The following is a 230,686-nucleotide window of genomic DNA, read 5'->3' as shown; positions in this document are numbered from 1 at the left end:
ACAGCTAAAAGCACCTACATTCACCTACCAATAAAAAAATCCGAACGAGTTTGGTCCTTAATCAAACTCGTTCGGATTGTCCTTCAATTAAACTACTTTTGTAACAGTCTCTTCCGTTACTTTTGCACAGATATGTTCTTTATTTTTTTATGGCCGTTTTTTACTAATAAGCATGAGACAGCAAAGCTTAGTAAAGCAGCTAAAAACGTTCCACTGTAAATAATGTGAACACCTGATGCAAGAATTTCATGCAGCTTTGACAGTTCTTCTGCCGGTACCCCGCCTGTCTCAAACGAAGCATTCAAATTTTCTTGCCCTAATTTCTTTGCCTGTGAAAGCGTCACTAAGTTAAAGATTGTACCAAACACTGCGGAACCTAGTGTTTGACTAAATGTATTTGTAAACGTATTAAGAGCCACCGCTACTCCTCTTTTGCTGGCTGGGACTGCTGATTGAATAACTAACATAAAGATAGGCGTAATAATCCCCATTCCTAACCCAAGAACCCCAACGGCTACATAAATTAAAAATACGGGTGAGTGCGTGGAGACTAAAAACAGCATAAAACATGCCGTACTTACGATTGCCGTTCCTAGCGTAAGGATGGAGTGCGTTTTAAGACGCCCTACTAAATTCCCTGAAAGCAGTGAACCAATTGTCCAGCATACTGGCATGGGCATTAACACAAAACCGGCAGCGGTTGCACTTTTTCCCATCACTCCTTGGCTCCAAATTGGAAGGTAAACCGTAATACTAATAACTACTGACCCGACAAGAAGTGTTAATAAGTTTATAACAGATACACTTCGAATAGAAAACAGCTCAAGCGGAATAAGAGGTTCCGGCGATTTCTTTTCGATATAAATAAAGCCCATGAATGTCAGAACAGCTAGAACAAATAATCCTATAATGATCGGATCTCCCCAGTTTTGATGCTGACTTCCGGTTAAAAGCGCGTATAAAAATGCAATGGTTCCAACTGAAAACGTCACCGCTCCAATGTAATCGATATAGCGTTTTTCTTTTACCACTTCTTCTTTATAGTTTACTAGAAGAACAATAAAAGCCATTAGTCCAAACGGTATATTTAAAAAGAAAATATAGCGCCAAGACAGCGTATCGACTAAAAATCCCCCAAGAAGAGGACCGAGAACTCCAGCAACTCCCCAAACTGCGCTAATCCAACCTTGGGCTTTGGCTCTTTCTTTTGCTTCTTCATACAAGTCGCCAATAATAATCATTGTAAGGGGCATAACGACCCCGGCGCCTAGCCCTTGGATTGCTCTGTAGACAATTAATTGTTGCATCGAAAAGCTAAGCCCGCAAAGTATAGATCCGATTAAGAAAATAATAATTCCAACAAGCATAACTTTTTTGCGGCCGAATAAATCCGCTAACTTTCCGTATATAGGTGTAGATACAGCGGTTGTCAGCATATAAATGGCATATACCCAGCTAACTAGCTCAATACCCGACAAATCACTTGTAATTCTTGGAACAGCCGTACTGACAATGGTTCCTTCCATTGCAGCTAAAACAGTGACAAGCAGCAGCGCTGTCATGATTCGTTTCCTCATCTCTTTCTCTCCTTGCAACTGCGGGCATACCATCGTTTTTTTTACAGAAGATAAAAGCGGTTTCAATATACTTATACCCTTTTAGCCTTTATATGTATGTGATGCTCCGCATATAGTTACTGCCATATGCAGCCAAATAATTATTTTACTATAAAATTTTTCAAAGCGATAGAGAATTTCAAAAATATGACTTTCCTCTCATTTATAAAAACATGCGTACATGATGTTTTATTTCTTTTTCAAACCACAAAAAGCATCCCGTAACAGGTGTTACGGGATGCTTTTTACGTATTTTGTATGATTAACTTAGTCGGGGATCTTTTAATAAACGTTCCATTTCTTCCATATGATTTGTTTCATCTGCAATCATATCCTCAAGTTTGACAACAAGCTCTGTTAATCCTAACTCTTCTGCTTGTTTTTTACGCTCTTCGTAGCGCTGGATCGTTTCTTTTTCAGCTCTGCTTGCTTCTTTAAGCATTTCCGTCACGTTTGAGACGTGCTTCACCTCAGCTGGCTTTGTTGTTGGCTCACCGCCAAGGTTTTTGATTTTTTCTGATAAATAAAGGGCATGCCCTTGCTCGTCAGGAATTTCTCCTTCAAAGAAAGGTTTTAAAATTTGATATTCTAGGCCGGTTACTGTAGACGCATAGTAAGTGTACTGAATAACCGCCGAATATTCACCCGCTAAATCGGTATTAAGTCCCTCTATTAGTTGTCTCATTTTCTCTTCCATTTGAATAAACACCCTTTCATTTACTGTTAGTAGGCATATACCCTTTTTAACGAGTCCTAAACCATAATAAGGTGATATTCTGCTCCCTTTTTTAAAAATAGGGAATTTACTGACTGGAACGAAAATGTTTGATTTCTATGTTCTTAAAGAAAGACGTTCCTCCTTGGGAAAAAAGCGTAATTCCTTGGTCGTTGTGACGAGGAAACACCTCGCTAGAATGTACGGTTTTTCCATCATCAATAAAGACTTCAATACTTGTTTTATCTACCAATATCTTCAAATGAACATTTTTCTTGCCTGCATCAAAGTAATCGCGGCTTTCCACATATTTTTTGCTCTGATCAGGCTGATTACTATAGCTTCTATTCACATATGAGACGTTATCTTTTGCAAAAACCCCGACATCAATGTGCCGCTTTTGATCTGCCGACTCTCGAAGTCGTAAGCCTACATTTTCTGCATCTGACCATGAAATATCTGTATCAAGCTGATAAGCTTCACCTTTTATCTTTAACTTTTTCTCTCCGTTTACTTCTACTTGCTTGAGAGAATTTGTTGAATCAGTTAGCTGATTTAATTCTTCGACAGGCTTTGATAACAGGCTGTACTGATCGTCGTCTTGTTTTGAAAGCGTAATTTCACGGGTTACTGAATCGAATCCGTTAAACCCATCTTTCATCGTTGGTGTCTTATCTGGATAATCCCAGTTGTTCATCCATGCAAAAGCGTAGCGTTTTTCTAAAGAATCCTCATTTTTACCGTCTTTAAACGTGACTGCTCCGTACCAATCAAAACCATGATCTAGCCATTGCGGCTCATCCATATCGGGAGTGAATGTTGTTCCATCGTAATTTCCTGTCCAATAAGCATAGGTGTTTGGCTTTCCGCTTTCTTTTCCATTTGCACTTGTCCCGAGAACCCACTTAACTGTCCCGTCATCCGCCTTCATTTGAAAAAGATCTGGACATTCTGTAATGCCAATATCTTTAGTGACAAATCCTCCCGTATACGTCCAATCCTTTAGATTAGAAGATTCATAAAATCCGATTTTTTCACCTTCTGACATGACGAGAACCCACTTATCATGTTCATTATCCCATATGACTTTGGGATCTCGAAAATCTTTGGTGCCTGGATTAGGCATGATAGGATTTTTGCTATATGATTTAAAGGTTTTTCCTCTATCGGTGCTATACCATAAATACTGTTCTTGCTTTTGTCCATCAGCAGAAGGCTGGGTCATAATCGCTACAATTGCGCCTTTACCAAAACCTGCTGTGTTCTCTTTATCTTCTACAACGGATCCGGACCATATATCGCCATTTTTATTTGTATACTTTGGAATAGCTACTCCTTTATCTTTCCAATGAACCAAATCTTTAGACGTTGCATGTCGCCATTCCGTCCCGTTCCCTTTAGGGTAATCATGATTGTATAAGTAATAGTAATGATACTCTCCGTCAAAATAAATGGGCTTTTGAGGATCATTTTTCCATTTATCAGGCGTGCTAAAATGATACACCGGGCGATAAGTGGATTCACTTTTATTTCCTTTTTCTTTTCCTCGATCTTTTGTATCCTCTTTTTTGGATACGCCCGCTATAATGAGTCCGGCTATTACAACTAAAAGAACGGCAAGCGTTATCCATTTATAAGCACCTTTTTTCTTCAAACAAACCCCGCCTTTCTCTTTTTTGTCTACATCGAATAAAACAAAAGAAAATGGTGATTACAATCACCATTTTCTTTTGTTGCTATTGCAAAGGGCTTAGTCTTCATCCACTGTTAACTGACCTTGTTCAAGAACGCTATCTTTTACAACAGATGTTTTTGAACCGTCAATATTTACTAAGAAGCTTGGTGCAAATGTAGAGTGGTTGTCTTCATAAAAGCCTCTGTTTGTCATGTAGCTTGTAATAACAACATTATTACCTTTTGTTTGCGGTACGGCAAAGTGAGAATACGTAAATGTTTTATCATTAGGATCTAAATCCATATGAAGAACTAATCCCGTATCATTTAAAGGCTTATATTTTCCTGTTAACGTATTTGAAACATAGCCTAGCATATACACATCATCTTGTCCGATTCCATCAATCGTCATTTTAGATCCGCGAGAATCAGTGAACAAGTACCATTTTCCATCTTTTTTGAAAATGTTTGCACGTTCAATTTCGTCTGTAACTGTATTTGATGTGATAAGCGGCTTCATTACTTTTTTGAGCGTATAGTCATCATTTAACTCAATAATGCCCAAAGCCCCGTTTGCTAAAGAAGCTTTTTCTTTATTAGATCCTTCAAGAAGCTTTTTCTTTTCAGATTGGAAGAAAGGATTGTTTCCTCCGTAGTATGCTCTGTTATATAGAGAGTCTTCGCCTTGATAGCCATCTTCTGTTCCAGTGTTAGCTTCGAAAACAAGGTACTTATGTCCATTGTCTTCTATGTAATGAGGATCTCTTAGCGTATGGTTATCCCCTGTGTCATAACCGCCTTCATCAATAAACTGCTGAACCGTTTGATAAATCTTTCCGTCACCATCAAAGATTGACTTGTAATCTTCTACTCCGTCAACTTTTAACGTATTATCGTTTGGCTGAGACATGTTCACTTGAGCTGTCGTTAACGTTTGTTTTCCGTATTGTTTACCTGAATAATCCGTGTAGAATAAACGAACTTTACCATCTTTCGTTAATGTGGCAGAACCAGACCATTCTTGTGTTTGATTTTTAAGGTGCGGGTCATTCGGAACGAATTTATCGCTGTCTTTAAACACTCTTCCAGCGTTTTTCCAGCTGTCAATCGATTTGTCTCCAGCTTTTTTATAGAAAAGATAAACAGACGTGTCATTCGAATCTTTTGGATCACCTGCTAGGGCAAACACAATTTGATATCCATGATAAGTCGCCACTGTTCCGTCAGCATTTTGTAATGGCCAGCTGTCCCATACATCTAAGTCAATTGTATTTCCCGATGCATCTTTTCCCTTAGCAGAAGCAATGTTTTTAATAGTTGATTCGTCAAAAGCAGGAACTTTAAACTGATCACTGTTTTGCTGCTGTGGAATTTTCACCATATTATCGCGAGTAATATGCGAAATTCCGTAGCTGTTATTAAAGTCTTTGCTGTCGTTTCCTTTAGCAAATGTTTGGTATCCCCCGCCTACTAGTAGGGCTGCAGCCAATGTAGCAGCAGTTGTATGCTTAGCAACTCGTTTCATTTTCATATGTTTTCTCCTTTTGGGTTAGTAAAGAATATAAATTTATTAATTCAATTAGCTATTAAAAATCCGAAAACAGAACCGGTTCCGTTCTACCAAAAGATTACTTGGATAAATGACGAAAGTCAAACGTGCCAAATGTAGCTATTTCTCATTTTCATCTTTTTCATTGAGCTGTAACTAGGACCAAAGTTTACGTGCAAGAGACTTTTTATGTAACCGTTTTTCAAAAAAAGGGTACGACTTTTTTTACATTCCAAACTACGTTTTCCAGCCGTTGCGTTTTATACTCTTTACACGATTAAATACTCTATCTTTCTAGCATTGAAAGCGCTATTCCTTTTTTTTATGCTTTCCAATCATTTTGTTTTCATCAATATCTTGAAAAATCAGTACTCTTTTTTATTATTCGGACATGAAAACGTTCTATTTTTTTCCTTTCTGGAGATTAGGATGATGCTAATAAAGGTCTAAAGTATGTTTTCTAAAAAAAATATTCCTTCTTTTTACCTACATATTTTTATCTTTTTTAATGCATCATACGCCATCCCTTCTTATAAAAGAGGGAGCGTATGATGCATCTTTTTAATATTAAGAGTCTAAGCCAGTTGCTTTTCCTTCACGGCTGGAATCAGCTGCTCCAAATAAACGGCCGTTTTCTTTATCAATTTGAATACCTTGAACATTTCCGATTGGGAATGGCTCATCTCCAAAATTAAACCCCATGGCTTCTAGCTCTCCTTTGGCATTCATATCCACTCCGGCTTCCCAACCGATAAGTGATCCTGTACTATTAAAAATTCTTGGTTCTTCAATCGCTTCTTTTATATCCATTCCATAGTCTAAGACATTCATAAGCGTTTGGAACACAGAGCCTACAATGGTTGGTCCGCCCGGAGACCCTAAAGTGAGTACAGGTTCACTGTCTTTAAAAACGATGGTTGGGCTTTTACAGCTAACCGGACGCTTTCCTGCATCCGCTTGGTTTAGCCCTCCAGGAATAGCATCAAAATCAGTAAGCTCGTTGTTGAGTAAAAATCCATGGTCTTTAACCATAATTCCTGTACCAAAAGGATGTTCCACAGTTGATGTACAAGCGACAATATTGCCCCAGCGGTCAACTACCGTGAAGTGAGTTGTTTCACTAAGCTCACGTTCAGGTTCATAAGGCTGACGCACAACGTTCACTTTTTGGCCTTTCTCATAATCCCACGGGTTGCCAAAATCAACTTTCTCATTTTTATGCTTCCAATTAATTAATTTTTGACGTTCCTTTATATATTCGTCATCTAAAAGCCCTTTTAATGGAATGTCACTGTAGGCTGGATCTCCAGAGAATGCAATTTTATCTGAAAATGCAATGCGCATAGCTTCTGCAAACAAATAATACTTTTCCCACGATTTCACGTCGTACTGAGACACATCGAAGTTCTCTAATAGCTTTAAAATTTGCAGCACCGTAGCTCCTCCTGCACTAGGCATGTTGGAAGAAGCAATTCGGTAGCCTTTATAATCTCCCCACACGGGTTCATCAATCTTAATCTGGTATTCTTTCAAATCTGACAGTTCCATAAAACCGCCGTGCTCTTTTATCGTTGAAATAATGGCTTCTGCAATTTCACCTTCATAAAAAGCCTCGATACCTTTTTCTTGAAGAATGCGGAATGTTTTAGCAAGATCTTTTTTATTAATCATATCTCCTTCTTGCATAGGCTTGCCGTTTGGAGAATATAGCTGCTTAGCATGTTCTCCTAGTCGATAGGCATATGTTTTTAAAATATCTCCAAGCACCCAGTTTGTTTCCACACCCGCTTCTGCTGCTTTGGCAGCCGGTTCAATTAGTTCAGCAAGGGGTTTTGTTCCATACTCTTTACGAGCTGCTTCCATCGCCTTTAAAATCCCTGGAATTCCAATTGCCGTTGCATGAGTAGAACGCTTTCTAAACGGAATAACTTCTTTATTTTCATCAAGAAACATTTCAGGATAAGCTGCTTTAGGAGCCTGAGAATGCCCGTCAAAAATTTTAGTTGTTTTGCTTTCATTGTGGTATACCATAAAAAAGCCGCTGCCTCCAATACCGGTCATCATCGGTTCTCCAACGTTGAGCCCAAACTGAACGGCAATTGCTGCATCAATTGCGTTGCCGCCAGCTCTTAGCACCTGTTCTCCGGCGTCTGTTGCAATTGGATGAGCACTGGCTACCATTCCTGTTTTTCCAACCGCTGTTTCTCTTCTATATGAACTCTTTCCTGAACGAGATAAACTTTTTCCATTAATCATCTTTTACGACCTCCTAGTTACTTACTTTATCTGGGATATTGGTAAAATACCCTATTGCTTTTGGGATAAAACTGTTTAAATTTGTATTGATTACTGTACCTAGACCGATATCCCTAGCATATTTTAAGCCTGTGAAAGCCATAAAATAGAAAAAGCGCCAACCCGTTTTATTTAAAGAACAGGGTTGGCGCTTTTTGCGTTTTCTAACGTTTATACACTTTTACACTTGTACCGAAGCTACTTCATTATTTACATTCAGCAGGTTATAAAGCTCTTGAAGCCTTCCAATTTCATAGGTAGAATTCCAATTTGTATCATTCTTTTTTTCCTGAGGATTAAACCAGCACGTATCAATACCGGCTAGCTGCCCGCCTTGAATGTCTGCACTCAAAGAATCTCCAACAATTAATGTTTCATGTACGGACAGCTCTTTTATACGTGAAAAAACATAATCAAAATATTCCCTCATAGGTTTTTGAAAGCCCGTATCTTCTGAAACAAATACTTCTTTAAAATAAGGATATAGACCTGAGTCCTGAAGGCGCTTATATTGAGTAGCCGATACGCCATTTGTAACAACATATAATTCATAGTGACAGCTCAGTTTTTTAATTACCTCAATTGCTCCGTCAATTAGCTGATGGCCATTGTTCAAATACGTTCGGTACTCTGCTTCAAGCAGCTTTCCGTCTTTCTCTATTCCATATTCTTTACATAGAGTAGAAAAGCGAGTATTTACAACTTGCTCACGGCTTATTTTATTTTCTTCAAAAGCTGTCCATAACCCCTGGTTTATCAAACTATAACGTTTTTTGCTTTCATCAGTCAGCGGAATATTGTGGTTAGCAAAAAGAAGCTGTAAAGCCTGCTCTTCGGCTGCGTTAAAATCTAAAAGCGTATTATCAATGTCAAATAGAAGCGTTCTGTATGTTTTCATTCTTCTCTCTCCCCTTCAACTAATCTATTGCTTTTTCTACTCGTATATATTGTCGTTTGCTAGACAGCTCAGTTTTTCTTTATCTTTGAGAATAATAGAGCCTTTCTGTTTTTCAATAACTCCTTGCGCTACAAATTTCTGAAGAACACGATTTAAATGCCGGTAAGTCGTTCCGATTAAATTGGCTATATCTTTTAGGCTTTCTGTTTTTTGATCCATAACCAAATGTGATTCTTCACAAAAAATAGAGAGCAAGTAGCTAGCCAGCCGCACTTCAACTGGGTACATTAAATTAAAGCTGAGCGAGTTCGATTTTGCGCAAAACTTTTTTGTGAGCATTTCCAGTAAAAACGTCAGCAGCTGTGGATCATCGCTCGCATGCTGTTTTAATCGTTTGTATGGTATACCAATTACAACTAAAGGTGAAACGGCTTCAACCGTATTCATAATATCAACATCCTGTACATACTCAATATCGCCTATCACTTCAAGGGGCTGTTTAAAGGAAAGAACAAGCGTCTTGCCTTCGGGCGATATGGTATAAACTTTAACCTTGCCTTTCACCAGTATGTACAAACAATGAGACGCATCTCCTTGAGAACAAAGTCGTTCTCCTGCCTCCACATCATACAGTGACAAATGCGGTAGTAAGTCTTTCTTGAAAACTGACTCTAATTTATAAGTATTTATATACTCCAGCAGTTGTTTCTCACTCGTAATTTCCCTCATGTTTTCCTCTCCATCATAACGGTTTCTTTTTATTAAACAATAACACTTCCCAAAATAAAAAGGACATATGTCCCGAATAAAATTTTAATTTTTACGTTATGTTCATAGATCCCTTTCAAAAGAAATATATACACAAAAAAGACTCTAGCTCGTTGGCTTAGAGTCTTTTTGTTAAACGCTCTTGTTCTTTCTGGCGTATCCAACGTAAATAAAGACGCCAATCAGCATCCAGCCGATTGAGTACATCCACGTTACCATTGATAAGTTAAACATAAGAAAGATACAGCAAAGAATAGCAAGAATCGGAATGAATGGCACAAAAGGTACTTTGAAACCGCGCTTTAAATTAGGCTGAGTTTTTCGCAGAGCCAAAATTGAAAATGAAACGGCAGCAAACGTAACAATCGCTAGCATATTTGCTAAATCCGCCAGCTGTTTTAAATCAACAAAACCAGCTACGATCGCGCCTAATGCGCCGACAAGCCATGTGGATATAACAGGCTCACTGTTCTTTCGGTTTACTTTTGAAAAAAGAGAGGGCAATAATCCATCATGACTCATTGACATCAGTACGCGAGGCACAACAAACAAATAAGCAAACACGACGGCCATTATACCAATAACTGCTCCTATAGATACAATAAGCGCTGCCCATTCTTGTCCAACGCTATTGAGCGCATATGATAACGCATCGCCCACGTTTAGCTCTTTATAAGAAACCATCCCTGTTAATACTAATGCAATGACTACGTAAATGACTGCACAAACACTCAGTGCAATCAAAATACCTAGCGGCAAGTTTCTTTGCGGATTTTTCACTTCTTCTGCCGAAGTAGAAATGGCATCAAATCCGTTATAAGCGAAAAAGACGGAAGCTGCGCCTGCAAAGATTCCTTTCACACCAAAAGGAGTAAATGGGTGCCAGTTATTTGTATGAATAAAAAAGACGCCGACGGCTACAAATAAAAGAACAATACCTATCTTGATTAAAACCATTAAGTTATTTATTTTTTTACTTTCTTTTACCCCTCGTGTTAATAAAAACGACATGCATAGGACAATAAATACTGCCGGAAAGTTAATGATACCTCCGTCGCTCGGTATGGCGGTTAACGATTCAGGAAGTCTAATACCAAACTCAGTAAGCACATTATTTACGTAAGAAGACCATCCGCCTGCTACAGACGCTAAAGACACCGTATAGCATCCTACAATGGACCACCCTATTAAATGCGCTACAAATTTTCCTAATGAAACATATATGTATGTATATGCGCCTCCTGAACTTGGAACAGCTGAACCAAATTCTGCATAGCACAACGCAACAAGAATACAGGCTATTGCAGAAATAATAAATGAAACGGAGACCGAGGGCCCTGCATCCCTGGCGGCAACTAGTCCTGCTATAACCAGAACTCCTGTCCCAATGGTTGCTCCTACTCCCATCAAAATAACATCAAATAACCCTAGTGTCTTAGTTGATTCTTTTGCTGCATTTTCCTCTAACAGCTTATTAACATCTTTTTTTGCAAACAGATTACTCATGATGACTAACCTCTCTTCATCTCATTACGAATGACTACTTTATAGTGGTAGATCTTTCTATATATGTAACAGTGAATTATTTTACTACATTTAATTTTCTGTGTAAAATAATTTAGTCTTTGAACTTTTTAATGATTAAAACAAAATCACTAATAATGTTTTCTATCACACCATTATGATGTACCCGAACAGACTAAAAACATGCGTTAACACCTTTCTCAAAATTAGCTTCATTCATAATTGCTTTTGTACTATACTAAAGAAAAACTTCATAGGAGCAACGTAAAAGATGAACTTATTTTATTTTCTAAAGGGGTTAGTGATCGGTTTTTCCGTTGCTGCTCCCGTCGGTCCCATTGGTATTTTATGCATCAATCGCACGTTATCTAAAGGGCGATTACACGGGTTTGTATCCGGGCTGGGAGCAGCTACAGCAGATGCTCTTTATGGATGCATCGCTGCGTTTGGCCTAACGTTCATTACAACCTTTTTATTAACCCAAAAGATTTGGCTTCAGCTGATTGGGGGATTATTTTTATGCTATTTAGGTGTACAAACTTTTCGTTCTCAACCTGCAGAGCACGCTGCTGCTGCTAAAGGAGAAGGGTTGCTTCGTTCGTATACATCCGTTCTTTTTTTAACGGTTACGAATCCAATGACGATCTTATTTTTTATTGGCGTGTTTTCTGGTGTAGGCATTAGTAAATCAGCATTTGATGTTGCTTCTGCGCTGACAATGGTTGCAGGCGTATTTTTAGGATCGGCCTGCTGGTGGCTTTCGCTCAGTTTTGCTATTAGTCTTGCCCGGTCGAAGTTTACGAATAACAGCTTGATCTGGGTAAATCGCATTTCGGGAGCGGTGGTACTGACTTTCGGGATATTTGCGTTATACAAGTTGCTATAAAAAGTCACTTGTCTCCTTTTCTGGGGACAAGTGACTTTTTTAATAGAAAAGAATAATCTTAAAAAATACCCTAAACGCTGTGTTTTCTGTATAATAGATAAATAGAAAAACAGAAAAAGTATAAAAAATGCTTGAAAACTACATACTCAATCAATAGTCTTCAAACATAATAAGGGGAAATAAAGCATGACCATTCTTCTCGTAGATGACAATCAAGTCAATCTATTTGTGATTGAAAAAATTCTAAAAGGCGCTGGCTACGATAACTGTGTGTCTCTTACGTCTGCCCATGCGCTTTTTGACTATCTTAACCTGGACGATGAGAACTCAAAAACGAATTCGGTCGATTTGATTTTACTTGATATTATGATGCCCGAAATTGATGGAATCGAAGCCTGCAGGCGAATTCAACAGGTAGAACGCTTAAAACATATTCCAATTATCTTTGTCACAGCCCTAGAAGACAGCAGCAAATTAGTAGAAGCTCTAGACGCTGGCGGAACAGATTACGTCACAAAGCCGATTAATAAAGTGGAACTGCTGGCTCGTATGCGGGTAGCCTTACGCCTTAAAGCAGAAATTGACTGGCACACGGAACATGAAAAGAAAATTCAAACTGAGTTAGATTTAGCTACGCACGTACAGCAAAACTTACTCAGCCCCCCTTTACGAGAGAAAGATATTCAAATGGAAGTTTCATATTATCCTTCTTTTAAATTAGCGGGTGATATGTACTATTGGCACAAAATTGACGAGCACCGGTACGGTATTATTCTTTTTGATATGATGGGGCACGGCATCTCTGCCTCGCTTGTTTGTATGTTTATTTCGTCTGTGCTCAGAGAAGCTATCAAGTCCCTCATAGACCCTGAGCAGGTTATTACAGAGTTGAATCGCTACATGGAATTATTGCACAGCGAAAAAGATGAAATTCCTTACTATTTCACTGCTATTTATTTAGTGATTGATACGGAAGCTAAGACAGTAGAATATGTGAATGCCGGGCACCCAGAAGGTTATATGTTAGTGGATGAACATACGCTCGTTCCTCTTCAACGAGGAAGCTGCCCTGTAGGGTTTTTTGAAGAAATGGACGTTCAGAAATCTGTTGTCAGCTTTGAGAACGATGTGCAAATTTTGCTATTTACAGACGGAGCTCTTGAATCGATGGGCCCTTGCGAAAATGAATCTGCTCTTCGTCTTCAACAACTTACTGAACAAAAATGGACAAATCCGCAGGCATTTATGAATGAAATTTTCTCAGAAGAACAAAAGTTAAATCAGCCTGATGACATGTGCGTGCTTATGATTCAAGCACAAGCATAATAAAAAAGACCTCACAAATGAGGTCTTTTTTTATTGCTTTTGATAGATGCGCTCGTTCCCTGCAAACTCAATATAAGAAGCTGCTCCCTCAGCAAAGCGAAGCGTTTCTTTATCGCCAAGCCCAAGAAACCCTTTTACACACAGGCTTTCTGAAAATAAATTATACACTTGATTTTGCAGCTGAGCTGTAAAATAAATAAGGACGTTTCGGCAAATGATGACGTGAAATTCATTAAATGACTGATCCGTGACTAAATTATGCTGAGCAAAGATAATATTTTTTAACAGCGACGGATGAAAATATGCATAGTGATGATCCGTTTGATAATATTCCGAGAAGGCATTCTTTCCCCCGGCTTGAATATAATTTTTTGTATATGACTTCATTTTACGTAAAGAAAAGGCGCCTTGTTTTGCTTTTTCTAATACATCTTCGTTCATATCGGTTGCGTAAATGACCGTTTTATCCATTAACCCTTCTTCTTCTAAAAGAATCGCCATAGAAAATACCTCTTCGCCCGTTGCACAGCCAGCGTGCCAAATGCGAATTTCCGGATAATCCTTTAATACCGGAATCACTTTTGTGCGAAATGCTTTAAAAAAGCTTGGATCGCGAAACATCTCTGTTACATTTATTGAAAAATCATTTAAAAGCTGATTCATAAATTCTTCTTCGTGAATCGCTTTTTCTAACAATCGAGACACGGTTGGAATACGTTCAATTTTCATTCGATTATAGACTCGGCGACAAATAGAAGATTTAGCGTACTGTCTGAAATCGAATCCCGTTAATCGATAAATAGCCGTCAGCAGTAAATCGATCTCTAAATCTGTTTTTTTATTCATAACTAAGTCTTCACTTAAATCTAGGTGCTTCATATCCATTTATGTTTCATACCCCGCTTAATTTACTAGCCATACACGCATAACGGAGAACAGCTGATTTAAATCTAAAGGTTTACTGATATAATCTGAAGCTCCAGCTTCCAAGCATTTTTCACGATCGTTTTTCATCGCTTTAGCGGTTAATGCAATAATAGGCAAATCAACGAGCTTTAGCTCTCCTCTAATTTTCTGCATGGCTTCATATCCATCCATTTGCGGCATCATAATATCCATTAAAATGAGATCAAATGGTTCACTATTTTCCATCATTTCAAGACACTCTATTCCGTTATGAGCTGTCATAATGGTCATACCTTGTTTAGCTAGCGCAGTTTTTAAGGCAAAGATGTTGCGCTGGTCATCATCTACGATGAGCACTCGCTTATCTTGAAACACATTTTCACCATCTTGCAGTGAAGATTCAACTGGTTGTACAGGATGATCAATTTCAGTTATTTCTGCTTCAGGTTCAGCTTCTTCTACAGATACCGCTACTTCTTCATATGCAAAATTCACTTTTTCATAGTCAATAAGACCATTAGAGAGGCTAGGAAGGTATAGCGTAAACGTACTTCCTTTTCCTACTTCACTGCTTAGAGAAATCCAGCCGCCCAATAATTTTGCAAACTCACTGCAAATAGATAAGCCAAGTCCCGTTCCTCCGTACTTGCGGACCGTAGCTCCATCTGCCTGCTGAAACGCTTCAAAGATAAGCTGATGCTTTTCTTTTGGTATACCAATCCCTGTATCAGCTACAGCTATTTCTAGCCAGCAATCCGTATCAACTGTACGCATAGCTGTTGTAAGACGATGGTCAGCTACTCGTTGAATGGATACTGTGACAGATCCCGATTCTGTAAATTTAAATGCATTTGATAAAAGATTTTTCACAATTTGCTGGAATCTCTTTTCATCTGTGTGAATGATGTCCGGTACATCTTGTGCTTTATTAATTTTCAATTGTACGTTTTTCTGTTCAGCAACGTGGCTGAAATTACGTTCGATTTGATCTGGAAGCTCACTCATATTCATCTCAGCTAGTAAAATATCTAGTTTTCCAGACTCTACTTTTGATAAATCCAAGATATCGTTGATTAACGCGAGCAAGTCTTTTCCTGAAGAATGAATAATACGAGCGTATTCTTCTTCATCTTCAGATAGCGTTTTAGCTGCGTTTTCCTCAAGCATTTCAGACAGAATAAGAATGCTGTTAAGTGGTGTTCGAAGCTCATGCGACATATTAGCAAGAAATTCAGATTTATATTGAGAATTCAACTCCAGCTGATGCGCTTTTTCTTCTAAATCTTCTTTTGCAGCCTCTAATTCAAACGATTTTTCTTCTGCGTCTTTTGTTCTTTCTTCTAGCTGTTCATTAATCATACGCAGCTCTTCAGACTGCATTTGCAGTTCTTCTGATTGTGTTTGAAGTTCTTCAGACTGAGCTTGGAGCTCTTCTGTCATCGCCTGAGATTCTTTTAATAGACGAGCAATTTCCATACGTCTAATTACGCCATTGATAGTGAGACCAAACGTTTCAATCACTTGACTAATAAGTTCTTGCTCTAAAACTGTAAACTCGTGCAGCGATGCAAGCTCGATAACAGCAATTACTTCATCTTCAAACAAGACGGGTACAATAAAAATACTCTTAGGTTTTACGTCTCCTAATCCTGAAGTAATGAGCTGGTACGTGTCAGGTACATCGTTTATGACAAAGGTTCTTTTCTCTAAAGCAGCTTGTCCAATGAGCCCTTCGCCTATCAAAAAGCTCTCTCTTCCCGCGTCGCCTTTTCTATCTGCAAAAGCAGCTTGTTTGACGAATAAGTTTCCTTTATCATTTTCCTCTCGAACATAAAATGCTCCGAAAGAAGCTTGTGTCATTTCTGAAACCGTAAAGAGAAATTTTTCCGCAAGCTTGTCTACAGATGCTATGCCTTGGTACATCGTTACAGCATGAGCAATGTTCGTTTGAAGCCAGTTTCGCTCTTCAATATTTTCTAACAACGCGTTCGTGGCTAGCCCTAAATCTTTAATTTCATCATTAGATCGAACTTTAATTCTTCCTTTTAGCTCGCCTTTTGAAGCCGTAATTCGTTTGATCGTTTGCGTAACTTCTTTAATCGTATTCACAATAGAATTAGACAACACAATAGCGATAGCAAGTGAAATAAGCGTAACGAATAACAGCAAACCGTAAAGTCCAATTTTAATTTTTTGATTTTTCTCGTCTAACTCTGTTGCTCTTGTTTCAGTCGATTTTTTCTCTACATTTCTAAAAGAAGTAAACTGGCTGCGTATATCGTCCATATACTGGCGCCCAGGATCTTTCTCAAAAAATTGCTGAAGCTCTTTTGTATTATTTTCTTTTTTTAATGCAATGGTCGGTTCACCAGCAGCTTCAATCCAGTCTTGAATACTTCCTTTAATCTTCTCCAGTTTCTCCTGCTGATTTGGATTATTATTTAGAAGCTGATACAGCGCATTATAATCTTTTTCCCAACTTGTTGCTGCACTGTTATAAGGTTCTAAGTAACTCGCTTCTCCTGTAATAATATAGCCTCTTTGTCCGGTTTCCATATCAAGCAGGTGCTTTTCAATTCGATTGGTCAGATCATGGACTTCAATATCATGATCAATGATAAAATTTCGCTCTTTTTGCAAAGATGAAATTTGACTGTTTAAAACAATAAATGCAATAAATAAACAGACAATAACAATTAAATATCCAATAATAATTTTGGATTTGATGCCAAACCTCATTTTCTTTTCCATAATGTTCCTACTTTCATTCTAGATATTCTTCTAGAAGCATTCGAAAAACATGTTTATTTTTGCCGCTGGACAATTTCACTTTCAGTACACACTCTCCACTCCATCTTCCTTTGCTTGATAAGGCTTCTCTCTTTTTCCTATCAAGTCAACATTCCTATTATACACTCTATTTTTGTACAGAAGAATATTTATTGTGCAAGAGGTGAAGATTAATTCCCCAATTAGAAATTGACGTTTTAAAACGCCATATAAAGATAAGCCCATGCCTGTACAGGCATGGGCTTATCTCATAATATATTTGTACACAATAAGGTAATGAAAAGTAATTTATGCTTTGGGGAATCACATAAATTATGACAACATAGGTATAAATACTTATATGCAAAATGCAAAGCATTCATTAATTGAATTGTACTTGGATAGTAGAAAACATTGCCACTTTTTTTAATTTAAATATATTTTTTAAACTTACATATCTACTTGCTGTACTTTTTATCTCGAGCTCTTTAACATTGCCAAAATCTCTGCGGAGCTCGCAACTCTTTTATTTTGAATCGTTTCAGCAAGATGTGATACTTTATAAAGTGTTTCCATGCTTTCAATCGGATATTTCCCAGCTGCTGTTTCAGCAGAAAGCATCACTGCATTCGTGCCGTCCAGTACTGCCTGAAACACATCCGTCACCTCGGCTCTTGTAGGAATTGCGCTGCTCACCATTGATTGAAGCATTTGTGTCGCGGTGATCACATATTTATCGTGCAAGCTGCATTCATGAATTAATATTTTTTGGAGCAAAGGAATCCATTCATACGGTAGCTCTACCCCTAAATCTCCTCGTGCAATCATAATTCCATCGCCTTCTTCACATATTTGCTTGAAATTTTCTATAGCTTCCATTGTTTCCACTTTCGCAATCAGCTTTGGTGCATTTAGATGTTTTAAATGGATAAAATCTTTAATGTCTTTTAAATGTTCAGGGGTTCTTACGAACGAACAAGCAAGAAAATCTACTTTTTCTTTCAATAAGAATACGATGTCTTTTTTGTCTTTTTCAGTAATGGCCGGCAAACCGACGCGAGCACCTGGCAAATTCACGCCTTTATGAGACGAAATAGATCCGCCCTTTTTTACCTTTGTGACAAGTGTATCTTCTTCTACTCCTTCAACAGCCAGTTCTACTTGACCGTCATTGATTAAGATTTTGCTTCCTGTTTGAACATCCTTCACGATACCCTTATAGTCAACGCTGGCTCCTTTTTCATTTCCTGACATCTGCTCTGTATATAAAATAAAAGATGCGCCTTCTTTTAACACTATTTCTTTTGACTTTATCACTCCAAGTCTAATTTTAGGACCTTGTAAATCTCCTAAAATTTGAATAGAGGAATTTAAAGATCTTAACGTATCTATAATTGTTTTATGACTTTCATGCGACCCATGAGATAAATTCAGCCGAGCAATTGTCATTCCTTTTTCCAACAGTCTCTCTAGTACATCTTTCTTATTACTAACAGGTCCGATTGTACAGATTCTATCGATTGCCACTGCCTTTCACCATCCTTTTAATGTAGGATGCCCATTTCCATAAAAGAGATAAGCTTTATACAAAAATAGGTATATCACCACAAAAAAATGCCTCTTAGTCAATAACTTGCCTAAGAGACAGCCTTTTTATTACTTTACCCAGCTTTCCGTCACTTTCTTATTTTTAGAAATCCAGTTTTTCACGCCTTTTGTTTCGTCTTTTGCACTGTTAATTTCTGATTCTAATGATGCCAATTGATCAGCGCTAATCGAAAAATCTTTAAGCCACTTTGCTGCTTCTGGATAATCTTCCTTAAAAGCTTTTTTACTGATTGACTGTATTTTCTCAGGTCCAGTTGGATTCATCGTATTTTTGGGATCTTTTAAGTATCTGAGATTATACTTTTCAAAAGCCCAGTGCGGGCGCCATAACGTAACAACAATAGGTTCTTTATTAGCAATGGCTTTATCCAATTCCGATAGCATCGCAGCTGTACTGCTCTCTACTAAATTCCAGTCTGTTAACCCATAGCTGGGCATGGCATGGTCTTTCGTAAGACCATTGATTCCAGATCCCGGTTCAATGCTAATAATCTTTCCGTTAAACTCCCCTTTCTTATTTTTTAAATCACCTATCGACTGCGCGTCTACATAGTCGGGAACGGCTAATCCGCTGTCTGCTTGATCGTACCAAGTGCCGAGAACGTCTACTTGTTTTCCGAATCTTTTCATGTAAGAACTATGGGTAGTAGGCATCCATACATCCAAAAATAAATCAATATTTCCTTGAGCAACTCCTGAGAAAAGCGGGGCTACGTCACTTTGAACTGCTTTAACTTTATAGCCTTTTTCCTCTAATAATTCCTTCCATAAAAACGTAACGGCTACGGCTTCGTCCCATGGTATGTACCCAATTGTAATTTCTTTTTTAGTCGTCGTGCCGCTTGCCGTATTGCTATTTCCGCATGCAGAGACAAGCAGCATGACGACGATTGTTAGCATAATAAAAGAAATTTTTTTTGAATGTTTCATCTAATCCCACCTTTATCCATTTTATTTGCTTGATTGAATATCTTGGCTTTTTCGAGTAGAAAGATGCGTTAAACGATCTAAGATAACGGCAATAATAACAACCGCAATCCCACCGATAAACCCTAAGCCTACATCCAGCATACTGATGCTTCGTAATACCTCTGCACCTAGGCCTCCCGCACCGACCATGGAAGAAATAACAACCATCGAAAGTGATAGCATAATAACTTGGTTTACACCCGACATAATCATAGGCAAAGCGAGCGGCAGCTGGACTTTAATTAATTTTTGCCATTCTGTCGCTCCAAAAGCTTCCGCTGCTTCTAAAGTGGTGTGCGGAACTTGCTGAAGCCCAAGCAGCGTCAGACGAACGGCAGGCGGCATTGCGAAAATAAACGTAGCAATAAGAGCTGTAACATTCCCTAATCCAAATAAAAGTACGGAAGGAATTAAGTAAACAAAAGCAGGCATCGTTTGCATAATATCAAGAATAGGCTTTATGACTGCCCCCACTTTGTTAAAGCGGTGTGATAATATGCCTAAAGGAACGCCGAATAAAAGTGAGATAATCGTAGAAGCTAAAACGAGAGATAAGGTCAGCATTGATGCTTCCCATAAATCCAAGCTAATAATAAGAAGTAACCCAAAACACGTAAATGCAGCTATCTTCCAATCTGTCAACCATAGCGCTAATAGAACAAAAACAAGGACAGTTACTAGCGGAGGAGAGGCTGTCAATGCCCATTCAAGGCTGCTGATTAAACTGGTCATTATCTGGTTGATTCCAGTAAATACACCTGAAAAACTATCAATCATGTAATCAACAAATGAATTTGCCCATTTATCTAAAGGAATACGAGGAATCATCGCAGCATTCACCATCATATTTATCGAACCTCCACTTGATATGATTTAACTTCTTGCTGCTCGGTCACTGTAATACGTTCAGTGAGATTTGCAATAAGAGTGCTCGGGGAAATCATACCTTGTAGGCGATGATGATTATCAACAATGACTACAGGCGAATGACTGTCTGTAAATAGAGGAATCATTTCTTGTAAAGACATATCAGGATTGACGCAATGCGGCTGTGTCAATGCTTTTCCTTTTAAATCATGCTTATGAGCTTCAATAAGCTCCATCACTGTATAGATGCTCATCATACCTAATAAGCGGTCAGAACTATCAAGAACAAAAATCGTAGATAAATGATTGGTTCTCATTCTTCTTAATATAACTTGTGGTGATTCATACTCATAGGCAGCCGTTTCTACCGGAATAACAGCGTCTTTAGCAAGGCGGATTTTGCCGTAATTAACGTCTTGAACAAGCAGTTTTACATAATCGGTTGCGGGTTGACTTAAAATATCTTCAGCCGTTCCAAGCTGTACAATCTCTCCGTCTTTCATTACGGCAGCCCGGTGCCCTAAAGTTAATGCTTCATCTAGATCATGCGTTACAAAGATAACTGTTTTTTGTACTTCTCCTTGAATATCAAGAAATAGCTTTTGCATATCTCTTCGAATAAGAGGATCTAACGCCGAAAAAGGCTCATCCATCAGCAAAATCTCTTGTTCAGAAGCAAGGGCTCTCGCTAATCCAACCCGCTGCTGCATACCTCCTGATAATTCATAAATTCTTTTATAAGCTTGTCCATTTAACCCCACCATTTCAAGCGCCTCTTTCCCTCGCTTTTCCCTTTCGCTTGCTGATATGCCTTGAATTTCTAGACCGAACGTAATATTGTCAATTACGGTGCGGTTTGGAAGAAGGCCTACATTTTGGAATACCATTCCAATTTTATTTCTTCGTACTTGCTGAAGCTGTCTTTTTGGCATATGAGAAATATCTGTATTTTCTAGATATACCGTCCCTTCTGTTGGTTCTATAAGTCCGTTCAAACATCGAAGTAAAGTAGATTTACCGCTTCCTGATAATCCAATTAACACAAAGGTTTCTCCCTTTTTCACTTCGAAATGAGCATTGTAAATAGCAACGGTTGTCTTAGTAGCTTGTTCGACTTCATATTTACTTTGTCCAGACTCTCTCAGCTTAAGAGCCTGTTCTTTTTGACGGCCAAACACTTTTGAAACATCGGTAACGCGGATAATGGGTTCTGTTAGTTTAGAGCTTGTACTCAATTTATTTCCCCCTTATTTTTAAAGTAGATTGTTAGAGATGGTCTGGCACACCGAGATAATGTGCCAGACCGCTTCTATTTACTATTCGACCTTCATACCGATTGCTTCTAATACATAATTGTAAAAATGCGAAACGTGCTGTTCGATAGGTACTAAAATCCCTCCTTCTTTATAAGATTTTGAGCTCATATTCTCTTGACACCACTCACACGCTTCAAAATCTTGTAAATTAACGCGGTGAAATAATTCCACGGCATCTTTTGGGTCAAAATCAGGCTTAGCCATTTCTTCCGGGTCGAATAACCATTCGCAAATTACTTTGGACTTTTCTGCACTGATTGGAATAATACGATGAATAATAACGTGATCTGGTGTTAAGTTGATAAATACAAGCGGCAGAACGGTAATGCCAAAATACGTGCGGTCATCTTCAGGAAGCAACCCTTTTAACATAGGACGGCTTCCTTTCCCGCTAATTGAAAAACCTTCTAACTCATTGCCAAACTTAGCTCCACCGCCTACTGAATTTTGAGTGCCGACTCCCGAACGAAATTCAGGGAGCGTTGCCGTAAGCTCAGGGTGAATAGAGGAACAGTGATAACACTCTTGAAAGTTTTCTACAATAAGCTTCCAGTTTGCCTCGACTTCGTACTCTTCACGATGAGCGGATTTTAAATTTTGAATTTCATACCTAGCAAACGTATAAAGCTCTCCAAAACGATCAAAAATTTGTGCGTCTAGCTGATATTCAACAGATATCGGATTGTCTGATAAATTAACCCAAACCATGCCGTGCCACACTTCAATGTGAACGGATGTTAGTCCGTAACTTTCGTTATGCACGAGTTCTTCTCGACAGTGGCTTGTGTTAGGAACACCTACTAAATCACCATCTAAGCTATAGCTCCACGAATGATACGGACAGCGAATGACCCCTGCTTTACCTGATGCTTGGCTGCACAGCTTAGCTCCTCGATGCCGACATACGTTTAAAAATCCTCGCAGTATATGGTCTTTTCCTCTAGTAATTAAAATATTTTCGCCTTCAACTCTCGTTGTAATATATTGTCCTGGTTCTGCTATTTCGTATTCAAATGCAACTAAACTCCATGATTTAGAAAATATATGATCTTTTTCTAACTTAAAAATGTCCGAAGATGTATACAGCTCTCCTTTCAACGTGGGCTCAAGTCTCCCATTATCATTTACTAAACCATGTTCCATAACCATCTGCTATTCCTCCTTCGCTTCTTTAGAAACATTTAAATAGAACCATTCGCAAGAGCTGACGACGATTTATACTATTTTGTTCGCCGCAAATCGCTGCGGAGCAAACAAATCAATTGGGTGATTGGTTTTTCCCTCTGTCACTAAATCTGCTAAAATCTCTCCTACTACGCTTGCAAACTTAAAACCATGTCCGGAAAATCCCGCTGCAATTGCTACTTGAGGATATTCAGGATGCAGCGAAATGACAAAATGTTCATCTGGTGTATTGGTATACATGCACGTTTTCCCTTGTAAAAACCGACCGTTGAGCTGCGGAAGACCTTGAGCTAGATAGTGCCGCATCATGTTCACTTCATCTTCATATATATTTCGATCAATCGTTTCCGGCGTACACGCCGTTCCTTTTCGGAAAAACGCCACTTTTGCTCCTTCAGCCTTTAATCCAAAAGAAGGGAAACCATACAACTGTACATAATCATCTGCTTCCCAAATATAAATCGGCTGTTTTCCCACTGAAAAAACGTCTATTCCTTGTGTTGGTTCAAAAAACATTTGCACATGACGCTCTACTTGTAAGCTAACACCTAATTCCCGTAATAAATCGGGTGCCCAGGCGCCTGCAGAAATAATGATTTTTCCAGCTTCATATATTCTATTAGCTGTTACAACACGCACGCCTTCACCAGAAGGATGGGCTTCCCACGACACCACTTCTTCAAAAAAATGAAGCTCAGCTCCGTATTTTTCTGCTTGAAGAAGGTGAGTATATACGCTTGCTTCCGGCCTAACGAATCCAGCTTTTTCTTCATATAGAGCAACCGTAGCAGGTGAAGGTGTAAATACCGGAAACCGTTTGTAAATATCCTTTGCTTCTAGAATCTCATACGCAAGATTCCACTGTTTAGAGCTTTCGATGCTTCCAGAAACCGTCAAGCTATCTGGAGGTCCCATCATAAGTCCACCGGTAACCGTAAGAATTTCTTGACCGCTTTCTCTTTCAATTTCATTCCACAATTCGTAGGCGCGAAGCAACAATGGAACATAAGCAGGGTCTTCAAAATACGACTGCCGAATAATTCTAGAACCGCCGTGACTCGATCCTAGATCATGAGCAGGACCGTATTGTTCTAACCCCAATACCCGCTGCCCTTTTTTGGCGAGCTGATAAGCAGCCGTACTCCCCATAGCTCCTAATCCGATAATAATGACATCATAATGTGTTGACATCTGCATTCCTCCTGCCTTTCGATTGATCAATTAAACTACCGCTGGGGAGTGTGTCATCATTGCTGCTTTATAACGCTGACCAAAGTATTCAACTTCTAAGACCATTTCTTCATGTACAGCTTGAGATAATAAGGTGTGTACAATTCCTTTGCCTAAGCTGTATGAATAGCCAGCACTTGTCACAAATCCGAGGGCCGTTTCTCCATAAAAGACCGGTTCATATCCCATTACTATCGCTGAAGGATCATCTAATACGAGCGTCGCTAATACTGTTTCAGAATCTTTTCGCTGACGATCAAGCAATGCCTCTTTTCCAATAAAAACTGGTTTTGTTAAATCAACCATTTCATGAAGGTCGACTTCATATGGATGATGTTCGCTCCAAAAGTCTTTCCCGCTTTTTAACGAAAAAGATTCAATTCGAAGGTTTTCAAGAGCTCGGTCTCCCCCAGCAATCAGCTGATAAGGCTGTCCTTCTTCCATTAATAAATCCCATAAATTCAGACCTTGATCGGAAGTCGTAATCAATTCCCAGCTCTCCATTCCCCCGCAGGAATCACGCAGAGCAAGGACTGAAACATTTTCGATAAACAGCGTTTTCGCTTGCCCTTCAATCCAAGTGTTGCCAAGGTCTGAGCGTTGAACCATGGACTTCATTACTCCTGTAGCTTTAGGGCCAATTAATGCTAAACTGCATGTCCCTGACGTTACATCTTGAAAAACAACTTGATCGCTGTGTGGCACGTGTTTTTGAATCCAGCTTGCTTCTACAGCTCCCGTACAAACAATCAAGAAAGTGGATATATTTTTGCGAATAACCGTTATTTGATCTTTTATGCCGCCTCGCTCATGCAACATACACGTGCGTATGCTTTGACCTACTGCAATGTCTATATTTCCTGTCGTTAGCTTCTGTAAAAACTGGAGAGCTCCTTCTCCTTTAATTTCTAACCTTTTCTTTGCTGCCGTTGTATCGTAAAGAGCTGCGTGCTGACGAGTATGCAAATGTTCAGCTTCAATAATTGGTGACCAATATTCAGCAGCCCATCCATTTCTTATTACCATCACCTTTTCATAAGTAGATATAAGCGGATAGTTAGCTTCATACCACTGGGGCTGCTCCCATCCTGCTTTTTCATTAAAATAAGCTTTCAGTTCTTGTTGACGCATATAAAATGGACTCACGCGCATGTTTCGCGATACTTTTCGCTGCATAAATGGATGGTGAATACTATAAACCTCTTCATACTCTTCAATAGACCGCTGTTTGTAATAAGCAGGGCTGCATGCATACGTATCGAAACGATTAATGTCGCATAGCTCTAAATCCACAGTCGGCGCACCATTCATCATCCATTCAGCCATTTGTTTTGCGACACCTGCAGAGTGCGTTACCCATATAGCTTCTGCTACCCAAAATCCCTGTACCGTTTGTGATTCACCAAGCAGCGGCATACCATCGGGCGTGAATGAAAAAATGCCGTTCATTCCTTTTTTTATTCCCGTTTGTTTTAATGCCGGAATTAACTCTATTGAATCTTCCCACGGTTTTTCAAAATCTTTTGGTGTAAAAGGTTTAACAGAAGGCATTTCTTTTGTTTCTCCGTATTTTGTAATATCACTGAGTTCGACTGGAAACGGCTCATGCTGATATGATCCAATCCCAAGCCCTTTTTCTACTTGACGAAAATAAATTGAATTATCTTGATCTCGAATAAGAGGAGTGGCGGCTTCTTCCGTTTCTCCGTTCAACTCAAGTAAATCATTTGTAAACACATATTGATGAGCCATTGGCTGAAGAGGGATCGTTACACCGACCATTTCTCCGATGCGAGGTCCCCAAAATCCAGCACAGCATACGATTACATCTGCTTCGAATTTCCCGACACTTGTGTACACTGCTTTTACTTGACCCTTTGTCACTTCAATATCCGTCACTTCTGTATGACCGTAAAACTCTACTCCGCACTCTTTAGAAAAACGAGTCATTTTATCAACGGCATGCAAAGGTTTAGCAATACCGTCTGACGGAACATAGAGACCTCCGCAAATACGATCAGGACAAAGCAACGAATTTTTTTCCGCGCATTCCTGCGGTGAAAGAAGAAAAGCTTCGATTCCCCATGAGCTGGCAACACCAGCCTTTCTCTTTAGATCTTCTAATCGCTCTGGTGCACGGGCAACTTCTAAACTGCCGACAGGATAAAACGAGCGCTGTTCATCTGTACTCAACTCTTTAAAGGTCTCGACTGTTTGAGAAGCTAGTGTTGTCAGGATTTTTGAAAAGCTAAGCTGAAATACAAGCCCCGGAGCGTGAGAGGTAGATCCTCCTGTTTCTAGCAAAGGGCCTTGCTCAATCACTGTTATGTTTCGTTGCCCCATTTTACTTAAATAGTAGGCAATGCTGCACCCGACAATTCCAGCTCCTATCACTACTATTTTCTTATGTTCCATCACTTCATATCTCCCTCCTTTTTTGGTTTGAAGGTGTTAAATATTGTCGATAGTTAATTATATTTTTAATTTTCTTAATTTTCAAAGTATTTTGTTAAAAAGTGTGACATAGATTTTTTTTGCACTTTCTTCCGCTAATGTTCGGATAACGCTTTCTTAACTTTAAAATCCCAGAAAAATCGCTGTTTTTTTCTCTCGAATAACGAATTTTAAAGAAACTATCTATCTGTCAAAATGACACTTATCAATGAATGGTTATACCAAAAATGACGGAAAGAAGATAGCTAAAATAACTTAGCTATCTTCTTTTTAAACCATTTACCGATTAATTAATTTTGAAGGCTTAAATACTTTTGCTTATTTTTAGACCAAAGTTGCTTGTTTGACTACTTTTTTCATTTCTTCTGCAACGTTTCTTTTGTCTTTTTCACTTGTAATCCCCCCTCCTACAATCACAAGATCCGGCTGTGACTGCACGACTTCAGGAAGTGTATTTAGTTTAATACCTCCTGCCACCGCTGTTTTTGCATTTTTCACAACTCGTTTAATCGTTTGAAGCTGCTCAAACGGAGTCTCTCCTTCAGCTTGAAGATCATACCCTGTGTGTACACAAATATAGTCAACACCGAGTGCATCGACTTCTTTTGCACGTTGTTCAAGGTTTTTTACATTAATCATATCGACAAGAATTTGTGTTCCTTGTTTTTTGGCCTCTTCTACAGCGCCTTTTATAGTCGAATCATCAGTAGCACCAAGAATGGTAATAATACTAGCACCCGCTTCAGAAGCTTTCATGACTTCATAAGCACCTGCATCCATAATTTTCAAATCAGCTAATACCTTTAAAGACGGAAATGCTTCCTTGATTTCTTTGACTGCTTTTAGCCCTTCGTTAATCACAACCGGAGTACCAATTTCTACAATATCGATATACTCTTGAACCTCCTGCACTACTTCTTTTGCCTCTGAAATATTTACAAGATCCAATGCTAATTGAAGTTCCATACCTGCTTCACTCCTTCATTAAATGGGGTTGCCTAGCATGAATTCATTGTAAAACCGTTACTTTCAAAAAAAAAGTAGGCACTTTTAAAACATATAGTCACTAAAAATATACTATGGATGCTTCGGTGTATCTTATCACTTGTATTTATTTTAGAAAATTCTGAATAATAAAGGCGTTTTTGTAACCTTCTCAAGAAAAGATTTTATCCCATATGTGTGGAGTTATTCATTTCAGGTTCTATAAAGGTTTCCATATAATTTTTTCCCCACTCGTCCATGCTTTCAAGAATGGGCATCAAGCTTCTCCCGTGCTCAGTCAAGGAATATTCAACTTTTGGAGGTACAACCGGATAGACTTTTCGGTGAACGATTTGATCTTCTTCTAATTCTCGCAGCTGACTTACTAACATTCGCTGAGTAATTCCCGGCATCATAGATTTTAACTCACCAAATCGCTTTGTTCCTTCTTTTCCTAGATGCCACATAATCAACATTTTCCACTTGCCTCCAATAATCGTCAACGTTAATTCCTTTTCACAGTTAAACGTTTTGCTAAAAAGTCTGCTCAATCCTTTTTCCTCCCTTTTTATGCGTAATAGTATAGTTTTAGACACTATATGAAAATAAAGTGTCTACTTATAAAGGAAAATTGTACCTGCTATACTGTAATCTGTAAAGATGGTAAAAGACTATATTCACTGCAACAGACCGTTAAAATAAAGGAGGAGATCAATTGGACAGCGTAGCTCGTTCACGTGATAATTGTCTCAAGTCTCATTTACCACAAGCGTTAGAAGTGGATTCCATGACCTTTATCTTATTTGGAGCAACAGGAGATTTAGCTAAAAGAAAAATTTTTCCTGCGTTATATAATTTATTTTTAGATAAAAAGCTGCCTTCTTCCTTTTCTATTGTTGGTACGGGTAGAAGCAACTGGTCTAATGATGCCTTTCAAATATATGTAGGAGAATCCGTAAAGACTTTTTCAAGGCGCTTTAGCCAAGGTGAATCCAAGATAAAAGAATTTCTTAAGACAGTTCGCTATCATAAAATGGATGTTACCAACAGTGATGGATATGACCAGTTGCTGCATGCTATTCAAGAAGGTGAAGCAGAATTAAATATTCCTGAAAATCGTCTTTTCTATTTATCAGTGGCTCCTGAATTTGTAGACGTTATTGCTTCAAATATAAATAGCGGCGGATTAGGATCTACAAAAGGCTGGAAACGTCTTATTATCGAAAAGCCTTTCGGACACGATTTACAATCTGCTCAAGTGTTAAATCAAAAGCTTACTGAAACGTTCAATGAAGAAGAGATCTATCGTATCGACCACTATCTGGGAAAACCAATGATTCAAAATTTGGAGGCTCTAGCAGCTGCAAACCCTATTTTACAAGCACTATGGAATCATCACTACGTTGCAAATGTCCAAATTACAGCTAGTGAAACAGTTGGTGTAGAAGAAAGAGCGCCTTACTATGATCAGTCCGGTGCAATTAGGGATATGTTCCAAAACCATATGCTTCAAATGCTTATGATGACTGCCATGCAGCTGCCAAAGACACTTAACATCGCAAAGACTCGCCAACAAAAGATAAAAATTATGAAAAGCCTTCGCCCTCTACAAAAAGAGGTTATCCATTCGAACGTCATAAGAGGTCAATACGAAGCGGGAAAAATCCAAAATCGTTCCGTTATAGGATATAAAGAAGAGCCCGGCATCAATGCTGCTTCCGTCAATGACACATTTATAGCAGTCCGGGTATGGATTGATCATGAGCTTTGGAAAGGAGTGCCTTTCTATCTTCGCACGGGAAAAAGAATGAGTAAAAAATGCACGCGTATCGTCATTGAATTTAAACATCCTTTAAAGGAGGTTTATACAGCCGATGAAATCATTCCTAACCTTTTAGTTGTCGAAATCAGCCCAAATGAAGGTATTTCGCTGCAATTAAACAGCAAAAATCCTTTGAATGGCAATAAAATCGAACCTATTTTTATCAATTTCTCCACAAATCAAAAAGAAGTACCAGAAGCTTATGAACTGCTGTTATTTGATGCTCTACAGGGAGACTCCACATTTTTTGCTCATTGGGAAGAAGTTGAATTATCTTGGAAATGGGTGCAGCCTATTTTAGAAGCTTTTAACAATGAGGGCTTTCCTCTTCATTTTTACTCTGCTGGTACAATGGGACCAACAGCTTCAAAGCATTTGTTAGAAGAAGATGGGTTTAAGTGGTGGTAGTTTTATAATTACCCTAGATTATTTCTAATCTATAAAAAGAGATTGAGACATAACTAAAACAATGGAAAGATCCGAATGATACATTGTTCGGACCTTCCTTTAACTAAAACATTCGTGTTCCATCCTCTTTTTGTACATGTTTCAAATAACTTCACCTGGCTAAATCTATGTCACTTAAAAAATTAAATCTTCGTATCTTCTTTATTTAATATCAGCCATTTGATTTTTCGATCTCGCTCTTTTCTTTCTTGTTCATCAACTAAATCATATTTCTTCAGCAAATGAAACATCTCGTTTAATGTTGTTTGCGAAGGGTTTCGCACGAGAAACTCATGAAATAATGAACGAATATCTTCTGGCAGCCACTGTGACTGCGAATTAAACTTCTGATGTACATCTTCTACCGAGTGGTCTAAATTACATTTACCCATACCTTTTCCTCCCCTTTTATGTAACTGTTTTGCATTTTTTAGTCTTCTTTTCGTTTAAACGTATTTGGCATAACAACTGCCACAATTTCTCCGGTCGCAACAACGATATCATTCGCGTATACTTCTGTTTTAACTTTCCATTTCTTCGGGTGAATTTCTTCAACCGTTCCTATCGCTTTTAGTACTTCACCCTGTGGCGTTGGTTTTTTAAAATCTACGTGGAGAGAACCGGTAACAAACCGCGGCGGCTCTGCTGAATCTCCTATTTCGCAGCCATTTTTACGGTATAGAGCAAGAGATGCAGAGCCTGTTCCATGACAATCAATCAGTGATGCAAGAAGTCCGCCATATACAAATCCTGGTATAGCTGTATGTTCAGGCTTAGGTGTATAAAGGGTAATTGTTTTTTCTCCTAGCCATCCTGTCCGAAAATGATAGCCGTCTTGATTTAATCGGCCGCAGCCGTAACACCATGCAAAATCATCCGGATATTCGTCTTGAATCGCTTTTACTACTTTTTCCATGGTTCACCACTCCTTTTTTCGGAATATTTTAACACATTTTCTCTTACAATCGTTAGAACTAAACGGACTATTTTCAAGCTTACATAACTAAAAATCTTAGAAGAAAAGCCTCACTTAAAAAATAAGTGAGGCCTTATCGTTAAAATTCTTCATAGGCAGCGGGGTCTTGATTATTAAGTCTTCCATCTTCGCGGTTCAATTCTGAAAGCATATTCATCTCCGTTTCATCTAAAGAAAATGAAAAAATCGATATGTTTTCAAGCTGCCGCTTGCGAGATGACGATTTTGGGATTGAAATGGCGCCTAGCTGATAATGCCATCGCAAAATCACTTGTGAAACTGTCTTATTATGACGGTCTGCAATTTGTTTAATTGTTTCATTTTCTAAAACAGCACTCGCTCGTCCTAGTGGACTCCAAGATTCAATTTGAATGTTTTTCTCTTGATACCAATTTCGATATTGATGTTGATTAAAAAAAGGATGCAGTTCTATTTGATTGATGCTTGGTAAAATGCCGGTCTCTTTCTCCAAGCGCTCAATATGCTCGGGAAGAAAATTACAAACACCAATTGAACGAATCAAGCCCCAGCGCTTCGCATCAATCAGTGCTTGCCAAGCTTCTACATAATGATCTTGTTTAGGATTAGGCCAATGAATAAGATACAAATCGTAATAGTCTAAATTCGCCCGATATAAAGATTCTTGAATGGTAGGAATTGCTTTGTCATACGTATGGTATCGCCCTGGGAGTTTAGAGGTAACAAATAGTTCTTGTCTAGAAACCGGTGTTTTTCGGAGAGCTTGCCCCACAGTGCCTTCATTTTCGTAATTATAAGCAGTATCGATTAAACGATACCCTACATCAATCGCACTCGTTATAGCGTTGACTCCTTCATTTCCGTTAAGCTTGTATGTACCAAAACCTATAGCAGGCAAGGTTACCCCATCATTAAGGGTTATTTCAGGAATTACTTTACTCATTATTATCCACTCCTTTCGATCATGCCCTAAGGTTAGCATATATTATCCAATACTTGAATAAATTTGCATAACTCCTTTTCACAAAGGAGTGATGCTTTTAAAACAATCCAAAAAGCGATTACGGAGAAACCTCCGTTTTAAACTCGTTAACTTCGCACTTTTCTGCTTCTTTCTTGTTTTTAGTTAACGTAAAGAAAGCTACAAAACCTAAAAGCGCCGTACTAAATAAGATAGCAGCCATCGGAATCGCTGTTGTTTCGTTAATCCCTACTAAAGGAGAAACAATTGATCCTAAAGTTAATGGAAGCATACCTAACACGGCACTCGCACTCCCTGCTCTATGTCCTTGATTTTTCATTGCCAATGTCACCGAGCCTGTGATCGTCATTCCTATAGAGATCATGTAAATAAAAATGGGAATAACAATCGTAGCAAGCGGTCCTTTAAGCATAGTCATGATAAGAAGTACGCTAGTAGCACTTACAGCCGTAATCACGGCAATGCGAAGCAGGCTTCTTTCATGGATAATTCCGCTAAAGCGCCCAATAATAAAGCTTCCAGTCACAATAGCCAAGCCGTTAATACCAAACAAAATGCTAAAAACTTGCGGAGAAACATGGTATATCCCTTGATAGACAAATGGAGTGCCTGATACATAAGCAAAGCTTCCTCCATGGACCAGTCCGATAATTAGGGCATACCCAATAAAAGAACGGTCTTGTAATAAACTGCCCATTGTGCGAACAGAATGACCAATTGAACTTGGTGTTCTATTTTCAATGGGCAAAGTTTCTTTTAAACGCATTGAGATTGTTAAAACAATTAAAAGACCTATTAAACTTAAAAACAAGAAAATAGTATGCCAGCTTGCAAAAGGAAGAAGTAAAATAGCACCTCCGGCCATTGGTGCTATCATTGGTGCAAAGGCATTGATAACCATTAACAGAGCAAAAAACTTCGTAAGTTCTCTTCCGCTAAAGACGTCTCTGACAATGGCGCGAGAAAGAACAACTCCTGCCGAAGCCGTAAACCCCTGCAAAAAGCGTGCGATAACTAAAGCCGTGATAGTAGGAGCCAGTGCACAGAGCAATGACGATAACATAAATAAAGAGATGGAGATGAGTAAAGGTCCTTTTCGTCCCTTTGCATCACTGATTGGACCAATCACGATTTGACCAACGGCAAGTCCTAGTAAACACGATGTTAAGCTAAGCTGTACAAGTGAAGCTCGCGCATCTAAATGATCAGCAATAGCAGGAAAACTTGGCAAATACATATCGATATTAAGCGGACCTAATATCGCAAGCGTGCTGAGAAGAAACGCTAATCCTAGACGTTTTTTTCCAGTTGGATTATGAAGCATAATAGCAGAGCACCTTCCTTACCTAAATATTGTATTTTCACAGATAACCTCTAGTCTATTGAAAGGCACCCCTTCTGTCTAGGACATTTGTCTAGAGATGCAGATAAAGTTCCACTGGCAAAGAAGGAGGTATGAGTAACTACAACTACATACGGTTAACATAAAAAACAGCGCTTGAAATTCCTCCAAGCGCTGTTTTTTATATACTATCTAATGCCTGCTGTAAATCTCTCATAATATCTTCCCAAGCTTCCAGCCCAACTGATAAACGAAGAAGTTCATTTGAGATGCCCATTTCTTTTCGAGCTTCTTCCGGCACAACTGCATGCGTCATCGAGGCAGGATGCTGAATAAGTGTTTCAGCATCGCCAAGACTCACCGCGATGGAAATGAGCTTAAGCTGATTCACCACTTTTACGGTTTCTTTATAACCACCTTCCACTTCAAAAGAGAGAAGCCCCCCTCCTTTTTTCATTTGCTTTTTCATGAGAGAATAAGCAGTGCTGTTTTTATCCCCTGGATAATAAACGGCTTTTACCTTGGGATGGAGACTTAATTGTTTTGCGATATGTTCAGCATTCTCACAGTGGCGATCCATTCGAACGGCCAGTGTTTTTAAGCCTCGGAGTAACAGCCACGCATCAAATGGTGAAAGAATACCTCCAATATCTTTTTGCGTCGTTTTGCGCAGTACGGAAATAACCTCTTTGTCCCCTACTACAATTCCTGCCACAACATCTCCGTGTCCACCAATAAATTTAGTTGCGCTATGAATAACTAAGTCGCATCCAAGCTTCAGCGGCTGCTGCAAATAAGGAGTTGAAAAGGTATTGTCTACTACCACGGGAATTCCTTTTTGTTTGGCGATACAAGTCACTAACTCTAAATCTACTAAAGTCATAGTCGGGTTAATCGGTGTTTCAATATAAATACATGCTGTATCTTCTTTGATAGCAGCAAGAATTTCTTCCTCAGTTTCCAAGTTGGAAAAAGAATGATGGATTTGATATTTTTCCTCAAGCATTTCCAGTAAACCAAACGTGCATCCATACACTCCTTTAGAACATAAAATATGATCGCCTGCTTTTGTAAGTCCAATTAATACAGCCGATACTGCAGCCATTCCTGATCCAAATGCCAAAGCGGCTTCGCCTTCTTCAAGCTGTGCCATACGCTCTTCTAAAATGGTGACCGTCGGATTAGATAACCGAGAATATACATAACCATTTTCTTCTCCGCTAAATCGGTTTGCACCTTGTTCTAGAGATGAAAATGTAAATGTAGACGTTTGATAAATAGGTGGAGCTAAACTATCAAAATGATGTTTTGATTCGTACCCTGCGTGAATGGCTTTTGTTTCAAACTGATATTTCTTTTTTTCGTTCATACGGCTTCCCCCTTATGCAAACGAGCGCTGTGTCATTTTTAAAAATGTAAGCGTTTTCTTTTATTATATTTCTCTTTTCTTTTTTCGTTCCCTGCCTATCTATGTAGATAATTCCACCGTAGAGAAGGAAGCGACATGCACACTGCACCTCGCTTTACTTCATCATTTGTTTAATTAGTATTGAATTACGCTTTTTAAATACTTCATTATGAGAAGAAACCATAGCTGTCTTAGCAGCAGAGGGCTGAACGAATTGTTTTGCTTTGTTTACGGCATTAGCAGCATCTTGAAAAGCGCCGGTAATCAGATGGACTTTTCCTTCGTGCATGAGAATATCTCCAGCTGCATATACACCTTCTACAGACGTTTCGCTTGCTGCATTACCTGCAACGTAATAGTCATCAATGGTTTTGATATGTAGTTCGCTGTTTTTTAACAGCTCTGTATCTCTTTTATAACCGTGATTAATGATAACTTCGTCAATCGATAAATAAGAAACCTCACCGGTTTGATGATTAGTCAGCTCAACTTTTTCAATAAATTCATGCGTCGCATCAGCCACTAATTTTGTAATAGATGTGTTAAGCAGACACCGAGCCGAACTGTTTATTAATTGTCTTACTTGTGCTTCATGACCGTTTAGTTCACTGTTTCGGTACGTAATATATACCTTTTTAGCAACGGGCTCTAGCTCATTTGCCCAATCAATGGCTGAATTGCCTCCCCCGGAAACAATCACCGTTTTATTTTTAAAATGCTGCAGAGATTTAACCGTATAGTTTAAGTTTGATATTTCAAATCGTTCTGCTCCTTCAATTTTGAGCTTTTGCGGATTTAAAATACCTCCTCCAACAGCAAGGATAATGGTTTTAGAGTAATGATGTTCACCTGAAGAACCCGTCAGCTGGAAAATACCATCTTTCAAGCGAGAAATGGATTCAATCTTCTCATCTAAAACAACAGTCGGATCAAACGTCAGTCCTTGTTCCACAAGCTGTTCAATAAGCTTCGCACCGGAAATAGGCGTTTGGCCCCCTACATCCCAAATCATTTTTTCAGGATAAACGTGAAGTTTTCCGCCTAGTTTTGGCTGATATTCAATCAGCTTTGTTTTCATTTCCCTTAGCCCGCTATAAAAGGCAGAATAAAGGCCAGCCGGTCCCCCGCCTATAATTGTCACATCAAAAAGTTCATTGTGTATCATGCACGTTCACTCCTCGTAATCAATTGTCATTGATTATCATTCTCATTTAAATATACATCTTCTTCAACGTTTTGACAATAAAAATAACTATTGACATCCGGAAACGTTCGAATTATAGTATGTAAAGTAAACGATACTGATAATCATTATCAAGTATTTGTTGTATTAAATGTAAACGGAGGGTCAGATATGGTTCGCCTATATACAGAGAAATTACATATTAGTTATGGTGAACGTCTAATAGTAAAGAATTTAAGCGTTAACATTCCAGACAAAAAGATTACTACAATTATTGGTTCAAACGGATGCGGCAAATCAACGCTTTTGAAAGCCATTACCCGCATTATTTCTCATCAATCCGGTTCCGTTATTTTAGACGGCGAAAACATTTCAACAGAACATACAAAAGCACTCGCTAAAAAAATGGCTATTCTCCCTCAAACCCCTGAAAGTGCTAAAGGCTTAACGGTGGGAGAACTTGTATCTTATGGGCGATTTCCCTATCAAAAGGGGTTTGGGCGTCTATCAAAAGAAGATTATCAAACGATTGACTGGGCGCTTGAAGTAACCGGAACAAAAGATTACAAGTTTCGTCCTGTAGATTCTCTTTCAGGCGGTCAGCGCCAGCGAGTGTGGATTGCGATGGCTTTAGCTCAAGAAACCGATATTATATTTCTTGATGAGCCGACTACCTACTTGGATATGGCTCATCAGTTAGAAGTGCTTGAGCTGCTTCAAAAATTAAACAAAGAGCAGGGACGTACAGTTGTAATGGTGCTTCATGATCTAAATCAAGCCGCTCGCTTTGCGGATTATATTATCGCTTTAAAAAATGGTGAAATTGTCAAAGCCGGAAAATGTGAAGAAGTCATTACGCAGGACGTTCTAAAAAAAGTGTTTCATATCGACGCTGAAATTGGACGAGATCCGAGAACAAATAAACCAATGTGCATCACGTATAACTTATTAAGAGGAGATAACTAAATGAAAAAATTATTGCTTCCATTCATGCTTATATTCGTATTACTTATTAGTGCCTGCAGCAGCGGTTCAACTGAAAGCAAAAATGATTCTAGCAAAAACAGCGAATCCAAGACGATCACATATCAATCTGAAGACGGCCCTGTAAAAGTTCCGGCTAATCCGAAACGTGTTGTTGTGTTAGGTTCCTATGCAGGTAACGTACTTTCTTTAGGTGTTAACATTGTCGGAGTAGACTCATGGTCTAAAATGAATCCCCGCTTTGAAAAGAAATTAAAAGGCGTGGAAGAAGTATCAGACGAAAATTTAGAAAAGATCATTGAATTAAAGCCTGACTTAATTATTGGCTTATCTACTACAAAAAATATTGATAAATTGAAAAAAATTGCCCCTACTGTCACGTATACATACGATAAAGTAGATTACCTTACTCAGCATGTAGAAATTGGAAAGCTATTAAATAAAGAAAAAGAAGCACAATCATGGGTAGACGACTTTAAAAAGCGTGCGGCAAAAGCTGGTTCTGATATCAAAGCTAAAATTGGCGAAGATAGCACGGTTTCAGTTATTGAGAACTTTGACAAGCAGCTTTATGTGTTTGGGGATAACTGGGGACGCGGAACGGAGATTCTTTATCAAGAAATGAAATTAAAAATGCCGGAGAAAGTAAAGAAAATGGCTTTGAAAGATGGATACTATGCGATTTCGCCAGAAGTTCTTCCTGAATATGCCGGAGATTATTTAATCTTTAGCAAAAACCAAGATGGAGATACATCATTTGAGAAAACAGATACGTACAAAAATATTCCTGCTGTAAAGAATAATCACGTATTTGAAGCAAATGCAAAAGAATTTTATTTTAATGATCCAATCACATTAGATTATCAACTAGATTTCTTTACTCAAAAATTTCTTGGCAAGTAATTCATTCAAGAGGAATTCTTTTTAGAATTCCTCTTACTTTGTTTTACTAAATTTATTCTTACATGAAAAGATGGGTGTGTTATGAAAAAAGACAATCAGCGTTTCATTCCTTTTTTATACAAATTAATAGGTATGCTGCTCGTATTCATCATAATGTTTGTTTCTTCAATGGTTTTTGGCGCTGCTGACATATCGATAAAAGATGTATGGCTAGCACTTTCATCAAGCAGTGTAAACGAACAGATTTCGATCATCAGAGATATTCGTTTACCTCGTGAAATCGCCGCTGTTTTTGTGGGGGCTGCTTTATCAGTATCAGGGGCTATTATGCAAGGTATGACAAGAAACCCACTTGCAGATCCAGGACTTTTAGGGTTAACGTCTGGCGCAAATGCGGCTTTAGCTGTAACAATTGCCTTGATCCCTGCTATAACTTATTTGGGTATTACGATTGCTTGCTTTATAGGAGCCGGGGTTGGCGCAATCCTAGTGTTTGGGATTGCTGCTCTAAAAAGAGGAGGATTTTCTCCGCTTCGAATTGTACTAGCGGGAGCTGCCGTTTCAGCATTTCTTTATGCCATTGGAGAAGGCGTTGGTATTTATTTCAAAATTTCAAAAGATATATCGATGTGGACTGCTGGGGGAATGGTAGGCACTTCTTGGGAACAGCTTCAAATCATTGTTCCTTTTATTCTCGGAGGTATATTCATTGCCCTTTTGCTTTCTCGGCAGCTTACTATTCTGAGTTTAAATGAAGAAGTGGCTGTAGGATTGGGCCAGCAAACGACAAAAGTCAAAACCATTTTATTTGTCATCATGATTCTTCTTGCGGGTGCTTCTGTTGCGCTAGTGGGAAACATGGTGTTTATCGGCTTGATGATTCCTCATATTGTACGAGGAATTGTAGGAACTGACTATCGTTTTATTATCCCTATGTCCGCTATCACTGGCGCAGCGTTTATGCTGCTCGCTGATACATTGGCTCGAACGGTCAGTGCTCCTTATGAAACACCGATAGCAGCAGTTGTATCGATGATTGGTTTACCTTTCTTTTTAGTCATTGTTCGTAAAGGAGGAAAAGCATTCTCATGATTCACCCAGCGCTTATTAGAAAACAACGAATAATTATGATGCTGCTCACTGTTTTGATTCTTGGAACGGTTGTGATAGGAATGGGACTCGGTGATGCACCCCTTCCTTACAATAAAGTGTTTCCTACTCTTTTTGGCAAAGGGAATTTTACAGATGAGTTCGTCCTTTTTTCAATTCGACTTCCGCGGATTATCATTACGCTTCTAGCAGGAATGGCTCTAGCTTTATCAGGAGCTATCTTACAAGGTGTTACGCGCAATGATTTAGCGGAACCTGGGATTATAGGAATTAATTCAGGAGCAGGAGCCGCAATTGCTGTGTTCTTTTTATTTTCCCCAATTGAAGCAGGCTCTTTCGTTTATGCCCTTCCGCTGGTAGGCTTTATCGGCGCCTTGTTGACAGCTGGTCTTATCTATCTTTGTGCATATAGTAAAAGCCAAGGACTGCAGCCTGTAAAGTTGATTTTAACAGGCGTAGGTTTTTCAATGGCTCTTTCTGGAATGATGGTGGTGATTATGTCATCAGCTGATCGGGTTAAAGTTGATTTTATTGCTAAATGGATTGCAGGGAGCATCTGGGGGACAGACTGGCCTTTTATATGGGCTCTTCTACCTTGGCTTCTTGTCTTGATTCCTTTTATATTGTACAAAGCAAACTCATTAAACATTTTTAATTTAAATGAAGCTGCAGCTATTGGAGTCGGAATTTCTCTGGAGAAAGAACGTGTAACATTGCTTTTAGCCGCGGTGGCATTAGCGGCAGCCGCGGTTTCAGTGACGGGCGGCGTGGCTTTTATCGGACTTCTTGCTCCTCATATTGCTAAAGGCTTAGTAGGACCGAGAAGTCAGCTTTTTATTCCCGTTGCTATTCTACTTGGCGGTTGGCTTTTGCTGATTGCAGATACGATAGGACATAACATTGCCAATCCTAACGGTATACCGGCAGGAATTATTGCCGCCGTAATCGGTGCTCCTTATTTTGTTTATTTGCTTTTGAAAAAATAATAAGCAGACGCGCTTTTTCAGAAAGCGCGTCTAGTTATTATTTTTTTTGTCTTTCATCTGCAGCGTTCGCTCTAGCCTGTGCTTCTAAATCGTCTTGGTCTGCTAATTCACGCGAAAACTCTTCGTCCACTCCATCTGCTTTAGATGCAGGATAATCTGCTACCTTTTTTAATTGTTTCTTCAACTCTTTTTCATTCATAATGAACACTCCTTTATTCTAGACTGTTATTAGTATGCGTTTGTCGTTTCTGCACTATGTGGAGAAAGAAGGAATTTTACCAATAAGACCGAAAGCATACGTAATAAGAAAAAGAAAGGACGTTTTATATGATCATCATTATTACGCTCTCTATTATCATTGTATTTGTTATTTTACTGCTGTGCGTAGTTACCACCTCAAAAGCTTATGATTATAAACATACCGTAGATCCGCTTACAAAAAAACAACACGAAAAAAAGTAGGTGCGCTCGTTTCACACCTACTTTTTTTATTAGCCCTGCAGTGATTTTAAATCATGATCGTTCAATTGAAATGCTTGCTTAATTTTGTCTTCTAAGTTTTTTGTTACTCTTCTCTTCCCAACTTCAACCAGGGCGATTAAAGAAAAACTGCAGTTCACTGCTTGAGCGAAGTTTCGCTGATTCATATTGTAGTTTTTTCGAATGTTTTTTACCATCTCTTTATCCATTTACACTCACTCCGCATAACTCAATATACTTTTTTTATTCCTCTTCAAGTCACATGTTCATCTAGCTGCCAACAGAGCGTAAGAAATTGCTGCTGCTCTTCTTCTTTATAGCATGCAAACAGTTTTTCAACCCTTTGCTGCATGTCTTTCTCAGCCGCTTGAATCACTTGTTTTCCCTTGCTTGTAAGCTCAACCATAACTTTACGCCGATCTTCTTTTGAATGGTAGCGCTCCACAAGATTCAGTTCATACAAACGTGTAATTGATGCTGTGATAACGCTTGGGCTCGCCTTCATTTCGTCTGCCACTTTGGTCACAGGCATTGTACGTGCACGTTCAACAATCAGTAAAATATGATATTGAAAAGGGGTAATTCTGTAATGCTGTAAAAGGCTTTTTACATTTGTCATTACTTTTTTGTTTAAAGATATTGAAATTCTTTGAATTTCTTCACCAAATATCAATGGATCCATCCACCTCACCGCCCCTTTCTCTCCAACATGTTTTATGATGAACTTTTGATTCTATAGCACTTTATGAATTTATACTTTTTGGAGCTGGAAGCATACGAATATCTTCCTCTTGAGCTTTTGATTTCTTTTCTTCGACTACTTTATCTTTACGTACGTCACGAAGGAAGAAACTTAAAATTAAACCGATAACAGAAATCGCTGTTGCCCAATAAAAAGCATCGTTAATACCTTGAATCGTACCTTGCTGCGTCATTTTTCCAGATAAAATCGTCAGCGCTTGCTGCTGAGCTTGATCTTGTGATAAATGCAAAGTAGCAGCTACTTTTTGTACAAATAAATGAAAGCTATTCATAAAGAATGGATCAGACGTATTCATGGAACTGCTGATTTCATTTACATGATACGTTGTACGGTTTGTAAAAATGGTCGTCATTAAACTAATACCAATTGAACCACTTACTTGACGAAGCGTATTAGACATTGACGTTCCGTGACTGCTTAGTCTCTGCGGAAGCTGATTCAAACCGGCTGTCATAATTGGCATCATTAAAAGTGACATACCAAACGAGCGGATAATATAAATCGCTAAAATATGATTAAACGGTGTATCCATCGTCAGCTTCGTAAATTCAAACGTTGAAATAGATGTAATAAACATACCAACGATTGCTAGCGGACGAGGTCCCACTTTATCAAACAATGTACCTGAAATCGGCGACATAACCAGCATAACAAGTGCGCCAGGAAGCAACAGCAGTCCTGAATCAAAAGCAGAATATCCGCGGATATTTTGCAAGTAAATTGGAAGCAAGAACATACCTGCGTACATACTGATTGTAATCGCAATACTAATAATATTTGATAGTGAAAAAATATTATATTTAAACACGCGCATATCCAATAGCGGCTTTTCAGATTTAATTTGTTGAAGAACAAATATAATTAAAAGAACTGCCCCACCAATGATTGTAGAAAGAACAACTGAATCCGTCCAGCCGTCATTTCCAGCTTCACTAAATCCGTAAAGCAATAATCCCATACCTGCAAGTGATGTCACAACTGAAGGCATGTGAACTTTTACATCCTTTGGAGGCTGAATGTCTTTTAATTGAAAGAAAGCAATAATTAATACAATCGCACCTAATGGCACCATGCCGTTAAAAAGGATGTGCCAATCATAGTTTTGAATAACCCATCCAGATAATGTTGGACCAATAGCCGGTGCGAACATCATGGCTAATCCAAAAATACCCATCCCTTTTCCTCGCATGTGAGGAGGGAAAATAAACACAATAATGGTCATAACAAGAGGCGATAAGACACCTCCGCCAATAGCTTGAATTAAACGGCCGGTAAGCATAATCGAAAATGTAGGTGCAATTCCGCAAATCAATGACCCTACTGTAAAACAAACCATTGCAAATAAGAACAAGCGACGCACACCAAATCGTTCAATTAAAAAAGCTGAAAGCGGAATTAACGCCCCGTTCACAAGCATATATCCAGTTAACAACCACTGAGCTGTATTTGCGGTTACGCCAAACTCAGTAATTAAATGCGGGATGGCTACGTTTAGTAACGTTTGATTTAATATTGCAAGAAACAAACCAAGCATTAAAACAATCAATAGCGGAATATGCTTTTTGATGGATCCATCACTTGTGTTTTCTATACTGGCTGTCATCATATTTCCTCCCTTCTTGAACTGTTGTAGTAAGAATTAGTCTTTTGAAATTTTTACTTCAGCGTTCATTCCTGGTAGCACATGCTCTGAATAATTAGAAATAGAGATTTTTACAGGAACCGTTTGAGATACTTTTGTGTAGTTTCCATCTGAGCTTGAGTTCGATGTTAAAGATGAAAGTGAATTAGTTGCATATCCCACTTCTTCAACTTTACCGTCAATTTTTGTACTACTGTCTCCATCTACTGTTACATCTACATCGTCGCCCTCTTTAATATCCTTAAGCTGATCCTCTTTGATATTCGCTACGATAAATAGATCTTTCATATCTACTTCGGTTGCAATTTGCTGTCCAGCTTGAACCATTTGATTTTCTTTTACATTTGTTTGAATAATTTTTCCATCTGCTGGTACTGTAGCAGCTACAGAGCCTTTTTCAGCTTGAATCTTAGCAATTTCAGCATCTTTTGATACATCATTTCCTTCTTCCACTGTCCAGCTTGCTACCTTACCTGCTGCAGGTGCAACTACGTTGTATACATCTCCAGATACTTTAGCGTTATCCGTTGTAATATAGTTGGATTTTTGAACGTAATAATATCCTCCTCCAATTAATAAAGCTAAAATAACGATGATTCCAATAAAATTTGTTACCATTAAGCGACTTCTAGACATTCATTACTCCTCCTTAATACTTCACTAATAAAATTACTTTTTGATATAGCTTTTTCATAAAGATATTATCTCCATCTATTAGGAGATATGTTTCTTTATAATCATCCATTTGGTTAACTACCTAAATAACTTTATCATAAAGATATTTTTTCGTAAAGATATTAATTTAAAAATAATAATGGGGGTTAAAGATAATCGTTTCCATCCTTTACAATTGTTTCATTTTATTTTAGAGTTAGTTTATATATGTCCGTAGTGTACAAGGAGATGGAAGCTAGCATGGATAACAATGTAGAATCAAAAATTGAACACCTTTATCAAATTAACACATCTTTTTTTCAATATATGCGACATTTAGTCGAAGAAACATTAAAAACGCAGCCTTATCACTTAACACCCACTAAATTTTATATCTTAAACTACATTGCCAGCGGTACAAAGTATATGGTGGCAGATATTTCAAATAAACTTCACTTAACCTCGGGCGCTACAACTAGCTTATTAAATCAATTGGAAGAAGAATCTCTCATTCAGCGCGTGCGAGACGAAAAAGACCGGAGAGTCGTGTGGGTTTCATTGACCGATGAATCCAAACAGCTTGTTTCAATGATTACAGAGAAGCGAAATGTATTTTTAAAAGATATGCTAGCAGCTCTAACTGTAGAAGAACAAGAAGAATATTTTCGCTTGTTAAATAAAATGGATGCCCTTTTGAGCGATAAATATGGATTTTCTTATTAGGATACCTAAAGGAGCTCCGTTTCGAATAGAAACGGAGCTCCTTTTTTATTTTAGAGAGCCGAATTCATTAATGTAGCTGCTTTGTCAGGAAAATCGATAAAAGGATTTCGGTTGCCTTGCAATTCAAAAATTGCTGCATTGCGATGTTTTTCATAAAGTGAAACGGTAAATTCTTCATGCCATTTTAGTAAAAGAGGAAGATCTACTCGTGAAGAGTCAATTTTATTCTGATAGCGAATTAAAAAATAAAGCGTAGCTCGAGCGACAATTCCTTTTCCATATTCGGGTTCAAACTTACCTTTTTCTGATTTGCCGCACCCTTCTTTCACATCTGATTGCTTAACTTCCGGTGTATAATCCGGGAAGTCAATATAAGAGGAATTACCTCTTCGGCTGTTACAAGAAGGTTCACACGCAAACAAATGATGCAAATCGCCTCTCATAGGCTCTTGTTTTCCAAACCAAGATTGCGGGACAACGTGCTCACAGTTTAGCAGTATATCATTGCTTGAAACAGATGAGTGACTAAGCGACTGAAGTGCATCAATATCTTGCTGTATCGCTTCTAACGGATCCATACCTTTCCCTGAATACAGACTCTTCAGCTCTCCATTCTCCTGTAGATCCACCCATGGATATACATATTTATGCGGCGAATAACTCAGCAAATGCTGATGCGTTTCCGTTAACAAAGCTTGCATGGCTTCTCTTTCAAAGAGAGTACCTCGATAATAAAGATTTTTACTCTCTTCATCCGTCTTTTCATCATAATAGCTTCGTTTGTTTACGTATTCGTGATAAAGGGCTTTTGCCTGCTGTTTTTCCACCATTAATATATCTAAACTGCTTTTCATCCCATCACCTCTGAAGTCATTTGACGTTGAATTTCACGCAATAGCTTTTCAACAATGGTCAAGTGCACAAACCCGTTTCCTACTTCTCTTGGTGATTCATTTAATGGAAGTGTTCTTCTGATTAACTGTGCGTAAAGCTCTGGTTCTGTAAGTTCTCTTCCAAACGTTTCATTTGAAAGAACTTTTATCAATGCCAAAGCTCCCGCCACGTGAGGCGTGGCCATAGAAGTTCCGCTCAGTGCGGCATACTTTCCATTCAAGTAGGTTGATATGATCTTCTCCCCCGGAGCCACTACGTCCACTTCATTGTTTGAGTTGGAAAATATCGAAGAACGTTTCTTTAGATCAACCGCTCCTACGCTAATCACTTCATTATATGAGCCTGGGTATGCAAACTCATCTGTGGAGCTTTCTCCATCTCCTTCATTTCCCGCTGCGCAGACAACTAAAATATTCTGATCAACAGCATCCTGAATCGCTTCATGCAGTTCAGGTACATCGGCCGGACCTCCAAGTGACATTGAAATGATATCTACTTTTTGCTGGATGGCGTAGGTAATACCTTGAATAATCCATTCATATTGACCTGAACCATTCCCATCAAGTACTTTCAGAATAAGTAAATTCACCTCAGGAGCCACTCCTACAACGCCCGCTCCATTATGAGCTGCTGCAATTGTGCCTGCTACGTGAGTACCGTGACCATTATAGTCTTGATAAACATCAGGATTTTGCTGATCATCGTGCGTAAAATTTCTTCCTCCAATAATTCGCTCCTGCAAATCTGGGTGTGTAACCTCACAGCCAGTATCCAAAACCGCTACGGTTATTCCCTGTCCTTTTGTTTGCTTCCATACTTCCTCTGCTCCAATTAGAGCCACTCCTTGTGGGACTTCATTAAATTGACTTAATTGTTCAACTACTTGAAATGGGATAATGCGCACTTTGTTCTTCATTTAGATTCCCCCTGCAGGATTAAATGGAAGCTAGTTCATGGTGGGATCACTTTTAATCGCTTATTTTTGGAGTTCACTCATCGAGGTTTGTTGCTTCTAAACTTATTATAACACAAAAACAGAACACACGTTTGTGTTTTTGTGATTTTTTTAAAAAAAATAAACAAAAAGCAGAAGCGAAATTTCCGCCTCTGCTTTCTTTTATTGTTGGTCTTTAGAAGAATCAGGCACGGCACATTGACCATCTGCACAAAAGGCATCATCTGCGCCTTCTGGAGACAAACTCTTCAAAGCGGGAGTCGGATTTTCTTCTTCCCATACTTGTTGGAGAGCTCCTACAAATGTTTCGACTGGCTGTGCACCTGAAATCGCATATTTTTGATTAATAACAAAATACGGAACGCCGCTAATGCCATATTGCTGAGCCGTTGCTTCATCACTGCGCACTTCATTTGCATATGCGTTTTTATCTGCAAGAATTTGACGTGCTTCTTCTCGATCAAGACCTGCATCTTCAGCAAGAGCAATCAGCGTCGCTTCTTCACCTAGATGTTTTGATTCAGTAAAATATGCATATAAGAGTTTTTCTGTAATAGCTGCTTCTTTTCCTTGAGCTTTTGCAAATTTTGCTAAACGATGAGCGTCAAATGTATTAGTTGGCTTCATGTCGTCAAAATTAAAGGATAATCCTACACCAGCTGCCTGCTGTCCGATCCCTTCATTTGCTTGCTTCGCTTGTTCAATGGTCATTCCATATTTAGCAGCAAGAGCTTCATTAATCGTTTTACCAGTATTAACTGAAGCATTTGGATCTAGCTCAAAGCTTTTAAATTCAACCTGCACGTCATCTTTGTGTGCAAACTGCTGAAGCGCTTGCTCTAATCGACGCTTTCCAATATAACAAAAAGGACAGACAAAATCTGACCAAACTTCTATTTTCATCGTGACACCTCTTCAATTCAAGATAATTCTTATCGTAGCATATCTTTGAATAATTTCCATCATAACTTGCTCAAACAAAGCAAAAAACACGGTGTTGATTTACATACTAAGTGTATTGAATCAGCACCGTGTTTTTATCTCACTTATTTTAAATTCATTGCTTTTAAAAGAGCATCATGTAAATACGTATTTTCATATTAGCTAATCAATACTTGGTGGAACTTCAAGCCAGCCTTTTTTAATCATAATTTCCGTCGCTTCGCTTGCATATTGAAACGCATCTTCTCCTATCAGCATCATTTTAGCCACAATATCTCTTCGAAAACTAAATGCTGCTCCAAATGCCTGACTTCCAATACTAAAATTACTTAGTAAAATATCGCATGTCAGCATCAAACGATCAGAAAAAGCAGGCGTTTCAGAAGTCGTGATGCTTCCTGTTGAGGCAACAGAAGGTGAAATATCGTCTTGTATAATTATTTCTTCTAGACGCGTAATAATCTTTTTACTGAGCTCTTTTCCTTTCAAAAAATGCTTTTTGACTTCGGTATCTTTAGCCGTTTGAGAAAAAGCCTTCATTAACTTCATCCCCACAATGTTTGTTTCGACCCCATGATAAAGCTGAGCTAGCTCCATCGTATTTAATACTCTTTTATCCGCAAATACATTTAAGCCGCTCAAATATTTTCTGTCAGAAACAAACTCAACAGTGGTTGGCATCGGAATATAGGGTGGACGTGATAAAATCCCTTTTTTCAGTAAATACTGCGTACAGGAATCATAACAATGTTGCGTAATCTTTGTTAAATCTTGATAAAATTTCACCACATCTTCTCTGTAGGCCTTACCTAAACTTAATGTATACATCCCCATACTAATTTCTTTAATAACACGAAGAAACATAATATCAAATCCATTAGTAAATAGTTTTGGAGCCTGTATGTTTACGTCTTGAGATGAAAGCCCGGTTGGCACTACGGCTCCTTCTTTTTCAAATATTGTTTTTATCTTTCGTATGTATATAATAAGCTGCTCACGCAAATCTGTCATAATTGTTTTAGCATCTTCATCGTCTGCATGTTCAATCATATAATCCAACAAGCAAATGATTAACGTTTTCTGCTGATATGTCATCCACAGCGTTCCAATTTCACTTGAGGTAATACTAGGTTTGTCAGGCACTGTTACTTTCCTCCGCTTCTTGAGCTTTGTTGAGTGCTTTTATCGCTCAAAAGAGAACATACTCATTGTACGTTTACTTACCATTATGCTATCCAACATTCTTTTTTTTATTTAACCCGCTGATCTATAGTTTTTGAGCAACAAAAAAACAGCTCCGCACTTACAGAACTGTTTTTTATCTTAAGCACGAAACGAGTACTCAACACCTGTTAAGTCCTCAGATACGCTCCATAGTTTTTCCGCTACGTCCGGTTTAAATAAAACATCTCCCATCATATCTTTTACAGGATATCCTTTTTTAGCATCTTTTCCGTCTGGCCCAATATATGTACCGCCTTCTATTGATTCAGTGGCTGCATAAAGAGTAGGCAGCGCGCCCATTTCTGCAGATTGACTAAATAGCTTGACTAAAAATTTCAACAAGCCGTTTGGTTCTTTTCCTGAACCGCGTGATAATAGGTTTGTATTTGAAATACCCGGATGTACAGCGGCACTAATTGTCGTTGATCCGGCTGCTTCTAAGCGAATTTGCAATTCTTTGGCAAACAATAGGTTGGCGAGTTTGCTTTGTCTATAGAACTTCATTGGACTGTAGCCTTTTTCTCCGTCGAGATTATCAAAATAGATTTCTCCAGAATTAGCGGCTATACTGCTTACCGTTACGACACGTGAATGTGGAGTGGCCGTTAGTAAAGGAAGCAGCAAGCCCGTAAGTGCAAAATGTCCTAAATGATTACAGCCAAACTGCAGTTCAAATCCGTCTTTCGTTTTGCTGTGAGGCGGCACCATCACGCCTGCATTATTAATGAGAAGATCCAAAGACGAGTATTGTTGAAGAAATTGATTGGCAAAATGCCGAATAGAGCTCAAGTCACTAAGATCTAATGACATAATAGTCACTTTAGCATTTCCGTTATCCGCTTTAATTCTTTTCTTAGCTTCTTTCCCTTTTGCTTCATTACGCACAGCAAGAATGATTTCTGCTCCGCGAGCTGCTAGAGCCTTTGCAGCTTCAAACCCAATACCGCTGTTTCCTCCCGTTATAAGGGCAGTTTTCCCCGTTAGATCAGGCATTCGTTCAGCTGTCCATTTTGTTTTCATATAAAGTTCTCCCTTTCAGCTATAGCTGCTTTTCTAGAATTTACGCGTCTCGGTCACATACGTTTTTAGAAATTAAAGTATGTATAAATTATAATGTTTTCAAAACAAAAGGGACAAGCTTTTTAAAAGCTTGTCCTTTTTATATGTTTATGTGGTTCGCGGCGAATCGTAGCGCCCAAACCAGTCGTACCTGTTTGTGGATATCCATTTGTATAGCGGACTAAACGCTTTTTTCATTAATGGTAAATGCAGAAGCACGCCGATTGGACATGTAAGAGGCAAAACAGCTAAAAGCCGTCTGACCGTTTCAAATCCTGCTAATACTTCCCCTTTTTTGGTGACCATATGAATTTGATCATATAAGTCTCTTCCTTCTTCTTTTAAGTAGCTATACTCCGTTCGTTCAATGTATTGAACTGGAATCCACTGGATTTGGTTCGTCCAGTCCAGCGCTTTAATTATTTTTTTTACGTTGTAACATAAAGGACATTCCGCATCAAAAAATACTTTGTGCTTCATTGTTTCCACCTTTCTTCCCTTATTTCTTTTTCCTTAGTTTATAAATACCCTTTTCTCATTTTTAATAACCATCATTATGAGGTACTTCTTGTGCAGCCTGGCTTTAAAGCGAACATTTTTTGTGGAGTTTCTTTTGTGAAGCCGCGAAAGAAGATAGGATTTTTTTATAAAATATCACTTTTTTGGTTTAAAGCGCTAAAAACATGTTAGAATAGATTTCATATTGATTTGAAGCACTAGATGCACGCATTTAGTCGCATACTAAAAAGAACTGAATAAATCCAATGATAAAAGGTAAAGGTAATGTCTTCATAAACTTATCATGGAAGTAGGTTTATAAATAACGATGAAAAAAGGAGGGCTGGGTGATTGCTTTTATCCATTTCATATAAGCTTTTTTACGTAAGGATGTGTAAACGATGAAAAATAAGTACATGCTGTCAGCTTCAGGTATGTATATTAACTATTTTCTACTTGGCATGGTCAATATCATGCTTGCATCAAATATGTCATTTTTGACAAAACAATTAAATACCGACGGTGCTGGAATCAGCTATATCATTTCTGCTATCGGAATTGGAAAATTGCTTTCATATTCTCTATCAGGCATCTTGTCTGATAAAGTCGGACGAAAACCTTTGATTATTGTTTCGTCTCTGACGATGGCTATTTTCTTAATTGGCATTCCATTATCGCCAAATTATCAAACAGCCTTTATCTTTGCCATTATTGCTGGTATTGCAAACTCTGCTATGGACGCTGGAACATACCCTGCTTTGATTGAAGTTTTTCCTAAATCTTCAGGTTCAGCCAGTGTTCTTGTAAAAGCATTTATATCAGCTGGAGCAGCGCTTCTGCCGTTTATGATTGCCTTTTTTGCGGATCGTGATTTGTTTTATGGGTATGCTTTTTTCCTTCCCGCTCTTATTTATTTACTAAATATGATCTTTATGTTCAAACTGCCTTTTCCCAATCATAAACGCGAACAGAATACAGTTCAACAGCAAAGTACAGAAGAGAATAAATTTATCTCTCCTCCTAACATGAAACAAGAAGGAATCGCTCTTATTGTGATTGGATTTACTTCTACAGCTCTGTTTACAGTGGCTCAAATTTGGCTTCCTACTTATGGTCAACAAGTATTAGGTATGGCTGAAAGCAGCTCGGTTCGCCTTTTAAGCTACTACAGCATCGGAGCTTTAATCTCTGTTTTAGTATTAGCCGTATTATTAAGCAAAGTGCTTCGTCCTGTAACGGTTATTCTCGTTTACCCGATGATTACCCTTATCGCTGTACTTACGCTTCTATTTGTTAAAGTACCTGCTATTGCAATTGCAGCTGCTTTTTTCATGGGATTTTCTACGGCTGGGGTCTTTCAATTAGCGATTACCGTTATGACCGAGCTTTTCTGGAACAAAAAAGGAACGGTTACAGGAATTGTAGCGACCGCTGCTGGATTAGCTGCAATTTTATTGCCTTTAGCAACAGGGCTCATGTCTAAAACGGGACATATTTCAATTATCTTTATCTTTGATGCGATGCTTTCAGTAGTAGGTATGGCGGCGGCGGCTTTTGTTAATTACCGCTACCGCAAAATTTTAAATAAAAAGCCCCGCGAACAAATTCAAGAAACAGCCTCATAAAAAAGAGGCTGGGGCAAAAGTATTTTAGAGAAAGTAAAAAAAACGAACCATTAATGAATGGTTCGTTTTTTGTTATGGTGAACGTATGTGTCATTTCTTTAGGTCCTTCTAGCAGTTGATTGGAGGGCAAGGCGAAGACTTGCACGGAAATCAACTGCGGTGTCACAAGCAGTGCAGCTCATGCATACTATTTGTTTGTCTTTAGATTAGATTAATTTGGTAATATCTCAACCTCTTCTTAACTTTTCAGCTCACTTCCTCAGCTGATTTTTGCTTCATCAATAGAAACATTACACCTGAAATAACCGCAAAAACAGCTAAAATGTAAAAAGTAGAAGGCAACGGAATCACACTAACTAGTGACCCCATAGCTAAGCTGCTGACAACTGCTGAAGTTTGTATAGCTGTCATATATGCCGTCGTGGCTAGTCCAATTTGACGCGGGGCCAGTGACTGAGCATACACCATGCCAACTCCCATTGTAGCGGATAGAATGAAAGCATAAAATACTTGAAGCGCAATCAATCCACTCAGCGGTAAATGAAGGCTTGTTAAAACAAAATAAAGCACTTGGCAAGCTATGCCGATAACAAAGAAGCGTTTGACTCCGATTTTATCAGAAAAATAGCCTCCTAACGGCATAAATATTAGTTCAAAAACAGACGTAACGGTAAAAAGAATTCCTACAATCGAAACGGATTGCTTTAACGTATCCGTTATATACAGCGGCAAATACATAGAACGTCCGGAATCACCCGCAAAAATGAAAAGAGCCGCTACGAATACAGCTATTAATACAGAAGGTATACCAGCTGGCGCTTTTGAAGATGCATGTGCTGAAGGTTGAGGCATACTGTCTTCTTTAAGCGCAAAAAGAACCCACACTAAAGTTGCCAGCGATAACAACCCTGATAGTAAAAATAAAAGAGTATACCCTCCGTGGTCAATGATTAAAGCTCCGAGCATCGGTCCAAAAATATAGCCTTGTGAAAATGCCATTCGCACAGTACCGGTAATCGTACCTGCCTGCGATTTACTTTCTTCCTTTTTAACAATAAAATCATTCAGCAGAGCAAAGAAAAAAGAAAACGCATTAAACCCTCCTATAGCAAGTAAAATGAGTGCTATTGTATAAGAATGCGTAAACGCTAAGGGAACTCTTGAAATGGTTCCAATCAGTAAGGCCCAAATAATAAATGGCTTTCGTTTTCCCCATTTGTCTGATAAAGAAGCCAAATAAAACGAGACGATTAAACCAAGAATGCTCATTGGGACAAATAAAAATCCTGCTTGAAACGAAGTGGCGTGCAATGTATTTGTTGCCCAAACCGTTAAATAAGGCATAAAGCCGCCAACAGACAACCCAATAATAAATAATGAAATAAAAATCGTTCGAAAATCCCGGTCTGTAAATACAATCTTTATGCCTGATACAAACGAATTTTCTGCTTTCGACATAAACTCATTTCAACCCTTTCTATCCAGCTGTCAAACGTTCCATTTTCGCAAAAAAACGCACCTTTCTTCAAGAAACAGTAGAAGAAAGGTGTGTAAATGAAGGTTATTTTCCAATTTGTACAGCAATTTTTTCTTGTTGTTCTTCCTTGTTGATCAGCTCTTTGAATTTAGTTAAAAGAGGTGCTTTTAATTCTTCATCTTTTAACGCAAAAGCAAGGGTCGTAAAAATAAAATCTAATTTTTCCCCTGCATCATAACGTTCGCCTTCGAATTCGTAAGCATAAATAGAACGGTCTATATTCATACGCTGAATAGCATCCGTTAGCTGAATCTCCCCACCTTTTCCAGCTTCCTGCGTTTCAAGATAATCAAAAATGTCAGGTGTAAATACATAGCGTCCAATAATTCCTAAATTAGACGGAGCTTCTTCGACTGATGGTTTTTCTACAAAACCATTCACTTCGTATAATCGGTTTTTATTTGCTTTTGGATCTATAATCCCGTAACGATGAACGGCTTCTTCCTCTACGCGCTGCACGCCGATAACCGACGATCCCGTTTGGGTATACTGGTCAATCAGCTGTTTTAAACAAGGCTGATCTGGGTCTGTTAAGTCATCTCCAAGTAAAACTGCAAACGGTTCGTTTCCAATAAATTGTCGAGCACAGCCAATCGCATGGCCAAGGCCCTTCATTTCTTTTTGACGAACGTAATGAATATTCGCTAGTTCAGAGATATGCTCCATTTCCTCTAATAGTTCGGTCTTTCCTTTTTGATGAAGCAAGTGTTCTAATTGAATATTATGGTCAAAATGATTTTCAATCGCTTGTTTTCCGTTTCCTGTAACAATTAAAATATCTTCGATGCCTGATTTTAAGGCTTCTTCCACAATAAATTGAATGACGGGCTTATTTACAATTGGAAGCATTTCTTTTGGGATAGATTTTGTAACGGGTAAAAAACGAGTACCTAACCCTGCTGCTGGTATAACTGCTTTTTTTATAGTCTGCATATGATTTACTCCTCTCTGTTAGTTATCTAGCTGTCTTACATCTATTACGCTTTAACAGGCACCATCTTGAAAATTTCTTTCACACCTTGCTTGTATCCTCCCGCTGAGCGAAGTGATTCTCCGATTTGTTGTGCATGCTGTTTATATGTGTGAGTAGTTAAAACGTCGTTAACTGTATTTTTGATTAGCTCAGCAGATACATTATTTTTATCTAATTTCACGCCTGCTCCTAACTCCTGCACGCGATCGCCCACCATAAATTGATCCACTGCCATTGGAATAACGACAAGCGGTGTATCGTAGTATAATCCTTCACTGCTGCTGTTCATTCCGCCGTGAGTAATAAATAAATCCGCACGTTTTAAAATTTCTAGCTGCGGTACGTATTGTTTTACAACGAAGTTTTCTGGAATGTGTGCTAATTCTTCAGGTTTTGTATTTTTACCAATAGATAAAATAACTTTACCCTCAAAATCTTTTAATGCTTCTATACATAAGTTATAGATTTCTAGCTGCTGATTAAAAATAGTTCCCATAGAAACAAAAATAATTTTTTCATTTTCATTTTGTAAGTAAGAAGGATCTTCAATATCTAATCGTTTAACAATTGAAGGACCAATAAACTTGTACTCACTCGTAAATTCAGATACGTGCGGCTGAAAGAATTCTGACGTAAATATTAACGTAATATCCCCTGGATTTGACATAATGTCCATGGAGTCTTTTAACTCCGTATTATATTGGCTGTTGAACTTATTTAATGATTTTTCGAATTGAGGATAAAAGGAAGATTGGTCAGGTTCTGTTTGACCACTTGGCATCATACAAGTTGCTAACTCCTTATTTAACGCAAACGTCGTACAAAGAGAAACCTTTGGAAGCTGAAGAAGGTCGGCCACAGCGGAACCTGCTAAAAGGTGATAATCATAAAGTACATAATCATATGTTTCATGTTTCGTTTCACTCATAATTTTAGTAATAATATTTTCAGATTCATTTAAAAACAAATTCATTATTTCATAGCGGTCATAAGACTCTTCTTTGGTCATACGGTTGCTCATATCAAGACTTGGACGAAAATCTTCGTATTCACGAAATTCCGCTCCTGCTTTTCGGATTTTTTCAGCATAGTCTTCAATGCCGTAATAGACGACCTTCTCCCCTTGAGCCATTAATTCTTTTACAATTCCTAAAGAAGGGTTCACATGTCCTTCACCTGGAAAGCCTATTACTAATACATTTCCCATAACATCCATTCCTTTCACTTAGTTAATAATTAAATCACTTAATTATTCATTTGGTAAATTTATTGTATAGAAACTGAATTTACTATAAATTATCTTTATCGTAAAGTCATTAAGCGTTTTCAACTAAAAAAAGGTTAAATAGGCTCATTTTGGAATATAGTTATAAATTAACTCAAGAAAAACAAATATTGTAAAATTTATCTTGTTTGTAAATAGATGTATGCGCTTCAATATGATGAAAATAAAAAACACACCTAGCTACATTAAGCATAAGGTGTGTTTTTTATTTAGAAGTTATATAACTCCCATATATCTGATGTTTCTGAACCAATATACCAAGCTGCCGCCCCGCCTAAATGATAGTCATTAATTAATTTAACCCGGCGCTGCATAGATGCTTTGTCTTCGAGCCATATTTGATGCTTCGTACCATTTTCGGTGTATTCTACATAGTACTGAGAGGCTTGGCTGTCCCATTTTTTAGTTAACTTTTTAGAAGAGATAATTGCTTCGGCTTCTTTCATCGTTAAGTCTTTTGTGACAACTTTTTTGGTAGATAGATCCGTTTTCCATTCTCGCGTATAAAAAGGAACTCCCAGCAGGATTTTGTGTGCAGGTACATCTTTCATAAGAAGTTCTGTTCCTTCTTTCACCCAAGGCAGCGAAGCCACAGACCCTGGAACCTGACTTCCTCCCCAGTGTTCTTCATAACCCATCATAATGACGTAATCTGCCACTTGACCAATCTGTTTTCGATCAAAGCTTCCTGACCAAAACGGATCATTATTCTCTCGTGTTACGTCTACTGAAACGGTCATACCATGAGGCTTTAACGCTGCTTTTAATTCTTTAATAAATAAAACAAAATCTTGTTTGTTTTTGATATTAATATTTTCAAAGTCAACGTTAATACCGTCACTGTTTGTTTTCACAAGCGAACTTTCGACTGACGATACAAGCTTTTGCCGCTTTGCTTTATTGCCTAGGACGTCACTTGTCAGCACATCATCGAAATTGTTACCGATGAGCGGCCAGACTTTTTTGCCGTTTTTGTGAGCCGTTTGAACATACGATGGATTTATAGAAGATGAAACAACTTTGTCACTCCGCGTTAGCGTAAACCAGCGTGGTGAAACAACGTCTAAGTTCTTTTGTTTCATCGATTCTGCATAGCCTGCTGTTTTTTCATTAAAGCTCCAGCCCATAACTACTGGCTGATGCTTCTTTTGTGCTAAATCAGATTTTTTGATCCAGCCCTTTTTCCCTTCCAAAAGCTGTACTTGTACATAGTAATCAGGAATAATAAGCATTTGTCCAGGCTTAATATTTGTTGATGATAGCTGATTTAACTTTGTTAATTCAGTCGCTTTTACACCGTACTTTACAGAGATTTTCCAAAGCGTATCTCCTGATACTACTTTATGTAACAAGCCTTTTGGTGGTATTTTCAGCGTTTGCCCCGGAGTTAGCTCCGTCGTTTTTAGCTGATTTTGTTTTATTAGCTCGCTGACTGTTACACCATATTGTTTAGCTAGTAGCCATAGTGTATTTCCTGGCACTACTTTATGGGTGATAACTTGAGCTGCATCTCCCGCTTCAGATGAAATAGCAGGAAATTCTTCTCCTTTTTTCACTGTCTGAACAACCGAAGAATGCAAAGATGGAGAACGATACACATTTACATTATCACCTTTGACAGTGCCTACTGAAGAAGCAGCGTCTCCTTTACTTATTGGGGCCAATCCTCCACTGAAAAGACAGAGAATAAGTAGGCTCATACATATTTTCTTCATTTGATAATCTCGCCTCCCCACTTTTTGACATCACCTGTCTAGTTTACTACTCCTATAAGATAGAATCCTAGAGGTACATTGTGGTAAAGAAACGTTTGGGTATACGTCAAACTCAAATAAAAAAGCTTACCGTCCGATGACGATAAGCTTTCGTTTCTTATGCATTTCCCACTACATTTTGATCGTTAATATCCATATCAATTGTATTGGCGGTACTGGCACTGCTTGTAATATTCATAAAGTTTCCTGTGTTCCCGCTACCAGAACCGACTGTTGTAAAAGCTGTACTCTTTGGCTTAATAGCCAGACAATCACCAAACTCCACTGAAGATGAAACCAATACATTCGAGATATTTACGGCTCCTACTACCGATGGCATCTGCCTCTCCTCCTGTTCACTATCTATCTGCTATATGATATGAGCAGAAGGCTAAAAAGTAGCTTTTTCATCTTTTAAATTTTATTAAGGATCAATTCGTTTATACCTTGATTCTGCAAACATATATACTCCGTATGCCATAAGCCCGATTGATACGATAGCCAGCAGTACAGACCCAAAAGGACGCTGCGCTACTTCAGCAAGGGCTCCATCTAACCCTTTCGTTTCGTCTGGATCCGCTTGAAGAGCCGTGCGAATAAGAAAGAAGCCAATAATCCCAAAGACGATACTTCGAGCAATAATACCCGCTTTTCCAATATGCCCGCTCCATCGCCACTCTTCTTTTGACATTTCGTTTTTCTTTAGTTTTTTTAGGAAGCGTCCTGAAAGAGCCCAATATACTTGTCCAATCCCAAAGATAATAACGCCGATACCTGTAAGCGCAATGATGGTTTGCCCAAAGGGATAAGATAACAGCTTGGCTGATACCGTTTGATAATGCTTACCTGACGTATGAACGTGAGCATGAAGCAAAATTTTTATCGAACTCACACAAAGACTAATATAAAACGTGGCTACAACTAAATAGCCTAAACGAGTAAAAGCGCCTTTTACACCATGCCCAACGTGGTGAGGGTCAAAAATAGCAGAAATGATTTGCCAAAACGCATATCCACTTAAACCTACTGCCAAAACGATTAAAATTAAAAATCCAAACGGCTGCTTTGCAATTGTGTGTAGGGCCCCTTGAGAAGTAACTAAATCGCCTTTTAATCCGAAAGCTGTCTGAATCGCTAATATACCGATGACAAAATAGACCACACCTTGAGCTACATGACCAAACCGTGAAAAACGCACGACAAACGGCTTAGTGCGTTCTTTTAAGCGATGTAACTTTCGACCAAACGTATCTTTTTTAACAAATGGAGATTCACCCATACGTTTCCTCCTGCTTTTTGAAAACAAACTTTATTTTATAAAACACCTGAAAATAAGCGAGCAAATGACTCTTTCGAACGTTCTACTAAACTTCGCTTGTAAAATGCTACTGGTTTGATCAAATGACTGTCTTCCATATCTTCTTCGTAATTTTTAATGAGCGTTTGAATCGTCTCTCCCTCAATTAAAAATGCATTCACTTCAAAGTTCAGATGAAAACTTCTCATATCCATATTTGCGGTACCGACCGAAGCCATATCTCCGTCGATAATCACAATTTTTTGATGCAAAAATCCTTTTCTATACGAATATACTTCAATTCCACATCGAAGAAGTTCGGCAAAATATGATCTTGTTCCATATTGAGTCAGAAAGCCATCATTAATTTCCGGCACCATAATTCGTACTTCTACACCTTTTCTAGCCGCAATACGAAGAGCAGTTCTTATAGCTTCGTTTGGAACAAAATAGGGGGTAGAAATCCAAATTGACTTCGTCGCGCTTGTAATCATTGTATAATAATAGTCGCTCATATTTTCCTGCGTATCTGGCCCCGTCGCCACTACCTGAACGAACCCTTCTCCTTCAACACGATGAGGTTTTGTATACGCTTCATTATGAATTAAGCATTCTCCAGAAACGTATTCCCAGTCAAACATAAAAATTGAGTGCAGCGTTTGAACAGATTCACCTCTTAACATCAGGTGGGTATCTCGCCAAAAACCGATTTTTTTATTTTTCCCTAAGTACTCATCTCCTACATTTAGTCCTCCTACAAAACCTACTTCCCCGTCAATTACAACTATTTTACGGTGGTTTCGAAAGTTAAATTTTTGATTAAAAAATCCATACTTAATAGGTAAGAAAGGATGCACTTTAACATTCGCTTTCTTCATTCGCTTAATATCTGAACCCGATAATGTAAAGCTTCCCATTGTATCAAACGTAAAGCGCACTTCTACACCTTCGCTTGCTTTTTTAATTAAAATATCAATGATTTCTTTTCCTAACGAATCTGAGTGAAACATGTAGTATTCCATATGAATAAAATGTTTGGCTGACTGCAAATGCTTTTTGATTTCGTTAAACGTTTCTTGCCCGTTCTTAAGGACGTAGGTTTTTGTATGAACATTCATCTTTGTCAAAGATACACATTGAAGATACTGAGCAAAGTAACGCTGATGAGATTGAAGCGTTGATAGATCAGGCGTCGTTTCTTTATCTGCCATCTTTCTAAGCATCTCTCGGTTATGCATACGCTTTTTTTTGAACATATGCCCCTTTAAATAGAGCTGTCCTGAATACAAATAAAAGAAAAAGCCTGCAACAGGGAAGAAAAAGAGGACATACATCCAAACCAACGTACTTTCAGGCGTTCGATTTTCAAGCATAAGTGAATACATACAAATGAAAATGATGACACCATATAATCCAACTAAGGCATACTTCCAATGAATATCAATAGAGGTAAAAAAGAAAGCATAAATTGAAAGTAAAATAATAAATAAAAAAATAAAGTCCAACCGGCGTTTTTTCATAAAAGCTCTCCTAAAAACAAACTGTATTGTATCACTTGCCTACCTTTCATATGAGGTAGTATATGGAATACACAGAATTCTTATCATGCATGCTACATAAAATGTACATATATTTGCACAAAAAGCAGTTTAGCCGCTTAAGCAACTAAACTGAACTACCTCAGACAAGCATCATTCATATACCTATACCCTGGATGGTAAAACAAAAAACCTCCTTACAGGGAGGTTTTTTCACTGGCTTTTCAAGCATCGATGCCTTTTTATGAGTTAGCATAACCAGACTCTTTTTCTTTTTTAGGCCAAACGAAATTAGAAAGAGATAATAAGAAATCAATTCCTACAATAACTGTCCAAACTTCCACTACATTTTGCAGCACGTTAGTTTTTCCATTTGGTACTATATACATCATCGCCGCTAAAAGAGCTGCCCCAATAGCATAAGCAAGAAGATGCTGTATCCATGATTTAAAATAATGCTTTGCATATTCTTTTCCATAGCGCTTACGAGGTTTTTCTGCACTTTTCATCACATAATATTGAAAGCGTTCATCTGCCCATTGAATCATACTTTTTCCAAAAGCGATCGAAATTCCAATATACACGGCTGCAATAGCGTGAGCATAAGTCGCTGTAGCACCTCCGTAAAGGTCTACGCCCGTCACAATCAGAAGAAAAAAATCAACAACAGGTGTTAAAGCTAAAATAAAAAAACTGAGCTTTTGTTTTTTAAACATATACCTTGTTGCTAATCCTAAAATGATGACTATCCAAAAAGCGATTTCACATGCAATAATCATCCAGGCTATTAAATTCAAATAATCCCCTCTCTTCCTCTCGTTCAACGAATAGATAATAGGTTTTAAATAAAAAATTTTATGCATAAGTTTATTTTTATGTATATACATCCTGCTTCATAACCCTACGGCTTATTCCATCCTCAGCTGAGTTCTAAGATTCATTGAAACGTATTTGCTAGGCGGGTCTTTTAAATCGATATCTATAATACTCCCAGCTCATTCCTACCGCGACTCCAATCGAATAGGCTAGTATATCGCTCCATAAGAAGCCATACCCCAAAATGAGCCCTCCTAGCGCAGTCTTTCTTATGTCATCAATCCAAGGAGCGTGATACAGCTGTGTAAATTCAATGAAGTAACAAAACACTATAGCAAACATACCAATCAATTTTGTCTTCCATGTAGGAAACAAAAAACCCGCACTGACAAAAATCATTAAGGCCCATAACGAATCTCCCGCATATATATTTACGATGTGAGGAAGATACGCAGTAAGTTTTCTTGATAATAGGCCTGCTCCCATGACAACAATAGCTAGAAGCAGGTATACCCATCTATTTCTTTTATTCATTTCAAACTCCTTTTTCTTAAATGCTCCGTCACAATAAGCCTTCACTGTATAATTTTATCAGAACCGCAAACTGTTAAATACCGCTTTTTTTCATTTTTTACAGCTTCCCCCTACGTATATATGACAAGTGTCATAGTTTCTATATGACACGTATGTCTTAAATAGTCAGAAAAATCCCTTTATACTGAGGATAATATACGGTGATGAAAGGAATTTCATATGACTATACAAAAACAAAAGAATTTACGAAAACAAGTTGCACCCTTTGAAAAAGCAGTAATGAAAGACAGCATAAGACAATTGATTAATACTTTTTTACCTTTTTTCACACTATGGTTTCTCGCTTATGAGAGCCTTTCAATTTCTTATTTTTTAGCATTTCCGCTAACTGTCATCGCAGCAGGGTTTTTAGTAAGAATATTCATTATTTTTCATGACTGTTGTCACTACTCTTTCTTTAAGAGTAGACAACACAATAAAATTCTCGGAACAATTACCGGTGTGTTAACGATGTTTCCTTACAGTCAATGGGGACATAGCCATGCCATTCACCATGCAACAAGCAGCAACTTAGATAAAAGAGGTACGGGTGACATTTGGGTGTTAACCGTAACGGAATATAAAGAAGCTTCTATTTGGAAAAAAATCGCTTACCGTATCTATCGCAACCCGTTCGTTATGTTCGGCGTGGGACCTATATATGTATTTTTGATTACAAACCGATTCAATCGAAAAAATGCGAAGAAAAAAGAGAGAATGAACACGTATCTTACAAATGTATTGATTGTTGCATTAGCAGCAGCGACCTGCTGGTTGGTAGGTTGGCAGGCGTTTGTATTAATCCAAGGACCGATTTTCTTCATTTCAGGTTCAATTGGAATTTGGCTGTTTTATGTACAGCATCAGTTTGAAGATTCTTATTTTGAAGAAGATGAGCACTGGGATTATGTAAAAGCAGCCGTTGAAGGAAGTTCATTTTACAAGCTTCCAAAACTTTTGCAATGGCTAACAGGCAATATCGGGTTTCACCACGTACATCATTTAAGCCCAAGAGTGCCCAACTATAAGCTTGAAGCTGTTCATCAACACACACAGCCTCTTCAAAATGTACCAACCATTACACTCGCAACAAGCCTTCGCTCTCTTCGATTCCGTTTATGGGATGAAGAAAACAAAATGTTTGTGAGCTTTAAAGAAATAAAAAAACGCTCAGCTGCACCAAAAGCAAGCAGAATTTCTTCTCAAACAAAAGCAGAACTTTAATAAAACAGTCAAGCTTTCAAAAGCTTGACTGTTTTATCTATTCGCCTAAACTTATTTCATTCTACTTTGTGGTAAACTAATAGTGTATTTTAACAAACAAATGAGGTTCTTTATGAAAAAATATACGTTTTTCCAAAAAATCACTGGGCTATCTCCTTACATATGGACGGTATTTGCCATTTTACCATTTTATTTTATCTTACAGTCTTCATCCATGAATCACATTATTCTTGGCTCTTTACTCACCATCTTATTTTTTATTTTCTATCGTTTTGCATTTGTTTCAACAGACAAGTCCGTTTACGTATGGACGGCTTTATTAATCGTCATTTCCTTAGCACTAACAACGATTTTTAATTATATTTACTTTGCCTTTTACTTCGCTTTTTTTATCGCTTATTTTATTGGAAATATCCAAAAACGGCTCGCTTTCTTCACTTTGTATGCTGTTCATTTGATCAGCACCGTTATTTCGGTAAACTTTAACGTAGTTATGCAAGAAGAGATCTTTTTAAAACAGCTGCCTTTCATTTTTGTAATTTCCATTAGTGTAATTGTACTGCCATTTAGCATTTATAACCGGAAGAAGCGAGACCGGCTGGAAGAACAGCTGGAAGATGCAAATAAACGTATTTCTGAGCTTGTAAAACAGGAAGAGCGCCAGCGTATAGCTCGCGACCTGCACGATACGCTAGGACAAAAGCTGTCTCTTATCGGTCTAAAAAGTGATTTAGCAAGAAAACTTATTGCAAAAGATCCTGAAAAAGCAAAATCTGAATTAAAAGATGTCCAGCAAACAGCGCGCACGGCTCTTAATGAAGTGAGAAAAATGGTTTCTCAAATGCGTGGAATTCGCCTTAGCGAAGAACTAAAACGCGTTCAAGAGCTTTTAGAAGCTGCCGAAATTACGTTTGTAGGAGAAAAGGATATTTCATTAGAGAATGTGTCTTTGCTAATTGAAAATATTCTGAGCATGTGCTTAAAAGAAGCCGTAACCAATGTGGTCAAACATAGTCAAGCCACCGTTTGCACGATTACTTTACATCAGTCTGCAAAAGAAGTAGGCATAACGGTAGAAGACAATGGAGTGGGTATTAATACGAAAAAAACCTGCTGGGAAGGAAACGGACTTTTAGGAATGAAAGAGCGGTTGGAGTTTGTAAACGGCCATCTTGATATCTCCAGTCAAGGGGGGACGATTATTCATATTACAGTTCCAAACATCGTCAAACATATTAAGGAGGAACAATTATGATTCGAATTGTCATTGCCGAAGATCAGCAAATGATGTTAGGAGCTTTAGGCTCTTTGTTAAATTTAGAAGATGACATGGAAGTTGTCGGAAAAGCTTCAAATGGGGAACAAGCGGTATCACTTGCTAAGCAGCACCAGCCAGACATATGCGTAATGGACATCGAGATGCCACTTAAAACTGGGCTTGAAGCTGCAGAGGAACTGAAAGATTTAAACTGCAAAGTCATCATTTTAACAACGTTCGCTCGCTCCGGCTATTTTCAAAGAGCTTTGAAAGCAGGCGTAAGTGGCTACTTGCTAAAAGATAGTCCAAGTGAAGAACTCGCAAATTCAATTCGAAGCGTGATGGCAGGCAGACGCCTCTATGCTCCAGAATTAGTGGATGACTTATATAGTGAATCTACCAGTCCTCTTACTGCTAGAGAGAAAGAAGTATTAGCTCTAGTAGCTGATGGAAAAAACACAAAGGAAATTGCTGACGAACTATCTATTAAGACCGGAACAGTGCGCAACTATATTTCTACCATTCTGGACAAACTCGAAGTAAAGAATCGCATTGAAGCCATTACTCGCTTTAAGGAAAAAGGATGGTTCAAATGAAAAAAGCATGCATCAAACCGAGATGCATGCTTTTTAATCATTTGGGAGTTTATCGTACCCTAATTTGTCGATGATCACGACATGCTCGGGGAATTCATCAAGCAGCTGCTGTTTTGTGAATAATTCAAAGTCACGGAAATCAAAGCCTGGTGCGACCATACACCCTACCAGGGAAAACGTATTCTCATTTGCGACAGAGGAACCGAAAATGGTATCTCTTGGAACTAAAAATTGAGGAACTTCTCCATTTTCTAAGTTTGTACCTAGTTTTACTTCTTGATAGGTTCCGTCGCGGTAGATAATATGAATGGTTAAAGAACTTCCCCCATGATAGTACCATAATTCATCTGATTGCAGCCGGTGGAAATGCGATACATCGTGAGACCTTAATAAAAAGTAAATACTCGTATATAGAAATCGTTTGTCATCAAACTGAGATGACACTTCTTTATCAGAAATTTCATCATTAGAACGATAGGTTTGTTTATAAAACCCTCCTTCTGGATGAGGCTGCAGCTCAAGCTTTGAAATCCAATATTCCCAATTATGTAAATCCATTACGTTCCTTCCCTTCCTTTTTTCTTTTATCATTAACTACATCATAGTAAATCATTCTTTCTAACACAACAAACGGCTTCATTATTCCATTAGGAAAATGAAGCCGTTTACCACCGGTATCTTATCATTACATCCTACCCTTTCTGTTAACACGGCTATATCTATACCTGCTAGAATGACAGCGATGAAATAAATACGTCATATACAAATCTAACTGAAATCGATCTCCCTCAATGAAACATTGAAACGGCTGTTCTTTATCTTGATAAATTTCCGCAGATGAACGCTGCTTAAACGGGATAATATTCATCTCTTTTCCCCCTCAGACAGATGTGCTTTTTAGTGTAAATGCTGATGACAAACGTAATATTTTTTGATAAAAGTGAGGGCTGCCTGTGCATCTTGAATGCCAAGCTTTTTACAAACGCCCGCTAACATGAGCAGTTTGTACATAACCAGCTTTTGATTATTGGTTGCCAGTACGTAATAAACAATCGTATTAGCAACTGCCCGCGGTAATCTTATTTTTTTCAACTCATATAACGCAGCAGACGAAGACATACCTGCTTCGTTTAAAATTTGCTCGGTTGTGTACGTCTCCAAATAGCGAGCAAGCTTTCTTTCTTTATTGTTAAATATACCTTTAGAATCGTTCATTTTCTCTCCCTCTGTTATTTTAATAATCCATTAAACGCTGCATTAATTAGCCATAATGCGATAGCTCCCCCTGATAAATAAGTGCTGAGATAGAATATTAGCTCCATATACCTCCCTCCCATTTCTATCTTACCCCTTCATTTCTTTAGCTGCAGTGATATTCATCACAGTAAAAAGTGTATTGTTGAGCTGCCGAATAGCTCCGCAAAAGAGCTCGTGAGAAAGGTCTCACGAGCTGCTTAGTTAGCATTTTTATTTTCGGATAATGCGTTTAAAAATCATAATAATTAATAATACAACCACAATAACAAGCAAAAATTTCAACATGAGTTGTCCATCCCTTCAAATCAGTAAATCGTCTTTCATTAGTAAGTAGTTACCCTGTTTCGTTTTTTATAAACTGCTGACTGCTTATTTCATGCCAAAAATTATATAATAGTAGAAAATGAGCTTAAATTAGCCCTACATATAAAACATAAACGGGAGTATAACCATGACTGACTATCTTCAAACATTTCTGCTTGAACATTTAGAAGCAGCAGAGCTTATTAGTGTTCTCTTGAACATCCTTATTAGCATTACGGGCGTATTTCCAAGCGCGCCCCTTACGTTCGTAAACGTAAAATTATTTGGTTTTTGGAATGGATTTTTACTTTCTTTTATTGGAGAAGTTTTAGGTGTAGCTCTCTCTTTTTGGCTGTACCGAAAAGGTTTCCGTACACTTGTTCATACCAAAACACCTTCTCACTCCAAGTGGCTAAAGCTGCTGCGCGTACAAGGGAAAGAGAGTTTTATATTCATTCTTTCTTTGCGATTACTTCCCTTTGTTCCATCAGGCCTCATTACATTCTTCAGTGCTGTAGGAAAAGGCTCCTTTGCGGTATTCATTTCTGCTAGCGCACTTGGAAAAATTCCAGCGCTTTTTATTGAAGTTTATTCGGTTTATCATATTTCACAAGGATCTATGCAAGGAAAAATCATCTTAGTGGTTTTATCCATTACTTTACTTTTTTATATAAGTAAAAAATGGAAGAAAAAAGCTTAACAGACTATAAAAAGGGAAGACTATCTAAAAATAAGTAAACACATTATCCTATGTAACTGTAATAAGATAACGTATTGGAGATGGTCCATTGATTTTCCTGTTGGTTTCTGCAAGTATTATTGTTCCTATTATCATGCTTTTTTTCTCACTAAAGTGGAAAGGAGCAGAACTAGTTTTTAATACGCTAGCCCTTCTTTCAGCGCTAGTATTTGGAAATATAGCCGCTGCTTCTATCTATCGTATCTTAAAAAATCATACTGTTTTTATGACGAGCATTCATGCAATCTTTTTAAATTCAGCTTTTTTATTAACCGGTGCATACCTTGGAATCTATGTATTGTATAAACTGTTAGCTCTGACCTTAAATGTAAAACAGCGTACTATGTGAAAATAGTACGCTGTTTTTTTAAGTGCAGTTTATTTTATGATTCCAGTTGGTATACATAGAGGTGAACCATCAACTGGATTTTGAATGATAGTTGATGATAAATTAAACACATCCCTTATCATTTCTTCTGTAAATACTTGAGCAGGAGAACCTTCTTTGTAAATCTGACCGTTTGAAATACTGATTAAATGATCTGCATAGCGAGCTGCTTGGTTTAAATCGTGCAAGACCATCACAATTGTACAATTTCTCTTTTGGTTTAAGAAACGAAGAAGTTCAAGCACTTCAATCTGATGAGCTAAATCTAAATATGTGGTAGGCTCGTCCAAAAGCAGAAGCTCCGTACCCTGTGCTAATGCCATTGCAATCCAGGCCCTTTGACGCTGTCCTCCAGAGAGCGCATCCAGTGTGCGATGACTTAAATTAGACAGTTTAGTTGCTTGTAAAGCCTCCTCTACAATTTGATGATCTTCAGCAGAATAGCGAGCAAATAAGCCTTTATGAGGGTGACGACCATAATAGCATAGCTCTTTTACTGTTAAATCTTCAGGAGCTTCAGGAGCTTGAGGCAAAATAGCCAGTTTTTTTGCTACTTCTTTTGATGAATGTTGATGAATATCTTTTCCGTTTAAATAAATATTTCCTTCTGTCGGCTTTAATAAACGCGCCAATGAACGAAGGATTGTTGATTTTCCGCAGCCATTTGATCCAATGATTATGCTTATCTTTCCTTCTGGAATGTGAAGGTCAATATCGCGAATAACTGAAGTTGAATCATATGATAGCGAAAGTTTTTCCGCAGTTAACTTGGTCATTACTCTTCCTCCTTTCTCCTATTTTTTCTGTTCACGCCGCAGTAAATATAGAAAATAAGGGGCACCAATAACGGATGTTACGATTCCAGCTGGAATCTCAATGGGCGGCACAACCCCTCTTCCGAGACTGTCAGCAATTATCAGGAATAAAGCACCTACTGCTGCTGAAACTGGTAACAAGAACTTCGACCGACTCCCTACTAACCTCCTACTAATATGAGGAGCAATTAAACCAATAAATCCAATTGACCCAACTACAGCTACAGATAAACCGGTTAATATCACAGCCATACTCAATAGTGTATAACGAACGTACTTTGTTCGCTCTCCTAGGCCAACTGCAATCTCATCTCCTAAGTTTAAAATATCGAGCTTAGATGCAAATATAATAATAAAAGGAACAAGTACGACGCAAGGAATTAACATCAAAAGCTCACTCCAGCCTCTTCCCCATAAACTTCCTGTAAGCCAAAGAAGAGTTGTATTCACGTCATCTGGAAACTTAATCATAAAATACTGAATTCCAGCCTGGCAAATAGCTCCTAAAGCTACACCCACTAAAGCCAGCGTATGAGTTTTAGCTCCTTGAGAATAAGAAAACACCATGAGTATAACGGCGATGACCGATGCTCCTAAAAAAGCTGAAAGCGGCAGCAGAAGCATAGAAGCAGCTGGAAATACAATTAAGATAAAAACGGCGAATAGCCCTGCTCCTTTTGTTACACCGATAACATCAGGAGAAGCAAGCGGGTTTTTTAATATCCCTTGCAAAATAGCTCCTGCTACCGCTAAAGCCGCACCGACCACAATAGCAATGAGGGTACGTGGAATGCGATAATTTGTTAAAATAAAGGAACTACCTTGGGAACTACCTACTATTTGCTGAAAGATTTCTGCAGGGGAAATATAAACGGCTCCTACTCCTAAGCTAATTACAACCGTGATGATTAAACATAGCAATAAGATACTTAATATTTGATAAGGGTGTTTTCTTTTCATTGCTTAATATTCCTCCCTTTTCTAGCAAGATATAAAAAGAAAGGAGCTCCGATAAGAGCTGTTACAATCCCTACTGGCGACTCAAAAGGATAGGCAATGAAACGAGAAAGTACATCGGCATAGACAAGCAAAATGGCTCCTAATAGAGCTGAAAATGGCAGGATTCGCTGGTAGTCTCCTCCTACTAATTTTCTAGCTATGTGAGGTACAATGAGACCTACGAACCCAATTGGCCCCGCAACGGCAACAGATGCACCTGCAAGCATAATGACTAGTATACCTGCAAAAAAGCGAATCCATTTTACCTTTTCGCCTAAACCCGTTGCCATATTCTCTCCTAACACTAGAATCGATATAGAACGAGATGATACAAAAGCTAGAAGAAGACCTAGAGATGACCAAGGTAACAAAATTTTTACATGAGTCCAGTCTTTCCCGTTAATAGAACCTACAAGCCAATACAAAACGTCCGTAGCTTGTTCATTTAACACAATCACTCCTTGAGTAAGCGACGATAAAAATAAATGCACGGCCATTCCGGCAAGTGCTAGTTTCACATGAGTTGTCTTTCCGCCCGATGCGAACAAATAAACCGTTATTCCTCCTAAAGCTGCTCCTAAAAAGGCAATATAAACAGTTGATTGAGAGGTAAAATCAGGAAATAGAATAAAAGCTATTACAATCGCTAATGAAGCACCTGCATTTACCCCAAACACTTGGGGTGAAGCAAGCGAATTTCGTGTAATAGCTTGCATCAATGCTCCAGCAGCTGCCAAGCTGGCTCCAATAAGAGCTGCCAGCACGGCTCTTGGCAACCTGAGCGTCTGTACGATCGTTGTCTGCTTAGAGTCATCAGGAGCAAAAATTGCTTTAATTACTTCTGTAAAACTAACTGCAGAGGATCCCACAGTGACATGTAAAATCATTCCGATGATTAACAAGCAAACACTAGCTACCAACACAATGTATTTATTTATTTTTTGCTTTTGGACAAGATTTGTCATTTCCAACACACTTTCTACAGTTTTCTTTTCTAAACAAATAGAAGCAAGAATAGAATAACTATTCTCGCCTCTTTGTCAGATTCCGTTATATTACTGCTGCTTATTGTTTAGTAACTTAACCGTATCTTTTCCAATTGCCTCAGCTGAAATTACCCCTCGGAATCTTGTCCATAAATCACGGTCTACTACAAACACTTTATCATTTTTAACAGCTTTTAAATTTTCCCAAAGAGGATTTGTTTTCCATTCATCCGTTACAAGTTTGCCTTCATTATTTGCTAGGATTAAAATATCTGGATTAATGTCTGACAACTGTTCTAAATTCATTTCAGCATATGCTTCTTTGTTCTGCACAGCGTTCTTCAACCCTAGCTTTTCAAGAAACTCTCCGTCATAAGAAGAAGACGTATGCGCTTGGAAAGAAGTATCTCTGACAACTGCTGGTAAGACTGTCTGACCACTTTCTTCTTTTAACTCATTTTTTAATTTCGAAATCGTTTCTTCATGCTCATTTAATCGCTGCTCTGCTTTTTTTTCTTTTCCTACTGCTTTTGCAATTGTTTTAAATGAGTCTATATTTTCTTCATATGTAGATTCACGACTTTTTAATTCGATTGTAGGTGCAATTTTGTTTAATTCTTTATAAATTGCTTTATGACGCTGCACATCGGCGATGATTAAGTCCGGCTGCAGGGAACTAATTACTTCTAAATTCGGCTGTTGACGTGTTCCTACTGAAGTATAGTCAATCTTTCCACCTACAAGTTTTTTAATCATATCTTTTTTGTTGTCGTCTGCAATCCCTATTGGCTTCATTCCTAAACCTTGCAGAGCATCCACAAAGGATAGTTCAAGAACAACTACTTTTTTAGGATTTTTAGGAACTTTCGTTTTTCCAAGATCATGCTGAACAGACACCTTTTGGTTATTATCTGAATTTTCTTTTGAAGAATTTTGATTTGACCCGCATCCTGCTAGAACAAATAAAATAGCAACAATAGTAGCTATACTGAGAAGTCTAATCTTTTTAACTTGCTTCATTTTAATGCTTCCTCCTATGTATATACTCTTGATGACGCTGATAATCATTATCATCAATGTTATCTGTTAATTCAAGATGAGTCAATAGTTTTCTCATAATACGGGACATATTTTGAATAAATAACAAAAAAATCCTTTCACTTCTTTTTGAAAAAGCTTTATTCCCTTCCCTTTTTACGATACACTATGTATAAGTTGACCAAATACAACTTTATTGCACTAATACATTTTAGATAAACTTAATTTTGGAGTGAAAATAATGAATTCGTCTCTATTACAAATGAATACTATATTTATTAGTATTCTTATTGAAGCTCTTCCTTTTGTATTATTAGGCGTGATCATTTCAGGAATTATTCAAATTTTTGTAACGGATGAAATGATGGCTCGAGTTATTCCTCAAAATAAAATAGGTGCTGTCATATTAGCTAGTGTGATTGGAGCTCTTTTTCCAGCCTGTGAATGTGGAATTGTTCCTATTACTAGGCGCTTAATGGCAAAAGGGGTTCCCCTTTATGCTGCCATTCCTTTTATGTTAACAGGCCCTATTATTAATCCTGTTGTTTTATTTTCTACCTTTGTAGCTTTCGGAAATGATTGGAAAATAGTATTTTATCGGGCAGGAGTAGCTTTTATTGTTTCCTTACTTGTAGGTCTTATTTTAAGTGTTCAATTCAAAGCACCTCAGACAAAACGTGAGGTTCATTTGCATACTTCCCCCAAGAAAATGAGTGAGAAAGTTTCACAATCGATTCGTCATACTATTGATGAGTTTTTTTCTGTTGGGAAATTTTTAATTATTGGCGGATTAATTGCCGCCGGCATGCAAACGTTCGTGAAGACCTCTACTTTACTTTCATTGGGACAAGGAAATGTTTCATCAAATGCGGTAATGATGGGACTTGCCTATGTATTATCGCTTTGTTCCTCTGCAGATGCGTTTATCGCTTCCTCGTTTCGCAGTACGTTTACAGATAGTGCTATTGTTTCATTCTTGGTATTCGGTCCAATGTTTGATATCAAGAATACGCTGATGATGCTAAGCCAGTTTAAGACTAAATTTGTCTTTACGCTTTTGGCGTATGTCTTCATTTTAGTACTTATTGTTTCGATTTTAATTGTTCATTAGTAAGGAGGGATTTGGCATGATTCGTATTTTAATTTTAATAGGGTTTACATTCATCTTCATGCACCTTCATGCAACTGGGGATATCTCAAAATATATCAATATGAAATATTCCTGGATTTCATTTTGCACCATCTTTGTCCTTTGGTTCTTGACCATTGCAGAATTAATCTTTTACATGATAGGCCCTAAAAAACATGATGATGATTGTAGCTGTGGATGCGTCCATAATCAGCAAGATGGCAAATGGAAACGAAGAGTATGGTACCCAATTTATATTTTACCTGTACTCACGGTCTTATTTTTACCTGTCGCAACCCTTGATTCTAATATTGTTGAAGCTAAAGGGTTTCATTTTCCTATTTATGACAAAAATGATCCTTATTCTTCTCATCAATTTTTACAGCCTGACACAAGTTCTTTTTACGGAGAAGAAGCCTATGACAAAATGATTCATCGTGATCTTAAAAAGTTTTCTAAAGGAGAAAATATCAACTTAGAAGACGAGGAATTTTTAAATGCAATGGAGACTATTTACCGATATCCTGGTGAATTCACTGACAAAACCATTTCTTTTAAAGGATTTATGTATCAAACGAAAGAATTAAAAAAGAATCAATATTTTCTCTTTCGCTTTGGTATCATTCATTGTATTGCAGATTCAGGGGTGTTTGGAATGCTTATTGAGTTTCCAGATGATGTTACTTTTAAAAATGATGACTGGGCAACGGTTACAGGAAAAATTAGTACAATGTATTACCAGCCGTTCAAAAAAACCATCCCTGTTGTGAAAGTAACAAAAGTAAAGCGTGAGCAGTCTCCAAAAGACCCTTATGTATATCGAAATAACCAATAATAAAAAGCCGTTCTTTTAAAGGGACTGACCCCTGTTTTTGAGACAGGGATCAAAACACCTTTTAAACGACCAGTTGCCGATATTGTACCGGTGACTGGTTGTTTAGTTTTGTTTGAATACGGGCATTGTTATAATAAGTAATATAGTTTTTGACGGTTTGCTCTACGATGGTGGTCGTAGTATATGTCAACTCGTCAAGGTAGAACGTTTCAGACTTTAGCGAGGAATGAAACGATTCGATAGAGGCATTATCTGCGGGAGTCCCTTTGCGGGACATACTCATGGTAATGCCTCTTTCTTTGATTTTTTGTTGATAAGCATACGATGTGTACACGGAACCTTGATCGCTATGCAGCGTGCATCCTTCAGGCAAAGAAGGAAGTTGACTTAACGTATCTAAAACAAACGCTACGTTTTGACAATCACCAATGGAATACGCAATGATTTCTCCGTTAAATAAATCCTGAATACTTGAAAGATACAACTGTTTGGGTCCAAAAGGCAAGTAGGTAATATCCGTCACTAGTTTTTGAAGAGGACGATCAGCTCGAAATTCACGATTTAATACATTCTCTGCAACCTGATAAGGTTGCCCTGTTCGCTGACGTTTCTTCCGTTTTACGCGACATTGCCAACCATACTTCTGCATGGCACGCTGCACAAACTTATGATTAATCTTCATCGTTCGATTGAGTAATGCTGTAATCTTTCGATAGCCATATCGAAACTTGTGTTTATGACATTGTTCACCCACTTGTTGTTCCATCCATTTCTTTAATGTATCCCGTTTTGTATGTTGCTTCCAACGATAGTAAGTGGATCGAGGGATATTAAGATGTAAACAGATTTGATAAATAGGCACCTGACCTTTTAGCTCTTCCACTGTGTTTATTACAATTTCTGGTACCACTTCCTTTCCAATTCCTTGTACTTTTTTAAGATCTCAATCTGTTGCTTTAACTGCCGGTTCTCTGCCTCTAACTTAGACGTCTCGCTCTTAAATTCAGGACCTTTTCCATATGAATACTGCTTGCCTACAGGCTGTCCAAATCGATGCATTTCTCCATTTTTATACCATGTCATCCACGTTTTCAATTGGGTATGATTACGAATATTCAGATGTGACAATACTTCTTTTACAGGTATACCAGCTAATCTCATTTCAATCGCTTTTAATTTTATTTCTACCGGATAACTGACTCTTGTCCCCATAGAAAAAACACCTCCAAGTTATTGTTAGGTACTACATACCCGTTTTTTAACTTAAAGGTGTTTTTTATTTGTCTCACTCTAGGGGGTCAGTCCCTAAATAAGAACGGCTTTTTACATTAATGAACAAATTCCATTTTTTCTTCGATTTTATGAAATTTCTCATAAAATTCCTGCGCTGAAATCGGTTTGGAGAAATAGTATCCCTGCACTTCATCACATTTTTCTTTATGAAGAAGTTCTACTTGTTCAACTTCTTCTACACCTTCTGCTACGACGGATAGCTGCAAACTTTTGGCTAGTGTAATAATGGCTCTGACAATCGATACTTCCGTTGTATTAGGATCTAAATCTTTAATAAAAGACCGGTCAATTTTCAGCGTATGAATAGGCAGCTTCTGAATATAGCTGAATGAGGAATATCCTGAGCCAAAATCATCAATCGAAATAAATACTCCTGCATCTTTTAAAATTTGTAGCTTTTCGATTGTTTGCTCAACATGCTTCATCGTTACACTTTCCGTAATTTCAAGTTCTAAATATCGTGATTCTAACTCTACTTCACGCAAGACATCTAACACATAATCAACAAAATCAGTTGTACCAAAATCCACGCTTGATATGTTCACACTCATTTTTAAGGGAGGAAGTCCTTTCAGCTGCCAATACTTATTTTGATGGCACGCTTTTTTTAATACCCATTTCGTCAATGTAACAATAACGCCTGTTTCTTCAGCAATCGGAATAAATTCTGCGGGAGAAATAACGCCCATCTCGGCGTGAGTCCACCGGATCAAAGCCTCTACTCCAACAATATGGCCACTTTGAATATTGACTTTCGGCTGATAGTGAAGCTCCATTTCGCCCAGCTCAAAAGCCTTTCGTAAACCATCTTCAATTCTCATTCGTCGCGTAGTATGAACCTGCATTTCTTTTTGATAAAACAGATAATGATTACGCCCTTGTTTTTTGACTTCGTACATCGCTAAATCAGCATGGCGAACTAGCACCTCAAGCGTTTTTCCATCTTTAGGAAATAAACTAACTCCGATGCTTACCCCTAAATAAACATCTCTCGATAGCACTACAAAAGGAGTGGATAAGCAGTCATTTAATGATTGACAGATTTTTCTCACTTCTTCATCCGTCCTATCATGCAGTAAAACTAAAAACTCATCTCCTCCAAAACGCGAAAGCACATCTTGGTTTCTTAGGCAGCTCTTCATTCGATCGACCACCTGAAGCATAAGCTGATCTCCAGCATGATGACCAAGCGTGTCATTTACCTGTTTGAAACGATCGAGGTCTAAAAATAAGAAATGAAGCTTTTTTCCTGAAGCAGCTGCTGAATCAATGGATTTCTCTACAATGTTTGAAAACATACTTCGATTTGGTAAATCTGTTAGCATATCGTGAAAAGCCATATATTGAAGCGATTCTTGAGCTTTTTTCTGCTCCGTTACATCTCTAGTTACTGTCTGAAAAAGCGTCTCTCCATTAATTTGAATGAGCGTAGATTTTACTTCTAAAAAGAGTTCCTTACCTAACGCATTAAACATTTTCAACTGAGCTAATGGAGGTCTTGGCTCATCTTTTCTATCTCTTACTGCCTTCAATCCTTTTTTAATATCAGGAACTTGTTCAGATGAAAAGAAATCATATAACGATTTCCCAACGAGCTGGTCTTCCGTTACTCCTAAAAGCTGAATCATAGCATCATTCACGGACACGACCTCTTCTTCTCGATGGACCATAATTGCCAATGGAGAGGAGTAAAACAAGTTTTCATAACGATTTTTTGCTTCAATCAACGTTTTTTCCGCTTCACGCTCTTGCGTCATATTGCGTATATACAGCATATACTCAACCGTCTCTTCAATCGCTACCGCCATCACCGTTATCTCAACCGTAACTTCTCTATTACTTATCAAAAGGGAGTGCTCAGTCCGTCCGTCTTGTAGAGAAGAAAATTTATAGAAGGGCAGCAGCTTAACAACATCACTCCCGATTACATCTGATGCTTTAAGAGAGAAAAGCGTTTCTGCTGCATAATTGAGCGATAAAACATGTCTTTTTTCATCAATCACCAAAATAGCATCCAGGGCAGATTCAAAAAAAGCCCATTTTAAAACTTCTTGTTTTTGTACGCGTCGATCCATAAAAATGGTTAAAAACACAGCCGTAAATAGGCAGACAACAAAAAAAATAATAACGGCGGATAAATATAGTGGATTTAAAGCAAAACCGTTTGATTGTTCAGGCCTTCGCATTCCTGAAAAAGAAGCTGCCTGCATGCCCGTATAGTGCATACCAGCAATAGCAATGCCCATAATAGTAGAACAAATAAGCTTAGCAAAAACGGTAAGCTTCCCTTCATTTAGCTTTGAGTAAAAACCAAGCCACAAAGCTGTATTAGAAGCAGCAACAGCAATGAGAATAGAGAGAAAAACGACAAATGGATCATATGAAATCATAATGGGCTCCATTGCCATCATGCCGGAATAATGCATAAAAACAATTCCAGCTCCCATAAAGCTCCCCGCAATGGTGAGTGCCTTCATGCTTTTCTTTTGTTTGTGAATGAGGTAAAGGCCTATATAACATCCTGTTATCGCTCCCAAGATTGAGAGAAGAACAAACCATAAATTGTATGAAACATCTACGGGCAAGTGAAAAGCAAGCATGGCAATAAAATGCATGGACCAAATGCCTACTCCCAATGTAAATGCCCCGCTGATTAACCAAAACTGAATAAATTTTGCCCGGGAAATTTTCACACGATTAGCTAACCCAAAAGAAGCGTACGCCGCAGTAATAGCGATAAGGAAAGAAAGTGTAACGAGTAACTCATTGTACGTCCCTTCTAGTAAATGTGTATGATGATTCATTCATGACCTTCCTTCAATTCGTTCTTTTCTTTGTTATCGGTTAAGGCCTAAAAATATTTACTATTTCAAAAGAACTTCTGTTGGATTTACTTCTTACTTTTTGAGCGTCCTGACAATATCGCGCTCACTTTTTCTTTATTGACGGTGTATAAACACGTACAATCATCTGACTTATACGCCTCTTTTAATTGAAACGAGAATTTTTTTAAAAGCGTAATTGAATCTTTATTATTAGGATCGACTTTTGCTTCAATCTCCCGTATATGAAACTCTTCAAAAGCTTTTTCTAGCAAAAGGCAGAGCGCTTCTGTCATGAGGCCTTTTTTCCAAAAAGGTCTGCCTAAATCATACCCAATCTCTGCTTGCTTTTTATCATAATCAATACGGTTTAGACCGCAGGTTCCAATAATCTCATCGGAAGTCTTTAATCGAATAGCATAGCGTGTTGCTTTCCCTTCTTTCGTCAAACTTTGAAGAAGTGCAATCATGCTTTCCGCTTGATAAAGCGTCGTAAAGGGCTCAATATTCATATATCTCGTAACCTCTTCATCCGACCAATATGCAAAAACTTTAGAAGCATCTTTTTCTTGAAGAGGAGATAAATATACCCTCATCTATGTTCTCCCTCCTTTTGATGAATGATGGAGCAAGACATTTTCATCTGCGCCTCTTTCACATCTTAAAAAATCTCACATGGTGCACGGAACATGTGAGATTTGACATTTAACTATTTTTTGATTGTGCATCGCGCAGCTGCGTATATAAACGATTAATTGCTACAGTCATTGACTGTTCATAGGAATGATGATCATAATAAACCGCTATATTTTTTAACATTTCATATGTTTGATGATCAAGCTGCACCTCAAGCGTAATTTTTTCGTCAATTGTTGCTGTTTGCAAATGATGAGGCAAGTCCTCTTTTGTAGACACTTGCTCTGCAATATGAATTGCTTCTTCTACTGTTTCAATTCGGCCGTACTGATGCACCCATCTTCTGCCCATTTCAATCGTATCTTTTACAAACTGACGATTGGTAATGGTATCTTTAATATTAAATTGATGATCCGCCACATATACAGATTGATACAAGATTACACTGATCACTTCGTCTTTTAAATTTAATTTTCTCAGCTCATCAATTAAATCCGCTATATATTTAGGTAAAGGACTAAATGTCCCTCGCACTTCCTTAATTAAATCCATGGCAATGGATTCAGTTGAATTGCGTTTAAATGCTTTTATAATATCTATCATTACATGTTCGTTTGCCATACATACACCACCATTTATGAATCGAATAATTTCATGCTCCTTGCTAATTGGCATAGACATTCACTATTCGTTTAAAATATATACTATTATTCTATTATATAAAAAATATGAATAAGTTGGTATAGGATGAATGATTTATCATTATTTTTTCATAAAATTTTATGAAAAAGAACATGTTTATCTATTACTAGCACAAATCCAGCACTGCAAACAACGGTCTCGCCAAAATCTGAGAAGACAAGCATTTATTATTAGTACATGTGAGTTTTTCTTTGATGGAAGACATTAAATAAAAAGAGACCAAACTACCCCCGCTTATTGAAATGGTCAAAAGATTTTTAGATGTTAGATGACAGAAGGTATCCAATATCAGTAATCAATCTCCTTCCCTGTTCATTGTCACTTAGTCCATCTATCAAAACAACGGCATAATACGTTTCGTTACCTCGCATGAGAATAGCACTATCATGTTCCGCTCCCTGTAGTTCTCCAGTCTTATTCGCAGCTTGAAACGCTGATCCTATACGTGCTGGAAGCTTATGCCGAAACTGCTGCATTTCTAGCATTCTCATTATTTTTTCGCAACTAGATTTTCGCAAAAAGTTTCCTTCACATATTTCCTTTAGGCACTTTACTACGTCAGAGGCACACGTATAATTATCAATCCCTTGTTTAACAGCTGTTTCGTCCATCATATAGCGGTTTAAAACGGTTTTCTTTAATCCTAGATTTTTAGCACATTCGTTAATTTTTTCAAATCCTACTAAAGAAATGAGCTCATTTGTAGCTGTGTTGTCAGAAACCATTATCATAAGGGTAAGCAGCTCTTCCACTTTAATATGTGTTAACCGCGGAAGAGCTCTAAGTACACCTGCTCCGCCAACCGTATTTTTTTCCATTCTTTGAATGACAGATGTTAAAGCCAAGATGCCCTCATCAATTTGACGAAACGCCTCTATTGCAAGCAGCAGCTTGATTGTACTTGCTGCTCGTTGTTGGATAAAAGAATTAATCTGTATGGATTCTTTCCCTTCAATATGAATCCGTATAAGTCCATTATTACTCCGTTTCCATTTCGTAACTGCATCTTCTATTTTCATCCTTGCTTTTTCCATCATTTTGTCGCAGCTGTTTCAATATAGTTGGTACTCATTATCTTTTGATTGTATAAGTGGCAGGCCACAAAATGATTTTCTTCAACTTCCTGCCACTCTGGTTTTTGAGTCTTACAGGCTGCTACTGCAAGAGGACAGCGTGTATTAAACACGCAGCCAGAGGGAGGGTTAATGGGGCTTGGCAATTCTCCTTTAAGAACAATCCGCTTCCGATTATCCTCAACGTCAGGATCAGGAATAGGAATAGCTGACAGTAGAGCTTGAGTGTATGGGTGAAGCGGTTTTTGATACAGCTCCGAACTTGTTGTTAATTCTACTAAATGCCCTAAATACATAACTCCAATACGACTGCTTATATGCTTTACCATCGACAAGTCATGTGCAATAAATAAATAAGTTAACCCTTTTTCTTTTTGGAGTTTTTTTAATAAATTAACTACTTGAGCCTGTACAGATACATCTAAAGCAGAAATAGGTTCGTCTGCAATAATGCATTCTGGATTTAACGCTAAAGCTCTCGCAATCCCTATGCGCTGGCGTTGCCCGCCGCTAAACTCATGAGGATAGCGGTTGGCATGATCACGATTTAGCCCCACATCTTCTAGCAGCTCATACACCCGGTTCAGCATTTCTTTTTTATTGGAATAAAGTCCGTGAACCTCCATTGGTTCTGAGATAATCTCCTTTACGGTAGAACGAGAATTCAGTGAAGCATATGGATCTTGAAAAATCATTTGCATATTACGATGAAAAGCAAATTTCTCTTTCTCTGATAGCTCATGCACGTTTTTCCCTTTATAAAGCACCTCTCCTGATGTACGGTTATACAATCCAATGATTGTTCGCCCGGCAGTGGATTTTCCGCAGCCGGATTCACCAACAAGTCCAAAGGTTTCTCCTTTTGAAATATAAAAAGACACGCCGTCTACTGCTTTCAAAACCTGCTTGTTCGTAATTGAAAAATATTTGCTCAGCTGCTTTACTTCTAACAAATGCTTCGCTGTCATAACTGCCACCTCCTAATAATAGCGCCGGGCTGCGCACAGCTCTTCTTCATAAAGCGTTCCTTTTAATTCAATCAGTTCGACGGTTTTACCCGTTTTAGGTGAATGAAGCATTTTTCCTCTGCCATAACAAATACCAACATGGTGGATAGACCCCTTCCCTTTTTCATAAGCGAAAAACAATAAATCTCCGGGTTGAATAGAGTCTAATCCTACTTCTTTGCCTTTCCTTGCTTGATCGGTGGCATCTCTTGGAATAAGATAGCCGTTTGCTTTATGAGTAGCATAGGCAAACCCGGAACAATCATATCCCCAAGCACTCATACCCCCCCATAAATATGGAAGATTCAAAAACTGTTCTCCTGCTGCAATAATCATATCTCCAGTTCCTTTTGTTGTTTTACGGTTTCTATCCTCTATTACAACAGCATCTTGACGTTTTATTCTCCCAGTGCCAACCGGTGTTTGAACCTCTAGCCATTCTTTATCTTCTTTTAAAAGAGGCAGCTGCGTTTGATAACTAATTTGCAAGGCTTCTTCCGCTAGCTGCAGTGTCGCAATCGCTGCTGATACCACTGCCGTTGGCTTATTCAATGGAGAATATTCAGCTTGGGAAATCAGTTGGTGGAAAGGAACCCACCCGGGATATCCTCTTTCATCTTTAGAAGAAAACTGAGAAGGAATAACGATTTTTGCCCATTTACCTTTCAGTTCCGTTACATATACTTCTTCTCCTAGTAACAGCTGCGTTTGAACTAAATTTTTCTCACAAAGCTCCAACCGACGTGTATACGTTAATTGCTCCAGCCATTTATCTAGTTTTACTGGGACACTTGTTGCATTGTCATCTATTTCTCTGCTAGAGTCATAGGAAGTCCAAACAGTCGCCACAGCTACACAAACGTAATACGCTTTTTTATCCATCACTTATTTCTCCTCCCTGCAGGTTTAACCTTCAGCGTTCGACTTTATCTTTTGGTAATGTAATACCGGATTCAAATTCCACCATTCGTTCATAAGTCGACATCGTGGCATAACTTCCAATTCCCACAGCTGTTTGAGGCGAGCAATGCCCGATGCGAAATCCTCTCATAACAGGCTTTTTTAAAGAAGTCAGGTAACTTGTTAATGCCTCTTCTAGTGAAAGCGACTCTGTACGTTTTTTAGGATAGCAGTTATGGAAATCTCCGATAAGAATTCCCGCTGCATCCTGCAGTTTATTGGCCATATACAGCTGTGTCATCATGCGGTCAATTTCATACGGCTCTTCGTCAATATCTTCAATAAATAAAATTTTATTTTTCGTATCTAGTTCAAATGGAGTGCCAAGCGTGCTCACGAGCAAAGTCAGATTTCCTCCTATCAGCTGACCAGTTGCTTCTCCTTCACAAATAGTGTCGAGCGGGCTAATTTGATCCGTATAGTAAAAAGAACGGTGAGAAAATAATTGATAAAAAGCTTGCTTCGTCTCTATATGAACATCTTCTTTTCCGATATCCGACGAAAGCATTGGTCCGTGAAAGGTAACCAAACCTGTGCGCTGATGAATAGCGGTATGTAAAAACGTAATATCGCTATATCCCCAAAAAATCTTTGGGTTTTGCTTAATTAAATTGTAGTTTAATTGCGAGGCAAGCCTAGCAGTCCCGTACCCTCCGCATGCACAGATAATTGCCTTTACTTCCTTATTGGCAAACATCGCATGTATATCGGCTGCTCGCTGTTCATCAGTCCCTGCCAAGTACCCGTTTTTTTTATATAAATGCGCACCCGTTACTACGTTTAATCCTATTTCCTTCAAATATTCTAGTCCTTTTTTTAGATTGTGCTGATTAGGCGGACTAGCAGGTGCAATAACAGCTACTGTATCACCTTTTTTTAATCGTTTTGGTTTGATCATTTGCTACACTCCTTTTGTGTAAAGAAATGAAGAAAGTGAAACTTGGGTCAGAAGGGAATTGAAATCCCCTCTGACGAAAAGTTCCACTTTACTGTTTATCTGCCCACTTCAAATCTAAATAGCCAACAGGATGACGAACAATTCCAGATACGTTATCTTTTATTAAAAACACATAGTTGTAGAAATGAATAGGAATGATCGGCATCTCATCAAATAAAATACCTTCTGCTTTATACATAAGCTCAAAACGTTTTTTATTATCAGTTTCATTCATAGCTTGTTTAATTAACTTATCATATTCTTTATTGCTCCAAGCTGTACGGTTCATTGAATGACCCGTCTGGAAGCTCTCTAAAAAGTTGATTGGATCTGCATAATCAGCTAAAAACGAACTTCGTGACAGCTGAAACTTTAACGCTTTTTGTTCTTCTTGGAAAACATTCCATTCCATATTGGCAAGCTTCACATCTACACCTAGATTTTCTTTGAACATTTGCTGAAGTGCTTCTGCTATTTTTTTATGTGTATCGTCTGTACTGTATGTTAGCGTAATAGCTGGCAGCTTTTTATATCCTTCTTCTTTCATTCCTTTTTTCAGAAGTGCTTTTGCTTCTTTGCCATCTGTTTTTAGTAAGTCGCCGCCTGTTTTACGGAAATCCTTTCCATCTGCATCTTTAAATCCGTATGATACAAACCCGCGAGCTGGTTTTTCTTTATTTTTTGTAACAAAATTAACAATTTGATCTTGATCTACAGCCATTGCGAATGCTTTACGGATATTTTTGTTTTGAAAGGGCTCTTTATCTAAGTTAAAGCGATAGAAGTAAGTTCCCGCTTGGTCTTCGATATGAACATCTCCATCTTTCAACAGCTTTTCACTTAAATCCGATGGAATTTCAGAAACATCTAGTTCTCCATTTTGATACATTTGGTATTCTGTGTTTGTATTTTCAACAATTGCCCATTTTACCTTATCGAGCTTTACATTTTTAGCATCCCAGTACTGATCGTTTCTTTCCATTACTAGATTACTGTTATGCTTCCATTGAGTTAATTTGAAAGGACCATTAGCAACAAACGAATCTGCTTCTGCAAACCATTTCGGATTCTTTGTTGCTACTTTTTCATTAATTGGAAAAAACGCTGGATTGGAAACTACGCTTAAGAAATAGGCTTGCGGACTTTTAAGCGTAACTTCAAAAGTTTTGTCATCTAGCGCTTTGACTCCTACTTGATCAGCACTGCCTTTACCCGTATTAAATTCTTCTCCACCTTGAATGAAATAGCCTAAAAACGCCGCTGGAGAACCAGTCTTAGGATCTAACAGCCTCTTCCATGCAAACACAAAATCACTTGCTTTTACGTCATCTCCATTTGACCATTTAGCATCTTTTCGCAAATGAAATGTATAGACTTTTTTATCGTCAGAAATATCCCATTTCTCGGCCATTGCTCCTTCAGGCTCATCGCTTTTTCCTAAACGAGTCAGCCCCTCCATTAAGTTATTAAGCATATTCCATGAATATGAATCAAACCCAATAGGCGGATCAAAAGACGTAGGTTCTGCGCCATTATTCATATAAAGGACCTTACCGTCTTCTTTTGCTGTACTGCTTTCCTTTTCTGGCTCCGCGCCTGAATCTTTTGTGGCCGTACAGGCAGCAAGTGCAAATATAAGTACACACATCATTAGTAAAGACCCTATTTTTTTCATCATTTTCCCCTCTTTCATAAGTTCGCTATTCATCTATAAATCTAGCTTATAGTTGTTACAAATTTTTGGGCTCTCTCATCTTGAAGCCAGCAGTGCACTTGGTGACTTTCTTTCAGCTTTGTCGACGTAGGATACATGCGATCACACACTTCCATTACGTAAGGACAGCGAGGTGCGAACGAACATCCGGATGGAGGTGCAAATAAATCGGGAGGTGAGCCTGCAATAGGCACAAGCTCACTTTCGTATAGATCTAACCGAGGAACTGAACGCAGCAATCCTTTTGTATACGGATGCTGCGGCGTATAAAAGATGTCTCTTCTTGTTCCAATTTCTACAATCTTTCCTGCATACATTACGGCAACACGGTCAGCTACCTGAGCAACTACACCTAAATCATGGGTAATTAAAACAATGGAGACATCCGTTTTCTGCTGAATATCCTTAAATAATTCTAAAATCTGCGCCTGTATCGTGACGTCAAGGGCTGTGGTAGGTTCATCAGCAATTAGCACTTCGGGGTTGCATACAAGGGCCATTGCAATGACAATACGCTGTCTCATTCCCCCGCTAAATTCATGAGGATATTGCTTTAGGCGTTCTTTAGGATTTGGAATTCCGACTAGCTCCAGCATTTCAAATGCTTTTTCTTTGGCTTTTTCTTTTGAAATGTTTTCATGTTGCATAATATTTTCTGCAATTTGCTCACCTACGCGAAGAGTTGGATTAAGCGCAGTCATAGGATCCTGAAAAATCATCGAAATATCAGCGCCTCGAATGTCTCGCATTTTCTTTTCTGATAGTTTTGTTAAATCCTGGTCTTTAAATAAAATAGAGCCGCTTGTGATCCTGCCCGGAGGTGTTGGAATTAACCTCATAATACTTTGAGACGTTACGCTTTTTCCGCAACCTGACTCTCCTACAATCGCTAGGGTTTCTCCTTTATGTAAATCAAAACTAACGCCTCTTACAGCTTGAACTTGCCCTCCGTAAGTTGAAAACTGTACGTGTAAGTTTTTGATTCGGATTATTTTTTCCATTTGCTTACCTCCTTAATTTCGGATCAAGTGCATCTTGCAGTCCGTCTCCAAGGACATTAAAAGCAAACATGGTAAGAGAAATAAAAAACGCGGGAAAAAACAAACGCCACCAATAGCCTGATAGAATCGTTGATAAACCATCGTTTGCCATTACTCCCCAGCTCGCATAAGGAGCCTGTACACCCAGCCCTAAAAAGCTTAAAAAAGCTTCAGCAAAAATGGCAGTTGGTACGGTTAGTGTCATTTGAACGATAATCGGTCCCATCGTATTTGGAAGCAGGTTTCGCTTAATGATACGGCTGGTTTTTGTTCCAAACGTTTTGGATGCAAGCACGTATTCATAGTTTTTTATTTGCAATACTTGCCCCCGTACAATTCTCGCCATCCCGATCCAACCTGTAACGGAAAGTGCCACAATAATCGTAGAAAGCCCGGGTCCCATGACTACCATTAGTAAAATTACCACTAATAAATAAGGAAGACCGTATAAAATTTCAATTACGCGCATCATGACATTATCTGTTTTTCCTCCTTTATAGCCTGAGAAGCCCCCGTAAATGACACCGATGATAAAATCAATAAGCGCTGCCATCAGCCCTACAAATAAAGAGATTCTAGCCCCGTACCATGTCCGAGTGTACATATCTCTGCCTAAGTCATCCGTTCCAAACCAATGACTAGCTGAAGGAGGAAGGTTTTGCTCTGTAAAAGAGGCTTTCGTTACGCTGTAGGGTGAAAACATAGGACCGAATATAGCCATCACAACGAGGATGACTAAAAAAAAGAGACCCAGCATGGCCAACTTGTTTTTTACAAGCCTGCGCCATGCATCATGCCAATAAGAAAGACTCGGCCTTACAACTGCTTCGGCTTCAGATTTCTTTTTTTTCTTTGGCGTAAACCACTCATCAGGAATTTGCTTATACTCCTGTTTTTCCAGCACGTTATCCCTCCTTCTTATACAGTTTGATTCGTGGATCAAGTATTCCGTAAGCAATGTCTACTAAAAAAAGCATAATGATGAGAATCGAACTGTAAAAGACCGTAGTGCCCATAATTACGGGGTAGTCTCTCGTATTAATACTGTCCACAAAATATTTCCCCATGCCAGGAATAGCAAAGACTTGTTCAATAACAAATGTGCCAGTTAATACGCTGGCTGCAATCGTTCCAAGAACTGTTATAACAGGCATTAAAGCATTTCTAAGCGCGTGTTTAAATACAATTTTCATTGGCGAAAGCCCTTTTGCACGCGCTGTTCGAATATAATCTTGAGTCAGTACTTCTATCATGCTTGAGCGAGTCAAACGTGCAATAATAGCCATAGGACCTGTGGCAAGAGCTAGAGTCGGAAGAATCATATGTAAAGGGCTCGTCCACGTAGCAGCGGGTAAAATTTTAAAATTAACAGAAAGCTGTTGAATTAACAACGTGGCCATAACAAAATTTGGAATCGACAATCCGATAACTGCTATGCTCATCGCAATGTAATCAATTATTCCGTTTCTTCTAAGAGCAGCGATAATGCCTAGTGTAATACCGGAAATCACCGCAAGAATTAACGTCACCATTCCAAGTTCAAATGACACGGGAAACCCTCTTCCTAAAAGGTCGTTAACCGTTTGAGACGGCTGTTTAATAGAAGGACCAAAGTCAAAGGTAACAATGGATTTCAAATAAAGAACATATTGCACAACTAGCGGCTCATCTAAGTGATAAAATGATTCCAGGTTTTTTTGAACTGCATCGCTTGTCGCTCGTTCTTCATTAAATGGAGATCCAGGAATCGAATGCATTAAAAAGAAGGTTAAGGTCACAATTACCCACAGCGTAACAAGCATGGATAAAAATCGCTTTAAAATATAACTTTTCACCTTTATCCCACCTTCTAACAGAATGTTGTGCGCGTAGCTAATTCAGTCATAACAAGCATGGCCTGATAAGCTTCTAAAATATCTTTTGCTTGAAACCGAACGGTCGTCGTTCCAGGTTCAATTTCTGTGCCCGGCATTAAATGCGCCCACTCTGCTTGACCATAATTTGCAAATTCTATTCGTAAGGTTGGGTGTTTAGGTGGAATTAAAGGTTTAACAAGGTGTTTGTGCTGAATAGCTGCGGCTGTTTTTTCTTGAAGTAATTGTTCTGCTTTCTTAGGGGTTAATGTTTTGGCTGCAGAACGTGAAATGGCCTGTTTGACGATAGCAGTCGTCACGTTTGGAATAAGCTGCTGTGCTTCCAGCGCCGTTTGGTCATCACCAGCTACCATTAAAACTGGCACGCCGTAATAGCCTGCGACGTATGCGTTGAAGCCTAACTCTCCAATATTCATATCGTCTATGTACATATTGCGAGCACCAAATATCATTGAATGAGACATGACACCAGGCATGGATGCTTTAGCATGATACCCTAGAAATATAGCACCATCAAAAGTCTGATCTAATCCCTGTACCATTGAATATGGTTTTACGCTTCCTGAAATAAGCTGAGTTTCTGGATGAAGCCGTTCAACAAGGAGATTATTCATACTCGAATGACTGTCATTTACCACAACTTCTGAGCACTTTTCTCTAAACCCTGCATAAATGACTGCATTCGCTTCATCCGTCATTATTTTGCGGCTTCTTTCATAATTCTCTTTCTCTCGCAGAACATTTGTGTGATCGACGAGTCCCGTAATTCCTTCCATATCAACCGACAGGTATAGTTTCATTTGTCTTATCCCTCCTCCTTCCTTGACTGTTAGTCAGTTCATTATAAATTATTCTTATGTTTATAATTTATAATTGTAAGAAAATTATAAATTATCTTTCTTCTTTTTACAACAATATATTGAATCTTTTGACATTTTACTCGTCATCCTTTTAACAAGATATCGCTTACAAATTGGAAATCCCATGGTAAAATAATAGAGCAACCTGTTGGTTCATTCAGCCGCTCGTCGGCATTAATTGAGGTGTTAAGAATGTTTCGAGTTTCCATTGCTTCGCTACAATGGTTTTTATTTATGATTTCTAATAGTATGATTGTTCCTATTGTAATTGCTTCTCAGTTTCATTTAAACGCAGCAGATTCTATTCAATTTTTACAGCGAACGTTATTTATTTTGGCTTTATCCGGGCTCTTGCAGGTATTTATAGGGCATAAATACCCAATCATGGAAGGGCCAGCTGGCGTTTGGTGGGGCGTCTTTTCTCTGTATGCGAGTCTTGGAACCGTTCTGTTTGGTTCTCACTCCGAAACGCTTCGCGTGCTGCAGTTCACCCTTCTTATAAGCGGGATAATTGCTATTTTAATGAGCCTGTTTGGTCTCATTGATAAACTAGCAAAATACTTTACTCCAACGGTTACCGGTACATATTTAATTTTATTAGTGACGCAGCTCAGCGGTTCCTTTTTAAAAGGAATGTTTGGCATTACAGAAACGAATTCAGCTATTAAACTTCCAATTGCGCTGACTTCAGCTGCGATTTTGCTGCTGACTTTTTATTTATTATCACACCGGACGTTAAATAAACTCAGCATTATTATTAGTATTGGTGTAGGCTGGGGAGTATTTGCAATGTTAGGGTTAGCTAAACCTATCGAATTTCAGGCGCAGTTATTTTACATACCTAAAGTGTTTGTATTCGGAGCTCCTCGCGTTGAATGGAATATGGTTGTTACTGCTTTTTTTGTAACACTCATTTTAATTACAAACATGCTCGCTTCTATTCGTGTTGTTGAGTCTGTTTATAAACACAAAGGAGAAAAAATTGAAAAAGACAATATTAAACGTTCCGGGATGGTTTCGGGTATAAGCCAGCTGCTTGGAGGATTGTTTTCAGGTGTCGGTGCCGTTCCTATTTCAGGTTCCGGTGGATTTATTTCAGCTACAAATATTTATAGCCGAGTTCCTTTTATTGTAGCATCGTGTCTTTTGCTTTTTCTGAGTATCTTTACCCCTTTAACATCCATTATGTCCGCTCTTCCTCCTGCCGTCGGATATGCGGCAATCTTTCCTGTTTTTACAGGTATGATGGCTCTTGGAATTGGAGAATTCAAGCATGCCAAACAGCCCGAAAAAGCAATGAAAAAAGCAGGTATTGCGCTGCTGTCGGGGATAGGGGTTATGTTTTTGCCTTCTCAAGCTTTTTCAACACTTCCTCCTTTAGTTACTACGTTTTTAAGCAATGGATTAGTTCTTGGTACCATTATCATTCTTGCACTGGAAATTTTCGAATCACTTTCGTTGAAAAGACAAGATGCAAAAGAGGGATAAAAAAAAAGAAGCTGAAACTCAGCTTCTTTTTTTACCTTTTTACCGTTAATCCTTTTAGTTCATCGTCTTCCATAGCCATTTCATAAAATTCTCCCGTTTCATCGTGCGCTAAAACATAATCCAACTCTTCCTGAGCAGAGGCAGTTTTTCCAAGAACAGCTAGGTAGCATGCCAAGTTATAGCGAATAAAAAGATCTTCGTCTCCGCTTTCTACTCTGGTTATCATAAGCGAAGCTGCTGCTTCTGTTTCACCTTCTAAATGATACGCGATACCTAAATCGGTATACATTCCTTCATACTCTTGATGCTGTTCAATTGCTTTTTGAAGAAGCTGAACAGTTTCATGATAACGTTCCGTTTTATTATACAGTTTTGCTAGTCCTGCATATATGTCAGGCTGATAAATCTCCTGCTGAAGTAATTCTTGAAAAGCAGCCTCTGATTTTTCTACCTCTTCAAGGTTACTCAAAATAAATGCTCGGTATATCTGCAAATCTATATGATTTGGCTGCTGTTTGAGAAGTTTTTGAACTAAGTTTAGCGCTTCATGTGCAGCCTGTTCATTTTCTTGGATATTAACGAGTATATTGGCTAAATGATAGGCAACATCAAAATCCCAGCTTTGATGCAGCGATTTTTTCAGCACGGTGATGCTATCTTCAATCAACCCTTTCTCTTCGTAAAAAGCCGCAAATGCATGCACAGCCTCTTTATTATTTCGATCCGTTTTTATGGCAAGTTCATACAATTCAATCGTTAAGCCAAGCAGCGTAACCGTTTTTGCTTTTGCTTTGAATTTTGCTAAGCTTCGTTTGAAGATAGATCCTTGCTGCTCTTCTACGACCGAATCGGCATACTCATTTAAAGCCTCGGCTGCGTTTTTAAATAACAAACTTTTGCTTTGTTTTTCCATTTTTATCTTTTTTAAATCTGCCGTAAGCCCGGACAGTTTTTTTCCATTTGGAAAGCTAGACATGAATGTTTGAAATAGAGCGTAATCTTCCGGATCCTCACTTAGCAACTCTGTAAGAACTTTTCTAGCTTCTTCATATCTCTGTTCCATGATGAGCCATTTTGCCTGATGATGGCGAATAGCAGGATTCTGTGGATCTAGTTCAAGAGCCTTCTCTAGATACGCTTCAGCCTGTGAAATGTCTCCTTTTAGACGATACACATGAGCCTGGCTGTCAGCGAGCCATTGAGGTAGCACAATTTCCTCTACGCTCTTTAATACCTCTAACAGCTCTTCATACTCTTTCTCTGTTTCACAAAGTGAAGCTACGTGCTCAACGTTTACTTCCATAGGATTCAGCTGTATCCATTGAAGCAGCCAATTTCTTTCAGCCGTTCGATTTTGTTCTTCACAAGCCATTTCGGCAAGCTTCATACAAGCGGCTTCAAATGTTTTATCAAGAGTTAAGCACTTTTGGAAGGCCTCTTTTGCTTCAGTGATGCGATTCATTGATTGATATATTTCACCTAACCGATAATATGGCAAAGCATCTTGCTTGATACGAAGCGCTTGATGATAAAGCTTCTCACTTTTTGTTAGCTGCTTGACCTGTTCGTATAATATGCCTAAATAGCACATGTACAAAATCTCATTAGGGTGCTCTTGATGTTCTGCAGTTAAAAACTTAATTCCACGAGTCAATAACGCCGTGTCTTCTAAATAACCCGTATATGCTTCTAACACTTCATCTAACGCTGTTTGAGCAAAATGAATTCCTTCTTCATAAAGAGCAAATCCAAACTCTAACGTTTGATTGTCTAGCTCCTTTTGTTTTGCTGCATCTAAAAGCATGCTGCCTGCATCCAACATGACGTCGCTGTTCGATGAAAACTTCTGCGCAATAAGCGTGAGCGTATCAACGGCCGTTAAATGTTCACCTGTTTCTAAATACGCATAAGATAACCCCAAATACATAAGGGCATCTTCCTCTATTTTTAAGCCTTCTTTATACAGAGCAATAGCTTCTTCGTACCTTTGATTCGCGACGTATAAATCGCCTAGTCTTCCTCGAATTGTCATGTCGCCCGGTAGATGCTTCATGCCTTCTTTGAGATAGCTTTCAGCTTCGTCCGTTTTTTCTAGTTGATATTGTAGCAAATCAGCTATCGAAAGATATGGATAAGGAACAGTCGGCAAAAGCTGTTTAGCTACTTGAAACCCCCGGTAAGCTTTACGAAACTTTTTTAAATGTTCATCACAACGGGCTCTTTCAAACCAGCTGTGCGCATCTTTTGGGTTTTCCTTTAATAACGCGTCGAAAAGATTTCTGGCTTCTGCGTATCTTTCTTTCTCCATTAAAATAAGTCCGTGATTGATTTGTGTATAAGATTCATCACTATACATATTTAAGGAAATAGTCGAGCATTCAAAAGCCTTTTCGAGGTTTCCCTGGTACATGTATGCAAGTGCTAGATAGCTCCAGTTCAAATGCTGCTCTACGTCTAATTGCAGCGAGCTGCGCAGTGCTTCAACAGCCTCATCATATTTCTCTTCATCCAGCGCAATTCTTCCTTTAAGATAGTGATAAAAAGAGCTATGCTTTTTGTTATCTATGTGGTGTAACAAGGAAGATGCTCCCTTACTGTCGTCAAGTTTAAAAAAGGCATATGCGGCGTGAAGCTTAAGATAATCATGATTGCTATATTTCTCTAACACATGATTAATACACGTACGAATATAGGCTTCATGCTCTTTTCTGTACAAATGCTTCATACTGTAAATAGTGGAAAATGGAACATGCTCATTTGCTTTTAATAAAGAAACGAGATCGTTAATGTGGGCCTCTTCATCCGCTTCAACTAGTTCGATTAAGTCATACAGCTGACGGATAAACTCATCTTGCTCTTTAGAAAGTGAAGCGAGATCCGCTGCCGCTTTAGAAGCAACAATTGATAAAAACCCCGAATTAGCGTAATGCTGATCAAAATTTTTATATTCTACATATGTTGGACTTAGAAAATTAGCATCTTGTACATGGAAAAGTTCAAGTTCATCATCGTAGCCAAATACAACTTGAACGTGGGAAGCTTGTTCAAATTCCAGACTGACCAAAATAGGCAGCCCTTTGTCTAATAGTTCTTTAAACTGTTCAACTGTGCCTGTGAAAAACATCGCTGCAAAGCCAAGAGATTCAAAGTAGCTCACCGCAGTTGATAATTTGGATCCTAAGCCGCCGTAAATACGCGTTCCAATCTCATCCTGTGTTTTTTCGGTATGTAAAAGCCTTAACATCATACTCATACTGGCTGGCACGCAATAATTATCTTTTTGAACGATGGGTACAATCGGAAGCTTGATTGTACTGAATTTATCGTCTGTATGCTTTCCGATTAATTTTTGATAAGGTGAATCTTTTAAACATCGCTTGGTCGAGAGCAGATGCATAAGCTGAGATTGCTGCTGCTGTTCAAAATAAATGTCGGCGCGCAGCAGCGTAAAAAAATCTTGATAATCGTGATAGGGTAACTTTGAGTCGATAAATTCAATCGTTTCAAGCAAGAGAGAATACTCTTTTAAATCTTTTAATCGCATGACTTTATCCATATATAAAGACGGAAGCTGTGGATAGCGAACAATAGCCTCGTTAATTGTTTCAAGCGCTTGTTCATGCTTCCCTTCGTACGCATATAAGTCCGCTAGCATTGCATAGCAAAAATCTCCATTCTCCTTATATGCCGTTCCTTCTTTTAAGCAGGCTTCAGCTTTCATTCTGTCGTTGAGCTGCAAATAAAAATAGCCCCATCTGTCAGCCATACCCTTTTGGTTATGTGACGTTACTTGTTTCATCCACTTAGAAGCTTCATCCACTTGTTTCATTTCTAAAAGAATTCTTACCTTTAAAAAATAGATTTTCTCAAGCTGTTCCTTTTTAACTGATTCCGTATCCAGCTGAGAAATTAATAAAGAAAGTCTATCATCAGCGTCAAGTATCTTGCCTTCGCGCAGGAGATCATCGCAATAAAGAGTCACCATTCGAATCGAGCCAAATCGACGATAGCCATATGTCGTTAACATTCGGCTTAAACGATTTAATAAAGCCTCATCACAAAAGCGGATAAGCTCGTACAGCTCTTCTTCCGTTTGTAAGTGTGTCAACCATTCTTTCACAATCCCCGCAAGGCTCTTTGGTTGAAGGCTTTGTACTTCTTCTGTTATATACGCTACAAGATCAAATATTTGATAATGATCCACCATGCTTTTTAATTTCTGATAATTTATACTCAATTCAAAACCACCTTATTCAATAAAATAAGAACTATTACATCTGCTGTCTATAAATTGAAGTATAAGAAATTTCAAGGATTTTTTCTAGACACAATATAAATTTAAGCATATTGACGGGTCTTTAAATAGCAAAGAGCTGTCTTTTATCATAAGACAGCTCCGTAAAATCACACTTCAGCTTTCTTCAGTTTTACGCCGCCTTCAGGTTTTGGTTTGATAGCTTTTAAAACTAAAATGGCACCTACTGCACTAACCCCTAGAGACGTTTGGAACACAGCCATGTCCGACCACTTCATAAGCAATGTATAAAGAGGAGGCCCAGCTGCTACTCCGACAAAGCGCATCGAACTGTAAAGAGACGTAATGGTTCCTCTCTCTTCCTTTTCAATTCCTTCTGTAATAAGTGCATCAAGACTGGGAAGAGCTGCTCCAATTCCAATTCCACCAAGCACTAAAGTGAGTAAAATACTAAAAAGAGACGTATTAAAAAATAAAATGATGAAAGAACATGTTAACAATAAAAAGCCAAAAAAAGCAGACCACTTCATAACGATTTTATTGTTGCCAACTTTTTTCCCCGCCACAAAAGAAGAAATAGATAAAGCGAGCAAAGGAATAGCCATTACCAAGCCTTTTTTCGTATTCACAATATGATAACGCTCCTCTAGTATGGTCGATAGGTAAAATAAAACCCCGAATAATACAAGCATAATAATGGCGCCTAAAATAAAAATAGCCATAAGCCATCCAATATTTTCTTTGAGCGTCTTCTTCAAATCCTTCAAAAACTGCGTGATACTTTTCTTTTTTTGTTCAGATTCAGAAGAACTATCATTTTTCGGAACTTTTACTAAAAAGATAACTAAAAGAATCGAAATAAGGCAAAGAATAGGAATGAACCAAAAAGGAAGAAACCAAATCATAGCCGCTAAAAAAGCTCCCAGTATTGGGCTTAGTACTTTCCCAAACGTATTGGCTGTTTCAATTAAACCTAGTCCTTTTGTAATTTCTTGCTCGTCTTTGAACATATCTCCTACACAAGGCATCACAACAGGCATAGCCCCTGCTGAACCTATTCCTTGAATCGCGCGGCCAATTAAAATAACCCAGAATGGATTGGCCATTTGCCATGAAGCCCAGCCTGTTAAAGCCCCTCCTACTGCAGCAAGCAACAAACTAGGAATAATAATTTTCTTGCGGCCAAATCGATCTGATAAATAACCAGCAATCGGGATTAAAAAAATAGCGAAAATTGAGTAGACCGTGATAATCATGGATACCTGCAGCGAGCTTATCTGTAGACGTTTTTCAATCACCGGCAACACCGGAATTAACATTGAATTTCCGAGGGTCATGATAAGTGGCACAGAAGCAAGAGCAAGTAAATCCAATTTTTTTCTACTTTCCATAGCGTCCTCCAAACCTTACTTCTAATTAACGTCACAATCACACGTTTTTCAATTTAAGCTTTATAAAACTTCTCGTGTTCATTGATTTCAAAGCTTAACTATCTCATTACATAAGATGATGTGTATCTATATTTTTTAGCTAAAAAGGTAATTGCTATTCATGGTTTCACTGTTCTTCTTTAATTTATTGAACTTTGTTATTTATTCTTGTTAATACTTGTAAAAACACATGTTTTTAATCCCATATATGAAGAAGCGTACGAGTATCTCCGTACGCTTCTTCATATATAGGCGTCATCTTATTACACTACTTCACCTCGATGACCATCTCCATCATACATAAACTGTTTATCAATAATATGTTCGATATATATGGTTGTCAAATCGCTTTTTTTCACTTGAGCTACAATTAATCCTAACGGATCACCAATGGTGAAGCTTGTTCCATTTTGAAACATTAACAGCTGCTCATTTAAATGCAATACGCGCTTATAAATTTGTTCTTTCTCTAGGCTGCTGCGGCTCTTTGCTGCTTCGAGCGTTGAAAATAACAAAATGATTTCTTTTCCATTTATTTGTGTACGATACATACACGACCCACTCCTTATCACCGCGTTAAAATTATGCTGACTATACTTTTATTATAAACTAAATTTTCAGTTATTTTTCATCTCACGAGAAATTTTTTTATTAAAAATAGACTATGTCCACGTTAAATAAAATTTAATTTTCAGAAAAGTTAAATTTTAATATTGAAATTTTATTTCTTCTTATTATATAATATAAACAATCATTTACCTCTATTGGAAATGATAATTCGAGTTTCAGCAGCATGATGCTGCACAGTACTAGGGGGATTCAAGTTATGCAAAATGGTAAAGTAAAATGGTTCAACAATGAAAAAGGCTATGGCTTTATTGAAGTTGAAGGCGGAAGCGACGTATTTGTACATTTTTCTGCCATCCAAAGCGAAGGTTATAAATCCTTGGAAGAAGGACAAGAGGTATCTTTTGAAATTGTAGAAGGCAATAGAGGCCCACAAGCCGCTAATGTCACTAAGCTATCATAAATAGATCTTTTTATTTTATAGTAAAAGAGACTCTTTTCTGAGTCTCTTTTTTGTTATACCTAGCGTTTGGCCTCAGTAAGCTGCTGGTCACATGTTTGAATAGACTGCATGCACTGCTGAAGAAATTGCTCGTCTACTCCTGTGCCATGAGCTTTGGCAGATTGAAGCTGTGCTTTTGCATCATTAAGCGCATTCGTTGCCTCTTCAAGCTGCTGAGGACTCATACTCATCGTAGCTGTCCCAATCATCTTTTGAGCAGATTGAATGGACACTTCTACTTGCTTTAAATCATTATATCCTGTTGTTACTTCTTCATTTGAAAACTTATCCATTGAAAGAACACCTCCATATGGATAGAATGAAGCTGCTGCCGACAAATTATACACGCTTACTTTTTAGTCAGCAAATCTCCATACTGCTTAATCTTTTCTCCTACGGTACACTCTTTAATACAAAACGTCTGAGCGTATGTTTTGCCCTTTTCTTTGTTAAACGTTTTTTTTACAAAACAATCACTACAGTAGTAATCCAATAACTCCGTTACTTCTTCTAATAATTGTTTACGTTCCACTCTCGTTCATCTCCATTTCGTTCTGTGTGTTACACTTGCTTCCTGCTAGCAATTGGTATCCCTTGAAGAGCTTGAGTCGCAAGCTGGTCGGCCTCTTCATTTTCCTTCCTTGAAATAGGCTCATATACCGGTCGGATACCAAGTTCCTGCATTTTATCTTCTATTCGATCTAAGTACCGATTAAACTCTTCTTCGAAACAGGGCCACTCCCCTGCAAGCTGATTTAATACAACCTGAGAGTCACCTCTAAACGTTACCGGTATATGATGAACACCAAGTTCCTCAAGCTCTTGTATTAAATAATAAAAAGCAGCATACTCTGCCTCATTATTTGATTCTATCTCTTGCAGTCTTGAGTTTCGTCGTATTCGGTAAGACTGGTTGTTCTGTTTAAAATAAATCACAACCCCAAGCCCCGCTAAAAGCGTATCATGCTCATAGCCTCCGTCAAAATATGCCACAATATCGTGAGGCTCTGTCTGTACTTCCTGTAAGAGCTTTTTCGCTTCTTTTACAGTCCATTTTTGCTGCTGCTCATCAAGTAGAAAAATTTCCTTCGTTCGACCTGTTTTTTCTAAATCACCCACAATCATTAGCGCCTCATTCGCATCTGTGAAATCGGATGTGAAAATTAACTGTTTATGTTTCGAGGATTTATAATGCCATTCAATTTGGAAATTCATAACGAGCATTCCTTTCATCAGCAATTTTGAATTCAACACTTTTTCTGCTTTTTTGTATTTTATCTTCTATTATGTCTTTTCATGACAGTTTTCTTACCTAATAAGCGGATTTTAGCGTTTATACGTGCTAATATAAAATAGCTGAAGTACTTATGATACAATACTATTGATGAAAAAACATGGTTTAAGCTTATATTGTTTTAACAAGGAGGCTGTATGATGATTGAAGTTTATATAGACGGAGCCACTGCTGGCAATCCTGGTCCTTCTGGAGCTGGTATTTTAATTAAAGGAAATGGTGAACATCATCGTTACGCTATTGCTCTTGGGACAATGACGAATCATGAAGCAGAGTACCATGCACTTCTTCATGCATTAAAAATTTGTTTAGAAAAAAAGTATACGAGCGTATCTTTTCGAACAGACTCTCAGCTAGTAGACCGCGCAATGAACCAAGAATACGTTAAAAATAAAGCGTTTGCTCCTTTACTGGAAGAAGCCCTCAAATTGTCCAGTCAATTTGATTTATTTTTTATAAAGTGGATCCCTAGCTCTCAAAATGCAGGTGCTGATCAGCTGGCCAGACAAGCCATTAATCAAAAAGAAGCAGGAATGTAATCCTGCTTAAATCATACCTGATGACTTTAAATATTGAATGGCTTGTTTTTGATTGCTAATACGATTTGATGTCAAATTCTCGAGGAGCGATACAAAAAAACTGCCGTCAAATTCTTTTTGTACTTTTAGTGTCCATTCAATTGTAAATATGACCATCTCGTCAGCTGCACGCGTATACTGCTGACCAAATGAAATAAATCCACGTGCATCTTCTGCTAAATGAAAGCCTTTTTCTTCAAGATAAAGAAGATACTCTTCAACGGTTTGAGCTGTTTTTGTCACTTTTTCGTCCCATCCTTTTGCAAAGGTTCTTCTTTATCTTAGCTTACTTTTGGCTATTTGACTATGATTTCCCTTCTAAAAAATAGCCAATTGCTCCAAGTGCTACTCCTAAAATGGCTCCGCCAATCACTTCTTCTGGCTGATGACCAAGCATTTCTTTCAAGCGCTGTTCCGTCAAATCGTGAAAGCCTCCGTCTGGAAGACCCGCAAGCTTTTCAATTTCTTCATCTAACGTATTCACTTTAATAGTAATTTCGCCAGTCTGCCTTCGAATTCCTTGTGCATCGTACATCACAATAATTCCAAAAACAGATGCTAACGCAAAGTCAATCGTAGAAACACCTCTTTTTAATGCTACATAGGTAGCCAAAGAAGATACGCCGGCTGAATGAGAGCTTGGCATTCCACCCGACGCAGCAATCATCCGCATATCCCATTTTCCTGTTTGATACTTTTTAATTGGGATTTTTAAAGCTTGTGCTAAACCGATTGATGAAAGAGCAATGACAATTCCTTTATTCATATTGCTTCACCTCATCTATAGTTTGCGATGGATTGACATCTTGTACCCAAGCAAATATTGCCCAACAAAAAACGCCGGGCTAATCTGCTGACAGAGCAGACTAATCCCGGCGTTTTTGGAAACAGTTCTGTTATTTTTTACGCTTTTTTTGTGCAGCATTATTCATTTTGGCAGATTCAACTTCAGCATAAGAGCCGAATTCTTGTCCATATTGATTATTTGCACTTTTATTAGCTTCTAACTTCTTGTTAACAGAATTATTTTGGTTTTGTTGCACGTTGAACTCAGAAGCAAACTCCCCAGCATAAGTGTCATTTGCACTTTTTGCACGCTTTGCTTTTTGAGCCTGATTTGCTTTAAACTCAGAAGAGAACTCTTGGTTATAATTATGCTTTGCATTGTTATTCGCTTGCGCATTTTTATTACCTAATTTTTGACGACCCATCGCTATCTCCTCCTATTTGTACCTCGTTGGTACACTATTAGTATGGATCAAGCGGCACGTCATATCCTGTTCAAATTAAGGTAAAAACACCAGAGCTTAGCACGTTTATATTCTTGCTACGTACTCTTTAACCATTTCTTCCGTCACTACTTTACGGCCTGGAATGATGGTATATTTTTGAGACAGCTCATTAATTTCTGCTGTTACAGCGTTAATACCGTCTACAGAAAAGGGCTTCCCTTCTTTGCAGAGAAGCACAGCTGCTTCAATAGCTTGCTCACGTCGAGCTTCTAAGCTGGCAAAAGCACGTACTAATTCGTGCTGTTTTTTAGAATGGGCTGAAATTTCTTTATGTACACTCATGTTCGTTCCTCCATTATATTATGCTGAGTTAGTAAAAATAAGTTAATGTCCTCATAACTGATTTGCTTTTCCGGTAATTCTTTTAAGTTTTTTTCTATCGCTGCAGATTCTTTCTTAATGCTATCCAAAAAGTTTTTCATCTTTTCATTAAAAGCGACTTTCCCGCTTATCTTGCATTGTACAAATTGCTCAATGATGGATTGCTGCCTATCGTCGAGATTTGCCTGCTTACATAAATCGGCAAATAAAATGACAGGGAAACTGCGCTGCTTTACTACTACTTTCAGTGATAAAAATGCACGAATCAGTTGGAGCATCACTTTTATATCCTCTATTGTAACAGAAGATGTCAGATTTCTTTTACTATTTATCGTTAAAATTTTAAAATAATGATATCCCAATGCTTTTAAGGAATATGATTGAGCCATCATTTGCCGGAGTGGCTCAGCAAACGATGACTTTTGATAATAAACAAAAGGCGACCATAGCCACTCATAAAGCGAAGGGTTTGATTTTGTAAACAAATAAATGGTTTTGTACAAATCCCACCCTTGCATATCATAATTGCCTTCTGCTACATTAATGACCTCTTGAGGTCTATTGAGATGAAGATAGCGTGATGCTTTATATTTATATATAAAGCGGACGTCAAAATCACTCGCTAACGTGTCCAGTCCGTAAGCACGGCTCCCTGATTCACATGCAAACAAAATTTCTACATTATATTCTTTTTCAATTTCCTGTAAACGTTTATTTATGTGTGTAGACATAAAAATTAATGACCCTTTCTTTCCTCCAATACATGTTCTAGCACCGTCATTGTACTTACCAATTCTTGAATTGGAAATTCTTCAGACACGGCCGCTTGCAGCTGTTTGTAATAATCATACCATTCTTCAGATACAGACTGTTTATGCGCTAAAACGTACTGATTCACTAAATAAGTATAGTGTGAATGAAGAGCAGCTTCTTCTTTCGCAATGTAGTGATTAACATCCGGCTTAATACGTTCTAATAAAGCAGCGTGGAGCTTTGCTTTCTCATTTTTTTCAAAAAAGCTTTTATTGTTTTTATACAGTGAAAGCTCTTTTTGATACGATTCATTCTTATCGAATTGATGACTTGTCACAACTTCGCTGCCATTTGGAGGCTCTAACGAGTTCAACGTTGGAGTAAACGTCGGTTCATAGCGCTGTAGCTTTGTGATGATCATTCGATGCCAGTCTTCGATTAATTTTACGATGTATTTTTCGATTCGCAAAGTGGTCGCACGCACTTCTTGCGTTGCGTCGAAGGAAATAGACGTTAACAACTCCTGCAAACACAGGCGCAGCTGCTTTTGCTTTTCACCTCGATCATCTCTTAAGTTTGCCGGACTGAATGCTTCTTTAAAGAAGTCATCGTACCTCACAAACAGACGTTTTTTCACATAAAATAAAAGCTCTTCTAATTCTCGGTCAAACTGCTGTTGTTCATATTCAAAATGAATTTCATGCAGTTTTGCTGCTACCTGCTCATTTTTTATGTGAAGAGATTGAATGTATCGCTTTTTATCGACTTCTGATTTTGTCTGCACCTGTTTCATTTCATTGGCAACTGCTAAAATTTGTTCGAAATCTGCATAGACACTTTGGATAGCAAGCTCTGGTAATTCATAATTTATGAAGCGGTAAAACGCATTTTTGAATGGTAGAAACATTTTATCCTCGTGGTTTTGCAAAGCCTGCAAGCTTGATACCGGGTATAAGCGCGGAAAGCGTATACCATACTGTTCAAGCTGCTCTTTTACGTACGTCTGAACTAACTGCAGCTCTGTATCGGAGCTGGCTAAATCCGCTGCATTTACTAAGAAAAACATTTTATCAAGCGCAAATACATCTTTTACACGGCCAAGCTGAATAAGAAATTCTCGGTCAGCTTTTGAAAATGCATGATTATAATACGTTACAAATAAAATGGCATCTGCATTTTTGATATACTCAAACGCTACTCCCGTGTGTCTCGCATTGATTGAATCAGCTCCAGGTGTATCAACAAGCGTAATGCCTAAGCGAGTAAATTCACAGTCATAATACAGGTTAATAAATTGAACAAAACACGCTTTTTCTTCCTTGGCTACATAATCATGAAATCCTTCTGTATCCACTACTACTTCTGAACCGATATGATGCTTGACTTCGCCGTAGCCTTTTTCTACTGCCTGTAAAAACGACAAATGCAGCTGCAGCTCTTCTGTTGCCTGCAGGGTCGGAATAATCGCGAGCGCTTCGTCAATTGTTTCTACTTCATGATGAAACAGCTTAAGTGCACCATTTAAATCTTGGATCATCTGCTCGTTTGTTTTCATTTGCACAACAGCTGTTTTATGCGGCCGTTTTTCTGTTGGAGGCATAATTTTATTGATGGTTGCTGTTGTTGGATTCGGAGATACAGGAAGTAATCTTTCTCCAATCAACGCATTAGCAAAAGATGACTTACCGGCACTGAATGCTCCGAATAAAGCTACGGTAAACGTTTGATTTGATAGCTTTTTACGTTTTTCTTGAAGCCTATTAATAAAGCGGTCTAATTTTCCAAATGAACGGAGCTGTTCGAGAACAGCTGATACATCTTGAAGAACCTTTTCTGTTCCTGTTTCATGCACAGCTTCCTCAGGCTGTGAAACTAACTGCTGCTCACTCGCAGCTTCATGCTTTTCTTCAGCTTTCATGATGCCCATTTCATATTCTTCTTGTAACATATATGACAACTCGTTTGTATCTTCTAGCGTTAGGTCGTCATCAGTTTGCTGTAAAGATTGAAGCAACGCTTTTGTACGTGCCAGTTTTGCTTTCATTTCCTGAAGAGATGTATACGCTTCTTCAAATGACTCACATTCCTGCAAGTGTTGAGAAATATTCTCACGCTTTACTTCATCTTGCTCCATTTTGCTCTGTTCGATTTGCGCATAGAGCTCGTATAACAATCGCGTGGCTTTTTTCTTAATGTGATCAGCTACATCTTTTGCGTACGTTAAAACATAATCACCATTAATCGTAGCTCCTGCTTTTACCGTTTCAATTAAGTCATGAGGTTCTAACGGAATTTCAAACTGCTGAACCTGGCGTATAAGATCCGGGTCAGTAAGATTTTGATTTTTCACCAGATCTTGCACATATTGCTGCAAGTGCCACTGCAGCTGAGAGGCTGTTCGTTCTTTCATATCGTCAAAAAATAACGTCAGCCGCTCTTTTTTTACTTCCTCGGTCTTTTTCTTAGCAAATAAAAGACCGACTTTGAAATCAGGCTTTGTCGTTTCTAAAAACAGCCTAGCTTTTTCTCTCATTTCATATGGTGTTAAATTGGCGTTGCTTAGTATCTTGCCTGTTTCTTGTTGGTACGTTTCTGCTAACTGCTTTTCAGCACGCTTTATTTCCGCTTCTTTTTCGAGAAGCTGCTCTTTTTGCTGCTTATTTATTTCATGGTTCTCAAGCGTCAGCTTATGGCGCAGCTCGTCATGAATCGTTAACTTTTCTTCTTCTTGGTCTTCAATAAAGGCAAGGTGATCGTCAATTAACATTTGCATCGCATGTTGAATATGCTGATGTCGGTTTTCTTTTTCCGTCATCATAGCAAGTAATAGAGATTTTACGTACGAAAGGTCATTATGACGGTTGGCTGGCTCTTTTAACGACGTATAGAAGATTCCTTCTGGTCTAACATTCCACTTTAAAAATGACGTTTCTACAGATTCTTTAAATGCTTGAAATGTTAGCTGATATTCTTGATGTTTATCGATTTGATTTACAATTAAATAAAGCGTTTTATTAGCTTCTTGCAGCTGTTTTGCAAATTGAAGATTTAATTCTGCCTGCACATGATTATAATCCATCACGTAGAAAATAACGTCCGCTAAGTGAAGAGCTGACTCGGTCGATACACGATGCGCATCATCTGTTGAATCAATCCCCGGTGTGTCCATCACCACAACATTTTTAGGAATAGCGTTTGTCTCGATTGATAAATGAATGGACTCTACTTCATCTCCGTCGACAGCAAACTGCTTAATTTGTTCATACTGATAAGGCGCTTCATAACGCACCGGCGGCTGTTTGCGGTAATAAACGGTTGCATGCTCATCCCCAGCCTTTACTGATACTAAGTTTGCGCTTGTCGGAATAGGACTTGCAGGCAAAATTGCTTGCCCCATTAATTCGTTAATCATACTCGATTTCCCCGCCGAAAAATGTCCGCAAAATGCTACAACAAATTCACCGTTCACCCACTTTTTTAACAGCTGTATTGCTTTTGCTGCCTGCTGTTCATCTCCAGCTGCTTGAAATTGCTTATGTAAATGAAAAAGAGATGCTTCCAATTGGAGATTTTCTTGATGTTTCACACTCACTTTACCCATTATTACTCTACCCCTTTTGCCTCATTCAAGACTGTATTTAAATGTTCTCTATCCATCTTTGTTTCTGCTTATTCTTTCTCTATTTTACTTGATTCACCTACGTTTTCCCATAAAAAACTGAATTTTTAGTTACAAAAACAATAAAAAAAGCTGTCAATAATTTGACAGCTTTGCATTGTATTTATTTACCGTGTATATATTACGCCTTTTGGGCTTTTTCAATATTTTTCATTACATACGTTGTGACGCCAACATATGTAGCAAGTGCTCCGATCACAAAAAGACTAACCATTACGTCCACCACCGTTTCTACTTGATGAAATTGATAATCTTTATCATTTGATTTCATCTTATCATGAAAGATAATCATTTTCAATTAGTTTTGAGATTTTTTTGCAGGAAAGAAACGTCCCGTATTTTGCATGACCTCGCCATAATTTGTTTCATTCGTTAGCGCTTGCTCTTCTAAAGGAATTCTAACGGCTAATATACACAAATTGAAAACAGAAAAAATAGCTAACGTCCAGTATGCCTGAAACATAAGCGGAACTAACACCAATTCTGCCGCTACAACTGTATAATTTGGGTGCTTCATAAACCGATAAGGACCTCTTAGCACAACCTTCGCGTTAGGCAAGACGATAATTTTTGTATTCCAATACTTTCCTAACGAAGAAATAGCCCATACTCTTGCAAGTTGCACAAGCACAAAAAAGCTAAACAACAAAAAAGAAAAGTGATACATTCCACCGTTTAACACATACACTTCCGTAAAAAGAGCAGCAAAAAAAGCGGCGTGCATGCTTACCATCCATTTGTAGTGACTTTGACCAGCTTCGTACGCTCCCTGCTTCTTCATCCAAGCTTCATTTCTTTTGGCAATCACCAATTCACATAGACGCTGTAAGATAATAAATACAAAAAAACTATAAAAAAACAATCGCTTTACCTCCACTCTAATAGAAGCATTTCAGAACTAAATCCAGGACCAAGAGCTGTTAATAAACCGTATTCTTTACTCGGAATTTCTTTCTTCATAAAGCGGTCTAGCACATATAAAACGGTTGCCGAAGACATGTTTCCATGGTTTTTAAGTACATCTAGTGAATCAGCAATCATATTTTCGTTTAGCGATAGCGTTGATACATATGCTTCAAGCACTTTTTTCCCTCCAGGATGAGCAACAAAATGTTTTAAATCCCGACTGGTCAAATTCTGAGTTTGTAAAAAAGACTCAACTTCTCCGCCTAACCACGAATCGATAATAGTGGGAATATCTTTTGAAAAGACAACAAATAACCCATCATTTTTAATCTCCCATCCCATTACGTCTTCGGAATTTGGCATAAGCGTCGATTGTGTATGTAAAATGTAAGGAAAGCTTTTTGAACGGGCAAAAGTGATATCTGCTTCGTCACCTGCGACTAAAGCAGCTGCTACTCCATCAGCAAATAAAGATGTACCGATTAAGTTGCTTTTTGAACGATCATTCCGCTGAAAAGTCAAACTGCACAGCTCAACGGATAATACAAGAACTTTAGCGCGCGGAAAGGCTTTGCAATATTCGTAAGCCCTTGAAAGTCCAGATGCTCCTCCGGCACACCCTAATCCCCATATAGGGATTCTTTTTGTATGGTCTGAAAACGCAAGCTTATTCATAATTCGAGCTTCAATGCTAGGCGTAGCTACACCGCTTGTTGAAACGTAAAAAATAGCATCAATTTCTCCACACGGCAAAGGGGTACTTACATAGTCTTTATTTGTTAAGCATTCTTCAATGGCTTTTGTACCTAATTCAACAGCACATTCTATAAAAGCATCATTTTTTTCTTCGAATGTATGATCTTCTTGAAACCAAGATAAGTCTTTGGCAAAATTACGTTTTTCAATTTGACCATTTTGAAAAACGGTCAGCAGACGATTAATATCTTTAAACGACTCGGAAAAAAGTTCTTTTGCAAATAGCAGCGTGTCTTGCTGAGTTAATTCATAGGGGGGAACTCCAAATCCAACTGAGATAATTTTTGGCATACACTTCACCTCTTTGATTGCGTTACATTTAACATTTGTAATAGCTGGGGATTTATTCAATTCTTTTTTAGTGGAATGGAGGTGAAACATAAAAAAACTTTCCTGTAACTCAGGAAAGTCTACGTTTTGAAGAAGTGTATGTTTGTTGTGCACTTTTATTATAGCGCAAATAATCTGAATGTACAGATACAATTTATGGATTGACGAAAATAAGTGCTTATTTTTTATGAAAAGAAAATGGACATATAGATTTCATCTACATATTCATTGTTAAAATAAGCTTGTTCTTTCATAACACCTTCTTGTTCAAATCCTACCTTTTTATACAATTCGTATGCCACTTTATTAGAAGCAAACACAGTTAAAGAAAGTTTATGAAGATTATTTTCTTTGCACCAGTTTAGCGTATAATTCATAAATTGTTTTCCTATTCCCATTCCCTGTGCTTTTGAAATAAGCCATGTACGGAAGAGCCCCGTGTGGCGCTTCATTTTAATTTCGCCTCTCAGAACACGTGCGATTCCAAGTACTTCACCTTCGACTTCAGCTACAACGTACATGTGATTGTTCTTTTCTACTGATGCAATAAAATCTTGCTCTTCTTGGACTGTGCGCGGCTCATCTTTTTGAATAAATTCCCCGGCTTCAATAATTTCTCTTACCGCTGTTGTAATATGCTCTGCATCACTTGCCTTTGCAGGGCGTATAGTGACTTCACGTCCGTCTTTTGCTTTAAATTTCACTATGTTTTTCTCTGCTGTAATCATCTATATCAACTCCTATATTTTTCACCATTCAGTACTACTATTTTGGTTCTAGCTTGCGTAATTTATCAGTGGTAAAGTTCTGCTTTTCATTTCATCTAACAAGCAATCATGTGCATTTGTTGTATTACCCACGCTTTAAACAAAGCTAAACCATTTTTGAAATATTTATTCTTGCACAGACATCCTAGAAATGCAATTAATTGCGTTAAAGAACTATTATTTCAAATTTTCTTTACAAAAGTGCATAAAAAAGAGGCTGGGACATAACGAAATCACTCCGACCTAAAGACGAACAAATGGGATTAATCCGCTAGAAGCAACGAAACGCATGAAAGCTACGTCCATCTTAACAATAAAAAAATACGAACTAACAACCAATAATTTTGATTATTAGTTGCTAGTTCGTATTTCACTTCGACTAAACTATTTTTGTCCTACTTTTTATTAAAGTCCCATTGAGATATATTTTACTTCTAAATAATCTTCAATGCCGTAATGACTTCCTTCACGTCCAAGACCACTTTCTTTAAAGCCGCCGAATGGAGCTTGAGCTGCAGATGGAGAGCCATCATTTACTCCTACAATGCCGTATTCTAATTCTTCAGATACAAATGTTGCTTCTTTGATGTTTTCTGTAAATACGTAAGCTGCTAAACCATAAGGGCTATTGTTTGCTCGTTCTACGGCTTCTTCTACTGTTTTGAATGTTGCTACAGGTGCCAATGGTCCAAACGTTTCTTCAAACATGCAATTCATGTCATCAGTTACATTTGTGATAATTGTCGGCTCCATAAAGAAACCGTTTTTAGTTGTTATAGCTTGTCCGCCAACTACAACTTTAGCTCCTTTACTTTTTGCATCCGCAATTTGTGCTTTTACTTTCTCAACCGCTTTGTCGTTAATTAACGGTCCAACTTGTGTACCTTCTTCTAATCCGTTTCCTACTGTTAATTCCGCCGCTTTTGCTGCAAATTTTTCAACGAAAGCATCTGCAATGGATTCTTGTACGTATACGCGGTTTGTGCAGATGCACGTTTGACCTGCGTTGACAAACTTAGAAGCAATTACGCCGTTTACAGCAGCGTCTAAATCTGCATTTTCTGTTACGATAAACGGTGCATGACCGCCTAATTCCAGCGATAATTTTTTCACAGTATCAGCAGCACCCCGCATTAGATGTTTACCAACCGCTGTTGAACCAGTAAATGTTAATTTTCGGATGCGTCCGTCTTTTTGCCATGTGTCGCCAATAGCTGCTGCATCTCCAGTAACAACATTGATCACACCTTTTGGAACGCCCGCTTCTTCTGCGAGTTCTACTAAACGAAATGCTGTAAATGGTGTTTCTTCAGATGGTTTTAAAACAATTGTACATCCTGCTGCAAGAGCTGGGGCCACTTTACGCGTAATCATGGCTGCAGGGAAGTTCCATGGCGTAATAGCTGCTACAACGCCAACAGGCTGTTTTTTAACCGTAATACGCTTATGCGTATGATGAGCTGGAATCGTTTCACCATATACACGCTTTCCTTCTTCAGCAAACCAAGCAATATAATCATTGCCATACTGCACTTCACCTTTTGCTTCTGCAAATGGTTTGCCTTGTTCCGTTGTCATAATTTCTGCTAGTTCATCTTTATGATTTTCAATAAGTTGATGCCATCTCATTAAAATAGCACTGCGCTCTTGAGCGGTTCTTTTCGACCATGTTTTAAAAGCTGTCGCTGCTGCATCAGCGGCAAGTGCTGCTTCCTTTGCGCCTGCCTTGGGAATTTGTCCTATAACTTCTTTTGTTGCTGGATTAATCACATCAATTTTCTCTTCTGTTGTTGTCCATTCACCGTTAATATATAGTTTGTTTGGATACATCATTCATCCTCCTAGTTGTGTGAATTTCTTTGCGCTGTGTTAACTACACTATATACACTAGCATCTTCGTTGATTTATGAGAACTTCCCTTCTATACTATGGGTATAACAAAAGGTTATAGGTGATAAATATGAAAACAGAATGGCTTGAGTCTTTTATTGAAACAGCCAAAACAAAAAGCTTAAGCAAAGCAAGCGAACAGCTGCATATGACGCAGCCCGCGCTCAGTAAGCAAATGAGAAAACTAGAAGAAGATTTAGGAGTAACATTATTTATTCGCTCCGCTACAGGAGTAGAATTAACCTCAGCAGGTGAAATTCTTTTACAAGAAGGTGAATCCATACTATCAAGCGTTCATGCTCTTCAAAAAAAATTAGTGTCTACGCAAGAAGCTTGTGATTTAACTATCGGAACGTGGCAAAGTATGGCTGCTTTTTACTTACCTTATCAACTGGCTTCTGCTAAAGACCACAATCGCCATATTGATATAAAAACCTCGCATCACTATTATGATTTGTTAGAGCAGTTAGAAAGCAATCAAATTGATGGAGCTTTATTTGATGATCGAGAGATTCAACATACTTACTGGTCAAAATTATTATTCAAAGAAGACTTTTATTTATTTGTGAATGATCAGCACCCGTTAGCCGAAAAAGAAAGCGTATCATTTGAAGATTTCAAAGAAGAACCCATTGTAGTTCTCCCTCCAGGGTGCGATGTTCGGACACTAGTAGAAAAAGCGTACAATCGTCATAACTTAAAAATTTCCATTGCCAATGAAATTGAATTTGCTCAAAGTATTATGGGATTTATTTCAGCTAATTTAGGTATTTCAATTCTCCCTGAAATTTTTATGCGCCATTTACAAAGCTCAAACATTAAAGCATTGCCTATTACAGACTTCAAATTCAAAAGAGAAATTTCATTAGTGGCAAAAAATCCTGACGTGGGGAAAATGCTTTATACACTGTTTTTCAAAACACGGTCTTAATAGGAAAGAGGACCAAATTGGACAAATAATCTACTATGAATCGCTTGTTACAGCTATGTTCCCTATGACATTGAAAAGATCCGAACGATTAATCGTTCGGATCTTCTTCAACTAAAATATTTTGGCGCCAGCCTCTTTTTATTTCGATATTACTTCATTTGCTAATTTTGTGTCCGCAACTTGCGCACGTGGTGATTTCATCATATTAAAGACAATATTTAAAAAGATTGCTGTAAAACTCCCCATCACAATACCGCTTCCAGTGAGAACTTGAAGACTTTCTGGTAAGTTTTTGAAGAGTTCAGGTACAACCGTCACCCCTAGACCCATACCAACCGAACATGCAATTACAAGAAGGTTTTCTTGTTTTGCTAAATCAACTTGACTAAGGATTTTTATACCTGAAGAGATGACCATCCCAAACATGGCTACCATAGCTCCTCCAAGTACAGAGCTCGGGATAACTGTCGTCACGGCTGCGATTTTAGGTAGAAAGCCCAAAATGATTAAAATTCCACTCGCTGCAAATACAACATTTCTTGTGCGAACACCTGACAACTGTAAAAGTCCTACATTTTGAGAATACGCTGTATAAGGAAATGCGTTAAAAAATCCGCCTAATAAAATCGCCAATCCTTCTGCACGATAGCCTTTAGATAAATCTTTTTCATCCACTTCTTTTTTACAAATATCACTAACGGCAAAATAAACGCCTGTGGACTCGACAATGCCAACAAGTAAAACAAGGAACATTGTCAGGATGGCCATAATATTAAACGTTGGCATCCCAAAGTAAAACACGTGCGGCATATGAATCCACGCTTCTTCTTTTACGCCGGAAAAATCGACTTTCCCCATAAAAGACGCTGCAATTGTTCCAACAACCAATCCTAATAACACAGAGACGGAGCGCATAAATCCTTTTGTAAATCGATACAGAACAATAATTAATAGCAAAACGCCAAAACCTAAACCTAAATTGCTCAAGCTGCCAAAATCTTTACTTCCTTCTCCTCCAGCTAAATCTTTAATCGCTACAGGAATTAACGTAATTCCAATAATCGTTACAACCGAACCCGTAACTAAAGGAGGGAAAAACTTAACCAATTTACCTAGAAAAGCAGAAAGAAGGACAATGAGTAAACCGGCGACGATAATAGAACCATATATGGAGGAAACGCCGTAAGAACCTCCAATTGAAATCATAGGCCCTACGGCAGTAAACGTACACCCTAATACAACTGGAAGACCAATACCGAAAAAACGATTTTTCCATACTTGCAGTAACGTTGCCACACCGCACATAAATAAGTCAATCGCCACTAAATACGTAAGCTGCTGCTGAGTCAAGCCAATGGCTCCTCCAACAATAAGCGGGACAACAATCGCACCTCCGTACATAGCTAAAACATGCTGTAAACCAAGTGAAAAGACTTTTCCTTTATTCATATTAAACCTCCACTGTCGGTTTATCTTCAGCAAATGTAACTTTACCATTTGATAAAGACTGAATGCGCGCTAATGATTCTACTTTAACGCCTGATTTACGAATTTGTTTTCCTCCATCTTGGAACGCTTTTTCAATAACAATACCAATGCCGCCTACTTTAGCACCTGCTTTTTGCACGATATCCATCAAGCCGAATGCAGCTTGGCCGTTTGCTAAAAAGTCATCAATAATTAAAATCACGTCATCTTCTCGAATAAATTTATCAGCAACTGAAATTTCATTTTCTTCTTTTTTTGTAAATGAATATACTTTTGATGTAATGAGTCCGTCTTGAAGTGTTAAAGATTTTCTTTTTCTGGCAAACACCATCTCAACGTTTAGCTTCAATGCGGTCATAATCGCTGGAGCAATTCCTGATGATTCAATCGTTAAAATCTTCGTAATTCCTGCATTTTCAAAGCGCGAAGCAAATTCTTCTCCAATTTCTTTCATCAGTACAGGATCCATTTGGTGGTTTAAAAATGTGTCTACTTTTAAAACCGTGTCCGATAATACGATTCCATCTGTTAAAATTTTGTTTTGCAAAGCTTTCATAGTTCGTTCCTCCAACGTTTGTATTAAAAAAGCTCAAAAACATAGCTGCACTCGTATATGAGTAGAGCAATGTTTTTGAGCTTTTACGCACAAAAGTGAAAAACAAACTTCATCGCTCACCCATAGTCAAACTATTTACGGTAGTTTGGTAGATACTTACGAGCCTTATTCTCGTCATTATATGAGTGCGTTATTGAGTTACTTGTATTATATCAGCAAATCTTTTATTTGAAAATATCTAAAAAAGATATTTTCGAACATTTACTTGCAATACAAAACATAATATTCGGTTATAGCACTTTTTATACGTGATAAATTTGTCCGTATTTCTCTTCTAGATATTGAATTAAATAATCTACATTTAGCCCTTCACCCGTCACATCGTTTAAAATTTCAAGAGGTTTTTTCATTTTTCCGTACTGGTGAATATGTTCTGTTAACCAATTTGTAATCGGCGAAATTTCTCCTTTTTCCAAGAGTTCATCATAATTAGGCAAGTCTTTTAACATGGTATGCTTAAACTGCGCTGCGTACATATAGCCCAGAGCATAGGAAGGGAAGTACCCAAAGCTTCCTCCGGCCCAGTGTACGTCCTGAAGCACGCCTTCTCCATCGTGACTTGGACGAACCCCTAAATATTCTTCGTATTTCTCATTCCAAATTTCCGGTAAATCCTCAACTTTATACTCCCCGTTTATTAATCCTTTTTCAATTTCGTAACGAATCATAATATGAAGAGGATACGTTAACTCATCTGCTTCAATACGAATAAGAGACGGTTTTGCTTCATTTACTCCTCGGTAAAAATCTTCTAAACCTACATCGTCAAATTGTTCCGGCGCATGCTTTTTTAGTACGTCGTAATGATGCTGCCAAAATGCTTTATTTTTCCCGACAAACTGCTCAAAAAACAGCGACTGTGATTCATGAATTCCCATTGAAGTACCTTCACATAGAACCGTGCCAACAAGATCCTTTGAAATATTCTGCTCATATAAAGCATGGCCACATTCGTGAATCGTGCCAAAAATAGCCGTTCGGAAATCGTTCTCGGCATATTTAGTGGTGATGCGCACATCTCCCGGGTTTAAGCCAGTAGCAAAAGGATGGACGGTTTCATCAAGTCTCCCCGCTTCAAAATCATAGCCGAGTGTTTTTAACACGTCTAGACTAAATTGCTTTTGCGCTTCTTTTGGGAAAGTACGGAATAAAAATTCCGTATTGGGCTTTGTATTTGACCCGGCGATTCGCTGAACAAGAGGCACAATATGCTCCCGCAGCTTTCTAAATACCTCGTCTAAAATTTCAACCGTCATTCCCGGTTCAAAAAGGTCTAATAAACGGTTATATTTGTTTCCTTCATACCCCCAATACTCCACAAACTTCTGATTAAACGCTACAATTTTTTCAAGGTACGGTTGAAATAAAGCAAAATCTGCTTTTTCTTTTGCTTCTTCCCAAATTGACTCCGCTTTTGAAGTTAACGTAACGTATTCTTTATATTCGTGCGGAGGAATCTTTTTATTTAAGTCATATTCTTTTTTACATTCTTCCACTGCTTTTTTCGTAATATCGTTTATGTAAGGCTGTGACTCAGGGTTCGTTAATTTCTCAATAAAACCTGCCATTTCATTAGAAACGGAAAGATTGAACGCTTCTGATGACATCATGCCAATCACTTCAGAACGCTGATCCGCCCCTTTTTTTGGAGCACCCGTTCTCAAATCCCAGTACATCACTCCGATTGCCTCGTGATAACTTTTGATTTTATTCATGTATTCATAAAACTGTTTCTCAATTTTCTGTATGTCTTCTCTCATTGTTTTTTCCTCCTTACTTTCCTTATTTCACCATAAATTATTTTATCATAATAGTAACGGTGTGTATATAACTGAAAATTCAATCTATTGTGCATATAAAAAAGCGCGGCTGCCACCGCGCTTTTTTATACGTTTTCTATTTTGGTTGGAACATTTTGTTCAATGATTGAACGCACTTTTGAATCTGTGCTTTTTGGCATAAAGATCGTGATTAGACCCTTATCATTATGAGAGCGAATCAGCCTTCCAACTCCTTGCTTTAAGCGAAGAAGCATATACGGCATATCTGCATCCCAAAATGGATCGACTACTTGATTGCGCTTTGCTTCAAAGACCGGATCATTTGGCGGATACGGCAGAGACCAAATAATTACATTCGATAACGAAGGTCCAGGAATATCCAACCCTTCCCACAAATGAACAGCGCATAAAATCGTTTCTTCTTCCCTTTGGAACTGAGACACTAATTTACTGATTTCTTGATCGCCTTCAAATAAAAATGTGTACTGATTTAACTCTTTGGAAACTTCTTTGAACATCTCTAGTTCTTCTTTACTGTTAAACAATAAAAGTGCTCGTCCGTTCGTTTTTTCGAGCTGAGCAACAGCAAAGGCAAATTTTTCAGCAAACGCTTCTTCTTGATCATCCGAAACATTTTTCACCGCAATTTTCATTTGCTCATCATAATCAAATGGCGATTCAACTGAAAAAGAAAGCGGCTTTGCAATTCCTAAGCTATATGCTAAATAATCGAACGATTGGTTATCTGAAAGAGTGGCAGAAGTGAAAATGTATGGTATTTTCTTCGCAAATACTCGGTCTTTTAAGACGTCTTTTACTGCTTGCGGCATAATAACCAACGTCAGCTGCCAGTTGTTTTCTTCCACCCAGTAGATGGCATTTTCGTTGTCCATAAATAAGCGCAGCGAATAATCAATTTGATCTAGGTACTCATCTACAATTCGCAGCGTATATTCGTCTACTGTATAGGTCTCACTCTCAAACACAAGCTCGTTTCCGATATGTTCAAGCAGCGATAAAAGTTCTTTTCCTACACTTTGTAATCCGTTTGTTCGGGCTACTTCTTTACGGCTAGAACCAACGATTTCTGTGCTTGCTTCACTTAAACGGTCAAAGAACATTGCATACACATCGATAGCGTGCTCGATCTTCACAGCAAATTCTTCTCGCACGTCATTTTCTAATAGACGCGTTAACAAGTTTTCTAACGTATCTTCTTGAATGCGATACGTTAAAGCCTTTTGTGCAGCAAATTCCAGCAGGTGACCTTCATCAAATACAACACAGCTGCTTTCAGGAAGAAGCGGAAGCTGTCCTTCACGCTTGCGGGCTTCATATGTCCAAATGTGTTCCATGTAAAAATCGTGAGAGCAAATAATTAAGTCATGTGCTTTTCTATAGTGCTCGCGTGAAAGCGTTAAGCCACATCTATGACGCTGCTCACAGGAAGAGCAATCTTGAAACGTATCCCAGTTAATTTGATTCCATTCCTCATCCGTTAAATGAGGATATTCTTTACGGTCTCCGTAGTGATAGAACGACTGCATACCACTATGATCATGAACAAAATCAGGAAGCGTATCGTAAATTTCTTCAATATTTTCATTATCTGTTCGTGCTGTCACAGCATCTAATTTCTTTAAACACAGATACTGATCTTGAGATTTTGCTAGGCGAACATCCATGTTAATATCTAAAATACCAGAGAGCTTGGCAATGTCTCCTTCGGCTTTTACTAACTGTTCAATTAATGTTTCATCCGCACAGGCAATAATAGCCGGCTTGCCAATATATCTTGCATAACAAATAGCGTACAGTAAATACACAATGGTTTTCCCTGTTCCTACACCTGCTTCTGCAAAGATTACATTTTTTTCTTTAAAAGCTCGTTCGATTTGAAAAGCCATAAAAATTTGTTCATCCCGAAGTTCTAATCCTGCGTCTGGAAGATGATCATAAAAAACATCACCTATCCATTCATTTAATTTGTCAAAAAAGTTTTCATCCCGCTCAATTGTAAAAGGCAACCGCTCTCTCATCATCGATACTGACTCCTTTATTTATGTAAATATCTATCAATAAAAATTAGCTTCACTTCTTTTTATCTAGTAAATTTCTCATGTAAGCAAAACTTAATTATTGACTACTTTATCTAAAATGTCAATAAAAAGAGCTGAACATAAAAAAGTTCTGCCTGTAAGGACAGAACCTTTTTGTATAAAAGCTGGGTGTATAGAACGCAAACGGAATAAGTGCTATTAAAAAATTAATTACAGCGGAATTTGGAATCCGTGGACTGAGACAATAAAAAGGCCGCTTCATACTCGGCTTTTGCTTGTTCCAGCTGAGTAAGCGTCTCTCCGCTAACTTCTATTCCCTGCTGCATTAAATGATAGCTGTTTTCCAACGCTTGCCGAATCATAGTGAACTGCGTGTTTCTATCCATTTATAAACATCCTCTCTCTGTAGTGCTTACTATAAAAGTGAATACTATCATTCTATACACCAGCTGTTTATTTTATTCTCAAAACCAGCATCTCTGGCTTAATAAATGGATTCTTTCATTTAAGAAAAATAATCGAACTTATTAAAATATTTTAATTCTCACTTGACATATAGGAATAATATATTTTAAAATTACTTACAGATTCAATCACTCAAAACTACATACTACAGGCTTACCGGTCAACCGATAGCCTCTAATTGCCAGATACACGTACAATCCGTCTGTGCAATTAGAGGCTTTTATTTTTTAAAAGCCTGCTGAGAGGAGAAAAAAATGGCAGAACTGCAGTTGCAGCATGTGTATAAAAAATACGGAAAAGATAGTCTTGCAGTTGATAATTTTAATCTTCATATTCAAGACAAAGAATTTATTGTATTTGTAGGACCTTCAGGGTGCGGCAAATCCACTACCCTTCGAATGATCGCCGGCCTTGAATCGATAACAGAAGGAGAATTGCTTATTAATGGAGATCGTGCAAACGATTTACCTTCTAAGGACCGGGATATTGCAATGGTGTTTCAAAACTACGCGCTTTACCCTCATTTAACGGTTTACGACAACATGGCATTTGGCTTGCAGCTCCGCAAAGTCCCAAAACAAGAAATTGATGAGCGCGTTCGTGAAGCGGCTAGTATTTTGGACTTAGAACCCTATTTAAAACGCAAGCCAAAAGCATTATCAGGAGGTCAGCGTCAGCGAGTGGCTTTAGGAAGAGCCATTGTACGGAATGCCCAAATTTTTTTAATGGATGAGCCTTTGTCTAACCTTGATGCGAAGCTTCGCGTACAAATGCGTGCTGAAATCAGTAAGCTTCATCAGAGGCTGCAGACGACCATTATTTATGTAACCCACGATCAAACAGAAGCCATGACGATGGCAAGCAGAATCGTAGTTATGAAAGACGGAAAAATTCAGCAAATAGGTTCACCTATGCAAGTGTATAATGCTCCAGAGAATACGTTTGTAGCCAGTTTTATAGGCTCACCGGGAATGAACTTTTTCACAGGAAAAGTAGTGAACAGCAAACTGTACATCAGTGAACATGAGTTTCAACTGACAGAAAATCAAATGCATTCGTTACATGAAAAAGGCTACAATAATCAATTCATTACTGTAGGAATTCGACCCGAGCATATTACGCGCGCCTTTTCTGATGCTCCTCATATTTCATTACCGGTAGATGTGTCTGAGTTATTAGGAGCAGAGTACATACTATACAGCAGTTTAGGAGAGCAGCTCTTTGTGGCTAAAATCCCTGGGGATGAACATATTCAAGTTCATCAGCACTTTCCGTTTCATTTTCAAATGAATCATGCTCATTTCTTTGACCAAGCATCTACCAATCGTATCAAAATTGACCAATAACTATCTAAAAAGAATTCTATAAATGGGGGAACTAAAATGAAAAAATTATTAATTCTGTTAGCAATGCTCACCGTGATCATCGCCGGCTGCGGCAAAAACAGTTCAACAAGCGGCGACAGCAGCGATTCTTCAAAAAAAGTAACCATTAACTTTACGCATTGGAGAGGAGAAGATACGAAAGCCTTTGATTCTATCATTGAGCAATTTGAAAAGAAAAACCCAAATATTCATGTAGAGATGACCGTCTTTCCTTCGGATTCATATCAATCACAAATTCAAGGATCTCTACTATCTGGAGAAGGCATCGATGTATTTGCTAGTTTTCCAGGAAGTCAATTTGAAACGATTCGCAAAGCAAACGGTTTTGCAAAGCTGGACGACCAAAACTTACTCAGCAAATTTGACGAAAAGCTAATCCAAGCGGGTAAAGCGGATAATACGCAATATGCTCTTCCTTATCAGCTAGTCTATAACATCCCTGTCTATAACAAAGGCATTTTTGAAAAACTAAATTTAGATGTTCCTAAAGACTGGAATAGCTTTTTAAAAACAGCTGAAACATTAAAGAAAAATGGTTACACGCCGATTTTATTTTCAGGAGACGTAAGTCCTTCTCAATTTATTAACCCAATGATTATGAATAACGAACCTACAAATAACGCCCTTCACGAAGTAGAAACGGGCAAGCGCAAGCTAACTGATGAATGGTTTATCAAAACCCTATCTCAAATTAAAGAATTAAATGATAAAGGTTACTTCCAAAAAGATGCTCTTGGTACGAAAAAAGAAAGTGCTGCAGCACTTTTCGCTCAGGAAAAAGGCGCAATGCTTGCTCAAGGTTCTTATATGATGGCTACAGTCAAACAGCAAAACCCAAAGATTGATCAAGGTTTGCTTGCACCGATTACAGTGGATCAAGATAAAGCCAAATACGAAGGTGTTCATACCACAACATTCTTATTAGGTGTTGCTGAAAAATCAAAACACAAAGAAGCTGCTAAGAAATTTTTAACTTTCCTTGCAGATCCAAAGATTTCTTCTGAGTATGCAAATGCTACTGGCCAGTTATTAACGGTCAAAGACGTGAAATATGATTCACCTGAACTCAAAGAAAGCGCAAAGTGGAAAGACAAAAAAACGGTCTTCCAACCTCGATTTACCATTTTAAATGAGCGCGTATCAAAAGCTGTTGAAACATCTGTACAGGACGTACTATCCGGTATGTCAGCGAAAAAAGCTGCTGAAAAAGCACAAGGAGAGGTAGAACGTGTCGCTAAAAACTAATACGTCTATTCAAGAGGAAGAAAAGAGAACCCCTTCGTTCTCTTTTCCTCTCTTTTCATTTAAAAATATCTCTAAAAGCAGGCATCTATGGTTGTTTTTGCTTCCTGGTTTTGTCATATATACGGTTTTCTTTGCATTGCCAACGCTTTCTGCTTTATTTTTAAGTACAACTGATTGGAATGGATTGTCTTCTCAGTTCTCATTTGTAGGTTTTCAAAACTTCAAAGAAATTTTAACAAACGATGCTATTTTTACACAGTCTCTTACAAACAACTTAAAGTTCACAATTGGCGTGCTGATCTTTCAAACGTTATTGAGCTTGGGATTTGCACTTTTACTTTATAGAAATTCTGCATGGAATACATTTTATCGCTCACTCTTTTTTGTACCGACGATTATTTCATCCGTGTCGATTGCGTTCACGTGGAACTTTATGTATGACCCCAACATTGGAGGAGTTAACCTATTTTTAAGTAAAATAGGCCTTGAGCATTGGACACAGTCTTGGATCGGAAATGGACATATCGCCATTTACAGCTTGGCTTTTGTACAATTTTGGGCACATACTGGTCAAATGCTTATTATTTTTGTAGCTGGAATTCAAGCTATTCCCAGTGAGTTATATGAAGCTGCTAGTATTGATGGAGCAACACGATGGCAAAAATTCAAGCGCATTACGTGGCCTCTTTTAGCTCCAGCTACGACAATGGTTGTGGCTTATACGACCATACAAAGTTTTAAAGCATTTGATTTAATCATTGCAATGACAAATGGAGGTCCCTCCAACTCAACTGAAATTCTTTCGACACTTCTTTATCACGAAGCTTTTATTAATTTTCGTTTTGGCTATGCCTCTGCCATTTCCGTTGTATTTATGATTGTGATTGCTCTTTTAACGTTTCTTCAATTTCGCGTACTTCGCCTGACCAAAATGTAAAAGGAGATTCTTTTATGAAACAAAATCCATTCAGACATCTGATTTTAGGGATATACGGTTTAATCATTCTGTTGCCCTTAAGCTTGGTTTTATTAACAACCTTTAAAACAACACCTGAACTTTACAGCAACCCAATTGGATTACCAGCAGGCTGGAATATTGAAAATTATAAACAGCTGCTCGTCAATGAACCCATCTTTGGCTATATTAAAAACAGCGTGATTGTTACCGTCTTTAGCACGTTTTTTATTCTATGGTTTTCAAGCATGATTGCTTACGCTATTATTCAGCTACCTCAAAAGCTTGGATGGATTGTATACGGCTTTTTTGTTTGCGGAATGATTGTCCCTACTCAAGTCAATATGATTCCTGTCTTTTTGCTGATGAATAAGCTTGGACTGGTCAATACGCTAACAGGGGTCATTATCGTCTCCATAAGTTTTTTGCTTCCTATCGGTGTGTTTATTATAACGGGGTTTATGAAAACTTTGCCAAAGGAACTATTCGAAGCCGCTCGCATGGACGGGGCGTCAGAGTGGAAAATATATTCAAAAATCGCTCTTCGACTCTCCATACCTTCAATGGCTACAGTAGGAATTTTTTCGTTTGTGATCGTGTGGAATGATCTTTTATTCCCTTTGCTATTGTTAAAATCTAAAGAAGTAAAAACGCTGCCTATTGCATTATTGGACTTTCAAGGGGAATTTCTAACCAATTACCCTATGCTGTTTTCAGCAGTCGTTCTTTCTTCTATTCCATTATTGATTGCGTACGTGTTTTTGCAAAAGCATTTCATTTCAGGAATGACCTCTGGGGCATTAAAATAGCAGGCAAGAAAATCACGCTTCCCTGCCTGCCCCTTTATTCTATAGGATTATTTTTTAAAGCACGCTGAGGTTTCGGTTTCTCTACTATTAGGTGTTGGTAAACGTACATTAAAGCAGCTTTTAACAGAAAGATACCTAGCAAATGGTACTCTTTAAATGTGCCTACCCTAAAAAGCTTTGCACGGTTCATAGCTCGTTGAAAAGGATAAACAAAAAATGTATCTACGATTGCATTTAATAACATATACCTTCCAAAATGGCCATATGTGAACTTTTTAATCCATAAAGAACCTGCTAAAAATGGACCTAAGAGTAAAGCAGCTTCACCTGTTAAATATGGATGAGGAGGATTAGGGAATATCCACCACTTCTTTTTTTCAGCAATATAGCTTTCAACCATAATTAAAAAGGAAATAAACATAGTAGATGATAAATAGCGCTTAATATGCTGTCGTCCTATAAAAGGGATGGTTAACCATGAAAGAAGCATCATCCCGCCAAAAACCCGTGCTGATCGATTTTTTCTCATTTTATCACCTCTTAGGTTTTAGTATGAGATTTCCCTTTCGTAAATATGTTAGAAATAAGCTAATCATTTCTCGTTTTAAGCCTGCTATTGAAAAGAAATGAATACATATATTGCCCTGCTACTCGCCCATACTATAAAAAAACATAATGGGGTGAGTACATGCATGATTATTATGACGGACTATATAAATACCTGCTTAATGCTACGTTTTGGTTTATTTTATTAATTGTCGTGCTCGGGATAGGCATGTTTGGAATGCTAGCTTATCGCGGTTTAAAAAAGAAATAAATACAAAAAGCCAAGCTGTTTTTACACCGCTTGGCTTTTTGTATTTATTGATCGTTGCGTGGAGGACGAGGTCCCCAGTACTGATAGTAGTCTGTTTTAATAAATCCGTTAAATAATTTGCGTTTTTTCGTCGCTTTTTTAAGGATTTATGAGAAAAAATAATTTGTAACCCATGTTACTTTCCGAATAATTTCTTTCATTATAATATGGACATTTTAGGAAGTAAAGAGGCCGGCTTAAAAATCACGATTTTTTATAATTCCAACGTTCATTATTTGTAGACGTAGGTGTCCCATAAAATCATAAATTTCCGATTTCTTATATAGAAATCTTTCTTTAAGGTTGTTAGATGGATGATGATTGCTGTCTAAGCGTGTAAATGCCCCCATTTAATTAACTAATTTACAGGGTTAGAGAGGTTCTAAGCCCTTGAAATCACTAATGTCCTCTCAAATCCTAATTTTCCGACTTCTATTAATAGAAAAACTCACACAGGTCGCAGAAATAAAAAGAGAGCCGACTAAAAGTCGACCCTATTTTTTTACCAAGGGGACCATACACCTGTGTCTGGTAACGCTGTTAAAGTATCTCCTTCAAAGCGTTGGGGTTGCATGTAAACTCCATTATTGAAGATTGATTGAACAGTTATAAACCAACCATTCTCACCAGACCATCCTGTTTTAATGTCACATTGCTCTGTTGAAACAACCCAATAATCTCTAAGAGTATCTCCACCCCATAATAATGAAGTGTAAACTTCTACACGATAACCTGTTAGAGTATATCCTTCGAATTTACTTGCATCCTTTTCTTTTTCCCAGACAAGCGTTCCATATGAATTAGTGTCATCGTATGATGTTAAAGTTACATCTGTAATTTCTGTATCTGGTGTAACAATTGGAGTGTTACCATCTTCAACATTTGCTGTTGTTGAGACAGGCAGGATTGTGTTATTATTGCCGAAAATAGAATATACCTCAACTATGTAAGAGCCAATCGCAAGATTGCCGAATGTTACTGTTAAAGTGTCTTTATCAACGATATTCACTGCAACTTCATCACCATCTGATAGAAGATGGATTCTGTACCCATTGAAGTTAGCGTATGTTTGCTTATTCGCTTCTGGTGTCCATGTGGCTATAACTGTTCCTGCTGTTTCAGATGACTGAGCAGTAGATGTTGCAGATGCGGTTAATGAGGTTTGATAGTTGTCTGGTACGATTGGAAGATTTGATACGCCTTCACGCTCATAGAATGATAAATCGTAGTTATCAGCCCAATCAGCAGGTTTACCCTCACCCCAATAAATATTGTTTGCATAGTCAGTAGAAGATTTTCTTGTACCCATACGGCAGGTAATATCAAGGTATCCTTTCTTCGCATACGATACACCCACGATATCATAGTTATGCTCACCAATAACGATTTGACCATTTGGAATGCCAACTAAGCCATTAATTTTACGAGTAGATGTTGTATCTTTTACAAATACGTGAATTTCTGAATCAACTAATGTCATCATTTCATCGGTTCTTAACGTATAGTCAGAAGTTCGTTGGATGACAGCAGGTACTTTCAGTAGATATTTACTTGTTACATCAGTGTAAAAGAGATTAAATAATACATCGTGTTCTGCTTGTCGCATGATACCCTTGAAGGATTTAGCACGTGGAACAGTTACTTGATTCCAAATCATCCAATACATGTCTTGATAATAGACATAATCGCCACGTTGAGTTTTAAAGTCAGTAGAGATATATTTATCGTTAAATTCTTTTACGCTTTGTGGATGAGAAATTAGGGCATATTTTTTATTGCCATTAACGTAGATTTCAGAACCATTGATTTGCAACATGTTTTTGAAATCCTCTGTGTTTGTTTTAAAAACATTAAACATTTCCATTCTTGTTTGTCTCCTTTCTTATTGAAATAGGTTGAAGAAGTTCGAAGGTTTACTGTCTGTTGACGGCATTTGACGAACTTTTATTTCTAATTGGTTAATGCGATTTTGTAAATGCTTCGCAAAATCAGTGATAGTCATATCATCCTGTCTATAGTTCTTCATTAGGTGTGGCTGATTTGCTAAAGAATTTAAAACTGATAAAGCAGAAGCATAGATTGCTTTTTTATTTGCAGTAGACGAAGCATTATATAATTGGTCTGCGTCTAATCCTTCTTCCTCTAAATAGATTGCTAGTTCTAGTTCTGGAATATCCAGACCTGCGATTTCCATTTTTAATCTTTCGATATTATTCATAAAAAGATTCTCCTTTATAATTGGTTGGTTATATATTAAACATTCATGTGAGTTGCAAACTAATTTGTTGATGTACTCTTGAATGTGAGTAGGCATATCATATGGTTGGTTATTGTAGAGCCAAAATCCTTCATAAGTAAAAATGAAGTAATGACCTTCCCAAGTGATATTGTCCACCAAAAAGAAACCATGTAGCACTCTTCCACTTGTATCTTCTTCATCATAAAATTCCAGAGTATGAGTATAGTCGTTCGCTTTGAGTGACTGATACAAGTAATGAGCAATGTACGGATAGATTGCTTCATATTGTTCTGTAGTCATCAATGGAGTGATGGACTTGATTTTATTTAAGAGTGGAAACGATGAGCGAATTTTCTCTTCTAAATAAGAGATAGATTGTCTCATCATTTGTGGAATGTACATTTTGATTTCTCCTTTCGGTGGGCTTAAAAATTTTCGTGCGTGTGTTGGGAGGTTGGCTGTAGGGAGTTTTTTGAGATATGGGGTAACGTCTTTTTGCTCTTTATAGACAGCATTTTATATATTGTTCTAAACGTTTTTAGGCACACAAAAAGAGCCATGAATCAAAAGCAACAAAATATCATTGCATTTTGATTTGGCTCTTAAACTATGCCTATAAGGTACATTATATGGTACTTTTATTCTTCATCCAAAAATCGCATGTTTATACGGTGTTTATACAGCCCAAAAATACGAACTTATGTACTGACAAGACACTCAGTTTACATAACATATATTCTCGGAAGCAATTTTTCCTCACATTATCCCCTTGTTGATGGGAGATAAAACAAAAATTTTATTCAGTTATCAGTGTTTTGGAATTTGAAATTGAATGGTGTATGAGGACTTTCAGTTTACCATGAATATACATTGTTGTCAATCTAACGAGCGAAGGAGGTTCGCCAGAACCCTTGTCCTTTTTTGCTTGGTTTTCTTTATATTTTATGGCATTTTTCCACGTGCGCACACGTACATGTACTTAACAGTGTGTCACCTGTAGTATATACCTAAACCCACAAAGCCCTGTTATATCAAGGTTTCCATGAAACTATACAGGTATTTCGCACCCTGTTTACCGCATATGTATTACTCTTGCTCTTTACCTGTACTTTCATTGTCTTCTACGTTCTCATTACTTGTTTCTGTGACTGCCTTAGTTGCATCATTCTTGATACGTTCTAACTCTTGATGAGTATTAGTTATATAAGGAGCAATATCAAGCAATGATTCTAAACTAATCGCACCAACTTGATATAACTTAACAACGTTATCAATAACATTAGTTTCATCAACAGGTCTTGAATAATGGAACACCATATCTAATGAATCAATAGTATCCTCATCATATGATTTACCTAATGTCTCTAACAATTGTACAACCTTCTCATTACGTTGTTCTAATCCTTCTCTTAGATACTTCTCATTAATCCCTGCTTTCATATCAGCCAATTGATATAGCATCTGCATAGATGTTTCAGATAGGTTAGATACATCGGTACTGTTCAATGATACAGCGGGAATAGAAGCAATGTTGATTAACTCTTGTTTTAACGTGTCATAGATTACTTGAAATGCTTGATGATTAATCTGATTGCTTACCATTTTAAAGTCAGCATTATCATCTAATGTAATACCACCACCAACAATATGGGGGCTTAACCCTTCACCTTTTAATTGTTGCCCAATAACTACAGGTATTGGATTATGGAACTTATAGAAAGAATCACTAAACTTACTTAATAAATCCTCCATTGCATCAATGATGTTAATGAAGTCATCAAGGTCACTCTTACCAAAAGCATTATCTAATTCACTATCACTCTTATAATGGATAGGTAGACCACTAACATTATTATGACTTTCGATAACCTTTACCTCTCCATCACCTACTGTCGAATACTTAATGACACTATCTTCATAATAGACAATGTACCAATCAGCATCTAACGATGTGTAGTATTCAACGAACGCAATCATTTTAATCTCATCGTCATAGATAGGATAAGCACATTCAGAAGGAATTAACTTACTGCAAATGTTACCTTTCTCATTAACATAGACATACTCATAAGCGTTACCGTATTTAACTAATGAGTTAAGCACATCAAAGTCAAACTTATCATACTTACCTTTTTTATAAACCTTTTTAATATCAGCAACAATGCTCTCGTCACCTGTAATTGTTAATGGCTTTTTAAGTAAGTATGTTGTTTCAAGATTTACAATCTGTTTTGCATATTGAAGAACAACCTTCCTTTGTTCATATGGTTTACCATTGTAATTCTCTACTACACGATTAGATATAGCATGTTTGCCATCTAGATATTTTTTCTTTTCAATCACATCTAAAACACGTTTTTGATTCGTGTAGTGCGATACCTCATCCACAAACCACAATTGATTTCCGTTGTGAACGATTTTGATATACTCTTGTATATTCATATTTACTTCCTCTTTCTTTGTATAAATTAAAAAACACCTCATTATTGAGGTGTTTTTCATATTCTATTCAATTATTCGAGAACAGATTGTAAAACTATAATGCCTTTTATTGAAGACAAGATTTCTTCCCCTGCATATTCAATAAAGTATCTGTAATAGTCGTGGTTAATTAAAAGGGCATATGCTTCTGTAATATCAAAAGTAAAATCCCCTTTTACCCTCCATTCTCTTTCATGTGTCCAATCGATAATTTTATCTTGATTTTCAAGGTTAAAGTTTACGATTCTCCACCATTCATCTTTAGGCAACATTTGCTTGGCTATTTCTGTTTTCTCATAGAATACAGGTCTGCCACCATGATTGAATACATAATCCTTTCTAAATGAAAGACCAACAGCATGATACCTTGATTTCCCACCTAGTTCTGCTCTGTTTAGTTGCTCATGATACACGTTTTGACAGACCCCATACAAAGGTGCTTCCTGAAAGCACACAGCAGGATTTCCACCACTAATAAAACCTTTGTCAGTGGTACTTCCTATGATTCTTCCTTCGCTTAGTATTTTTATTAGGTTATTCACATCGCCAAATGGTACATCACTTTTTGTTAAATGGGTTAAATGCGCTGTTATATCACTTCGCCCTTTAAATCTTTTTCTCCATTTTTCTATGTTATAACCTGTATTGATTGTTAATTTAGCCAACCTCTACCACCCCTTATAGAGGTATTTTATCACAGAAAATTACCTAAACATACCATTTGTTTTGTTTTATACCTTGAATTGCAAGAGCCAAAGCGATAACGTTATCATCATGGTTACCTTCACCTTTTTTATTTCCTGTCTTGCCTTCTGTTTCAACAAAAATTTGCATTTCTTCTAATGTTTCTCTGCAATTGACTAGGATTGCTTCTAATTCGAATTGTTCTTTTAAATCAGTAATCATGATGCTTTTAGTTACTTGATTTGTTTGAAAACCCAGCATCATCATCTTTTTACCTTGCTGTTGATTAAAGACCTTATGTTTGTAAAGGTTCATATACTCATACTTTTTACGCAAACGCTCTAGAATCGGTGTGCCGAATGAGTTACGCTCTACGGTTAAGAAAGCATAGTTGTACCATTTGCCAATGTCATTAATAACACTGGCAAACTCATATACAGGAATTTTATTGTTATAGAAACTTAAAACCTGCTCTCCTTCTGCGTCTAATATTGAAATAGTGGAGTAGTCACCGCCAGAACCAGAAGCAGTATCAACACCTGCATAATACTTCATGCCTTCTTTTGGCACTTGATAAATCATAAGTGATTTACCAACATATTTTGCAATGCTGTCTGGAACACTCATTTTGATTTCTGCATATGTTTTTGGCTCACTCACGTATCTTAAACGTTCGATAATTTTCGATTGGTCAAATACGCTCAAACCACTAGAAATAAATGATTCCATTGGAGTAGCAGGAAACTCTTGATAAAATTGCTGAATGCTCATATCTAACAGTTTCCATCTACGCCACATTAACTGTTTAAGTGTTGCACCTACATTATGTAAAACAATTTCTTCTGGCTCTAAATCCTCTTTATTAAGGCGTTTTTTATGTGTTGTTTTATACCAAGTTTCTGCTTCATCATAATCCTCTTTAAACTGTTTTGCATAAGAAGACGAATAAAAAGGGAAGAAGAAAGGTTTATATCTTGATTGACCTTTTTCATATCCTTTCCACGCATTCATAAACAAACGTTGATAGTGGTTGAAGCCGTTTGAAGTTGTTTCAATAACTATCTTTGATGCCTTAGATTTTGCTAGTGCCTGTTCAGCCGACAAAAGGATTTTGTCTTGATTCTCATAGAATGCAAACTCTGAAAGCAATATGTACTCGAATGTGGAGCCACGCCCAACGTCTTTACCTCCTGCCGTAGCAAGGGTAATAGATGACCCATTATTTAGTTTTAATTTACGTCTGTTGTTTTCTACATCTTTTGGAAATGGAAATTTATCTTTCGGTAAACTGTCATACATGTCTTTGAGTTTTTCGAAGAGTAGTGTTGAGGATTCTTCCTTATAGGAAACAATCATGTAGTTTGTTCGAGGTCTTGTACATGCCATCCATAAACATAAACCTAAAGACAGAGTAGAAAAACCAATCTGTCTTGCCTTTGAAATTACGTTAAAACGCACCATTCCATCTATAAACTGTTTCTGTTGGTCATTGACCATAAATGGAACGTATTCACCTGTATTTGTTGTAATTTTGACGAAGTTTTGTAGCCACAACACAGGGTCTTGCTTGATTAACTCTAATTTTTCTTTCGTTGTTAACTTCTTGCTCATTTATTACACCGACAATCCATCATCATCTTCTTCTGCATCTTGTACAGTAGAAAACCCTTTAATCATTGCGTTAATTTCTTTATTCAGTTTTAAAAGCGTTGCGATTGCTTTATCGTCACCTTCAAGTGCCTTTACTTCAACCACTTTATAAATGTTATGTAAAGTATCAATCTGCTTTGATTGCAGGTAAAGAGCAACAAGATTTGCGTATTCTAGCGACTTCTCCCACTCTTGAAAACCATTCATCGTTTTACGATTCACAGAAGTAAGAAACTCTTGCTCTGTCTTCTGTTCTATCGTTTTATCAAATCGTGTATCTGGAAATTTGTAATGAAAGTACGCACGATTCTCCTTCGTAACTTTCTTTAATGCTTCTCTTAATGTCATTGTTCATTTACCTTTCTTAAACTATTTCTTCATCAAAGAAAGAGTAATCTTTCTTCTTTACGTTTCTGATTGCTTGATGCTTCGCCTGACGTTCTGCTTCTTCCTCATCTGATTCATAAGGGATAATGTCTGGCAATTTTGCCATAGCAATTTCAATTGCTGTTTGATGTTTTTTACGGTCTTGATATTCCTTTTCAAGTTTTTCTTTTAACCATGTTTGACCTTTCTTTTCAAGGATTGCAAAAAGGTCATTACCTGCTTTTTTAAGATTTGGGCAAGTAGTTTCTTTCCATGCTTCGTACCCTTTCCAATCTAAAGGAGTATCTTTGTCATATAACTCTTTTATAACTTCCATATCACCCATATAACGTGGGTCTGTAACTGTGCTCGCAAACTTTTCTAAATAAGTCATGCTAGTTACTTCTTGCTTTTCTTTTTCTAGTTTGCTCTTTGTAGACATATTTTTCTTTAACTCATATGTGTTTGGCTCTTGTCTCCATTGACCATTTTCATCCTTATATTTTTCACCACGAATAATGTTAATGTTTGAATCACAATCGTTAATGATGCTTTGTGCTGTTTTATCGCTCACATTTAATACTAGTTGCCATTCTTTGAATGCAATTTTGTATCCTTCAATACCGCTTCTCCATAATACATAAGCAATAACAGTCATCTTTTGACCATCAACCTCTGCTAGATTGTAATCATCACCTTCAATTTTGGTATATCCTTTGAAGGGCAATGGCTTATCTTTCCATTTCACAGAGACATGGGTTCCTACTTTCATCATCTCTTCGACAACTGTAATTGTAAGAAGAGAATTAGTAATCTTTTTACCGTCAAATTGAATTACGATATAACCTTTCTTCTCTAATCCTTCTAATGCAGTAACTACACGCTTATTATCACGACTTGCTGTAGTTGTCTTCCATTCTAAATCTTCAAGCAACATATCTGTATATATTCTTGTAATCTGTGTATCCATTAGACCAACTTGCTTCACAAATTGAATATGTACAAAAACCATTAATTCATCTTTAGTAAGATGATATTCTGTACCTCCTGCGAAAGCCACATTTGGTAATACTGCGAAAGTTCTTCTAGTCATTTTTAACATAATAATTTATCCCCTTAATTTACTTACATGCACTCATGGTGCTTAATTTACAATTTGATTTATAAAGGGTCTTAACGTAGACCCTTGTTTTTACTTTGCTCTGTATATTCGTTTAGAGCATCCTTTAATTCTTCTGTCTTTTCAAACAACCAGAAGAGTTTATCTGTCTTGTGATGGAATGCTTTACAGATTGCTTCCATTCCTTTTTCTTCTCTTAAAAACTCACTTAAATTAGTTGAGTAGCAGAAGTAATATTCTTGTTTCATAACTTACCATCCTTTGATTTAACGTCTGTTGACAACTTTTTTACATTAATGTTAAACTTGCATAGTTTTTAGATGTGAGAGCCAATGAGAAAATATCTTTGCCGAGAATGTTCTCAACGCTCGATTTGCTGTAACTTTTGTTATTGCGTAAACTGTAATTTTTTCTTTCAAATGTTTTTCTAACTTCAAATATGTATTTTGGTAACTCAATAGCCAATCCTAAAAGTTGGCTGATACCTTCTAATTTCATTTGAGTTGTTAAAGTACCCTTATCAGTGAGTTCGATTTTCAATGAAGAATCAAACTCTTTTTTGACGTTCACGAAATCTTTTATTGTGTACTTATTTTGAATGTCAATTAACTCCTCAAATCCAAGTTTTCTCAACCATTCATTCTGTACCTTTTGAAACCCTTTATAGTGTCCAAGATAACTAGAATCAATACTTAATAGTAAAAGTTTCCCTTTGTCCGTTACTGGCATTGGTAAGTCATATAACGACCAGAGCAACAACGTTGTACTCATTGCGTACTTTTCTGTGTAATTTTCCCTGCTAATATTCTCAATCACGTTTGGATTTGCTGATAAAGAATTAACCCTATCATTCTTTGTCAATCTAACAACATGATTATCGAATGTCATTCCACTTTCTAAAGCAACGTCTACGCCAACGGCTCTGCGCTTGTCTGTTTTATCTACTGAATACAATGATTCAAAGTCATAGAAATGCGTTGTTTCCCATCCCTTAACCTGTTTTAAAATCATTGCTCCAACTAAACTATCTAAGTCATCTGATAGACAAACCGTATAGTCATTTTCTTCGAATACCCATTGTGGAAATTTGTTTTTAAATTCTTGCTTCATAAATTAGCGAAAGTTTGCACTTCGCTCTTTTGCTTGCACTAATTCATGTTTTGAAATTTATGTTCTATACATTATTCAATTGTATTTATGTATGCGTTGTTCTCCTTTTACTCACGTGCGATTGAGTAAAAGAGTTAAGTTACTACTACTTTCACATTTTTCACTCCTTTGATTTACATAAATTTTTAATTACCTGTATGATGTTTTAAAAGTTATCGATAAAATCCTTGTATTTCTCGACCTTTAATTTCTCCATTTCACAATCGCCTGTTTCGTAACGGCTGATTAATGATTGAGAGCATCCAATGTACTCTGCTATTTGTCTTAAACGAATTTTCTTCTTTCTACGTTTTAGTATGTAATGTTCTTTGATGCTCATTTTTGATACCTCCATGCAAATTTTTTAATGCTTTTTAAAATAAATAGGAGAGGGATTTTCCCTCTCCTACGTTGTTGTTATGTAGTTGTGATTACGCTTTTAAAGTGTAAACTGCTACTGCTTTTTTGCTTGCCACTTCAAGAGTTGCTTCTGCAACAACTTGACCTTTGATGTTGTCACCTGTTTTACCAAGTGCTTCAAATTGTGGTTGACGTAAGAAAGCAACATTTACTGAGTTTAAATCGAAGGCAATAACTTTGTCGGCAGGTACATGACGGTCTAAAACGAAGTTGATTTTACCGTAGTTAGTATTGATGCTTGATACAACGATACCGAAATTAGTTTCAGTATGAGTATATTGGTAAGAATCTTTGTAAAGAGCATCAATTTTTTCTTTAATGTCAGCATTTACAAGAGCATAAAACTCACCGTTTTCAATACCTTGTTCCCATAGTTTGCGAACTAGTCCTTTAATTTCTTCTTCTTTGATTTGACCAGAGGTAGCACCTGTAATTATGTTAGAAGCGTCAGCGAATTTTAAAAGACCATCCATTTTACGGATACCAGATACAGAAGCGTCATCTTTAACACCAGTGATTAGGCGTTTTTCGATTGAAACTTTAACCTCTGCAAGACGGTCACTAATTTCTGAAGCGAATAAGTCGCCAACTTTTCCAGTTGCTTGTGCTGTACCAGATACAGATGTTGCTTTTAAGAAGATTTCTAAAACGTTGTTAAGTTCAGCACGCATACCGTTAACGAAGTTTGTCGCTTCGCTACCTTCTGCAACTGTTACGTCAGCGAAATCTAAAGTTTTCTCTCTCCAAGTGTGGATTTTTCCAGTTGTGTCAATGTATTGACCTTTGCTCATTAATAGTGTCATAAATGGAGTAGCCATTGGAGCAATAACAGCGATTTCATCAGTGAGATTAATATTTTCTAAATTTGTTAATTTGTTAGTATCTAACATCTAAATTCCTCTTTCTTTTATTAAAAATTCAATTTTTCACTAATCATCGATTTAGTATCTTTGTTCTTTTTGGCTAATGAATAACCATCAACAGATTTATGATTAGTGGGTTGATAACTGTTGGATAATTTAAGTTTTCCAACAATCTCTTTTAGTTGTGTAATTTGTTTATTTAATGCGTCTGTATCATCTACACCTGCATTAATAAATTCAGAGAAGATTTCTAAACCCTCTTCTTTAAGGGTTGCGTTTACTTCTCTTTGCCAAATACTCTCTAACTTCTCTTGAATCTTAATTTCATCTTCTGTTAGTTCCTTTGGCTTATACTGACTTAACTCATCCACTTGTGCTTGCAGAGCGTCAATATCTTCTTGTTTATATAACTTCTCTTCGACTTGCTCTTGCTCGTCGATGGAAGTATCTGTGTTGCTTTCAATAATTGTTTCGTTTTCTTTAACTACTTCATGTTCTTGTAAGTTTTTTTCTTCCATTTCACTTACCTCACTTCTAAATTATTTTTTATCAACTTTTTGTTCTATATAACTCAGGCGAATGTCCATTCGTTCAATCGTGTCTGCTACCTTGTCTAGTGCTTCGCCTTGTCTCTCGATATGGTCTAACAATCGTTCTTCACGATTCTTTGCTTCTTTTCGAGTATCGAAAAATAGCCATCCAAAAAGGACGGCAAAGACACCATTATCAATTAACATTTGACCGATTGAATTTAAATCAATCGTTCCAAACGCCATCATTAAAATATCTAGCATTTTACTTCACCACCTTAACCATCTTAAACGAAACAAATAATCATTCTAAATTGTCAAGGTCTTGCTTTGTGAACCAACCTATTTTGCTTCTTTTAGATTGTTTTCTTTTTCAAATTTGTCTAGTTGCCACTCCATAAAATAGAGTAGACCATCAAGTTGTTTATATTTGATTTCCATCTCTTCTTGTCTTTTATCCATACGCTTCAAGCGTTCACTAACTCTGTTTAAAATTCGTTCACTCTCTGCTAGAACGATTTCTAACCTGTCTTGTTCTAATTCTTCTGCACCTTTAAATGCGATTTCTTCCATAGCCATGTCTTTCATTTACATCATTCCTTTAAATTAATTCATAAAAAAGAAGAGTGTCGGCTGAACACTCTTCGAGTTAGGAGGTTTATCGTAAAGATAAACTGTTAGAAGGTTACAACGGGTCACAACTTCCTTCGCAACCAAACTTTTAAATTGATATTCCATAGGAGTTAAAAATATCGTCATGCAAGTTATTGCATTAAGGGATAAAAATTTTTGATTAATTAGTCCTCTTATTATTTATCGCCCTAACTAGCATATTTATTGAACATTTTCTAAAAGAAAAAGTCCCTTCACTAATAAAGTGTATTTGAAAGCACTTTTGTATACATTTCTAAAAGAAAATATACCTCTCATTAATTATGTGTCGAACTAAACCATTTTGTACGTATTTTTTATTTGGTATTAATCTCTTCGTATATTAGTGGTTTAGCGATATATTATGTACGTATATTATTTTCTACCCCTCATAAGTTTATCGCCCTATCAAACGGGTTTTTTCCACATTTTAGTCCTACCACCATTTATCACGATAGATAGACGGTTTTGTGTCACCTTTCCTAAAATAAATAGTTCCCTCATTTATTAGTGGTTTATTAAGGCATTTTGTGTACATTTTATATTTTTAAAATATACCTTTCATTATTTATGCCCTTAACTCAGCGATTTTGTGTCACTTTTAAAAAATAATTAGCCCCTCATTAAGTATGCCATTAACTAGCATGTTTTGTACGTATTTTTCGTTTTAGGATTAACTCCTTCACTATTTATCGTCCTGTGAAAGCACTTTTGTATACATTTCTAAGAAGAAAATAACCTCTCATTAATTAGTACATTTCTAGCCACTATTACGAACATTTTACAATTGCAAACAATCCTCTCATATATAAATCCCTTAGATAAGGTATTTTTTGCACATTTTATTTTTAATTATTCCACCTAATATATTGGATAAGTATGGTAATATATTAGGTGAATAGGAGGAATAGTTTTGGATTTTAAAAATCTTAGTAAAAGAACTTATATTATTTTAGGAATCTTAACACTCTTAATACTGCTAGTAGGTGTACCTGCCTTTGTAAATTATCTAATGAGTGTTCACATTGTTAAAGTTTATGGCGATGTACCTGCTTGGATAGGGTTTCTCGGCACTTATATCGGCTCAATTTTGTCTGGTGCTATTACTTTAATAGGTGTAATATTAACCCTAAAGCATAGTGAACGACAAAGTAAAATAGCAGGAGCGTTAGCAAAAACAGAAGCAAGGCGTGATTCACTCCCTATAATGATTTCCCATGCAGAAGAAAGTTTAGATATCATAAGAGAATGTCTGCAACACATAAATGTCTTGGAAAGAATTAAAAACCATAACCCTCATGTATTTTTGTTTATACTTGATGACTGTTACAATTTCTTACAAACAGAAGAATCTAAAGAGTTCCACACGCGATTAGCCGAATCAAATAAAATTATGAGAAATCACATGCTAAAAATTGATAAAGATGCTTACCAACTCTTTAGGGACTTTGAAAATAAACTGGGTGGGTGTTACGAAGATAATATTGACCCACTACATATTAACGCTACATTTCTTCAAGTAGATTTATGGGATAAGCATCTTGAAAAAGAAGAAAACATTGGAAAGCCAAGGGATTTTGCATTATTATCAACCATATCACTAGATTCCGAAGAGATTATACGTTTAAAAAAATTAAGAGATGACATAATAAATAATGAAAGAATATATTTATACCAGTATTATGATATTTACAAAGAACTTCAAAGGAGTTTAGAAGAAATGCTTCTTCGATTTTCAGAGGAATTTTCAATGTAATACTCCAAGTTCAATCTATAATGTAATGCAACGTGTTTACTTAGAAGCGAAATTTTATCCGAAATAGAGCGTTCTCCTATATTAAGGTTCGGTCAAATATAATTGCAATTAAAGATGTCTAAAAATCATGATTAAACCTATACTAAGTATAATTGACCCAATTTTAAAAGGAGATTACATATGGCTTATTCGGAAGCAGACAAAATGTTACTAGCATCATTTATAATGATGGATGTATCAGCGTTGCAAGCAGAAAATGATATGTGTAAATCAGAAGGGAAATCCCCTAAATATGGTGAAAAAGATTTCTTTGATGCTGTTCGTTATGCTGAAAAAAGATTAAGGGAATATTAAAGAAAAAACAAATAATTTCCATATTTAGTAATCTTATTTACTTCACACCGAAGATTTTCTATCAATGTTAGGTTTTCGGAGAAGATACAAAATAAGAAGTGATATAATGCCAGTTGGTTTTAAGAAAAAGAGCAATTTAAATGCTCTTTTTTTTATTTTAAAATGTCTTTTAAACACTTATTAAACTTATTGTTTGTTTAGGAAGACCCCATGTTAATCACTTTAAATATGTTTTAAACTATCTCAAAACTTTTATTTTGTAATAAGCGATTTGGGGTTCACCCCAAATGGAGCGAAGCGACTTCCCTAGAGCGTAAGCGAACAAGATAGAAGGAGCGTGAGCGACTTAGTTTCCTTTATCTATTTTATTCGTTTCACTTTTATTCTTCTATACTTAGTAATTATTGCACATTTTTTGTGTGTGTTTTCTGAACACTCTCGTAAAATGTGCATATATTTTGTGCGTAAATTCCGAAACCATTCGGAAAACATGCACATTTTTTATGCACTTTTTCCGAACACTTGTTACCTCTAATGTAATTTTTTTATAAAATTCTATTTAAGCACTCAGAATAATTTTCTTATATTCAATGTCAAGATTTCCTTGCAGAATCCCCCAATAGTAAGCATAAATAGATTTCTTGATACTATACCCTAATTTGATATTGCAAATCATTTGTTTAAATGAACGAATACCTAAATCGACCTTTTGTTGCTCGTCCATGTATGTCAAATAACGTGTGCTATTTTTAACACACCTCCATAACTCAATTATTTGTTTTGGTTCGTAATAGAATTTTACTAAATCTTGAAATCCAACTGGAATATCTTTAATTACATTATCTGTACGTATGTTTATATTATGGTTATTAGTTTTAGAAAGATTACTAGTTTTAGGTGGTTCAATTGGTTTCTGTTGCGGTGGTTCAATCGTATCTGAAACAGAAACATCTTCTTCTAGTTCTGAAACATAGCGATTAAAAATATATACATTATGCCCTTGTTTGCCATGATTAAAAGTGCGATAGATTGTGATAAGCCCTATATCTTGCCCCCTCACTAACATACGTTTAAAAGTGCTTCTAGAGATGCCGATTGCGTCATTGTGAGTTGCAGAAACAATCGTTTGAATCTTTGCGTTACATACGCCAAAAACACACGCAGAGAAGCGCACAAGACGTTTCAGTGCAATCAATTCAGATTTGGTAAATAGTTTCTGTTGATGAATATCTACATACCATTGTTCCATTGATGAATTAAAGGATTTAAGATTGTCAAAGTTTGATAAGTGTTTATATTGATTAATATTTCCTGATTTCATTACAAATACCCCCATATAGTATATTAGAAGGCATATCAAAGAAGAGTATAGACCCTTGAACTTTTTTTATGGGTGTCTTATACTAAAATTGAATTTGTTATTCATTTGGTGTCTTCAATATGCCAAATGTTGGGGTAGATGTTGCGAGCATCTACTCCTTATTTTTTGTCGAACTGGACTATTTGTCTGTAATTAATTTAAATTCTTATTAGCCATTTAGATATCTAGTGTATTTAATGGATTAAACTTCTCATTTTGTTCATGAATAGCAGTTCCCCATAAATTCACATATTGTTGTGTGACTTTAGGTGATTCGTGCCTTAGAATTTTTTGTAGAGAACTCATATCCAAACCGTTCTGAATGGCTTTAGAAGCGAAATAATGACGAAATGAATGACAATGCACCTTACCTATTGAACTCCCCATATCACGCCTTACACGCTTGAATAATGTGCTTATGGCTTCATCTGTAATCTGTTTATTACTCCGACTACAAAATACATACTCACCAAGTTCTTTAAAATGGTGTTCACATAGTATTCTCCATTCAGCCAGTTCCTTTCTTAATTTAATTGTCATTGGAATAGACGCTATTTGACGTTTTTTTCCGAACACTTTTATCGTATTGTTTTGAAAATCAATATCTGACCATTTCATGTTGACTATTTCACCTCTACGTACGCCTGTTGAAATAAGAAAGATAATCATCATTCGGTTTCGATTACCTAAGAATGAACCATTACGATATGCTTGACGTTCAAAATACTTAATGATTTGTTTGACTTGTGCATCAGTAGGAACTTCTATCTTGACCTCCTGCTTTACTTGCTTAATTTTTTTCATAGGATTACGCTTCTCATCTAACATTTCTTCTTCAACCAAATAATTAAAAAACGCTTTAAGGTTACGTATTTTGTTATTAAGAGTTCCTACATTGTTTTTATTTTCTTCTTTCATAACAAGGAAAAATTTCTTCAATGTTGATTGAGTTATATCATTTAAATTAATAATTTCATTTTGAATGCAATACTCATAAAAGATTTTTAAGTTGGTTTCATACATCTTGATTGTGTGTGTAGATAAATTTTTGAACTTTCTGTCCTCAATAAATTCTCTTATCGTATACTTTAATTGCATAATAAAAAGCCATGCTCCCTTCCACTTGGAAAGTAACATGGCTAAGTTGTACAAGCACTAGTACAATGCTGTACTGATTATTTTTTTCTCTTAAAACCGCTTCATATCAGTCGTTGCGTGGAGGACGAGGTCCCCAGTACTGATAGTAGTCTGTTTTAATAAATCCGTTAAATAATTTGCGTTTTTTCGTCGCTTTTTTACCGTAGTACTGTTCAAACTGTTCATGAGATGTAAGCATATAAATCGACCACGTATCAAGCTTAGAAAACGCTTCGCCCATTTCAGCGTACATTTTTTCAACAGAAGGACGATCGCTTAAACGTTCGCCGTACGGAGGGTTACCAATAATGATTCCATATTCTTTCGGCGTCGTAAAATCGCGCACTTGCATTTGCTTAAATTGAATTAAATCTCCAAGTCCAGCTTCAAATGCATTTTGCTCCGCTACTTTTACCATACGATGGTCAATATCATGACCAGCAATATCTAGCACTTGGTCATAGTTCGCTAAGTCTTCTGCTTCTTCGCGCGCTTTGTCCCAAATGCTTGCTGACATCCACGGCCACTCTTCTGATAAGAAGTCACGATTAAATCCTGGTGCAATATTTTGACCGATAAGCGCTGCTTCGATAGCAATTGTACCAGAACCGCAGAAAACATCGACAAACGGACGATTCGCATTCCACGGCGTTAGCATAATTAAAGCAGCTGCCAGCGTTTCTTTTAAAGGAGCTTCCCCTTGTCCTACGCGGTAACCGCGCTTATGAAGTCCTGCACCGCTTGCGTCAATTGTTAATGTAGCAACATCTTTTAATAACGCTACTTCAATTTTAAACGTTGACCCCGTTTCTTCGAGCCAGCCTGTTGTTTTGTTATAATGTTTTTTCATGCTGTCAACAATTGCTTTTTTTACAATGCTTTGACAATCTGATACGCTGAACAATTTAGATTTAACTGATTTTCCCGATACAGGAAACTGTGCATCTACGGGCAAATAATCTCCCCAATTTAATGCTTTTGTTTGTTCAAAAAGCTCATCAAACGTACGAGCTTTGAACTGTCCAACCTGTACTTTAATTCGATCTGCTGTACGAAGCCATAAATTGCATCGAGCAATTGCAAGCTCGTCTCCTTCAAAGATAACCTTGCCATTATCTACTTCACATTCATATCCTAAAGCACGCACTTCTTTAGCCACTAGTGCTTCAATTCCCATTGCTGCTGTTGCAATAATTTTATATTTCGCCATTTTTCAACCTCATTTTGTTTCTAATTATCTACACTAAGTGTAAAAGTACCATATACATGCGCCGTAGTCAAAGCTTTCTCCGTCTTTTTATCAAAATGCAGAAACTGCTCGCTCTTGGTAGAGCCAGCAGTTTCTTTACATATGTCGCATATAGATTTGTTTTTAAAAGCTTTCCATTTTAAAATTGCGCAATCGGTTGCTCAACTTGTTTATGAAAGTAAGTATACACGTGTTTCATATGGGTGCAGCGTACATTGTTCAAGCGTTTCGTTTTTATCCAACGGATAATTATGAATCAGCACTTCTATGTTTGTAAATGAGCTCTCTGAAGGAAACTCGAACGTTTGATTATTCGGTGACATATTACAAATAACAACAGCGGTTTTACCTTCTAATGTTCGCGTATACGCGTAAATAGCGGAATCTTCTTCTGCCAACAGCTTATAAGTTCCATACACCAGCACATCATGCTGTTTTCTAATTTTAATGAGCTGTTTGTAAAAATTCAGTACCGAATTCTTATCACTTTTCTGCTCTTCTACGTTAATGTCTACGTAATTTGGGTTCACTTTCATCCAAGGGTTTCCGGTAGAAAATCCTGCATTTTTTTCTGTATTCCACTGCATTGGCGTCCTTGAGTTATCGCGGCCTGTTTCCCAAATAACTTTCATAATCTCGTCATGTGAATCGCCTTTTTCACGCTGAATACGGTAGTAGTTAATCATCCCAACATCATCATAATCATCAATAGAATCAAATTTAACATTGGTCATTCCAAGTTCTTGTCCTTGATAAATAAACGGTGTTCCTTTCATTAAAAAGTATAGTGCAGCTAAGCACTTTGCACTTTCCACTCGGTAAGCTGTGCTGCCGAATTTATTTACAGAACGAATTTGGTCATGATTTTCTAAATATAAAGCGTTCCAGCCGTTAATTTTTTCTAAACCATTTTGCCAATTAGTTAAAATTGTTTTTAACTCGATTAAATCAAGCGGTTTTTCTTCTCCTTTATCCCACAGTCCCATATGCTCGAACTGAAAAATCATATTGAAGTTTCCGCCATCTTCAGCTACCCACTCATCTGCGCTGTCCGATGTTACACCATTTGCCTCTCCAACCGTCATAATATCGTATTTGGCAAACGTTTTTTCTTTTAGCTCTTTTAAATGTTCTTGAATTCCCGGTCGATTCATATGCCCTTCAAACGATGGCACATAATCTAGCTTTTCAGGGTTCGGCAGATCTGGGAAGCCGGCCACTTTCTTAATATGCGAAATAGCATCTACACGAAAGCCGTCAATTCCTTTATCTAACCACCAGTTAACCATTTCATAAAGCTCATGACGTACTTTTTCGTTTTCCCAGTTTAAATCGGGCTGTTTTTTAGAAAATACGTGCATGTAATATTCTTTTGTCTTTTCGTCGAACTCCCAAGCTGATCCGCTAAAAATAGATTCCCAGTTGTTTGGCTCTTTTCCATCTTTACCTTCGTGCCAGATATAATAATCACGATATGGATTCTCTTTAGCAGACCTAGATTCTAAAAACCAAGGGTGTTCATCTGAAGTATGGTTAATAACTAAATCCATAATCAGCTTCATTCCGCGATGGTGAACTTCATCTAACAGCTCATCAAAGTCTTCCATTGTTCCAAAATCTTTCATAATATCTTTATAATCACTGATATCGTAGCCATTATCGTCGTTAGGAGACTGATAAATCGGGCAAATCCAAATGACATCAATTCCAAGATCAGATAAATAGTCTAATTTTGAAATAACCCCTTGAATGTCACCAATTCCGTCGCCGTTTGAATCCATGAAGCTTCGCGGATAGATTTGATACGCAACAGCTTCTTTCCACCATTTCTTTTCCATGTGCTCAACCCCTCAAAATAGTGCTTTTACGTAAGCGTTCGCCTTTACGCATATCGCTATTTTATAATGAATACATGCAAAAAAATAGGTTTTTCACAAAAAAAATCGTTATTCTCTTTTGAATAACGATTCTCACTGCGCTAATTTGTGTTTAAAGGCATAAATGACGGCTTGAGTTCGGTCCTGCACATCCAGCTTACTTAATAAATTGCTCACATGTGTTTTTACCGTCTTTAGCGCAATAAATAATTCGTCTGCAATCTCTTGATTTGTTTTACCCTGTGTCATTAAAAGTAAAATTTCCATTTCACGAGCTGTGAGTTCTTCATGAGGTAAAGACGGCTTTCTCATTTTAGACATCATTTTACCGGTTACTTCAGGCTCTAATACAGATTCCCCCTCATATGTACGGCGAATAGCAGCTGCAATTTCTCCTGCTTTAGACGTTTTTAATAAGTAGCTTGTTGCCCCTGCCTCTAGAGCGGGATATACTTTTTCGTCATCTAGAAAGCTAGTGACAATAATTACTTTTGCTTCCGGCCACTGCTTAATGAGCTGTTTTGTTGCTTCAATCCCGTCCATTTCTTCCATGACTAAATCCATTAAAATAATATCCGGGCGCAGCTGAAGCCCTAATTCAACGGCCTGTTGGCCATTGGCTGCTTCAGCTATTACATGAATGTCTGTTTGAGCCGACAAATACGCTCCTACGCCAATACGAACCATTTCATGGTCATCTACTAACAGTACATTAATCATTTTGCTTCTCCTCTCTTTCTACTAACGGTACTTTTACTTCTAGCTTTGTTCCTTTGTCGGGCAAACTAATAATTTTTAATAGGCCTCCAATTTCAACTGCGCGTTCATACATATTTTGCAGACCGTAAGATCCGACTTTCTCCTTTTCTACATCAAAACCAACTCCGTTATCCACAATACGTAAAATAATGGAAAAGTCACGTTTGATCAGCAGCACGTCTAAAGCTGTTGCATTTGCATGACGCAGCGTATTTGATACGGATTCTTGCAAAATTCTAAACAAGTGGTCTTCAATGCCTTTATCAAGTTCAAACCCTTCTATTTTCCAATTTAATTCAAGCGGTACTTTTTGAGCAAGCTCATTCATCAGTTCTTTCATTCCAGCCTGTAGCGATTTTCCTTTTAATGCTGCAGGACGAAGATGAAGAAGCAAAGCCCTCATTTCAAGCTGTGATTGATTAATCATTTTTTCAACCATCTTTAATTGCTTAGCTTCAGAGTCTTGTAGCGTAAGATTGGATTCCGTAATAGCAGACATAAGCATCGAAGCGGCAAATAGCTGCTGACTAACGGAGTCATGCAGTTCTCTAGCAAGCCGATTTCGTTCTTGAGAAACAATTTCTTGCACTTGCTTTTGCTGATTTTCCACTTTTTCCGTTGCCATCTTTTGAGATTGCTGCGCTTGAAAAATCATTTTATGATCTACTTTGTTTAAACGGCTTATAATTCGAGACGTTTCTTGAATAAGCGGTTCATTTGCCGACATATGCCGGTGGCCATTTTCTATTTCATATAATCGGTTTTCAACATATGTCCACTGCTGTCTCCACATAAACCCCATGATTCCTCCAATCACGCTTCCAATCGTAAGGCTTAAACTGAAGGAAAACAGCACAAAAGGCATGCCAAATACGCTCGTTTTCCATAAGTCGCTAAGTTGAAAAACAGGATATGCAAAAAACACGGTAAAGAGCACGGATACAAATACAAAAAAACTTAAGAAAATCCCCCACAATAACTGCCGTTGAAGAATACTCATATCCTTTGCACCTCTAAATCTCCAATCACAACAGTTGTAACAATCTTCACCCTATGAGCAGATTGATCAAATTCCTCTGTTTTGATAGACAAATTTTCATTGAACGAAAAGCCGCGCTGATGGCCAAAAACCGTTACGTTTCCTGCTAGTTTAGAATGATTCACAGATACTTCTGTTTCGTAAGGAATGAGCACTTTAATATTTCCAAACACTTGACGAATAAAGATAACCGCATCGCCTTTTGGCAGAACAGTATTGCTTAAATCAATCACAATGTCTCCCCATACGCTTTGAATATTAATATCATCCCATTCGTATACGGAGTCTTCGGTTCTTTGACTACCAAGAAGTTTATTCGTCAAAACCGGCCGGACCTGAACCAAACTTTGGTTTGGCTGCTGTGTCAACTCGTCAGTTGGTCTAAATTCAACCGGATGCTTTCGTAATTGAATAAATCTAAGTAAAAAGTACAGGAAAAGAGCAATAACTAAAAACTTAAAGGCAACCGTATTAAATATATTCAACACAAGCCCAATAACGCCAATCCAAAATAACATACGCCCTAATTTTCTTCTCATTTTTTTTCGCCCAATATACATGAACGCACCGGCAATTAATACAGAAAAGATCAAGCCGCTGTGAAAAAACATAATTTCAATAAACAGGACAAATAAGCTGCAAATAAAAATGAACATAAGAGATTCTGTTTTGTTTACGCTTTGCACAGCTCCCTCTCCTTTCTCCTCGTAGATGACATAGCGTTCTTTGGATGCTGCAGATATCTATTCTCTCACCTTAAAAAGACGCAGAAACCTACGCCTTTTTTAGAATACCATGTTTTATGCAGAAACACTGATTTTTTACGATGATTTTATTCTTTTTTCTAATTCAGCAATCTTGCTGTCTACCGTTTGTCTGTAGTAATTTGTATTAATTTGATTTTCAAGCTGGTCAATATAGGTTTCCATTTCGTCAAACTGACTGTAGGACGCATAAGATGCTTCCGTTTTCATTACTGAATTCATACGATGGTGCGCACGGGCAATATTTTCGCGCCCCATTAGTTCCATACGGCGAATATGCATATCTTTTACCTTATGCTTCATTTCTTCATACTTTTGTTCAAGCTCTTCTAACTGCTTGGATGCATCTTCATAAGATTCTTTTACACGCTTTGCTCTCTCTTCGTAGTGAGCATGCTCTTTTACAATAAATTCATGTAATTCTGCTTCTTCAGCTGCTTGCGCCACTTGTGCTTGCTCATGACGTTTTTTCATCATGTCAAGTGCCAGATGGTATTCGCGATTAAACTGCTCTTTTAACGTGTGCTGCCGCTCAACAAGCTGCCTTACCTTTTCAGTCTCCTGCTCGCATTGGCGCAAATAGTGATTTAACGCAGCAATTGGATTTTTTTGTTCTTTGTGATCAAGTAATTGATGAAGGTCTGCAGAAATCGTTTCTTTCATTCGAGTAAATAAGTTTCTCATTTTGTTCATCTCCTTAGATAATAAAGTGAAATTTTATTATTTTTGATTTAAGTCAGCCCACTGACGTTCAAAGTGCTTAAACGGATCTTCTTTTTCCATTTTTATAGGCCTGCTGCTGTTCCACTTTTTATATACAATGTAAAGTACTACTGCTGCGATGATACCAGCAAGAGCCGGAAGGTTTGAAACGGTTGTTAAGAGTACGACGACACCAATAAACCCCCAGAACCATTTTTTAAAGGGGGTCTCTGCTTTAACAAACCCTTTAAATGCTACGTACAAAATAACCAAGCCAAGCGCAAGTCCTACCATGGGGCCAGCATTTGCAAGAAGAACGATAGCAGCTACCGCTCCAATCAAAAACAAACCAACTTTTTTCATTTTGTTTCCTCCTTTCGCTTCTCTATATACTTAGTTTAAGGATGATAACGTTTTTTCAAAACGAGCTAGAGCTTTATTTTCTCCTAAGACCTGAGGCTGACAACAAGCTCAGCCTGATTGTACAAAAAAAATGACAGCTTATGATAAGCTGTCATTTTGACATAAAAAAAGCTCTTCCGTTATATGAAGAGCTGGGTTGGATTAAAATATAGTGTATAACAACTATTGTCGATTGCTTTTCAATAACGTTCTGTAAGCCATGTTTTGTACCATTGTACTGCAAGCGGCTAGCTACCTCGTACTCCGGTGGCAATTATCTATCTACAAAATGTAACCATTTTGTCCTTCCTTCCGTTCAGTTCCTTCCAGAAAGTTCCCCTACCATTATTTGGGTTTCTCGCTCGAGGGGTTTACCTCGTTCCACTCTTATCATTTCTGATAAGACTTCGTCACTGTGGCACTTTCAGAGTAGTCAAGCCATATCTTAAAAAGACTTAGGCTTTTTCCCCGCCGTTAGCTTTTAACAGCTACCCTAGCTTATGACTTCGCTAGGCACGAACACTACAGACATCGCAGTCTGTGCGAGCATGGACTTTCCTCTACATCCTCATATGTGATGCAGCAATTACCCGAACGTTATTGATAACGACTTTCCTTAGTATAATAAAAATAGGAGTTGAATGCAACTCCTATTTTTAGGTTATTCGTATAATTTACTTCCAAACACATGTTTTTCTAAGTTTGACAAACGTTTTAAAATATCAAAGTTTGTCGTACCCGCTTGCTGCTGCTGTTGAGCCGGCGGCGGGGTAAACGAAGGTTGTTGCGGCTTTTTGGATAACTCTTCTACTTGCTTTTTTAAGCGTAAATTTTCAGTTTGTAATGCTTCAATTTCTTCATGAAATGCTTCATAATCTTTAATAACAGAATCTAGATACTTATCTACTTCCTCTTGATTATAGCCTCTCATGCCTGTTTTAAATTCTTTTTCTAAAATTTCTTTGGCCGTTAAACGAATTTTATCAGCTAACATCTCTATCACCTCGAATACGATAAACCTTATCTTTATTATAATTCATTTTTTCAAAAATAGCTTCAAATGTCAATTTATCTTTTAAAATGTTTCGTCAAGTGGCGTTAAAAAGACGAAAATTTTTCTTCATCCACGATATCTTGTAAGTCGTGAGACGTCACCATTATAATAGGGTATTCTTCTCGTTCAGCACGCTTTTTAGCCGTTTCTAACATATATTTAGGACTTCCTTCGTGCTCTTCGTCGTAAACTAAACAAATACCTTCACTTTTTTCTACTAAAAATTGATTTTTCAACCGAAACTGTGCTGGACTTTCATATTTCTTTTTTGTGATGCTATCTACATAATCTGCTTGACTTAAGACGAATTCATACAATTCTTTATTGACGTCATTCCATTTTTCTTCCTGCTCCAAAAATGGTGTTAAAACAGCTAACTGAAGCTCGGGATACTCGAGCTGCAGATCAAATACCACTTCTGCTGCCCAAATCTCTACTCCTAGCTGGCCACTAATCAATACCCATTCTAATCCATCTTCTACTAATTCCTGTAATTTTTTATAGAGCGCTTTTTTTATGTATGTAATGCCTTGATGTTTTTCATTAAAAATTCCAAGTTCGAATGGCTTATAACCAGTAACCGTTAGCACCTTCATTATATAACTCCTTTGTAACAAAATAGAATAGGAACTGATGTAATCAGCTCCTATTAACGTACATTATCTAAAATACCCTGAATTAGGTCCTTGATGCGCGCCTTTTGTATGACAGCTTCCTTGGCCGCAACCTTTGTGTCCAGGATAACTAGCGCCTGCTACTTGACCTGGGTAACCTCCTTGGCCTGGAAAACCAGCTCCACCTACTTGACCTGGGTAGCCTCCTTGGCCTGGATAACTAGCACCTGCTACTTGACCTGGGTAACCTCCTTGACCTGGGTAACCAGCACCTGCTACTTGACCTGGGTAGCCTCCCATTTGACCTGGATAGCCTGCTCCACCTACTTGAGTTGGATATTGCTGCGCACCGCCAAAAAACTGTTGATTTGAAGTTTCATTTACAACAGATTGTGTTTGCGGGAAGTAATGCACGTGCTTCACATTTGTATGATTCACCAATGTATTATGACTTGGATGAATGTGAGGTACAACTACCTCCTGAGAAGTAAACTGTGTGCAGCATTTTGTTGGATGCACAATTGGTGGCATACATTTTGTTGGTCTTGGATACATATCCTTTTTCCCCTTTCACTGTTTAGTTATTACACTATTACAATATGTGAAGGGTAATGTACATGTACTAAGACAAACACCTATTTTTGACCTACATAAAGGAGTTATACGAATTTTTCAAACTGCTTAAGACAATTACTGTTAAACAAATTAATGCGAAAAATGATACTAAAATCACATTTTTCATGAGGCCTCTCTCCATCTCACCAAAGTTCTGTTTTTAAGCTGTAAGAATCAGTCTTACATTGACTAATTTTATCAATGACTGAAAAATAGAACAATATAAAACGTCTACAAAAACAAAAGAATAATAATTCTGAATATTTTAAAATAAATCAGCTGAAGCCTATCCTTTAGCTGATTTATTTTTTAATCTAAGAAGTCTTTTTTCAAGCGCTTCCTTCGACGTTTTTTTCGTCATTCCCCTGAGTTGATTCCACTTCTCCGAGGCTAGCTCAGTATATAGAAGTGCTTGATGAACATCTTTGAGACGATGCTCATAAATTTTAGCTAACTCAACCAGTGCTTCTATAGCGACGTCACCTTCACATGTTTGAACCAAGGGTTCAAACATGTCCACTGCCTCTTTCCAACTCTTCTCTTTTTTATAATGATAAGCCATCGCTAGCTGAGCTTTTTCATGCTCTTCTTTTTCTTTTTCCGCTACGCCTTGATAAAGAGAGAAAGCGTGCTTGTTCTCCCCCAACTGCTCATACCACCTTGCCACTTCATATGTTTCTTTTTCTGTAAACTCCTCACTAGTAAGGAGATGTTTTGATAAATGAATGTATAAGGTAATAAGCGATAAAATATCATGTTCATTATGTTTCATAATGTCGAATAAGCCTCTTGGATTTTTCGTTTCAATAAAATCAAAATAAATCATGGGAGCTAAGAAACCGGGAATATCATCAACTCGTTCAATTCCAAGTATTTCTTTTTCGACATTCGCAAGCTTAACCGAACCCATTTTATGTTTCCACAGCCTTCTTGACGCATGCAGTAAATCAAAGTGACCGAACTTAGGCAGCTTGGGCAAATGATCTCTCAATAGCGTATGGCGAGTCTTGACGTGAGGCCAATCGAAAGATTTACCATTATAAGTCACAAGCGTCGTGTAGTCTACTTCTTTTAAAAAACTTTCATAAAATGCTACTTCTCCACTTGGCTCGGTTAATATATGCTGACGAAAAACGACGGAATCTTTTAACACCCTTGCGTATCCTAGCAAAAAGATAGTCGTTCCCGTACCTGTACTAAGCCCCGTCGTTTCCGTATCAAAGAAAAACAAATCTGAATATGTGTGGCCTTTTGATGAAAGCGGATGAGCAACTGTAGACTGATTCCATACTTCCACTACTTTTTTCAGCTCATTAAATTCATAATGTCCATGCTTGTAGTCGAGCGGGTAAACCACTTCTCTGATCATACAGTAGCTGTCTTCGGCAAAGTAAGGCGCAGCATGATTTCCCTTCCATTCCTGCTCATAGGGAATAGACGCGCCCTTAGATCGCTGGGGGTTACTTTCAACCGGAGGCTTCGCTTCTGTAACATGAAGATGCTTTTTCATACGGTTTAATTTATTTTTAAAAGACACGAGTTCACCTACTTTGCAGTTGTTGTAGCAGTACGAGCGCATCGCTTTTCGCGTGTTCTCCTTGTGCTTCCATACCAATACAGGACGGACAGCCGCTTTCGCAAGAACAATTTACAATTAATTGATTAGTTTGACTTAGCACATCATTCATTTGTTCGTATACTTTATCGCTTAGGCCAATGCCTCCCGGGTATCGGTCATATAAGAAGATAGTGGGCTGTTCATTGTGCACCGCTTTTATCTGAGGCACTACATGTAAATCAGAAGGATCGCACATCACCATAAGCGGTGCAATTGACTGAATGGCATTTGCCACGGAAATAAGAGCTTGTTCCAATCGTTCTTCAGATTCGTGAAACTGTTCTTTTTCAAAGCTTAGCCACACGGCATTTGTATGAAGCTCTTCTTCCGGAAGTGAAATGGGACCTGACCCTATGTTTTCATGCGTCTCAAACTTTATTTTTTTAAATATCGTCGCCATGGCGCTGACCATTACATCGCCATAACTGATTGAATATGTCCCTTCCAGTCGTTCTTTATCAGCTTCTAGAACCTTCAAGTTAACCGCCAAGTTTGCATCGGTAAAATAATCTACATCGACTTCACGAACATACGCTTTTTTCTCATCCCAGTCCAAGTATTCTACTTGATACTGAATGCCTTGATGCAAGTAAATCGCCTCATCATGAAGAAGCGTCATAGCACTAAAGCGATCCATTTCTCCAATTACTTTCACATTTGCAACGTCCGATTGATCAATGATGACAACATTTTCTTGGGATGCAGAGCGCAGACTGATATTATGAGCTGGGAAGGAATCATTCATCCAGTACCATTTATCTCCGCTAAAATGAATCACTCGTTCTTCTTGCAAAAACTCCAGCACGTCTTCAATTTCTACCCCATCAAATGTTTCTCCCTGCTTAAACGGCAGCTCATAGGACGCACATTTTAAATGATCGACTAAAATAACAAGATTATCAGGATTAATTCGAGCTGTTTCTGGATTTCTGCTAAAAAAGTAATCCGGATGCTGAATCATATACTGATCAAGCGGACTTGAACTTGCGACCATCACAATGACGGCTTCTCCATGACGTCTTCCTGCTCGTCCTGCTTGTTGCCAAGCGCTTGCAACCGTGCCTGGATAACCTGTCATTACACACACCTGCAGCTGCCCGATATCCACTCCTAGCTCTAAAGCATTCGTACTGACTACCCCGTAAATACTTCCCTCTCGAAGTCCTCTTTCTATTTCGCGTCGCTGCTTCGGCAAATATCCTCCTCGATACCCTTGAATAGACTTATGTTGAAGCTGGTTTTTTACGAGCTCCTGCAGATACGTTAAAATAATTTCCACTCGTACTCGGCTTCGTGCAAATACAATCGTTTGAATTTTATTTTTCAAAAACTCTCCTGCAATATTTCGCACTTCAAGCGTAGCACTTCTTCTAATGTTTAAAGGTTTATTCACAATAGGCGGGTTATAAAAAATAAAATGTTTGCGGCCGCTAGGCGCTCCGTTGTTATCTACTAACATAACATGAGCTCCCGTTAAATGTTCAGCGAGTTCTCTTGGATTAGCGATGGTCGCTGATGTACAAATAAAGATAGGATCGCTTCCATAGTAGCGGCAAATTCGCTTTAACCGGCGGATAACGTTGGCTACGTGGCTTCCAAAAACACCGCGGTACGTATGAAGTTCATCAATCACAATGTATTTCAGATTCTCAAACAGTGATACCCATTTTGTATGATGAGGTAAAATAGCTGAATGAAGCATATCCGGATTCGTAATAACGATATGCCCTGCTTTTCTCACCTTTTGGCGGATATTTGCCGGAGTATCTCCATCATACGTGTAGCTATTGATTGGCACTTCCATTTCTTCAATGATTTCATTTAATTCACTTTTTTGATCTTGGGCAAGCGCTTTTGTTGGGAACAAATAAAGAGCTCGAGCTTGATCGTTTTCCATAATACTTTGCAGTACCGGCAAGTTGTAGCACAGTGTTTTCCCCGAGGCTGTTGGCGTAACGGCCACAACATTCTTCTTAGCTGTCGCCAAATCAAACGCTGTTTTTTGATGCGTATAAAGCGAACCAATTCCTCGTTTTTCAAGTGCTTCCCGCAGTTTCGTATGCAAAGAAGCTGGAAATGGCGCAGTTTTAGCTTCTTTCTCTTCGATTGTATGCCAATGAACAATATTTTGCTGATACGATGGATTCGTTTGCAAGATATCTATTACTTCTTGTAAGTTTTTTCGTATTCTCATTTTCATCACCTGCTTCTATTTTAACGAATGAACGTTCGATAGAAAACCATAAGTTTTTGTATGTTTTTGGTGGAATCGGACATGGTATTAATACAGTAAATTTTTCAAGGAGATGTTAAAAATGGGAAGCCCTTATCTTTGCCCTAGCTGCAAAACAAATCGAACGCGCTTTAATATCATTGAACAAAATGCAAAACCTGTAAAAATGGACCCAAGAAGCGGAGACGTCGTAGAAGAATACACAAACGATACGCTCGATGCCTTTCACGCTGCTTATAACGGACCCCAAAAACGCATTCAGTGTGGAGCTTGCGGCTTAGTAGAAGATGAAACCATGTTTGTACGGCATGCTGAATCAAATAAACTTCAATAAAAAAAGGTGGGGCCCTTTGGTCTCACCTTTACTCCTATAACTCTTAGTGCTTTTTCTTGATGGAAAAGCAGACATTTTCATCTAAAAAATTCATGTCTTTTCTTATACAAACATGCTAAAATACCTAAAAAAAGATATGGAGATGATGGTCATGTCATTTCTTCTTTCGCTTTTACCTTTCTCCTTTCTGAAGAAATTTCGTTTCCCTTCAGGAAGAGAAGTTAATGAAGATAAAATGTTCGATAAAACGAATGCAGAAATGCTTCAACAAAGAGTCAAGCTAGTTTCACTTGCTCTTGTCATTTCCTACCCTCTTTATATTTATATAGGGTTTTCTTTACTTCAACATGCGGGGACATCTCAGTTTAGACATACACTAATTGGTATTCATTTCACTAGTTTCGCTCTCTCTTCTCTTTATTTATTCTTCTATTATTTTAGTAAAAGAAAAGAGCGATTTGCTAACTACTTAAGCACCATGGTATATGGCTATATATTTTATTACGTATTTGCTGCAGCACTTTCTACTATTAACAGTCAGCTTTTCACAGGTCGCGTAGACGTCTATATGATGCTTTTGATTTCCACAGCTGTTTTATGTCCTATGAAATTAAAACATCTGTGCATTATTTTTATTCCTAACCATCTTTTTTTACTATATGGCTTATCACGATATGTACCGGATTCTTTTTCTCTTATTTCAAAGCAGATCAATACAACTGCAGCAGTTGCTATCGCTTTGCTTATCTCATATATTCTCTATACATACCGTCACAAAGAATATATGAATCATTTACAGCTAAAAGAAAGCGAACATAATTTTTTTACGCTGTTCAAAATTAATCCCTATCCTTTACTATTAACGAGATTATCCGACCACAAAGTGCTGCTCATTAACAATAAAGCTATTCATTTTTACAATCTTGCTTCTCAAGATCTTGATCAACTAGACGGATTTATAATCTACCCTACTGATGAAGATCGAGAGGAGATTTTAAAACGTCTTCAACAAGAAAAGCATGTAAAAAACTACATCCTAGAAGCACGTGAACATGGAGATTCTAAGTGGGTTATGATCAATTATGAATTACTAGAGTATCAAAGCGAAAGCTGCATACTCGCAGGTATTACCGATATAACCGATTTAAAAGCGGTTGAGCATGAATTGAACTTGCACGCTTCAACTGATATGCTAACCGGAATTTTAAATCGAAGAAGCGGAATGGAAAAACTGCAGCTGGAACTGCTGAGAGCTAAAACCAATGATACATCTTTTGTATTATGTTTTATCGATATTAATTCCTTAAAACTAGTAAATGATCAATACGGTCATAGAGAAGGCGACTGGCTTATTAAAACAATAGCAGAATCAATTAGTGGTTATATTAGCAAGGATGATACGCTCTTTCGCTACGGAGGTGATGAGTTTTTATTAATTGCTCCTGAACAAACGGAAGAATACGTACACGAGCTGTGGCAAAATATTAATAATCAGCTAGAAGATAAAAAGAAAGAATGTAAGAAGCCATATGCACTGTCTGCGAGTTACGGGTTTATTATATGTGCGCCTTCAGACGACACCAACCTAGATACATTAATTCAAAAAGCAGATGCTGCCATGTATAAGCAAAAACATACGCGCGTTTCTTCCATCTTTAAGTAAATCATCGAAGTCCTTGCGCCATCGCATCAAGTAGATTCGCTAAATAGAATGACCAAGGAATAAATCCGTACATGAATTACGCATGCACTTTCTTTCTTTGCAAAGAAAAACTATAATAGATGATGCAAGTATTTTACTGATATATGGAAAGGACGTACATATGTTTACAATTAAAGAATATACAGCTGAACAATTGCAGGATCCATTTGGTCTCCTTCTAGGTGAACGCTATGAATTTCATTTATACATTGAGGTAGAAGAAGAGGATGAATTATATACCGGCAGCGACCTAGCACTACGCGTAGTGTATATTAAAGGCGAAGATAACACTTCTATTGCCCAGACTCATTTCTACGAAGTTTCAACAAATAAAGTATTAGACTTCGACCTAGAAGAAGAGGAAGAAGCAGCTGTCAAAGAGTTTTGCGGGAAGCATTTACCTTCAGAGGAAGGGACAGATAAAGAGGAATAATTAAAAGCGGCTGGAACAAAAGTAGTTTAGTAAAAATCCGAACGATGAATTGAGATTCCTGATGGAGAATCCAACTCGTTCGGATTTTTTCGTAGTGATGATGAACGTAGGTTTCATGTATGTAGGTGCTTATAGCTGTTGATTGGAGGGCAAGGCTCAGCGCCCGCCCGCGGAAAGCGCAGTCTTGCACGGAAACCAACAGCGATGTAACAAGCAATTCATACTAGAGAATCCATTCCATTTGTTCTTTGTTCGTCTTTAGATGGGATCGATTTCGTTATGTATCAATATCTTTTTGATTTCGTTTTTCCATTAGCTTTTTAACTACTTCTTTTGGTTCCCAGCATGTAAACTGATAAGCAGGACGAGTTTCATAGCCTAGTCTCTTGCATTGATACTTCATTCCCTTATCCAATTTAATGCTTTGAAAATGTTGACATGTGGCACAGCAATGAAATGAACTCACGCCTTCCCTTCTCCCCTACTTTAATCTATTTTCTTAATCATACAAATAAAACAAATTTGCACAAAAAAAGCTGCCGATCGGCAGCTTTCATATGTAGCGTTGAATTATAATTTTACAACATTCTCCGCTTGAGGTCCACGTTGGCCTTCAACGATTTCAAATTCAACTTTTTGGCCTTCTTCTAATGTTTTGAAGCCTTCAGATTGGATAGCTGAAAAATGAACAAATACATCATTTTCGCCTGGTACTTCGATAAAACCGAAGCCTTTTTCACTGTTAAACCATTTTACTGTACCTGTAGTAGCCATGTAAAAAAACCTCCAAAAAATGTAAAAATTTTAATATGTTACTCTATATTTACATTTATACCGTAAATAAAAAATTCACATATTATAAAAGAGACCTACGCGAAGTAGATCTCCTTTATAACAAGTGAATTTTCACTAAATCTAATTCGAGTATATGGTCAAAACATAGTATTAATTATATTTGGTTGCGTTTACATTATACTATACCTATATGTAGAATGCAAATATTTGGCCACCTTTAACATATGGCTCATCTGTTTTACAAGATATTTACCTTCCTTACGTCAACATGTTATCAATATGGGCGTCGATAATTTCTTTTCGTTTATTTTGCAGGGTTTCAAATAATAGCTTAGCTTCTTCTGAAGTTAACGCAAACGTTGTTGTTTCTTCATGGTTTTCTTCTTTTGTATGAAGCACAAATATGCTTTGTCGGATTTCACTCATACATATTCCTCCTTTTTCGATAGTATAGGCTTTTTTATATTTTTCATGTATGCTTCACACGTTTTTAACAAATTATAAGAAAGGTTAAAACTTATAAGGAGTGATACTATCATGAAGAAATCGTTTTTGTTTGTTGTAGGCTGCATGACGACCCTTTCTTTATTCGGCTGCAGCACAGCAGATCAAGGTAAAGATGGCGTCATTGACGATAATACAGTCCGCAACGTCACATATGAAAATGGAAACAATAAAACGAAAATGAATGACGTAAATAATACGCAAGACGTACAGCGTAATGAGAAAGAACAGTACAATCAGTCCGGCGGAATGAGAGTAGCCGATGTGGCAGCTGATCGTATCGTAGCGTTAAAAAATGTAAAAGATGCTAACGTAATCGTAACCGACCATACAGCTTATGTAGCAGCTGTATTAGACGATAACAAAGAAGGCAATCTCACAAAAGATATGGAGCATAAGATCGCACACGAAGTACGAAAAGCCGACGGCAGTGTTCATCGAGTGTTTGTATCAACAAACCCCGACTTTGTAAACCGTATGAATGGATATGTAGACAAGCTTCAAACGGGTAAACCAGTCTCTGGACTGTTTGACGAGTTTTCAGAAGTTGTTCGCCGCGTGTTTCCAAATTCACGCTAATATACATGAATGTCAAAAGAGCATTTTATAAAATGCTCTTTTTATTTTACCCATTGCATAAAATATTGCATAAAAAATGCACTTATAAGTTTCTGAATATTTTTATTTTATTTTATTTTGAAAACGTTTTCATTTCTTTGTTATAGGGGGATAGGGGATTTTCGCCTCATGTATTTTACGGTTTTGTGGGTTGATAGTAAGGGAAAAGTTTGTTAGTTTTAGAAACCATAAGATGTTTGCATGGCGAGTAGTGCTCGTTTCATGCATAAAAAATGCATAAAGGGGAGATTTGGTGGATATTGGTGTTTATATTTCACTGGGCATTTATTTTGTAGGAATGCTCGGAATAGGATGGTATGCCTACACAAAAACAACTCAAGACGTATCGGGTTACATGCTAGGCGGACGCGGACTAGGTCCGGCTGTTACTGCGCTTTCAGCAGGTGCTTCAGATATGAGCGGATGGATGTTAATGGGCCTTCCTGGATCCATGTACGTGACAGGTCTTTCAAGTTTATGGCTTGCAGTAGGTTTATCTATTGGTGCTTATTTAAATTATTTAATCCTCGCTCCGCGTCTTCGCACTTATACGGAAGTAGCGAATGACTCCATTACAATTCCGGACTTTTTTGAAAATCGCTTTGGGGACCATGCCAAGGTTCTTCGAACAGTATCAGCGATTGTTATCTTTATTTTCTTCACTCTTTACACTTCAGCTGGTATGGTATCAGGCGGAAGATTATTCGAATCGGCATTTGGTTTAAATTACCAAATAGGACTATTTGTAACGGCTGCTGTCGTTATTGCCTATACTCTGTTCGGCGGTTTCTTAGCCGTTAGTTTAACAGATTTTGTGCAAGGCGTTATTATGTTCATTGCCCTTGTTTTAGTGCCTATTGTAGCCTTTACTGACTTAGGCGGCGTTGGAACAACAATGGATATTGTAAAAAATATCGATCCAACTTACCTTGATTTATTTAAAGGTACAACCGTAGTAGGGATTATTTCTTTTTTAGCCTGGGGACTTGGCTATTTTGGTCAACCTCATATTATCGTTCGCTTTATGGCGATCTCTTCTATTAAAGAATTAAAGCCTGCCCGTCGTATCGGTATGAGCTGGATGATCCTATCAATCATTGGCGCTATGTTAACGGGTCTTGTTGGAATTGCTTATGTGGATCAAACTGGGATGAAACTTGGGGATCCTGAAACAATCTTTATTAAATTTGCTGATGTTTTATTTAATCCATTAATTACTGGATTTTTATATGCAGCTTTATTGGCAGCGATTATGAGTACTATTTCTTCTCAGCTGCTTGTAACGGCAAGCTCTGTTACAGAAGATTTTTATAAAACATTTTTCCGACGTAAAGCCTCTGACAAAGAGCTTGTAACAGTCGGAAGAGCTGCGGTTTTAGGTGTTGCAATTATTGGTATTTTGCTTTCTTTAAAGCCTAGTGATACGATTTTAGGACTTGTCGGATACGCATGGGCTGGATTTGGTTCTGCATTTGGCCCGGCCATTTTACTAAGTCTTTACTGGAAGCGTATGACTAGATGGGGAGCCCTTGCAGGAATGATTGTAGGTGCAGCTACAGTATTAATTTGGGTAAATACTCCATTGAAAGATGCCCTTTACGAAATGATTCCTGGATTTTTCTTAAGCTTGCTGGCTGTTATTGTAGTAAGTCTGTTAACAAAAAAGCCTTCAGAAGCTGTAGAAGATCAATTTAGAAACATGGAAAGCGTATTAGAACAGCATACAAAATAGTAAAAAAAGTACACAAGTTACGACTTGTGTACTTTTTGCTTTTAATGCAAGCCCTGCAGTCATATATATGTACTAAAGACGGATTAAGGAGGGTTTTTACATGCAACATTCTTATTTCCCTTACGAACCTACACAGCCACTGCGCGTAGATACACAAAATAGAGAAATTAAAGTAACTGGTGAAGGAACTGCTTCAGCCATTCCAAATGAAATTTCCATGACGATTGGAACGCGCACGGAAAACCGAGACGTTCAAGAAGCCTTAAAAGATAATTCAGCTGTTTCAAATACTCTGCTGCAAGAGATGAAAAAACTTGGAATCAACGACCAGCAAATTGAAACAGCTTCATTCACTATAAATCCTAAATATGATTACAGCGATGGAAAATCGACTCTTACGGGATACGAAGTACAGCATTTGTTTAGAGTAAGAGTACAAGATGTAAAACAAGCTGGCGATGTTTATAACGCTACGTTTTCAAGCGGAGCCAACGTAGCGCAAGATCTTCAATTTCACGTTACAAATGATGATAAATATGAACAAGAAGCGATAAGTAAAGCTTTGCTTAACGCTAAAGAAAAGGCCTTTACCATTGCCAACACGCTGCAGCTCCCTATTAACCAAATCCCCATTTTAATCGAAGAAGGCCCCGTCTATCAGTCATCTGGCTCCTCGCCTAAGTTATTAGCAGCCTCTCCCCCTATCCAAGCTCAGTCCTTGACTGTATCCGCTTCTGTAAAAGTTACGTACACGTATTAATACTTATGATAAACTATAGATTATTATAATGAAGAAACTAATCTAAAGGAGCTCTTTGCACAATGACTTCTGAACATTTACTAGCAGCTTATCAGACCCTATGGTTGAACCGTTCTTTCGCTTCTAAACAAGCCCTGACAAGTGAAGATCAGCTTCACGAAGCCATTCTGAAAGATTTAAAAGATGAAATGACTCATCCACGCGTTCGGCAAACACCGTATGTAAAATATCATCTTGGCATAAAAAGAATTCTAAACAGCAGTCTTTCCTCTGATGAAAAAGTTGCGCTTACGTCCCTATACACAAACCTTTTAGATAGCTGTATATAACAAAAAAAGGACTTCCTTAATGGAAGTCCTTTTTTTATTTAATTAACGCTTTTTCTTCTAAGCTTTGAAAAACAGCGTTAAAGTCTTGCTTCAAATCCTCGAATTCCTCTAACCCTACTGAAAGGCGAAGAAGTGAATCAGTAATTCCTTTTTCTTCACGTACTTCTTTTGGGATACTTGCATGAGACATTGTTGAAGGATGCGTGAGAATGGATTCAACTGCACCTAGACTAACGCCAATTGAAGCTAATTTGACTCCTTGTAAAATATGTCGTGCTACTTTTTCATCCTGCACTTGGAAAGAAATCATAGCTCCGTATCCATTTGCTTGTTCTGAAATGAGTTTGTGGTCCGGATGACTTTTTAAGCCTGGGTAGTATACACGGCTCACTAGAGATTGTTCTTCAAGCCACTTTGCAAACTGCAGCGCTGTTTTTAACTGCTGATCTAAACGAACTTTTAATGTCTTAATGCCTCGAAGCAGTAAAAAACAATCCTGTGGCCCCAAGATAGCACCAAAAGCATTTTGTACAAACTTTACTTCTTCCGCTAGCTTTTCATCGCTTACTACAACTAAACCGCCAATGACGTCACTGTGGCCGCTGATATATTTTGTAGCACTATGAATGACAATATTTACACCAAGGTCAATCGGCTGCTGTAGATAAGGTGTTAAAAACGTGTTATCCACAATTGTAAGGAGATTGTGCTCCTTCGCCAAACTTGCTACTGCTTTAATATCCGTTACCTGTAAAAATGGATTTGAAGGGCTTTCGATATAGATAGCCTTCGTATCTTTTGTGATAGCTTCTTCTACTTTCTCAACCTTCGTTGTATCAACAAAAGTTGTTTTGATACCAAACTTTGAAAATAATCGTGTTAATACACGATATGTCCCGCCGTACGTATCGTGTGAAACTAAAATTTCATCCCCTGATTCAAAAATAGATAACACCGATGAAATAGCAGCCATACCTGATGAAAAAGCAAAACCAGCGTATCCATTTTCTAGCTGAGCAATAGTGTTTTCTAAAGCCTCACGCGTTGGGTTTCCTGAACGAGAATAGTCATAGCGACCGTTGTTCGTCTCATCTTCTTGGTTAAATGTAGATACTTGATAAATAGGTACGTTAACCGCTCCAAAATGACCGTCAATTCCTGTATTTGCATGAATTAAGTTCGTACCAAATCTATGTTTATTATTGTTGGTATGCATCAAATGCCTCCTTCAAATCTTTAATTAAATCATCTGCGTGCTCAATTCCAACTGATAATCGAAGTAAACAGTTTGTTACTCCGACACGATTTCGAATTTCCTCCGGAATGTCAGCGTGTGTTTGACGAGCTGGGAATGTCATTAAACTTTCCACGCCTCCTAAGCTTTCTGCAAATGTAATAACTTTAACATTTTCTAAAAGTACTGACACGATGTCAGGGTGTGAGACAGCAAAAGAAATCATGCCTCCAAATCCAGTTGCTTGTTTCTTCATGATTTCATAGCCCGGATGTGTTTCAAGACCAGGGTAATACACTTTTTCCACGAGATCATGAGCAGTAAGCCAATTTGCAATTTTCAGTGCGTTTTCGTTATGTTTTTCCATACGAAGCGCTAGCGTCTTAATACCGCGCAATAACAGCCAGCTATCTTGTGGACCTAAGATTGCCCCAGCTGCATTTTGATAAAAACGAATTTTTTCTCCTAAGCTACTACATCGAGCGACTACAAGACCAGCAACTACATCATTATGACCCCCAATGTATTTGCTTGCACTATGTATCACAATATCTGCTCCAAGCTCTAAAGGACGCTGATAGTAAGGGGACATGAATGTATTGTCAATGATAGTAAGCAAATCATGCTGTTTAGCTAACGCAATTGCTTCTGGCAAATCAGTCACGTGCATCATTGGATTTGTAGGTGTTTCAATGAATAAAGCTTTCGTGTTGGGACGAAGCGCATCTTTTACTTGCTCGAGATGGGCTGTGTTGACGTACGAAACAGTAATTCCTTGCTCTGAAAAGATTTCATTTAGTACTCGGTACGTTCCTCCGTATAAATCCTCTGATACAATTAAATGATCTCCGTTTTTAAATAGCGCTAAAACTGACATTACACCCGCCATTCCTGAAGCGAATGCTACTCCTACTTCGCCTTTTTCTAAAGCAGCAATTGCTTCTTCCAATGCCGTACGAGTAGGATTTGCCGTACGTGCATAGTCAAATCCTGTACTTTGCCCTAAAGCAGGATGAGCAAATGTTGATGCTTGGTAAATGGGTGTTGTAATAGAACCTGTTGAAGGGTCACGACCTACTCCTGAACGAACTAATAAAGTTTCAATTTTCATCTATTTCTCTCCTTAACTCAAAATAAAAAACACTCTTCACAGATGGAAGAGTGTTCGTTTATACACGATTTCTCTCATCTGTTAGAACAATACTGATGTTCCACAGGAATTAGCACCGTTCAAATGAATGTTTCATTTGATGGTTGCCGGGCATCGCAGGGCCAGTCCCTCCGCCACTCTTGATAAGAGTTCTATATAATTGTTGGTGGTTAACGTTTGTTGTTACTAACTTTAATAAAGATTTTCTTTATTGTCAACATAATTTTCTAAAAAATTTAAATCATCTCATTTGTTTATTCAATATACTTGTCCTGATAAGTACATAAAAAAAGAGACGACACCGAGGTCTCTTTTTCTAAGGCAAGTGCACAGATTTTACGTGAGCTAACTTCCAATACATACTTTCTCCATTTGCCGTAATTAGTTCAACAATATTATTAGAAACTTCTTTAAGTACGCCAATTTTTTCTGATTGATCCCCTAAATCTAATACGACCAGTTGATTTTCATATTTTTTAAGCTGCTCTTCAAAGTTTCTGACAAAAGGTGCAGAGGCAGGCCTTACTGGGAGCTCTTTGTCACTTAAAGAATAAGGGGTTAACTCATTACTATAAGGGGTAAGCCATTTCAAATGATGTAGAGAAACAAAGACATTTTTATACACTGGAGAATAAAACACAAGATAATCATTCAGCACGCTTGTAATATAGCCATGCAATGATTTTCCTCCTGTTACATAAATTTCAATAAATTTCCCTTTTGCCTGCTGTAAAATATTACGATAAGAAATCCGCTGACTTTCTTCTATTAAGTTCTCTTCTATGGTTCGTAAAGGTGTATAATCTTCTTCTGAAACCTCTCGTAAGCGATGTATGTGTAAAAGAGGAATATACAAATAATCATGTCCATTATATAAAACCATTACATCTAACCCGAGATCAACAAGTTTTCCTACAAACGTTGTTTTACCTGATATATCGACTTCAACAATTTTATCAATATAATGATTCATACTCATACTCATTCTCCTCCTTTTTCCTATATGATAGAAAAGGTGCTTTATAAGCACCTTTTATGTTCCAGTTCATCATGCTTTCCAACGATAATTTTTCGTTTTAATAACTTTTTCACCTGGTGTTGAAGAGCGTGAACCCGTACGGCGACCTCCCGAGCGATCGTCTGTGCGACCTCCTGTACGTCTTCCGGTACGGTCTCCAGTACGGCCATCCGTGCGACCTCCGGTTCTATCTACAGTAGTTGATTCTTGCACAGAATCTTCTTCATTTGTATCTCCATTTTGCTCAGAATTTTCTTCATTTTGCTTGAAAGATCCTTTTGATCCTAAGGCAATGGTTTTTACGTGTCTTGGTTGTAAACGTAGAACTTGATTATTTTGTACAAGAGTAAAGTTTCCATTGCGACTTTGAACTAACACACCTTCTACAGCCTCTGGCCCTCCGCCGTTAATAGCTACCCATCTATGCGAAAACTCTTCAAACAGTTCATTGAAACTTTTCGCTTTAATATACTCAGGTGTCTCTTCAACTAATAATGGGTTTTGCGGAACAACAGGCGTATTTTTGCTTACAACTTCACTTACACTCTTTATGTGCTCTACATTGATATAAACGACGCCGTCATCTTCTGTTAGTAATACGACATACGCAGATTCAAATGAGCCTAATACATCAAGGATCTTACCCAATTTTTTCTCTGGCCCTCCTTGATTTATTTGCACTTGTTTATCTTTCATCAATAATAAAGTGCCTGCAAATGTGTTGGCTCTGTGCAGTTCTACTTCACTATTAAATCCAGAAAATGTTTGCGCGGAATTAGACTTTGTATCCTCTGTAATGCTTTTAACATGAGCGAGCTGGTAATAAATAAATGTATATTGCTGTTGTGGAATAAGCTGCGCCGGTTGATTATTTTGCTGATTGTTATTTTGTTTTGTTTCAAGAGCAAGTGTTAAATAATCTGATTGAACGTCGATTAAATATCCCGTTTTAGATTCAGGCCCCCCGCGATAGACAGTTACTACTCTCCCTTTTAATGGTTTAAAGTGGGCAGAGTAGCCCGTGCTTTCAGATTGTTGAACTTTACGAGCGCGACTACGATTGGCATTTTGAGTTTGGTCTTGATTTTGGTCGTAGTAATAGTTACTCATTATTTTTCCTCCTTATTAATTGTCCTTATTGGTCATTCATAATGTATATATACGTATCATGTACAGCTATTGTCTTCCTGCATTTGCCTATTATTCTTAAATTCCACTTTTGCCTATCAGTCTAGTAAAATTCAAAAATCAAAAAGATGACTTTTAATGTACGCTGTTCGGTCTTTTACGAAAGAAAGCATAAGGTCTGGTTCCTTATGGAATTGCTCCAAGTTATCTTTTACGTAAGGATCTTTTAATACATATGGAGCAATATACTCATGCAGTTGATAAATGATTGGTTTCATGTATTCTATTGTAAATTGATTATTTAGAACATTGTTCATTTTTTGAATATATCTCTTTTTAATGCTGTTCACCGCCAGTAAGCGAGCTGTAAGCGTATTAAATCCTTGTGCACGGACATAGTCTCCTTCCATTACTTTTCCATTTACATCTCTTCCCCAAGTTGCATCATAATCCCATGGAATCAGTTCAAAGCGCCCGCTTTCATGATTTAGATAGAGCGCATAGTTATGGACAAAACCGTCGTAATTCTGCATACAAATAATACCGACTAACCAAGATAAGTAGCGGTCGACGTTCAGGTACTTCTCAATATTCTGTTCGAATTCCGTATTTGTCCATGTATTAAGATTAAATATAAACTTTTCTAATTTTTCCTCGTCTCCTTCTCTCACTGCTTTATCTTCATATCCAGATAACAAAGTTGTTTTTGGCTTTTTATCCAAATCGCTCATCAAAGAAAAATTAGCATCTCCGTCTACTGCATAAAATATAGATCCATCCGCTAAATTTCTTTTTTTCAAAAATAGTTCATCTACCGATTCGAGCTGAAGATATATTCCTTCATTTTTCCCATTAATCTTAAGAGTGACAAACTGAGAGTGGGGAGATAAAACATCTAAAGAAGAGAAAAAATCGAGGGACAATTTGTTGCGCATAAGCGATGGATCTTTGTATTCAGCGTTTAGGTGTATTTCTTTGGCGCGCTGAAATATTTTCGGAGAATAAAATTCAATATAATATGACTTTTTCTTCATCTTCCGAATATGGGAGCCTCTTAGGAGCAAATCAATATCGTAGCGTTTTTTGTTAAACTTCATCGTTGCCTGAACCGCTTCTTCTGACCAAATATCTCTTTGCATTTCCTTTAAATCTTTTACATTCACAAACAGAGCGTATTGAGGGATTTCTTTTTGCTTCATGATTCGACCACCTTTCTTCAATTATTAAAGTATATGAAGGGTAAATTCTCCATGATACCCCGCAGCATCAACTATTTCCGCAAACTCCACTTTTGACTCATATCAAGGACAAGCATCATCGCGTATTCTATTAATGCAAGACCTAGTCCAATTGACAAGGAGGTTTTTGTATTGCATATTACACCTGAAAAAATTAAAGAGGCTGCTGAAGCCCTAGAATGTACAGAACTGAAATCTTTTATGTTTCAAGAGCCAACTGCTGGTCCACTAACAAGAAAGCGTCGCTCTTCTCGTAGCACTGGCCGCAGTAGCCGCCGTTCTACTCGCGGTACTCGTCGCTCTTCTCGCGGCACTCGCCGTTCTACTCGTCGTTCTACTCGTCGCTCTCGTCGTTCTACTCGCCGTTCTCGCCGTTCTACTCGCCGCTCTCGTCGTTCTACTCGCCGCTCTCGTCGTTCTACTCGCCGCTCTCGTCGTTCTACTCGCCGCTCTCGTCGTTCTACTCGCCGCTCTCGTCGTTCTCGCCGTTCTTAATTTCCCTAAACACTCATCTTTATTGAAAAAAAAACGCCGAAGAGCCATGAGTGTCTTCGGCGTTTTTTTCCACTTATAGAAGAGGAACATTTGGAAATATACTAAGATGGAGCGTTATTCATTTTACATAGAAAAGGAGAGGTTTTATGAAAAAAAACAAACATCAAATTTCAACTTCATCAACAACAGATGTCGAAGAGATCAAACGTTTAAATGCGCAGTCTGGACTAACCTACAATGAAGTATTTGCACTTCTTGGAGAAAACTATTTGAAAAATCAACAGAAAAAATAATAAGCTGGGACTAGAAAATAACTTCTAGTCCTTATACTTTGAAAATCCCGGAAAACCCTTTTACTAAGGATGTTAATTGGTTCATGGCTCCCATCATCTGTCCCGCAGTATTCATCATTTTGTTCATATCGTAATTGCCATCACTCGATTTAAACTGAGACATTAGTGACTGAAATTGAGATGGCTGAGGCTTTTGCTGCTGACCTTTAGGATATGGATTAAAAGGCGCACCTGCATTGTTGTACATGGGCTGCTGGTACATTCCGTTCATATAGGGAATTTGCTGAGGGCCAAAAGGCATTTGTTGCTGAGCGTACGGATGTTGCGGCATATAAGCTTCCGTCCATGGCTGCTGGTGATACTGTGGAAATGGATGTACCTGACTTAAATCAAAACGTTCTGGTTGATGTTGCTCATAATACGGATAGTGCTTACTTGTATACATGCAAAATCAATACCTCCTTTTTAATATTACATAATATATAGTATGTATGCAGAAATAAGAGGTGACGTTCGTCTACTTGTACTTTTGGGGAACGCATTCAAAAATATGTAGGTTTCTGTCGAAAGTTTAAATTTTTCAAAAAAACGAGATTATTTAAATATATGGTACGATAAGAACAAGTGATACTACCTATACGTAGTGGCACAAATGGGGATTAGGAGGGAATTTACATGTATGTGAACGAACTTCAAGAAGCTTTTATTGCGGTGAAACAATATGAGCCGCAGTCAAGTAATGAATTACTCGATTTTGCTCAGCAGCAGTATTTAAAAGGTTTTTTAACTCCTATGAATTACAAAGCCGCTGTACGTGAACTCGAACAAATTGGAGCTACTAAGCCTGATTTTAGTGCACAAGATGATTAATTTTTTTACTACCACTGAGAAATCGGTGGTTTCTTTGTTTCCTATAAAGTGGACACATACTTCTTTTTTGACTTGTTTATACTATAAAGGCTTTAACGTAGTATTCAATAAAGGAGGTTTATTTCATGAGTCGTGGAAAACATTTTGATCATAAAAAACAAGGACAAGGTGCAGTAAATAAAACAAATAACGCCGTTGCTTCTAAACATACCGAAAAAGTTGATTATCATATCGATACAGTTGCTTCACAAGATCACCCAGCTGTTTCTATCCAATCACAAAAAGATTTTGATTAACTTTTTATTGATCATGATAAAATGCCTAAAGAGTTTTCTCTTTAGGCATACATAGAAAATCCCCACCTTATAAGTCTTAACGGAAGGCCGGGATTAATTATTCAATATCGACTCGAGCACATACTTATTTGAGTGATACATCTTTTTAAATCGCTTTTCTCGCGTCTCGGGATAAAATGACTGTAGTACAACGTTTTGTAAATTTTCTTTTAACGTCTCTACTTGATTAACATGAATATATTTTGGTCGCTCTTTCTTCAGCCATTCCGTTACGAGACTAGCCCATTCATCAAGTTCTTTGAAGAAAATATCTCCATAAGGTTTTACTTCTTCAAAAAATTTCACTTCATAATTTTCTTCCTGTTGAATAGACGCTAATCGTTCTACAGCTACTTCATTATATTGAAACATGATTTCCGTACTTTTTTTCACATCTTCATTCATCGTTATTCGTCACCTCTACGATGACTATTGTAACATAAACAATCTTTATACTGTATGAAGAACCATTTCTCTTCGGCTTCTACTCCATTCTGTTTCGGAAGGCATGCTTTCATACACAGCTACTTCAATTTCTTGCAGCGATTGGTCAATGCGATGAACTTGTTCCATATATGTTTCTTCACAATGTGTAAATGCTTCATTTATAGATGTAGACATCGTTTTATCCACTAGATCTACTTGCTCTAGTAAGCTATCTAATAAAGTCATCATTTCGCTTGTTTTAACCATACTTTGTTTCATCGCCATCCCTCCAAATTTTCCTTTGCATAACGTATTCTCTTTTTTATTCAATGTCCCTTCACACATGACAAAACTAGTTTCTATTCGTCAAAGAAAGATGTTTTCGACATTTTCATTTATGGTGAATCGAAAGAGAACATATTGAAAACACTAGTATAGACATTTCAGCTAAGGAGATACATTCTGCTGCTGAACGTTCATTACAACATGATAGGAGGTGCCTAGACATGGCCAACAAACAGCAAAAATCACAGCCTAAAAATAAGCCTGAAACAAAAACCTACGGTGATCCTAAAAAGTTAAACGGTCCTAACCAGCCTTCTACTTAAGAACAAAACGGTCACTTGTGACCGTTTTTATTTACATTAACTACTTGCGCTACTTTCATTAATATATGCAGCTGCTTTTGCTTTTGAAGATACCACTTTGTAAAATGAACTTTCTTTGGAAAAGGCGGCTTTTTCATGAGCTTTTGTTCCTGTTTTTTTGTTAAAAACCACTCTTCTCTCTTTTTTTCATGATGTCTAATAGCCGGATACACCTTTCGAAGTGCAGGTGTACAGCAACTGGTTTCATCCACAAAATACTGCTCATAATCGTATCTCGAACCCGTATGCTTTGTTTTCAAAGAAAATTCATAAAACAAGGGATAATACTTTTCATGAAATAATAAAGCCGCTAATTTCTTCCCCAAATCAATCCGATTATTTACTTTTGTAAAATCATGAACAGAACAACCGTATAGCTCCCCTTTTGTAGTAGGAAAAAGGACGGAGCTAAAGTGGAATATATCTTGAAAAAAAAACAGCATACTTTTAAATACTCTATCTTGATAAAAAGGCTGTTCAATAACGGGCTTTTGAATAACGTGCTGCTCATTTACAATTAACGCATGAATAAGCTGCAGTTCAGAAGGTTTCTGCATAAATTGCCTCCACTTTTCTTCGATAAAAGATGAAACATTTAAATAGGGAAGTAAATGAACGTAAGAGACATGTTTTTTACGCGAAACAGCATACAATAGTAATTGCGGGAAGGCATCTTTAAAAATAAGCCAATTTGCTCTTTCATACGTCAAAAATAATAAATCGCGCGTTTGCTTTGATAACGCTTTTTTCATTGGTTCTCCTTGCAAATCACACATATTCCACCCTGCGTTGCGCGATACCATACTTGCGAGAAATGCCCACTTTACTTCAGGATATCTATGATAAAAAGTTGCATAAGCTTGGGTTCTTGATATATTATCAATATTCAGCTTGTCTGTTGTTTTATTAATCGCTGTCAACAGCGCTTGTTCCGAACTATTGAGTGACATCTCTTCATCTTCTTTCATCTATTTTTATTTGTAGGATTTGGTATAATAGAATTTGTTTGTTTAATAGATTTACACTAAAGGAGTGATGGTTATGATTCGCTATCCTAACGGAAAGGCCTATAAGCCATTGAATACCAGCAGTCCTTCCCCTAAAAAGCTAGAAGCTAGCTATAGCAATCGTGGTATGACGCTGGAGGACGATTTAAACGAAACAAACGAATACTATGTTTCAAAAGGAATAGCCATTGTTCACAAAAAACCAACCCCTGTTCAAATTGTAAAAGTAGACTATCCGAAGAGAAGTGCCGCTGTTATCAAAGAAGCTTATTTTAAACAGGCTTCTACTACAGACTATAATGGAATCTATAAAGGAAAACACCTTGACTTTGAAGCAAAAGAAACGAGAAATAAAACCTCATTTCCTCTGCGTAATTTTCATGAACATCAAATTGAACATATGAAGCAAATTGTGAAACAAAACGGGGTTTGTTTCGTTATATTAATGTTCTCTACTTTACAAGAAATATACTTGTTCGAAGCACAGTTCCTTTTTCCTTATTGGGATGCCATGAAAAAAGATGGACGAAAATCAATCCCTAAGGCAGATATTGAAAAAAAAGGACATTTCATCGAACTTGGTTACCATCCGAGAATCGATTACATAAAAACTATAGATAAATTATACTTTTAAGAGTATGATATATATGTTTACGGAAATCATTCTCTTACAATGCGTTGAAAGGTAGGAGTTTTTATGTCAGATAATTATCGCTCTCGTGAAGAACGACGAAGAGCTATGAATGACAACAAACCAGAAGGTAAATCTCAAGGAAAACCGAAAAAGAAGAAAAAAGGAGGCCTATTTCGTAAAATTGTTGCCGCAGTTTTACTGATAGGAATCATCGGGCTCATTGCCGGAGTGGGAACTTTTTTTGCTATGATAAGCGATGCTCCAAAAGTTGATGACTCGGTATTAAAAAACTCTTTTTCATCTAAAGTATATGCAAACGATGGAAAGACAGTTGTAAAAGAAATTGGAGCTCAAAAACGTACATATGTGCAATACGATGAAATCCCTCAAGTCGTCAAAAACGCATTTATCGCTACGGAAGACGTTCGTTTTTATAAACATCACGGCGTCGACTTTTACCGTATTGGTGGAGCATTAATGGCGAACTTTAAAGACGGCTTCGGTGCTGAGGGCGGTAGTACGATTACTCAGCAAGTGGTAAAGAATTCGTTCTTATCACCAAAGAAGACGGTTAAACGTAAAGTACAAGAAATGTGGTTAGCTTACCAGCTTGAGCGCAAATATTCGAAACAACAAATTCTTGAAATGTATTTAAACAAAATATATTTCGCATCAGGTGAAGTATACGGTATTGAACGAGCAGCTGAGAAATTTTACGGAGTTAAAAGCGTAAAAGATTTAACTCTTGATGAAGCTGCTATGTTGGCAGGCTTACCAAAAGCGCCAACTACTTATAACCCAGTTACAAACCCAGAGAATGCTACTAAACGCCGTAACACAGTATTAAACTTAATGGCTAAAAACGGCTTCATTACACAAGCCGAGGCCGACAAAGCAAAACAAGTAGATGTACAGGCTCACTTAGCTAAACAAACTGAATCAACATCTAAGTACGATGTATTTATTGATCAAGTAATCGAGGAAGTAAAAAAGAAAACAGACGCGGATCCATTTTCTGCGGGCTTAGAAATTTATACAACGCTTGACACGAATGCTCAGGACTATGTGGATGATGTGATGAATAACAAAGTAGTCAACTTCCCGAACGATAAATTCCAAGCAGGTCTTGTCGTTGTAGATAATGAAACAGGCGGTATTCAAGCAATTGGAGGCGGACGTAATCGTGTATCAGGCGGCTTAAACTTTGCAACAAATATGAGACGTCAGCCCGGCTCAACAATTAAGCCGATCTTAGATTACGGTCCAGCGATTGAGAACTTAAAGTGGTCTACTGGACAACCGCTAAAAGATGAAGAATATCATTATTCAAACGGCACGCCAATCCGAAATTTTGGACGCAACTATAAAGGTTGGGTTTCAGCGCGTGAAGCTTTAGGACGTTCACTGAACATCCCTGCTTTAAAAGCGTTCCAAGCAACCGGTGCGGATAAAGCAAAAGAGTTCGCTACAGGCCTTGGGCTAAAATTAGATGAAGAAGACGGCGAAGCTTATTCTGAATCTTATTCTATCGGAGGCTTCCGTACAGGTGTTACACCTCTACAAATGGCTGGAGCCTATAGTGCTTTTGCAAATGAAGGTATGTACAATGCACCGCATACGGTGACAAAGGTAAAATTCCCTGATGGAACAGAAATTGATTTAACGCCAAAACCAAAACGCGCAATGCAAGATTACACGGCATTTATGATGACGGACATGATGAAATCTGTTGTAAACGAATCATATGGTACAGCTCGTGCTGTTCGTACACCAGGATTAGAAATTGCGGGTAAAACGGGAACTTCGAACTTTAGTGCTGCAGAAAAGCAACGATACAATATTCCAGACGCTGGTGAAAAAGACGTTTGGTTTAATGGATTTACGCCAAACTATACGATTTCCGTATGGACAGGCTATGAAACTGCTAAAGACGGCTATATTTTAAGTCCTAATGAAACAGGCATGGCAAAAAATATCTTTAAGCATGTTATTACTCATATTTCTGAAGGCAAACCTAAAGGAAGTTTCAAGCAGCCGGACAGCGTAGTTGAACGTTCCGTGGAAAAACCAACGGGCAAAGACTTAAAACGCCCAAGCGGCTCTACTCCTTCGAGCCTAATTACGAAAGAATACTTTGTGCGCGGCACTGCACCGACAAAAGTATCTCAAACGTTTGTGAAGAAAGAAAAAGAAGAAAAGAAAGAAGATAAAAAAGAGGACAAAAAAGAGAAAAAAGACAATAAAGATGTGAAGCCCAAAATTACTGCTTCGTATAGCGGAGGAGCAATTTCAGTTAACTGGTCAGCGTCAAACGCAGCCAGTGATACGACCTTTACAGTCACAATGTCATCTCCTAACGGTTCTGAACAACTCGCATCTGGCGCAGGAGCCGGTGGAAAAACAATTTCCAATCCAGCAGCAGGCGCAACGTATAGTTTCACCGTAACAACAAATACGGGCGAAAGCGCTAGTTCTTCTGTAAAAGTCCCTGATTCATCAGATCAAACTACCGAAGATAATTCTACTAAGCCTGAAGATGACGGAACAACGGACGATAATCAAAATGAAGACAATAGCAACACTGATCAAAACAACGGCTCTGATCAAGGTGACGATTCATCTACTAAGCCGGATGATAACCAAAACAGCAATAATGGCAGCAATAGTGACGGTAGCAATAGCGGTAATAACGGCAATACCGATAATAACAATAACGATAGCGGCAATACTAACGATGGTAATAACAACAATAATAACGGAGGCACAACTCCTCCTCCAGCAGACAACGGTGGAAGTGACTCAGGAAGTCAAACACCACAAACTCCTGCTACACCATCGACGCCGTCAACACCTGCTACACCGCAGCAAGAGCCAACAACTGAAAATTAACGCAGCAGTAAAAAGCCCCTACACGTGTAGGGGCTTTATTTCTTGTGAAGAATAAGCATTTTTGCATACTGCTTACGCAGCTCATTAAATAATTCTGTCAGCTGAATATACGCTTGATAAGAAGAAACTCGCTGCAGCAAAAACATAAGTCTCTCAGCACAGTTAATAGGCTTATAGGTTAGGTCCGCTATGTCTTCTTGCAGCCGATTTAAACGCCGAACGGGCTGTCCATTAATCCAAAACAGTAAACTAATATACATAGCAGCAGCTTGTTTCATACAAGGCGCTGCTTCTTTTGCTTTTCGCTGAGAAAAAAGCGTATGCAGTTCTTCCCTTTGAGTTTCCCACTTTTCAAAAAATGGCCGTATGTTCTTTTGAACATCCCTCCAAGGTGTTTTCGTTTCTTTATGTACATCGTATAAAATATCATAAGCAAAATAATTTCTTCCATTTTTTTTATCTACTTCAAGAACCCGATCTTCTTTTGAATAAAATGGTTCGCATATGAAATGTGACGGCACTTCAATCGGTAACATCTGTCTTCTTCTCTTTTCCTTTCATTCGTTTCTTTCCTTCTCGGCAAAGATCAAGAAGCGGGCAGACATGACATTGAGGAGACTGTGCTTTACAGTGATAGCGTCCAAAGAAGATAAGTCGATGATGCGTAACGGACCATTCATCTTTCGGAATTTTTCTCATCAGCGTTTTTTCTACTTCCAAAACGGAATCTTTCCACCTGCAAATCCCAAGGCGTTTACTTACACGTTCTACATGCGTGTCTACGGCTATTGACGGTACTCCAAAAGCTACGGATACAACAACATTAGCCGTCTTACGCCCTACTCCCGGAAGATTGGTCAGCTCATCACGATCTTTCGGAACTTCTCCTCCGTATTCATCAATGAGCATACGGCAGAGCTTTTGAATGTTTTTAGCTTTATTTCTATATAAGCCGATTGATCTAATATCTTGCTGCAGCTCTTCTAACGAAACGGCTAAATAGTCTTCAGGCGTTTGATATTTCTTGAATAAATCCGCTGTTACGCGGTTGACTAAAGCATCTGTGCACTGAGCAGATAGCGCCACAGCAATGACTAAATCAAAGGGATTCCGATGATTCAACTCACAGTGGGCGTCAGGAAACATTTCTGCCATAGCATCTAGGCACTGTCTGATTTGTTTTAACGTTAACATACTAGTTCTCCTTCTTCTTACAGGTAGTTCCCTCCTATTTTACAATAGGGTTCCTGTCAAATGCTACTTTTGTCCACATTCTTTTAAAAAAGCTGCTTCAAGATTCAATTACTTGGATCTTGAAGCAGCTTTTTATCCTGTCATTGCTCTAGCCAGTTAAAAAAAGGAATGGCTGATGTAGACTGAGAAGGGTTAACAGAAGATAGTTTTTTGGGCTGTTGATTTTGACGAAATTTTTGGCTATGCTTGCGGGCTTGATCAATGGTCTGAATGCCATTTTTCTTCCATTCGAATAAAATACGATCAATATACCGGAAGTTTAATTTTCCAGACATCACCGACTCTCTTAGTGCCGCTTTAATAATAATGGGGTCATGATGATCTTGATCAATCCACATCGCTAGCGTTTCGCATTCAAACGGAGACAATGCTCTGCCAAACTCTTTTTCAAACATTGTATATAAATTAAGCTCTTCTTGTTCTTCTTCGCTTTTTTCTACTTCTCTTGTTTCTTGCATCATATGATGAATAAGCTTTTCCCAAAGCGGTTTTAATGAATAACGTTCACAAATAAGGGCGTTTTGCTGTTGATCTTGCTCAATAGATAAAAAGCCGCGCTGAATTAATGCTCGCAGCGTATCCATACACACAGCACTTGAAATACTCATTTTTGCCGCCAATTCGTTAGGTGTCGGGAAACCTTCACCGCCTTCAATGGAAACATAAATATGCATTAACGTCATGAATTCCGTTTCGTTCATTCCCAAATCGCTATAGTGATTAAACAGCAGCTTCGGAATTGAAACTGTGCCTTGTTCAAACCATTCAATTAACGTTTCTTTTTTCATATCCGAACACCTCAGTAGTTAGTATATCATGAAGTTTATAGTCAAAGTAATAATTATTCGAAGCTAAAAAGCTTCTATGTAAAACTTTCCGCTGAAACCGTACCATTGCTCTGCACATATAAAATATATACGAACGATGACTTCCTTCCAAGAATATTACACTAACTTATTTTTTCGAGAATTGCAACTCCCTTTTAAGTTAGACTCTCTTCTATGTTTGCCGTTGTTTCCTTGTGATATAAGTAAAAACCTCGTTTTTCTTTTCTTTTTATGATTCATAAAAAAAGCTAAAAAAGTATCCTGACTACAGGAGTCAGAATACTTTTTCACTTCCTTACGGGTATAAACGGTTTAATAAGCGTGGGAATGGAATCGTTTCACGAACGTGTTCTACGCCGCTAATCCATGCTACTGTACGCTCAAGGCCTAAACCAAATCCTGAATGTGGAACTGAGCCATACTTACGAAGCTCTAAATACCACTTGTATGTTTCTGTATCTAATTTGTGCTCTTCTACACGCTGAGCTAAAAGCTCTTGATCATGAATACGTTCAGAGCCTCCAATGATTTCTCCGTAGCCTTCTGGTGCGATTAAGTCTGCACATAATACTACGTCTTCATTTGTTGGATCTGGCTGCATATAAAATGGTTTTAATGACGTTGGATAGTGTGTAATGAATACCGGCTTGTCATAGCTTTCTGCGATAGCCGTTTCATGCGGTGCTCCAAAGTCATCTCCCCACTGAATGTCTGTAAATCCTTTTTCATGTAAGAATTTAAGAGCCTCATCGTACGAAATACGAGGGAATGGCGCTTTAATTTGTTCTAACTTAGATGTATCACGGCCTAGTACATTTAACTCTAACTTACAGTTTGTTAAAACAGACTGTACGACATGAGACACATACTCTTCCTGTACTTTCAAGTTATCTTCGAATTGGTAGAAAGCCATCTCTGGTTCAATCATCCAAAACTCAATTAAATGACGGCGTGTTTTAGATTTTTCAGCGCGGAACGTTGGACCGAATGAAAATACTTTTCCAAGCGCCATTGCCGCTGCTTCCATATAAAGCTGTCCACTTTGAGAAAGATATGCATCTTCGTCAAAATATTTCGTGTGGAATAATTCTGTTGTTCCTTCAGGAGCACTTCCTGTTAGGATTGGAGGATCTACTTTTGTAAACCCGTTTTCGTTAAAGAATTCATACGTTGCACGAATGATTTCGTTACGAACCTTCATAACAGCATGTTGACGTTTAGAACGCAGCCATAAATGACGGTTATCCATTAAGAACTCTGTTCCATGTTCTTTTGGCGTAATTGGGTAATCAACAGCTTCATGAATAACTTCAAGGCTTGTAACTGTTAACTCATAGCCAAACGGTGAGCGCTCATCTTCGCGTACCACACCTGTTACATATAGTGATGATTCTTGCGTCATAGATTTAGCTAATTTAAAAGTTTCTTCTTCTACTTCAGCTTTTACAACTACCCCTTGCATGAATCCTGATCCATCGCGCAGCTGTAAAAAGGCAATTTTACCACTTGAACGTTTATTCGCTAACCAAGCACCAATTGTTACTTCTTTTCCTACATGCTTGTTTGCTTCTGAAATCGTAATTTTCACGATTAATATCCCTCCAAAAAACTTACATTTCGTAATTATGTATGCCATCCTATTATACATTTCGACAAACATAATAACAAGTAACAAACAAAAAGAGCCTTCTAACACGTGTGATTTGTGCTAAAAGGCTCTTTTGTTTTTAAATATAATCTTTTTTATTTCATATGACGAGTCATGAATGATTGAATTCGTTCCAATGCCTTTTCTAGCAGATCTAGTGATGTAGCATAAGAAAGACGTACGTTTTCAGGTGAACCGAATCCTGATCCAGGCACTAGCGCTACCTTCTCTTCTTCTAAAATAGCTTCTACCCATGCATCAACTGTATCAAAGCCAGTTAACTTTGCAGCTTCAATTGCATTAGGGAATAAGTAGAAAGCACCCTGTGGTTTTAAGCATGAGAACCCTGGAATGTTAATCAGCTTTTCATGAATTACGTTTAGACGCTCTTCAAAAGCTTGTCGCATCATTTCCACCGGCTCCTGAGTGCCGTTATAAGCAGCAATTGTTGCATATTGAGCAATAGATGTTGGATTTGACGTGCTGTGACTCGCTAGGTTTGTCATTGCTTTAATAACTGTAGCATCACCAGCTGCATATCCAATGCGCCAGCCCGTCATGGAATGTGACTTAGAAACACCGTTAATGATAATTGTTTTTTCTTTTAACGCTGGTGAAAGCTGTGCAATCGATACATGTTCATTTTGACCATACACAAGCTTTTCATAAATTTCATCTGATACGATAAAAATATCGTGCTTCAAGCAAACTTCTCCTAAAGCTTGAAGCTCTTCTCTTGTGTAAATCATACCCGTTGGGTTGCTTGGTGAATTGATAATAACAGCTTTAGTTTTAGCAGTAATAGCCGCTGCTAATTGTTCAGGTGTGATTTTAAATTCGTTATTTTCAGAACCTTCAACGAATACGGGTGTACCTTCTGCTAACTTTACTTGCTCAGGATAACTTACCCAGTAAGGAGTTGGGATAATTACTTCGTCACCTTCGTCTAACAGAACTTGAAATAACGTATACAGTGCGTGCTTAGCACCTGTACAAACAATAATTTCAGAAGGTGAATACGTCAGGCCTTGATCGCGTTTGAATTTTTCAATTACCGCTTCTTTTAATGGTGCAAGACCGCCTGCTGGCGTATATTTTGTCTGACCATCATTCATTGCTGTAACAGCCGCTTCTAAAATGTGCTGCGGCGTATTAAAATCAGGTTCCCCTGCTCCAAGTCCAATCACATCATGACCAGCCGCTTTCAATTCTTTCGCTTTTGCTGTAATCGCTAATGTTGATGATGGCGTTAATGCTGATACACGTTTTGCTAACTTCACTAAAATCTCCCCCTATGAACTAAAGCTATAATCAGCCCGCAGGCTGATTATAGATAAAAAATTGGCTTCATTTTCATAAAGCGCTGAAATCTTATATTATGACACATATGACATTTCATATGGTATAAACGATTTATGATTGAGATAAGCTGTATCGTTTTATAAATTCACCGCTAGAGAAATCAAGATAATAGTATGTTAAATGTTTCTTATCTTTATCCACATATGTTACTTCCCACAGCGGCTTTTTATTTTCAATGCCTAGGCGCACCGACTTAATTTCCTGCGGATTTTTATCATTTTTCACAATGGAAATGGCTTTCTCTTTTGTGATCCCGCTGCTTGCTTTCTTTAAAACAGCTGTTTGTTTTTTGCTTTTAGGCATCCAAGCAATTACCTTTTGATTGCTTCGGTTTGTACCTTCTACTACATAAAATGCATGATTGCCGAAATATGGCTGGGTACTTGTGACAGATTTCAAATTAAATTCTTTTTTTGCTTGGGATGCTGCTTTTTCCTCAGCAGACTGAACATCCTTCACAGACGAGTGATAAATGCTAAAAGAAATGCCTCCGATAATTAAAAGCACAGCAGCTACCGCTACAATAATTAACTTTTTCATAAAATCCCTACTTATGTACGATAAATTGTAAATACAGCTTTGCTTTGATCTTCTTCATCTAACGCTAATCCGAACATCAAATCTTGCTTTTTCAACGTGCGATTCAAACTATCAACAATTTTATATAAATCCGAGGAATTTTCCACGCGGACAGTTGATAATACTTCAATCCTGCTTTCCATTGTAAACCTCCTAGCTCGTCTATCACGACGCAAAAATGACGATATCCGTATTATAACAGGTATCAAAAACCATCGTCATCTTTTTCACTCATCAATCCAGCCTGTACGTTTTGCGTAAAAACCGAATAAATAAGTAAACATATATAATATTATAAGGAATTTACCTCTTTTTGCAAAAGGAAATTTGTTTATTTTGCAGAAAATTTCATCACATCATAGGATTTTAGCGCCATTTTAATAGAGTAAGCGCTCCCCTCTCTTACGTCATATAATTCAATCCATTCAGCTGTTAAATTCGAAAGCAGTCGAGGGGAATAGGAACGCCCTGGTTTCGTAAACGCAACGGCAAGCTGTATATCTAATTGCTTCAAAAATGTATTCGAAAAAAATGTCCCCTCTCCAAAATTAGGAATTTTCAATATATCTACATGAGTAAGGGGAATGCGTAAAAACTTTTCCTCTACTTCATCTGAGCCGCTCATGGCATATAGAACTCGGTGCTCTCCAATCGTAAATAATAGATCCATAGCCGCTGTTTTTTGCTTCGATGCATGCAAGACATCAACGTGTATATTATCCGTTAACTGAAATAAATCATTTTCTTTCCACTTCTCTGTTTGAAATTCCGCCTGGTACTGAGCCGGCACAATAATACGCTCTATATGATAATCCTTCACAGCTCGCTGAACATTTGAATCATAGTACTTTTGCTGTTTCGTAATTATTAATTGGTTGATTTTTTTTACTTTATATCGCTGCAGCCACTTGTTTAGCTCGGGATAGGAAGATGCACTCCCGGTATTTACTAAAATCGCCTCACCGCTTCCGTCTTGAATCAGACTTGCTTCTCCATCTGAAAGAGGCAGAAAGGTGATCACTACTTCATCAGCTTGCAAACCAAAATCTACGTTTTTAATGACGGCTGCTGAAACCGAACAGGTCATAAAACTAAAAAACAGTACAGCACTTAGCAATATTTTAATCATACACTGTCCTCATTTGCTTATCATAGTATATTACTATCGTCTCTCAAGTGAAGAAACAGTATGCATAAAAAAAGACTTAAGCTATGCTCAAGTCTTTTCATTCCACCATTCTTTGTAGTCCAGTAAGATATTTGAAAACGTTTTTTGAACAACCTGGACTTTTGGAAGCGAGTGAAGGAAATGGTATCCATATGCTGTTCGCGTAATACGATTATCAAAAATAAATATAGCTCCCCGGTCACTTTTTGAACGAATCAACCGTCCAAATCCTTGTTTAAAACGGATAACGGCTTGAGGAAGTGAATAATTCATAAAGGGACTTTTCCCTTCTTTTTTCATCTGCTCAAATTTAGCTGTCAACAGAGGTTGATTTGGAGATGAAAAAGGAAGTCTGACTATTACGAGACATGATAATAAATCTCCTGGCAAATCAATTCCTTCCCACAGACTGTTTGTACCCAAAAGAATGGAATGCTCAAATTGACTGAAGTCTTTTAACAGTCTATTGCGATTTCTAGTTGTGACTCCTTGACCAAGCAGGACAAACTCTTCAAGATCGTTTAACTCTTTCAAATAACCATATGTAGCTTTCAACATGTCATATGAAGTAAAAAGCACCAGCATACGGCCATTTGTTACTTTGGCTACGTCAAGAATACTTTCTGCCATCATAGCGCTATACTCATATAATGATACTTCATTAACAGCAGGCATATCCTGAGGAATATAGACTCTAGCTTGCTTCTCGTAATCAAACTCGGAAGGAAGAATGAGTTGAGCAGGCTGAAAGTCATATAACCCTAGCTCTTGAATTAAATAATCAAATGTTCCATTCACCGTCAATGTAGCCGATGTTAAAATAACGCTTTGTTTCTTAGCGAAAAATTCATCAGCCAGCGTATCGGCAATGGAAGTAGGCTGACTATAGATATACGTAGCATTTGCTGCTCCTTTTGGCTCAATTTCAAACCACGTTACGTAATTGCTCTGCTGTTTGAACAAAAGCTTTTCTATTTGCTGAGATATATGCTCAAATCCTTTAACAGCCGTTTGAAATTCATGAAGAGATGACTGTTCATTTTTTGTGGCTTTGTCATATAGATCGTCAAAGGAATGTCTTGCCCCATCATTCCATGTAAAAAGATCGTGAATTAAAAAACGAATGCGCGACGCTGCTTCTTGAATAGCCGTCCAGTAATGCCCATGCTCTTTTTCCACTTTATACCGATAGCTGCTTCTTCCAATCTCGCCCTGCTGATTGCCTGTTCTTTTTTGAACAAAAGAATGAATCAAACGAAATAAGTCATCACACTCAGAATGAAGCTGCACAAACAGATTTTGAAGAAATTCAGTGTTAAGCTCGATGCTATATTTTACAAGCGTATGGTGAACTTTTTTTAACAGCCCTTTGTCTTGAATGGTTCCGATTCGGTTTAATAGCGCATGAACCGCAAAATAATCTAAGCGCTCTCCCAGTTCTTCTCCGGCAATGTCTTCTAAGTGATGAGCCTCGTCAATAATAATTTGTTCATAATCAGGTAGCAGCTCATGATTACTCATCACATCCATCAACAGTAAGCGATGATTTGTCACTACTATATGGGCATTTTGCGCTCTGTTCTGCGCTCGTTCATAAAAAGAATAAAGCTTCCAAGGATGCTTAAAGTCACTTGGAGACGGATTGCTTTCATTTAGCTGTTCCCAAAAAAGTTTACCCCCAGAAGGCAGGTTTATTTCATCGCTGTCGCCCGTTTCCGTTTCCGTCAGCCAAATAAGCAGCTTCGCTTTTGTGAGGATCGCATCGTAATTATTATTTCGCTCTTTTAAGAGCTGAATGAATTTTCTTATACTAATGTAATGTTCTCTTCCTTTTAAAACAGCTGCTGTGACAGGAAACGGCACAATCTTTTCTAAAATGGGCACATCTTTTTCGATGATTTGCTGCTGAAGCGTTACCGTGTTAGTTGAGATAATGACTGGGTGGTGATGAACAGAAGCATAAAACACGGCAGGAACTAAATAAGCGTAGGTTTTACCGATACCGGTCCCCGCTTCAATTAAAGCATGCTCGTTGCCTGCAAAGCACTCTTGTACAAAGTTCATCATCTCCCACTGCCCTTTTCGTTCTTCAAACAATGGCAGAGCCTGATGGAACAGCTTTTGCTTTTCAGTTTCAAATATTTCGTAAGTATGAGAGTGCTGCTTTTCATTAGCTGAATGCGGCTGATATTTGTTTAGCGCAATGCCGTGTATAAATTCATAAGAATCATCCTCGGCATAACTTTTATCATCTATAACTTGTTGAATCAGTTCTCCAATTTCACTTTTAAAGTGTAAGCTTAGCGCGTATAGCTGCTTCAAGGTTGTTAAAGGGAGCTTCTTTAATTTTTCAATTAGTAAAAGTAAAATACGTGCCGTTACTTCTGCATCACTATCTGCTTGATGAGGGTTTTCATGTTCAATATGTAAATACTCAGCTAATTGACTAAGTTTGTACCCATCAACTGTAGGCAGCAGAATCCGGGCCAGTTCGACGGTATCCACGGTTGAATTATAAAGCGTCTCCATCCCGCACTGATAGAGTTCTTCTTGTAAAAAAGTTAAATCAAATGCCACATTATGTGCAACAAAATAAGCATCATCTAGCAATTCTATAATTTTAGGTGAAATTTCTTCAAATAAAGGCGCATCTTTCACCATATCATTTTGAATGTTAGTTAGTTGTGTAATAAAAGGCGGAATATCCATACCAGGATTTAAAAAACTAGAAAAACGTTCAACAATTTTGCCGTCTTCTACTATGACAGCAGCAAATTGAATCATTTTATCTCCTTGTTTTGGAGAATGTCCCGTCGTTTCAAGATCTACCACAACAAAGCGTTTATTCACGGTCAACACCTCGCAAGTCTGTCTTTTTATAGTATAAAGTGAAAGCCTGCTCTATATGCTTTAAAAGCGCAACTCCTTCTCGTGAAAAACAGAGAGGCTTTCATACATAGAAGTTTTACTTTAGTGTGTATAGAGGTTTATACCGTTCACTTACTAGCGTATGTATTCAAATAAAAATCCCCCTCATAAAGGGGGACTGTTCTTATAGAATTGTACCAGCTGGTTCTTGTTTAAGCAATTGTTGGATTTTATTCTGCTCATTCATAATCGCTACGGTTGGATGATGGTGAGCTACTTCTTCATTTGCTACGAGCGCATAAGAGATAATGATGACGATATCTCCAGGCTGCACGAGTCTTGCAGCAGCTCCATTTAAACAAACTACGCCGCTCCCTCGTTCGCCGGGAATCACGTACGTTTCCAAGCGAGCTCCGTTATTATTGTTTACAATTTGGACTTTTTCGTTTGCTGCGATTCCTACTGCGTCGATAATATCTTCATCAATGGTGATGCTGCCAACATAATTTAAGTTGGCTTCAGTGACATGAGCTCTGTGTATTTTAGCGTTCATCATCGTGCGAAACATTTAGTTATCCCCCTGTACGTCTACAATTACATTATCAATTAAACGAGCTTTAGAGAATTGAACAGCTAAAGCGATAATGATTTTTCCAGCGGCTTTCTTAATTGGTTTTAGCTCTGGATACGTATAAACCTCGATATAATCCACTTTACCGCTCGTATGTTGCTCAATTTCTTTTCGAATGGTCCCTTTAATGATTTCTACTTGCTTCTCTCCGCCTTCAAGAAGCTGCAGAGCGCTTTGTAAACTCTTAAATAAAACAGGTGCCTCTTCTCTTTCTTTATCTGTTAAATATACGTTACGAGAACTTTTAGCTAATCCATCTGCTTCTCTCACCGTATCTACTGCTCTAAGCTCCACCGGGAAATTAAAATCTTCAATTAAACCATCTACTACAGCAACTTGCTGCGCATCTTTTTTACCAAAGTATGCACGATCTGGGGTTACAATGTGAAAAAGCTTTGTTAGTACCGTGGCTACTCCGTCAAAATGACCAGGGCGCTTCTGTCCACACAATACGTCTACACGATCTCTCACGGTTATAGCAACTGAACGGCTTGACTTATACATTTCCTCTACTGAAGGATAAAATAAATAGTCGACGTTAGCTTCTTTTGCCACGCGCTCATCGCGCTCAAAATCTCTTGGATACGTATCAAAATCTTCATTTGGTCCAAATTGAGTCGGGTTCACAAAAATACTTAGCGCCACTACTTCATTTTCTGTGCGAGCTGCTCCAAGCAGAGTAGCATGGCCTTCATGCAAATAGCCCATCGTCGGGACAAATCCAATTGAACGTCCAAGCTGCTTTTCTTTTTTCATCTCCTGCTGCATGTCTTTAATTGTTGTAATGACTTTCATCTTATTTCCCTCCGTACAGTGCCGTTAACTGCTCTTCTTTCATTGAAAAAGTATGTGCTTCTTTCGGAAACTCTCTTTTTTTCACTTCACTTACATACTGAGAAAGCCCTTGTAAAATAGGCTCATTTATTTTCGCAAATGACTGAACAAATTTGGGCACACGCTCTACGCCGTACGTTAATACATCGTGGTATACAAGTACTTGACCATCCGTGTCAGCTCCTGCTCCGATTCCGATTGTTGGAATGCTTAAGCGTTCAGCTACTTGTTTTGCTACTTGTTTAGGAACACACTCTAATACAACAGCAATAGCTCCCGCCTGCTCACACTTGATTGCGTCTTGGATTAGCTGTTTGGCTTCTTTCGCTTCTTTCCCTTGTACTTTATAACCGCCCAGAACACCGACAGACTGAGGTGTTAACCCGAGATGTGCAACAGCCGGAATACCAGCTTGCGTCAATTCTGAAATTGTATAGAGAACATCGTTTGCACCTTCTACTTTTAAAGCATGAGCTCCGCTTTCCTGCATAATGCGAGCAGCATTTTTCATCGTGTCTTCTTTCGACACGTGATAGGACATAAACGGCATGTCGGTGACGATAAATGTATCACTAGCCCCTCTTTTAACCGCTTTTGTATGATGAATCATATCATCTACCGTTACAGGAATCGTAGAGTCATATCCTAAAACGACCATTCCTAGAGAGTCGCCTACTAAAATCATGTCTACGCCTGCTTCTTCAGCGTACTTAGCTGACGGATAATCGTACGCAGTCAGCATCACAATTGGTTCATTGTTTTGTTTCATACGTAAAAAATCTAATTTTGTTTTCACTAACTTTCTCCTCCTTCTCAGAGGAGATGAGCGCACGTCTGCACACAAAAAAGCCCTTCTACCTATAAAAGGAAGAAGGACTTTGACAGACTTCATCTATAAAAAGCACACTTTACCTAATGTGCTTACCTACGCGTCATCCCTCTGTCCTAGTCCTTAATGGATCAAGGCAGATTTATTGTCGTATTAAAAATAAACAAACGAGTATCAAGTGAAGTTCTTTCGATACTACCTTGATACTCGTATTATAATAAAAATTTCTTTATTTTTCTACTATTTTTTAGCAGAGAGCTCAATATCTGCAGAATGAATTCGGTGTATAACACCTTCATCGTCTTCAATCAATAAAACGCCTTCATCTGTTATACCTTTTGCGAAGCCTTCAATGTTGGCTGTCATCGTCCGTGCTATAATTCGCTTTCCAATGCTGATTGCATACGTTTCCCAAAGAACTTTAATTAAACCAAAGCCATTTTTTAAGTATTCTTCATAAAGGGTTTCTAACTTCAAGAAAAACGCTTGCATCAAAGCGGCACGATTAATTTCTTCACCTTTTTCAATACGTAAAGATGTGGCAATGTGTTTGATTTGTTCATTAAAATCCGTTTCCTGCTGATTCACATTGATGCCGATTCCAATGATGACCGAATGAATTCGGTCAAAATCAGCCTGCATTTCCGTTAAAATCCCAACTAGCTTCTTCCCATTTAATAAAACATCATTCGGCCATTTAATGTCTGGAGAAAGGTTCGTCACTTCTTGAATGGCCTGTACAACAGCGACTGCTGATAGTAAAGTCAGCTGAGGAGCCTGCTGCGGAGGGATAGAAGGACGCAGTATAATACTCATCCAGGCACCAGTATATTTTGGGGAGTACCACGCTCTATCAAGTCTTCCTCTTCCTGCCGTTTGCTCTTCAGCAACTACGACCGTTCCTTCTTTTGCTCCTTCTTGAGCAATTCGATGAGCAATTTTTTGAGTAGAATGCACGCTTTCCTCATAGTGAATATACTGGCCGATTTTTGTTGTTTGAAGTCCTAATAAAAGCTCGTTGCTGCTTACTTTGTTCGGCTTCCCAACAATGCGATAGCCTTTTTTACGAACAGCTTCAAGTTCATAGCCGTCTTTTCGCAGCTCTTCGATATGCTTCCATACAGCTGTTCTTGAACAGCCTAATAAATCGCTGATCTTTTGGCCGGACACATAGTCCCCATCTGCGTTCGTAAACATTTCAAGCAGCGTTCTTCTTATATCTGACTGCAAGACTGCACCCACTTTCTTATTGAAGATTTCGTGTTCATTAACTCATTGTATAGAACTTTTTCCTCAATTTCTTTTAATAGTTGAGACACCCATGGACCACCCTTTTTACCTGTCCACACTAAAAGATCTTGACCATTTATATCTAAATCTTTTAAAGAATGAATAGGCAGCTCGCTATAGATGTAAAGAAGCTCATGTTCATTCATATACTCATTGCTTCGAAGAAGTTGTAAAATACGATTCACGCTCACGCTGGCCTGCTCTCCAATTGTATACATGATGCGTTTTGACCATCCATTTTCCAAAACGTCCCGAAGACCAATAGACTGAAGCTGAATATCTTTAATTTGCTTATTAGATAATTTCCAGCTTTTAAAAAATGCCTGCTTGTCTTGAATGTCGAGCAGATGTACAAGAAGTGTCCACGACTCCGATACTCGCTGAAGCATCATCCAATCGTGTGCACAAACAGATCGGAATTTTTGCGGATCTACATTCAATTCGGGCAAGTAGCGATACAGCTCCGTATCTGCTACAAGTGCTAATGCTAAAGACGGCCGCTTTCCGCTCAGCATTTTTTCGAATTCAACTGTAATGCGTTCAATAGAAACATGCCTCAGTAGTTCACCGTATTGCTGAATGGCTCTTTTAGTTTGATCAGACAGCGAAAACGCCAGCTGACTGACAAAGCGAACGGCTCTCATCATACGAAGAGCATCTTCATGAAAGCGTTCTTTAGCATTTCCGACAGTACGAATTAACTGGTTTCGTAAATCTTCCCTTCCATTAAATGGATCAATAATTTCTCCTTTTGCATTCATAGCCATTGCATTAATTGTAAAATCGCGACGCTGCAAATCTTCTATCAGAGACGAAATAAACGTAACGGACGAGGGACGACGAAAATCATCATATTCTCCCTCAGAGCGAAAAGTGGTCACCTCATAGGTCTCGTTCTCATGAACAACGACAACCGTACCATGCTCGATTCCTACATGAATCGTCTTAGGAAAGAGTTCCATCACTTGTTCCGGCCTAGCTGACGTAGCGATATCAATATCTCCAATCGTCCGATTTAAAATGAGATCCCGGACCGCTCCTCCAACAAAATACGCTTCGTAACCGGCTGTCTCCAGTTTTTCAATAATATAAAGCGGATGAATGAACGGTTCTTTCATAACGTCCTCCATTCTTCAACCCTGTACCAATTTATAATAAAGTTTTTCATATTGACTCACAATCTCTGTTGAATGAAATTTATGATTAACTGCGCTTAGAGACGCTTCCCTCATTTGGTGATGCAGCTGTTCATTTTCAAGTAGCTGAATTGCTTTGCTCGCTGCCTCTTCGACGTCTCCAACTTCGCAAATATATCCTGTTTTTTCGTGTTCAATTACTTCGGGAATTCCGCCTATATTTGTTCCGATGCATGGAACACCACAAGCCATAGCTTCTAAAAGTACAAGCCCAAAGCTTTCTTTTTCAGATAATAACAGTTTTAAATCGCTAATCGAATATAATTCTGCTACATTTTCTTGTTTCCCAAGAAATAACACAGAATCTTGAAGATTTAGCTCTTTTACCAATTGAGACACAACCGTCATTTCAGGGCCGTCTCCTACAAGCAGCAGCTTAGACTGAAGCTTTTCATTAATAATAGCAAATGTTTTGACTATATCTGTAACTCGTTTGACTTGACGAAAGTTTGAAATATGAATAACGACTTTTTCATTTTCTAATATGCCATACTCCGCTTTTAAATACTGAACTTCTTTTTTATGATAAACTCGTTCATCAATAAAATTATACATCGTTTCAATTTCTTTATCTGGACTAATTAAATGGTGAGTTTGATCAACAAGTGACTGAGATACAGCCGTCACTGCATCTGATTTCTCAATTCCAAATTTAATTAAGTCTTTTAACGATGGATCCTCTCCTAGAACCGTAATATCTGTTCCATGAAGAGTCGTCACAATTTTCACTTCGTGCTCTACCATTTGTTTAGCTAAAATCCCGCAAACGGCATGGGGGATTGCATAGTGCGTATGAATAATATCAAGCTTTTCTCTTTTAGCCACTTCAGCCATTTTACTGGATAAAGCGAGATCATACGGAGGGTATTTAAAGACGGAGTATTGATTTACATCTACTTCGTGAAAATAAATATTTGGATATACTTTCGTCAATCTAAAAGGCATGCTAGAGGAAATAAAATGAATTTCGTGCCCCTTTTCAGCCAGCAGCTTCCCTAGCTCCGTTGCTACCACTCCTGAACCTCCAACGGAAGCATAACATGTAATACCAATTTTTAACTTCATTTATTTTCCACCTACTAAATCGTCGTACATCAAAATCGGTTTTTTAGATAAAAAACCTTCACCGTAAGCTATCCCGACTTCTTTGCCAAATAACCGCTCTCTGCTCTCTACCGTTTCAATATATCCGTTTACGAGCGGCGTATCAAACGTATCTGCTGTTTTTATAAATTGACTTTCATAAGCCTCTAGACTAGCTACTTTCTTTTGAAACGTGCTTGATACATCTACGATAAAATCTGGCTTATGAAATCCATTTATCATATAGAAATATAGAGACTCCGCACGATGAGCTTTTTGCTTCTTATCATCTATATAATTTTTAACGCCAGCGGAAAACATGGCCTCTTCTACAAGCTTTGCACAATTTCCATGATCAGGATGACGATCTTCAAAATAAGGAGCAAATATAATCCTTGGTTGATACGTGCGAATGACTGATGCAATTTCAGCTATATATTCTGGCTTTAAAAACAAACCTCTGTCTGGCAAATGCAGATGAATTCGCTCATGAACACCTAAGACTTCAGCTGCTTTAGACGCTTCTTGTTTTCGAATTTCAACCGTTCCGTTTGAAGAAAGTTCAGCTTGCGTCAAATCGCAAATAACTACCTTCAAACCTTGTTCACTCATTCTTGCAATGGTTCCACCCATGCCGATTTCTACATCATCGGCATGAGCACCAAAGGCAAGGATATCTATTGTTTCTTTCATTATCTTCACCCTATTTTTTTATAATTGAACGCCAATGCAAATCGCCTCGTTCAAGTCCATGAATTAAAATCTCTGCTGTTCCCATATTCGTTGCAAGAGGAACCGCATAGACGTCACATAGACGCATCAGAGCTGAAATATCAGGTTCATGAGGCTGAGCTGTTAACGGATCGCGGAAAAAAATAACCATATCCATTTCATTTTGAGCAATTAAAGCTCCTATCTCCTGATCTCCTCCAAGCGGTCCTGATTGAAAGCGGTGAACCTGCAAACCCGTTGCTTCTGAAATACGCGTTCCTGTTGTTCCTGTTGCGAACAGCGAATGTTCCTGTAAAATCGCTTGATAGGCTGTTGTGAATTGTACCATATCATTTTTCTTTTTATCATGTGCAATTAAGGCGATTTTCATTTTTCTCGCTCCTTAGTCAATAATATTTTCTAACCCATATACAAGTGTGTCTACGTTCATAACTGTGTCAACAGCTAGCTTCACACCTGACATAAAAGAAGCACGGTTGTATGAATCATGACGAATTTTTAACGTTTGTCCAAATCCTCCGAACATCACTTCTTGGTGAGCAATCAGTCCTGGCAAACGTACGCTATGTAGGCGGATTCCTTCATAATCTGCACCGCGTGCGCCCTCTAGTAATTCTTTTTCCTCAGGGTGGCCCTGTTTTTTTGCTTCACGAACTTCACTGATCAGCTCCGCTGTTTTTAAGCCTGTTCCTGATGGTGCATCTAACTTTTGATCATGATGCATTTCAATGATTTCTACATCATCAAAGTATTTAGCTGCCATTTGTGAAAACTTCATCATTAAAATAGCGCCAATCGCAAAATTAGGTGCAATAATACAGCCAAGTTCCTTCTCTTCAGCAAGCTGCTTTAATTCTTTTAAATCTTCTTCTGAAAAGCCAGTTGTTCCTACAACAGGTCGTACTCCATATGTTAAAGCTGTTTTAGTATGAACGCGTCCAATTTCAGGTGTTGTCAAATCAACTAAAACATCTGCCTTAACGTCTTGAAAACATTTTTCAATATCCGTGTAGATCGGCGCTTGTACATTTGGCATTCCTTCAATATCACTTATGTATTTTCCTTCATTGATACGATCCACCGCTGCTACTAATTCAAAATGCTCTGTTTCTTCTATTAATAATACAGCTTCTTTTCCCATACGACCTCTTGGTCCTGCAAGTACAATTCGAATTTTGTCCATTCTTTTTCTCTCCTTAGTCTTCTTTTTTCGTCCAGCGATCTTTGTCACGCGTATTAAATTTATTCATAACGCGATCATGCGCTTCTTGTAAATCAATATTTAATGAATTTGCAAAGCAAATTAATACAAATAAAATGTCGCCCATTTCTTCTTCGACCGTACGTTCTGCTTCAGTCGTTTTCTTCGGCTTTTCACCATAATAGTGGTTAATTTCGCGCGATAATTCGCCCACTTCTTCCGACATTCTCGCAAGCATAGCAAGAGGACTAAAATATCCTTCTTTAAATTGGCTAATATATGCATCAACTTCTTGCTGCATTTGCTCCATCGTTTTTTTTGACATCTTTTTATTTCACCTCTTTTAGAAGTACACTCAGCTTACTATTATAACATCTTTACTTCAAATTATTTAGTGTAATTACTTCTTCTTACCACGCCTTTGTCAGATGCTCTTTCACAATATTCCTCACGTTTCCCTTAATTCTCAAAAATCTGTCTATATTTTACGAATTGAGGATACTACTAATACATAGCACTAGAAGAAACATCATCACTTTTTACTATTTTCAAAAATCTTTTCGATAGTTATTTACGAAATGAAATATATTCCTTTATGATAAGGTAGTGTAAAAACGGTCATAGGAGGTTTGTAAGTATGAAAGGTCTCAGATTAAAAAATATTATTTTTATACTGCTTGGTTCTGCTATATTTGCGTTTGGACTTGTTAATTTTAACATGCAAAACAATTTAGCTGAAGGTGGATTCACAGGCATTACCCTGCTTTTATTTTTCTTATTTAACATTGATCCCTCTTATTCTAACTTAGTGTTAAATATTCCTTTGTTTTTTGTAGGGTGGAAACTATTAGGGAGAACAGCATTTATTTATACCATGCTCGGAGTTGTTAGCTTATCGCTATTTTTATGGATATTCCAGCGCTTTCCGGTGAATATGCCCCTGCGCCATGATATGACTCTAGCAGCTCTTTTTGCCGGTGTTTTTATTGGAGTGGGTCTTGGCATTATTTTCAGGTTTGGAGGAACAACAGGAGGAGTCGATATCATTGCCCGTGTTGTTCAAAAATATATCGGGTGGAATATGGGGAAAACGATGTTTCTTTTTGACTTTATTGTGATTAGTGCGTCTCTCATTTATTTATCCTACCGAGAAGCTATGTACACACTTGTTGCAGTCTTTGTCGCTGCACGGGTTATTGACTTTATGCAAGACGGTGCGTATGCGGCCAAAGGCGCAACCATCATTTCGAATCATAACGAAGCCATATCGGATAAAATTATGAAAGAAATGGATCGAGGCGTGACGATTTTAAAAGGACAGGGTTCTTTTTCTAAGCAAGATACCAACGTGCTATACTGCGTTGTTAGTAAAAATGAAATTTTCCGTTTAAAGCAAGTTATTACTTCTGTAGATCCACACGCCTTCGTTGCAGTTACGGATGTTCATGATGTCTTAGGTGAAGGATTTACCCTTGATGAAAATAAAAAACCGCTTGAAAGATAAAAAAATACCGCTAATGCGGTATTTTTTTATTAGTCGTCGTTATTCATTCCTGTATAAATCATGATTAAACGAACCAACTCAAGAACTGCTACTGCTGCGGCTGCTACGTATGTTAAAGCCGCTGCGTTAAGCACTTTGCGCGTCTCGCGCTCTTCGTCATTTCGAATCGCTCCGACTGAGACGATTTGCGTCATCGCTCGGCTTGAAGCGTTAAATTCAACAGGCAGTGTTACAACTTGGAATACGACCGCTGCTGCCATGAAGATAATACCTAACAATAGCAACGGCTTAATCGACGCGATAATTCCAATCATAATTAAAATCCAAGAAGCGTTTGATCCAAGGCTTGCCACCGGCACAAGCGAGTGGCGAAGGCGTAAAAACGAATAGTTTTCTTTGTCTTGAATCGCGTGTCCCACTTCGTGAGCCGCAACGGCAGCGCCTGCGACAGACGTTCCGTAATAGTTGTCTTCTGACAAACGAATGACTTTTGAGCGAGGATCGTAGTGATCGGATAAAAATCCGCCTACAGGCTCTACGTGAACGTTGTACAATCCGTTTTCATCCAAAATTTTTCTTGCTACTTCTGCGCCTGTCATTCCTGATGAGTTGCTTACTTGTGAATATTTTTTGTAAGCACTTCTCACCTTAAACTGTGCCCAAATTGGCACAAGGATAATAATGAGAAAATAAATCAAAAAGCTCATTTACCCACACCTTTCATTATGTGTTTGACTACTCTTTTATTTTAGACAATTCTGCGCTTTTACGTCAATCATTACGCCCTCTGGCTGACTTTCTTTTCTGGTCAGCGAAATACTTTCGCGCTCCTACATAAAAAAGTGTAGCAATAATAATACTTCCGGTGGTGATTGTAACCCAAATAAAAGACGGGTCCGTACGATTTTCTTTTACTTGTTCAAAAAAATCTTTTAAATTTTGTTCCATTTGGTTGAACTGGTCATCGTTAATCTCACTTAGCGTTCCTTCACTTTGTAAAAAGTGAACGTCTGCGCTCACACGCTGTACGTAGGGAGACGACACGTCTACCTGCGCGCTCGGTAAGATCATATCATATTCCTTTAAAAATTGCTTAAGCTGCGCTTCATAAGCCGCCTGTTCTCCTTTTACTGCTTCATTTCGCATCTCTTTAAATGTTGCTAGCATACTGCCTTCGAGTTCAGTCCACATAGGCTGATGCTTGCTGTGCAGCGCATCGACTAATAATCGAAATTGAGTAGCTTTTTGAAGACGTTCTTCATCACTGGAATCAGAAGATAAAAGAGACCTTTCTACCTGTTCATAACAAAGAGTTAAAATACGTATATCTTCGGCCGATACGCCCAAAGAAGCTGTATTGAGACTGGTAAATTCATTCGAAAAATTTCTGAACAAATGTTGGGCTGCTTTATACTCCTTTTGCTCTACAAGCGATAGCGTTTGATCAGATAAGTTATCAAGCTTTTCCCACTGCCCTTCAGCTGCATGTACAGTAGTCGTATATGCAAAGAAAAGTACGAGCAATATTCCTACTATTCTTCCTTTCATTCTCGTCCCTCCTCTAACCTCTACTAAAACTTATGAGAAAGAGGACAAGAGTAGACCTATTTTCAAAAGGAAGTTTTAATCTTACTATTCATTCATCGGAGTGATAAAGTTTTGCGTATAATACTTCTCATATACACCTACACCAAGACGCGTAAACTCTTTATTGAGTAAAGCCTTACGATGTCCCTCACTATTAAGCCACCCTTCAACCGCAGCGATTCCATCCTGATAATTCGAGGCAATATTTTCGCCCGCGATACGGTATACTACATCACCTTTTTGCAGACGGTTGCCTAAATCACCTTGTGCTGGTGAAACGTGAGAGAAATAGTTTAAGTCACTCATTTCTTTGCTGTGTAAATAAGCTACTCCGGCAGTGGCTTCGTCCCAAGCTAAAGGTGACAGCTGAAAACGGTCTCGAATTACATTTGTAATATCGATAATTTGCTGCTCTTCTCCTTCTTGGACACTTTTCCACTCCTCTGCTGTCAATGACGGAGCTGTTGGAAGCTCGCCGCGATAAACAATTTCGTACGGACGCTGTTTTAATAGCGTGTCCATATCCATAATTCGAATACTTGAGATTGTATTAAGGAACTGATCAAAATATAGTTGGACGTATACATCTCCATATTTAATAATTGGACGCATTTTCATATCCTCTTCACTCAGACGAAATCGGTATTCATTTCCGTCTTTTTGAAGCGTGAGTTCGGATGAAAGTGAAACTCTTTTTTCCACTTCTTCTCGCTTCTCACCAATCTCAAAAGGATCTGTATTTGTTTTTGAACCAATGACGTATACGGATACGACTTGATTATTTTCTACTCCTACCTGCGCATACGTTTGACGATTCTTTTTGTAAATCCACCAGTCATAGCCATATGCAGAAGAATCAATACGATCCGGCTCTCCAAGCATTCCAATTAACTGTTCTGAATGATCTCCAATGAGCCTCATCATATTTTCACTTTGTTTTTCATAAGAAGCCACTTCTTGGGTGGGCTGACTTTTGGAATCCGTTTGGTTTTGCTCAATATTTTGACCCGTTAGATATTTTTCTAGCTGAGGTAAATAATCCTCCGCGTATACAAATGCCACTATTAATACGAGAATAAAAATAACTTTTTTCAGCTTTTCTTCCTCTCCTTACACCTGTTTTCTTTACCTGTTTAACTTATTTTTATCTCTATTATACATGCATTCAAAAAAAAATAGCTATCGGTATGAAGGAAACAAAAGAAAAAGCCAACTATTTACGAATATCCTGCAAACAGTTGGCTTTCGCTTTTTAATGCGTATGTTCTGAAATGTCTGAGAGCGCTTCTCCTGCACGTTCATTTGCATAGCGAAACGTTGATAAATCACCTAGCGAAACAATCCCGACTAGCTTTTGATTTTCCACAACAGGAAGACGACGGATTTGATGTTGAGCCATAAGCTTAGAAGCTTCTTCTACAGAGGCTTCCGCTGTAATAGTTATAAGCTCTTCACTCATAACATCCGTTACTTTACTTGAATTTGGCTTCTTTTCTGCAATGCCTTTTATAACTAAGTCTCGATCTGTAATCATTCCTACTAACTGATCTCTATCGACAATTGGAATTGCGCCTACATTCCATTCCTTCATTTTCACTGCCACTTCATATACGTTATCGAGCGTGGTGCATGTTTCCGTATCAGCTGTCATTACCTCTTGTACAGTTTTCATTGTTTTATCCTCCTTTACATAGTGTGTTCGCTTTATAGTGTGACCAACTTTTTAGTAAACTTTCGCATTTAAAACGTTTAAATAAAAATAGATAACGTTTACATTTTTCCTTATTAGATATTGCAAGTTTTATCCATTCGGCTTATGATTTAGTTGGGGTATATCTGTTTTGGGAGGGAGTTCATATGAAATTTGAATATGCAAAGTTTGATTCATTAAAGGTAGATTTAGATTTATTAGATGAGATTATGCATCAATTTGGCCTGGTCCGCGCCGGACAATGGGATTATGAACGCGTCACGTACGATCGAAAATTCGAGTTTCAGCGAGATACCTTCTATTTGCGAGTCCAAGGACATGCTATTTCAGGCGATGTAGGGGGCAGGCATGCTGTTATTCACCTTATGACACCTCTATTAGGCAAACATTATTATCCTCACGGTGTAGAATATGGAGACGGAGAATATTTCCCGCCATCCCTTGTAGAACAGTGTGAAAAGATATTAACACAAATCAAATCACAGCTTGAAACCGTTCAGCTATAGAATTAGAAAAAGCGCAGTAATCAGACTGCGCTTTTTTTAATTCAAAGGAGGAGTAGACGGAAATTCCTTTGGTTTTATATCTTGAGATTCAGTAAAATCAGGCATGTACGTATCTTTCTCTCGTTCTTTTCGAGCCCACTGAAAAAAAATAAAGCCTAAAACCGTTCCATACACAATTTCTTGAATGATCTTCATAATAACGCCGCCTAGCTGCTGGTCTTCCACGGGTGGCAGCGTATTAAACATCTCAGGAGCAAGCTGCCCTAAACTTGCAATCATAGAAGGCGGTACACAAAGGGAAAGAGCTTGTACCCAAGCGCTTGAGTCTGTATACGTCGCATACAAAGAATGGTTTGCAAAAATAATCAGCGCGCACGCTGGAGTAAGAAGTACGCCATCTGCAAAAATGTATCCAAGCTTTTTTAAAGAACTTAGCGTTTGTTCTTCTTCTAGCTGATTAATGAGTGGCCACCACATACAAAATGCAGCGATAAATAATACAACACTCACGATTCCGTGAAGCGTCATATCCGTTTTAATAACATCAAAAAGCAGCGGAATATGATACAAAGAAAATAACCCATTGAATAATAGTAAAGCAATTAAGGGCTTTGTAAAAAATTTAAAAACAGGTTTAACCCCTCTTACATAAATAACAGAACGAGCTAACCACGGTGGAATTCCTAAAATAAAAAGCGGGGGAATCACCAAGTAAACAATTGCCATTTGCGTCATATGAGCACTAAACATAAAGTGCCCTAGTAAATCTACAGGTCCTCCTTTACATATATACAAAAGAACCATGCTGATAACAAAATACGCTTTTGTTTTTCTGTCTACGGCCGCCGCTCCTATAAAATTCCCTCTCCATCTACCAACGATGAAAAAATATAAGACGGTCACCAGACAAATGGTTAAAAAATAGTAAGGGCTCCAAAGTGCTTCAAAACCAAACATCTGCAAATTGTTAATCAACGTCTATTCCTCCTTCTACAGATGAAGAAAAGGACTGGCGCATGCCAGCCCTTTTCTTTACCACCAAATAATGGTTACAAAAGCTAAAATGGTTAAAAGAGCTACCAATACGCCTGAATACAAGAAAAATGCTGGTATGGTATGTCCTTTGTGGTTCATATGCATGAAATAATAAAGTTGAAAGATGACTTGAACAACCGCCAAGAGCACAATCACCGGCATAATGTACCATCCGCTAAACTCTTGATAAACCGCAAAAAAAGCAATTAGTGTTAAAAACAACATCATTGCAAAAGAGATAACTTGCATCTTCATATCTTCTGCGTTTCTTTTTTTACGATATTCTAAATTGAGCCTTGGGTTATCTGAGTTTGATTGATTTGTCGTCATCAGCTTATCCCACCATTCCCATTAAATATACAACCGTGAAAATAAAGACCCACACAACATCGATAAAGTGCCAGTATAAACTTGCGACATAATATTTAGGAGCGTTATATAAGTTTAGCCCCCGCTTCGCATTTCGAATCATCAAAGAACCAATCCAAAGCAGTCCGAACGTTACGTGAGCTCCGTGTGTCCCAACCAGCGCGTAGAAAGAAGAACCAAATGCGCTGCTTGTAAACGTATGCCCTTCATGAACATAATGCCTGAACTCATAGATTTCTAGCCCTAAAAACGCTAAACCTAAAAGCCACGTAACGCCTAACCATAGCTGCATCTTTTTAAACTCAAAATTTTTCATATGATACATAGCATATACGCTTGTTAGTGAACTTGTTAATAAAATCATGGTTGCTGCAAAAACAAGCTTAATATCAAACAATTCTTCCGGCTTAGGTCCTGACATCGTTGAATTGCGCAAAGCTAAATAAGTAGCAAAAAGTGAAGCAAACAAAACCGTCTCCCCGCCTAAAAAGAGCCAAAAGCCGGTAAATTTATTTTTCCCTTCAAGCGTTGCTTTTTCAGGCGAAGCAGGGAAAGTTTCAGCGGTTAGCTTTTGTTCAGTCTCCATTACATCTTCGCCTCCTTGTCATCATCAACTAAGTCTTCTTTGTGAATATGAAAACCGTGATCATCAATCCATGAACGGAAGAACATCGATAAAAACATGACGATCATTCCGATAATCCCTACAACATCTCCCCACGCATGATCATTTCGATACAAAAAGCCAATCCCTGCAATAAACATCCCAAGCGATATCATAAATGGAATAAACGATGAGTTTGGCATATGAATATCACCAAGAGGTTCGGCTGGCGTCATTTCTTTATTTCCTGCCATTTTTTCAATCCAATATGCATCTAACCCGCGTACAAGCGGCGTTTGTTTAAAGTTATACTCTGGTGGCGGAGATGAAATAGCCCATTCTAATGTACGTCCGTCTCCCCAAGGATCTCCTCCTACCTTTTGTCCTTTGGCAGTGGTTTTTATAATGTTAACAAGTAAAATGAGCGTAGCAACCGCCATGAAAGCAGCTCCTGATGAACTGATTGCATTCCCAAGGTCGAGACCTTGATTAGGCAAGAACGTCCATACGCGGCGAGGCATCCCCATTAGACCTAAGAAATGCTGAATAAAGAACGTTAAGTGGAAACCAATCAAAAAGAGCCAGAACGTTGCTTTACTTAACTTTTCATCTAACATCTTGCCAAACATTTTTGGCCACCAGTATGTGACACCTGCTAATATAGCGTATACGACACCGCCTACGATAACGTAATGGAAGTGAGCAACGATAAAATAAGAATCTTGAAATTGATAATCTGCAGGTGCTACAGCTGCCATAACTCCTGTTACTCCCCCGATAACAAATGACGGAATAAAGGCGACAGCGTAAAGCATTGGAGACGTAAACTCAATACTTCCTCCCCAAAGCGTAAACAGCCAGTTAAAAATTTTAATTCCAGTTGGAACGGCGATGGCCATCGTAGCGACAGCAAAAATGGCATTTGCAATCGGACCAAGTCCGGTTGTAAACATGTGGTGCGCCCACACCATGAACCCTAAAAATCCGATTAATACGGTAGCAAAAACCATCGACGAGTATCCGAATAATCTCTTTCTTGAAAAAGTAGGTAAAATTTCTGAGAAAACACCAAACGCTGGAAGAATTAAAATATATACTTCCGGATGACCGAATATCCAGAAAAGATGTTCCCAGATAATCGTATTTCCACCCATTGTGGCGTCAAAAAAGTTTCCACCGAACAAGCGGTCAAAAATCATTAAAAACAATCCAACCGTCAGTGCTGGAAACGCAAACAAAATAAGAGCTGATGCAACAAACGTCGTCCACGTAAACAGCGGCATACGCATATAAGTCATACCTGGCGCCCTCATGTTAATGATTGTTACGAGAAAGTTGATACCTGAAATCAATGTCCCGGCTCCGGAAATCTGCAAACCTATCGCATAAAAATCAATTCCGTGACCAGGCGATGCAATAGACAGCGAAGCATATGATGTCCAACCTGCATCAGGTGCTCCTCCTAAAAACCAGCTTAGATTTAAAAAGAGTCCCCCAAAGGCAAACAACCAAAAACCTAACAAATTTAAAAATGGAAATGCTACATCTCGAGCTCCGATTTGCAGCGGAACAACTGCATTCATCATAGCAAAAAGAAGCGGCATGGCAGCTAAGAAAATCATCGTTGTTCCATGCATTGTTAAAATTTCATTATACGTTCCTGCACTAACAAAGTCATTGCTTGGTATAGCCAGCTGAATACGTATAAATAGCGCTTCCACTCCTCCGACTAGAAAAAAGATACCGCCGGCAATTAAATAAAGAATGGCGATTTTCTTATGATCCACGGTTGTCATAAAGTCCCAAATTGTTCCACCTACACCCTTCTTTTGACTGAGTGTACTCATCGCTAAACCTCCCCTTTTAAAAACGACTGGACGTTTATTTTTCTTTTAAACTCATTAAATAGTCTGCTAGCTCATTTACTTGTTCATCAGTTAAGTCAGGATATGTACCACTCATCTTATTACCCGGCTTAACTTTCTCAGGGTTTTTTAACCATTTTTTGATATTTTCCTTGTTGTGAGGAAGCACTCCGGCTACACGCTCACGTTCAGAAAAACCGGCTAAGTTTGGTGCTTGACGAGCTTGCTCTGGACGATTGTCTTTGACATCAACAGCATGGCATCCGATACAGCTTTCATTAAAGACCTCTTGACCCGCTTTTGCGGATGCTGTTTCTACATCAGGCTTTGCCTTTTTCAAATCTTTTGCCCACGTATCAAATTCATTGCTTGATACAGCCCGTACTTTAAAGTCCATAAGAGAATGAGATGGACCGCAAAGCTCAGCACATTTTCCGTAGAAAACCCCGTTAGCTTCCTTCGATTTTTTAGAATCAAACACTAGCCAAAATTTATTATCATTTTCTGTGTTAGCATCGAGCTTTCCTCCAACTGAAGGAATCCAGAATGAGTGCTTGACGTCAGAAGCTTTAATATTAAAGTAGACTTTTTTATCCGTTGGAACAACTAGATCTTGGGATGTAATAATTTTTTGATTAGGATACTCAAATTCCCACCAGTACAAGTTAGCACGCACATTTACTACGACAGCATCTTTGTCCTTCATTCCTTTTACGTCCGCTAGCTTAAATGTTGAGATGACCGTTGGAACAGTCAAAATAATGAGCAGCAAGATAGGAATCACTGTCCATATAATTTCTAACTTTCTGCTTCCTTCCACTTGCTTTGGAATCACGTTTTCTTCGCCTTTACGACGACGAAAGCGCAGAATAACAAATATAAAGATAATGGTGACCACAATAATAACTAAAACCATGATGGCTGTACTAAGAAGCATAAGCGAATATTGTTCTTCAGCTACCTCACCTGCAGGCTTAAGTGTTGACAAAAACGGTTTTCCACAGGCCGATAACACGAATGCAAGCAGCGTAAATAACGACAAAACACGAAAGTTCAATCGCCATTTTTTCATACCATTCCCCAACCTCTCTTTCATTGACGTGATTTCATCTATGCCCTCTTGAGCATAAAACTTATTCCTTCTATAATGAATTCTACATGTAGAAGAAATCCCCCTTGTGCAGCGTCGCATTCAGTGAAAGATTTTATCTAGGCAAAAAGCGTTGCGACAATCATTGAGACAAATAAAATAGTTAAATAGTTTAGTGAGTAGACAAACATCATGCTAGCCCACTTTGTGTCTTCTTGTTTATTGTATTGAGCAAATCCTAAAAATAGCCATCCTATGTTTAAAACAGTGGCCAAAATTAGAAATGGAATGCCTAATTCGTATAAATAAAGAGGTAATGGCAACAAACAAGCAATCCAAATGAGAATCTGTCGTTTTGTAAGCTCAAAACCATGTACAACAGGCAGCATAGGGATTCCCGCTGCTCGATATTCTTCACATCTTCGCATAGCAAGAGCTAGAAAATGAGGCGGCTGCCAAATAAACATGATTAAAAATAATACCCAAGCCACTACGTGTAAATTGGGATCGATAGCGGCCCATCCAATTAATGGCGGGACAGCGCCTGATATACTTCCGATTACTGTATTAATTGTGTATAGTCTTTTGGACCACATGGTGTAAAGAACTACATATGTAAGTATTCCTGCTAATCCGATGAGAGCGGCTACGGAAGAAACAACTAGTAGCATAAGCAAGCCGGTTAACGTCAAACCGATTCCAATCCCAAGGACCGTCAAAGGTGTAAAACTTCCTGTCACTGTAGGTCGTCCCTTTGTTCGTTCCATTAGAGGGTCAATGTCACGATCTATGTAATTGTTCAAACTGCATGAACCGGCGATGATAAGTGAAGAACCTATTAAAGTAAAAAATGCTTTATCCAGGTTTTCTAAGAAGTGTTGTTCGTTGAAGAAAAGAGCTAGCCAAAAACCAGTAAAGGTGGTGATGAAATTTGAGTTGACTATTCCGATTTTAATCGTAGCTAAAAAATCTGACCAAATGGAACTATTTTCGCTTACATGAGCTGTGTTAGGCGATGCAGAAAGCGTTGAATCTTCCACCATTTTTGAATCTTCCATGGCGCTTCCTCCTTTACTCATCCACAGACTTTTATCTAGTAAATAAAGAGTCTATAAATGAAGGCGTTTTCAACATATTTTTACAAAAATCTCCTCTTTGTTCACAAAGAAGTCATATTCCTCTCACCGAAACTACTTAAAAGCTTCACATGTAAACGATAAAATAGTAGAGAATTATCTATTTCTCATGTTTATTAAACCATATTTTGCCGTTACTTTGTGAAGAATTCATGAAAAAAATATGGATTTTTTTTGTCATGAGCTAAATGCATGTCGCTGTCACTTGTTAAAAGATATTTCTGCAAGTAAAATAGTTTTCTGTACGGTACCTTTTACATATCTGCAGAGTCAAACTCATGAACAAACCTTACACTTTCTACCATTATAACAAATTCAATCAAGTTTATGGAGAATAAATGAAATTTATGTTTAATATACAAAAAGATTAGGATAAAATGTTTAGCTCGTTATATTACTTACTTTGCTTTTAGGATGGTGATTATTGTGCGACTTGGATTAAAGTTTTTATCCGTTGTGACGAGCATAGCCATGTTACTTATTCTACTTGGCGGTGCTCTTGTTACGAAAACTGGTTCAGCAGACGGGTGCGGAGATTCTTGGCCTCTGTGTAACGGACAGCTCATTCCCGACCCTTTAACATTTGAAACCGTTGTTGAATTAAGCCACCGCTTAGTTTCTGGCGTGTCGGGCTTTCTTGTACTCGCTTTATGCGTATGGGCGTGGATTTCACTAGGACATATAAAAGAAGTTAGACCTTTAGCGTTTATCTCTTTTTTCTTCCTAGTACTGCAAGCATTAATTGGGGCCGCTGCCGTTATGTGGGGGCAATCAGATGCGGTGCTTGCTCTTCATTTTGGTATTTCCCTTATTTCGTTTGCTTCTGTGCTGCTGTTAACACTTATCATCTTTGAAGTGGATCAAAAGCTCGACACAGCTAACATGCAGCTAGGCTCTAAAATGAAAAAACATATTTACGGGGTTATCTTATACACATATGCCGTTGTGTACACGGGCGCGCTTGTTCGCCATAAAGAAGCTAGCTTAGCCTGTCCAGACGTTCCATTTTGTTCAAACGGAAACGGTTGGCTACCCGTTGTTGATTTGAATCAGTGGATTCAAATGGGACATCGATCCGCTGCTGTTTTAACGTTTGTATGGATTTTAGCTGCCTTTATCCATGCAGTTAAATATTATCGTCATCAAAAAAATATTTTTTACGGATGGTTAGCTGCTCTCATTCTAGTTATTTTTCAGGCGGTTTCCGGTATGCTTGTTGTTGTCACACGTCTGCAGCTAGAGCTCGCGCTTGCTCATTCTTTAATTATCTCTTTCCTATTCGGTGTATTAAGCTACTTGACCTTACTTGCAACGCGTCATACACATAATTAATCAAAAAAGGTACGAGCTCTGAGCTCGTACCTTTTTTGATTAGCTTTCTAATTCAATTAATAAATCTCCCGGCTGGATGCCATCTCCATTCGATACGTGTACTTGTTTAATCACGCCGTCAAATGGTGCTTGCACGGTTGTTTCCATTTTCATTGCTTCTGTGATCATTAAGTGATTACCTTTTGAGACTTTATCGCCTTTTTCTACTACTACTCGAATAACGGTTCCAGGCATTGAAGCGCCAATGTGGGCCGGATTTCCTTGGTCGGCTTTTTGTTTTGCCGTAACGGTTGTTTTGACACTTTCGTCTTTAATCACGACTTCACGAGGCTGACCGTTTAATTCAAAGTATACTGTTCGCGTACCGTCTGCCTGCGGTTCTCCAATGGATACAAGGCGAACGATTAAGGTTTTTCCTTTTTCAATCTCAATTTCAGCCTCTTCTCCTAAACGCATGCCGTATAGGAAAGTCGGTGTATCAAGAACAGAGATGTCTCCGTATTGTTCGACTGCTTTGTGATAATCCATAAATACTTTTGGATACAGCGCATAAGCAATGGCGTCAAAACTCGTCACTTGACGATTTAAGTCTTTAAATAGCTTTTCTTTCACTGCATCGAAGTCCACATCTTCTAACAGTTCTCCAGGACGAACTGTAATAGGTTTTCTGCCTTTTAGAATGATGCGCTGAAGCTCTTTAGGGAATCCCCCGTGAGGCTGTCCTAAATACCCTTCAAACAATTCAATAACGGAATCCGGGAAGTCAAGCGTTTCACCGCGCTCAAACAGCGTTTCTTCTGTCAAATTGTTTTGAACCATAAACAATGCCATGTCTCCAACTACTTTTGATGATGGCGTAACTTTTACAATATCACCAAATAACAAATTCACGCGTGAATACATATCTTTTACTTCATCCCAGCGGTTTCCTAAACCAACTGCTTTTGCTTGTTGCTGTAAGTTGCTATATTGACCGCCTGGCATTTCATGCTCGTACACTTCCGTATGAGGAGCATTCATCCCGCTTTCGAAGTCTTGGTAATATTTTCGCACGTCTTCCCAATAGTAAGAAAGCTCTTCTAGATTTTTAATATCCAGATTTGGTCTGCGGTCCGCACCTTCTAATGCGTAATAAAGAGAGTTAGCGCTCGGCTGAGACGTTAAGCCTGCCATTGAGCTTACGGCTACGTCTACAATGTCTACACCTGCTTCAATTGCTTTTGCGTACGTGTATACACCGTTTCCGCTTGTATCATGCGTATGAAGGTGAATTGGAATATCAACCGTTTCTTTTAGAGCCGATACTAAATCATAAGCTGCCTGTGGTTTTAAAAGACCCGCCATATCTTTAATGCCCAGGATATGTGCTCCAGACTGCTCAAGCTCTTTTGCTAAGTTCTTGTAGTAATCCAAATCATACTTACGGCGCGTCGGATCTAAAATATCACCTGTATAACACATCGCTGCTTCTGCAATCTTCCCTGTTTGACGAACGGAGTCAATTGCAAGAGTCATTCCTTGCACCCAGTTTAAGCTGTCAAAGATACGGAAAACATCAATACCTGCATAAGCTGATTTTTCAACAAATTCCTTGATTACATTATCAGGATAGTTTTTATATCCAACCGCATTTGACGCGCGAAGAAGCATTTGGAAAAGAACGTTTGGCGCTTGTTGACGTAAAGTAAGCAAGCGATCCCACGGATCTTCTTTTAAGAATCGATAAGCGACATCAAACGTTGCTCCTCCCCACATTTCCATAGAAAATAAATCCGGAAGCAAGCGAGCAGTTGGGTTAGCTACTTGTTTTAAGTCGTTTGTACGAATACGCGTAGCTAAAAGAGACTGATGGCCGTCACGGAAGGTTGTATCCGTTAATAGCACTTCCTTGCGTTCTTTCACCCAATTTACTAGCCCTTCAGCGCCTTTTTCATCTAAAATCTGCTTTGTTCCGTTTGGAATTGGTTGTTTTATATCGACATTAGGAACACGCGGTTTCGTAAAGATTGGCTTTTTCTTTTCCGATACACCCGGGAATCCGTTTACCGTAACATTCCCAATGTATGTAAGCATTTTAGTTCCGCGGTCTTTTCGCTTAGGGAAGACAAAAAGTTCAGGCGTTGTATCAATAAATGATGTATCATAAGCACCTGTTAAGAACTTGTCATGCTTTACTACATTTTCAAGAAATGGAATATTGGTTTTAATTCCACGAATACGAAACTCTTTTAAGTTCCGTACCATTTTTGATGCGGCTTGATCGAATGTTAAGGCCCATGTTGTTACTTTTACTAACAGTGAATCATAATACGGCGTAATGACAGCACCTTGGAAGCTGTTTCCCGTATCTAAACGTACGCCAAAACCGCCGCCAGAACGATAAGCCATAATCTTACCCGTATCCGGCATAAAGTTATTTAACGGGTCTTCTGTCGTTACACGAGATTGAATTGCATATCCATGTACGTGAATTTGGTCTTGTGCAGGAATAGACACTTCCTTGCTGTGAAGTGCGTAGCCGTCCGCAATTAAAATTTGCGATTGAACGATATCAATACCTGTAATCATTTCAGTAATTGTGTGCTCTACTTGAACACGTGGATTTACTTCAATAAAATAAAAATCGTTTCCTGATACTAAAAATTCTACTGTACCAGCATTTATGTACTGCACTTTTTCCATCAGCTGCACAGCTGCTTCACAAATGCGGAGACGTAAGTCTTCATCTATAGAAACACTTGGTGCTACTTCTACTACTTTTTGGTGACGACGCTGCACTGAACAGTCGCGTTCGTAAAGGTGCACAACATTTCCTTGTTCATCACCTAAAATTTGCACTTCAATATGTTTTGGATTTTCAACTAGTTTCTCGACGTATACTTCATCATTACCAAAAGCCGCTTTTGCTTCTGATTTGGCACGATCATAAGATTCATTCAGGCTGTCTGCATCGCGAACGATACGCATGCCTCGACCGCCTCCGCCCAAAGCTGCTTTGATCATTAGAGGATATCCATGCTGATTAGCAAATTCTTTTGCTTCGTCAATTGAATCAATAGGACCATCTGTACCAGGAATAACGGGAATATCTGCTTGAATAGCCTGATGACGTGCTTTTACTTTATCGCCAAACATATCAAGATGCTTGGATTTTGGGCCAATAAAAATAATGCCTTCTTCTTCGCAACGTTTTGCAAATTGGATATTTTCTGACAAAAAACCATAGCCAGGGTGAATAGCATCTACATCATGAGACTTAGCAATGTCGATGATGCCTTCTATATCTAAATAAGCATCAATGGGCTTTTTCTCCGCTCCTACTAAATAGGCTTCATCCGCTTTGTAACGGTGATAAGAACCTGCGTCTTCCTTCGAATAAATTGCAACAGTCCGAATATTCAGTTCAGTACATGCTCGAAATACACGAATCGCAATTTCTCCCCGGTTTGCTACTAATACTTTTTTGATTTTTTTAGTTACAAAACTCATGTTGCTAATCTCCTCTCAATTTCGTATAAACTTCAATATATAGCAAAATTGGATAAAAGAAAAGCAAAAATCAATGGAAAATAATAAAATTCCAATAAATTTTTGCTTTTTTTACACAATTTTTTTACGAAAATCAATCGCTTGTTGTTGATGTATTGTTCGGATGTAGCACAATATTTTCCGTATTTTTCTGTTTTTTATTTTGATAATTTACGAAAAATGAAATATTTACAATAATTCCCATAGACACCATCAGCGTTAGTAGCGAAGACCCTCCGTAACTGATAAACGGAAGCGTGACGCCGGTAATCGGAATGAGTCCCGTAAGCCCTCCAAGGTTGATGCCTGTTTGAATACCTATCATACTGGCTACTCCAATACAAATCATGCTAGCAAACGGATCCTGAGATTTTTTAGCCAGCATTAAAATCCTGAAAATTAAGAAGCCTAAAAGGCCCAGCACGAGCATAACTCCAAAGAATCCTAATTCTTCTGCAATAATGGCCATAATGAAATCGGTATGGGGCTCGGGAAGATAACCATACTTTTGTACACTTTCTCCTAAACCAAGGCCTTTTAAGCCTCCTGTACCTATTGCTAAATATGAATTAACCAGCTGATAACCGGTTCCTTGAGCATTAGCAAACGGATCTGACGCACCGGTAAAACGGCCGATTCGATTGGCAGTAAACTGACCTGTAAAAAAACCAATCGTAATAATGACCGTAAGCAAAATAATACCTAGTGCTAACATGCGGAAAAAGGTTTTTTTAGAGATTCCCGAACATAGCATAATGGTAACGGAAATCGCAAAAATAATTGATCCCGTTCCAAGGTCAGGCTGAATCGCTACAAAACCTAATATTAGAAATACAAGACCCATAGGTCCAAAAAAAGCTTTTTTGATGTTGTCAATATACTCTTGCCTTTTAGACAAAACATACGATAAGTATAAAATGACAACAAGCTTGGCATACTCAGCCGGCTGCATGTTTGCTCCGCCAAGCTGCAGCCAACTTTGCGCATTGTTACTCGTATGCCCCATTACAAACACAAGCAAAAGCAGTACAAAAATGCCCAGAATCGCATAAGGCAGTATTTTAGGATACAGCTTGTAAGGTGTTAGCATTGTTAAAATGAACAATACAAGCGTAAACGCAAGCCACATTTTTTGTCTGTTGTAAAAGAAATCACTTGACGTATGATATCTTGTAATACTTACAATCATACTTGAACTGTAAACCATAACTAGTCCAACCGCACAAAGAAGCAGCACTGGAATTACAATTGAATAGTCAAAATGCCTAAATATTTTTTTTACCATAACCCTCTTCCTTTAAAAATGACGTGTTTCTGTTTCGTTTCATCTTTTATGTACAAATTTGAGTAAATTAGGAAATTTCAACCACCTGTAATAAAAAACTCAAACTACGTTTGTATATAGTTTGAGTTTCGATCGCGTGATTTTTATTTTTTTGTAAACGCTTCATGCAGTGCAGAAAGTTCACGCTCGAGGCGGTCTAGCAATGTTTTTCCAACACGTTCATCAATTAAACCAAGACGAACTGCAAAATCAATTTCTCTTGATAAACCAAACATTTGTGTATCTAAAACCTCTTCATAGAGAGGACATTGTGGCATTGTTAAGTTATCCATTTGAACTTGAATTAATTGCAAAATCTTATCTGCATCAGCTTTTAACAACGCATACGCTTTTTCACGATGATCTATCATTGTCTCAGGCGTCAAACTCAATCCCTCCGTTCGCGAGCGATTACCTAATCTATCTCTCAATTTTAAAGGCTATGCTCCAAAAAAGCAAGGATAAACATGTCCGTGAGGCTGGCCGTCTTTTTTATACTGTTACTTTCTCAAAACCATTACCATAGATGTAGGAAATTTCGCACTTTCGTTGACTCTTACATTATATCATACGAGAATCACTCTCAACTAAATTTTTTCATCAAAGTGACAAATAAGGAGAAAGCGCTTATACTTTTAGCAAGGGGGCATTTATGATGAATTCAATTATTATGTTAAAAGGAAAAGTAAAATATACGCTGACACTCGACCCAAGCGTGTGGATTTTCGATGACCGCAAGCTCGATATGGACGTTTTCTTTGAACATCCACCAGAGCAAAAAGATGAGACAGAAGCGTACACAAAGGCTGTTTCTAAGCATTGGGACCGTGAAATTCAAGAAGGAGCCGTCTTTCCTCCTACGTTAAAAACCGAAAAGAAATTCAAAAAACAGGAGCTAGTAAATGGAACATTTGGGATTTTATTTGCACCTTTTCTAGCAAACGCTTCACCTACTAAAGACGCTACCAACGTTTCATTTAAAACAAAAGACGCGCTGATTTCTTTTTCATTAGAAGAAGCGCAAAAACTAATCTTTGGTTTCAGCCAAGACGGAAAGCCTCTTAGAGAAGACGGGCCTATCTATGTCTATTTACCGGATGGATCTAACCGAAATAACCCTATTAAATATGTGGAAGAAATCATCGTTACATAATAAAAAAAGTGGGGTTCCAAAAGGGACCCCACTTTTTTTTAAAGAATATCAGCTGCTAATTGTGCTAGCCCGGAGCGCTCTCCTTTGATTAACCGAACGTGGCCCGATACTTTTTGCTCTTTAAACTTTTCAACTACGTACGTTAATCCGTTGTTATACTCATCTAAATAAGGATGATCAATTTGAGCCGGATCTCCCATAAGCACAATTTTACTCTTTTCCCCTACCCTTGTTAAAATTGTTTTAATTTCATGCTTCGTTAAATTTTGTGCTTCATCAATAATAATAAACTGTTCCGGAATACTTCGGCCTCTTATATACGTCAAGGCTTCCACTTCTATTGAACTCAGCCCCGCTAGAATCGCATCCAGTTCTCCAGGTTTTTTAGTGTTGAATAAGTACTCTAGGTTATCATAAATTGGTTGCATCCATGGACGAAGCTTCTCCTGCTTTTCTCCTGGCAAGAATCCAATATCTTTCCCTAAAGGAACAATTGGACGAGCTACAAGCAGCTTTTTAAAACACCCTAGATCTTCCGTCTGCATAAGTCCTGAAGCTAAAGCAAGCAGCGTTTTACCCGTACCTGCCTTCCCAATTAACGTGACCAGTTGAACGTCGTCTCTAAGAAGAAGTTCTAACGCCATAATTTGCTGAACATTTCGAGGTTTGATTCCCCAGATATGATCATATTCAAATAACAGTTTTTTTACTTTCGTTGTTGTTTGATCGACAATGCCGATGGCTGATCCGGATCCTCCAAATGCATCTTTCATCACTAAGAATTGATTTGCAAAAAAGGAGTGGTTCGCAATTTGAGACGTTAGCAGCTCTCCTTTTTCGTAAAATTGACTCAGCAGCTCTTTTGCAATATAGACTTCTGAAAAGCCTGTATAAATACTATTGAATTCCACTACTCGATCACTTAAAAAATCTTCTGCTCTTAAACCGATTGCGTCAGCCTTCACACGTACCAACACATCTTTACTCACTAGTATCACTTCACGTCCATCTTCTTTTGTTTCCTCTTCAAGGGATAAATTTTTAGCAACAGCTAAAATTCGATTATCATTTGTTTTTTCCACAAAGATTTCTTGAAGCTGTTGAAAAGAGCGATGATTGAGTTCAATTCGCAAATGGCCCCCATTTTCTAACGGGATTTTCTCATATAACTTTCCATGTTGTCTCAAGTTATCAATGAGTTTGGATACCTGCCTTGCATTTCGTCCGACTTCATCCATATTTCTTTTTTTCGAATCAACTTCTTCTAGTACAACGGCTGGAATCACTACTTCGTTATCATCAAATGAAAAAATTGAATGCGGATCTTGTAATAAAACATTCGTATCTAATACATAAATTTTTCCCAATAATTCAGCCTCCTACTCCGATTGTTTTTCCTGTAAGGAGTGAAACAAGGCACCCATCCATTTATATACTATGTAACGCACATGTGTGAAGTGACCTTAAATGGACGGACCATTTTCTTTAAATATATGAACACGTGTATAAAGATAGAAGAACTATTAGAAACTAAATACAAATTACTACAAAAAATGAGTCATTCATAAGGAGGAGTCTCCCACATGAACAAATTTTTTCTATCCATTAGCTTATGTTTTATTACACTAACCGGCTGCAACAATAATCAAGCAGACGTTGAAGAAGGGCAAAAGACAGATCGAATTGTACAGGTCAAAAATTCATCTCCTGAACGCTCTCACAAGCGTACTGCTAATGAAATATCAGCGCATTTAGTTGAACTGGCTTCAAGCGTTCCGAATGTAAATGATGCTACTGCCATTGTGCTCGGCAAGTATGCAATCGTAGGCATTGACGTCGGCAAAGATATTGATCGTTCAGAAGTAAGTTCAATCAAATATACAGTTGCCGAAGGTCTGAAAGCTGATCCGTACGGCGCTAACTCTGTTGTTATTGCAGATCCTGATACGGTCGCTCGGCTAAAACAAATTGGAAATGAAATTCGCAAAGGTCGGCCGGTTACAGGATTTTTAGATGAATTAGCAGCCATTGTAAACCGAGTGATGCCTGAATTTGCAGAAGAAATCCGCCGAAATCCTAGTTCAACAGATACAAACAATCAAAAATTAAATAATAAACAAGAGCAAAATTTAAAGAATGAGCAGGAAAAACAATCTAATAATCATCTTCAAAAAAATGAATAAGAAAGTCGCTTAGCGGCAGGCTGCTGCTAAGCTTTTTTTATCGCTTCAATTACTTGCTTATCGAGTTTAGCGGCTGCTACTGGATCATAGGTCTTTTCATATGAAGGGTTTACTGAAATCTTAGAGCCATAGAACATGACATCTCTTACTTCATTAATATCTAGTTCAATTAGCGTCAGCTTTAAAGCTACTCCGTCTAACTTTTCTTGCACTACCTCAGCTATTCCGCTGATTGAGTAGCATGATTCATTAGCAAGAATATTTACCACTGCTTTATTCGTATGTTTAATGTTTTCTACAATCCTCGATTTGACATCTACGGCAAATCGAATTTTTTGTTTAGTCGGAGCTACTAACCACGAAATGGCACTAACATTTGGAGCGTTTGTTTCAAAATCAATAGTTGAAATGGTTGCAAATCTCTCTGTCTGTAGCTCATCGTATAATGCATCTACTAATTGAGTCTCGACTTCGTTGGCCATTTTCATCCCTCCTACTGTTTATGTACTTACTAGTTACTATCTTCGAGCTAACAAGCAAAATTACCTGCTTCTTTAGGAATGTTTTCCTATCGTTCCTTTTCTCCTGAGAGATAGCACCGCAAAAAAACTTTATAAAACAAGAATTTTCGGCTAGAATGATGTATAGAGAAGTTGAGGTGATAGAAATGAGAGTACAATGTGTCATGTGCGATAAAATTGAAACAATTGAGGATGAAACGCTCGTGGCAAAACGACTGCGCAACCGTCCTATCCATACATATATGTGCAATGAATGTTCTGAACGGATTGAAAAACGAACAAAAGAACGCATAGCTACTGGTAACTTTAAACTATATGAGTCGAAAAAGACAGAGGAGGATTGGTAAGGTGCTCCGTTTAGGAATAAGTATCGGCATGTTCAGCGGGATTATCCTTGGGTTATGTTTGAAATGGATAGAATGGCTAACCGGCAAACAAGTTTATACCCTTTTATTAAATGTTGATTTTATTCCTATCATTGGCCCTATTCAATGGCCTGAATGGGTGGAGTTTGTTTTTCATTTATTCATTGCCGTTGCAATTGGGATCGTTTTTGTTTACATAGTAGGTAAATTAAACAATATGTCTATTCGAAAAATCGTATTGTGTTCTTTTTTATTAACACTTCCAACCATTCCTTTGTATTTTCCGTTGACGCTGCTTGCGCTTAAGCCTACGCCTGCAGTGGATGATGCAGTAGCAATTTTTTATTGGACAGCTGGCCATTTAATTTTCGCAGCCGCTCTTGTCTTCGGCTATATCATACTAAAAAGACGCTTGTAGCTACAAGCGTCTTTTTATGTAGTCTGTTATGAACCCAACGTGGAGTTTTGCTTTTTAGCCTGATACAGCCGTATTTTATAAATAATTAATACAAGCGCTGCAACCACTAGCCCTTCAGCTACAGGTAAAAAAATGCCTAAAAACGTTAAAATCGTACATCCAAAAGCTAAAAATAGATAAATAACCACAGATTTTAAAAGCGGCAGCTTCTTTGCAAACCCGAGTTTGTACACGAGAACAGATAGCCCTAAAATAGTAAAGTATAACAGCCACATTCCTATTTTTGCATGTTCATCTACTTGATACAAAGCAGCAAAAAATGAAAGGTGTTCTTTTACATCCATCTTCCTTCCCCCTATTCCTTACTTTACATTATTCGATATAAGCCACCTTTTTCCTTTCCAAATTCTCTCTTTATAAAACGCTTTCAAAAAATAGAAAATTCTGATATAATTGATAAAAAACAAGCCGCTAGCAAATAAAGCTAACGACTTCCTTTTTTTATTATTTCGTGTCAGCGTATTTTTTCTTTTTCGCTGCTTTTTCACGTTCATTTTTATCAAGAATTTTTTTACGTAGACGAATAGATTCTGGTGTGATTTCACAATATTCATCTTCGTTTAAATATTCAAGTGATTGCTCTAAAGACATAATACGAGGTTTTTTCATACCTGTTGTTTGATCTTTGTTAGCAGAACGCATATTCGTCATTTGCTTCATTTTACAGATGTTAACAACGATATCATTTTCACGAGTGTGTTCTCCTACGATCATACCTTCGTATACTTCTGTACCTGGCTCCACGAAAATTGTACCGCGGTCTTCTACGCCTTGGATTCCATAAGTAGATGATTTACCGCTTTCCATAGAAACAAGCACACCTTGACGGCGACCTCCAACTTGACCTTGCTGCATTGGTTGGTAGCTATCAAATGAATGGTTAATGATACCGAATCCACGAGTTAACGATAAGAACTCAGTTGTATAACCGATTAAACCACGTGCAGGAACCATAAAGATCAGACGAACTTGACCGCTGCCGTTGTTAATCATATCAACCATTTCACCTTTACGAGCACCCATTGATTCCATAATAGAACCCGTATGTTCTTCAGGCACGTCGATTTGCACACGTTCAACTGGCTCACAGCGAACGCCATCAATTTCACGAACGATTACTTCAGGTTTTGATACTTGAATCTCATATCCTTCACGACGCATATTTTCAATTAAAATAGATAAATGAAGTTCTCCACGTCCTGAAACGACCCATACATCCGGTGAATCAGTATTTTCCACGCGTAAACTTACATCTGTCTCAAGTTCAGACATTAAGCGCTCTTCAATTTTACGAGATGTAACAAATTTACCTTCACGACCAGCAAACGGTGAATTGTTTACTAAGAACGTCATTTGTAAAGTAGGTTCATCAATACGTAAAATTGGCAGTGCATCTTGGTGGTCAAACGGACATACTGTTTCACCTACGTTGATGTCTTCCATTCCTGATACAGCGATCAGGTCTCCTGCTTTTGCTTCTTCGATTTCAACACGCTTTAAGCCTAGGAAACCGAATAATTTTGTTACGCGGAATTGTTTTACCGTACCGTCAAGCTTCATTAATGCAACTTGCTGGCCTACTTTCATTGTTCCGCGGAATACGCGTCCTACACCGATACGACCAAGATAGTCATTGTAGTCAAGCATTGCCACTTGGAATTGAAGTGGTTCGTCGCTGTTGTCTACTGGTGCTGGAATGTGCTCGATGATTGAGTCAAATAGAGATGACATGTTCTCATCTTGCTTTTCAGGGTTCGTGCTAGCCGTTCCGTTGATTGCTGAAGCATAAACAACAGGGAACTCAATTTGTTCCTCACTTGCACCTAGTTCAATAAATAAGTCAATTACTTCATCAACTACTTCAGTTGGACGAGCAAAGTCACGGTCAATTTTGTTAACAACAACAATCGGCGTTAAGTTTTGCTCTAATGCTTTTTTCAATACAAAGCGCGTTTGAGGCATACATCCTTCGTATGCGTCTACTACAAGTAGAACACCGTCTACCATTTTCATAATACGCTCAACTTCTCCACCGAAGTCAGCATGTCCTGGCGTATCCATAATGTTGATACGCGTATCTTTATAATTAATAGCTGTGTTTTTCGCTAAAATTGTAATTCCACGCTCACGCTCAAGGTCATTTGAATCCATCGCACGTTCTTCAACATGCTCATTAGTACGGAATGTTCCGGACTGATGTAATAATTTATCTACTAACGTTGTTTTCCCATGGTCTACATGGGCAATAATGGCAATATTACGTAAATCTTTACGAATGTTCACGCATTTCACTCCTATGCTTGTAATAACTAAGCTATTATATCACACTAACTCTAGAATTGCAGAATGATTTTGTTGTACACTATAAATATCCGTTACAAATGGGAGGAATCAACATGAGAAACATTAAGTGGGTATTCGTTTTATATGCATTCATCGCAACTGCAGCTATTATGTCAATTGGCATATTTATCGGAGAAGGAAGCGCTCTCGGGGTCATTTTAGCTATCGTAGCTTTAATTGTTGTAATGGGTCTTGGCTTTACGACTAAGAAAAAAATGCGAGAAAAAGGGCAGCTGTAATTTTTTTGCGATGATTGAAAGCGTCATGGCCATTTGCAACATCAAAATGGTTCATGACGTTTTTTCATCACAAAATTCTTTGACTACACGTAAGTCTTCACTTCTATTTTATTTATTCCACTTTCCTTCAAGGTACGTACGAAAGATTTCGTCATGTAATGTTGGTTTGCTTACAAATACACTGCTTTTTTCAAGAATCTCTAACGGCTTCCCTTCTAAATCCGTCATGACTCCTCCAACTTCTTCAATCAACACTTTACCGGCAGCAAAGTCCCATGGAGCCAAACGTAAAGTAATGTATCCATCCAAGCGTCCAGCCGCTACGTAAGCAAGCTCAATAGCTGCGGATCCATATGAACGGGTCCCTCTTACTTTACGCACAAGCGGACTTAATACGGAAGGATCAATACGGCGGTTCTCCGTCACCCACGTTGCATTTAAGCTAATAATAGCTTCTTCAACTGGTACAGGTTCAAGTTTCGGCAATTGGATGTCATTCATAAACGCGCCCTGTCCTTTTAAAGCATGATACAGCTCATTATGAATAACATCATAAATATAACCTGCTTGTCCTACACCATTTTCGAATATACCGATGGAAATAGCAAAATTTCGCTGCTGATGAACAAAGTTCATCGTACCGTCGATCGGATCGATAATCCAAATCGTTCCTTCTTCTGATTCAAGCTCTTCCCCATATCCTTCTTCTCCGAGAATATGATGTTCCGGAAAGGTTTCATTGATTTTTGAGATAAAAAACTGTTCAATTTCTTTATCCATATTTGTTACTAAATCATTTGGATTCGATTTCGTTTGAATGAGAAGTTCTTTACTAAACGACTGTTGAATTTTTTGTCCAGCTTCTTTTAGCCACTCTTTAACGTATGTATCAATTTCTTTCCAGCGTTGTGTCATCTCAATTCCCCCTCAAAAATACGTCTCTTATTTAAGCTTAAAAAAACCTCTGCAAGATGTCAATTAACAGAGCACGTGGGAGAAGAACTGCCCCTTCTTCTCCCACGTGCTCTGTTACCACTTATGAATCTGCTCATTCAGTTTAATCCTTTTTTACAGTTTACCCATATTTGTTCTATTTTATTCCCGTGTCTGCTACTGAAGAGATATCATTTCTTCACGAAGTTTCTCGAGCTTTCGCTTACATTTTTGTTTTTGTTCCTCATTATTCTCCATCATGGCTTCATATAACGTCGCTAACTCGTAATCTAACTCCAACCGAATTACACCTAATCTTTTTTGTCCATCATTCTTCTTATACATATTCACCACTTGTTTCATGTTTCAAACACCCCTCTCAAATTATTGAACCCACTTATAGAAAACTAAATTTTCAGATATTTTGATTGATATAGTCTATGTCGAAACCTAATCTCATGCAACTAAATTGTGTGATTACCTATAAAAAAATGATAGACACGTTTTGACAAGCATATGCGAATTAATTGGTGTTTATGCTTTTCATGTGGTAGAATCTTCGCGTAAATCATACTTACTTGCATAGATGCACAGCAGCATATTCACTAAAAAAACGGAGGTTTCACATGGCATTCTCAGGATTTTCACAAGATGACTTTAACGTATTCCGTATCAAGGGGCTTGATGCACGTATGGAAGCCATCAAGACAACGATACGCCCAAAATTCGAACAATTGAGCAATCATTTTGCTCCTACTCTTTCTTCACTTTGTGGAGATGAAATGTTCGTACATATTGCCAAACATGCACGAAGAACAGTTAACCCGCCAGCAGATACGTGGGTAGCCTTTGCTAACAGTAAACGCGGGTATAAAAAGCTCCCTCATTTTCAAATTGGCCTTTGGGAAACACACGTCTTTGTGTGGTTTGCCGTCATTTACGAATCACCTATTAAAGAACAATTTGGAAAGCTGCTAAAACAAAACATGGAGGAGATTCGTCAAAATATCCCAGACTCGTTTGTTTGGTCGAAAGATCATACAAAACCTGATAGTAAAAAAATGGGCGACTTATCTTCTGAAGACTTAGAGCGTTTGTTTGAACGTCTAGAGACGGTTAAAAAAGCTGAGATCCTATGCGGCATTACAATTCCAAAAGAAGAAGCGATTGCAATGAACGGCGAAGAATGGATGGCTCGTATTGAACAAACATTTCATACGGTAACTCCATTATATGAACTAACTAAAAAAGCATATGCATAATTTTAACGAATTGATATAAAAAAAATGAGGGTGAGACATAACGAAAGGAAGCTCATCGAAAGACCAACAAATGGGATACATAAGCTGAAACGCTTGTGACACCGCAGTTGATTTCCCTGGGCGGCCGGTGAGCCTCCTCGTCGCTTGCGCTCCTGCGGGGTCTCGCCTGTTCCGCTTTCCCAGCAGGAGTCTTCGCCTTGCCTTCCAATAAACTGCTAGAAGAAACGAAACAGATAAACTCTATGTTCACCGTAACAAAAAAAACGAATCATTAATCAAACAATTTGATTAATGATTCGTTTTTTACTTCGGCTAAACTACTTTTGTCCCAGTCTCATTTTTTACATTTTTATGATATCTCCAGAAGAAGCAGCCTTTGCTTTTTGAATCGTTCGATAAGAAGAGTATTTGCTTTGGTCTTCAAAATCGTTACAGATTGTTTTTTCTTCTGCTTTACTTGGCACAATTTCTTTAAATCGGCGATAGACTGCCATTAGGTGATCACGCTCAATACCTTTTTCATAAGCTCGTTCAATACTTTCAAAAAACTTCACTACATCAATAATTTCTTCTGTACTCCAATCAAGGGAGATAGGGTATTGATATTCCACTTCTCATCACTCCATTTATTTCTTCATTCTATGTATATCTATATTCTTAACTCTATCACAATCTATAATGTACACAAAATTTATTCTCTTTTCACCCAAAAGAATTTCTCCTTTTTTTTCTTTTTATTTTCTCTTTAAAATATCTTTGCAAATAGGTTAATAAGTGCTATAATTCTTTTGTTTTATGGGGATTTTCAAAACATAAAGAACTATAAAATAATAAGTAATAAGCAGTTTACAATTACTTGTATTTTTTTAACTAAAAATTGTATTTATATTATCAAACAGTAGTAAACATACGCGTTTCATTCATTTATATAATGGTTAAAATCAAGAAAACTGCGGAGTAGAATTTCTGTTGAATTTCTTTTGTAGAAAAAAGATCTGATATTTTAATATGTATAATTCAACAGCCATTAGTTTTTGGTATATAAAATTGAATGCTGTAATTTGATAAAAAAACAATCAAAGTCCCTCTAAGCTTTGCTTAGAGGGACTGACAATTTATGATAAAAGAGGTGTATAGCAAAGTTGTCTTCTCAATTTTCAACTCCATTATTTACTGGATTAGTTAATCACGCTAAGAAAAACCCAACACAATTCCATATCCCTGGACATAAAAAAGGAAATGGAATGGATCCTGAATTCCGCTCATTTATTGGCGATGATGCTTTATCCATTGATTTAATTAATATCGGTCCCCTTGATGACCTTCACCAGCCAAAAGGCATTATCAAACAAGCACAGGATTTAGCTGCAGAAGCATTTGGTGCTGATCATACTTTTTTCTCTGTTCAAGGAACGAGCGGAGCAATTATGGCAATGGTTATGGCGACATGTGGACCTGGAGATAAAATTATCGTTCCTAGAAACGTGCATAAATCTGTTATGAGTGCGATTGTTTTTTCAGGAGCTACGCCTATTTTTATTCATCCTGAAATCGACGAAAATCTTGGCATTTCTCACGGTATTACATCGGACTCTGTAGAAAAAGCCTTAAAGCAGCACCCTGAAGCAAAAGCAGTGCTTGTTATCAATCCAACTTACTTTGGAATTTCCGGAGACCTTCGTAAAATCGTAGAAATTGCCCACTCGTATCAAGTGCCTGTACTTGTTGATGAAGCTCACGGCGTTCATATTCACTTCCATGATGATTTGCCTCTGTCTGCTATGCAGGCCGGTGCAGATATGGCAGCAACAAGCGTGCATAAATTAGGCGGTTCTATGACGCAAAGTTCCATTTTAAACATACGCGAAGGCTTAATTTCTCCAAAACGCGTACAGTCTATTTTAAGCATGCTGACAACAACATCAACCTCTTATCTGCTGCTGGCTTCTTTAGATGTTGCACGAAAACGTCTAGCTACAGAAGGAAAAGAGCTGGCTGAACGTGCAATTTCTCTTGCTGAAAAAGCACGAAAAGAAATTAATACAATTGAGCATATCCGATGTATAGGCAGAGAAATTTTAGGCACAAAAGCTACGTATGATTTAGACCCTACTAAATTAATTATTTCTGTTTCAGATTTAGGAATTACGGGCTATGACGTAGAAAAATGGATGCGTGAAGCTCATAATATCGAAGTGGAAATGTCTGACCTTTATAATATTCTATGTATTATCACGCCCGGAGATACAGAAGAAGATCTTTCACGTCTTGTCACAGCTCTGCGTGAGTTATCCGCAAAATTCCATAACCTTTCTGAGACAACGGCAAAACCTGCTATTTTATTACCTGATATTCCTGTATTGGCTTTAACACCTCGTGATGCTTTTTACGCTGAAACCGAAGTGGTACCTTTTCATGAGTCAGCAGGTCGTATTATTGCAGAATTTGTAATGGTCTATCCTCCTGGTATTCCTATTTTTATTCCTGGGGAAATCATCACTGAGGAAAATTTAACCTATATTGAAACAAACTTAGAGGCAGGTTTACCAGTGCAGGGTCCGGAAGATTTTGAATTAAAGACATTTCGTGTCATTAAAGAACATAAAGCAATTCAATAAAAAAAAAGGTGCGGAATTCCGCACCTTTTTTTTATTGAATTAATCTAAATCTTCATCTGCTTTTTGACATTCTCCGCTTTTACATGTTGAGTATAATCGCGTCACTTTCTCATCTTCGAAATGATCAATTGTGCAGTTACATGTTTGACATACGATTGTTCCCATTTTGTAAACTCCCCTTTAACCGTCTTTTTTTGTAAGCGTTTTACAACTCTTGATATTATATTATTATGTCACATTAAATATGTCAACAACTAATTAGTATGTCACATTAAAAATATTTTTCTCATAAATGTTATATTTGTTTTCAAAAAGCTGACCCCTTAGCATCATCTCTATTTATATGAAAAAACTATGTCTAATTTCATATCTATTTCGGCACTTTAAAATAATTACGAAAAATAAGAATTTGAGATCTTGCCTTTTTTTCTTACTAATAGGGTAGACATTTCATACAAACTTTACTAGAATGTATAACCATGTGGTTTCATGTATAGCTAAAAAGGTTATATGAGAAACTATGTTATGTAAAATAGAATAGGAAAGGAGTGATAATCGATGAAAAAACTGACTCCTGTTTTTATCATTTCGGTTATTATTGCTGCAGTATTTATCGTATGGGGTGTTATTCCGGAATCTGTGCTAGGAAGCGCAGCGCTTACACCTGTCACATCGGCAATACATAGTTTTATCATCGAGAAATTTGGCTGGTATTATTTATTAGCAGCTACATTATTCTTAGTTTTTACGCTGTACTTAATTTTTTCAAAGTACGGAAACATTAAACTAGGTAAACCTGACGAAAAGCCTCAGTATGGTTACGTCTCGTGGTTTGCTATGTTATTTAGTGCTGGTATGGGAATTGGACTTGTATTCTGGGGTGTTTCAGAACCAATCAATCATTTTCATACTCCACCTTCTGGTGAAGGCGGTACAGCAGAATCAGCTCGTGCAGCTCTACGTTATTCGTTTTTCCACTGGGGTTTACATCCTTGGGCTATTTATTCCGTTCTTGCACTGGCCCTTGCATATTTTCAATTTAGAAAAGGTTACCCGTTCATAATCAGTAATATTTTACGTCCACTATTAGGAAAACGTGTTGATGGACCTCTTGGAACGATCATAAACGTCATCGCCGTATTTGCAACTATTTTTGGGGTGGCAACATCTCTAGGACTGGGCGCTATTCAAATTACTGGTGGAGCCTCTTACTTGTCGCCAAGCATTGATAATAATTTCACGACTCAATTAATTGTTATTATTATCGTGACGTTCTTGTTCATGCTGTCAGCACAGACAGGTCTGAACAAGGGTATTAAGTATTTGAGTAACATTAATATTGTTTTAGCTATTCTGTTAATGCTATTCTTGTTATTTGCAGGTCCAACCAACTTTATTATGGACTTATTCGTTACAACAATTGGCAGCTACATTCAAAACTTGCCGTCGATGAGTTTTCGATTGAGCCCGTTTGATAACAGCACCTGGGTTCAAGATTGGACAATTTTCTACTGGGCATGGTGGATCGCCTGGGCACCCTTCGTTGGTACGTTTATTGCTCGTATTTCACGAGGTAGAACCATTCGAGAATTTTTAATTGGTGTACTAGCTGTTCCGACCGTATTTGGCGGATTATGGTTTGCTGTATTCGGAGGTTCTGGGGTTTATTTAGACTTTTTTAAGGATCTTCCTGTTATGGATGTTATCAATAATAAAGGAACAGAAGTTGCTTTATTCTACGTACTTGAACAGTTTCCATTTGGTACGTTCATGTCCATTGTTGCTATTTGCTTAATTGCTACATTCTTTATTACATCAGCTGACTCAGCTACATTTGTTTTAGGAATGCAGACAACAAACGGTGATCTAAATCCTTCAGGCTCTATTAAGCTTACGTGGGGCTTAATTCAATCGTTAACAGCAATCATTTTGCTTTGGACAGGTGGTTTGGATGCGCTCCAAACAGCTGCGATTATAGCAGCACTTCCATTCTCAATTGTGCTGGTGCTAACGGTCTTCTCATTAATGAAAGCATTTAAAGAAGAAGGCGCGTTAAAAAGAGAAAAGAAATCTGTGTAAGACAAAAAAAGCGTTAGCTTATATAAGCTAACGCTTTTTTTATGCACTCTTACGCCGTGCAAAATAAAATTAGTTGATAACATGTCAAGCAGATAGCTGACGTGGTGCCCGTCATCATAAGCGCCAGTCTTTTAGATTTGACGTTCATTTCTGCTATACCGTAAGCTAAATAAGCAAATACTAAAAATAAAATAATTTTAGATGTCAATTGATCACGTTTTGATAATAATTCAACCAGTGAATACCCCATCCAAATAACAATGTGCAAGCTCCAAACGAAATATGTCTTCATAGCTCCTTCGCCGCCTTTTCATTCGTTATCCAAAGAAGCAATTTTGTATCCAACTATAAGCAAAGCACGTCCCACTTTATATGTATGCATCTAGAACTCATTTAAGACTGTCTCAGCGCTTTTTACATCTTTCTGCTAGAATTATACTCAACCAGTAAAAAAACTGTCTGACAAGCACCTTATACTTTATGAAAACCGTTTTCTTCAAAAAAAAAGCTGATGCGTATGCATCAGCTTTTTAAAAACATTATTTTACAATGTGAATTGGGCTTCCAATTGCTACTTCAGCAGCTTCCATTGTGATTTCACCTAATGTTGGGTGAGCGTGAATTGTTAATGCGATATCTTCAGCTGTTACGCCAGCTTCGATAGCAAGACCAAGTTCAGCGATCATGTCAGATGCGCTAGGTCCAGCGATTTGAGCACCAACAACTACTCCGTCTTCTTTACGAGTGATAAGCTTCAAGAAGCCTTCTGCAGCGTTAAGTGCAAGCGCACGTCCGTTAGCAGCGAATGGGAATTTAGAAGCTTTAACAGCTAATCCTTCTTCTTTTGCTTGTGCTTCAGTATAACCTACAGATGCAAGCTCAGGCTCAGAGAATACAACTGCTGGAATTCCTAAGTAGTCAATTTCAGCAGGTTCGCCAGCGATTACTTCAGCTGCGATTTTACCTTCGTAAGAAGCTTTGTGTGCAAGTGGTGGTCCAGTTACGATATCACCAATTGCAAAGATGTTGCTTACAGATGTACGAGTTTGGTTATCGATTTCGATAAGACCACGGTCAGTCATTTTAACGCCAACTTGCTCAAGACCAAGCTCATCAGTGTTAGGACGGCGACCTACAGTAACTAATACGTAGTCAGCATCGATTACTTTTGACTCTCCGCCTACTTCAAACGTAACTTGTACGCCATCAGCAGTTTCTTCAACACCTTTAGCCATTGCTTTTGTATAGATTTCAACGTTTCCTTTTTTCTTAAGGTTACGTTTAACAAGAGAGCTCATTTGTTTTTCAAAACCAGCTAGAATTTCATCAGCAGCTTCTACAAATGTAACTTCTGTGCCGAAGTTAGCAAAAGCAGTACCAAGCTCAGTACCGATGTAACCTCCGCCGATTACAACTAATTTTTTAGGAACTTCTTTAAGCGCTAATGCACCTGTAGAGTTGATTACGCGCTCAGAGAATTTGAATCCAGGGATCTCGATTGGACGAGAACCAGTTGCAAGGATTGCATTTTTGAATTTGTACGTTTGTGCTGAATTTTCATCCATTACACGTACAGTTTCGCTGTCAACGAAGTAAGCTTCACCTTTTACGATGTCAACTTTGTTACCTTTAAGAAGGCCTTCAACACCGCCAGTAAGTTTGTTTACAACGCCGTTTTTGAATTCTTGAACTTTAGAGAAATCAACTGTTACGTTCTCAGCGATAATCCCCATGTCTTCAGAATGTTTAGCATGTTCAAAACGGTGACCTGCAGCGATTAATGCTTTTGAAGGAATACAACCAACGTTTAAGCATACGCCTCCAAGATTACCTTTTTCTACGATTGTAACTTTTTGACCTAATTGAGCTGCACGAATTGCTGCAACGTAGCCACCAGGGCCAGCACCAATGACAAGAGTATCAGTTTCGATTGGGAAATCTCCTACTACCATTTATTACGCCTCCATTAATAATAATTCTGGATCATTTAATAAACGCTTGATTTGGTTAAGAGCGTTTTGAGCTGTTGCGCCATCGATAATACGGTGGTCAAAGCTTAGTGATAATGCTAATACTGGAGCAATTACAATTTCACCGTCGCGTACAACTGGTTTTTCAGCGATACGTCCGATACCTAGAATTGCAACTTCTGGGTGGTTGATAACTGGAGTAAACCATTGTCCACCAGCAGAACCGATATTTGTGATTGTACAAGAAGCGCCTTTCATTTCAGCAGGAGCTAATTTACCATCACGTGCTTTTCCAGCAAGGTCGTTAATTTGATCCGAAATTTCGAATACAGATTTACGATCAGCATTTTTCACAACTGGTACTAAAAGACCTTTTTCAGTGTCAGCAGCGATACCGATGTTGTAGTAATGTTTTTGAATTACTTCATCTGTAGAATCATCAATTGAAGTGTTAAGAGCTGGGAACTTCTTAAGTGCTGAAGTTAACGCTTTTACCACGTAAGGTAAGAATGTTAATTTAATACCTTGATCTGCTGCAACTGTTTTGAATTTTTTACGATGAGCAACAAGAGCTGTTACATCGATTTCATCCATTAATGTTACGTGTGGAGCAGTGTGTTTAGAGTTAACCATAGCTTTTGCAATTGCACGACGGATACCGCTCATTTTCTCGCGAGTTTCTGGTAAGTCGCCTTCAGGAATAGCTTGTGCTGCAGCTGCTTTTGGTTCAGCTGAAGCAGTTTCCTCTTTAGCTGGAGCTTCAGCAGTTGCTGTAGCTGTAGCTGTAGAACCACCAGATAAGAAGCTATCGATGTCATCTTTAACAATACGTCCGTTTTTACCTGAACCAGGAACAGCTTTAATGTCTACACCTTTTTCACGAGCATATTTGCGCACTGAAGGCATAGCAATTACTTTACGGTTAGGATCAACATCAGCTTGTGCTGCAGGAGCTGTTGCTTCTTCAGTCACTTCTTCAGTTGAAGCTTCTTCTTTAGCTTCTTCTGCTGGTGCATCATCATGATCGTCACCTTTGAATTTTAAGTCTTCGTATCCAGGAGCATCAAAAGTAACGATAACTTGTCCTACAGTAGCTACTGTACCTTCGTCAACTTTTACTTCTAATACTTTACCTTTTACAGGAGATGGGATTTCAACAACAGCTTTGTCATTTTGTACTTCTGCTAGTACATCATCCTCATCAATTTCATCTCCAGCTTTTACGAACCATTTTACAATTTCACCTTCGTGGATACCTTCACCGATATCCGGCAGTTTAAATTCAAATGCCACGTGTCTTCACCCTCCTAGTTAGTTGCGTTCAATTTGTTAGTGTTTATTTTATCTAAGACAGAAATCAGCATAAAGCTGATTTCTATCACAGTAAAATGCTAATTAAAATTCAAGTACTTTCTTAGCTGTTTCAACGATATCTTTGTGGTCTGGTAACCATACGCCCTCAGCTTGAGAGAATGGGAACACAGTATCCGGTGCTGTTACACGTAATACTGGTGCTTCTAAGCTTAAGATTGCACGATCGTTAATTTCAGCTACAACGTTAGCTGCGATACCAGCTTGTTTTTGAGCTTCTTGAACTACTACTACGCGACCAGTTTTTTCAACTGATGCAAGAATTGTATCGATATCTAAAGGTTGAACTGTACGTAAGTCCACTACTTCAGCAGAGATACCTTCTTTTTCTAGTTCTTCAGCTGCTTTTAATGATGAGTGTACCATTGCACCGTAAGCGATAAGCGTTACGTCTGTACCTTCACGTTTCACATCAGCTGTACCTAAGTCAATAGTGTATGATTCTTCAGGTACTTCTTGACGGAATGAACGGTAAAGCTTCATGTGCTCTAAGTATACAACCGGATCGTTATCACGGATTGATGAAATTAAAAGACCTTTTGCATCGTATGGAGTTGAAGGAATTACAACTTTTAGACCAGGTTGAGATGCTACGATACCTTCTAAGCTATCAGCGTGAAGTTCTGGTGTATGAACGCCTCCACCAAATGGTGAACGGAATGTGATTGGTGCATTCCAGCGACCGCCAGAACGGTAGCGCATACGTGCAGCTTGACCTGATACAGAATCAAGTACTTCGTATACGAAACCAAAGAATTGAATTTCAGGAACCGGACGGAAACCTTGAGTCGATAGACCCACAGCAAGACCACCGATACCAGATTCAGCTAATGGCGTATCGAATACGCGATCTTCGCCGAATTCTTGTTGAAGACCTTCAGTCGCACGGAATACTCCACCGTTTACGCCAACGTCTTCACCAAAAACTAATACGTTTTCGTCGTTTTTCATTTCTGTGCGTAACGCATCAGTAATCGCTTGAATCATTGTCATTTGCGCCATGGCTTACTTCGACTCCTTCTCTTTGTAGATTTCATATTGCTCTTGTAAGTTTGAAGGCATAGTTTCGTACATGATTTCCATTAAATCTGTAACTTTTTGTTTTGGATAATCGTCAGCCTTCTTAATAGCTTGTTTGATATCTTCTTTAGCTTGCTCGATTACTTTGTTTTCTTCTTCTTCATTCCAGATGCCTTTAGCTTCTAAGAATTTACGGAAGCGAACAAGTGGATCTTTCTTTTCCCACTCAGTGTCAAGCTCAGCTGTACGATAACGAGTTGGATCGTCACCAGCCATTGTATGTGGACCATAACGGTAAGTTAATGTTTCAATTAAAGTTGGACCTTCACCGTTTACTGCACGCTCACGAGCTTCGCTTACTGCAACGTATACTGCTAGTGCATCCATACCGTCTACTTGAACGCCTGGGATACCAACAGCCGCTGCTTTTTGAGCGATTGTACGTGCTGCAGATTGCTTTTCAACTGGTGTTGAAATTGCAAAGCGGTTGTTTTGTACAACAAAGATTGCTGGAGCTTTGAATGCACCTGCGAAGTTCATACCTTCGTAGAAGTCACCTTGTGAAGCTCCGCCGTCACCTGTATAAGTGATCGCTACTGCTTTTTTACCGCGCTTTTTAAGACCTAGTGCCACACCAGCAGTTTGTACGATTTGTGCACCGATGATGATTTGTGGAGAAAGTACATCTACACCTTCTGGCGCTTGGTTACCGTGGAAATGACCACGAGAGAATAAGAACGCTTGATATAGTGGAAGACCATGCCAAATTAACTGAGGCACATCACGGTACCCAGGTAAAATGAAGTCTTCTTTTTCTAACGCGAAATGTGAAGCGATTTGAGAAGCTTCTTGCCCAGCAGTTGGTGCATAGAAACCTAAACGACCTTGACGGTTCAATGAAATTGAACGTTGATCAAGAATACGAGTGTATACCATGCGAGTCATTAACTCTTTTAATTTTTCGTCAGATAAATCTGGCAACGCTGATTTATTTACTACTTCGCCCTCTTCATTAAGAATTTGGAACGTTTGGTACTGCTCAGCGATTTTATCAAGTTGCTTTGATACATCAATAATAGCCTTTTTAGTTTTAGCAGCCATCTAAGTCACCTCTTCCTTTCATTTAAGCCGTATAAATTCATTTTACTAATCAAACAAACATACACGCTTTTAGAATGTCCCAAATGGACAAGTAAAAGTCATATTTTGTCGAGTAGCTTTTTGAATTCGCTAATCCTTAACATTTCTATGTATTCCCCAGCGAATTCTGTGCAAACATTTACGTAAAAGGAAAGTTTAAGCGAAACGAGCGTTTCGTTAAACTGTATTAATTATTTTGCAAAAATGATTAATACAACACTTACTACGCTACCTAGTTTACAATACACTAAAACAGTTCGTCAATGCATTTACATCAAGAAATTACGCTTTTTTAGTTTGTGAAATAAAACACATAAAAAAGACATGCTGTACTATTACACAGATACAAACTGTATTATATGTTTTATAATAACCTTCTCTTTTTTTACGTCTGCACATCTCCTATCTTGCCACAAATAAACGATTTTTTAAAACAATAACCTTTTGTAATTTTTACTTGAATCGTGTCGAAACTCTTTCTTTATTTCAGAAAACCTTCCTTTTCAGCCAAAAAAAAAAGACCTGTAAACTTCACAGGCCTTCTTATTTATCCTCGCTATTTTTCACCTTTAACTTCGTTTTGTTATAAAAATCTTCTTTGGCTTTGTTATAGTCAGCTGTTAGTGTGTTAAACGTTTCTTTTTTCTTTTCAACTTCTTTATAAGTAGCATTGATCGAAGCGATTTGTGTTTCAAGATTCTCTAATTTCACATTGTCTTTTTCAAAGAGCGTATATAGCTGACGATCTAATTCAATGGAATGAAGATAGGCATCATGTAAGGACTGGTAGGCCTTATAACGCTTCTTCATTAACGAAGATAGTTCAAGCGCCTCTTCTTTTGCTTTGCCGTCCTCTAGCTTTTGGATCTTTGGCTCTGTCGCTTCAAACTGTTTTTGCGAAGCGCTGATGCTTTTTTCTTCTTTTTGTAATTTATTTTCACGCTCATCTAATAACTGCTGCGCTTTTTGTGCTTTATTTTTTATTTTCTTTTTATCTTTAATCCCTAGCTCAATAATTTGGTCGTATATCGCATTTTCTTGCTGTTCTAAATCAGCTAACGGTTTTTGCTGATCAGCAAATTGCTTTTCTTGTGCTACCACTTTTTCTAATCCATTATATACCTCAAGTTCAGGCGATGAGCCCTCTGCACAGCCTGCTAGTGACATAGCAGCAATGCCAATAACTATATATCTTCCGACGCATTTCATATTTGGTAAATCCTCCCTTATTCATGGGTCATTATACAATTTTTGTAGGAAATTAGCAATTTATCTACACCCTTTTTCCACCTTTTAATATATTATACTAACCCAATCGTGAAAAAAAGGGAGTTTATTACTTTTTACCTTGGGATTGATAACTACGGGAGGTTACATTATGTTGGGTTATGGTGGATATGGCTGCGGCGGTTCTAATAAAGGTTTCGTGTTATTAATCGTACTGTTCATTTTATTAGTTATTATCGGCTGCAGCTGTGGCGGCTGGTAATTATACAATAAAAGCGGCTAACTGCCGCTTTTATGTTTTCTTATGCATGTTTTTCCAAATGTTTGATACATATAATTAGTAGAAACATTTATGTGGTCAAGGTCGAGGTAATGACTTTTTTATACGGATTTGGTACACTTTATACCTATAAAATAGCCTAGGGAGATGTGAAAGTTGATTACAATGAACGATATTATCCAAGACGGACACCCAACGCTGCGAGAAGTAGCAAAAGAAGTACCGTTACCTGCTTCTGAAGAAGACAAAAAGATTTTACATAGCTTATTAGAATATGTAAAAAACAGCCAAGACCCTGAAATTGCTGCTAAATATGGACTGCGATCTGGTATCGGACTTGCCGCTCCTCAAATTAATGTATCAAAACGAATGATTGGGGTACACGTTACGGATGAAAAAGGCAAGCTATACAGCTATGCATTATTTAACCCTAAGATCATTAGCCACTCAGTTGAAAAGACATATCTTACAGGCGGTGAAGGCTGCTTGTCTGTCGATCAAGATATCCCAGGATTTGTTCCTCGATATGCACGCATCACAGTAAAAGGCACAACGCTTGAAGGCGAAGAAGTGAAAATTCGTTTGAAAGGCCTTCCTGCTGTCGTATTTCAGCACGAGATTGATCATTTAGACGGAATTATGTTTTATGATTACATCAATAAAGAAAACCCATTTCAAGAACCTGAAAATGCTTTTCCATATGAACGCTAAAAAACGCGAGCTAGAGCTCGCGTTTTTTCTTATTTTAACAATCCTACTAGCTCTAATCCGTGGAGAATACCACCTTCTGCTACATCTTTTGTAACAAGATCAGCCACTTCTTTCACGACTTCTTCCGCATTTCCCATCGCTACGCCATTTCCGACAAACTCAAGCATTTCGATATCGTTTAAGCCGTCTCCGAATGCATATACATCTTTTTTATCAAAGCCAAGCTTTTCAATCATGGTCTCAATTCCTCGCGCTTTTGATCCACCTTTTGGGAGAACATCAGTTGAAAATTCATGCCAGCGAATAAAGTCAAATTTCTTAAATTTTTCTTCATAAGGAGCTTCTTCTCCCGCTGTACAGAATAAGAGGGATTGATAAATTTCACGCCCTTTGAAATAAGCAGGATCGTGGTGAGGGTGGGTAAATCCAATTTTCAGCGTGCTGATGCTGGATTCGATATAATCATGAAATTCAATGTTTGATTTCATATCTTCATGATCCATGTATACGACAGGATGATCATGCTCAACAGCAAAAGCCGTTAAATCCTGAAGCTCTTCTTTATTTAACGGGTTTTTGTAAAGAACTTCTCCATTTAAGACAATGTACTGACCATTAAAGCTAATATATGTTTGAATATCCAACTCTTCACGCAGATCTTTAAACATAAAAGGAGCCCTTCCAGTTGCAATTGCCACTTCATGCCCCTGCTCTTTTAACAGCTGGACAGCTTTTTTTGTAGAAGCAGGCAGTTTTTTATCATGATCCAATAACGTTCCATCAATATCAAAAAAAATAATCTTTCGTTCCACGTTTATCACCTTATTTTTTATAATTTTTTATCTCTTTGTTAAGCCTTTCCAATTATACCAAACAAGCACTGATTTCTCTATAAATGGACGTTCCTATTTACAATTTTTCCATATTTAACCACGAGAAACCTCTCCCTTTTCATCATATAATAAAAGTACAGAGAGAGACAGGCAGGTATCGCAAAAAAACAAAGGAGCTGAAAAATCATGTTAAAAGATTTTCGAAAAAGGCTGCTAAAACGCTGGAATGAATTATTGCGTAAAAAAACGATGGCATAATCGATTTTTTTAGGGCTTTCTGTTGTAAAATTTGCAGAGTGTGTGTCTGCATCGTACAATGGAATAGCCCTTATTTTTTATACGCCCGGAAAATATAGTCTTGTATCCGTTTCCTATTAATATTATTCTATAATTAATTGACTTGTTATATTTAGATGACTAAAATGTAGTGAAAGCAAGTTTCTTTAGAAAATACATGAAATACATACACATTTTATAATATAATAAAATAAGTTATTTGAATTTCGGAATTAAGGAGAGATTTTTGTTATGATTTTTAAAGTTTATTTTCAAGAAAAAATGAGTGAAGTAGCTGTACGTGAAAATACAAAAACAGTGTATGTGAACGCAGATTCTGAGCGTGACGTTCGTAAAAAGTTAAAAGCGCGTTCAATTAATATTGAGTTTGTTCAAGCAGTGACTGGAGACTATCTAGAATATGAACAACAGCATGAAGATTTTAAAGTATTGGAGATATGATGAAAATGAAATTTGTAAAAAATAATCAAACGGCAGTTTTCGCCCTGGGTGGACTAGGCGAAATTGGTAAAAATACGTATGCCGTACAGTTTCAAGATGAAATTATTCTTATTGATGCAGGAATTAAATTCCCTGAAGATGAGCTTTTAGGAATTGACTACGTTATTCCTGACTACAGTTATTTGGTAAAAAATGCAGATAAAATCCGCGGTCTTTTCGTTACACATGGTCATGAAGATCACATCGGCGGAATTCCTTACTTATTAAGAGAATTAAACATTCCTATTTATGCAGGAAAATTAGCCCTTGGACTTCTTCGCAACAAATTAGACGAGCACGGGTTGCTTCGTACAGCTCAGCTTCATGAAATTACTGAAGATGACGTAATTAAATTCCGTAAAACATCGGTAACGTTCTTCCGTACAACTCACAGTATTCCTGATTCTTACGGAATTGTGGTAAAAACACCAAACGGACAAATCGTACATACAGGAGATTTCAAGTTTGATTTTACACCAGTGGGCGAACCGGCTAACTTAACAAAAATGGCTGAAATCGGTAAAGAAGGCGTTCTATGCTTGCTTTCAGACAGTACAAACAGTGAAATTCCTAACTTTACGATGTCTGAGCGCCGCGTAGGTGACAGCATTCATGACATTTTCCGTAAAGTAGACGGCCGTATTATTTTTGCAACGTTTGCTTCAAATATTCACCGCTTACAGCAAGTAGTGGAAGCAGCCGTATTGCATAACCGCAAAGTTGCTGTATTCGGACGCAGTATGGAAGCAGCTATTGAGATTGGCCAACAGCTTGGATATATTTCATGTCCAAAAGATACGTTCATTGAGCCTTCTCAAATTAACCGAATTCCAGCTAACCGCGTGACTATTTTATGTACAGGCAGCCAAGGTGAACCGATGGCAGCGCTATCTAGAATTGCAAACGGTACTCACCGCCAAATTCAAATTATCCCTGGAGATACGGTTGTGTTCTCATCTTCACCTATTCCAGGAAATACAGTAAGTGTTAGCAAAACAATTGATATGCTATTCCGTGCAGGAGCAGAGGTTATTCACGGTGCTCTAAACGATATCC

At 37.9% G+C, this 230,686-nt stretch carries 232 protein-coding genes, 1 other RNA gene and 2 riboswitches (1 of these 235 running past the window's edge); of the genes, 57 read left to right on the top strand and 176 right to left on the bottom strand.

Annotated elements, in window-relative coordinates; translation table 11 throughout:
* Positions 1-116: 116 nt before the first annotated feature.
* From MKX72_RS07955 to MKX72_RS07920, 8 genes are all read right to left on the bottom strand, one after another.
* Complete coding sequence (locus tag MKX72_RS07955) at positions 117-1,577, bottom strand: MDR family MFS transporter (protein WP_098627170.1); 1,461 nt, start codon at positions 1,575-1,577, stop codon at positions 117-119.
* A gap of 301 nt (positions 1,578-1,878) precedes the next feature.
* Positions 1,879-2,313 (bottom strand): ferritin-like domain-containing protein, encoded by a 435-nt coding sequence (locus MKX72_RS07950; protein ID WP_016763580.1) that lies wholly within the window; start codon positions 2,311-2,313, stop codon positions 1,879-1,881.
* A gap of 106 nt (positions 2,314-2,419) precedes the next feature.
* Positions 2,420-3,985, bottom strand: coding sequence for a glycoside hydrolase family 32 protein (locus MKX72_RS07945; protein WP_155008597.1), 1,566 nt, complete (start codon positions 3,983-3,985; stop codon positions 2,420-2,422).
* A 96-nt stretch (positions 3,986-4,081) separates the two neighbouring features.
* Positions 4,082-5,536, bottom strand: coding sequence for a glycoside hydrolase family 68 protein (locus tag MKX72_RS07940; protein WP_028413955.1), 1,455 nt, complete (start codon positions 5,534-5,536; stop codon positions 4,082-4,084).
* A gap of 585 nt (positions 5,537-6,121) precedes the next feature.
* Complete coding sequence (gene ggt / locus MKX72_RS07935) at positions 6,122-7,810, bottom strand: gamma-glutamyltransferase (protein ID WP_155008598.1); 1,689 nt, start codon at positions 7,808-7,810, stop codon at positions 6,122-6,124.
* Positions 7,811-8,030: 220 nt separating this feature from the next.
* Positions 8,031-8,747: a YjjG family noncanonical pyrimidine nucleotidase gene (locus MKX72_RS07930; RefSeq protein ID WP_155008599.1), complete on the bottom strand. Its 717-nt coding sequence runs from the start codon at positions 8,745-8,747 to the stop codon at positions 8,031-8,033.
* A gap of 36 nt (positions 8,748-8,783) precedes the next feature.
* A complete protein-coding gene (locus MKX72_RS07925) occupies positions 8,784-9,476 on the bottom strand; it encodes a Crp/Fnr family transcriptional regulator (protein WP_033578495.1) in 693 nt (230 codons plus the stop codon).
* A gap of 171 nt (positions 9,477-9,647) precedes the next feature.
* Positions 9,648-11,021, bottom strand: a complete 1,374-nt coding sequence (locus MKX72_RS07920; protein WP_155008600.1) for an amino acid permease — start codon at positions 11,019-11,021, stop codon at positions 9,648-9,650.
* A gap of 289 nt (positions 11,022-11,310) precedes the next feature.
* Here MKX72_RS07920 and MKX72_RS07915 point away from each other — a divergent pair, with 289 nt between their 5' ends.
* Positions 11,311-11,925 (top strand): LysE family translocator, encoded by a 615-nt coding sequence (locus MKX72_RS07915; RefSeq protein ID WP_028413960.1) that lies wholly within the window; start codon positions 11,311-11,313, stop codon positions 11,923-11,925.
* A gap of 186 nt (positions 11,926-12,111) precedes the next feature.
* Positions 12,112-13,251, top strand: coding sequence for a SpoIIE family protein phosphatase (locus MKX72_RS07910; protein WP_028413961.1), 1,140 nt, complete (start codon positions 12,112-12,114; stop codon positions 13,249-13,251).
* A 30-nt stretch (positions 13,252-13,281) separates the two neighbouring features.
* Here the strand turns inward: MKX72_RS07910 and MKX72_RS07905 are convergent, their stop codons facing one another.
* The 11 genes from MKX72_RS07905 to MKX72_RS07855 all read right to left on the bottom strand — a co-directional run bounded on the left by MKX72_RS07905 (position 13,282) and on the right by MKX72_RS07855 (position 28,090).
* A complete protein-coding gene (locus MKX72_RS07905) occupies positions 13,282-14,136 on the bottom strand; it encodes a CheR family methyltransferase (protein ID WP_028413962.1) in 855 nt (284 codons plus the stop codon).
* An 18-nt stretch (positions 14,137-14,154) separates the two neighbouring features.
* Positions 14,155-16,908 (bottom strand): CHASE3 domain-containing protein, encoded by a 2,754-nt coding sequence (locus tag MKX72_RS07900; protein ID WP_034266623.1) that lies wholly within the window; start codon positions 16,906-16,908, stop codon positions 14,155-14,157.
* A 492-nt stretch (positions 16,909-17,400) separates the two neighbouring features.
* Complete coding sequence (locus MKX72_RS07895) at positions 17,401-18,453, bottom strand: pyruvate kinase (protein ID WP_034266621.1); 1,053 nt, start codon at positions 18,451-18,453, stop codon at positions 17,401-17,403.
* Between the two features lie 129 nt (positions 18,454-18,582).
* Positions 18,583-19,464, bottom strand: coding sequence for a glycine betaine ABC transporter substrate-binding protein (locus MKX72_RS07890; RefSeq protein ID WP_028413965.1), 882 nt, complete (start codon positions 19,462-19,464; stop codon positions 18,583-18,585).
* A gap of 21 nt (positions 19,465-19,485) precedes the next feature.
* Positions 19,486-20,349 (bottom strand): ABC transporter permease, encoded by an 864-nt coding sequence (locus tag MKX72_RS07885; protein WP_028413966.1) that lies wholly within the window; start codon positions 20,347-20,349, stop codon positions 19,486-19,488.
* Between the two features lie 2 nt (positions 20,350-20,351).
* Entirely contained in the window at positions 20,352-21,605 is a 1,254-nt protein-coding gene (locus MKX72_RS07880) for a quaternary amine ABC transporter ATP-binding protein (RefSeq protein ID WP_155008601.1), read from the bottom strand.
* 81 nt (positions 21,606-21,686) lie between these two features.
* Positions 21,687-22,835 carry an aromatic ring-hydroxylating oxygenase subunit alpha gene (locus MKX72_RS07875; RefSeq protein ID WP_047751332.1) on the bottom strand — a complete coding sequence of 383 codons (1,149 nt, stop codon included), beginning with the start codon at positions 22,833-22,835 and terminating at the stop codon, positions 21,687-21,689.
* 66 nt (positions 22,836-22,901) lie between these two features.
* Positions 22,902-24,062, bottom strand: a complete 1,161-nt coding sequence (solA, locus tag MKX72_RS07870; RefSeq protein WP_155008602.1) for an N-methyl-L-tryptophan oxidase — start codon at positions 24,060-24,062, stop codon at positions 22,902-22,904.
* A 30-nt stretch (positions 24,063-24,092) separates the two neighbouring features.
* Positions 24,093-26,516, bottom strand: a complete 2,424-nt coding sequence (locus tag MKX72_RS07865) for a GcvT family protein (RefSeq protein WP_235918786.1) — start codon at positions 26,514-26,516, stop codon at positions 24,093-24,095.
* Positions 26,517-26,879: 363 nt separating this feature from the next.
* Positions 26,880-27,521 carry a 3-hexulose-6-phosphate synthase gene (gene hxlA / locus MKX72_RS07860; RefSeq protein WP_013056245.1) on the bottom strand — a complete coding sequence of 214 codons (642 nt, stop codon included), beginning with the start codon at positions 27,519-27,521 and terminating at the stop codon, positions 26,880-26,882.
* Between the two features lie 203 nt (positions 27,522-27,724).
* Entirely contained in the window at positions 27,725-28,090 is a 366-nt protein-coding gene (locus MKX72_RS07855; protein WP_014460848.1) for a winged helix-turn-helix transcriptional regulator, read from the bottom strand.
* A gap of 164 nt (positions 28,091-28,254) precedes the next feature.
* Here MKX72_RS07855 and zwf point away from each other — a divergent pair, with 164 nt between their 5' ends.
* On the top strand, positions 28,255-29,769 hold the full coding sequence (gene zwf, locus MKX72_RS07850; protein ID WP_080974242.1) for a glucose-6-phosphate dehydrogenase: 1,515 nt from the start codon (positions 28,255-28,257) through the stop codon (positions 29,767-29,769).
* Positions 29,770-29,951: 182 nt separating this feature from the next.
* Here the strand turns inward: zwf and MKX72_RS07845 are convergent, their stop codons facing one another.
* The 6 genes from MKX72_RS07845 to MKX72_RS07820 all read right to left on the bottom strand — a co-directional run bounded on the left by MKX72_RS07845 (position 29,952) and on the right by MKX72_RS07820 (position 35,660).
* A complete protein-coding gene (locus MKX72_RS07845) occupies positions 29,952-30,200 on the bottom strand; it encodes a hypothetical protein (RefSeq protein WP_033578485.1) in 249 nt (82 codons plus the stop codon).
* A gap of 38 nt (positions 30,201-30,238) precedes the next feature.
* Positions 30,239-30,724: a PaaI family thioesterase gene (locus MKX72_RS07840; protein WP_155008604.1), complete on the bottom strand. Its 486-nt coding sequence runs from the start codon at positions 30,722-30,724 to the stop codon at positions 30,239-30,241.
* A gap of 139 nt (positions 30,725-30,863) precedes the next feature.
* Positions 30,864-31,706: an aldo/keto reductase gene (locus MKX72_RS07835; RefSeq protein WP_048018532.1), complete on the bottom strand. Its 843-nt coding sequence runs from the start codon at positions 31,704-31,706 to the stop codon at positions 30,864-30,866.
* Positions 31,707-31,824: 118 nt separating this feature from the next.
* Positions 31,825-33,069, bottom strand: coding sequence for a Bcr/CflA family efflux MFS transporter (locus tag MKX72_RS07830; protein ID WP_028413975.1), 1,245 nt, complete (start codon positions 33,067-33,069; stop codon positions 31,825-31,827).
* A 199-nt stretch (positions 33,070-33,268) separates the two neighbouring features.
* Complete coding sequence (gene megL, locus MKX72_RS07825) at positions 33,269-34,456, bottom strand: methionine gamma-lyase (RefSeq protein WP_033578482.1); 1,188 nt, start codon at positions 34,454-34,456, stop codon at positions 33,269-33,271.
* Positions 34,457-34,610: 154 nt separating this feature from the next.
* Positions 34,611-35,660: an NAD(P)/FAD-dependent oxidoreductase gene (locus MKX72_RS07820; RefSeq protein ID WP_028413977.1), complete on the bottom strand. Its 1,050-nt coding sequence runs from the start codon at positions 35,658-35,660 to the stop codon at positions 34,611-34,613.
* Between the two features lie 189 nt (positions 35,661-35,849).
* Between MKX72_RS07820 and MKX72_RS07815 the strand changes: the two genes are divergently transcribed.
* The 4 genes from MKX72_RS07815 (at position 35,850) to MKX72_RS07800 (ending at position 39,661) form a co-directional block, all read left to right on the top strand.
* Positions 35,850-36,644: an ABC transporter ATP-binding protein gene (locus MKX72_RS07815; RefSeq protein WP_028413978.1), complete on the top strand. Its 795-nt coding sequence runs from the start codon at positions 35,850-35,852 to the stop codon at positions 36,642-36,644.
* A complete protein-coding gene (locus MKX72_RS07810) occupies positions 36,645-37,565 on the top strand; it encodes an iron-hydroxamate ABC transporter substrate-binding protein (RefSeq protein WP_028413979.1) in 921 nt (306 codons plus the stop codon).
* An 81-nt stretch (positions 37,566-37,646) separates the two neighbouring features.
* The gene (locus MKX72_RS07805) at positions 37,647-38,657 is read left to right on the top strand and encodes a FecCD family ABC transporter permease (protein WP_033578479.1); all 1,011 of its coding nucleotides are present in this window, start codon (positions 37,647-37,649) and stop codon (positions 38,655-38,657) included.
* A complete protein-coding gene (locus MKX72_RS07800; RefSeq protein WP_028413981.1) occupies positions 38,654-39,661 on the top strand; it encodes a FecCD family ABC transporter permease in 1,008 nt (335 codons plus the stop codon). Before MKX72_RS07805 ends, MKX72_RS07800 begins: the two co-directional genes overlap by 4 nt.
* A 37-nt stretch (positions 39,662-39,698) precedes the next feature.
* Here the strand turns inward: MKX72_RS07800 and MKX72_RS07795 are convergent, their stop codons facing one another.
* Positions 39,699-39,860: a YfhD family protein gene (locus MKX72_RS07795; RefSeq protein ID WP_074894520.1), complete on the bottom strand. Its 162-nt coding sequence runs from the start codon at positions 39,858-39,860 to the stop codon at positions 39,699-39,701.
* Positions 39,861-39,988: 128 nt separating this feature from the next.
* On the opposite strand from MKX72_RS07795, the gene ytzI reads away from it, so the two are divergent.
* On the top strand, positions 39,989-40,123 hold the full coding sequence (gene ytzI / locus MKX72_RS07790) for a YtzI protein (protein WP_080754395.1): 135 nt from the start codon (positions 39,989-39,991) through the stop codon (positions 40,121-40,123).
* Positions 40,124-40,152: 29 nt separating this feature from the next.
* On the opposite strand, the gene MKX72_RS07785 is transcribed toward ytzI, so the two are convergent.
* From MKX72_RS07785 to MKX72_RS07770, 4 genes are all read right to left on the bottom strand, one after another.
* Positions 40,153-40,350, bottom strand: a complete 198-nt coding sequence (locus MKX72_RS07785) for a helix-turn-helix domain-containing protein (RefSeq protein ID WP_028413982.1) — start codon at positions 40,348-40,350, stop codon at positions 40,153-40,155.
* Positions 40,351-40,394: 44 nt separating this feature from the next.
* Positions 40,395-40,823 carry a MarR family winged helix-turn-helix transcriptional regulator gene (locus MKX72_RS07780; protein WP_155008605.1) on the bottom strand — a complete coding sequence of 143 codons (429 nt, stop codon included), beginning with the start codon at positions 40,821-40,823 and terminating at the stop codon, positions 40,395-40,397.
* Between the two features lie 61 nt (positions 40,824-40,884).
* Complete coding sequence (locus MKX72_RS07775; RefSeq protein WP_033578477.1) at positions 40,885-42,510, bottom strand: DHA2 family efflux MFS transporter permease subunit; 1,626 nt, start codon at positions 42,508-42,510, stop codon at positions 40,885-40,887.
* Between the two features lie 33 nt (positions 42,511-42,543).
* The gene (locus MKX72_RS07770; RefSeq protein WP_028413985.1) at positions 42,544-43,182 is read right to left on the bottom strand and encodes an HlyD family efflux transporter periplasmic adaptor subunit; all 639 of its coding nucleotides are present in this window, start codon (positions 43,180-43,182) and stop codon (positions 42,544-42,546) included.
* A gap of 279 nt (positions 43,183-43,461) precedes the next feature.
* On the opposite strand from MKX72_RS07770, the gene MKX72_RS07765 reads away from it, so the two are divergent.
* Positions 43,462-43,923, top strand: coding sequence for a MarR family winged helix-turn-helix transcriptional regulator (locus MKX72_RS07765; protein ID WP_033578476.1), 462 nt, complete (start codon positions 43,462-43,464; stop codon positions 43,921-43,923).
* 50 nt (positions 43,924-43,973) lie between these two features.
* Here the strand turns inward: MKX72_RS07765 and MKX72_RS07760 are convergent, their stop codons facing one another.
* The 6 genes from MKX72_RS07760 to MKX72_RS07735 all read right to left on the bottom strand — a co-directional run bounded on the left by MKX72_RS07760 (position 43,974) and on the right by MKX72_RS07735 (position 49,477).
* Complete coding sequence (locus MKX72_RS07760; protein ID WP_155008606.1) at positions 43,974-44,777, bottom strand: endonuclease I family protein; 804 nt, start codon at positions 44,775-44,777, stop codon at positions 43,974-43,976.
* On the bottom strand, positions 44,774-45,733 hold the full coding sequence (locus MKX72_RS07755) for a S8 family peptidase (protein WP_033578474.1): 960 nt from the start codon (positions 45,731-45,733) through the stop codon (positions 44,774-44,776). Before MKX72_RS07755 ends, MKX72_RS07760 begins: the two co-directional genes overlap by 4 nt.
* Before the next feature lie 201 nt (positions 45,734-45,934).
* Entirely contained in the window at positions 45,935-46,675 is a 741-nt protein-coding gene (locus MKX72_RS07750) for a DsbA family oxidoreductase (protein ID WP_028413989.1), read from the bottom strand.
* A gap of 201 nt (positions 46,676-46,876) precedes the next feature.
* Positions 46,877-47,857, bottom strand: a complete 981-nt coding sequence (locus MKX72_RS07745; RefSeq protein WP_033578473.1) for a DUF3231 family protein — start codon at positions 47,855-47,857, stop codon at positions 46,877-46,879.
* 180 nt (positions 47,858-48,037) lie between these two features.
* Positions 48,038-48,958: an oxidoreductase gene (locus MKX72_RS07740; protein ID WP_034266589.1), complete on the bottom strand. Its 921-nt coding sequence runs from the start codon at positions 48,956-48,958 to the stop codon at positions 48,038-48,040.
* A gap of 147 nt (positions 48,959-49,105) precedes the next feature.
* Positions 49,106-49,477, bottom strand: a complete 372-nt coding sequence (locus tag MKX72_RS07735) for a thiol-disulfide oxidoreductase DCC family protein (protein ID WP_028413991.1) — start codon at positions 49,475-49,477, stop codon at positions 49,106-49,108.
* A gap of 419 nt (positions 49,478-49,896) precedes the next feature.
* On the opposite strand from MKX72_RS07735, the gene MKX72_RS07730 reads away from it, so the two are divergent.
* On the top strand, positions 49,897-51,120 hold the full coding sequence (locus MKX72_RS07730; RefSeq protein ID WP_028413992.1) for an MFS transporter: 1,224 nt from the start codon (positions 49,897-49,899) through the stop codon (positions 51,118-51,120).
* Positions 51,121-51,366: 246 nt separating this feature from the next.
* Here MKX72_RS07730 and MKX72_RS07725 read toward each other — a convergent pair whose 3' ends face one another.
* From MKX72_RS07725 to MKX72_RS07685, 9 genes are all read right to left on the bottom strand, one after another.
* Entirely contained in the window at positions 51,367-52,578 is a 1,212-nt protein-coding gene (locus tag MKX72_RS07725; protein ID WP_033578470.1) for an MFS transporter, read from the bottom strand.
* Between the two features lie 103 nt (positions 52,579-52,681).
* Positions 52,682-53,590, bottom strand: coding sequence for a UTP--glucose-1-phosphate uridylyltransferase GalU (gene galU, locus MKX72_RS07720; RefSeq protein ID WP_155008607.1), 909 nt, complete (start codon positions 53,588-53,590; stop codon positions 52,682-52,684).
* A 44-nt stretch (positions 53,591-53,634) separates the two neighbouring features.
* On the bottom strand, positions 53,635-54,837 hold the full coding sequence (locus MKX72_RS07715; RefSeq protein WP_033578469.1) for a macrolide family glycosyltransferase: 1,203 nt from the start codon (positions 54,835-54,837) through the stop codon (positions 53,635-53,637).
* Between the two features lie 287 nt (positions 54,838-55,124).
* On the bottom strand, positions 55,125-56,579 hold the full coding sequence (locus MKX72_RS07710) for a LysM peptidoglycan-binding domain-containing protein (RefSeq protein WP_235918784.1): 1,455 nt from the start codon (positions 56,577-56,579) through the stop codon (positions 55,125-55,127).
* A gap of 208 nt (positions 56,580-56,787) precedes the next feature.
* Positions 56,788-57,009: a spore germination protein gene (locus MKX72_RS07705; protein ID WP_028413997.1), complete on the bottom strand. Its 222-nt coding sequence runs from the start codon at positions 57,007-57,009 to the stop codon at positions 56,788-56,790.
* Between the two features lie 84 nt (positions 57,010-57,093).
* Entirely contained in the window at positions 57,094-57,948 is an 855-nt protein-coding gene (locus tag MKX72_RS07700) for a DUF1206 domain-containing protein (RefSeq protein WP_033578468.1), read from the bottom strand.
* Positions 57,949-57,983: 35 nt separating this feature from the next.
* Positions 57,984-59,486: a cardiolipin synthase gene (gene cls / locus MKX72_RS07695; RefSeq protein ID WP_033578467.1), complete on the bottom strand. Its 1,503-nt coding sequence runs from the start codon at positions 59,484-59,486 to the stop codon at positions 57,984-57,986.
* 260 nt (positions 59,487-59,746) lie between these two features.
* Complete coding sequence (locus tag MKX72_RS07690; protein WP_155008608.1) at positions 59,747-60,301, bottom strand: hypothetical protein; 555 nt, start codon at positions 60,299-60,301, stop codon at positions 59,747-59,749.
* Between the two features lie 157 nt (positions 60,302-60,458).
* Entirely contained in the window at positions 60,459-60,854 is a 396-nt protein-coding gene (locus MKX72_RS07685) for a ribosomal maturation YjgA family protein (RefSeq protein ID WP_098627153.1), read from the bottom strand.
* Between the two features lie 219 nt (positions 60,855-61,073).
* Here MKX72_RS07685 and MKX72_RS07680 point away from each other — a divergent pair, with 219 nt between their 5' ends.
* The 3 genes from MKX72_RS07680 (at position 61,074) to MKX72_RS07670 (ending at position 63,971) form a co-directional block, all read left to right on the top strand.
* Complete coding sequence (locus MKX72_RS07680) at positions 61,074-62,117, top strand: fatty acid desaturase (protein WP_028414002.1); 1,044 nt, start codon at positions 61,074-61,076, stop codon at positions 62,115-62,117.
* A 112-nt stretch (positions 62,118-62,229) separates the two neighbouring features.
* The gene (locus tag MKX72_RS07675; RefSeq protein ID WP_028414003.1) at positions 62,230-63,372 is read left to right on the top strand and encodes a sensor histidine kinase; all 1,143 of its coding nucleotides are present in this window, start codon (positions 62,230-62,232) and stop codon (positions 63,370-63,372) included.
* The gene (locus MKX72_RS07670) at positions 63,369-63,971 is read left to right on the top strand and encodes a response regulator transcription factor (RefSeq protein WP_013056197.1); all 603 of its coding nucleotides are present in this window, start codon (positions 63,369-63,371) and stop codon (positions 63,969-63,971) included. The genes MKX72_RS07675 and MKX72_RS07670 overlap by 4 nt, the downstream gene beginning before the upstream one ends.
* Before the next feature lie 33 nt (positions 63,972-64,004).
* Here the strand turns inward: MKX72_RS07670 and MKX72_RS07665 are convergent, their stop codons facing one another.
* The 3 genes from MKX72_RS07665 to MKX72_RS07655 all read right to left on the bottom strand — a co-directional run bounded on the left by MKX72_RS07665 (position 64,005) and on the right by MKX72_RS07655 (position 65,186).
* Positions 64,005-64,529, bottom strand: coding sequence for a cupin domain-containing protein (locus MKX72_RS07665; protein ID WP_028414004.1), 525 nt, complete (start codon positions 64,527-64,529; stop codon positions 64,005-64,007).
* Positions 64,530-64,656: 127 nt separating this feature from the next.
* On the bottom strand, positions 64,657-64,839 hold the full coding sequence (locus MKX72_RS07660) for a hypothetical protein (RefSeq protein ID WP_155008609.1): 183 nt from the start codon (positions 64,837-64,839) through the stop codon (positions 64,657-64,659).
* Between the two features lie 29 nt (positions 64,840-64,868).
* On the bottom strand, positions 64,869-65,186 hold the full coding sequence (locus MKX72_RS07655) for a hypothetical protein (protein ID WP_028414006.1): 318 nt from the start codon (positions 65,184-65,186) through the stop codon (positions 64,869-64,871).
* 493 nt (positions 65,187-65,679) lie between these two features.
* Here MKX72_RS07655 and MKX72_RS07650 point away from each other — a divergent pair, with 493 nt between their 5' ends.
* Both MKX72_RS07650 and MKX72_RS07645 read left to right on the top strand, forming a co-directional pair.
* Positions 65,680-66,231, top strand: coding sequence for a TVP38/TMEM64 family protein (locus MKX72_RS07650; protein ID WP_028414007.1), 552 nt, complete (start codon positions 65,680-65,682; stop codon positions 66,229-66,231).
* Between the two features lie 88 nt (positions 66,232-66,319).
* Entirely contained in the window at positions 66,320-66,619 is a 300-nt protein-coding gene (locus tag MKX72_RS07645; protein WP_028414008.1) for a hypothetical protein, read from the top strand.
* Between the two features lie 29 nt (positions 66,620-66,648).
* Here the strand turns inward: MKX72_RS07645 and MKX72_RS07640 are convergent, their stop codons facing one another.
* From MKX72_RS07640 to MKX72_RS07625, 4 genes are all read right to left on the bottom strand, one after another.
* Positions 66,649-67,434: an ABC transporter ATP-binding protein gene (locus tag MKX72_RS07640; RefSeq protein WP_028414009.1), complete on the bottom strand. Its 786-nt coding sequence runs from the start codon at positions 67,432-67,434 to the stop codon at positions 66,649-66,651.
* Positions 67,435-67,452: 18 nt separating this feature from the next.
* Positions 67,453-68,433 (bottom strand): FecCD family ABC transporter permease, encoded by a 981-nt coding sequence (locus tag MKX72_RS07635; RefSeq protein ID WP_028414010.1) that lies wholly within the window; start codon positions 68,431-68,433, stop codon positions 67,453-67,455.
* Positions 68,430-69,437, bottom strand: coding sequence for a FecCD family ABC transporter permease (locus tag MKX72_RS07630; RefSeq protein WP_098627151.1), 1,008 nt, complete (start codon positions 69,435-69,437; stop codon positions 68,430-68,432). The genes MKX72_RS07635 and MKX72_RS07630 overlap by 4 nt, the downstream gene beginning before the upstream one ends.
* A 90-nt stretch (positions 69,438-69,527) precedes the next feature.
* A complete protein-coding gene (locus tag MKX72_RS07625) occupies positions 69,528-70,478 on the bottom strand; it encodes an ABC transporter substrate-binding protein (protein WP_098627150.1) in 951 nt (316 codons plus the stop codon).
* A gap of 259 nt (positions 70,479-70,737) precedes the next feature.
* Here MKX72_RS07625 and MKX72_RS07620 point away from each other — a divergent pair, with 259 nt between their 5' ends.
* Both MKX72_RS07620 and MKX72_RS07615 read left to right on the top strand, forming a co-directional pair.
* Positions 70,738-71,607, top strand: a complete 870-nt coding sequence (locus tag MKX72_RS07620) for a permease (protein ID WP_033578462.1) — start codon at positions 70,738-70,740, stop codon at positions 71,605-71,607.
* Positions 71,608-71,623: 16 nt separating this feature from the next.
* A complete protein-coding gene (locus MKX72_RS07615) occupies positions 71,624-72,460 on the top strand; it encodes a TIGR03943 family putative permease subunit (RefSeq protein WP_034266576.1) in 837 nt (278 codons plus the stop codon).
* Between the two features lie 61 nt (positions 72,461-72,521).
* Here MKX72_RS07615 and MKX72_RS07610 read toward each other — a convergent pair.
* The 13 genes from MKX72_RS07610 to MKX72_RS07550 all read right to left on the bottom strand — a co-directional run bounded on the left by MKX72_RS07610 (position 72,522) and on the right by MKX72_RS07550 (position 87,318).
* Positions 72,522-73,672 (bottom strand): IS3 family transposase gene (locus tag MKX72_RS07610; protein ID WP_098627244.1). Its coding sequence is split into 2 segments (ribosomal slippage): positions 72,522-73,402 and positions 73,402-73,672, totalling 1,152 coding nucleotides; the frame shifts between segments, so codons are not numbered across the junction.
* Between the two features lie 116 nt (positions 73,673-73,788).
* Positions 73,789-76,557 (bottom strand): bifunctional diguanylate cyclase/phosphodiesterase, encoded by a 2,769-nt coding sequence (locus MKX72_RS07605; RefSeq protein WP_034266574.1) that lies wholly within the window; start codon positions 76,555-76,557, stop codon positions 73,789-73,791.
* A gap of 86 nt (positions 76,558-76,643) precedes the next feature.
* The gene (locus MKX72_RS07600) at positions 76,644-77,171 is read right to left on the bottom strand and encodes a GNAT family N-acetyltransferase (RefSeq protein ID WP_034266572.1); all 528 of its coding nucleotides are present in this window, start codon (positions 77,169-77,171) and stop codon (positions 76,644-76,646) included.
* Between the two features lie 109 nt (positions 77,172-77,280).
* Positions 77,281-77,832: a hypothetical protein gene (locus tag MKX72_RS07595; protein WP_013056190.1), complete on the bottom strand. Its 552-nt coding sequence runs from the start codon at positions 77,830-77,832 to the stop codon at positions 77,281-77,283.
* 338 nt (positions 77,833-78,170) lie between these two features.
* On the bottom strand, positions 78,171-78,932 hold the full coding sequence (locus MKX72_RS07590; protein ID WP_235918765.1) for a serine hydrolase: 762 nt from the start codon (positions 78,930-78,932) through the stop codon (positions 78,171-78,173).
* A 14-nt stretch (positions 78,933-78,946) separates the two neighbouring features.
* On the bottom strand, positions 78,947-79,954 hold the full coding sequence (locus MKX72_RS07585; protein WP_155008255.1) for an ABC transporter ATP-binding protein: 1,008 nt from the start codon (positions 79,952-79,954) through the stop codon (positions 78,947-78,949).
* Between the two features lie 12 nt (positions 79,955-79,966).
* Positions 79,967-80,875, bottom strand: a complete 909-nt coding sequence (locus MKX72_RS07580; RefSeq protein WP_098627149.1) for a C40 family peptidase — start codon at positions 80,873-80,875, stop codon at positions 79,967-79,969.
* A 31-nt stretch (positions 80,876-80,906) separates the two neighbouring features.
* The gene (locus MKX72_RS07575; RefSeq protein ID WP_034266565.1) at positions 80,907-81,851 is read right to left on the bottom strand and encodes a S66 peptidase family protein; all 945 of its coding nucleotides are present in this window, start codon (positions 81,849-81,851) and stop codon (positions 80,907-80,909) included.
* Between the two features lie 88 nt (positions 81,852-81,939).
* Positions 81,940-83,583, bottom strand: a complete 1,644-nt coding sequence (locus MKX72_RS07570; protein ID WP_098627148.1) for a peptide ABC transporter substrate-binding protein — start codon at positions 83,581-83,583, stop codon at positions 81,940-81,942.
* 23 nt (positions 83,584-83,606) lie between these two features.
* Positions 83,607-84,605: an ABC transporter ATP-binding protein gene (locus MKX72_RS07565; protein WP_028414022.1), complete on the bottom strand. Its 999-nt coding sequence runs from the start codon at positions 84,603-84,605 to the stop codon at positions 83,607-83,609.
* Positions 84,606-84,609: 4 nt separating this feature from the next.
* A complete protein-coding gene (locus MKX72_RS07560; RefSeq protein ID WP_176344786.1) occupies positions 84,610-85,566 on the bottom strand; it encodes an ABC transporter permease in 957 nt (318 codons plus the stop codon).
* Positions 85,550-86,479: an ABC transporter permease gene (locus MKX72_RS07555; protein ID WP_080963405.1), complete on the bottom strand. Its 930-nt coding sequence runs from the start codon at positions 86,477-86,479 to the stop codon at positions 85,550-85,552. The genes MKX72_RS07560 and MKX72_RS07555 overlap by 17 nt, the downstream gene beginning before the upstream one ends.
* A gap of 14 nt (positions 86,480-86,493) precedes the next feature.
* On the bottom strand, positions 86,494-87,318 hold the full coding sequence (locus MKX72_RS07550; RefSeq protein WP_033578456.1) for a M55 family metallopeptidase: 825 nt from the start codon (positions 87,316-87,318) through the stop codon (positions 86,494-86,496).
* Between the two features lie 252 nt (positions 87,319-87,570).
* Between MKX72_RS07550 and MKX72_RS07545 the strand changes: the two genes are divergently transcribed.
* Positions 87,571-88,866 carry a purine/pyrimidine permease gene (locus tag MKX72_RS07545; RefSeq protein WP_034266563.1) on the top strand — a complete coding sequence of 432 codons (1,296 nt, stop codon included), beginning with the start codon at positions 87,571-87,573 and terminating at the stop codon, positions 88,864-88,866.
* 31 nt (positions 88,867-88,897) lie between these two features.
* Here MKX72_RS07545 and MKX72_RS07540 read toward each other — a convergent pair whose 3' ends face one another.
* The 3 genes from MKX72_RS07540 to MKX72_RS07530 all read right to left on the bottom strand — a co-directional run bounded on the left by MKX72_RS07540 (position 88,898) and on the right by MKX72_RS07530 (position 95,102).
* Positions 88,898-93,103, bottom strand: a complete 4,206-nt coding sequence (locus MKX72_RS07540) for a tetratricopeptide repeat protein (RefSeq protein ID WP_098627147.1) — start codon at positions 93,101-93,103, stop codon at positions 88,898-88,900.
* A gap of 167 nt (positions 93,104-93,270) precedes the next feature.
* Positions 93,271-94,512, bottom strand: a complete 1,242-nt coding sequence (locus MKX72_RS07535) for an MFS transporter (RefSeq protein WP_028414028.1) — start codon at positions 94,510-94,512, stop codon at positions 93,271-93,273.
* 302 nt (positions 94,513-94,814) lie between these two features.
* Entirely contained in the window at positions 94,815-95,102 is a 288-nt protein-coding gene (locus tag MKX72_RS07530) for a hypothetical protein (protein WP_028414029.1), read from the bottom strand.
* 275 nt (positions 95,103-95,377) lie between these two features.
* Between MKX72_RS07530 and cspD the strand changes: the two genes are divergently transcribed.
* Entirely contained in the window at positions 95,378-95,581 is a 204-nt protein-coding gene (gene cspD / locus MKX72_RS07525) for a cold-shock protein CspD (protein WP_013056175.1), read from the top strand.
* Between the two features lie 59 nt (positions 95,582-95,640).
* On the opposite strand, the gene MKX72_RS07520 is transcribed toward cspD, so the two are convergent.
* The 3 genes from MKX72_RS07520 to MKX72_RS07510 are packed head-to-tail and all read right to left on the bottom strand — an operon-like array spanning position 95,641 to position 96,835.
* On the bottom strand, positions 95,641-95,913 hold the full coding sequence (locus MKX72_RS07520) for a DUF2564 family protein (protein ID WP_028414030.1): 273 nt from the start codon (positions 95,911-95,913) through the stop codon (positions 95,641-95,643).
* Between the two features lie 56 nt (positions 95,914-95,969).
* Entirely contained in the window at positions 95,970-96,152 is a 183-nt protein-coding gene (locus MKX72_RS07515) for a zinc-finger domain-containing protein (RefSeq protein WP_013056173.1), read from the bottom strand.
* Between the two features lie 29 nt (positions 96,153-96,181).
* Positions 96,182-96,835, bottom strand: a complete 654-nt coding sequence (locus tag MKX72_RS07510; RefSeq protein ID WP_028414031.1) for a ribonuclease H family protein — start codon at positions 96,833-96,835, stop codon at positions 96,182-96,184.
* A 219-nt stretch (positions 96,836-97,054) separates the two neighbouring features.
* Here MKX72_RS07510 and MKX72_RS07505 point away from each other — a divergent pair, with 219 nt between their 5' ends.
* Positions 97,055-97,453: a reverse transcriptase-like protein gene (locus tag MKX72_RS07505; protein WP_033578453.1), complete on the top strand. Its 399-nt coding sequence runs from the start codon at positions 97,055-97,057 to the stop codon at positions 97,451-97,453.
* Between the two features lie 6 nt (positions 97,454-97,459).
* On the opposite strand, the gene MKX72_RS07500 is transcribed toward MKX72_RS07505, so the two are convergent.
* The 11 genes from MKX72_RS07500 to MKX72_RS07450 all read right to left on the bottom strand — a co-directional run bounded on the left by MKX72_RS07500 (position 97,460) and on the right by MKX72_RS07450 (position 108,126).
* Positions 97,460-97,735, bottom strand: a complete 276-nt coding sequence (locus MKX72_RS07500; protein ID WP_013082383.1) for a DUF6123 family protein — start codon at positions 97,733-97,735, stop codon at positions 97,460-97,462.
* Between the two features lie 61 nt (positions 97,736-97,796).
* Positions 97,797-98,258, bottom strand: coding sequence for a divergent PAP2 family protein (locus tag MKX72_RS07495; RefSeq protein ID WP_013056169.1), 462 nt, complete (start codon positions 98,256-98,258; stop codon positions 97,797-97,799).
* Positions 98,259-98,388: 130 nt separating this feature from the next.
* Entirely contained in the window at positions 98,389-98,703 is a 315-nt protein-coding gene (locus MKX72_RS07490) for a hypothetical protein (RefSeq protein ID WP_013056168.1), read from the bottom strand.
* A gap of 105 nt (positions 98,704-98,808) precedes the next feature.
* On the bottom strand, positions 98,809-99,066 hold the full coding sequence (locus MKX72_RS07485; RefSeq protein ID WP_013082381.1) for a DUF2533 family protein: 258 nt from the start codon (positions 99,064-99,066) through the stop codon (positions 98,809-98,811).
* Positions 99,063-99,836, bottom strand: coding sequence for a nucleotidyltransferase domain-containing protein (locus MKX72_RS07480; protein WP_033578452.1), 774 nt, complete (start codon positions 99,834-99,836; stop codon positions 99,063-99,065). The genes MKX72_RS07485 and MKX72_RS07480 overlap by 4 nt, the downstream gene beginning before the upstream one ends.
* A 5-nt stretch (positions 99,837-99,841) precedes the next feature.
* Positions 99,842-103,459 carry a dynamin family protein gene (locus MKX72_RS07475; RefSeq protein ID WP_098627145.1) on the bottom strand — a complete coding sequence of 1,206 codons (3,618 nt, stop codon included), beginning with the start codon at positions 103,457-103,459 and terminating at the stop codon, positions 99,842-99,844.
* 199 nt (positions 103,460-103,658) lie between these two features.
* Positions 103,659-103,829, bottom strand: coding sequence for a hypothetical protein (locus MKX72_RS07470; protein WP_155017140.1), 171 nt, complete (start codon positions 103,827-103,829; stop codon positions 103,659-103,661).
* Between the two features lie 6 nt (positions 103,830-103,835).
* Positions 103,836-104,399: an isoprenylcysteine carboxyl methyltransferase family protein gene (locus MKX72_RS07465; protein ID WP_028414036.1), complete on the bottom strand. Its 564-nt coding sequence runs from the start codon at positions 104,397-104,399 to the stop codon at positions 103,836-103,838.
* Positions 104,400-104,404: 5 nt separating this feature from the next.
* Positions 104,405-105,490: a type III polyketide synthase gene (locus MKX72_RS07460; RefSeq protein WP_098627144.1), complete on the bottom strand. Its 1,086-nt coding sequence runs from the start codon at positions 105,488-105,490 to the stop codon at positions 104,405-104,407.
* Between the two features lie 224 nt (positions 105,491-105,714).
* Positions 105,715-106,257 carry a GNAT family N-acetyltransferase gene (locus MKX72_RS07455; protein WP_028414038.1) on the bottom strand — a complete coding sequence of 181 codons (543 nt, stop codon included), beginning with the start codon at positions 106,255-106,257 and terminating at the stop codon, positions 105,715-105,717.
* A gap of 444 nt (positions 106,258-106,701) precedes the next feature.
* Positions 106,702-108,126 (bottom strand): NAD-dependent succinate-semialdehyde dehydrogenase, encoded by a 1,425-nt coding sequence (locus MKX72_RS07450; protein WP_047751357.1) that lies wholly within the window; start codon positions 108,124-108,126, stop codon positions 106,702-106,704.
* A gap of 130 nt (positions 108,127-108,256) precedes the next feature.
* Between MKX72_RS07450 and MKX72_RS07445 the strand changes: the two genes are divergently transcribed.
* Entirely contained in the window at positions 108,257-109,117 is an 861-nt protein-coding gene (locus MKX72_RS07445; protein ID WP_034266540.1) for a LysR family transcriptional regulator, read from the top strand.
* A 138-nt stretch (positions 109,118-109,255) separates the two neighbouring features.
* Here MKX72_RS07445 and MKX72_RS07440 read toward each other — a convergent pair whose 3' ends face one another.
* The 5 genes from MKX72_RS07440 to MKX72_RS07420 all read right to left on the bottom strand — a co-directional run bounded on the left by MKX72_RS07440 (position 109,256) and on the right by MKX72_RS07420 (position 115,448).
* Positions 109,256-110,566 carry a nucleobase:cation symporter-2 family protein gene (locus tag MKX72_RS07440; RefSeq protein WP_098627143.1) on the bottom strand — a complete coding sequence of 437 codons (1,311 nt, stop codon included), beginning with the start codon at positions 110,564-110,566 and terminating at the stop codon, positions 109,256-109,258.
* 1 nt (position 110,567) lies between these two features.
* Positions 110,568-111,161 (bottom strand): xanthine phosphoribosyltransferase, encoded by a 594-nt coding sequence (locus tag MKX72_RS07435; RefSeq protein WP_028414042.1) that lies wholly within the window; start codon positions 111,159-111,161, stop codon positions 110,568-110,570.
* A gap of 103 nt (positions 111,162-111,264) precedes the next feature.
* Positions 111,265-111,366, bottom strand: a riboswitch (purine riboswitch).
* Between the two features lie 97 nt (positions 111,367-111,463).
* The gene (locus MKX72_RS07430; RefSeq protein ID WP_098627142.1) at positions 111,464-112,981 is read right to left on the bottom strand and encodes a carboxypeptidase M32; all 1,518 of its coding nucleotides are present in this window, start codon (positions 112,979-112,981) and stop codon (positions 111,464-111,466) included.
* Positions 112,982-113,106: 125 nt separating this feature from the next.
* The gene (locus tag MKX72_RS07425) at positions 113,107-115,044 is read right to left on the bottom strand and encodes an ATP-dependent DNA helicase (RefSeq protein WP_098627141.1); all 1,938 of its coding nucleotides are present in this window, start codon (positions 115,042-115,044) and stop codon (positions 113,107-113,109) included.
* A gap of 224 nt (positions 115,045-115,268) precedes the next feature.
* A complete protein-coding gene (locus tag MKX72_RS07420) occupies positions 115,269-115,448 on the bottom strand; it encodes a hypothetical protein (RefSeq protein ID WP_013056154.1) in 180 nt (59 codons plus the stop codon).
* 333 nt (positions 115,449-115,781) lie between these two features.
* On the opposite strand from MKX72_RS07420, the gene MKX72_RS07415 reads away from it, so the two are divergent.
* The 4 genes from MKX72_RS07415 to MKX72_RS07400 are packed head-to-tail and all read left to right on the top strand — an operon-like array spanning position 115,782 to position 119,921.
* Complete coding sequence (locus tag MKX72_RS07415; RefSeq protein WP_098627140.1) at positions 115,782-116,873, top strand: ABC transporter ATP-binding protein; 1,092 nt, start codon at positions 115,782-115,784, stop codon at positions 116,871-116,873.
* Positions 116,874-116,909: 36 nt separating this feature from the next.
* A complete protein-coding gene (locus tag MKX72_RS07410) occupies positions 116,910-118,157 on the top strand; it encodes an ABC transporter substrate-binding protein (RefSeq protein ID WP_034266533.1) in 1,248 nt (415 codons plus the stop codon).
* A complete protein-coding gene (locus tag MKX72_RS07405) occupies positions 118,141-119,094 on the top strand; it encodes a carbohydrate ABC transporter permease (protein ID WP_028414047.1) in 954 nt (317 codons plus the stop codon). Before MKX72_RS07410 ends, MKX72_RS07405 begins: the two co-directional genes overlap by 17 nt.
* A 14-nt stretch (positions 119,095-119,108) precedes the next feature.
* Positions 119,109-119,921: a carbohydrate ABC transporter permease gene (locus MKX72_RS07400; RefSeq protein WP_033578442.1), complete on the top strand. Its 813-nt coding sequence runs from the start codon at positions 119,109-119,111 to the stop codon at positions 119,919-119,921.
* Positions 119,922-119,955: 34 nt separating this feature from the next.
* On the opposite strand, the gene MKX72_RS07395 is transcribed toward MKX72_RS07400, so the two are convergent.
* The gene (locus MKX72_RS07395; protein ID WP_098627139.1) at positions 119,956-120,450 is read right to left on the bottom strand and encodes a hypothetical protein; all 495 of its coding nucleotides are present in this window, start codon (positions 120,448-120,450) and stop codon (positions 119,956-119,958) included.
* A 159-nt stretch (positions 120,451-120,609) separates the two neighbouring features.
* On the opposite strand from MKX72_RS07395, the gene MKX72_RS07390 reads away from it, so the two are divergent.
* Positions 120,610-120,738, top strand: a complete 129-nt coding sequence (locus tag MKX72_RS07390; RefSeq protein ID WP_013056148.1) for a hypothetical protein — start codon at positions 120,610-120,612, stop codon at positions 120,736-120,738.
* 541 nt (positions 120,739-121,279) lie between these two features.
* On the opposite strand, the gene MKX72_RS07385 is transcribed toward MKX72_RS07390, so the two are convergent.
* From MKX72_RS07385 to MKX72_RS07320, 14 genes are all read right to left on the bottom strand, one after another.
* A complete protein-coding gene (locus MKX72_RS07385) occupies positions 121,280-122,641 on the bottom strand; it encodes a hypothetical protein (RefSeq protein WP_155008256.1) in 1,362 nt (453 codons plus the stop codon).
* A gap of 18 nt (positions 122,642-122,659) precedes the next feature.
* Positions 122,660-123,418, bottom strand: coding sequence for a glutathionylspermidine synthase (locus MKX72_RS07380; RefSeq protein ID WP_155008257.1), 759 nt, complete (start codon positions 123,416-123,418; stop codon positions 122,660-122,662).
* A 684-nt stretch (positions 123,419-124,102) separates the two neighbouring features.
* Positions 124,103-125,458: a phage portal protein gene (locus tag MKX72_RS07375; RefSeq protein ID WP_155008258.1), complete on the bottom strand. Its 1,356-nt coding sequence runs from the start codon at positions 125,456-125,458 to the stop codon at positions 124,103-124,105.
* Positions 125,459-125,529: 71 nt separating this feature from the next.
* Entirely contained in the window at positions 125,530-126,162 is a 633-nt protein-coding gene (locus tag MKX72_RS07370) for a DUF2971 domain-containing protein (protein WP_235918766.1), read from the bottom strand.
* 43 nt (positions 126,163-126,205) lie between these two features.
* Positions 126,206-127,792: a terminase large subunit domain-containing protein gene (locus MKX72_RS07365; protein ID WP_155008259.1), complete on the bottom strand. Its 1,587-nt coding sequence runs from the start codon at positions 127,790-127,792 to the stop codon at positions 126,206-126,208.
* 3 nt (positions 127,793-127,795) lie between these two features.
* Positions 127,796-128,179, bottom strand: a complete 384-nt coding sequence (locus MKX72_RS07360; RefSeq protein WP_155008260.1) for a hypothetical protein — start codon at positions 128,177-128,179, stop codon at positions 127,796-127,798.
* A gap of 16 nt (positions 128,180-128,195) precedes the next feature.
* Positions 128,196-129,299, bottom strand: a complete 1,104-nt coding sequence (locus tag MKX72_RS07355; protein ID WP_155008261.1) for a hypothetical protein — start codon at positions 129,297-129,299, stop codon at positions 128,196-128,198.
* A 71-nt stretch (positions 129,300-129,370) separates the two neighbouring features.
* Positions 129,371-129,565: a hypothetical protein gene (locus MKX72_RS07350; protein ID WP_155008262.1), complete on the bottom strand. Its 195-nt coding sequence runs from the start codon at positions 129,563-129,565 to the stop codon at positions 129,371-129,373.
* Positions 129,566-129,605: 40 nt separating this feature from the next.
* The gene (locus MKX72_RS07345) at positions 129,606-130,427 is read right to left on the bottom strand and encodes a hypothetical protein (protein ID WP_155008263.1); all 822 of its coding nucleotides are present in this window, start codon (positions 130,425-130,427) and stop codon (positions 129,606-129,608) included.
* A 205-nt stretch (positions 130,428-130,632) separates the two neighbouring features.
* Positions 130,633-130,806, bottom strand: coding sequence for a helix-turn-helix domain-containing protein (locus tag MKX72_RS07340; protein WP_155008264.1), 174 nt, complete (start codon positions 130,804-130,806; stop codon positions 130,633-130,635).
* Positions 130,807-130,897: 91 nt separating this feature from the next.
* A complete protein-coding gene (locus MKX72_RS07335) occupies positions 130,898-131,776 on the bottom strand; it encodes an SU10 major capsid protein (protein ID WP_155008265.1) in 879 nt (292 codons plus the stop codon).
* A 20-nt stretch (positions 131,777-131,796) separates the two neighbouring features.
* The gene (locus MKX72_RS07330) at positions 131,797-132,267 is read right to left on the bottom strand and encodes a xanthine phosphoribosyltransferase (protein WP_155008266.1); all 471 of its coding nucleotides are present in this window, start codon (positions 132,265-132,267) and stop codon (positions 131,797-131,799) included.
* 21 nt (positions 132,268-132,288) lie between these two features.
* Positions 132,289-132,543 carry a BhlA/UviB family holin-like peptide gene (locus MKX72_RS07325; RefSeq protein WP_235918767.1) on the bottom strand — a complete coding sequence of 85 codons (255 nt, stop codon included), beginning with the start codon at positions 132,541-132,543 and terminating at the stop codon, positions 132,289-132,291.
* Positions 132,544-132,621: 78 nt separating this feature from the next.
* Complete coding sequence (locus tag MKX72_RS07320; protein WP_155008267.1) at positions 132,622-132,867, bottom strand: hypothetical protein; 246 nt, start codon at positions 132,865-132,867, stop codon at positions 132,622-132,624.
* 976 nt (positions 132,868-133,843) lie between these two features.
* On the opposite strand from MKX72_RS07320, the gene MKX72_RS07315 reads away from it, so the two are divergent.
* Entirely contained in the window at positions 133,844-134,686 is an 843-nt protein-coding gene (locus tag MKX72_RS07315; RefSeq protein ID WP_155008268.1) for a hypothetical protein, read from the top strand.
* Positions 134,687-134,866: 180 nt separating this feature from the next.
* A complete protein-coding gene (locus MKX72_RS07310) occupies positions 134,867-135,040 on the top strand; it encodes a hypothetical protein (protein WP_186808528.1) in 174 nt (57 codons plus the stop codon).
* A 559-nt stretch (positions 135,041-135,599) separates the two neighbouring features.
* Here MKX72_RS07310 and MKX72_RS07305 read toward each other — a convergent pair.
* The 15 genes from MKX72_RS07305 to MKX72_RS07235 form a co-directional block, all read right to left on the bottom strand.
* Positions 135,600-136,361, bottom strand: a complete 762-nt coding sequence (locus tag MKX72_RS07305; RefSeq protein ID WP_155008269.1) for a hypothetical protein — start codon at positions 136,359-136,361, stop codon at positions 135,600-135,602.
* 216 nt (positions 136,362-136,577) lie between these two features.
* Positions 136,578-137,498 (bottom strand): tyrosine-type recombinase/integrase, encoded by a 921-nt coding sequence (locus MKX72_RS07300; RefSeq protein WP_186808529.1) that lies wholly within the window; start codon positions 137,496-137,498, stop codon positions 136,578-136,580.
* Between the two features lie 106 nt (positions 137,499-137,604).
* Positions 137,605-138,747 carry a THUMP domain-containing class I SAM-dependent RNA methyltransferase gene (locus tag MKX72_RS07295; RefSeq protein ID WP_155008271.1) on the bottom strand — a complete coding sequence of 381 codons (1,143 nt, stop codon included), beginning with the start codon at positions 138,745-138,747 and terminating at the stop codon, positions 137,605-137,607.
* A gap of 209 nt (positions 138,748-138,956) precedes the next feature.
* Complete coding sequence (locus tag MKX72_RS07290) at positions 138,957-140,624, bottom strand: glycoside hydrolase family 13 protein (RefSeq protein ID WP_028414051.1); 1,668 nt, start codon at positions 140,622-140,624, stop codon at positions 138,957-138,959.
* 132 nt (positions 140,625-140,756) lie between these two features.
* Entirely contained in the window at positions 140,757-141,383 is a 627-nt protein-coding gene (locus MKX72_RS07285) for a response regulator (RefSeq protein ID WP_028414052.1), read from the bottom strand.
* Entirely contained in the window at positions 141,376-142,422 is a 1,047-nt protein-coding gene (locus tag MKX72_RS07280) for a sensor histidine kinase (RefSeq protein WP_033578440.1), read from the bottom strand. Before MKX72_RS07280 ends, MKX72_RS07285 begins: the two co-directional genes overlap by 8 nt.
* The gene (liaF, locus tag MKX72_RS07275) at positions 142,419-143,147 is read right to left on the bottom strand and encodes a cell wall-active antibiotics response protein LiaF (RefSeq protein WP_028414054.1); all 729 of its coding nucleotides are present in this window, start codon (positions 143,145-143,147) and stop codon (positions 142,419-142,421) included. Before liaF ends, MKX72_RS07280 begins: the two co-directional genes overlap by 4 nt.
* 135 nt (positions 143,148-143,282) lie before the next feature.
* On the bottom strand, positions 143,283-143,909 hold the full coding sequence (locus MKX72_RS07270) for a PspA/IM30 family protein (protein ID WP_033578439.1): 627 nt from the start codon (positions 143,907-143,909) through the stop codon (positions 143,283-143,285).
* A gap of 36 nt (positions 143,910-143,945) precedes the next feature.
* Positions 143,946-144,290, bottom strand: a complete 345-nt coding sequence (locus tag MKX72_RS07265) for a lmo0954 family membrane protein (RefSeq protein WP_028414056.1) — start codon at positions 144,288-144,290, stop codon at positions 143,946-143,948.
* Positions 144,291-144,538: 248 nt separating this feature from the next.
* An RNA gene (rnpB, locus tag MKX72_RS07260) (RNase P RNA component class B) lies at positions 144,539-144,927 on the bottom strand.
* Positions 144,928-144,990: 63 nt separating this feature from the next.
* Positions 144,991-145,323 (bottom strand): cell division regulator GpsB, encoded by a 333-nt coding sequence (gene gpsB, locus MKX72_RS07255; protein ID WP_013056140.1) that lies wholly within the window; start codon positions 145,321-145,323, stop codon positions 144,991-144,993.
* Positions 145,324-145,427: 104 nt separating this feature from the next.
* On the bottom strand, positions 145,428-145,979 hold the full coding sequence (locus MKX72_RS07250) for a DUF1273 domain-containing protein (RefSeq protein WP_033578438.1): 552 nt from the start codon (positions 145,977-145,979) through the stop codon (positions 145,428-145,430).
* 63 nt (positions 145,980-146,042) lie between these two features.
* Positions 146,043-146,552: a spore coat protein gene (locus MKX72_RS07245; protein ID WP_034266527.1), complete on the bottom strand. Its 510-nt coding sequence runs from the start codon at positions 146,550-146,552 to the stop codon at positions 146,043-146,045.
* A gap of 346 nt (positions 146,553-146,898) precedes the next feature.
* The gene (locus MKX72_RS07240) at positions 146,899-148,149 is read right to left on the bottom strand and encodes a ribonuclease H-like domain-containing protein (RefSeq protein WP_049163658.1); all 1,251 of its coding nucleotides are present in this window, start codon (positions 148,147-148,149) and stop codon (positions 146,899-146,901) included.
* A 4-nt stretch (positions 148,150-148,153) separates the two neighbouring features.
* Entirely contained in the window at positions 148,154-150,424 is a 2,271-nt protein-coding gene (locus MKX72_RS07235) for a DEAD/DEAH box helicase (protein ID WP_098627134.1), read from the bottom strand.
* Between the two features lie 121 nt (positions 150,425-150,545).
* Here MKX72_RS07235 and MKX72_RS07230 point away from each other — a divergent pair, with 121 nt between their 5' ends.
* The 3 genes from MKX72_RS07230 to MKX72_RS07220 all read left to right on the top strand — a co-directional run bounded on the left by MKX72_RS07230 (position 150,546) and on the right by MKX72_RS07220 (position 152,932).
* On the top strand, positions 150,546-150,797 hold the full coding sequence (locus MKX72_RS07230; protein WP_013056134.1) for a hypothetical protein: 252 nt from the start codon (positions 150,546-150,548) through the stop codon (positions 150,795-150,797).
* Between the two features lie 151 nt (positions 150,798-150,948).
* Positions 150,949-152,460 carry a sensor domain-containing diguanylate cyclase gene (locus MKX72_RS07225; RefSeq protein WP_033578434.1) on the top strand — a complete coding sequence of 504 codons (1,512 nt, stop codon included), beginning with the start codon at positions 150,949-150,951 and terminating at the stop codon, positions 152,458-152,460.
* 160 nt (positions 152,461-152,620) lie between these two features.
* Positions 152,621-152,932: a DUF6509 family protein gene (locus tag MKX72_RS07220; protein ID WP_028414061.1), complete on the top strand. Its 312-nt coding sequence runs from the start codon at positions 152,621-152,623 to the stop codon at positions 152,930-152,932.
* Positions 152,933-153,209: 277 nt separating this feature from the next.
* On the opposite strand, the gene MKX72_RS07215 is transcribed toward MKX72_RS07220, so the two are convergent.
* The 3 genes from MKX72_RS07215 to MKX72_RS07205 form a co-directional block, all read right to left on the bottom strand.
* Entirely contained in the window at positions 153,210-153,398 is a 189-nt protein-coding gene (locus MKX72_RS07215) for a hypothetical protein (protein WP_028414062.1), read from the bottom strand.
* A gap of 104 nt (positions 153,399-153,502) precedes the next feature.
* Positions 153,503-153,706: a cold-shock protein gene (locus tag MKX72_RS07210; protein ID WP_013056130.1), complete on the bottom strand. Its 204-nt coding sequence runs from the start codon at positions 153,704-153,706 to the stop codon at positions 153,503-153,505.
* A gap of 279 nt (positions 153,707-153,985) precedes the next feature.
* The gene (locus MKX72_RS07205) at positions 153,986-154,153 is read right to left on the bottom strand and encodes a hypothetical protein (RefSeq protein WP_165573336.1); all 168 of its coding nucleotides are present in this window, start codon (positions 154,151-154,153) and stop codon (positions 153,986-153,988) included.
* Between the two features lie 111 nt (positions 154,154-154,264).
* On the opposite strand from MKX72_RS07205, the gene MKX72_RS07200 reads away from it, so the two are divergent.
* The 4 genes from MKX72_RS07200 to MKX72_RS07185 all read left to right on the top strand — a co-directional run bounded on the left by MKX72_RS07200 (position 154,265) and on the right by MKX72_RS07185 (position 157,670).
* The gene (locus MKX72_RS07200; RefSeq protein WP_033578433.1) at positions 154,265-154,810 is read left to right on the top strand and encodes a YhcN/YlaJ family sporulation lipoprotein; all 546 of its coding nucleotides are present in this window, start codon (positions 154,265-154,267) and stop codon (positions 154,808-154,810) included.
* Between the two features lie 292 nt (positions 154,811-155,102).
* Positions 155,103-156,581, top strand: coding sequence for a sodium/proline symporter PutP (gene putP, locus MKX72_RS07195; protein ID WP_028414064.1), 1,479 nt, complete (start codon positions 155,103-155,105; stop codon positions 156,579-156,581).
* A 100-nt stretch (positions 156,582-156,681) separates the two neighbouring features.
* Positions 156,682-157,341, top strand: coding sequence for an SIMPL domain-containing protein (locus MKX72_RS07190; protein ID WP_098627133.1), 660 nt, complete (start codon positions 156,682-156,684; stop codon positions 157,339-157,341).
* Between the two features lie 62 nt (positions 157,342-157,403).
* Entirely contained in the window at positions 157,404-157,670 is a 267-nt protein-coding gene (locus tag MKX72_RS07185; protein WP_028414066.1) for a hypothetical protein, read from the top strand.
* Between the two features lie 34 nt (positions 157,671-157,704).
* Here the strand turns inward: MKX72_RS07185 and MKX72_RS07180 are convergent, their stop codons facing one another.
* The 5 genes from MKX72_RS07180 to MKX72_RS07160 all read right to left on the bottom strand — a co-directional run bounded on the left by MKX72_RS07180 (position 157,705) and on the right by MKX72_RS07160 (position 163,399).
* A complete protein-coding gene (locus tag MKX72_RS07180; protein ID WP_155008272.1) occupies positions 157,705-158,886 on the bottom strand; it encodes a trans-sulfuration enzyme family protein in 1,182 nt (393 codons plus the stop codon).
* Positions 158,870-160,015, bottom strand: coding sequence for a trans-sulfuration enzyme family protein (locus MKX72_RS07175; RefSeq protein WP_033578432.1), 1,146 nt, complete (start codon positions 160,013-160,015; stop codon positions 158,870-158,872). Before MKX72_RS07175 ends, MKX72_RS07180 begins: the two co-directional genes overlap by 17 nt.
* A gap of 71 nt (positions 160,016-160,086) precedes the next feature.
* Positions 160,087-160,204, bottom strand: a riboswitch (SAM riboswitch).
* A gap of 166 nt (positions 160,205-160,370) precedes the next feature.
* Positions 160,371-161,033 (bottom strand): hypothetical protein, encoded by a 663-nt coding sequence (locus MKX72_RS07170; RefSeq protein WP_033578431.1) that lies wholly within the window; start codon positions 161,031-161,033, stop codon positions 160,371-160,373.
* 69 nt (positions 161,034-161,102) lie between these two features.
* Complete coding sequence (locus MKX72_RS07165) at positions 161,103-162,182, bottom strand: hypothetical protein (RefSeq protein ID WP_033578430.1); 1,080 nt, start codon at positions 162,180-162,182, stop codon at positions 161,103-161,105.
* Positions 162,183-162,313: 131 nt separating this feature from the next.
* Positions 162,314-163,399 (bottom strand): CotH kinase family protein, encoded by a 1,086-nt coding sequence (locus tag MKX72_RS07160; RefSeq protein WP_033578429.1) that lies wholly within the window; start codon positions 163,397-163,399, stop codon positions 162,314-162,316.
* Positions 163,400-163,570: 171 nt separating this feature from the next.
* Between MKX72_RS07160 and MKX72_RS07155 the strand changes: the two genes are divergently transcribed.
* Both MKX72_RS07155 and MKX72_RS07150 read left to right on the top strand, forming a co-directional pair.
* Complete coding sequence (locus MKX72_RS07155; protein WP_033578428.1) at positions 163,571-163,933, top strand: CotG/ExsB N-terminal domain-containing protein; 363 nt, start codon at positions 163,571-163,573, stop codon at positions 163,931-163,933.
* Positions 163,934-164,079: 146 nt separating this feature from the next.
* Complete coding sequence (locus tag MKX72_RS07150; protein ID WP_165573333.1) at positions 164,080-164,226, top strand: hypothetical protein; 147 nt, start codon at positions 164,080-164,082, stop codon at positions 164,224-164,226.
* A gap of 31 nt (positions 164,227-164,257) precedes the next feature.
* On the opposite strand, the gene MKX72_RS07145 is transcribed toward MKX72_RS07150, so the two are convergent.
* Positions 164,258-164,671, bottom strand: a complete 414-nt coding sequence (locus MKX72_RS07145) for a YppG family protein (protein WP_028414073.1) — start codon at positions 164,669-164,671, stop codon at positions 164,258-164,260.
* A 230-nt stretch (positions 164,672-164,901) separates the two neighbouring features.
* Between MKX72_RS07145 and MKX72_RS07140 the strand changes: the two genes are divergently transcribed.
* Positions 164,902-165,096 (top strand): YppF family protein, encoded by a 195-nt coding sequence (locus MKX72_RS07140; protein ID WP_013056115.1) that lies wholly within the window; start codon positions 164,902-164,904, stop codon positions 165,094-165,096.
* Positions 165,097-165,221: 125 nt separating this feature from the next.
* Complete coding sequence (locus MKX72_RS07135) at positions 165,222-165,392, top strand: hypothetical protein (RefSeq protein ID WP_167387310.1); 171 nt, start codon at positions 165,222-165,224, stop codon at positions 165,390-165,392.
* Between the two features lie 93 nt (positions 165,393-165,485).
* Here the strand turns inward: MKX72_RS07135 and MKX72_RS07130 are convergent, their stop codons facing one another.
* Both MKX72_RS07130 and MKX72_RS07125 read right to left on the bottom strand, forming a co-directional pair.
* On the bottom strand, positions 165,486-165,836 hold the full coding sequence (locus MKX72_RS07130) for a YppE family protein (RefSeq protein ID WP_013056113.1): 351 nt from the start codon (positions 165,834-165,836) through the stop codon (positions 165,486-165,488).
* 45 nt (positions 165,837-165,881) lie between these two features.
* Entirely contained in the window at positions 165,882-166,136 is a 255-nt protein-coding gene (locus MKX72_RS07125; protein WP_029325131.1) for a hypothetical protein, read from the bottom strand.
* Between the two features lie 227 nt (positions 166,137-166,363).
* Here MKX72_RS07125 and MKX72_RS28300 point away from each other — a divergent pair, with 227 nt between their 5' ends.
* Positions 166,364-166,465 (top strand): hypothetical protein, encoded by a 102-nt coding sequence (locus MKX72_RS28300; protein ID WP_016763465.1) that lies wholly within the window; start codon positions 166,364-166,366, stop codon positions 166,463-166,465.
* An 11-nt stretch (positions 166,466-166,476) separates the two neighbouring features.
* Here the strand turns inward: MKX72_RS28300 and MKX72_RS07120 are convergent, their stop codons facing one another.
* On the bottom strand, positions 166,477-167,472 hold the full coding sequence (locus MKX72_RS07120; RefSeq protein WP_034266862.1) for a DUF2515 family protein: 996 nt from the start codon (positions 167,470-167,472) through the stop codon (positions 166,477-166,479).
* 73 nt (positions 167,473-167,545) lie between these two features.
* Here MKX72_RS07120 and recU point away from each other — a divergent pair, with 73 nt between their 5' ends.
* On the top strand, positions 167,546-168,145 hold the full coding sequence (recU, locus tag MKX72_RS07115) for a Holliday junction resolvase RecU (RefSeq protein ID WP_034266860.1): 600 nt from the start codon (positions 167,546-167,548) through the stop codon (positions 168,143-168,145).
* A gap of 63 nt (positions 168,146-168,208) precedes the next feature.
* Positions 168,209-171,034, top strand: coding sequence for a transglycosylase domain-containing protein (locus tag MKX72_RS07110; RefSeq protein ID WP_098627132.1), 2,826 nt, complete (start codon positions 168,209-168,211; stop codon positions 171,032-171,034).
* Between the two features lie 35 nt (positions 171,035-171,069).
* Here MKX72_RS07110 and MKX72_RS07105 read toward each other — a convergent pair whose 3' ends face one another.
* From MKX72_RS07105 to MKX72_RS07015, 19 genes are all read right to left on the bottom strand, one after another.
* Complete coding sequence (locus MKX72_RS07105) at positions 171,070-171,570, bottom strand: YpoC family protein (protein WP_028414078.1); 501 nt, start codon at positions 171,568-171,570, stop codon at positions 171,070-171,072.
* Positions 171,557-172,228, bottom strand: a complete 672-nt coding sequence (gene nth, locus MKX72_RS07100; protein WP_028414079.1) for an endonuclease III — start codon at positions 172,226-172,228, stop codon at positions 171,557-171,559. The genes MKX72_RS07105 and nth overlap by 14 nt, the downstream gene beginning before the upstream one ends.
* 140 nt (positions 172,229-172,368) lie before the next feature.
* Positions 172,369-173,076, bottom strand: coding sequence for a DnaD domain-containing protein (locus MKX72_RS07095; protein WP_016763459.1), 708 nt, complete (start codon positions 173,074-173,076; stop codon positions 172,369-172,371).
* A 334-nt stretch (positions 173,077-173,410) separates the two neighbouring features.
* Positions 173,411-174,703: an asparagine--tRNA ligase gene (gene asnS, locus MKX72_RS07090; protein ID WP_033578423.1), complete on the bottom strand. Its 1,293-nt coding sequence runs from the start codon at positions 174,701-174,703 to the stop codon at positions 173,411-173,413.
* A 155-nt stretch (positions 174,704-174,858) separates the two neighbouring features.
* A complete protein-coding gene (locus tag MKX72_RS07085; protein WP_033578422.1) occupies positions 174,859-176,043 on the bottom strand; it encodes a pyridoxal phosphate-dependent aminotransferase in 1,185 nt (394 codons plus the stop codon).
* Positions 176,044-176,176: 133 nt separating this feature from the next.
* The gene (locus MKX72_RS07080) at positions 176,177-176,665 is read right to left on the bottom strand and encodes a cell wall elongation regulator TseB-like domain-containing protein (RefSeq protein ID WP_013056103.1); all 489 of its coding nucleotides are present in this window, start codon (positions 176,663-176,665) and stop codon (positions 176,177-176,179) included.
* Between the two features lie 11 nt (positions 176,666-176,676).
* Positions 176,677-176,847, bottom strand: a complete 171-nt coding sequence (locus tag MKX72_RS07075; protein ID WP_013056102.1) for a YpmA family protein — start codon at positions 176,845-176,847, stop codon at positions 176,677-176,679.
* Positions 176,848-177,035: 188 nt separating this feature from the next.
* Positions 177,036-177,833 carry a hydrolase gene (locus tag MKX72_RS07070; RefSeq protein ID WP_028414082.1) on the bottom strand — a complete coding sequence of 266 codons (798 nt, stop codon included), beginning with the start codon at positions 177,831-177,833 and terminating at the stop codon, positions 177,036-177,038.
* 87 nt (positions 177,834-177,920) lie between these two features.
* Positions 177,921-180,722 (bottom strand): ATP-dependent DNA helicase DinG, encoded by a 2,802-nt coding sequence (gene dinG, locus MKX72_RS07065; RefSeq protein WP_033578421.1) that lies wholly within the window; start codon positions 180,720-180,722, stop codon positions 177,921-177,923.
* A gap of 202 nt (positions 180,723-180,924) precedes the next feature.
* Positions 180,925-181,308 (bottom strand): aspartate 1-decarboxylase, encoded by a 384-nt coding sequence (gene panD, locus MKX72_RS07060; protein WP_028407965.1) that lies wholly within the window; start codon positions 181,306-181,308, stop codon positions 180,925-180,927.
* Positions 181,309-182,166 carry a pantoate--beta-alanine ligase gene (panC, locus tag MKX72_RS07055; RefSeq protein WP_033578420.1) on the bottom strand — a complete coding sequence of 286 codons (858 nt, stop codon included), beginning with the start codon at positions 182,164-182,166 and terminating at the stop codon, positions 181,309-181,311.
* A gap of 1 nt (position 182,167) precedes the next feature.
* Positions 182,168-183,001: a 3-methyl-2-oxobutanoate hydroxymethyltransferase gene (panB, locus tag MKX72_RS07050; protein WP_033578419.1), complete on the bottom strand. Its 834-nt coding sequence runs from the start codon at positions 182,999-183,001 to the stop codon at positions 182,168-182,170.
* A gap of 273 nt (positions 183,002-183,274) precedes the next feature.
* Entirely contained in the window at positions 183,275-184,264 is a 990-nt protein-coding gene (locus MKX72_RS07045) for a bifunctional biotin--[acetyl-CoA-carboxylase] synthetase/biotin operon repressor (RefSeq protein WP_013056096.1), read from the bottom strand.
* Positions 184,249-185,442, bottom strand: a complete 1,194-nt coding sequence (locus tag MKX72_RS07040) for a CCA tRNA nucleotidyltransferase (RefSeq protein WP_033578418.1) — start codon at positions 185,440-185,442, stop codon at positions 184,249-184,251. Before MKX72_RS07040 ends, MKX72_RS07045 begins: the two co-directional genes overlap by 16 nt.
* A 15-nt stretch (positions 185,443-185,457) precedes the next feature.
* Positions 185,458-186,585 carry an N-acetyl-alpha-D-glucosaminyl L-malate synthase BshA gene (gene bshA / locus MKX72_RS07035; protein ID WP_028414087.1) on the bottom strand — a complete coding sequence of 376 codons (1,128 nt, stop codon included), beginning with the start codon at positions 186,583-186,585 and terminating at the stop codon, positions 185,458-185,460.
* Positions 186,586-187,296, bottom strand: a complete 711-nt coding sequence (gene bshB1 / locus MKX72_RS07030) for a bacillithiol biosynthesis deacetylase BshB1 (protein WP_028414088.1) — start codon at positions 187,294-187,296, stop codon at positions 186,586-186,588.
* 10 nt (positions 187,297-187,306) lie between these two features.
* Entirely contained in the window at positions 187,307-187,705 is a 399-nt protein-coding gene (mgsA, locus tag MKX72_RS07025; protein ID WP_033578417.1) for a methylglyoxal synthase, read from the bottom strand.
* A gap of 12 nt (positions 187,706-187,717) precedes the next feature.
* Positions 187,718-188,518: a 4-hydroxy-tetrahydrodipicolinate reductase gene (dapB, locus tag MKX72_RS07020; RefSeq protein WP_013056091.1), complete on the bottom strand. Its 801-nt coding sequence runs from the start codon at positions 188,516-188,518 to the stop codon at positions 187,718-187,720.
* A gap of 13 nt (positions 188,519-188,531) precedes the next feature.
* Positions 188,532-188,861: a nucleotide pyrophosphohydrolase gene (locus MKX72_RS07015; RefSeq protein ID WP_013056090.1), complete on the bottom strand. Its 330-nt coding sequence runs from the start codon at positions 188,859-188,861 to the stop codon at positions 188,532-188,534.
* A 312-nt stretch (positions 188,862-189,173) separates the two neighbouring features.
* Here MKX72_RS07015 and MKX72_RS07010 point away from each other — a divergent pair, with 312 nt between their 5' ends.
* Positions 189,174-190,040 carry a YitT family protein gene (locus MKX72_RS07010; RefSeq protein WP_028414090.1) on the top strand — a complete coding sequence of 289 codons (867 nt, stop codon included), beginning with the start codon at positions 189,174-189,176 and terminating at the stop codon, positions 190,038-190,040.
* A 29-nt stretch (positions 190,041-190,069) separates the two neighbouring features.
* Here MKX72_RS07010 and MKX72_RS07005 read toward each other — a convergent pair whose 3' ends face one another.
* The 4 genes from MKX72_RS07005 to MKX72_RS06990 form a co-directional block, all read right to left on the bottom strand.
* Positions 190,070-190,747, bottom strand: coding sequence for a zinc metallopeptidase (locus tag MKX72_RS07005; protein ID WP_013056088.1), 678 nt, complete (start codon positions 190,745-190,747; stop codon positions 190,070-190,072).
* A 64-nt stretch (positions 190,748-190,811) separates the two neighbouring features.
* Complete coding sequence (locus MKX72_RS07000; protein WP_034266841.1) at positions 190,812-191,588, bottom strand: sporulation protein YpjB; 777 nt, start codon at positions 191,586-191,588, stop codon at positions 190,812-190,814.
* A gap of 84 nt (positions 191,589-191,672) precedes the next feature.
* Positions 191,673-192,689: a CAP domain-containing protein gene (locus tag MKX72_RS06995; protein ID WP_028414092.1), complete on the bottom strand. Its 1,017-nt coding sequence runs from the start codon at positions 192,687-192,689 to the stop codon at positions 191,673-191,675.
* A gap of 190 nt (positions 192,690-192,879) precedes the next feature.
* Complete coding sequence (locus tag MKX72_RS06990; protein ID WP_028414093.1) at positions 192,880-193,299, bottom strand: CBS domain-containing protein; 420 nt, start codon at positions 193,297-193,299, stop codon at positions 192,880-192,882.
* 185 nt (positions 193,300-193,484) lie between these two features.
* Here MKX72_RS06990 and MKX72_RS06985 point away from each other — a divergent pair, with 185 nt between their 5' ends.
* Positions 193,485-193,844 carry a YugN family protein gene (locus tag MKX72_RS06985; RefSeq protein ID WP_013056084.1) on the top strand — a complete coding sequence of 120 codons (360 nt, stop codon included), beginning with the start codon at positions 193,485-193,487 and terminating at the stop codon, positions 193,842-193,844.
* Between the two features lie 36 nt (positions 193,845-193,880).
* On the opposite strand, the gene ctaG is transcribed toward MKX72_RS06985, so the two are convergent.
* The 6 genes from ctaG to cyoE all read right to left on the bottom strand — a co-directional run bounded on the left by ctaG (position 193,881) and on the right by cyoE (position 199,865).
* Complete coding sequence (gene ctaG / locus MKX72_RS06980) at positions 193,881-194,819, bottom strand: cytochrome c oxidase assembly factor CtaG (protein ID WP_047751379.1); 939 nt, start codon at positions 194,817-194,819, stop codon at positions 193,881-193,883.
* A 57-nt stretch (positions 194,820-194,876) separates the two neighbouring features.
* Complete coding sequence (gene ctaF / locus MKX72_RS06975; protein ID WP_014460982.1) at positions 194,877-195,209, bottom strand: cytochrome c oxidase subunit IVB; 333 nt, start codon at positions 195,207-195,209, stop codon at positions 194,877-194,879.
* A 4-nt stretch (positions 195,210-195,213) separates the two neighbouring features.
* Positions 195,214-195,834: a cytochrome c oxidase subunit III gene (gene ctaE / locus MKX72_RS06970; RefSeq protein ID WP_013056081.1), complete on the bottom strand. Its 621-nt coding sequence runs from the start codon at positions 195,832-195,834 to the stop codon at positions 195,214-195,216.
* On the bottom strand, positions 195,834-197,699 hold the full coding sequence (gene ctaD, locus MKX72_RS06965) for a cytochrome c oxidase subunit I (RefSeq protein WP_033578414.1): 1,866 nt from the start codon (positions 197,697-197,699) through the stop codon (positions 195,834-195,836). Before ctaD ends, ctaE begins: the two co-directional genes overlap by 1 nt.
* 34 nt (positions 197,700-197,733) lie before the next feature.
* Positions 197,734-198,789 (bottom strand): cytochrome c oxidase subunit II, encoded by a 1,056-nt coding sequence (gene coxB, locus MKX72_RS06960; RefSeq protein WP_028414096.1) that lies wholly within the window; start codon positions 198,787-198,789, stop codon positions 197,734-197,736.
* Positions 198,790-198,926: 137 nt separating this feature from the next.
* Positions 198,927-199,865 (bottom strand): heme o synthase, encoded by a 939-nt coding sequence (gene cyoE, locus MKX72_RS06955; RefSeq protein ID WP_028414097.1) that lies wholly within the window; start codon positions 199,863-199,865, stop codon positions 198,927-198,929.
* A gap of 504 nt (positions 199,866-200,369) precedes the next feature.
* On the opposite strand from cyoE, the gene MKX72_RS06950 reads away from it, so the two are divergent.
* Positions 200,370-201,275: a COX15/CtaA family protein gene (locus MKX72_RS06950; RefSeq protein ID WP_155008273.1), complete on the top strand. Its 906-nt coding sequence runs from the start codon at positions 200,370-200,372 to the stop codon at positions 201,273-201,275.
* A 39-nt stretch (positions 201,276-201,314) separates the two neighbouring features.
* Here MKX72_RS06950 and pyc read toward each other — a convergent pair whose 3' ends face one another.
* The 3 genes from pyc to MKX72_RS06935 form a co-directional block, all read right to left on the bottom strand.
* Positions 201,315-204,764, bottom strand: a complete 3,450-nt coding sequence (gene pyc / locus MKX72_RS06945) for a pyruvate carboxylase (protein WP_340759024.1) — start codon at positions 204,762-204,764, stop codon at positions 201,315-201,317.
* A 133-nt stretch (positions 204,765-204,897) separates the two neighbouring features.
* Positions 204,898-206,088, bottom strand: a complete 1,191-nt coding sequence (locus MKX72_RS06940; RefSeq protein ID WP_028414100.1) for an FtsW/RodA/SpoVE family cell cycle protein — start codon at positions 206,086-206,088, stop codon at positions 204,898-204,900.
* Positions 206,089-206,231: 143 nt separating this feature from the next.
* Complete coding sequence (locus tag MKX72_RS06935; protein ID WP_370506486.1) at positions 206,232-206,498, bottom strand: YlaN family protein; 267 nt, start codon at positions 206,496-206,498, stop codon at positions 206,232-206,234.
* Between the two features lie 281 nt (positions 206,499-206,779).
* Here MKX72_RS06935 and MKX72_RS06930 point away from each other — a divergent pair, with 281 nt between their 5' ends.
* A complete protein-coding gene (locus MKX72_RS06930; RefSeq protein WP_155008274.1) occupies positions 206,780-207,280 on the top strand; it encodes a peptidyl-prolyl cis-trans isomerase in 501 nt (166 codons plus the stop codon).
* Between the two features lie 38 nt (positions 207,281-207,318).
* On the opposite strand, the gene MKX72_RS06925 is transcribed toward MKX72_RS06930, so the two are convergent.
* Complete coding sequence (locus MKX72_RS06925) at positions 207,319-208,647, bottom strand: PhoH family protein (RefSeq protein WP_013056072.1); 1,329 nt, start codon at positions 208,645-208,647, stop codon at positions 207,319-207,321.
* Between the two features lie 216 nt (positions 208,648-208,863).
* On the opposite strand from MKX72_RS06925, the gene MKX72_RS06920 reads away from it, so the two are divergent.
* Entirely contained in the window at positions 208,864-209,463 is a 600-nt protein-coding gene (locus MKX72_RS06920) for a YhcN/YlaJ family sporulation lipoprotein (protein ID WP_013056071.1), read from the top strand.
* 26 nt (positions 209,464-209,489) lie between these two features.
* On the opposite strand, the gene MKX72_RS06915 is transcribed toward MKX72_RS06920, so the two are convergent.
* Positions 209,490-209,945 carry a pyridoxamine 5'-phosphate oxidase family protein gene (locus MKX72_RS06915; RefSeq protein ID WP_033578412.1) on the bottom strand — a complete coding sequence of 152 codons (456 nt, stop codon included), beginning with the start codon at positions 209,943-209,945 and terminating at the stop codon, positions 209,490-209,492.
* Between the two features lie 185 nt (positions 209,946-210,130).
* Here MKX72_RS06915 and MKX72_RS06910 point away from each other — a divergent pair, with 185 nt between their 5' ends.
* Both MKX72_RS06910 and MKX72_RS06905 read left to right on the top strand, forming a co-directional pair.
* Positions 210,131-210,331 (top strand): YlaI family protein, encoded by a 201-nt coding sequence (locus tag MKX72_RS06910; RefSeq protein WP_013056069.1) that lies wholly within the window; start codon positions 210,131-210,133, stop codon positions 210,329-210,331.
* A gap of 1 nt (position 210,332) precedes the next feature.
* Positions 210,333-210,767: a hypothetical protein gene (locus tag MKX72_RS06905; protein WP_033578411.1), complete on the top strand. Its 435-nt coding sequence runs from the start codon at positions 210,333-210,335 to the stop codon at positions 210,765-210,767.
* A 26-nt stretch (positions 210,768-210,793) separates the two neighbouring features.
* Here MKX72_RS06905 and MKX72_RS06900 read toward each other — a convergent pair whose 3' ends face one another.
* Together MKX72_RS06900 and typA are read right to left on the bottom strand one after the other, a co-directional pair.
* Positions 210,794-211,111, bottom strand: a complete 318-nt coding sequence (locus tag MKX72_RS06900; protein ID WP_013056067.1) for a YlaH-like family protein — start codon at positions 211,109-211,111, stop codon at positions 210,794-210,796.
* A gap of 160 nt (positions 211,112-211,271) precedes the next feature.
* Positions 211,272-213,110 (bottom strand): translational GTPase TypA, encoded by a 1,839-nt coding sequence (gene typA, locus MKX72_RS06895; RefSeq protein WP_013056066.1) that lies wholly within the window; start codon positions 213,108-213,110, stop codon positions 211,272-211,274.
* Between the two features lie 113 nt (positions 213,111-213,223).
* Between typA and MKX72_RS06890 the strand changes: the two genes are divergently transcribed.
* Entirely contained in the window at positions 213,224-213,409 is a 186-nt protein-coding gene (locus MKX72_RS06890) for a YlaF family protein (RefSeq protein ID WP_028414104.1), read from the top strand.
* 108 nt (positions 213,410-213,517) lie between these two features.
* Here the strand turns inward: MKX72_RS06890 and MKX72_RS06885 are convergent, their stop codons facing one another.
* Together MKX72_RS06885 and MKX72_RS06880 are read right to left on the bottom strand one after the other, a co-directional pair.
* A complete protein-coding gene (locus MKX72_RS06885; protein ID WP_014460992.1) occupies positions 213,518-214,324 on the bottom strand; it encodes an inositol monophosphatase family protein in 807 nt (268 codons plus the stop codon).
* Between the two features lie 195 nt (positions 214,325-214,519).
* On the bottom strand, positions 214,520-214,705 hold the full coding sequence (locus tag MKX72_RS06880) for a hypothetical protein (RefSeq protein ID WP_013056063.1): 186 nt from the start codon (positions 214,703-214,705) through the stop codon (positions 214,520-214,522).
* A gap of 263 nt (positions 214,706-214,968) precedes the next feature.
* On the opposite strand from MKX72_RS06880, the gene MKX72_RS06875 reads away from it, so the two are divergent.
* Complete coding sequence (locus MKX72_RS06875; protein ID WP_155008275.1) at positions 214,969-215,604, top strand: YktB family protein; 636 nt, start codon at positions 214,969-214,971, stop codon at positions 215,602-215,604.
* Positions 215,605-215,945: 341 nt separating this feature from the next.
* On the opposite strand, the gene MKX72_RS06870 is transcribed toward MKX72_RS06875, so the two are convergent.
* Complete coding sequence (locus tag MKX72_RS06870; RefSeq protein ID WP_013056061.1) at positions 215,946-216,215, bottom strand: UPF0223 family protein; 270 nt, start codon at positions 216,213-216,215, stop codon at positions 215,946-215,948.
* A gap of 531 nt (positions 216,216-216,746) precedes the next feature.
* Between MKX72_RS06870 and MKX72_RS06865 the strand changes: the two genes are divergently transcribed.
* Positions 216,747-218,222, top strand: coding sequence for an aminotransferase class I/II-fold pyridoxal phosphate-dependent enzyme (locus tag MKX72_RS06865; RefSeq protein WP_028414107.1), 1,476 nt, complete (start codon positions 216,747-216,749; stop codon positions 218,220-218,222).
* A 39-nt stretch (positions 218,223-218,261) separates the two neighbouring features.
* On the opposite strand, the gene MKX72_RS06860 is transcribed toward MKX72_RS06865, so the two are convergent.
* Positions 218,262-218,387, bottom strand: a complete 126-nt coding sequence (locus MKX72_RS06860; RefSeq protein ID WP_013056059.1) for a GapA-binding peptide SR1P — start codon at positions 218,385-218,387, stop codon at positions 218,262-218,264.
* A gap of 393 nt (positions 218,388-218,780) precedes the next feature.
* Between MKX72_RS06860 and MKX72_RS06855 the strand changes: the two genes are divergently transcribed.
* Positions 218,781-220,301 (top strand): glycine betaine uptake BCCT transporter, encoded by a 1,521-nt coding sequence (locus MKX72_RS06855; protein WP_033578409.1) that lies wholly within the window; start codon positions 218,781-218,783, stop codon positions 220,299-220,301.
* Positions 220,302-220,350: 49 nt separating this feature from the next.
* Here the strand turns inward: MKX72_RS06855 and MKX72_RS06850 are convergent, their stop codons facing one another.
* The 6 genes from MKX72_RS06850 to MKX72_RS06825 form a co-directional block, all read right to left on the bottom strand.
* Positions 220,351-220,593, bottom strand: a complete 243-nt coding sequence (locus MKX72_RS06850; protein ID WP_033578408.1) for a hypothetical protein — start codon at positions 220,591-220,593, stop codon at positions 220,351-220,353.
* Positions 220,594-220,840: 247 nt separating this feature from the next.
* Positions 220,841-222,253 (bottom strand): dihydrolipoyl dehydrogenase, encoded by a 1,413-nt coding sequence (lpdA, locus tag MKX72_RS06845; RefSeq protein ID WP_013082295.1) that lies wholly within the window; start codon positions 222,251-222,253, stop codon positions 220,841-220,843.
* A gap of 3 nt (positions 222,254-222,256) precedes the next feature.
* Positions 222,257-223,564 (bottom strand): dihydrolipoamide acetyltransferase family protein, encoded by a 1,308-nt coding sequence (locus MKX72_RS06840; protein WP_155008276.1) that lies wholly within the window; start codon positions 223,562-223,564, stop codon positions 222,257-222,259.
* 102 nt (positions 223,565-223,666) lie between these two features.
* A complete protein-coding gene (locus MKX72_RS06835) occupies positions 223,667-224,644 on the bottom strand; it encodes an alpha-ketoacid dehydrogenase subunit beta (protein ID WP_013056055.1) in 978 nt (325 codons plus the stop codon).
* 3 nt (positions 224,645-224,647) lie between these two features.
* Complete coding sequence (gene pdhA / locus MKX72_RS06830) at positions 224,648-225,763, bottom strand: pyruvate dehydrogenase (acetyl-transferring) E1 component subunit alpha (protein WP_013056054.1); 1,116 nt, start codon at positions 225,761-225,763, stop codon at positions 224,648-224,650.
* 582 nt (positions 225,764-226,345) lie between these two features.
* Positions 226,346-227,011, bottom strand: coding sequence for a YkyA family protein (locus MKX72_RS06825; protein ID WP_028407940.1), 666 nt, complete (start codon positions 227,009-227,011; stop codon positions 226,346-226,348).
* 169 nt (positions 227,012-227,180) lie between these two features.
* Between MKX72_RS06825 and MKX72_RS06820 the strand changes: the two genes are divergently transcribed.
* Positions 227,181-227,291, top strand: a complete 111-nt coding sequence (locus MKX72_RS06820; RefSeq protein WP_016763434.1) for a YjcZ family sporulation protein — start codon at positions 227,181-227,183, stop codon at positions 227,289-227,291.
* Between the two features lie 174 nt (positions 227,292-227,465).
* The gene (gene def / locus MKX72_RS06815) at positions 227,466-228,020 is read left to right on the top strand and encodes a peptide deformylase (RefSeq protein WP_013056051.1); all 555 of its coding nucleotides are present in this window, start codon (positions 227,466-227,468) and stop codon (positions 228,018-228,020) included.
* A 29-nt stretch (positions 228,021-228,049) separates the two neighbouring features.
* On the opposite strand, the gene MKX72_RS06810 is transcribed toward def, so the two are convergent.
* On the bottom strand, positions 228,050-228,832 hold the full coding sequence (locus MKX72_RS06810) for a Cof-type HAD-IIB family hydrolase (RefSeq protein WP_033578407.1): 783 nt from the start codon (positions 228,830-228,832) through the stop codon (positions 228,050-228,052).
* 549 nt (positions 228,833-229,381) lie between these two features.
* On the opposite strand from MKX72_RS06810, the gene MKX72_RS06805 reads away from it, so the two are divergent.
* On the top strand, positions 229,382-229,591 hold the full coding sequence (locus MKX72_RS06805; protein WP_013056049.1) for a DNA-dependent RNA polymerase subunit epsilon: 210 nt from the start codon (positions 229,382-229,384) through the stop codon (positions 229,589-229,591).
* A gap of 5 nt (positions 229,592-229,596) precedes the next feature.
* Positions 229,597-230,686: the 5' portion of a ribonuclease J1 gene (rnjA, locus tag MKX72_RS06800; RefSeq protein WP_013056048.1), read on the top strand. It continues 578 nt past the right edge of the window; 1,090 of the gene's 1,668 nt are visible here — the first part of the coding sequence; the start codon lies at positions 229,597-229,599; its stop codon lies beyond the right edge, outside the window.

Source organism: Priestia sp. FSL R5-0597 (genome assembly GCF_038006305.1).
Classification (GTDB): Bacteria; Bacillota; Bacilli; order Bacillales; family Bacillaceae_H; genus Priestia; species Priestia zanthoxyli.
The sequence above is the reverse complement of the archived record's forward strand: the minus strand, read 5'-3'. Positions and strand labels throughout refer to the sequence as shown.

Coding starts and splice junctions, on each gene's coding strand:
- MKX72_RS07955 (WP_098627170.1), bottom strand. CDS start 1,577: ATGAGGAAACGAATCATGACAGCGCTGCTGCTTGTCACTGTTTTAGCT.
- MKX72_RS07950 (WP_016763580.1), bottom strand. CDS start 2,313: ATGGAAGAGAAAATGAGACAACTAATAGAGGGACTTAATACCGATTTA.
- MKX72_RS07940 (WP_028413955.1), bottom strand. CDS start 5,536: ATGAAAATGAAACGAGTTGCTAAGCATACAACTGCTGCTACATTGGCT.
- ggt (WP_155008598.1), bottom strand. CDS start 7,810: ATGATTAATGGAAAAAGTTTATCTCGTTCAGGAAAGAGTTCATATAGA.
- MKX72_RS07930 (WP_155008599.1), bottom strand. CDS start 8,747: ATGAAAACATACAGAACGCTTCTATTTGACATTGATAATACGCTTTTA.
- MKX72_RS07925 (WP_033578495.1), bottom strand. CDS start 9,476: ATGAGGGAAATTACGAGTGAGAAACAACTGCTGGAGTATATAAATACT.
- MKX72_RS07920 (WP_155008600.1), bottom strand. CDS start 11,021: ATGAGTAATCTGTTTGCAAAAAAAGATGTTAATAAGCTGTTAGAGGAA.
- MKX72_RS07915 (WP_028413960.1), top strand. CDS start 11,311: ATGAACTTATTTTATTTTCTAAAGGGGTTAGTGATCGGTTTTTCCGTT.
- MKX72_RS07910 (WP_028413961.1), top strand. CDS start 12,112: ATGACCATTCTTCTCGTAGATGACAATCAAGTCAATCTATTTGTGATT.
- MKX72_RS07905 (WP_028413962.1), bottom strand. CDS start 14,136: ATGGATATGAAGCACCTAGATTTAAGTGAAGACTTAGTTATGAATAAA.
- MKX72_RS07900 (WP_034266623.1), bottom strand. CDS start 16,908: ATGGAAAAGAAAATGAGGTTTGGCATCAAATCCAAAATTATTATTGGA.
- MKX72_RS07890 (WP_028413965.1), bottom strand. CDS start 19,464: ATGAAACATTCAAAAAAAATTTCTTTTATTATGCTAACAATCGTCGTC.
- MKX72_RS07885 (WP_028413966.1), bottom strand. CDS start 20,349: ATGATGGTGAATGCTGCGATGATTCCTCGTATTCCTTTAGATAAATGG.
- MKX72_RS07875 (WP_047751332.1), bottom strand. CDS start 22,835: ATGGTTATGGAACATGGTTTAGTAAATGATAATGGGAGACTTGAGCCC.
- solA (WP_155008602.1), bottom strand. CDS start 24,062: ATGTCAACACATTATGATGTCATTATTATCGGATTAGGAGCTATGGGG.
- MKX72_RS07865 (WP_235918786.1), bottom strand. CDS start 26,516: ATGGAACATAAGAAAATAGTAGTGATAGGAGCTGGAATTGTCGGGTGC.
- hxlA (WP_013056245.1), bottom strand. CDS start 27,521: ATGGAACTTCAATTAGCATTGGATCTTGTAAATATTTCAGAGGCAAAA.
- MKX72_RS07845 (WP_033578485.1), bottom strand. CDS start 30,200: ATGGGTAAATGTAATTTAGACCACTCGGTAGAAGATGTACATCAGAAG.
- MKX72_RS07840 (WP_155008604.1), bottom strand. CDS start 30,724: ATGGAAAAAGTAGTAAAAGCGATTCAAGACGAATATCCGGATGATTTT.
- MKX72_RS07835 (WP_048018532.1), bottom strand. CDS start 31,706: ATGAGTAAAGTAATTCCTGAAATAACCCTTAATGATGGGGTAACCTTG.
- MKX72_RS07830 (WP_028413975.1), bottom strand. CDS start 33,069: ATGCTTCATAATCCAACTGGAAAAAAACGTCTAGGATTAGCGTTTCTT.
- megL (WP_033578482.1), bottom strand. CDS start 34,456: ATGAACGAAAAAAAGAAATATCAGTTTGAAACAAAAGCCATTCACGCA.
- MKX72_RS07820 (WP_028413977.1), bottom strand. CDS start 35,660: ATGATACACAATGAACTTTTTGATGTGACAATTATAGGCGGGGGACCG.
- MKX72_RS07815 (WP_028413978.1), top strand. CDS start 35,850: ATGGTTCGCCTATATACAGAGAAATTACATATTAGTTATGGTGAACGT.
- MKX72_RS07810 (WP_028413979.1), top strand. CDS start 36,645: ATGAAAAAATTATTGCTTCCATTCATGCTTATATTCGTATTACTTATT.
- MKX72_RS07805 (WP_033578479.1), top strand. CDS start 37,647: ATGAAAAAAGACAATCAGCGTTTCATTCCTTTTTTATACAAATTAATA.
- MKX72_RS07800 (WP_028413981.1), top strand. CDS start 38,654: ATGATTCACCCAGCGCTTATTAGAAAACAACGAATAATTATGATGCTG.
- MKX72_RS07795 (WP_074894520.1), bottom strand. CDS start 39,860: ATGAATGAAAAAGAGTTGAAGAAACAATTAAAAAAGGTAGCAGATTAT.
- ytzI (WP_080754395.1), top strand. CDS start 39,989: ATGATCATCATTATTACGCTCTCTATTATCATTGTATTTGTTATTTTA.
- MKX72_RS07785 (WP_028413982.1), bottom strand. CDS start 40,350: ATGGATAAAGAGATGGTAAAAAACATTCGAAAAAACTACAATATGAAT.
- MKX72_RS07780 (WP_155008605.1), bottom strand. CDS start 40,823: ATGGATCCATTGATATTTGGTGAAGAAATTCAAAGAATTTCAATATCT.
- MKX72_RS07775 (WP_033578477.1), bottom strand. CDS start 42,510: ATGATGACAGCCAGTATAGAAAACACAAGTGATGGATCCATCAAAAAG.
- MKX72_RS07770 (WP_028413985.1), bottom strand. CDS start 43,182: ATGTCTAGAAGTCGCTTAATGGTAACAAATTTTATTGGAATCATCGTT.
- MKX72_RS07765 (WP_033578476.1), top strand. CDS start 43,462: ATGGATAACAATGTAGAATCAAAAATTGAACACCTTTATCAAATTAAC.
- MKX72_RS07760 (WP_155008606.1), bottom strand. CDS start 44,777: ATGAAAAGCAGTTTAGATATATTAATGGTGGAAAAACAGCAGGCAAAA.
- MKX72_RS07755 (WP_033578474.1), bottom strand. CDS start 45,733: ATGAAGAACAAAGTGCGCATTATCCCATTTCAAGTAGTTGAACAATTA.
- MKX72_RS07750 (WP_028413989.1), bottom strand. CDS start 46,675: ATGAAAATAGAAGTTTGGTCAGATTTTGTCTGTCCTTTTTGTTATATT.
- MKX72_RS07740 (WP_034266589.1), bottom strand. CDS start 48,958: ATGAAAACAAAATGGACAGCTGAACGAATGCCTGATCTAACGGGGAAA.
- MKX72_RS07735 (WP_028413991.1), bottom strand. CDS start 49,477: ATGAAGCACAAAGTATTTTTTGATGCGGAATGTCCTTTATGTTACAAC.
- MKX72_RS07730 (WP_028413992.1), top strand. CDS start 49,897: ATGAAAAATAAGTACATGCTGTCAGCTTCAGGTATGTATATTAACTAT.
- MKX72_RS07725 (WP_033578470.1), bottom strand. CDS start 52,578: ATGTCGAAAGCAGAAAATTCGTTTGTATCAGGCATAAAGATTGTATTT.
- galU (WP_155008607.1), bottom strand. CDS start 53,590: ATGCAGACTATAAAAAAAGCAGTTATACCAGCAGCAGGGTTAGGTACT.
- MKX72_RS07715 (WP_033578469.1), bottom strand. CDS start 54,837: ATGGGAAATGTATTAGTAATAGGCTTTCCAGGTGAAGGACATGTGAAC.
- MKX72_RS07705 (WP_028413997.1), bottom strand. CDS start 57,009: ATGCCATCGGTAGTAGGAGCCGTAAATATCTCGAATGTATTGGTTTCA.
- MKX72_RS07700 (WP_033578468.1), bottom strand. CDS start 57,948: ATGGGTGAATCTCCATTTGTTAAAAAAGATACGTTTGGTCGAAAGTTA.
- cls (WP_033578467.1), bottom strand. CDS start 59,486: ATGAAAAAACGCCGGTTGGACTTTATTTTTTTATTTATTATTTTACTT.
- MKX72_RS07685 (WP_098627153.1), bottom strand. CDS start 60,854: ATGAATAAAAGAAATAGATGGGTATACCTGCTTCTAGCTATTGTTGTC.
- MKX72_RS07680 (WP_028414002.1), top strand. CDS start 61,074: ATGACTATACAAAAACAAAAGAATTTACGAAAACAAGTTGCACCCTTT.
- MKX72_RS07675 (WP_028414003.1), top strand. CDS start 62,230: ATGAAAAAATATACGTTTTTCCAAAAAATCACTGGGCTATCTCCTTAC.
- MKX72_RS07670 (WP_013056197.1), top strand. CDS start 63,369: ATGATTCGAATTGTCATTGCCGAAGATCAGCAAATGATGTTAGGAGCT.
- MKX72_RS07665 (WP_028414004.1), bottom strand. CDS start 64,529: ATGGATTTACATAATTGGGAATATTGGATTTCAAAGCTTGAGCTGCAG.
- MKX72_RS07660 (WP_155008609.1), bottom strand. CDS start 64,839: ATGAATATTATCCCGTTTAAGCAGCGTTCATCTGCGGAAATTTATCAA.
- MKX72_RS07655 (WP_028414006.1), bottom strand. CDS start 65,186: ATGAACGATTCTAAAGGTATATTTAACAATAAAGAAAGAAAGCTTGCT.
- MKX72_RS07650 (WP_028414007.1), top strand. CDS start 65,680: ATGACTGACTATCTTCAAACATTTCTGCTTGAACATTTAGAAGCAGCA.
- MKX72_RS07640 (WP_028414009.1), bottom strand. CDS start 67,434: ATGACCAAGTTAACTGCGGAAAAACTTTCGCTATCATATGATTCAACT.
- MKX72_RS07635 (WP_028414010.1), bottom strand. CDS start 68,433: ATGAAAAGAAAACACCCTTATCAAATATTAAGTATCTTATTGCTATGT.
- MKX72_RS07630 (WP_098627151.1), bottom strand. CDS start 69,437: ATGACAAATCTTGTCCAAAAGCAAAAAATAAATAAATACATTGTGTTG.
- MKX72_RS07625 (WP_098627150.1), bottom strand. CDS start 70,478: ATGAAGCAAGTTAAAAAGATTAGACTTCTCAGTATAGCTACTATTGTT.
- MKX72_RS07620 (WP_033578462.1), top strand. CDS start 70,738: ATGAATTCGTCTCTATTACAAATGAATACTATATTTATTAGTATTCTT.
- MKX72_RS07615 (WP_034266576.1), top strand. CDS start 71,624: ATGATTCGTATTTTAATTTTAATAGGGTTTACATTCATCTTCATGCAC.
- MKX72_RS07605 (WP_034266574.1), bottom strand. CDS start 76,557: ATGAATCATCATACACATTTACTAGAAGGGACGTACAATGAGTTACTC.
- MKX72_RS07600 (WP_034266572.1), bottom strand. CDS start 77,171: ATGAGGGTATATTTATCTCCTCTTCAAGAAAAAGATGCTTCTAAAGTT.
- MKX72_RS07595 (WP_013056190.1), bottom strand. CDS start 77,832: ATGGCAAACGAACATGTAATGATAGATATTATAAAAGCATTTAAACGC.
- MKX72_RS07590 (WP_235918765.1), bottom strand. CDS start 78,932: ATGAAAATAGAAGATGCAGTTACGAAATGGAAACGGAGTAATAATGGA.
- MKX72_RS07585 (WP_155008255.1), bottom strand. CDS start 79,954: ATGACAGCGAAGCATTTGTTAGAAGTAAAGCAGCTGAGCAAATATTTT.
- MKX72_RS07580 (WP_098627149.1), bottom strand. CDS start 80,875: ATGGATAAAAAAGCGTATTACGTTTGTGTAGCTGTGGCGACTGTTTGG.
- MKX72_RS07575 (WP_034266565.1), bottom strand. CDS start 81,851: ATGATCAAACCAAAACGATTAAAAAAAGGTGATACAGTAGCTGTTATT.
- MKX72_RS07570 (WP_098627148.1), bottom strand. CDS start 83,583: ATGAAAGAGGGGAAAATGATGAAAAAAATAGGGTCTTTACTAATGATG.
- MKX72_RS07565 (WP_028414022.1), bottom strand. CDS start 84,605: ATGGAAAAAATAATCCGAATCAAAAACTTACACGTACAGTTTTCAACT.
- MKX72_RS07550 (WP_033578456.1), bottom strand. CDS start 87,318: ATGAAACTATACCTGTCGGTTGATATGGAAGGAATTACGGGACTCGTC.
- MKX72_RS07545 (WP_034266563.1), top strand. CDS start 87,571: ATGTTTCGAGTTTCCATTGCTTCGCTACAATGGTTTTTATTTATGATT.
- MKX72_RS07535 (WP_028414028.1), bottom strand. CDS start 94,512: ATGGAAAGTAGAAAAAAATTGGATTTACTTGCTCTTGCTTCTGTGCCA.
- MKX72_RS07530 (WP_028414029.1), bottom strand. CDS start 95,102: ATGTATCGTACACAAATAAATGGAAAAGAAATCATTTTGTTATTTTCA.
- cspD (WP_013056175.1), top strand. CDS start 95,378: ATGCAAAATGGTAAAGTAAAATGGTTCAACAATGAAAAAGGCTATGGC.
- MKX72_RS07520 (WP_028414030.1), bottom strand. CDS start 95,913: ATGGATAAGTTTTCAAATGAAGAAGTAACAACAGGATATAATGATTTA.
- MKX72_RS07510 (WP_028414031.1), bottom strand. CDS start 96,835: ATGAATTTCCAAATTGAATGGCATTATAAATCCTCGAAACATAAACAG.
- MKX72_RS07505 (WP_033578453.1), top strand. CDS start 97,055: ATGATTGAAGTTTATATAGACGGAGCCACTGCTGGCAATCCTGGTCCT.
- MKX72_RS07495 (WP_013056169.1), bottom strand. CDS start 98,258: ATGAATAAAGGAATTGTCATTGCTCTTTCATCAATCGGTTTAGCACAA.
- MKX72_RS07490 (WP_013056168.1), bottom strand. CDS start 98,703: ATGGGTCGTCAAAAATTAGGTAATAAAAATGCGCAAGCGAATAACAAT.
- MKX72_RS07485 (WP_013082381.1), bottom strand. CDS start 99,066: ATGAGTGTACATAAAGAAATTTCAGCCCATTCTAAAAAACAGCACGAA.
- MKX72_RS07480 (WP_033578452.1), bottom strand. CDS start 99,836: ATGTCTACACACATAAATAAACGTTTACAGGAAATTGAAAAAGAATAT.
- MKX72_RS07475 (WP_098627145.1), bottom strand. CDS start 103,459: ATGGGTAAAGTGAGTGTGAAACATCAAGAAAATCTCCAATTGGAAGCA.
- MKX72_RS07470 (WP_155017140.1), bottom strand. CDS start 103,829: ATGATTATCTTTCATGATAAGATGAAATCAAATGATAAAGATTATCAA.
- MKX72_RS07460 (WP_098627144.1), bottom strand. CDS start 105,490: ATGCCAAAAATTATCTCAGTTGGATTTGGAGTTCCCCCCTATGAATTA.
- MKX72_RS07455 (WP_028414038.1), bottom strand. CDS start 106,257: ATGATTACAGCAGAGAAAAACATAGTGAAATTTAAAGCAAAAGACGGA.
- MKX72_RS07450 (WP_047751357.1), bottom strand. CDS start 108,126: ATGTATCCAAACAAACTATATATTAACGGTGAATGGACAACAACAGAA.
- MKX72_RS07445 (WP_034266540.1), top strand. CDS start 108,257: ATGAAAACAGAATGGCTTGAGTCTTTTATTGAAACAGCCAAAACAAAA.
- MKX72_RS07440 (WP_098627143.1), bottom strand. CDS start 110,566: ATGAATAAAGGAAAAGTCTTTTCACTTGGTTTACAGCATGTTTTAGCT.
- MKX72_RS07435 (WP_028414042.1), bottom strand. CDS start 111,161: ATGAAAGCTTTGCAAAACAAAATTTTAACAGATGGAATCGTATTATCG.
- MKX72_RS07430 (WP_098627142.1), bottom strand. CDS start 112,981: ATGAGAGAAGACATACAGAAAATTGAGAAACAGTTTTATGAATACATG.
- MKX72_RS07425 (WP_098627141.1), bottom strand. CDS start 115,044: ATGATGAGAGAGCGGTTGCCTTTTACAATTGAGCGGGATGAAAACTTT.
- MKX72_RS07420 (WP_013056154.1), bottom strand. CDS start 115,448: ATGGATAGAAACACGCAGTTCACTATGATTCGGCAAGCGTTGGAAAAC.
- MKX72_RS07415 (WP_098627140.1), top strand. CDS start 115,782: ATGGCAGAACTGCAGTTGCAGCATGTGTATAAAAAATACGGAAAAGAT.
- MKX72_RS07410 (WP_034266533.1), top strand. CDS start 116,910: ATGAAAAAATTATTAATTCTGTTAGCAATGCTCACCGTGATCATCGCC.
- MKX72_RS07400 (WP_033578442.1), top strand. CDS start 119,109: ATGAAACAAAATCCATTCAGACATCTGATTTTAGGGATATACGGTTTA.
- MKX72_RS07395 (WP_098627139.1), bottom strand. CDS start 120,450: ATGAGAAAAAATCGATCAGCACGGGTTTTTGGCGGGATGATGCTTCTT.
- MKX72_RS07390 (WP_013056148.1), top strand. CDS start 120,610: ATGCATGATTATTATGACGGACTATATAAATACCTGCTTAATGCTACG.
- MKX72_RS07385 (WP_155008256.1), bottom strand. CDS start 122,641: ATGGAAATGTTTAATGTTTTTAAAACAAACACAGAGGATTTCAAAAAC.
- MKX72_RS07380 (WP_155008257.1), bottom strand. CDS start 123,418: ATGTACATTCCACAAATGATGAGACAATCTATCTCTTATTTAGAAGAG.
- MKX72_RS07375 (WP_155008258.1), bottom strand. CDS start 125,458: ATGAATATACAAGAGTATATCAAAATCGTTCACAACGGAAATCAATTG.
- MKX72_RS07365 (WP_155008259.1), bottom strand. CDS start 127,792: ATGAGCAAGAAGTTAACAACGAAAGAAAAATTAGAGTTAATCAAGCAA.
- MKX72_RS07360 (WP_155008260.1), bottom strand. CDS start 128,179: ATGACATTAAGAGAAGCATTAAAGAAAGTTACGAAGGAGAATCGTGCG.
- MKX72_RS07355 (WP_155008261.1), bottom strand. CDS start 129,299: ATGTTAAAAATGACTAGAAGAACTTTCGCAGTATTACCAAATGTGGCT.
- MKX72_RS07350 (WP_155008262.1), bottom strand. CDS start 129,565: ATGAAACAAGAATATTACTTCTGCTACTCAACTAATTTAAGTGAGTTT.
- MKX72_RS07345 (WP_155008263.1), bottom strand. CDS start 130,427: ATGAAGCAAGAATTTAAAAACAAATTTCCACAATGGGTATTCGAAGAA.
- MKX72_RS07340 (WP_155008264.1), bottom strand. CDS start 130,806: ATGAGCATCAAAGAACATTACATACTAAAACGTAGAAAGAAGAAAATT.
- MKX72_RS07335 (WP_155008265.1), bottom strand. CDS start 131,776: ATGTTAGATACTAACAAATTAACAAATTTAGAAAATATTAATCTCACT.
- MKX72_RS07330 (WP_155008266.1), bottom strand. CDS start 132,267: ATGGAAGAAAAAAACTTACAAGAACATGAAGTAGTTAAAGAAAACGAA.
- MKX72_RS07325 (WP_235918767.1), bottom strand. CDS start 132,543: ATGCTAGATATTTTAATGATGGCGTTTGGAACGATTGATTTAAATTCA.
- MKX72_RS07320 (WP_155008267.1), bottom strand. CDS start 132,867: ATGAAAGACATGGCTATGGAAGAAATCGCATTTAAAGGTGCAGAAGAA.
- MKX72_RS07310 (WP_186808528.1), top strand. CDS start 134,867: ATGGCTTATTCGGAAGCAGACAAAATGTTACTAGCATCATTTATAATG.
- MKX72_RS07305 (WP_155008269.1), bottom strand. CDS start 136,361: ATGAAATCAGGAAATATTAATCAATATAAACACTTATCAAACTTTGAC.
- MKX72_RS07300 (WP_186808529.1), bottom strand. CDS start 137,498: ATGCAATTAAAGTATACGATAAGAGAATTTATTGAGGACAGAAAGTTC.
- MKX72_RS07295 (WP_155008271.1), bottom strand. CDS start 138,747: ATGGCGAAATATAAAATTATTGCAACAGCAGCAATGGGAATTGAAGCA.
- MKX72_RS07290 (WP_028414051.1), bottom strand. CDS start 140,624: ATGGAAAAGAAATGGTGGAAAGAAGCTGTTGCGTATCAAATCTATCCG.
- MKX72_RS07285 (WP_028414052.1), bottom strand. CDS start 141,383: ATGATTAATGTACTGTTAGTAGATGACCATGAAATGGTTCGTATTGGC.
- MKX72_RS07280 (WP_033578440.1), bottom strand. CDS start 142,422: ATGAGTATTCTTCAACGGCAGTTATTGTGGGGGATTTTCTTAAGTTTT.
- MKX72_RS07270 (WP_033578439.1), bottom strand. CDS start 143,909: ATGAGAAACTTATTTACTCGAATGAAAGAAACGATTTCTGCAGACCTT.
- MKX72_RS07265 (WP_028414056.1), bottom strand. CDS start 144,290: ATGAAAAAAGTTGGTTTGTTTTTGATTGGAGCGGTAGCTGCTATCGTT.
- gpsB (WP_013056140.1), bottom strand. CDS start 145,323: ATGTTAGCTGATAAAATTCGTTTAACGGCCAAAGAAATTTTAGAAAAA.
- MKX72_RS07250 (WP_033578438.1), bottom strand. CDS start 145,979: ATGAAGGTGCTAACGGTTACTGGTTATAAGCCATTCGAACTTGGAATT.
- MKX72_RS07245 (WP_034266527.1), bottom strand. CDS start 146,552: ATGTATCCAAGACCAACAAAATGTATGCCACCAATTGTGCATCCAACA.
- MKX72_RS07235 (WP_098627134.1), bottom strand. CDS start 150,424: ATGAGAATACGAAAAAACTTACAAGAAGTAATAGATATCTTGCAAACG.
- MKX72_RS07230 (WP_013056134.1), top strand. CDS start 150,546: ATGGGAAGCCCTTATCTTTGCCCTAGCTGCAAAACAAATCGAACGCGC.
- MKX72_RS07225 (WP_033578434.1), top strand. CDS start 150,949: ATGTCATTTCTTCTTTCGCTTTTACCTTTCTCCTTTCTGAAGAAATTT.
- MKX72_RS07220 (WP_028414061.1), top strand. CDS start 152,621: ATGTTTACAATTAAAGAATATACAGCTGAACAATTGCAGGATCCATTT.
- MKX72_RS07210 (WP_013056130.1), bottom strand. CDS start 153,706: ATGGCTACTACAGGTACAGTAAAATGGTTTAACAGTGAAAAAGGCTTC.
- MKX72_RS07205 (WP_165573336.1), bottom strand. CDS start 154,153: ATGAGTGAAATCCGACAAAGCATATTTGTGCTTCATACAAAAGAAGAA.
- MKX72_RS07200 (WP_033578433.1), top strand. CDS start 154,265: ATGAAGAAATCGTTTTTGTTTGTTGTAGGCTGCATGACGACCCTTTCT.
- MKX72_RS07190 (WP_098627133.1), top strand. CDS start 156,682: ATGCAACATTCTTATTTCCCTTACGAACCTACACAGCCACTGCGCGTA.
- MKX72_RS07185 (WP_028414066.1), top strand. CDS start 157,404: ATGACTTCTGAACATTTACTAGCAGCTTATCAGACCCTATGGTTGAAC.
- MKX72_RS07180 (WP_155008272.1), bottom strand. CDS start 158,886: ATGCATACCAACAATAATAAACATAGATTTGGTACGAACTTAATTCAT.
- MKX72_RS07175 (WP_033578432.1), bottom strand. CDS start 160,015: ATGAAAATTGAAACTTTATTAGTTCGTTCAGGAGTAGGTCGTGACCCT.
- MKX72_RS07170 (WP_033578431.1), bottom strand. CDS start 161,033: ATGAGTATGAATCATTATATTGATAAAATTGTTGAAGTCGATATATCA.
- MKX72_RS07165 (WP_033578430.1), bottom strand. CDS start 162,182: ATGAGTAACTATTACTACGACCAAAATCAAGACCAAACTCAAAATGCC.
- MKX72_RS07160 (WP_033578429.1), bottom strand. CDS start 163,399: ATGAAGCAAAAAGAAATCCCTCAATACGCTCTGTTTGTGAATGTAAAA.
- MKX72_RS07150 (WP_165573333.1), top strand. CDS start 164,080: ATGAAAAAAAACAAACATCAAATTTCAACTTCATCAACAACAGATGTC.
- MKX72_RS07145 (WP_028414073.1), bottom strand. CDS start 164,671: ATGTATACAAGTAAGCACTATCCGTATTATGAGCAACATCAACCAGAA.
- MKX72_RS07140 (WP_013056115.1), top strand. CDS start 164,902: ATGTATGTGAACGAACTTCAAGAAGCTTTTATTGCGGTGAAACAATAT.
- MKX72_RS07135 (WP_167387310.1), top strand. CDS start 165,222: ATGAGTCGTGGAAAACATTTTGATCATAAAAAACAAGGACAAGGTGCA.
- MKX72_RS07130 (WP_013056113.1), bottom strand. CDS start 165,836: ATGAATGAAGATGTGAAAAAAAGTACGGAAATCATGTTTCAATATAAT.
- MKX72_RS07125 (WP_029325131.1), bottom strand. CDS start 166,136: ATGAAACAAAGTATGGTTAAAACAAGCGAAATGATGACTTTATTAGAT.
- MKX72_RS28300 (WP_016763465.1), top strand. CDS start 166,364: ATGGCCAACAAACAGCAAAAATCACAGCCTAAAAATAAGCCTGAAACA.
- MKX72_RS07120 (WP_034266862.1), bottom strand. CDS start 167,472: ATGAAAGAAGATGAAGAGATGTCACTCAATAGTTCGGAACAAGCGCTG.
- recU (WP_034266860.1), top strand. CDS start 167,546: ATGATTCGCTATCCTAACGGAAAGGCCTATAAGCCATTGAATACCAGC.
- MKX72_RS07110 (WP_098627132.1), top strand. CDS start 168,209: ATGTCAGATAATTATCGCTCTCGTGAAGAACGACGAAGAGCTATGAAT.
- MKX72_RS07105 (WP_028414078.1), bottom strand. CDS start 171,570: ATGTTACCGATTGAAGTGCCGTCACATTTCATATGCGAACCATTTTAT.
- nth (WP_028414079.1), bottom strand. CDS start 172,228: ATGTTAACGTTAAAACAAATCAGACAGTGCCTAGATGCTATGGCAGAA.
- MKX72_RS07095 (WP_016763459.1), bottom strand. CDS start 173,076: ATGAAAAAAGAAACGTTAATTGAATGGTTTGAACAAGGCACAGTTTCA.
- MKX72_RS07080 (WP_013056103.1), bottom strand. CDS start 176,665: ATGAAAAAGTTAATTATTGTAGCGGTAGCTGCTGTGCTTTTAATTATC.
- MKX72_RS07075 (WP_013056102.1), bottom strand. CDS start 176,847: ATGGAAAGCAGGATTGAAGTATTATCAACTGTCCGCGTGGAAAATTCC.
- MKX72_RS07070 (WP_028414082.1), bottom strand. CDS start 177,833: ATGATTAAAATATTGCTAAGTGCTGTACTGTTTTTTAGTTTTATGACC.
- panD (WP_028407965.1), bottom strand. CDS start 181,308: ATGTTTCGCACGATGATGAACGCTAAAATACACAGAGCTCATGTCACT.
- panC (WP_033578420.1), bottom strand. CDS start 182,166: ATGAAAGTCATTACAACAATTAAAGACATGCAGCAGGAGATGAAAAAA.
- MKX72_RS07040 (WP_033578418.1), bottom strand. CDS start 185,442: ATGAAAGAACCGTTCATTCATCCGCTTTATATTATTGAAAAACTGGAG.
- bshA (WP_028414087.1), bottom strand. CDS start 186,585: ATGAAGTTAAAAATTGGTATTACATGTTATGCTTCCGTTGGAGGTTCA.
- bshB1 (WP_028414088.1), bottom strand. CDS start 187,296: ATGAAAGAAACAATAGATATCCTTGCCTTTGGTGCTCATGCCGATGAT.
- mgsA (WP_033578417.1), bottom strand. CDS start 187,705: ATGAAAATCGCCTTAATTGCACATGATAAAAAGAAAAATGATATGGTA.
- dapB (WP_013056091.1), bottom strand. CDS start 188,518: ATGGACAAAATTCGAATTGTACTTGCAGGACCAAGAGGTCGTATGGGA.
- MKX72_RS07015 (WP_013056090.1), bottom strand. CDS start 188,861: ATGTCAAAAAAAACGATGGAGCAAATGCAGCAAGAAGTTGATGCATAT.
- MKX72_RS07010 (WP_028414090.1), top strand. CDS start 189,174: ATGAAAGGTCTCAGATTAAAAAATATTATTTTTATACTGCTTGGTTCT.
- MKX72_RS07005 (WP_013056088.1), bottom strand. CDS start 190,747: ATGAGCTTTTTGATTTATTTTCTCATTATTATCCTTGTGCCAATTTGG.
- MKX72_RS07000 (WP_034266841.1), bottom strand. CDS start 191,588: ATGAAAGGAAGAATAGTAGGAATATTGCTCGTACTTTTCTTTGCATAT.
- MKX72_RS06990 (WP_028414093.1), bottom strand. CDS start 193,299: ATGAAAACTGTACAAGAGGTAATGACAGCTGATACGGAAACATGCACC.
- MKX72_RS06985 (WP_013056084.1), top strand. CDS start 193,485: ATGAAATTTGAATATGCAAAGTTTGATTCATTAAAGGTAGATTTAGAT.
- ctaF (WP_014460982.1), bottom strand. CDS start 195,209: ATGACGACAAATCAATCAAACTCAGATAACCCAAGGCTCAATTTAGAA.
- ctaE (WP_013056081.1), bottom strand. CDS start 195,834: ATGGAGACTGAACAAAAGCTAACCGCTGAAACTTTCCCTGCTTCGCCT.
- ctaD (WP_033578414.1), bottom strand. CDS start 197,699: ATGAGTACACTCAGTCAAAAGAAGGGTGTAGGTGGAACAATTTGGGAC.
- coxB (WP_028414096.1), bottom strand. CDS start 198,789: ATGAAAAAATGGCGATTGAACTTTCGTGTTTTGTCGTTATTTACGCTG.
- cyoE (WP_028414097.1), bottom strand. CDS start 199,865: ATGGAAGATTCAAAAATGGTGGAAGATTCAACGCTTTCTGCATCGCCT.
- pyc (WP_340759024.1), bottom strand. CDS start 204,764: ATGAGTTTTGTAACTAAAAAAATCAAAAAAGTATTAGTAGCAAACCGG.
- MKX72_RS06940 (WP_028414100.1), bottom strand. CDS start 206,088: ATGGTAAAAAAAATATTTAGGCATTTTGACTATTCAATTGTAATTCCA.
- MKX72_RS06935 (WP_370506486.1), bottom strand. CDS start 206,498: ATGATAGATCATCGTGAAAAAGCGTATGCGTTGTTAAAAGCTGATGCA.
- MKX72_RS06930 (WP_155008274.1), top strand. CDS start 206,780: ATGATGAATTCAATTATTATGTTAAAAGGAAAAGTAAAATATACGCTG.
- MKX72_RS06920 (WP_013056071.1), top strand. CDS start 208,864: ATGAACAAATTTTTTCTATCCATTAGCTTATGTTTTATTACACTAACC.
- MKX72_RS06915 (WP_033578412.1), bottom strand. CDS start 209,945: ATGGCCAACGAAGTCGAGACTCAATTAGTAGATGCATTATACGATGAG.
- MKX72_RS06910 (WP_013056069.1), top strand. CDS start 210,131: ATGAGAGTACAATGTGTCATGTGCGATAAAATTGAAACAATTGAGGAT.
- MKX72_RS06900 (WP_013056067.1), bottom strand. CDS start 211,111: ATGGATGTAAAAGAACACCTTTCATTTTTTGCTGCTTTGTATCAAGTA.
- MKX72_RS06890 (WP_028414104.1), top strand. CDS start 213,224: ATGAGAAACATTAAGTGGGTATTCGTTTTATATGCATTCATCGCAACT.
- MKX72_RS06885 (WP_014460992.1), bottom strand. CDS start 214,324: ATGACACAACGCTGGAAAGAAATTGATACATACGTTAAAGAGTGGCTA.
- MKX72_RS06880 (WP_013056063.1), bottom strand. CDS start 214,705: ATGAAACAAGTGGTGAATATGTATAAGAAGAATGATGGACAAAAAAGA.
- MKX72_RS06875 (WP_155008275.1), top strand. CDS start 214,969: ATGGCATTCTCAGGATTTTCACAAGATGACTTTAACGTATTCCGTATC.
- MKX72_RS06860 (WP_013056059.1), bottom strand. CDS start 218,387: ATGGGAACAATCGTATGTCAAACATGTAACTGCACAATTGATCATTTC.
- MKX72_RS06855 (WP_033578409.1), top strand. CDS start 218,781: ATGAAAAAACTGACTCCTGTTTTTATCATTTCGGTTATTATTGCTGCA.
- MKX72_RS06850 (WP_033578408.1), bottom strand. CDS start 220,593: ATGAAGACATATTTCGTTTGGAGCTTGCACATTGTTATTTGGATGGGG.
- lpdA (WP_013082295.1), bottom strand. CDS start 222,253: ATGGTAGTAGGAGATTTCCCAATCGAAACTGATACTCTTGTCATTGGT.
- MKX72_RS06835 (WP_013056055.1), bottom strand. CDS start 224,644: ATGGCGCAAATGACAATGATTCAAGCGATTACTGATGCGTTACGCACA.
- pdhA (WP_013056054.1), bottom strand. CDS start 225,763: ATGGCTGCTAAAACTAAAAAGGCTATTATTGATGTATCAAAGCAACTT.
- MKX72_RS06825 (WP_028407940.1), bottom strand. CDS start 227,011: ATGAAATGCGTCGGAAGATATATAGTTATTGGCATTGCTGCTATGTCA.
- MKX72_RS06820 (WP_016763434.1), top strand. CDS start 227,181: ATGTTGGGTTATGGTGGATATGGCTGCGGCGGTTCTAATAAAGGTTTC.
- MKX72_RS06805 (WP_013056049.1), top strand. CDS start 229,382: ATGATTTTTAAAGTTTATTTTCAAGAAAAAATGAGTGAAGTAGCTGTA.